General features: G+C 48.6%; 195 protein-coding genes, 1 other RNA gene, 3 pseudogenes and 1 riboswitch (2 of these 200 cut by a window edge). Of the genes and pseudogenes, 103 read left to right on the forward strand and 96 right to left on the reverse strand.

Annotated features, from left to right (window positions below; translation table 11 throughout):
- Positions 1 to 847 carry the 5' portion of an AEC family transporter gene (locus D0Y50_RS02630; protein ID WP_108565525.1) on the reverse strand. The gene continues 86 nt to the left of window position 1, outside the view, so only the first 847 of its 933 coding nucleotides appear in the window; its start codon is at positions 845 to 847; its stop codon lies off the left edge, out of view.
- Between the two features lie 223 nt (positions 848 to 1,070).
- Between D0Y50_RS02630 and D0Y50_RS02635 the strand changes: the two genes are divergently transcribed.
- Positions 1,071 to 1,727, forward strand: coding sequence for a phosphatase PAP2 family protein (locus tag D0Y50_RS02635; protein ID WP_117315346.1), 657 nt, complete (start codon positions 1,071 to 1,073; stop codon positions 1,725 to 1,727).
- Positions 1,728 to 1,763: 36 nt separating this feature from the next.
- Here D0Y50_RS02635 and D0Y50_RS02640 read toward each other — a convergent pair whose 3' ends face one another.
- Both D0Y50_RS02640 and D0Y50_RS02645 read right to left on the reverse strand, forming a co-directional pair.
- Positions 1,764 to 2,021, reverse strand: a complete 258-nt coding sequence (locus D0Y50_RS02640) for a hypothetical protein (RefSeq protein ID WP_117315349.1) — start codon at positions 2,019 to 2,021, stop codon at positions 1,764 to 1,766.
- 58 nt (positions 2,022 to 2,079) lie between these two features.
- Positions 2,080 to 2,385: a hypothetical protein gene (locus D0Y50_RS02645; protein ID WP_117315351.1), complete on the reverse strand. Its 306-nt coding sequence runs from the start codon at positions 2,383 to 2,385 to the stop codon at positions 2,080 to 2,082.
- A gap of 293 nt (positions 2,386 to 2,678) precedes the next feature.
- Here D0Y50_RS02645 and D0Y50_RS02650 point away from each other — a divergent pair, with 293 nt between their 5' ends.
- The 5 genes from D0Y50_RS02650 (at position 2,679) to D0Y50_RS02670 (ending at position 10,395) form a co-directional block, all read left to right on the forward strand.
- A complete protein-coding gene (locus D0Y50_RS02650; RefSeq protein ID WP_108565521.1) occupies positions 2,679 to 4,244 on the forward strand; it encodes a SulP family inorganic anion transporter in 1,566 nt (521 codons plus the stop codon).
- A gap of 302 nt (positions 4,245 to 4,546) precedes the next feature.
- Entirely contained in the window at positions 4,547 to 5,536 is a 990-nt protein-coding gene (locus D0Y50_RS02655; RefSeq protein WP_108565520.1) for a glycosyl transferase family protein, read from the forward strand.
- A gap of 81 nt (positions 5,537 to 5,617) precedes the next feature.
- The gene (locus D0Y50_RS02660; RefSeq protein WP_117315354.1) at positions 5,618 to 6,499 is read left to right on the forward strand and encodes an aldo/keto reductase; all 882 of its coding nucleotides are present in this window, start codon (positions 5,618 to 5,620) and stop codon (positions 6,497 to 6,499) included.
- Positions 6,500 to 7,065: 566 nt separating this feature from the next.
- A complete protein-coding gene (locus D0Y50_RS02665) occupies positions 7,066 to 9,195 on the forward strand; it encodes a TonB-dependent siderophore receptor (RefSeq protein ID WP_117315357.1) in 2,130 nt (709 codons plus the stop codon).
- Between the two features lie 33 nt (positions 9,196 to 9,228).
- Positions 9,229 to 10,395, forward strand: coding sequence for a PepSY-associated TM helix domain-containing protein (locus D0Y50_RS02670; RefSeq protein WP_117315359.1), 1,167 nt, complete (start codon positions 9,229 to 9,231; stop codon positions 10,393 to 10,395).
- Positions 10,396 to 10,580: 185 nt separating this feature from the next.
- Here the strand turns inward: D0Y50_RS02670 and D0Y50_RS02675 are convergent, their stop codons facing one another.
- Together D0Y50_RS02675 and D0Y50_RS02680 are read right to left on the reverse strand one after the other, a co-directional pair.
- Positions 10,581 to 11,861 carry a permease gene (locus D0Y50_RS02675; RefSeq protein ID WP_108565517.1) on the reverse strand — a complete coding sequence of 427 codons (1,281 nt, stop codon included), beginning with the start codon at positions 11,859 to 11,861 and terminating at the stop codon, positions 10,581 to 10,583.
- A 233-nt stretch (positions 11,862 to 12,094) separates the two neighbouring features.
- Positions 12,095 to 12,991 carry a 5'-methylthioadenosine/S-adenosylhomocysteine nucleosidase gene (locus D0Y50_RS02680; protein ID WP_117315360.1) on the reverse strand — a complete coding sequence of 299 codons (897 nt, stop codon included), beginning with the start codon at positions 12,989 to 12,991 and terminating at the stop codon, positions 12,095 to 12,097.
- A gap of 233 nt (positions 12,992 to 13,224) precedes the next feature.
- Between D0Y50_RS02680 and D0Y50_RS19990 the strand changes: the two genes are divergently transcribed.
- Positions 13,225 to 13,740 (forward strand): TonB-dependent receptor plug domain-containing protein, encoded by a 516-nt coding sequence (locus tag D0Y50_RS19990; RefSeq protein ID WP_408640675.1) that lies wholly within the window; start codon positions 13,225 to 13,227, stop codon positions 13,738 to 13,740.
- Between the two features lie 24 nt (positions 13,741 to 13,764).
- On the opposite strand, the pseudogene D0Y50_RS02690 reads toward D0Y50_RS19990, so the two are convergent.
- The 9 genes and pseudogenes from D0Y50_RS02690 to ccoG all read right to left on the reverse strand — a co-directional run bounded on the left by D0Y50_RS02690 (position 13,765) and on the right by ccoG (position 23,807).
- Positions 13,765 to 14,352 (reverse strand): annotated as a pseudogene (locus tag D0Y50_RS02690) (HD domain-containing protein).
- A 100-nt stretch (positions 14,353 to 14,452) separates the two neighbouring features.
- A complete protein-coding gene (locus D0Y50_RS02695; protein ID WP_108565513.1) occupies positions 14,453 to 15,079 on the reverse strand; it encodes a thiol:disulfide interchange protein DsbA/DsbL in 627 nt (208 codons plus the stop codon).
- A 123-nt stretch (positions 15,080 to 15,202) separates the two neighbouring features.
- Complete coding sequence (locus tag D0Y50_RS02700; RefSeq protein WP_117315363.1) at positions 15,203 to 16,219, reverse strand: LLM class flavin-dependent oxidoreductase; 1,017 nt, start codon at positions 16,217 to 16,219, stop codon at positions 15,203 to 15,205.
- A 178-nt stretch (positions 16,220 to 16,397) separates the two neighbouring features.
- The gene (locus D0Y50_RS02705) at positions 16,398 to 16,775 is read right to left on the reverse strand and encodes a hypothetical protein (RefSeq protein ID WP_108565511.1); all 378 of its coding nucleotides are present in this window, start codon (positions 16,773 to 16,775) and stop codon (positions 16,398 to 16,400) included.
- Between the two features lie 304 nt (positions 16,776 to 17,079).
- A complete protein-coding gene (locus D0Y50_RS02710; RefSeq protein ID WP_117315365.1) occupies positions 17,080 to 18,558 on the reverse strand; it encodes a GGDEF domain-containing protein in 1,479 nt (492 codons plus the stop codon).
- A 175-nt stretch (positions 18,559 to 18,733) separates the two neighbouring features.
- A complete protein-coding gene (locus tag D0Y50_RS02715) occupies positions 18,734 to 20,650 on the reverse strand; it encodes a TonB-dependent receptor plug domain-containing protein (protein WP_117315367.1) in 1,917 nt (638 codons plus the stop codon).
- A gap of 56 nt (positions 20,651 to 20,706) precedes the next feature.
- Positions 20,707 to 20,925: riboswitch (cobalamin riboswitch) on the reverse strand.
- 36 nt (positions 20,926 to 20,961) lie between these two features.
- Positions 20,962 to 21,390 (reverse strand): YqaA family protein, encoded by a 429-nt coding sequence (locus D0Y50_RS02720; RefSeq protein WP_117315369.1) that lies wholly within the window; start codon positions 21,388 to 21,390, stop codon positions 20,962 to 20,964.
- 8 nt (positions 21,391 to 21,398) lie between these two features.
- Positions 21,399 to 22,370, reverse strand: coding sequence for a serine/threonine protein kinase (locus tag D0Y50_RS02725; protein WP_117315371.1), 972 nt, complete (start codon positions 22,368 to 22,370; stop codon positions 21,399 to 21,401).
- Positions 22,371 to 22,376: 6 nt separating this feature from the next.
- Positions 22,377 to 23,807 carry a cytochrome c oxidase accessory protein CcoG gene (gene ccoG, locus D0Y50_RS02730; RefSeq protein WP_108565506.1) on the reverse strand — a complete coding sequence of 477 codons (1,431 nt, stop codon included), beginning with the start codon at positions 23,805 to 23,807 and terminating at the stop codon, positions 22,377 to 22,379.
- A 251-nt stretch (positions 23,808 to 24,058) separates the two neighbouring features.
- On the opposite strand from ccoG, the gene D0Y50_RS02735 reads away from it, so the two are divergent.
- The 3 genes from D0Y50_RS02735 (at position 24,059) to D0Y50_RS02745 (ending at position 30,119) form a co-directional block, all read left to right on the forward strand.
- A complete protein-coding gene (locus D0Y50_RS02735) occupies positions 24,059 to 24,427 on the forward strand; it encodes a hypothetical protein (protein ID WP_108565505.1) in 369 nt (122 codons plus the stop codon).
- A 149-nt stretch (positions 24,428 to 24,576) separates the two neighbouring features.
- Positions 24,577 to 25,089: a DUF3016 domain-containing protein gene (locus D0Y50_RS02740; protein WP_117315373.1), complete on the forward strand. Its 513-nt coding sequence runs from the start codon at positions 24,577 to 24,579 to the stop codon at positions 25,087 to 25,089.
- A 602-nt stretch (positions 25,090 to 25,691) separates the two neighbouring features.
- A complete protein-coding gene (locus tag D0Y50_RS02745) occupies positions 25,692 to 30,119 on the forward strand; it encodes an ExeM/NucH family extracellular endonuclease (protein ID WP_117315376.1) in 4,428 nt (1,475 codons plus the stop codon).
- Between the two features lie 222 nt (positions 30,120 to 30,341).
- Here D0Y50_RS02745 and D0Y50_RS02750 read toward each other — a convergent pair whose 3' ends face one another.
- Positions 30,342 to 32,102, reverse strand: a complete 1,761-nt coding sequence (locus D0Y50_RS02750) for an acyl-CoA dehydrogenase family protein (protein WP_117315379.1) — start codon at positions 32,100 to 32,102, stop codon at positions 30,342 to 30,344.
- A gap of 233 nt (positions 32,103 to 32,335) precedes the next feature.
- Here D0Y50_RS02750 and D0Y50_RS02755 point away from each other — a divergent pair, with 233 nt between their 5' ends.
- The 3 genes from D0Y50_RS02755 to D0Y50_RS02765 all read left to right on the forward strand — a co-directional run bounded on the left by D0Y50_RS02755 (position 32,336) and on the right by D0Y50_RS02765 (position 34,617).
- On the forward strand, positions 32,336 to 33,085 hold the full coding sequence (locus tag D0Y50_RS02755) for an SDR family NAD(P)-dependent oxidoreductase (protein WP_117315381.1): 750 nt from the start codon (positions 32,336 to 32,338) through the stop codon (positions 33,083 to 33,085).
- Between the two features lie 40 nt (positions 33,086 to 33,125).
- Positions 33,126 to 34,013 carry an amidohydrolase family protein gene (locus D0Y50_RS02760; protein WP_117315383.1) on the forward strand — a complete coding sequence of 296 codons (888 nt, stop codon included), beginning with the start codon at positions 33,126 to 33,128 and terminating at the stop codon, positions 34,011 to 34,013.
- Between the two features lie 64 nt (positions 34,014 to 34,077).
- Complete coding sequence (locus D0Y50_RS02765; protein WP_108565500.1) at positions 34,078 to 34,617, forward strand: DUF3750 domain-containing protein; 540 nt, start codon at positions 34,078 to 34,080, stop codon at positions 34,615 to 34,617.
- A 472-nt stretch (positions 34,618 to 35,089) separates the two neighbouring features.
- On the opposite strand, the gene D0Y50_RS02770 is transcribed toward D0Y50_RS02765, so the two are convergent.
- A complete protein-coding gene (locus tag D0Y50_RS02770) occupies positions 35,090 to 36,250 on the reverse strand; it encodes an IS30 family transposase (protein WP_117315147.1) in 1,161 nt (386 codons plus the stop codon).
- Positions 36,251 to 36,433: 183 nt separating this feature from the next.
- On the opposite strand from D0Y50_RS02770, the gene D0Y50_RS02775 reads away from it, so the two are divergent.
- Both D0Y50_RS02775 and D0Y50_RS02780 read left to right on the forward strand, forming a co-directional pair.
- Positions 36,434 to 36,784 carry a hypothetical protein gene (locus D0Y50_RS02775; protein ID WP_117315386.1) on the forward strand — a complete coding sequence of 117 codons (351 nt, stop codon included), beginning with the start codon at positions 36,434 to 36,436 and terminating at the stop codon, positions 36,782 to 36,784.
- Positions 36,771 to 38,408 (forward strand): hypothetical protein, encoded by a 1,638-nt coding sequence (locus D0Y50_RS02780; protein ID WP_117315388.1) that lies wholly within the window; start codon positions 36,771 to 36,773, stop codon positions 38,406 to 38,408. The genes D0Y50_RS02775 and D0Y50_RS02780 overlap by 14 nt, the downstream gene beginning before the upstream one ends.
- A gap of 226 nt (positions 38,409 to 38,634) precedes the next feature.
- Here the strand turns inward: D0Y50_RS02780 and D0Y50_RS02785 are convergent, their stop codons facing one another.
- Positions 38,635 to 39,120 (reverse strand): GNAT family N-acetyltransferase, encoded by a 486-nt coding sequence (locus D0Y50_RS02785; protein ID WP_117315390.1) that lies wholly within the window; start codon positions 39,118 to 39,120, stop codon positions 38,635 to 38,637.
- Positions 39,121 to 39,556: 436 nt separating this feature from the next.
- On the opposite strand from D0Y50_RS02785, the gene D0Y50_RS02790 reads away from it, so the two are divergent.
- Entirely contained in the window at positions 39,557 to 39,832 is a 276-nt protein-coding gene (locus tag D0Y50_RS02790; protein ID WP_176582443.1) for a hypothetical protein, read from the forward strand.
- 1,104 nt (positions 39,833 to 40,936) lie between these two features.
- On the opposite strand, the gene D0Y50_RS02795 is transcribed toward D0Y50_RS02790, so the two are convergent.
- The 14 genes from D0Y50_RS02795 to rpsU form a co-directional block, all read right to left on the reverse strand.
- Positions 40,937 to 42,370, reverse strand: a complete 1,434-nt coding sequence (locus D0Y50_RS02795; protein ID WP_117315392.1) for an alpha-amylase family protein — start codon at positions 42,368 to 42,370, stop codon at positions 40,937 to 40,939.
- A gap of 496 nt (positions 42,371 to 42,866) precedes the next feature.
- Positions 42,867 to 44,051, reverse strand: coding sequence for a mandelate racemase/muconate lactonizing enzyme family protein (locus D0Y50_RS02800; protein ID WP_117315394.1), 1,185 nt, complete (start codon positions 44,049 to 44,051; stop codon positions 42,867 to 42,869).
- Positions 44,052 to 44,085: 34 nt separating this feature from the next.
- Positions 44,086 to 44,877: a class II aldolase/adducin family protein gene (locus D0Y50_RS02805; protein WP_176582444.1), complete on the reverse strand. Its 792-nt coding sequence runs from the start codon at positions 44,875 to 44,877 to the stop codon at positions 44,086 to 44,088.
- Between the two features lie 78 nt (positions 44,878 to 44,955).
- Positions 44,956 to 45,375 (reverse strand): NUDIX hydrolase, encoded by a 420-nt coding sequence (locus D0Y50_RS02810; RefSeq protein WP_117315396.1) that lies wholly within the window; start codon positions 45,373 to 45,375, stop codon positions 44,956 to 44,958.
- 283 nt (positions 45,376 to 45,658) lie between these two features.
- Entirely contained in the window at positions 45,659 to 46,243 is a 585-nt protein-coding gene (locus tag D0Y50_RS02815; RefSeq protein WP_218023553.1) for a YceI family protein, read from the reverse strand.
- A 280-nt stretch (positions 46,244 to 46,523) separates the two neighbouring features.
- Positions 46,524 to 47,162: a thiopurine S-methyltransferase gene (gene tmpT, locus D0Y50_RS02820; protein ID WP_117315398.1), complete on the reverse strand. Its 639-nt coding sequence runs from the start codon at positions 47,160 to 47,162 to the stop codon at positions 46,524 to 46,526.
- A 141-nt stretch (positions 47,163 to 47,303) separates the two neighbouring features.
- Positions 47,304 to 48,794, reverse strand: coding sequence for a sodium:solute symporter family transporter (locus D0Y50_RS02825; RefSeq protein ID WP_117315400.1), 1,491 nt, complete (start codon positions 48,792 to 48,794; stop codon positions 47,304 to 47,306).
- Positions 48,795 to 48,821: 27 nt separating this feature from the next.
- The gene (dgcA, locus tag D0Y50_RS02830) at positions 48,822 to 49,811 is read right to left on the reverse strand and encodes an N-acetyl-D-Glu racemase DgcA (protein WP_332308375.1); all 990 of its coding nucleotides are present in this window, start codon (positions 49,809 to 49,811) and stop codon (positions 48,822 to 48,824) included.
- Between the two features lie 2 nt (positions 49,812 to 49,813).
- A complete protein-coding gene (gene dgcN / locus D0Y50_RS02835; RefSeq protein WP_232366442.1) occupies positions 49,814 to 50,806 on the reverse strand; it encodes an N-acetyltransferase DgcN in 993 nt (330 codons plus the stop codon).
- A gap of 141 nt (positions 50,807 to 50,947) precedes the next feature.
- Positions 50,948 to 51,397, reverse strand: coding sequence for a GNAT family N-acetyltransferase (locus tag D0Y50_RS02840; RefSeq protein ID WP_108565489.1), 450 nt, complete (start codon positions 51,395 to 51,397; stop codon positions 50,948 to 50,950).
- A 125-nt stretch (positions 51,398 to 51,522) separates the two neighbouring features.
- The gene (rpoD, locus tag D0Y50_RS02845; RefSeq protein ID WP_117315405.1) at positions 51,523 to 53,358 is read right to left on the reverse strand and encodes an RNA polymerase sigma factor RpoD; all 1,836 of its coding nucleotides are present in this window, start codon (positions 53,356 to 53,358) and stop codon (positions 51,523 to 51,525) included.
- Positions 53,359 to 53,613: 255 nt separating this feature from the next.
- Entirely contained in the window at positions 53,614 to 55,395 is a 1,782-nt protein-coding gene (dnaG, locus tag D0Y50_RS02850) for a DNA primase (RefSeq protein WP_117315407.1), read from the reverse strand.
- Between the two features lie 81 nt (positions 55,396 to 55,476).
- Positions 55,477 to 55,923 carry a GatB/YqeY domain-containing protein gene (locus D0Y50_RS02855; protein WP_108565486.1) on the reverse strand — a complete coding sequence of 149 codons (447 nt, stop codon included), beginning with the start codon at positions 55,921 to 55,923 and terminating at the stop codon, positions 55,477 to 55,479.
- Positions 55,924 to 56,010: 87 nt separating this feature from the next.
- Positions 56,011 to 56,226 carry a 30S ribosomal protein S21 gene (gene rpsU / locus D0Y50_RS02860; protein ID WP_012517258.1) on the reverse strand — a complete coding sequence of 72 codons (216 nt, stop codon included), beginning with the start codon at positions 56,224 to 56,226 and terminating at the stop codon, positions 56,011 to 56,013.
- A gap of 237 nt (positions 56,227 to 56,463) precedes the next feature.
- Between rpsU and tsaD the strand changes: the two genes are divergently transcribed.
- Complete coding sequence (tsaD, locus tag D0Y50_RS02865) at positions 56,464 to 57,477, forward strand: tRNA (adenosine(37)-N6)-threonylcarbamoyltransferase complex transferase subunit TsaD (protein WP_108565485.1); 1,014 nt, start codon at positions 56,464 to 56,466, stop codon at positions 57,475 to 57,477.
- A 99-nt stretch (positions 57,478 to 57,576) separates the two neighbouring features.
- The gene (locus D0Y50_RS02870; RefSeq protein ID WP_117315409.1) at positions 57,577 to 58,815 is read left to right on the forward strand and encodes an alkaline phosphatase family protein; all 1,239 of its coding nucleotides are present in this window, start codon (positions 57,577 to 57,579) and stop codon (positions 58,813 to 58,815) included.
- A 259-nt stretch (positions 58,816 to 59,074) separates the two neighbouring features.
- Here D0Y50_RS02870 and plsY read toward each other — a convergent pair whose 3' ends face one another.
- The gene (gene plsY, locus D0Y50_RS02875) at positions 59,075 to 59,686 is read right to left on the reverse strand and encodes a glycerol-3-phosphate 1-O-acyltransferase PlsY (RefSeq protein WP_108565483.1); all 612 of its coding nucleotides are present in this window, start codon (positions 59,684 to 59,686) and stop codon (positions 59,075 to 59,077) included.
- 127 nt (positions 59,687 to 59,813) lie between these two features.
- Between plsY and folB the strand changes: the two genes are divergently transcribed.
- Genes folB through D0Y50_RS02895 form a run of 4 tightly spaced genes read left to right on the forward strand, consistent with a single transcriptional unit; the run spans position 59,814 to position 61,877 of the window.
- Positions 59,814 to 60,164: a dihydroneopterin aldolase gene (gene folB, locus D0Y50_RS02880; RefSeq protein WP_117315412.1), complete on the forward strand. Its 351-nt coding sequence runs from the start codon at positions 59,814 to 59,816 to the stop codon at positions 60,162 to 60,164.
- Entirely contained in the window at positions 60,164 to 60,664 is a 501-nt protein-coding gene (gene folK, locus D0Y50_RS02885; protein WP_108565481.1) for a 2-amino-4-hydroxy-6-hydroxymethyldihydropteridine diphosphokinase, read from the forward strand. Before folB ends, folK begins: the two co-directional genes overlap by 1 nt.
- Positions 60,665 to 60,667: 3 nt before the next feature.
- On the forward strand, positions 60,668 to 61,468 hold the full coding sequence (locus D0Y50_RS02890) for an undecaprenyl-diphosphate phosphatase (protein WP_108565480.1): 801 nt from the start codon (positions 60,668 to 60,670) through the stop codon (positions 61,466 to 61,468).
- Positions 61,469 to 61,508: 40 nt separating this feature from the next.
- A complete protein-coding gene (locus D0Y50_RS02895) occupies positions 61,509 to 61,877 on the forward strand; it encodes a histidine triad nucleotide-binding protein (RefSeq protein WP_108565479.1) in 369 nt (122 codons plus the stop codon).
- Positions 61,878 to 62,152: 275 nt separating this feature from the next.
- Here the strand turns inward: D0Y50_RS02895 and D0Y50_RS02900 are convergent, their stop codons facing one another.
- Positions 62,153 to 63,847 (reverse strand): dipeptidyl-peptidase 3 family protein, encoded by a 1,695-nt coding sequence (locus D0Y50_RS02900; RefSeq protein ID WP_108565818.1) that lies wholly within the window; start codon positions 63,845 to 63,847, stop codon positions 62,153 to 62,155.
- Positions 63,848 to 64,200: 353 nt separating this feature from the next.
- On the opposite strand from D0Y50_RS02900, the gene D0Y50_RS02905 reads away from it, so the two are divergent.
- Positions 64,201 to 65,037 (forward strand): HDOD domain-containing protein, encoded by an 837-nt coding sequence (locus D0Y50_RS02905; protein ID WP_108565478.1) that lies wholly within the window; start codon positions 64,201 to 64,203, stop codon positions 65,035 to 65,037.
- A 58-nt stretch (positions 65,038 to 65,095) separates the two neighbouring features.
- Here D0Y50_RS02905 and D0Y50_RS02910 read toward each other — a convergent pair whose 3' ends face one another.
- A complete protein-coding gene (locus D0Y50_RS02910; RefSeq protein WP_133175088.1) occupies positions 65,096 to 65,785 on the reverse strand; it encodes a PEP-CTERM sorting domain-containing protein in 690 nt (229 codons plus the stop codon).
- Between the two features lie 491 nt (positions 65,786 to 66,276).
- Positions 66,277 to 66,972, reverse strand: coding sequence for a PEP-CTERM sorting domain-containing protein (locus D0Y50_RS02915; RefSeq protein ID WP_117315414.1), 696 nt, complete (start codon positions 66,970 to 66,972; stop codon positions 66,277 to 66,279).
- Positions 66,973 to 68,272: 1,300 nt separating this feature from the next.
- On the opposite strand from D0Y50_RS02915, the gene D0Y50_RS02920 reads away from it, so the two are divergent.
- Together D0Y50_RS02920 and D0Y50_RS02925 are read left to right on the forward strand one after the other, a co-directional pair.
- Entirely contained in the window at positions 68,273 to 70,072 is a 1,800-nt protein-coding gene (locus tag D0Y50_RS02920) for a hypothetical protein (protein WP_147318220.1), read from the forward strand.
- Entirely contained in the window at positions 70,069 to 71,496 is a 1,428-nt protein-coding gene (locus tag D0Y50_RS02925; RefSeq protein ID WP_117315418.1) for a toxin-antitoxin system YwqK family antitoxin, read from the forward strand. Before D0Y50_RS02920 ends, D0Y50_RS02925 begins: the two co-directional genes overlap by 4 nt.
- A gap of 272 nt (positions 71,497 to 71,768) precedes the next feature.
- Here D0Y50_RS02925 and D0Y50_RS02930 read toward each other — a convergent pair whose 3' ends face one another.
- Positions 71,769 to 72,053, reverse strand: a complete 285-nt coding sequence (locus tag D0Y50_RS02930) for a hypothetical protein (protein WP_108565472.1) — start codon at positions 72,051 to 72,053, stop codon at positions 71,769 to 71,771.
- A gap of 459 nt (positions 72,054 to 72,512) precedes the next feature.
- A complete protein-coding gene (locus D0Y50_RS02935; RefSeq protein WP_117315420.1) occupies positions 72,513 to 73,688 on the reverse strand; it encodes a benzoate/H(+) symporter BenE family transporter in 1,176 nt (391 codons plus the stop codon).
- Between the two features lie 128 nt (positions 73,689 to 73,816).
- Between D0Y50_RS02935 and D0Y50_RS02940 the strand changes: the two genes are divergently transcribed.
- Together D0Y50_RS02940 and D0Y50_RS02945 are read left to right on the forward strand one after the other, a co-directional pair.
- Positions 73,817 to 74,374: a helix-turn-helix domain-containing protein gene (locus D0Y50_RS02940; protein WP_108565470.1), complete on the forward strand. Its 558-nt coding sequence runs from the start codon at positions 73,817 to 73,819 to the stop codon at positions 74,372 to 74,374.
- Between the two features lie 275 nt (positions 74,375 to 74,649).
- Positions 74,650 to 76,710: a TonB-dependent siderophore receptor gene (locus tag D0Y50_RS02945; protein WP_408640688.1), complete on the forward strand. Its 2,061-nt coding sequence runs from the start codon at positions 74,650 to 74,652 to the stop codon at positions 76,708 to 76,710.
- Between the two features lie 44 nt (positions 76,711 to 76,754).
- Here D0Y50_RS02945 and rdgC read toward each other — a convergent pair whose 3' ends face one another.
- Positions 76,755 to 77,663 carry a recombination-associated protein RdgC gene (rdgC, locus tag D0Y50_RS02950; RefSeq protein WP_108565468.1) on the reverse strand — a complete coding sequence of 303 codons (909 nt, stop codon included), beginning with the start codon at positions 77,661 to 77,663 and terminating at the stop codon, positions 76,755 to 76,757.
- Between the two features lie 111 nt (positions 77,664 to 77,774).
- Positions 77,775 to 79,502: a sensor histidine kinase gene (locus D0Y50_RS02955; RefSeq protein WP_117315423.1), complete on the reverse strand. Its 1,728-nt coding sequence runs from the start codon at positions 79,500 to 79,502 to the stop codon at positions 77,775 to 77,777.
- A 204-nt stretch (positions 79,503 to 79,706) separates the two neighbouring features.
- Between D0Y50_RS02955 and phoB the strand changes: the two genes are divergently transcribed.
- The 12 genes from phoB to D0Y50_RS03015 all read left to right on the forward strand — a co-directional run bounded on the left by phoB (position 79,707) and on the right by D0Y50_RS03015 (position 94,589).
- Positions 79,707 to 80,396 carry a phosphate regulon transcriptional regulator PhoB gene (gene phoB, locus D0Y50_RS02960; protein ID WP_108565466.1) on the forward strand — a complete coding sequence of 230 codons (690 nt, stop codon included), beginning with the start codon at positions 79,707 to 79,709 and terminating at the stop codon, positions 80,394 to 80,396.
- 83 nt (positions 80,397 to 80,479) lie between these two features.
- Entirely contained in the window at positions 80,480 to 81,778 is a 1,299-nt protein-coding gene (phoR, locus tag D0Y50_RS02965) for a phosphate regulon sensor histidine kinase PhoR (RefSeq protein ID WP_117315425.1), read from the forward strand.
- Positions 81,778 to 82,740, forward strand: coding sequence for a PstS family phosphate ABC transporter substrate-binding protein (locus D0Y50_RS02970; RefSeq protein ID WP_117315427.1), 963 nt, complete (start codon positions 81,778 to 81,780; stop codon positions 82,738 to 82,740). The genes phoR and D0Y50_RS02970 overlap by 1 nt, the downstream gene beginning before the upstream one ends.
- Positions 82,740 to 83,540 carry a prolyl hydroxylase family protein gene (locus tag D0Y50_RS02975; RefSeq protein WP_218023554.1) on the forward strand — a complete coding sequence of 267 codons (801 nt, stop codon included), beginning with the start codon at positions 82,740 to 82,742 and terminating at the stop codon, positions 83,538 to 83,540. The genes D0Y50_RS02970 and D0Y50_RS02975 overlap by 1 nt, the downstream gene beginning before the upstream one ends.
- Positions 83,541 to 83,732: 192 nt before the next feature.
- A complete protein-coding gene (locus D0Y50_RS02980; protein ID WP_117315429.1) occupies positions 83,733 to 86,525 on the forward strand; it encodes a hypothetical protein in 2,793 nt (930 codons plus the stop codon).
- A 98-nt stretch (positions 86,526 to 86,623) separates the two neighbouring features.
- Positions 86,624 to 89,383: a TonB-dependent receptor domain-containing protein gene (locus tag D0Y50_RS02985; RefSeq protein WP_117315431.1), complete on the forward strand. Its 2,760-nt coding sequence runs from the start codon at positions 86,624 to 86,626 to the stop codon at positions 89,381 to 89,383.
- A gap of 173 nt (positions 89,384 to 89,556) precedes the next feature.
- Positions 89,557 to 90,315 (forward strand): DUF3450 domain-containing protein, encoded by a 759-nt coding sequence (locus D0Y50_RS02990; protein WP_108565461.1) that lies wholly within the window; start codon positions 89,557 to 89,559, stop codon positions 90,313 to 90,315.
- Between the two features lie 13 nt (positions 90,316 to 90,328).
- Positions 90,329 to 91,693, forward strand: coding sequence for a MotA/TolQ/ExbB proton channel family protein (locus D0Y50_RS02995; protein ID WP_108565460.1), 1,365 nt, complete (start codon positions 90,329 to 90,331; stop codon positions 91,691 to 91,693).
- Positions 91,694 to 91,695: 2 nt separating this feature from the next.
- On the forward strand, positions 91,696 to 92,223 hold the full coding sequence (locus tag D0Y50_RS03000; RefSeq protein ID WP_108565459.1) for a MotA/TolQ/ExbB proton channel family protein: 528 nt from the start codon (positions 91,696 to 91,698) through the stop codon (positions 92,221 to 92,223).
- Positions 92,224 to 92,246: 23 nt separating this feature from the next.
- The gene (locus tag D0Y50_RS03005; RefSeq protein ID WP_108565458.1) at positions 92,247 to 92,654 is read left to right on the forward strand and encodes an ExbD/TolR family protein; all 408 of its coding nucleotides are present in this window, start codon (positions 92,247 to 92,249) and stop codon (positions 92,652 to 92,654) included.
- Between the two features lie 3 nt (positions 92,655 to 92,657).
- A complete protein-coding gene (locus tag D0Y50_RS03010; protein ID WP_108565457.1) occupies positions 92,658 to 93,266 on the forward strand; it encodes an energy transducer TonB in 609 nt (202 codons plus the stop codon).
- A 6-nt stretch (positions 93,267 to 93,272) separates the two neighbouring features.
- On the forward strand, positions 93,273 to 94,589 hold the full coding sequence (locus tag D0Y50_RS03015; protein ID WP_117315434.1) for a tetratricopeptide repeat protein: 1,317 nt from the start codon (positions 93,273 to 93,275) through the stop codon (positions 94,587 to 94,589).
- Positions 94,590 to 94,672: 83 nt separating this feature from the next.
- Here D0Y50_RS03015 and D0Y50_RS03020 read toward each other — a convergent pair whose 3' ends face one another.
- The 6 genes and pseudogenes from D0Y50_RS03020 to D0Y50_RS03040 all read right to left on the reverse strand — a co-directional run bounded on the left by D0Y50_RS03020 (position 94,673) and on the right by D0Y50_RS03040 (position 100,838).
- Positions 94,673 to 95,758 (reverse strand): response regulator, encoded by a 1,086-nt coding sequence (locus D0Y50_RS03020; RefSeq protein WP_108565455.1) that lies wholly within the window; start codon positions 95,756 to 95,758, stop codon positions 94,673 to 94,675.
- 6 nt (positions 95,759 to 95,764) lie between these two features.
- The gene (locus D0Y50_RS03025) at positions 95,765 to 98,335 is read right to left on the reverse strand and encodes a PAS domain-containing hybrid sensor histidine kinase/response regulator (RefSeq protein WP_117315436.1); all 2,571 of its coding nucleotides are present in this window, start codon (positions 98,333 to 98,335) and stop codon (positions 95,765 to 95,767) included.
- On the reverse strand, positions 98,286 to 99,068 hold the full coding sequence (locus D0Y50_RS03030) for a PAS domain-containing protein (RefSeq protein ID WP_117315438.1): 783 nt from the start codon (positions 99,066 to 99,068) through the stop codon (positions 98,286 to 98,288). The genes D0Y50_RS03025 and D0Y50_RS03030 overlap by 50 nt, the downstream gene beginning before the upstream one ends.
- Complete coding sequence (locus D0Y50_RS19685) at positions 99,068 to 99,505, reverse strand: FIST C-terminal domain-containing protein (RefSeq protein WP_232366498.1); 438 nt, start codon at positions 99,503 to 99,505, stop codon at positions 99,068 to 99,070. The genes D0Y50_RS03030 and D0Y50_RS19685 overlap by 1 nt, the downstream gene beginning before the upstream one ends.
- A 123-nt stretch (positions 99,506 to 99,628) precedes the next feature.
- Positions 99,629 to 100,213: pseudogene (locus D0Y50_RS19690) on the reverse strand (FIST N-terminal domain-containing protein); the annotation flags it as partial.
- Positions 100,214 to 100,385: 172 nt separating this feature from the next.
- Complete coding sequence (locus tag D0Y50_RS03040) at positions 100,386 to 100,838, reverse strand: hypothetical protein (RefSeq protein WP_117315440.1); 453 nt, start codon at positions 100,836 to 100,838, stop codon at positions 100,386 to 100,388.
- Between the two features lie 143 nt (positions 100,839 to 100,981).
- Here D0Y50_RS03040 and D0Y50_RS03045 point away from each other — a divergent pair, with 143 nt between their 5' ends.
- The 4 genes from D0Y50_RS03045 (at position 100,982) to lysC (ending at position 106,881) form a co-directional block, all read left to right on the forward strand.
- Positions 100,982 to 102,076 carry a PQQ-dependent sugar dehydrogenase gene (locus D0Y50_RS03045; RefSeq protein WP_170145439.1) on the forward strand — a complete coding sequence of 365 codons (1,095 nt, stop codon included), beginning with the start codon at positions 100,982 to 100,984 and terminating at the stop codon, positions 102,074 to 102,076.
- Positions 102,077 to 102,262: 186 nt separating this feature from the next.
- The gene (gene acnB, locus D0Y50_RS03050) at positions 102,263 to 104,875 is read left to right on the forward strand and encodes a bifunctional aconitate hydratase 2/2-methylisocitrate dehydratase (RefSeq protein ID WP_108565450.1); all 2,613 of its coding nucleotides are present in this window, start codon (positions 102,263 to 102,265) and stop codon (positions 104,873 to 104,875) included.
- Between the two features lie 173 nt (positions 104,876 to 105,048).
- Positions 105,049 to 105,498 (forward strand): DUF192 domain-containing protein, encoded by a 450-nt coding sequence (locus D0Y50_RS03055; protein ID WP_117315444.1) that lies wholly within the window; start codon positions 105,049 to 105,051, stop codon positions 105,496 to 105,498.
- Between the two features lie 93 nt (positions 105,499 to 105,591).
- Positions 105,592 to 106,881: a lysine-sensitive aspartokinase 3 gene (gene lysC, locus D0Y50_RS03060; RefSeq protein ID WP_408640689.1), complete on the forward strand. Its 1,290-nt coding sequence runs from the start codon at positions 105,592 to 105,594 to the stop codon at positions 106,879 to 106,881.
- Between the two features lie 76 nt (positions 106,882 to 106,957).
- Here the strand turns inward: lysC and D0Y50_RS03065 are convergent, their stop codons facing one another.
- From D0Y50_RS03065 to D0Y50_RS03100, 8 genes are all read right to left on the reverse strand, one after another.
- Positions 106,958 to 107,179, reverse strand: a complete 222-nt coding sequence (locus D0Y50_RS03065; RefSeq protein WP_108565447.1) for a hypervirulence associated TUDOR domain-containing protein — start codon at positions 107,177 to 107,179, stop codon at positions 106,958 to 106,960.
- A gap of 352 nt (positions 107,180 to 107,531) precedes the next feature.
- Positions 107,532 to 109,556, reverse strand: a complete 2,025-nt coding sequence (locus tag D0Y50_RS03070) for a HAMP domain-containing methyl-accepting chemotaxis protein (protein ID WP_108565445.1) — start codon at positions 109,554 to 109,556, stop codon at positions 107,532 to 107,534.
- Positions 109,557 to 110,330: 774 nt separating this feature from the next.
- Positions 110,331 to 111,143, reverse strand: coding sequence for a symmetrical bis(5'-nucleosyl)-tetraphosphatase (locus D0Y50_RS03075; protein ID WP_117315446.1), 813 nt, complete (start codon positions 111,141 to 111,143; stop codon positions 110,331 to 110,333).
- A gap of 21 nt (positions 111,144 to 111,164) precedes the next feature.
- Positions 111,165 to 111,557 carry a Co2+/Mg2+ efflux protein ApaG gene (apaG, locus tag D0Y50_RS03080; RefSeq protein ID WP_117315448.1) on the reverse strand — a complete coding sequence of 131 codons (393 nt, stop codon included), beginning with the start codon at positions 111,555 to 111,557 and terminating at the stop codon, positions 111,165 to 111,167.
- Positions 111,532 to 112,362 (reverse strand): 16S rRNA (adenine(1518)-N(6)/adenine(1519)-N(6))-dimethyltransferase RsmA, encoded by an 831-nt coding sequence (gene rsmA / locus D0Y50_RS03085; protein ID WP_108565442.1) that lies wholly within the window; start codon positions 112,360 to 112,362, stop codon positions 111,532 to 111,534. Before rsmA ends, apaG begins: the two co-directional genes overlap by 26 nt.
- Positions 112,359 to 113,342 (reverse strand): 4-hydroxythreonine-4-phosphate dehydrogenase PdxA, encoded by a 984-nt coding sequence (gene pdxA / locus D0Y50_RS03090; RefSeq protein ID WP_108565441.1) that lies wholly within the window; start codon positions 113,340 to 113,342, stop codon positions 112,359 to 112,361. The genes rsmA and pdxA overlap by 4 nt, the downstream gene beginning before the upstream one ends.
- A gap of 21 nt (positions 113,343 to 113,363) precedes the next feature.
- Positions 113,364 to 114,641: a peptidylprolyl isomerase SurA gene (surA, locus tag D0Y50_RS03095; RefSeq protein ID WP_117315450.1), complete on the reverse strand. Its 1,278-nt coding sequence runs from the start codon at positions 114,639 to 114,641 to the stop codon at positions 113,364 to 113,366.
- Positions 114,642 to 114,701: 60 nt separating this feature from the next.
- Positions 114,702 to 116,951, reverse strand: coding sequence for an LPS-assembly protein LptD (locus tag D0Y50_RS03100; RefSeq protein ID WP_117315452.1), 2,250 nt, complete (start codon positions 116,949 to 116,951; stop codon positions 114,702 to 114,704).
- 378 nt (positions 116,952 to 117,329) lie between these two features.
- Between D0Y50_RS03100 and djlA the strand changes: the two genes are divergently transcribed.
- From djlA to mazG, 11 genes are all read left to right on the forward strand, one after another.
- Positions 117,330 to 118,160, forward strand: a complete 831-nt coding sequence (gene djlA / locus D0Y50_RS03105) for a co-chaperone DjlA (protein ID WP_117315454.1) — start codon at positions 117,330 to 117,332, stop codon at positions 118,158 to 118,160.
- Between the two features lie 60 nt (positions 118,161 to 118,220).
- Positions 118,221 to 119,075, forward strand: a complete 855-nt coding sequence (gene xerD / locus D0Y50_RS03110) for a site-specific tyrosine recombinase XerD (protein ID WP_117318624.1) — start codon at positions 118,221 to 118,223, stop codon at positions 119,073 to 119,075.
- 112 nt (positions 119,076 to 119,187) lie between these two features.
- Complete coding sequence (gene dsbC, locus D0Y50_RS03115; RefSeq protein ID WP_108565437.1) at positions 119,188 to 119,913, forward strand: bifunctional protein-disulfide isomerase/oxidoreductase DsbC; 726 nt, start codon at positions 119,188 to 119,190, stop codon at positions 119,911 to 119,913.
- A 104-nt stretch (positions 119,914 to 120,017) separates the two neighbouring features.
- Positions 120,018 to 121,745 (forward strand): single-stranded-DNA-specific exonuclease RecJ, encoded by a 1,728-nt coding sequence (gene recJ / locus D0Y50_RS03120; RefSeq protein WP_176582445.1) that lies wholly within the window; start codon positions 120,018 to 120,020, stop codon positions 121,743 to 121,745.
- A complete protein-coding gene (locus D0Y50_RS03125) occupies positions 121,735 to 122,010 on the forward strand; it encodes a hypothetical protein (protein ID WP_108565436.1) in 276 nt (91 codons plus the stop codon). The genes recJ and D0Y50_RS03125 overlap by 11 nt, the downstream gene beginning before the upstream one ends.
- A gap of 35 nt (positions 122,011 to 122,045) precedes the next feature.
- The gene (recO, locus tag D0Y50_RS03130) at positions 122,046 to 122,735 is read left to right on the forward strand and encodes a DNA repair protein RecO (RefSeq protein ID WP_117315456.1); all 690 of its coding nucleotides are present in this window, start codon (positions 122,046 to 122,048) and stop codon (positions 122,733 to 122,735) included.
- 65 nt (positions 122,736 to 122,800) lie between these two features.
- A complete protein-coding gene (gene pdxJ, locus D0Y50_RS03135) occupies positions 122,801 to 123,550 on the forward strand; it encodes a pyridoxine 5'-phosphate synthase (protein ID WP_108565434.1) in 750 nt (249 codons plus the stop codon).
- 2 nt (positions 123,551 to 123,552) lie between these two features.
- The gene (gene acpS, locus D0Y50_RS03140) at positions 123,553 to 123,930 is read left to right on the forward strand and encodes a holo-ACP synthase (protein WP_108565433.1); all 378 of its coding nucleotides are present in this window, start codon (positions 123,553 to 123,555) and stop codon (positions 123,928 to 123,930) included.
- Between the two features lie 18 nt (positions 123,931 to 123,948).
- A complete protein-coding gene (locus D0Y50_RS03145; protein ID WP_117315458.1) occupies positions 123,949 to 125,304 on the forward strand; it encodes a TRAM domain-containing protein in 1,356 nt (451 codons plus the stop codon).
- Between the two features lie 6 nt (positions 125,305 to 125,310).
- Entirely contained in the window at positions 125,311 to 127,485 is a 2,175-nt protein-coding gene (gene relA, locus D0Y50_RS03150; RefSeq protein WP_108565431.1) for a GTP diphosphokinase, read from the forward strand.
- Positions 127,463 to 128,284: a nucleoside triphosphate pyrophosphohydrolase gene (gene mazG / locus D0Y50_RS03155; protein ID WP_218023557.1), complete on the forward strand. Its 822-nt coding sequence runs from the start codon at positions 127,463 to 127,465 to the stop codon at positions 128,282 to 128,284. Before relA ends, mazG begins: the two co-directional genes overlap by 23 nt.
- Here the strand turns inward: mazG and D0Y50_RS03160 are convergent.
- A complete protein-coding gene (locus tag D0Y50_RS03160) occupies positions 128,253 to 129,152 on the reverse strand; it encodes a hypothetical protein (protein WP_147318221.1) in 900 nt (299 codons plus the stop codon). The two genes, mazG and D0Y50_RS03160, sit on opposite strands and share 32 nt — an antisense overlap.
- A 273-nt stretch (positions 129,153 to 129,425) precedes the next feature.
- Between D0Y50_RS03160 and rplM the strand changes: the two genes are divergently transcribed.
- The 8 genes from rplM (at position 129,426) to D0Y50_RS03200 (ending at position 135,731) form a co-directional block, all read left to right on the forward strand.
- Positions 129,426 to 129,854 (forward strand): 50S ribosomal protein L13, encoded by a 429-nt coding sequence (gene rplM / locus D0Y50_RS03165; RefSeq protein ID WP_108565428.1) that lies wholly within the window; start codon positions 129,426 to 129,428, stop codon positions 129,852 to 129,854.
- 12 nt (positions 129,855 to 129,866) lie between these two features.
- The gene (rpsI, locus tag D0Y50_RS03170) at positions 129,867 to 130,259 is read left to right on the forward strand and encodes a 30S ribosomal protein S9 (protein WP_117315464.1); all 393 of its coding nucleotides are present in this window, start codon (positions 129,867 to 129,869) and stop codon (positions 130,257 to 130,259) included.
- Between the two features lie 822 nt (positions 130,260 to 131,081).
- Positions 131,082 to 131,714, forward strand: coding sequence for a ubiquinol-cytochrome c reductase iron-sulfur subunit (gene petA / locus D0Y50_RS03175; RefSeq protein ID WP_108565426.1), 633 nt, complete (start codon positions 131,082 to 131,084; stop codon positions 131,712 to 131,714).
- A complete protein-coding gene (locus tag D0Y50_RS03180; protein ID WP_108565425.1) occupies positions 131,714 to 132,979 on the forward strand; it encodes a cytochrome b in 1,266 nt (421 codons plus the stop codon). Before petA ends, D0Y50_RS03180 begins: the two co-directional genes overlap by 1 nt.
- Entirely contained in the window at positions 132,976 to 133,710 is a 735-nt protein-coding gene (locus tag D0Y50_RS03185) for a cytochrome c1 (protein WP_117315466.1), read from the forward strand. The genes D0Y50_RS03180 and D0Y50_RS03185 overlap by 4 nt, the downstream gene beginning before the upstream one ends.
- A 110-nt stretch (positions 133,711 to 133,820) precedes the next feature.
- Positions 133,821 to 134,453, forward strand: a complete 633-nt coding sequence (sspA, locus tag D0Y50_RS03190) for a stringent starvation protein SspA (RefSeq protein ID WP_108565423.1) — start codon at positions 133,821 to 133,823, stop codon at positions 134,451 to 134,453.
- A gap of 5 nt (positions 134,454 to 134,458) precedes the next feature.
- Positions 134,459 to 134,914: a ClpXP protease specificity-enhancing factor gene (locus tag D0Y50_RS03195; RefSeq protein WP_108565814.1), complete on the forward strand. Its 456-nt coding sequence runs from the start codon at positions 134,459 to 134,461 to the stop codon at positions 134,912 to 134,914.
- 547 nt (positions 134,915 to 135,461) lie between these two features.
- On the forward strand, positions 135,462 to 135,731 hold the full coding sequence (locus D0Y50_RS03200) for a spondin domain-containing protein (protein WP_117315468.1): 270 nt from the start codon (positions 135,462 to 135,464) through the stop codon (positions 135,729 to 135,731).
- Between the two features lie 419 nt (positions 135,732 to 136,150).
- Here the strand turns inward: D0Y50_RS03200 and mgtE are convergent, their stop codons facing one another.
- The 12 genes from mgtE to D0Y50_RS03265 all read right to left on the reverse strand — a co-directional run bounded on the left by mgtE (position 136,151) and on the right by D0Y50_RS03265 (position 145,773).
- On the reverse strand, positions 136,151 to 137,509 hold the full coding sequence (gene mgtE / locus D0Y50_RS03210; RefSeq protein WP_108565420.1) for a magnesium transporter: 1,359 nt from the start codon (positions 137,507 to 137,509) through the stop codon (positions 136,151 to 136,153).
- A gap of 438 nt (positions 137,510 to 137,947) precedes the next feature.
- On the reverse strand, positions 137,948 to 138,220 hold the full coding sequence (locus tag D0Y50_RS03215; protein WP_108565419.1) for an HPr family phosphocarrier protein: 273 nt from the start codon (positions 138,218 to 138,220) through the stop codon (positions 137,948 to 137,950).
- Positions 138,220 to 139,065: an RNase adapter RapZ gene (gene rapZ, locus D0Y50_RS03220; protein WP_108565418.1), complete on the reverse strand. Its 846-nt coding sequence runs from the start codon at positions 139,063 to 139,065 to the stop codon at positions 138,220 to 138,222. Before rapZ ends, D0Y50_RS03215 begins: the two co-directional genes overlap by 1 nt.
- Before the next feature lie 46 nt (positions 139,066 to 139,111).
- On the reverse strand, positions 139,112 to 139,558 hold the full coding sequence (ptsN, locus tag D0Y50_RS03225; protein WP_117315470.1) for a PTS IIA-like nitrogen regulatory protein PtsN: 447 nt from the start codon (positions 139,556 to 139,558) through the stop codon (positions 139,112 to 139,114).
- A gap of 9 nt (positions 139,559 to 139,567) precedes the next feature.
- On the reverse strand, positions 139,568 to 139,855 hold the full coding sequence (gene hpf, locus D0Y50_RS03230; protein WP_108565416.1) for a ribosome hibernation promoting factor: 288 nt from the start codon (positions 139,853 to 139,855) through the stop codon (positions 139,568 to 139,570).
- Positions 139,856 to 139,886: 31 nt separating this feature from the next.
- Positions 139,887 to 141,365, reverse strand: a complete 1,479-nt coding sequence (locus D0Y50_RS03235) for an RNA polymerase factor sigma-54 (protein WP_108565415.1) — start codon at positions 141,363 to 141,365, stop codon at positions 139,887 to 139,889.
- A 77-nt stretch (positions 141,366 to 141,442) separates the two neighbouring features.
- Complete coding sequence (gene lptB / locus D0Y50_RS03240) at positions 141,443 to 142,168, reverse strand: LPS export ABC transporter ATP-binding protein (RefSeq protein ID WP_108565414.1); 726 nt, start codon at positions 142,166 to 142,168, stop codon at positions 141,443 to 141,445.
- Between the two features lie 2 nt (positions 142,169 to 142,170).
- On the reverse strand, positions 142,171 to 142,755 hold the full coding sequence (gene lptA, locus D0Y50_RS03245; RefSeq protein WP_108565413.1) for a lipopolysaccharide transport periplasmic protein LptA: 585 nt from the start codon (positions 142,753 to 142,755) through the stop codon (positions 142,171 to 142,173).
- On the reverse strand, positions 142,724 to 143,287 hold the full coding sequence (lptC, locus tag D0Y50_RS03250) for an LPS export ABC transporter periplasmic protein LptC (RefSeq protein ID WP_117315472.1): 564 nt from the start codon (positions 143,285 to 143,287) through the stop codon (positions 142,724 to 142,726). The genes lptA and lptC overlap by 32 nt, the downstream gene beginning before the upstream one ends.
- A complete protein-coding gene (kdsC, locus tag D0Y50_RS03255; RefSeq protein WP_108565411.1) occupies positions 143,284 to 143,838 on the reverse strand; it encodes a 3-deoxy-manno-octulosonate-8-phosphatase KdsC in 555 nt (184 codons plus the stop codon). Before kdsC ends, lptC begins: the two co-directional genes overlap by 4 nt.
- Positions 143,838 to 144,806 carry a KpsF/GutQ family sugar-phosphate isomerase gene (locus D0Y50_RS03260; RefSeq protein ID WP_117315474.1) on the reverse strand — a complete coding sequence of 323 codons (969 nt, stop codon included), beginning with the start codon at positions 144,804 to 144,806 and terminating at the stop codon, positions 143,838 to 143,840. Before D0Y50_RS03260 ends, kdsC begins: the two co-directional genes overlap by 1 nt.
- Before the next feature lie 10 nt (positions 144,807 to 144,816).
- Positions 144,817 to 145,773 (reverse strand): calcium/sodium antiporter, encoded by a 957-nt coding sequence (locus tag D0Y50_RS03265; protein WP_117315476.1) that lies wholly within the window; start codon positions 145,771 to 145,773, stop codon positions 144,817 to 144,819.
- A 968-nt stretch (positions 145,774 to 146,741) separates the two neighbouring features.
- On the opposite strand from D0Y50_RS03265, the gene D0Y50_RS03275 reads away from it, so the two are divergent.
- From D0Y50_RS03275 to murA, 7 genes are all read left to right on the forward strand, one after another.
- Complete coding sequence (locus D0Y50_RS03275; RefSeq protein WP_108565408.1) at positions 146,742 to 147,542, forward strand: ATP-binding cassette domain-containing protein; 801 nt, start codon at positions 146,742 to 146,744, stop codon at positions 147,540 to 147,542.
- Positions 147,539 to 148,315, forward strand: a complete 777-nt coding sequence (gene mlaE / locus D0Y50_RS03280; protein ID WP_108565407.1) for a lipid asymmetry maintenance ABC transporter permease subunit MlaE — start codon at positions 147,539 to 147,541, stop codon at positions 148,313 to 148,315. Before D0Y50_RS03275 ends, mlaE begins: the two co-directional genes overlap by 4 nt.
- A gap of 9 nt (positions 148,316 to 148,324) precedes the next feature.
- Positions 148,325 to 148,798 carry an outer membrane lipid asymmetry maintenance protein MlaD gene (gene mlaD / locus D0Y50_RS03285; protein WP_108565406.1) on the forward strand — a complete coding sequence of 158 codons (474 nt, stop codon included), beginning with the start codon at positions 148,325 to 148,327 and terminating at the stop codon, positions 148,796 to 148,798.
- 79 nt (positions 148,799 to 148,877) lie between these two features.
- Positions 148,878 to 149,504, forward strand: a complete 627-nt coding sequence (locus tag D0Y50_RS03290) for an MlaC/ttg2D family ABC transporter substrate-binding protein (RefSeq protein ID WP_108565813.1) — start codon at positions 148,878 to 148,880, stop codon at positions 149,502 to 149,504.
- Positions 149,501 to 149,809 (forward strand): STAS domain-containing protein, encoded by a 309-nt coding sequence (locus D0Y50_RS03295; RefSeq protein ID WP_117315481.1) that lies wholly within the window; start codon positions 149,501 to 149,503, stop codon positions 149,807 to 149,809. The genes D0Y50_RS03290 and D0Y50_RS03295 overlap by 4 nt, the downstream gene beginning before the upstream one ends.
- 33 nt (positions 149,810 to 149,842) lie before the next feature.
- The gene (locus tag D0Y50_RS03300) at positions 149,843 to 150,100 is read left to right on the forward strand and encodes a BolA family protein (RefSeq protein WP_108565404.1); all 258 of its coding nucleotides are present in this window, start codon (positions 149,843 to 149,845) and stop codon (positions 150,098 to 150,100) included.
- A gap of 14 nt (positions 150,101 to 150,114) precedes the next feature.
- A complete protein-coding gene (gene murA, locus D0Y50_RS03305) occupies positions 150,115 to 151,374 on the forward strand; it encodes a UDP-N-acetylglucosamine 1-carboxyvinyltransferase (protein ID WP_108565403.1) in 1,260 nt (419 codons plus the stop codon).
- Between the two features lie 34 nt (positions 151,375 to 151,408).
- Here murA and D0Y50_RS03310 read toward each other — a convergent pair.
- The 4 genes and pseudogenes from D0Y50_RS03310 to D0Y50_RS03325 form a co-directional block, all read right to left on the reverse strand.
- A pseudogene (locus tag D0Y50_RS03310) lies at positions 151,409 to 152,652 on the reverse strand (ATP-binding protein).
- A complete protein-coding gene (locus D0Y50_RS03315) occupies positions 152,652 to 153,356 on the reverse strand; it encodes a response regulator (RefSeq protein ID WP_232366443.1) in 705 nt (234 codons plus the stop codon). The pseudogene D0Y50_RS03310 and the gene D0Y50_RS03315 overlap by 1 nt, the downstream one beginning before the upstream one ends.
- Positions 153,353 to 153,703 (reverse strand): DUF3019 domain-containing protein, encoded by a 351-nt coding sequence (locus D0Y50_RS03320; RefSeq protein ID WP_117315486.1) that lies wholly within the window; start codon positions 153,701 to 153,703, stop codon positions 153,353 to 153,355. Before D0Y50_RS03320 ends, D0Y50_RS03315 begins: the two co-directional genes overlap by 4 nt.
- Positions 153,704 to 153,739: 36 nt before the next feature.
- Entirely contained in the window at positions 153,740 to 154,585 is an 846-nt protein-coding gene (locus D0Y50_RS03325; RefSeq protein WP_170145440.1) for a MipA/OmpV family protein, read from the reverse strand.
- A 447-nt stretch (positions 154,586 to 155,032) separates the two neighbouring features.
- Here D0Y50_RS03325 and D0Y50_RS03330 point away from each other — a divergent pair, with 447 nt between their 5' ends.
- Positions 155,033 to 155,266, forward strand: coding sequence for a hypothetical protein (locus D0Y50_RS03330; RefSeq protein ID WP_108565398.1), 234 nt, complete (start codon positions 155,033 to 155,035; stop codon positions 155,264 to 155,266).
- Positions 155,267 to 155,770: 504 nt separating this feature from the next.
- Here the strand turns inward: D0Y50_RS03330 and D0Y50_RS03335 are convergent.
- The 3 genes from D0Y50_RS03335 to D0Y50_RS03345 all read right to left on the reverse strand — a co-directional run bounded on the left by D0Y50_RS03335 (position 155,771) and on the right by D0Y50_RS03345 (position 158,976).
- Complete coding sequence (locus D0Y50_RS03335; protein WP_408640676.1) at positions 155,771 to 156,841, reverse strand: trypsin-like peptidase domain-containing protein; 1,071 nt, start codon at positions 156,839 to 156,841, stop codon at positions 155,771 to 155,773.
- 254 nt (positions 156,842 to 157,095) lie between these two features.
- A complete protein-coding gene (locus D0Y50_RS03340) occupies positions 157,096 to 158,460 on the reverse strand; it encodes a DegQ family serine endoprotease (RefSeq protein WP_108565397.1) in 1,365 nt (454 codons plus the stop codon).
- Positions 158,461 to 158,535: 75 nt separating this feature from the next.
- Entirely contained in the window at positions 158,536 to 158,976 is a 441-nt protein-coding gene (locus tag D0Y50_RS03345; RefSeq protein ID WP_108565396.1) for a ZapG family protein, read from the reverse strand.
- Between the two features lie 380 nt (positions 158,977 to 159,356).
- On the opposite strand from D0Y50_RS03345, the gene zapE reads away from it, so the two are divergent.
- The 5 genes from zapE (at position 159,357) to rnpB (ending at position 163,660) form a co-directional block, all read left to right on the forward strand.
- Positions 159,357 to 160,460, forward strand: coding sequence for a cell division protein ZapE (zapE, locus tag D0Y50_RS03350; RefSeq protein WP_117315491.1), 1,104 nt, complete (start codon positions 159,357 to 159,359; stop codon positions 160,458 to 160,460).
- 101 nt (positions 160,461 to 160,561) lie between these two features.
- Positions 160,562 to 161,284: a YebC/PmpR family DNA-binding transcriptional regulator gene (locus tag D0Y50_RS03355; protein WP_108565394.1), complete on the forward strand. Its 723-nt coding sequence runs from the start codon at positions 160,562 to 160,564 to the stop codon at positions 161,282 to 161,284.
- A 222-nt stretch (positions 161,285 to 161,506) separates the two neighbouring features.
- Complete coding sequence (locus D0Y50_RS03360) at positions 161,507 to 162,247, forward strand: DUF998 domain-containing protein (RefSeq protein WP_117315493.1); 741 nt, start codon at positions 161,507 to 161,509, stop codon at positions 162,245 to 162,247.
- 389 nt (positions 162,248 to 162,636) lie between these two features.
- The gene (locus tag D0Y50_RS03365) at positions 162,637 to 162,942 is read left to right on the forward strand and encodes a hypothetical protein (RefSeq protein WP_108565392.1); all 306 of its coding nucleotides are present in this window, start codon (positions 162,637 to 162,639) and stop codon (positions 162,940 to 162,942) included.
- A gap of 363 nt (positions 162,943 to 163,305) precedes the next feature.
- Positions 163,306 to 163,660, forward strand: an RNA gene (gene rnpB, locus D0Y50_RS03370) — RNase P RNA component class A.
- An 825-nt stretch (positions 163,661 to 164,485) separates the two neighbouring features.
- Here the strand turns inward: rnpB and D0Y50_RS03375 are convergent.
- From D0Y50_RS03375 to D0Y50_RS03385, 3 genes are all read right to left on the reverse strand, one after another.
- The gene (locus tag D0Y50_RS03375; RefSeq protein WP_117315495.1) at positions 164,486 to 166,375 is read right to left on the reverse strand and encodes a putative bifunctional diguanylate cyclase/phosphodiesterase; all 1,890 of its coding nucleotides are present in this window, start codon (positions 166,373 to 166,375) and stop codon (positions 164,486 to 164,488) included.
- A gap of 1,005 nt (positions 166,376 to 167,380) precedes the next feature.
- Complete coding sequence (locus D0Y50_RS03380; RefSeq protein ID WP_108568108.1) at positions 167,381 to 168,430, reverse strand: FecR family protein; 1,050 nt, start codon at positions 168,428 to 168,430, stop codon at positions 167,381 to 167,383.
- Complete coding sequence (locus D0Y50_RS03385) at positions 168,423 to 168,974, reverse strand: RNA polymerase sigma factor (protein WP_117315498.1); 552 nt, start codon at positions 168,972 to 168,974, stop codon at positions 168,423 to 168,425. Before D0Y50_RS03385 ends, D0Y50_RS03380 begins: the two co-directional genes overlap by 8 nt.
- 240 nt (positions 168,975 to 169,214) lie before the next feature.
- On the opposite strand from D0Y50_RS03385, the gene D0Y50_RS03390 reads away from it, so the two are divergent.
- The gene (locus D0Y50_RS03390) at positions 169,215 to 172,313 is read left to right on the forward strand and encodes a TonB-dependent receptor (RefSeq protein WP_232366444.1); all 3,099 of its coding nucleotides are present in this window, start codon (positions 169,215 to 169,217) and stop codon (positions 172,311 to 172,313) included.
- A 2-nt stretch (positions 172,314 to 172,315) separates the two neighbouring features.
- Here the strand turns inward: D0Y50_RS03390 and D0Y50_RS03395 are convergent, their stop codons facing one another.
- From D0Y50_RS03395 to D0Y50_RS03410, 4 genes are all read right to left on the reverse strand, one after another.
- Positions 172,316 to 173,056 carry a DUF6445 family protein gene (locus tag D0Y50_RS03395; protein ID WP_117315503.1) on the reverse strand — a complete coding sequence of 247 codons (741 nt, stop codon included), beginning with the start codon at positions 173,054 to 173,056 and terminating at the stop codon, positions 172,316 to 172,318.
- Positions 173,049 to 173,783: a SapC family protein gene (locus D0Y50_RS03400; RefSeq protein WP_108568112.1), complete on the reverse strand. Its 735-nt coding sequence runs from the start codon at positions 173,781 to 173,783 to the stop codon at positions 173,049 to 173,051. Before D0Y50_RS03400 ends, D0Y50_RS03395 begins: the two co-directional genes overlap by 8 nt.
- 444 nt (positions 173,784 to 174,227) lie before the next feature.
- Positions 174,228 to 175,604 carry an O-antigen ligase family protein gene (locus tag D0Y50_RS03405; protein WP_117315505.1) on the reverse strand — a complete coding sequence of 459 codons (1,377 nt, stop codon included), beginning with the start codon at positions 175,602 to 175,604 and terminating at the stop codon, positions 174,228 to 174,230.
- Positions 175,588 to 176,286 carry a hypothetical protein gene (locus D0Y50_RS03410; protein ID WP_133175139.1) on the reverse strand — a complete coding sequence of 233 codons (699 nt, stop codon included), beginning with the start codon at positions 176,284 to 176,286 and terminating at the stop codon, positions 175,588 to 175,590. The genes D0Y50_RS03405 and D0Y50_RS03410 overlap by 17 nt, the downstream gene beginning before the upstream one ends.
- Before the next feature lie 425 nt (positions 176,287 to 176,711).
- On the opposite strand from D0Y50_RS03410, the gene gmd reads away from it, so the two are divergent.
- Both gmd and fcl read left to right on the forward strand, forming a co-directional pair.
- A complete protein-coding gene (gene gmd, locus D0Y50_RS03415; RefSeq protein WP_108568115.1) occupies positions 176,712 to 177,824 on the forward strand; it encodes a GDP-mannose 4,6-dehydratase in 1,113 nt (370 codons plus the stop codon).
- Positions 177,825 to 177,827: 3 nt separating this feature from the next.
- The gene (gene fcl / locus D0Y50_RS03420; protein ID WP_117315509.1) at positions 177,828 to 178,787 is read left to right on the forward strand and encodes a GDP-L-fucose synthase; all 960 of its coding nucleotides are present in this window, start codon (positions 177,828 to 177,830) and stop codon (positions 178,785 to 178,787) included.
- Here fcl and D0Y50_RS03425 read toward each other — a convergent pair.
- The 4 genes from D0Y50_RS03425 to D0Y50_RS03440 all read right to left on the reverse strand — a co-directional run bounded on the left by D0Y50_RS03425 (position 178,784) and on the right by D0Y50_RS03440 (position 185,086).
- A complete protein-coding gene (locus tag D0Y50_RS03425) occupies positions 178,784 to 179,371 on the reverse strand; it encodes a peptidoglycan-binding domain-containing protein (RefSeq protein WP_117315511.1) in 588 nt (195 codons plus the stop codon). The two genes, fcl and D0Y50_RS03425, sit on opposite strands and share 4 nt — an antisense overlap.
- A 55-nt stretch (positions 179,372 to 179,426) precedes the next feature.
- Positions 179,427 to 180,857 carry a PEP-CTERM sorting domain-containing protein gene (locus D0Y50_RS03430; protein WP_117315514.1) on the reverse strand — a complete coding sequence of 477 codons (1,431 nt, stop codon included), beginning with the start codon at positions 180,855 to 180,857 and terminating at the stop codon, positions 179,427 to 179,429.
- Positions 180,858 to 181,034: 177 nt separating this feature from the next.
- Positions 181,035 to 183,896: a hybrid sensor histidine kinase/response regulator gene (locus tag D0Y50_RS03435; protein ID WP_117315517.1), complete on the reverse strand. Its 2,862-nt coding sequence runs from the start codon at positions 183,894 to 183,896 to the stop codon at positions 181,035 to 181,037.
- 2 nt (positions 183,897 to 183,898) lie between these two features.
- The gene (locus tag D0Y50_RS03440; protein ID WP_117315519.1) at positions 183,899 to 185,086 is read right to left on the reverse strand and encodes an ABC transporter substrate-binding protein; all 1,188 of its coding nucleotides are present in this window, start codon (positions 185,084 to 185,086) and stop codon (positions 183,899 to 183,901) included.
- A gap of 320 nt (positions 185,087 to 185,406) precedes the next feature.
- Between D0Y50_RS03440 and D0Y50_RS03445 the strand changes: the two genes are divergently transcribed.
- Positions 185,407 to 185,922 carry a 3'-5' exonuclease gene (locus tag D0Y50_RS03445; RefSeq protein WP_108568121.1) on the forward strand — a complete coding sequence of 172 codons (516 nt, stop codon included), beginning with the start codon at positions 185,407 to 185,409 and terminating at the stop codon, positions 185,920 to 185,922.
- Between the two features lie 4 nt (positions 185,923 to 185,926).
- Positions 185,927 to 186,634 (forward strand): aspartate/glutamate racemase family protein, encoded by a 708-nt coding sequence (locus D0Y50_RS03450; protein ID WP_117315521.1) that lies wholly within the window; start codon positions 185,927 to 185,929, stop codon positions 186,632 to 186,634.
- Here D0Y50_RS03450 and D0Y50_RS03455 read toward each other — a convergent pair.
- Positions 186,625 to 187,125, reverse strand: a complete 501-nt coding sequence (locus D0Y50_RS03455) for a hypothetical protein (RefSeq protein ID WP_147318222.1) — start codon at positions 187,123 to 187,125, stop codon at positions 186,625 to 186,627. The genes D0Y50_RS03450 and D0Y50_RS03455 overlap by 10 nt on opposite strands.
- Before the next feature lie 225 nt (positions 187,126 to 187,350).
- Here D0Y50_RS03455 and D0Y50_RS03460 point away from each other — a divergent pair, with 225 nt between their 5' ends.
- The gene (locus D0Y50_RS03460; protein WP_117315525.1) at positions 187,351 to 187,860 is read left to right on the forward strand and encodes a CYTH domain-containing protein; all 510 of its coding nucleotides are present in this window, start codon (positions 187,351 to 187,353) and stop codon (positions 187,858 to 187,860) included.
- A 3-nt stretch (positions 187,861 to 187,863) separates the two neighbouring features.
- On the opposite strand, the gene metK is transcribed toward D0Y50_RS03460, so the two are convergent.
- A complete protein-coding gene (gene metK, locus D0Y50_RS03465) occupies positions 187,864 to 189,009 on the reverse strand; it encodes a methionine adenosyltransferase (RefSeq protein ID WP_108568125.1) in 1,146 nt (381 codons plus the stop codon).
- A 328-nt stretch (positions 189,010 to 189,337) separates the two neighbouring features.
- Here metK and tkt point away from each other — a divergent pair, with 328 nt between their 5' ends.
- The 5 genes from tkt to D0Y50_RS03490 all read left to right on the forward strand — a co-directional run bounded on the left by tkt (position 189,338) and on the right by D0Y50_RS03490 (position 196,262).
- Positions 189,338 to 191,332 carry a transketolase gene (gene tkt, locus D0Y50_RS03470; RefSeq protein WP_117315527.1) on the forward strand — a complete coding sequence of 665 codons (1,995 nt, stop codon included), beginning with the start codon at positions 189,338 to 189,340 and terminating at the stop codon, positions 191,330 to 191,332.
- A 22-nt stretch (positions 191,333 to 191,354) separates the two neighbouring features.
- Positions 191,355 to 192,374 (forward strand): erythrose-4-phosphate dehydrogenase, encoded by a 1,020-nt coding sequence (gene epd / locus D0Y50_RS03475; protein WP_108568127.1) that lies wholly within the window; start codon positions 191,355 to 191,357, stop codon positions 192,372 to 192,374.
- 58 nt (positions 192,375 to 192,432) lie between these two features.
- The gene (locus D0Y50_RS03480; protein WP_108568128.1) at positions 192,433 to 193,608 is read left to right on the forward strand and encodes a phosphoglycerate kinase; all 1,176 of its coding nucleotides are present in this window, start codon (positions 192,433 to 192,435) and stop codon (positions 193,606 to 193,608) included.
- A 125-nt stretch (positions 193,609 to 193,733) separates the two neighbouring features.
- A complete protein-coding gene (locus D0Y50_RS03485) occupies positions 193,734 to 194,633 on the forward strand; it encodes a fructose bisphosphate aldolase (RefSeq protein ID WP_117315530.1) in 900 nt (299 codons plus the stop codon).
- A gap of 360 nt (positions 194,634 to 194,993) precedes the next feature.
- On the forward strand, positions 194,994 to 196,262 hold the full coding sequence (locus D0Y50_RS03490) for a GGDEF domain-containing protein (protein WP_117315532.1): 1,269 nt from the start codon (positions 194,994 to 194,996) through the stop codon (positions 196,260 to 196,262).
- On the opposite strand, the gene ppx is transcribed toward D0Y50_RS03490, so the two are convergent.
- The 3 genes from ppx to D0Y50_RS03505 all read right to left on the reverse strand — a co-directional run bounded on the left by ppx (position 196,156) and on the right by D0Y50_RS03505 (position 200,355).
- Entirely contained in the window at positions 196,156 to 197,685 is a 1,530-nt protein-coding gene (gene ppx, locus D0Y50_RS03495) for an exopolyphosphatase (RefSeq protein WP_108568131.1), read from the reverse strand. The two genes, D0Y50_RS03490 and ppx, sit on opposite strands and share 107 nt — an antisense overlap.
- Complete coding sequence (gene ppk1, locus D0Y50_RS03500) at positions 197,682 to 199,763, reverse strand: polyphosphate kinase 1 (RefSeq protein ID WP_117315534.1); 2,082 nt, start codon at positions 199,761 to 199,763, stop codon at positions 197,682 to 197,684. Before ppk1 ends, ppx begins: the two co-directional genes overlap by 4 nt.
- A gap of 85 nt (positions 199,764 to 199,848) precedes the next feature.
- Positions 199,849 to 200,355 (reverse strand): glycine cleavage system protein R, encoded by a 507-nt coding sequence (locus tag D0Y50_RS03505; protein ID WP_108568133.1) that lies wholly within the window; start codon positions 200,353 to 200,355, stop codon positions 199,849 to 199,851.
- Positions 200,356 to 200,512: 157 nt separating this feature from the next.
- Between D0Y50_RS03505 and D0Y50_RS03510 the strand changes: the two genes are divergently transcribed.
- The 5 genes from D0Y50_RS03510 (at position 200,513) to D0Y50_RS03530 (ending at position 207,367) form a co-directional block, all read left to right on the forward strand.
- The gene (locus D0Y50_RS03510; protein WP_232366445.1) at positions 200,513 to 202,663 is read left to right on the forward strand and encodes an ABC transporter permease subunit; all 2,151 of its coding nucleotides are present in this window, start codon (positions 200,513 to 200,515) and stop codon (positions 202,661 to 202,663) included.
- Positions 202,656 to 204,233 (forward strand): phosphate ABC transporter permease PstA, encoded by a 1,578-nt coding sequence (gene pstA, locus D0Y50_RS03515; protein WP_117315538.1) that lies wholly within the window; start codon positions 202,656 to 202,658, stop codon positions 204,231 to 204,233. The genes D0Y50_RS03510 and pstA overlap by 8 nt, the downstream gene beginning before the upstream one ends.
- Positions 204,234 to 204,235: 2 nt before the next feature.
- Positions 204,236 to 205,042 carry a phosphate ABC transporter ATP-binding protein PstB gene (pstB, locus tag D0Y50_RS03520; RefSeq protein ID WP_108568136.1) on the forward strand — a complete coding sequence of 269 codons (807 nt, stop codon included), beginning with the start codon at positions 204,236 to 204,238 and terminating at the stop codon, positions 205,040 to 205,042.
- Positions 205,043 to 205,092: 50 nt separating this feature from the next.
- Positions 205,093 to 205,809, forward strand: coding sequence for a phosphate signaling complex protein PhoU (gene phoU / locus D0Y50_RS03525; protein ID WP_108568137.1), 717 nt, complete (start codon positions 205,093 to 205,095; stop codon positions 205,807 to 205,809).
- A gap of 286 nt (positions 205,810 to 206,095) precedes the next feature.
- Positions 206,096 to 207,367 carry an inorganic phosphate transporter gene (locus D0Y50_RS03530; RefSeq protein WP_108568138.1) on the forward strand — a complete coding sequence of 424 codons (1,272 nt, stop codon included), beginning with the start codon at positions 206,096 to 206,098 and terminating at the stop codon, positions 207,365 to 207,367.
- A 280-nt stretch (positions 207,368 to 207,647) separates the two neighbouring features.
- Here D0Y50_RS03530 and D0Y50_RS03535 read toward each other — a convergent pair whose 3' ends face one another.
- On the reverse strand, positions 207,648 to 208,631 hold the full coding sequence (locus D0Y50_RS03535; protein WP_108568139.1) for a universal stress protein: 984 nt from the start codon (positions 208,629 to 208,631) through the stop codon (positions 207,648 to 207,650).
- A 334-nt stretch (positions 208,632 to 208,965) separates the two neighbouring features.
- Here D0Y50_RS03535 and D0Y50_RS03540 point away from each other — a divergent pair, with 334 nt between their 5' ends.
- On the forward strand, positions 208,966 to 209,874 hold the full coding sequence (locus D0Y50_RS03540; RefSeq protein WP_108568140.1) for a hydrogen peroxide-inducible genes activator: 909 nt from the start codon (positions 208,966 to 208,968) through the stop codon (positions 209,872 to 209,874).
- Between the two features lie 222 nt (positions 209,875 to 210,096).
- Here the strand turns inward: D0Y50_RS03540 and D0Y50_RS03545 are convergent, their stop codons facing one another.
- Positions 210,097 to 211,554, reverse strand: coding sequence for an undecaprenyl-phosphate glucose phosphotransferase (locus D0Y50_RS03545; protein WP_108568141.1), 1,458 nt, complete (start codon positions 211,552 to 211,554; stop codon positions 210,097 to 210,099).
- A gap of 534 nt (positions 211,555 to 212,088) precedes the next feature.
- On the opposite strand from D0Y50_RS03545, the gene D0Y50_RS03550 reads away from it, so the two are divergent.
- From D0Y50_RS03550 to D0Y50_RS03565, 4 genes are read left to right on the forward strand one after another with little or no spacing between them, the layout of a single operon-like run.
- A complete protein-coding gene (locus tag D0Y50_RS03550) occupies positions 212,089 to 213,312 on the forward strand; it encodes an outer membrane beta-barrel protein (RefSeq protein ID WP_170145441.1) in 1,224 nt (407 codons plus the stop codon).
- Positions 213,312 to 213,857 carry a polysaccharide biosynthesis/export family protein gene (locus D0Y50_RS03555; protein WP_218023558.1) on the forward strand — a complete coding sequence of 182 codons (546 nt, stop codon included), beginning with the start codon at positions 213,312 to 213,314 and terminating at the stop codon, positions 213,855 to 213,857. Before D0Y50_RS03550 ends, D0Y50_RS03555 begins: the two co-directional genes overlap by 1 nt.
- Positions 213,858 to 213,902: 45 nt before the next feature.
- A complete protein-coding gene (locus D0Y50_RS03560) occupies positions 213,903 to 216,122 on the forward strand; it encodes a GumC family protein (RefSeq protein WP_108568143.1) in 2,220 nt (739 codons plus the stop codon).
- Positions 216,123 to 216,140: 18 nt separating this feature from the next.
- On the forward strand, positions 216,141 to 216,866 hold the full coding sequence (locus tag D0Y50_RS03565) for a tyrosine-protein phosphatase (protein WP_108568144.1): 726 nt from the start codon (positions 216,141 to 216,143) through the stop codon (positions 216,864 to 216,866).
- A gap of 64 nt (positions 216,867 to 216,930) precedes the next feature.
- On the opposite strand, the gene D0Y50_RS03570 is transcribed toward D0Y50_RS03565, so the two are convergent.
- Together D0Y50_RS03570 and D0Y50_RS03575 are read right to left on the reverse strand one after the other, a co-directional pair.
- Positions 216,931 to 217,341, reverse strand: a complete 411-nt coding sequence (locus tag D0Y50_RS03570; protein WP_108568145.1) for a 3-phosphoshikimate 1-carboxyvinyltransferase — start codon at positions 217,339 to 217,341, stop codon at positions 216,931 to 216,933.
- Position 217,342: 1 nt separating this feature from the next.
- On the reverse strand, positions 217,343 to 218,737 hold the full coding sequence (locus D0Y50_RS03575; RefSeq protein WP_108568146.1) for a hypothetical protein: 1,395 nt from the start codon (positions 218,735 to 218,737) through the stop codon (positions 217,343 to 217,345).
- 565 nt (positions 218,738 to 219,302) lie between these two features.
- Here D0Y50_RS03575 and D0Y50_RS03590 point away from each other — a divergent pair.
- From D0Y50_RS03590 to D0Y50_RS03605, 4 genes are read left to right on the forward strand one after another with little or no spacing between them, the layout of a single operon-like run.
- The gene (locus D0Y50_RS03590) at positions 219,303 to 220,472 is read left to right on the forward strand and encodes a glycosyltransferase (RefSeq protein ID WP_117315542.1); all 1,170 of its coding nucleotides are present in this window, start codon (positions 219,303 to 219,305) and stop codon (positions 220,470 to 220,472) included.
- Complete coding sequence (locus D0Y50_RS03595) at positions 220,456 to 221,778, forward strand: O-antigen ligase family protein (RefSeq protein WP_117315544.1); 1,323 nt, start codon at positions 220,456 to 220,458, stop codon at positions 221,776 to 221,778. Before D0Y50_RS03590 ends, D0Y50_RS03595 begins: the two co-directional genes overlap by 17 nt.
- Before the next feature lie 41 nt (positions 221,779 to 221,819).
- Complete coding sequence (locus D0Y50_RS03600; RefSeq protein ID WP_108568151.1) at positions 221,820 to 222,947, forward strand: glycosyltransferase family 4 protein; 1,128 nt, start codon at positions 221,820 to 221,822, stop codon at positions 222,945 to 222,947.
- On the forward strand, positions 222,947 to 223,936 hold the full coding sequence (locus D0Y50_RS03605) for a glycosyltransferase family protein (RefSeq protein ID WP_117315546.1): 990 nt from the start codon (positions 222,947 to 222,949) through the stop codon (positions 223,934 to 223,936). The genes D0Y50_RS03600 and D0Y50_RS03605 overlap by 1 nt, the downstream gene beginning before the upstream one ends.
- 92 nt (positions 223,937 to 224,028) lie before the next feature.
- On the opposite strand, the gene D0Y50_RS03610 is transcribed toward D0Y50_RS03605, so the two are convergent.
- A complete protein-coding gene (locus tag D0Y50_RS03610; RefSeq protein WP_108568153.1) occupies positions 224,029 to 224,814 on the reverse strand; it encodes a sulfotransferase family 2 domain-containing protein in 786 nt (261 codons plus the stop codon).
- Between the two features lie 88 nt (positions 224,815 to 224,902).
- On the opposite strand from D0Y50_RS03610, the gene D0Y50_RS03615 reads away from it, so the two are divergent.
- The 3 genes from D0Y50_RS03615 to D0Y50_RS03625 all read left to right on the forward strand — a co-directional run bounded on the left by D0Y50_RS03615 (position 224,903) and on the right by D0Y50_RS03625 (position 227,456).
- Complete coding sequence (locus D0Y50_RS03615; RefSeq protein WP_108568154.1) at positions 224,903 to 225,763, forward strand: glycosyltransferase family 2 protein; 861 nt, start codon at positions 224,903 to 224,905, stop codon at positions 225,761 to 225,763.
- A gap of 24 nt (positions 225,764 to 225,787) precedes the next feature.
- Positions 225,788 to 226,579: a Stf0 family sulfotransferase gene (locus tag D0Y50_RS03620; protein ID WP_117315548.1), complete on the forward strand. Its 792-nt coding sequence runs from the start codon at positions 225,788 to 225,790 to the stop codon at positions 226,577 to 226,579.
- A gap of 70 nt (positions 226,580 to 226,649) precedes the next feature.
- Complete coding sequence (locus D0Y50_RS03625) at positions 226,650 to 227,456, forward strand: polysaccharide pyruvyl transferase family protein (protein ID WP_108568156.1); 807 nt, start codon at positions 226,650 to 226,652, stop codon at positions 227,454 to 227,456.
- Positions 227,457 to 227,753: 297 nt separating this feature from the next.
- Here D0Y50_RS03625 and D0Y50_RS03630 read toward each other — a convergent pair whose 3' ends face one another.
- Together D0Y50_RS03630 and D0Y50_RS03635 are read right to left on the reverse strand one after the other, a co-directional pair.
- Positions 227,754 to 229,229: a lipopolysaccharide biosynthesis protein gene (locus D0Y50_RS03630; protein WP_108568157.1), complete on the reverse strand. Its 1,476-nt coding sequence runs from the start codon at positions 229,227 to 229,229 to the stop codon at positions 227,754 to 227,756.
- Between the two features lie 59 nt (positions 229,230 to 229,288).
- Positions 229,289 to 230,686, reverse strand: partial view of a right-handed parallel beta-helix repeat-containing protein gene (locus D0Y50_RS03635; protein WP_170145442.1) — the 3' portion only. 657 nt of this gene lie beyond the right edge of the window; only the last 1,398 of its 2,055 coding nucleotides appear in the window; its start codon lies off the right edge, out of view — the gene reads right to left on this strand; it ends in the stop codon at positions 229,289 to 229,291.

Here is a 230,686-nt window from a genome sequence, read left to right on the forward strand (position 1 = left end):
CGGCCAGACGGGGATCACCGCCTAAGTTACGCGCCATCACATAGCTGGCTGCGGCGGTGGGCGCAATACTCAGTAGCAGCACAATGCCCAGCGCCATACCGGTAAAACCCGCCCAGTATGCCAGCCCTACCAGCACCAGTGGATAAAGCAGGCACTTACTCACTGTGGCAATGCCAATATTCACTTTATCGACGCCAAACGAGCGAAACTGGAGCGATGCGCCGGTACATATAAGCGCCAGCGGCAGGGTGAGTTGAGCGAAGTATCCCCCGGTAGCCTGTAAAAAGTCAGGCAGGGCGATATGAAAATACGAAAATGGCAGGGCGGCCAGAATAGCCAGAATCAGGGGGTTGGTGGTTATGCCCAGAATATGCTGGGTGAGGGAGCGCTGCACATCCTGATAAAAATTAAGCACAAATACTGACAGCACATTATATAAAATCGTCACACAGCCAAGATATACCGAGGCGGCGGCCAATCCTTCGTTACCATAAGTATTGGCGCAATAGGCCAGTCCAATAATGCCCATATTGGCGCGAAAACCGCCTTGCACTACCACTCCCCTGGCATTCTTAGGCGTTACGGTAGCATGGCAAAATGCCATTAACAGGGCAAAATAAAGCAAGGTTCCGCCCAATCCTACCAGTATCAGCTTGCCATTTGCCGCCTGCGCAAAGTCGGCTTCGGCGATGGATAAAAACAATAAAGCGGGCAGGGCCAGGTTGAAGACTAATTTTGAACCTGCCTCGATAAACTGCTCATTTAACAAGCCCCGCCTAAACAGGTAATAGCCCATTAAAAGCAGGATAAGCACTGGGCCAAGTGTATTTGTTATAAATCCGTACATAAAATGCGATATGCCTGCAAAAGGAAAGAAAACGGCTTTGTTGGTTAATCCGCAATGGTATCAGAAACCCACCCTGGCAGCAGCGATAAACTGGCTCAGCGCACGCTCTGAGTGACTGTATATTAACAGCATTTTGCTGAAAATAGGTCATCAGGTAAACTTCCTGTGAGCAACAGGAGTACTGATAACTATTCATTCAGTTTTGTTTCATGCAGCAGGTATTATGCGCCATACATTACAACCCGTAACCTTATCTATCGTCGCTGCTGTGGCATTAGCTGTATTCGCAGGGCTGGCCTGGTGGGTTATCTACACGCCCGTTCCCGGCTTGGACGAAGCGATTATCAAAGGCTTACGCCACGCCAATGATTTAGCCGATCCTATCGGCCCGGGCTGGCTGGAAGAAGGTATGCGCGATATTACCGCGTTGGGAAGTAACTGGGCGCTATTATATTTAAGCGCCATTAGCGCGGCGTGGCTGGCCATTACCGGGCGCGGCAAAATGGCGATACAACTGGGCGTAGGCATTTTGGCAGCATTGGCCGTTACTTTTGCATTAAAACATGGGTTCACCCGGCCCCGGCCAGATCTGGTCGGTCACGGCACACGGGTCTTTACCAGTAGCTTTCCGTCGGCCCATGCCATGATGTCGTTCATTACGTACTTTACTTTGGCGGTGATTATTATCAGGTTAAGTAATAAACCGGATATTCGTGGCCTGGTATTTGGGTTGGCAGCGCTTACTACCCTGCTTATTGGTTTTAGCCGGATATACCTAGGTGTCCACTGGCCGACCGATATATTATCCGGGTGGGCCGCCGGATTGGTATGGGTGGCCGTATGGACACAACTGACCCGGCCGGCAAAGCAGATGCAATAAGCTGAATGACTACGCAGGTGAAGCGGGTGCTGTGGCTTATTCTTTAATACAATGTTCAGCCAGCCATTCTGGCCAGCGGGTTAAATGCACCGCATACCCGCTTAGCCCTAAATACAGCAGACTCAAAAGCAGGCCAGGCAGCACACCCACCGCCAGAATATTAAGCAGGCCAGTTAAAGTAATAAAGCAAAACGCTGCCATTACCGCCTCAGTAGCATTACTTAATGCATGGCGGCGAACCACACATAATGCGGCAAGCAAAGCGCTAACCAAACTATAAAGAAGCCAGAGCATAGCACCCCCAACCAAAGTAAGGGATTACTGTAACCTATCTATTGAATGAAAACAATTCTCATTTGTGTTTGGTTTGGGGGTGGCGTACCGTGCGTAAAAACCAACCTACAAAAATTGAAATTAGAAAACCAAAGAAAGAGACCAGTGCGGTAACTACCAGTAATGAGCCCATAATATCTGCTTCTTCACCGGTTTCTTCGCTAACTAAAAACCCCGATGCCTGAAAAATGAATAAGGCTGCCACAGAAAGCAATAAGATAGTGGCGGTGGAGGTCAGCGTGGCGCGCCAAAATGCATGTGGTGCACTCCAATGTATAACCCCCGCTACTAAAACAGATAGGCCGGTGAGTAAATAAGGTACCAAGTGAAACCCCCTTTTGGTGGCGTAAATTATAGTGATAGTAAATAAACGGTGGGGCCAGACCTATTAAAGACATTGCCCTTTTAGCATATTTGCGAAAACGCTAGTTTGCCCGTGCCGAACAGCCGTTGCAATAACCTCGCCACTGTCGATATAAAATTGTGCTGAAGTCATTCAGCAGGGGGTTAAAATTATGCCTGAACCGTCGCGCTTTTAACATTCTATTAAAGGACTTTAGTTACGCATGGTGATAGAATCGCCGCCCGTTTTTTAACCAACACACCAATTGGAAACACATGTTTGACCTGATCACCAATAAAGACAGCAACGTGAAAAACGACGTACTGTCAGGGATTACTGTTGCATTAGCTTTGGTCCCCGAAGCGGTAGCCTTCGCTTTTGTCGCCGGTGTAGAGCCGATGATAGGCCTCTACGCAGCCTTTATGATGGGCTTGATAACCTCGGCAATTGGCGGCCGCCCCGGCATGATCTCAGGGGCAACCGGGGCAATGGCCGTGGTGATGGTAGCGTTGGTGGCTCAACACGGTGTGCAATACCTGTTTGCGGCAGTGGTTCTGGCCGGTCTATTGCAAATACTGTGTGGTGTGTTCAGGCTGGGTAAATTTATCCGGCTGGTGCCATACCCGGTAATGCTGGGCTTTGTAAATGGGTTGGCTATCGTTATATTTTTAGCCCAGCTAGGGCAGTTTAAAGTGCTTAACAGTGTTGGCGAATGGCAGTGGATGCAGGGCTCTATGCTTTACGTCATGCTAGGGCTGGTAGCGTTAACCATGGCTATCATTTATTTGTTACCTAAATTAACCAAAGCTGTGCCGGCATCATTGGTGGCCATTATTGTGGTTACCGCACTGGTGCATATGCTGAACCTGGAAGCGCGTACTGTAATTGATTTTGTACGGGATTTATTACCCGCCGAGCAACAGGCTACCGCGACATTGGCCGGCGAGTTGCCAAGCTTTGCTGTGCCTATGGTGCCCTTTAATATGGACACCTTAATGATCATTCTACCTACTTCAATAATTCTGTGTCTGGTTGGCCTGATTGAGTCGTTACTGACCCTATCGCTTATTGATGAAATGACCGATACCCGGGGCCGCGGTAACAAAGAGTGCGTAGGACAGGGTGTCGCAAATACGGTCAATGGCTTCTTTGGCGGTATGGGCGGGTGCGCAATGATTGGGCAAAGTATGATTAACATTAATTCCGGCGGACGTGGGCGCTTATCGGGCATCACCGCTGCGCTGGTGCTACTGGCTTTCATCTTATTTGCTGCGCCTTTGATTGAAATGATACCGCTGGCGGCCCTGGTGGGCGTTATGTTCGTGGTAGTTATTGCTACCTTTGAATGGGCTTCATTCAGAATTGTACGTGGGGTAAACAAGGAAGATGCGTTTGTATTGTTCCTGGTAACCGGCGTTACGGTTATAGCTGATCTCGCGATTGCGGTAGTAGTTGGGGTTATTGTGTCAGCGCTGGTCTTTGCCTGGAAACATGCGCGTCATATTGAGATTAAAACGCATATCGATAACGACGGCTGGAAAGTCTATGAATTGGATGGTCCATTGTTCTTCGGATCTATCACCCATTTTAAAGACCAATTCGACATCGCCAACGATCCGCAGGATGTAGTGATTGATTTTAATAACAGCCGAATCTGGGACTCCTCAGGCATTGATGCGCTGGATGGGTTGGCAGATAAATACGAACAGCAGGGTAAAAAACTGCATATTCGGCATATTAGCAGTGATTGCCGGGCGTTACTGAAAAAAGCCAACAAGTTTGTTGAAATCAATGTAGTGGAAGACCCTCGCTATAAAGTAGCTTCAGACCAGTTAGGCTAACTGCTTGCCCGTATCGGCACAAAGCCCGGCCCGCCGGTGTTGCTGAGGGCCGGTAGATTATCTGAAAAAGCCCCTGCGCCTTCGTGCCAGCGGGCTTTTTTGCGTTATAGGCTAGTCGTCCGGCCCCCTGAAGCTTGCCGGCAATCGGTTGATTAAGCCACTGTCCGGGCCTGACTTATCGGCACCAGGGGTCGTTTAAACCGGTACCGCATCACCTCAACCCGCGCCAGTGCGGTTGCACCTTTGCTAGGGGCAAGGGCAGTGGTAAAGTAACGTTATCCACCCCAAGCAAATAAGAAACTATGTCAGCGGCATTTAGCGAATACATCAAAATAATCGGCAAAGGCCAGAAGGGCAGTCGGAGTCTGACCAGGGATGAAGCCTTTACTGCCATGCAGATGGTGCTGGACGGCGACGTCACGGGCGAGCAGCGCGGCGCATTTTTAATGTTGCTGCGCACGCGCGAAGAAACGCCAGACGAAATTATTGGCTTTCTGGATGCCTGCCGCGCCCGGGTGAATACCGTAGTACGCGCCTTGCCGGTAGTGGTGGATATTGGCTGTTATGCTGGAAAGCGGCGCCAGTTACCCTGGTATTTGCTGGCAGCGGCCTGCCTGGCAGGACAAGGCACTAAGGTTTTTATGCATGGCGCCCATGAGCCTGGTTCGGGCCGTTTGTATGCCAGCCTGGCGTTGCCAGCGCTTGGTTTGGCCCCGGTTACCAATGTGCAGGATGCCAGCCGCCAGTTACAGCAACAACATGCTACTTATCTGGATTTGTCGCATGTGTTGCCGCCGCTAAACGAGATTATCAAATTACGTGAGGTATTTGGCTTACGTTCGTGCGCTAACACCTTGGGGCGGTTACTTAACCCCAGTGCTGCGCCGTGCAGTATTCAGGGCGTCTTTCATACCCACCTTGATGATAAACACGGAAAGGTTAATCAAGCATATACTCAATATGCAGCATTGTGTTTTCGTGGAGATGGTGGCGACCCAGAAATTAACAGTGAACGTGAAACTACCTTATTTATTACCCGGGATGGGCTGACCAGCACGGCGGTAGTGCCTGCCAGCGACAGCGGTTGGGCATTAAAAGATAAGCAGATGGATGTAGCCGATATGCTGGCATACTGGCGCGGTGATAGCACGCACAAATACGCTGCACAAGCAGTTATAGCAACGCTGGCGAGCTATATAATGCTAATCGAAAACTGTGACTATACCCATGCCTGCGCGCGCGCTACAGACATGTGGCAGAACAGAAAAAAACATACATTGCCTTTTGCTTAAGTCTATCTGAAGCTGATCTCTTCCTTCGGTTTTGCGCTATTTACATGGTAGCAGTCTGGTTTATGTTATCAGGAGAACACCATGCAAAATATTCAGTTATCAGACGGTCGGGCGATACCCCAGATTGGCTTTGGTACCGCCGCTATCGGAGAAATGCACCAGGATGATGGCTTTGTCAAAGAAACCATTTTAAAAGCCATTGATGCCGGTTACCGACATATAGATACGGCGGCATTTTACGGTAATGAACGCAGCGTAGGTAAAGCCATCGCAGAGTCGGGTATGGCGCGGGATCAGTTCTTTATCACCACCAAAGTGTGGGATACGCAACAAGGTTATCAACCTACTTTACGGGCGATGGAACAAAGCCTGGAACGTTTGCAAATGGACTATGCCGACCTGTATCTGGTGCATTGGCCGTATCCAGAAAAAACCCGGCCTACCTGGCAGGCAATGGAAAAGCTTCACGCTGAAGGGCTAGCCAAATCGTTAGGCCTATCGAATTTTCGCAAACAGGATATTCAGCAATTAATGGACTTTGCCGAGATCAAACCGGTATACAACCAGCTTGAATTACATCCTTATCTAACCCAAAAACAGTTGGTGGAATACTGCGAAAGCAAAGGGATAGTTGTGTCGTGCTGGTCTCCTCTGGGCACAGGTTCATGGAGTGGTGTAGAGAAGTCAGAAAAACCCATCGCTGATAGTGTCATTACTGCGTTGGCCGAAAAATACCAGGTATCGGCAGGCCAGATAATTCTAAAATGGGATGTTGAGCAAGGCCGTATTGCCATTCCAAAATCCGAAAGCGATGAAAATATTGCGGCGAATTTAGCGCTGGATGGTTTTTCTTTAACGGATGAGGAGTTAACCCAGATTGACCAGCTAAATCAGGACAAACGCTACGGCGGCGATCCAGATAATGCGTGGCAGGATAACCTCAATAGTCCCGTCCCGGAATAGTCTTTATCCACGCTTCACCCCGTGAATGGGTGCTATGTGAAACCCTTGGTATCGCGTAGCTGAATGCTAGCCTGGCACGGTCGGGCTAGCACCATTGGCCCATATGCCACTTTCCTCGTGTGGGTTAAAGTAGCTTACCAAAACAGCAAATAAAGCCCCAAAAGGTCATGTTATCAGGGCAAAAGGGGCAAGCTTGCTGCCCGTTACAGCCGTATATCGGGCCTGCAATAACCAGGCTATCTAGCACCGGCAGTGATATTAGCCGATTCAGGGAGAACGGTTTTGCTGGATTAGCCCCTGCCACTGGCCGAACCTGCCGGGGGTAGCAGCTTACTAGCCCAGGCGAATACCCTCTGCGGCATTGCTGTGCAGCATTGAGGCAGAATGAGCATTATGGGTTGGTTCGCCCGCCCTTCTGACGGAATACTTCGCGTCTCTTTACCCACATAAATAAAAAACTATATATCAGCAGATTTTTCGCGTTCCTACTACTTTAGTTATAAAGAACCTTGCAATTACATCCGTAAATGATAATAATTCGCGTTTTCATTTATACGGATTTTTTTATGTACTCCCGACCTTATATTGCTTACGCGACATTACCGCTCTCGTTGTGTGCTGGGTTTTCCGTTTATGCGCAACAGCCAGAACCTGCTATTGAAAATATCCAGGTATTGGGTCGGGCGCAACAGTACTATCTTGATACCAGCACGCGGGTAGGAACAAAAACCGACGCCGACGTTATGCAGATACCGTTATCAGTACAGGTCTTATCCCGTCAGCTGATTAATGATCAGGCGGCGCGGGATATTACCGACATGTACCGTTCTATTGCGGGGGTCAGTGAATTTAGCTATTCAGGCATTACCTTTAGGGGGTTCCGTGATGACGGCAATGTTTTTTACGATGGTGTGCGTGGCGATCCGTTTTCCGGCTTTGGCGTGCCCCAGTTATTCAATGTTGAACGGGTAGAGGTGTTAAAAGGCCCCGCCGCATCATTGTATGGCGGTGGGGAGCCTGGCGGAATGATTAACTATGTCTCTCGCAAACCGGCTTTTACCGACCAGCAGGAAGTTAAGCTAACGGTGGGTAATTATAGCCTGGGCGGTGCCTCGTTTGACTCAACTGGGTCGCTAAGCGATACCCTGGCATATCGCTTCGGCGCGTTTTATGAAGCACAGGATTCCTTTCGCTATAACGCCGATGCCGAGAACATTGAGTTGGCCGGGGGCCTAACCTACCTGATTAGCGATAACACCACGCTAACCACCACCTATGATTTCATCAAGCAAAATTTAGGCGGCAACCGTTTGCGCGGCGTGCCGGTGGATGACGAGGGCAACTTTTTGGTAAGCCGTCGCTACAATGCCAATGAAGCAGGAGATTTCCAGAATCTTGAAGCGCTGGTATTGCAGGCGAACGTAGTGCATCACTTTACGGATAGCCTGAAAGTTAACACCACACTTCGCTACTTAAATAATGAGCGAGAGCAGGCCTATCATGAGTCGCGGGAATGGGTAGATGTTAACCTTGACGGGGTGGCGGATATCAATGACCAAACCATCAAGCGGGAATACCGGGCGCAATACCGGGCCAATGACGAAGTCAGTCTGACCGTTGATTTCACGTATGATTTTGTTTTGGCGGGTCTCCAGCACAATCTGCTATTTGGCGGAGATATGCATGATGTCGATACTGACTATGATTACTACCGGGCGCGCTATGAAGCAGACGGGGTGGCTAACTTAAATATTTTTTCGTTGAATTATGGGCTGACTGACCCGGCAACCTATAACCTGACTAATCAAAACCGTGATGGCCTGACGCGAACCCGTTCCAGTTTGTATGTGCAAGATACGCTGGCGCTGGCCCCGCAATGGTCATTAATGATAGGAGCGCGGTGGGATTACTTTGACGAACAGAGTAAAGAAAATAGCGGAGCGTACACTGACAGTAACGTTTCCCCGCGGGTGGGTTTAAGTTATTTTGCCAGCGCTGACAGTACGGTGTATATCAACCACTCGCAAAGTTTTAATCCGGTGGACACCCAGGATCAGGAAGTGGCCGGAATTGTCTCGTTAGCGCCGGAAACAGGGGATCAGATTGAACTGGGCATCAAACAATCTTGGCTAGATGGCGCCCTTATGACAACCCTGGCTTATTATCAGATAGACAAAGAAAACCTGGTAATGGCGAATCCGGCGTTTATAGATGGCGAAAACAATGCTAGTGAACCAGCCCTGATTAACTTTGGCAAAGTTGAGAGTGAAGGGGCAGAATTTACGTTGGTTGGGGACCTTACTGCGGCCCTGAGTGTTACCGCAAACTATGCCTACAACGAGACGGTAGTGGCAGAAGGCGATGCAGGAAATACTTTTGGCGTGGGGGAACGATTTGCCAACGCACCTAAACATCAGGCTGGTATCTGGACACGCTATGCTTTTTCAAGCCTTCACTCAGCCGTGGCGCTTGGCGCCGATTACGTTACTGAACAGCGCAGTCTGGACAACCAGAAAGTAAAAAGCTACGTGGTATGGGATGCCAGCTGGACCACCCAATGGCAGCAGTGGACACTGCAATTGAACATCAAAAATTTGTTTGATAAGCATTATGCGGTTAGCGGATTTAGCCGTCGTAACGGCCATTTCCCCGGCGAACCACGCGAAGTCGTGGCCGAAGCCTCGTACCGGTTTTAGTCGTTCAGGATGACTCGAAAGCAATGATCCAGCGTGCATCGTATCGCCGGGTTTTACCTGGCGATACTGCTTTGCTTTGTATTGGTTACCGGCACGCTGGCAGTGGTTTCTCATGAGCTCGATTATCTGACCAACCCAGCGATGCGTGCACAATCCACTAACAACCCGGTTAATTGGTCCCAAACGTATAGGGTCGTGAACCGATATATTCCGGCTGGTCATCGTATCCTTCAGCTTCATCAGCCTGAACATAATGGTTTTGCCATTGAAGCGTTGGTAATCAATACACAGGGCCAGCGCTACCGGGTGTATGTTGATCCGGTTAGCTATGATGCTACCGGGACGGGGCGGTGGATGAACTGGCAAAACAGTTTGCGTCGTTTGCATCGCCACCTGATGTTACCGCTGGGGCTGGGGGTTACACTGGTAAGTAGCCTGGCGGTATTGCTTCTGGCAAGTTTGCTCAGTGGCTGGGTACTGGTACCCAATTGGAAAAAGGTATTATGGCAATGGCCCCGCCGCAAGAATAGTCGGCTGTTCTGGGCCGACATACACAAGCTCAGCGGCGCCTGGTCTAGCTGGCTTATTGTCGTTATTGGCCTTACCGGATTATGGTATTTGGTTGAGCAGAACGGTTTAAAAGCCAGCTACGCTCCGGCGCCGGTTGCGCGCTGGTCAGCTGCTGACTGGGCGCAGAGTAAAGAGGCGCTGGTTGCACAGATTACCCAGGCTGAAGCCGCTATTGCGCTGCAGCGCCCCGGCTTTACTCCTACCGCATGGTATTTACCTAATGAAGCTGGCGATGCCCTACGCATAGATGGCAGACAGGAAGGTATTCTGGTCAGAGACAGAGCGAACAGTATTACTATTGACCCGCTGACCGGGCAATGGCTTACGCAGCGTTTTGCATACCAGCTTAATCTGCATCACCGTATCAGCGAGGCGGCAGATCCTCTCCATTTTGGTACCTGGGGCGGCTACCCTACTAAGCTGCTTTATGTTGGCTTCGGGTTACTGCTTAGCAGCTTATGCCTCACTGGAACGTACCTATATGCACTGCGTTTTGTCCGGGTGCGCGATAAGCCCGCGCAATGGCATCTACTCAAAACCGGAGTTAAAAAAATGGGGGTATGGGGCGCCGTAAGTAGCGCCGGTATCGTAATGGCCGCGCTCTTATATTTGCAATTTATCGCTACATAGTCTGCGACCGTAAGCCAGGCGTAGGGCTACACACCATGGCATACGCTGCGTTAATGTGAATTGCTGGAAATAAATACAATGCTGGCCAGTATTGCCTGGTTAACCACCAGGGGCATACTGCAATGGGCCACCGCTTACACTAGCTTAGTCAGTGTCAGGCGGCCGCCTGTCTTGGCCGGGCTGGCTTAATAAAACAGGCTCAGCCCCAGCCCGGCCAGCAGCCAGCCAATACAAATAACTGTGATTAGCTGCTCGATACGCGCCTTCAAAGAGGGCGTGCTATCTTTTTGCTGGTGGCTGCTGTGTTGAGAGTCAGTGCCAGACTGATGCTCAGCGTGCCCGTGGCTATGCGCATGACCGCCCGTGTTCATGTGCTTCATTTGATACCAAAAATACACCAGAACCGCACTTATTCCGATAAACACCAGGTTTAGAAAAAAGCCTGAATCGAGCGCGAACATATCACGCTCGGTGATACTTTTGCCGGTGCTGGCTTGGGGCAGTAAGTCAAACATTGCTAACCCGTAATGCAATAATAATGCGGTAGCGACGAGGCTTATCAGCAGCAATGCTAAAATATACAAGGCCAGCTTCCAACCATAGTATCGGGCATTAATGCGTAATACCGGGAACACCACCAGATCAGAAAATATAAACGCCATTACCCCGGCAAAGCTCACACCATTATCAAACAGCACGGCCGCCAACGGTATATTCCCCATCGATCCGATAAAAGTAAAAAATGCTGCTACCGGCCCAATAACGCTTTGTAGCAGTACCTCATAAAAGGCGGGGTTGTCGTTGCCAGAACCCACAAACAGCGTTTCAAAAAACTGTGACGGCACAAACGCGGCTATCAAACCCGCTACGGTAAAACCAATCAATACATCGCGCCAGATCATTTGCCATTCCATGACATATTTCATACCCAGCTTTTGCCAGCCCTTTTGTGAGCTTAATAGCTGCTTGATAGACGGCGGGTTATCTTCATCGTTATTGTTGTTTTCATTCAGTTTTTCGCGAACCTGCTTAATTAATTGGGTGGGTCGGTAGACCGTCACCAGTAACCACACCAGTAAAATTAGTAATACGCCACCAATGTATTCCGCTACTACAAATTGCCAACCCAGAAAAATGGCGATGACAAAGCCCAATTCAATGACCAGGTTGGTTGAAGAAAGTAAAAACGCCATAGCCGGTACAAAGCCGGCCCCTTTGGCAAACAGGGTGCGGGTAGTGGCCAGGGCGGCAAAACTACAGGAGCTGGAAATAAACCCAAAGAAGGTGCCTAGGGAAATACTTTTTACTGAATCACCCTGCATCACCTGTTGCATCTGTTCTCGGGTGACCACTATCTGAATCAGGCTTGATACCAAATAGCCTAAGGCAAAAGCCCACAGGGCCATCCAAAAGAATCCGACACTGGTTAAGGCTGCGTTGGCCCATTGAGAAAGAAAGGGGGTCATGAGGCTTTTCCGAAGATGGTCACATTAAATACTTATAGCTACCATGCTAACCCCTCAGCGGTTCAAAAATACCTCAAATGAACACATCAAAGGGCGGCTATCAAGGGGAAATACCAAAGCCGTGGGCAAAAAAATACGGTGGACTGCCCCGGTGGCGATACACCATGGGGCTACTTTGCAAGGCGGCAACTACCTCGATGTTATGCAATGACCCTGCAAGGGTCTATGGGACGCTATCCGGCGTGGGTCTCATTGTCCTTAAGACGGCGGATATAAGCTTCCACCACCACTTTAACAAACTGCTGGCAGGCTTTGGCTGTGGTCGGGTCGTACTTACCGTGATTAGTAATATTGTTTGATAGAATACGTATAGCTAAAAAGGGAACACCATAGGCGTGGGCAATTTGCGCAGCCGAAGCACTTTCCATTTCCTCTACGCTGGTACCCAGGTGCTGGTGTAGCCAGGCAATTCGATCCAATTCATTGTTCCAAAAATTACCGCTACCAATAGTGCCTTTTACCACTTTGCCGGAGGAATGTTTTTGTTGTAACGACATCGCCAGGCTAATCAGTTCTTTATCGCCTTCATAGTATCTTAACTTCTGTGCTTCAGCGGCACTATCACCTTCGCCAGCGCTGCCCTGGGAGGCCATCAGGTCCATCGGAATCCAGTCCAGGGGCTTTGAACCCGCGCCCGCTTCCCGGTGTGGTGTCTTGAAGTTACTGGCATTCACGCTGCGGCTTCCCAACACAATATCGCCCACCGCGAGAGCCGGATCATGGCCACCGGAGGTTCCCTGGTTAATAATTATTCTGGGGTGGTAAAGACTAATGCCAATGGCGGTCGCCGCTGCGGTATTTTCCAAACCTTTGCCGGTTTTCACTACCACCACCGGATAACCGTTCAGGTACCCTGAGTAAAACACCGCATTGCCGGCACTGTACTGTTCAACATTGTCCAAAAGTGCAGCGAAATACTCGGCTTCTATGGGCATAGGCCCTTGAATCATTATCGGGGACTGGGGCGGCTTAGCTCCTGCCACAGTAACCTGCTTCATGGCTGTGTTGGCCAGTACAGTGGTACATGTACACAACAGTAAGAAGGTGAACAGGCGGATAGTTATGTTCATGGGGGATCTCGGTTTGGCGGGCAGACAAACTAGGCCCGATGCGAAGGTAAGTTATATTTATCAGGTAGGCCGCCACATTACAAATTTTTACACCGCATTCGCCAAAGCGCTACTAACCTACTGAACTATTAATAAAAAATAACTCCTTTTAAGGTTAATGAAATGTAATTTAATATCATCAAGTTGATGGTTTCGTATGCGATACATCAATAACGACAGGTAGGTAATGCCTTTTGACAGACGAACGCTCAACGTTAATATTAATCAGTGGGGGTGGCTGCCTGACGGGTTTATCCGCCATGACGCGGGATAAAACCCTGCACAAGGTCCTCTACAACGCGGCGGCGTCTGTGGCAAATCACGATGAAGCTGCCCGCCGAGATTCGGCTACAGAGCGTACTCAGGTTACCTGCGAGGACCACCAGCACAATGGGTCGTTTGTCTTCTCATCCCTAAGTTGGATGGGCGGTGACGACCTTGTCGGAAGACCAATGCTGCGTACCGGTGAAATGCTTGAATTTATCCCTGGTATGATGCTCAACCAGCATAGTGATTCAGGTAAAGCCAACCAGTATTTTCTGCGCGGGTTGACTCTGGACCCTGGTACCGATTTTGCGGTTGAAGTGGATGGAATGCCCGTAAACACGCGTAATCATCGGCAAGGGCAAGGGCAGGGTTACGATCAGCTTGAAGTATTAGGGTTAGCCTTTATGATTGGGGGCGCCCGGTCGGCGCCCCCAATAGCGTAGCGTAGGCTGGCAGTACACTGTAGATTATTCGGTTAGCCAGCCGTTGTCTACCGCCACATCCAACTGTTCATTAACGTACTGCCATAGCGCCGGCGCGCAGGTTTTCAGGTATTCATTGCGGCTTACAATCTGGGCTTTAGTCACCCCGTGACGGGCCCAGCTGCCCCCTTCATTTTGCATATTCTGAAATACCGGTAATACTCTGTCCATCGCTTTGGCAAAGCGCGCATCAGCGGTTTCGGCCGCCTAAAACACTAACCATAAAGTCAGGTAATGCTGGCCACTGTCTTCAGGCAGCAAGCCAAAAATTCGTTTAGCTGCGGCCAGCTCTTTTAATTCCTGCTCGGCATGGTCAACCTGTTCGGCAAAGGCAAATAAATCACCGGCGTCAATTTCAACCAGATCATGGATTAAAATCATGACCACGACGCGAGAAATATCTACGGGCTGTTCCGCATACTCTGCCAGCATTAGGGCCATTAACGCTACATGCCAGCTATGTTCTGCACTATTTTCCTGGCGATTTTCATCATGGGGTAACCGCAGTTGGCGTTTTACGGCTTTTAGCTTGTCTATTTCGTGAATAAACGCGGCCTGAGGAATTGAGCTCATAATAATCCTGCTTGAATAGGTAAGGAATGAGATGCCTGCGGCATCAAATAAAAAAACGCGCCATAAAGGCGCGTTTTACTAAACCATAATAACGGGCTGTTTAGTCTTTATTACTCAACCAGACAATCAGATCAACAATATCGTCTTTTGACATGTCAGAAGTGAATTGCGCCTGATAACGGCCATTTACAATAAAGTTAGGCACACCACGCACATACTGGCGGAACTGGTCTAATTCTTTATTATTCTTCTTCAGCATGTTGTTCACGCCAAAGCTGGTAGCCATTTTGTCGAACTCAGCTTTATCAACGCCGTTTACCACAAAAATATTGCGTAAATCTTCCAGGCCGGTCACGCTGGCACGTTGCTTATGAATGTAGTCAAAGATAGCGCCGTTCAGGGCATCTTCTTGTTTGATTGCACGGGCGATCATCATCGCTCGCGTGGCATCGTCCTGAATTTCAGTAGAAGTGAAGCCCATAAAGTTCACGTGTATTTTGTTGAACTGTGTGTCTTTACTCATTTTGCTTTTGATGTCTTTTACCAAAGACTCGAACTGATAACAGTGCGGGCACCAAAAAGAAAAGAATTCAGTAATGACAGGTTTATCCGTTGCCGGTTCATCCAACACCGTATAGTGCGTACCTTCTTCCCATTTTGCATCAGCCGCGCAGGCCTGCAGCGGTACCAGTAAAGCCATAACCAATAACAGCGCAAATTTTTTCATGCATTACTTTCCTCTAAACGTAATTGAGCAAAAGGTTACCACAGCAAATTACGTTCGCCTAGCTAACAGGTTAATCTGCCATTAACCGCCGTTTAATAACGCAAGGTTAATGGCAGCCATTCCTTACAACCAGTCCGGGTCGGCTTTAACATTGACCATTTGGCCCACCTGAGAAATCGCTTTTAAGCACTTTTGCTCATCGCTAATGGGAAAGGATAAAATTATCTCATCCACGCCACTGGCTTCAGCAAAATCACTTAGTTGTTGCTCTACAGCCTCGGGGGTACCCACCGCTGCGTAGCGTAAAGTACTATTAATTGCGCTAACCTCGTGTTCACTCAGCACACTGTATATATCGTTCACCGGTGCCGGCATAGGCGCATTTACACCGCGGCGTAAATTAGCAAACTGTTGTTGTACAGAGGTAAACAAATATTGGGCTTCTTCAGGGGTTTGCCCCACTACGACCATTACCCCTGCGCTAACGTAAGGCTGGCTGCGCTGCTGTGATGCTTTAAAGTTTATTTGGTATAGCCGTATCGCATCGTGTAGCGCGTCGGGGGCAAAATGTGAGGCAAACGAATAGGGTAAACCCATCTTACCCGCCAACTGAGCTGAATACAGGCTTGAGCCAAGTAACCACAAGGGTACTTTGCTGCCTTCACCTGGCACCGCGATAACCGGCATATCCTCGGTGGCATCACCCAGGTAAGTTTGCAATTGGGCAACGTCTGCCGGGTAATCTTCTACCGCACCTTGCAGATTACGGCGTAGCGCTCGTGCGGTAGCCATATCAGTGCCTGGCGCGCGGCCTAACCCCAGATCTATCCGATTGGGGTACATAGCTGCCAGAGTGCCGAACTGTTCTGCAATAACCAGCGGAGCATGGTTGGGTAACATAATACCACCCGAGCCAATTCGGATGTTTCGGGTTACCGAGCCTATACCCGCTAGCATTACAGCTGTCGCCGCACTGGCTACGCCACGCATGCCGTGATGCTCTGCCAGCCACACTCGCTGGTAACCCGTTTCTTCCGCGAGACGGGCAATAGTCTGGCTTTTTAATATAGCATCGCGAACAGTATTGTCCTGCCCGACATGGGCAAGGTCGAGAATAGAAAATGGGATACGTCGGGACATGTTAAGCTCCGCTAATAACGAGTGTAGACGGCCTTAGATAAGGATAGAGCAGGTATTCACAAGCTGTGTGTGGGGGTAATTACGCTAAATGCGACAAATCGCGCGACCAGTCGCACTTAGTTGATACAACGTAAATAGCGTTCAGATAAACGGCGTAGCGCAACAGGGCTAGTAGCCGTTAACTACAAGCCTGTAACGAAGCAGGTTGTATTCTGGCTTCAAGCTGCGCGGTGTAGGGGGTTTGCGTACTGGCAATGTCGTAACGGGTTAATCCTACATACTGCCATAGGCCATGCTCTTTGCGAAACGTATGTACAGACAAGTGCACCGTCTGTTCAAGTTCGATAAGCACATCACCATCAGTATCAATGTAGCAGTACGCAGGGGTGCCATCGCGTAAGGTGACTTTCATGTAGCCTTCATCGCTGACGGTACTGATTTCCTGTACCTGCAATGAAAAGCGTTCACAAAATTGCGAAATTACGGTGGTCACTTCATTATTCAGAAGCACCGGGCCAGCGGATAATTTTTCTATACGAGCAAGTAACCGTTTCAAAGGCAAAACCTCCAGGCAAGGTCGGGTGTGAACGTTAATTCAGGCTTCCACCAGAGGCGACAAAACAATGGGTGAATACTGCTACACCTGCGCCAAGGCAGGATGGGAATAACGCTCTGAAGTTGTGTACACCTTACCACAGCGGGGACATTTTATATATGGCGCTATCTATGACTGAGGCCCCGTTTAGGCTCGTGCTTCGCGCTTCAGGCCAGAGCTGCAAAGCCCTGTGCCTGAGTTTAACGGTCGATAGTTTTTATAGATTATTTCAATCTATAAATAGGCATATACTTGCATAAGCAAGTTATACCGTACAACAGGCTTCGGTTGAGGCATAACTGGCCTGGTTACGCCCCGACGACTTGGCGTGGTACAAGGCATCGTCGGCCCGTTTTATCAATGCTCTTATTGAATCCTGGGCGGGTAAATGGGCGCTGGCACAACCCAGACTTACAGTAACGGTCGGGGCAATCGAAGAGGTATCAAAGGGGATCGCCAGCAGATCAATCGTGCGCAGCAACTGCTTAGCCAGTCCCCGGCAGGCTTGTTCGCTGTGCCCGGCTAAAATAACCGCAAATTCTTCTCCGCCGTAACGCGCCGCCAACCCTTCATGTAACCGCGCTTCAGTATCTATGGCCCGGGCAATCTTGCGTAATGCGGTATCGCCGCTTAAATGGCCGTAGCTGTCATTGTACAATTTGAAAAAATCGACATCGATAATGATCAAGCTAACCAGCCGGTTTTGCTGCTCGGCGTTGGTCCATTCCCTTGTCAGGGTTTCATCAAACCGCCGGCGATTCGCAATCCCCGTAAGGCCATCTAAATTAACCTGTTTTTCCAGCGCCTGGTTGGCCTGAATTAACTCTTTTTGCAGCAGAAGCAGGGACCGGCGGTTGTTCACGTTTAACAGAGTTTCACTGACCATTTCACCGATTAATTTTAAATAGCGAATTTCGTAATGTTGCCAGCGGTGAGGGCCGGTTAATATATCGCAACCAATAAAGCCAAATAAATCGTCGTTCAGGTACACCGCTACACACAGCATGGCGCGAATGCCTTCGCGGGTGAACTCCCGTTGTTCTAAATGCGCCTGCGAAGGCATATGTTGCACATCGTTGACCTGAAATACCCGGTTAGCCTTAATGACAGCATCAAAGTATGGCAATGCGCTCATAGGCATCTGCTGCAGCTCATCTTTGTATGGCCTAACGTTGGCCGCCACCCATTCATGGGTATTGTCCATACTGCTTTTGTCGGCTGAAAAGCGAAACAGGTAACACCGATCGGCGTTAAAAAACTGACCAAAGGAACCCAGACTTTTTTCAATCAGGGAATCGACTTTGTCGTGGCGGGCATTTATCAGCTGGGTAGAGATAGACGATAACAGCATACTGAAGGCCAAATGGCTGGCTAAAGACCGGTTAACCGGGCGCTGCCCGATATCATGGATATCTTCAATACTGATGTGAATCACCAGATAAGCCTGTCCGCTATCGTCTTGCAGGTGGCGGCTATGTAACAAACACCGGTAGCGCTTTTGCCGGGTATGGATACTTACCCGCTGGCACAGTTCGCCCGCCTCTTCAGCCACTAATAGTGGTGAGCGGGCAAAAGGCGCTCCGGTAACCACATCAAAATAGGCGTAGTCGTCAATGCTATCGTGTTCAGACAGCGCAAATTGCCGGATAAACTCCTGGGACACGCTAAACCGAGCAGCGCCGCTGAGTTTATACATTAAGCATACGGGAAGCTGCTGTAAAATCGCCGCATAGTGCTGTTTCATAATAAGTGTGCAAATCCCTCTTGCTGGCAACCAATACGCCAGTGAATGACGCACTAGAAATAAAAACCCGGGGCCGGCGTTTTTATTGAATTACACACTAAATATAGACACAAAGAATAAAAGCGCCACACCCCACGCACAAAACCGCGTGGGGGAGGCATTTATCGGGCGGGAATCAGAAGGTATAGGTAGTGGACAAGCGAGCGCGGCGTTCGCTCTGTGAATAGCCTACAATATCCTGATACGACTCATCCAGGGCATTATCCAGGCGCAATGCTACCTTTAAATTGGCATTCACGGCATACGCCAGATTAGCACTTATCAAAGTATAAGGTTGTAGGCCAACGCGCTGTGACACGGCTGGGTAGGGAGGATAGAAAATATCGTCGCGACTACCGGTGTAAGCCAGTTTGGTATAAGCACTCAAGCCCTCTATTGGCAGGTCGGCGCTAACCGTGACAGAAGCCTGATGGTACGCCCGGCGTAATTCCCGAATATCTTCTTCAGACGCATCGGTATAGCTATAGGTAGCGCGCACGCTCACACCATCGCCATGATAATTAAGCTGTGTTTCCAGCCCTTCACGGCGGCTTGTCCCCGTTTTATTGCTGGCTGTACTTAAGTAGGTTACCGGATCGAAAACAAAACCGTTTATTTCGTCTTCCAGCCGCGCATTGAAATAGTTCACTTCGGCTGACCAGGTTTTATTCCAGGAAGCACGGCCGCCCACTTCCCATTCCAGGCTTTGCTCAGGCTCCAGCGCCGGGTTACCGATGAAAGTCTCGGGATAATAGCCAAAACGCTCGGTAAAGGTGGGGGTTTTGATGGCTTTACCCAGGCTAGTGTACACACTATACGTGTTGTCTAATTGCCAGGTCAGACCGCCACGATAACTAAAGGCATCGTCGAACTCACTGTTGTCATCGAACCGAGCCGATATCGTCGCAAACACATCTGATACCACTTCTTTGCCCGCTTCACCAAAGAGGCTGACCGTTTCGTCCTGTTGCTGCTGGTTTGGATCGCCATACAGGTTTAACCCGCGTTGTTCAAACTGACGTTCCAGGTATTCCAAGCCGCCAGCCAGTTGCCAGCCCGCCAGCGCATACCGGTTAATCCAGGTCACCTGGTAACGTTCACCGGTCGTCCCCCCATCAAAGACACCATTGGCGCTGCTGTTGTTCTCGTCCTGACGATATTGCAACTGCAACTGGCTGGTATAATCACTATTTTGCGGGGCAAACTGCCAGCCTAGTTGTCCGCTTAATTGTTTGCCGTCAGTAACATTCGCTGCGTCTACCGGTAGCCCGGTGGTGATATTGTCGATGGCGTCATAGTCGGTGGTGTAGTCTACCAGACGGGCAGAGGCAGAAAAGGCATGCTGGTCGCTCATTGCCCAATTCAGAGAGCCGCCGGTGGTAATATTCCTATAACCATCATCTTCATCACCGGTTAAGGCAATATTGTCACCCGCGGTTTCCTGCCAGTCGGCATACGCGGCAAACTGCACATTATCTTGGCTGCCAGCAGCATTTAGGGCGACCTGGGTCGTATTGTCAGTACCTATACCTAAGGTGACACTGGTATTATCCTGGCCACCGGCCCCGGCTTTGGTCGTAATACTTAACACACCACCTATAGCACCGCTGCCCCAAAGTGCGCTTTGGGCCCCACGTAACAATTCGATTCGGGCAATGCTGTCGGCGGTTAAGTGGGCCAGGTCGATGGCGCTACCCTGACCAATATCGTTAGCCACAACCCCATCAATTAACACCAGCAGATGGTTAGTTTCGCTACCCCGTACGCGAATTTCAGTTAATGCACCAGGACTACCAGACTGTGAGATAGTGATACCCGGAAGCGCGCGCAGCAAATCGGTAATTTGTAGTGCGCCCGAGCGGCGTATTTCTTCTTGGTCGATGACCGTAGATGCGGCGGCTAACTGGTCTAAATCAAAGGGTAAACGGGTGCCGGTGACGGTCAGGGTTTCGATATCGGCGGGCGCCGGCGCGGCCAGGGCAACGCCACAGGTTAATGACGCCAGTACTGCGGTGGCAGCAGGAAGTAACAAAAAGGAAGATTGGTTTTTCATGTGGTTTCTCGTTTATACACTCCACCCGAGTGCATGAAAGCGAACAATCAGCAACATTGCTGATGACGTATCAGGCCGGTATCCGGGCTTACTCACCTGACCAGCGTCAGGCCATATGACCTTCCCGTGCTATGCACAGTGGCGCAACCGTTATACGAGGGTTGCTGAATATGAGCCCTGAAGGGCGGAGTTTACCGTTGCGGGGGCAGCGTCAGCCTTGCACTGACTTCCCGTTTACCCTGCATATTGCAGGCACCTGAATGGCGCAGGAGTATACTGAACAATAACCGATGGAGCAAAAAAGCGTAAAGTCAGGTAGGTAAAAGGCTTAACAAGGCCCAGTAGCGTAACCCCTTACCCAACGTTACCAGCACTAAAAATATCGCTAATGGCACGTTAATGACCCCTGCCAGCATGGTAAGCGGATCGCCAATAACCGGTACCCAGGCAAAACATAAAGATACCGTACCGTAACGGCGATAGTGCTGTTCGGCGCGGGCAAAGGCGGTGTCAGAAACCTTTAACAATGCCTTAAGCCCCGGACGTCCAGCTGTTCGACCTATAACATAGTTCACCAGCGAGCCCGCAACATTGGCTACGGTGGCCACCAGCCACAGGGCGGCTGGCGAATAACCGCTATGGTATAGGGCAATCATTACCGCTTCAGAGCCCAGCGGTAAAATGGTGGCGGCTAAAAAGGCACTGACAAACATGCCCAGCAGGCCCAGGCTTTCAAGCATACAGGCGCCTAAATTCCCAGGCTAAGTGCCGGTTCCTGAAGTGACGACATTTGCTCTTTAAGGGCTAGGATCTGGTTTTCCCAGTATTTGTCCTCAGCAAACCATGGAAACGCCCGGGGAAACGCAGCATCTTGCCAGTGTTTGGACAACCACGCCATGTAGTGCAGCATACGCATGGCTCGTAAAGGCTCAATCAGGGCAAGCTCACGGCGGTCGAGTTCATGAAATTCTTCATATGCTTCTACCATGGTGTCCAGTTGCAATAGCTGTTGGCTGCGATCGCCACTTAGCATCATCCACAAATCCTGAATAGCAGGCCCCATGCGGCAATCATCCAAATCGACAAACATTGGGCCGTCGCGCCATAATATGTTGCCCGGATGGCAATCGCCGTGTAGGCGGATCAAGCCAAAGGGATGATACCGTTTAGTAGTGAGTTCAATCACGGGTTCGGCAATAGCGAAAAAGGCGGTTTTAAGGTGATCCGGAAGCAGGGTACTTTGTTGCAGCTCGGCGTACGGCTGGGCTAAAAAATGATCCGCGTCCAACGGCAGGCGGTGCGAAAAGCGGGCAGTCTGGGCTACCCGATGCATACGCCCGATAAACCGACCCATCCATTCCAATTGGTCAAGATTGTCTATTTCAAACTGCCGGCCGCCCACTGACGGAAAAACGGCGAAGCGAAACCCGCCAAAGGTATGTAGCGTGTTGCCATTTATAATAAGGGGCGCCACCAACGGGATGTCGGCATCGGCCAACTCCAGCGCAAAGTGGTGCTCTTCAAGGATTTGCTCGTTGGTCCAGCGGGCAGGCCGATAAAACTTGGCGACCATCCGCTGGCCATCGTCAGCCTGGAATTGATATACCCGGTTTTCATAACTGTTGAGCGCCAGTAAGCCAGTTTGCGGAAAAATACCGCATGACTCAAGAGCATCCAATAGCACATCGGGCGTAAGCCCGGTAAACGTAAAATCTGACATAAATACCTATCGGTAAAGAAATTTACTGGGTTCGGTCAGGCTGACAGGAGAGGCCTGTTCAGGCTGGGTACTTACCCTAAACTGTATTTCTGTGACAGGATCTTCCAGATTATAGGCATCGGTGGCAACCGAAATCGGTACGGTGGCTACTTCACCGCCCTGTACTATGATGTTTTGGTTACCAATAAACCGGTAATCTGGTAAACCAAGCACTTCTATTTTGTAGCTGGCTTCACGCTGGGATTTGTTCATGATTTTCAACGTATAAACGTTTTCAATCAGCCCATCATTCGTTTCACGGTACAGGGAATTACGATCACGGATAATATCCACATCAAGGGGTAAACGCAGCATGAAATTAGCTACCAGCACTCCCGTCATTAACATCAGCACCACAAAATAGCCAATTAATTTTGGCCGTAACACGCGGGTGGTGCCGCCCGCCAGTTCTTCTTCGGAAGTAAAGCGAATCAAGCCCTTGGGATAATTCATTTTTTCCATTACGCCGTTACAGGCGTCTACACACGCCCCACAGTTGATGCATTCGTATTGCAAGCCGTTCCGAATATCAATGCCGGTCGGACACACCTGCACACATAAATTACAGTCAATACAGTCGCCTAAACCTTGTTCCTGCACTGTGCTGCGGGCTAATTTTCGTGGCCGTGGGCCGCGTGACTCGCCGCGGCCGGCATCATAGGCCACAGTATAGGTGTCGCGGTCAAACATTGCCGACTGAAAACGGGCATAAGGGCAGATGTGAGTGCACATTATTTCGCGCATATAACCTGCATTGCCGTATGTACATACCGCAAAAAACACCACCCAGAAAGTGGGCCAGAATCCGGCATCAAAGGTGAAAAAATTAATAAACAGAGCCTGAACCGGCGTAAAATAACCGACAAACAGCAAACCGGTTAATATGGCTACCGCCCACCAGCAAAACTGCTTGGCAGTTTTCCTGAAAAACTTATCAGCATCCATTGGGCGTTCATCAAGTTTTATGCGCTTATTGCGGGTCCCCTCTATCTTTTCTTCAAACCAGGTAAATAAATAGACCCAAGTGGTTTGGGGGCACATAAAGCCGCACCACACCCGCCCGGCAAACGTGGTCACAAAGAACAAGGCAAACGCAGAGACAATAAATAAATAGGCCAGAAAGGTAAGATCCTGGGGCCATAATGTGAGAGCAAAAAGGGTAAAGCGCTGTTCGGCCAAGTCTAGCAGTACCGCCTGATGGCCGTCATACTGTAACCAGGGAATAAGCGCAAATAAGGCCAGAAAAAACAGCCCGAAAAAGCGCCGAAATGTTTCCAGTGGTCCTTTCACGGCGCGTACATAGATTCGGCTACGCGAGCGGTGATGCTTCGTGGCAGTGGAGGCTGGTTGATGCACATTAACCGGGGTCACTGTTTTTACCGGTATCTTCTCACTCATACGGTTACCCTATTACTTAGCGCTGGGACATTCTACCTGTGTGGCGGTGCAAAAGCTTAATATAGATCATGTTTATAGCACATTTACGCTATGGGTTTTATTGCGGCATAAGGTACTGGTCTATATTGCCTAGATAAAATTTGCTATTTATAAATACTAATATGAAGGTATAAAAATAGCCTATTTAATAAACGATATAGGTGCTATATGCTGGTATTTGTTGATAACTGCAGGGAAAGGACAGACAACAGATGGGACGCTGGTTAATTATACTTGTCGAGATAGGGGCATTGATTCTACTTTTACGTATGCCGGTAATACAGGGCTGGTTAGGGGATACGCAAGATACACTAAGCCACTGGTTACATATTATTGAAGTATGGCCAGACCAACGGAAACTAGCCCGCTTTAATGATGAAATAGCGCCCTGGTATCAAACTTTACGGCCTTACCAACAAACTTATTTAACCGATGTGCTAAAAAACAGGGACAATGTAAACCTGTTTTATCAGCGCTTTTGCGCGCACCCAGCGCAAAATCCCTACATTAACGGGGCTACGCTGACTTATTTTTGTCAGCAACTGGGAGAGGCGGGTTTGTTATTTAAACCAAAGCGATGACACCGCTATTCAGCTTCAATTCAGCTACCCTTGGATAGGTTAAGAGGACAGGTGCGCGGGTATTAGATAAAACAATCTGAACTCGGCCCCTGTTTCTTACTCTAATCAGTTAGATTTTTTCCTCTGGCAATTCCTACTCGGGGGCGATTATGGATAAGTCTTTTTGTACATTTATGGTAGCAGCAAGCTTATTTAGCGGTGCTGCCGCGGCGGCCCAGGTGGAGGTAACCTGGCAGGACCCAGATTCATATCAGGATATTCGACCTTCTAACCAGTCGCGGGTGTCGTTTCGAAAAATGGTATTTGCGGATTTGGAAGAGTATCTGGCAAAGTTAGCTGAAGCATTACCAGAAAATCAAACGCTGTCACTTACAGTAACCGATCTGGACCTGGCCGGCCGGGTATGGCCATCAAGTTTTCTGGGGGGCAGCGGCGGCACCGACATACGCCTGGTTAAGTCAGTTTATATTCCGCGCATGACGTTCAGTTATGCACTGAATGATGATGGTGGCAATACCTTGCAAAGTGCGCAGGTAAAGTTAAAAGATATGAGTTTTATGGACCGTGGCAGAGTGAATCGTAACTTTGAAAACCTTAGTTATGAAAAAGCGATGCTTAAAGACTGGTTTGATAAAACAATGCAACAAACGGCGGCAAATTAGCCTCACCGTTATGCCGAAGCGCCTGTTCCTGCAGGCGCTTCTTGTGTAATGTAAATGCATCTCAGGGTGTTTTAAAGCCTGGCCACAACCTACCGCACCACTGCTGTGTATATGCGTTTTATCCAATACAAATACCCGCAAAGTGCTTATTGAGGGCAAGGGTGGTTAACGCACCTACGTTTACGGAGCCCGCTGGCCTTTGCCTTCATGATAGCCTTTCACCAAAGCCTGTAAGCATAGCCCGTAGAACAGTCACCGCGCTGACGTTTTAGCACGCTGCACCCCATTGGCTTGTGGTCCATTCCCGCGCACTTTGTCCCTGGAGCCAGACGCGCTTCGCGCCTATTTGCTTTTCTCCCCAATCAAAACCGACTTGCCATTTATTGGCCCATCCAATGAATCAGTTAGTAAAATAAAGCCTTGGCGATCTATCTATTACATCAGGTAGGGCATGGGCAATCCTGCGTCAGTACTGGGCTGGTAGACCAGCTGGTCAAAAAGTTGTCAATAATTGTCGAAAATTTGTCACGTTTCTGTAGCATAGCAAAGATACTCTCCCTGAACTTACGGATAGTTTTTAATAACAAGCAGGAAACGCCATAATGAAAAAAATAGCTCTGCTACCTTTCGCGTTCTGCCTATCTTCAGCGGCCAGTGCCGACTTGTTGATATCGCAGTACATAGAAGGAAGTAGCAATAATAAAGCGATAGAACTGTATAACACATCGGATAGTGCGGTCGATTTAGGTGAGTATACATTGTCATTTTACTTTAATGGCAGTACCTCAGCAGGGACCGTCATTGAACTAAGTGGAAGTTTGGCCGCTGGACAAACTTACATTATTGCTGATGACAGTGCTGACGGCTCGATAACCGCGTTAGCGAACCTTAATTCCAGCCATAGTTTTTTTAATGGTGATGATGCCATTATCCTTAAAGCCGGAAGCCAGATTATAGATAGTCTGGGACAGTTAGGGGTGGATCCAGGGTCACAGTGGGGCAGCGGCCTTACCAGTACCCAGGACAACACACTTATCCGGCTCGAAAGTGTTGCCAGCGGTGATACCGACCCCAGCGATAGTTTTGACCCGGCCACCGAATTCCGCGGGCTGGAAAAAGACGATTTCAGCGGCCTTGGCGAGCATACCTATACACCTACCGATGGTGGTGGTGATGGGGATACCGGCGGTGAGGATGGTGACTTGGCGGGTGTCTGCACCAATTGCCCGGCACTAGACAAAGTAGCTGATGCCAGCACGTTTGATCCTGCTATCTACTACAGTGCGGTGCAAAGCGAAATCGATGCCGGCAGCGACGTCAGTATTTTACGGCAGCGGATCAGCGAAACGCTGGCTTCAGGGCATCGCCAGCTAACCTATAGCCAGGTATGGACCGCCCTGACCGAAACGGATGAAGATCCCGCCAACAGTGACAATGTCATTCTGTTTTATTCCAATCGTTCCTTAGCGAAAGCGTCGAATGGGTCGGGTTCAGCCTCCTCAAATCCAGATAACTGGAACCGGGAGCACAGCTGGCCAAAAAGCCATGGCTTTAGCGGTACCAGCAATGAAGCATATACCGATATTCAGCATTTGCGAGCCACCGATATCTCGGTTAATGGCAGCCGCGCAAGCCTCGATTTCGATTACAGTGATGCACCTTTGGCCGAAGCGCCGGAAAACCGTGTTGATGGCGACTCCTTTGAGCCACGCGATGCTATCAAGGGCGATGTTGCGCGTATGATGATGTACATGGACGTTCGCTATGAAGGTAGCAGCGCCGACATTACCCCGGACTTGATGCTGGTCAACCGACTGACCAGTGGTGATGAAGCTGCACTGGGCAAATTATGTGTGCTACTGGAGTGGCATAACAATGACCCGGTGGATAACGCCGAACTTACCCGCCAAAATACTATCTACGAGTATCAGGGCAACCGAAACCCGTTTGTGGATCACCCAGACTGGGCGGCGCTGTTATATCCTGCCAGTAGTTGTGAGGATAGTGAGCCTACTGAGCCACCGACCGATCCTGATCCTAGTGAACCTGCGGCTGCCGCCAGTTTAATGCTGACGGCTATATTTGATGGGCCGTTATCCGGTGGGGTACCTAAAGGTATTGAATTACTGGTAACTCAGGATACTGATGATTTAAGCGTATGCGGAGTTGGCTCAGCCAATAACGGTGGGGGCTCTTCGGGTGAAGAGTTTGTGTTCCCTGCCGTCTCAGCTCGCGCGGGTGATTACATTTACATTGCCAGTGAAGCTGATGGCTTCACCAGTTTCTTCGGCTTTGCGCCCGATTACACCAGTAATGCGATGTCCATTAATGGGGATGACGCAGTGGAAGTATTTTGCCACGGTGAGCTTATCGATATCTACGGCGACGCTAATACCGATGGTACGGGTGAAGCGTGGGAATATACCGATAGTTTTGCGTATCGCAATAGCGGCTCAGCCAGCGTGATATTCGAGGTAAATAACTGGCAGGTGCCGGGCACCGATACCCTGGATGGACAAACCTCTAACAGTTCTGCCACTACACCTATCCCGGTAGGCACCTACGCGCTCACGCCGGCTACGTTGTTCTTTTCCGAATACGTTGAAGGCAGCAGCTTTAATAAAGCATTGGAACTGGTTAACGTGGGCGGGACAGAGATAGACCTGAGCGAGTATGCAGTACAGGTTTTTGCCAACGGTAATACTACCGGTAACAGCATCATTGCACTTAGCGGAAGCCTGGCGGCCGGGGGCGTGTATGTGCTGGCTAATGATGGTGCCGACTCGGCGATAACCGCTGTAGCAAACGCATTAACCGGTGAGGTGAATTTCAATGGTGATGACGCTGTGGTATTGCTGCAAAACGGCGAGATAGTTGATGCTATTGGCCAGATTGGCGTAAGAACCGAATGGGGTTCTGGCGATACCAGTACCAAAGACAATACACTGCGCCGTAAAGCTGGCATTACCAGTGGTGATAGTAATGCGTTCGATACCTTTGATCCAGCGTTTGAATGGGATGGGTTTGCTAATAACAGCTTTGATAATTTAGGTCGTTATGGTGATGCTACCGGCGGTGGTAGTGATGACTCATTGGGTGTGTGTGCTGATGAAGCAACCTATATTCATACGGTTCAGGGCGCCGAAAGTGCGTCTGCGCTGGCTGGCAAGACAGTGGTTGTAGAAGGCGTGGTAACCCATATAACGCCGGCCTTATCCGGTTATTTTGTGCAGGAAGAAGCCGCCGATACCGATAACGATGACAATACATCCGAAGGGATCTTTGTGAAGGCTGACGGTAGCGACCTTAAACCCGGCGATGTAGTTCGGGTGCTAGGAAGTGTGGAAGAACAATACGGCCGTACCCAACTGGTGGCCCAGCAAGATCCCTTGCTATGTGGCAGCGGTACCGTCGTGCCAGTGGTCATCAACCTACCTAAAACCGCACAAGATAGCTTTGAAGCGGTTGAAGGGATGCTGGTTACCAATGCAACTGATTGGATCATCAATAACGTCTATAACTATGGCAGCTATGGTGAAGTGGCGGTTTCGTCGCAACGCTTGTATGTGCCTACCCAGTTATATGGCTCTGATAGCGAAGAAGCTGCGGCGCTATCTGCCGCGAATGCACTTGATCAGGTACTGATTGACGATAACTCAGATGGTTCTGATACCACCGAGCATCTGTTGATGCCAGGTGAGTTTGGCCCGTATAACAGTGTGCGTAGTGGCGATACTGTTACCAGTGTGGTTGGCGTCATGGACTATGGCTTTTCTGCTTACCGGATACGTCCGGTAGAGGTGGCCGATGTGATAAACAGTAATGCGCGTACCGAGCAGCCTGAGATTGAGCCTGGCAGCTTACGTATAGCCAGCTTTAATGTGCTGAATCTGTTTAACGGTGACGGTGAAGGCGCAGGGTTCCCTACCTCGCGTGGCGCAGACAGTTTTGCTGAATACCAGCGTCAGCTGGATAAAATTGTAGCTGCAATGAGTGAGTTGGACGCTGATGTTATTGGTTTGCTGGAGCTGGAGAATGACGGCTTTGGCCAAACCAGTACCCTGGCCCAGTTAACCGCAGCGATGAACGACGCGGCAGGTGATGAGCGCTATGCCTATGTGGATGCAAACGTGACCACCATCGGCAGCGATGAAATTACATCGGGGATTATTTATCGCCAGGATAAAGTCACCACCAAAGGCGGCGCCGCGATATTGTCTGAAGCGAACAGCATAGCAGATGAAAATGGGCCGCTGTTTGCCTGGAACAATCGTCCATCGCTGGCCCAGAAGTTCAGCCTGAACAGTACAGGAAATGAATTTGTGGTCGATGTGAATCACTTTAAGTCAAAAGGCTCATCGTGTGGCACCGGGGATGATGACCCGTTAGGCGGAAATTGTAACCTGACCCGCACCCGTGCCGCTATTGCCCTGACAGCGTGGTTAGCAGAGACTTACGGGGATACCCCCACCGTCGTGGTGGGCGACCTGAACGCGTATGCGCAGGAAGATCCTATTCGTTACCTGACCGGTGCTGGTTTTACCGACACGCTGGCTCAAACCGATGGCTTGAAAACTTATAGCTATACCTTCCAGGGAGCCGCAGGTACTCTGGATTACCAGCTGGCAAATGCACCAATGGCGCAGTATCTGGTAGATGCCACGGTATGGCATGTCAATGCCGACGAAAGCCCGGCGCTGGACTACAACAGTGAATACAAACCAGACAGCTGGTTAAACACACTGGTATATCGCGCCTCTGACCACGATCCGGTGCTGGCCACTTATCAGTTTGCTTTAATAGGCGACTGGGATGGTGACAACGATGTCGACTATCTGGACAGTCGGGCGTTGCTTAACGCTATTCTTCGCCGACAGCCTATTGATGACAGCTTTGATATAAATGGTGACGGTAAAATCAATACCCGTGATGTGGCTGCATTGGGTAAATTATGTACCCGTAGAGCCTGTGCAACAGGGGAAACCTCAAACCGTGGCAACAGCCCGTTTGCTGGGTTATTTAGCCGCTAGTCACACAGTGATGGGATAAGCTAAGGGCGCCTGGCAGGCTAATATACGTAGCCATGCCAGTGGCCCCTGAAGCGTGCTATAAACCATTCAAATTGCACATAAAAAGCCCCTCAAAAGAGGGGCTTTTTTATATCCATCCGAGACGGCTAAACGAAGGTGCTACGATGACTTATTGCCAGTCGCAATACGCGCCTTAGCTAATTCACGGTGCTGAAAGCCGGCTTAGATATAATCAAATTCGCTACCGCTTACCTGCAATACAGACGCCGCGCCTGCCTGCATAGCTACTTTGTGGGCATCCCGCCGGGGCAAGATGCGCGCCTGATAAAAATCGCAGGTTTTACGTTTAGCACTGGCCAGGGTTCTATTTTCGCTACGGCTGGCGGCATCAGCCATGCTGTACCACAACACCCCGAGTATTGAATAGGCGGTATAAGCCAGATAATCGCTGGCAGCGCTGGCCACATCGCTGGCTTCAAGGCCCAGGCAGTCGGCCGAGGTTGCCCGCCAGTCATCTAATAATGCACGCGCCTGCGATTGCGCAGTCTTATCGGTAATGGCCTTCACCCGTGCTGATAATTCAGTAAAGGTAGCTTCCATCATCTGGCCTTTATCGCGGGTAAGCTTTCGGCCAATGAGATCGAGCGCCTGAATTCCATTGGTGCCCTCATAAAGCTGCGCAATGCGCACATCACGCATGAGTTGCTCCATACCCCACTCGCGAATATAACCGTGGCCGCCAAATACCTGGATGCCCAGGCTAGTTGATTCCAGCCCCATATCGGTCATGAAGCCTTTGCATACTGGCGTTAAAAAGCCTAGTACCTGGCCCGCTATTGCTTTACGGTCTGCATCGCCATAGCGCTCGACATCCATGTAGCCGGCATAAAATACAGCCAATGCGCGACAGCCTTCGGTTAACGCCTTCTGGGTTAGTAGCATACGGGCTACATCTGGCTGGAAAATAATAGGATCGGCTTTACCATCTGGGTTTTGTACGCCTTGCGGAGCCCGTGACTGGACCCGCTCACGAGCATAGGCTAATGCGCCTTGAAATGAAGCTTCGCTGGCGCCAAGACCTTCCAGGCCAACCTGAAAGCGCGCGTCGTTCATCATGGTAAACATGCAGGCCAGGCCTTGGTTGGGCTCACCAACCAGCCAGCCGGTCGCGCCGTCGTAGTTCATTACACAGGTGGGGCTGCCTTTAATGCCCATCTTATGCTCAATACTGCCTACCGACACCGCATTAGCTGCAGCGGGTTCGCCCTGCGAATCGGGTATAAATTTTGGCACTAAAAACAAGCTAATGCCTTTTACGCCGGCAGGGGCATCGGGTAACCGGGCCAGTACCATATGTACAATATTACTGGTCCACTCATGGTCGCCGCCAGTAATGAATATTTTGTTGCCGGTTACCCGGTAGCTGCCATCAGGTTGCGGCTCTGCTTTGGTCGAAAGCAAAGCCAGATCGGTGCCCGCATGGGGTTCGGTCAGGTTCATCGTGCCCGTCCATTCGCCACTAATCAGCTTAGCCAGATAGGTGTCTTTAAGCGCTTGACTGGCATGCTTGGTAACCGCCAGCACGGCGCTTTCGGTAAGCATGCTGGTAAGCCGCCAGCTGAGGTTGGCCGAGTGCAGCATTTCATGAACCGGCACAGCCATGGTGTGGGGAAGTTCCTGGCCGTCGTAGTCTGCCGAGCCCAGCATACTATTCCAGCCATTGGCGATATAATCGTGATAAGCCTGGGCGAAACCATCCGGGGTAGTTACCTTGCCGTCTTTTAGTGTACAACCTTGCTCATCACCCGGGCGGTTGAGTGGGGCTATCACATCTTCTGCAAACCGGGCCCCTTGGGCAATAACTTCATTGGCCAAGGCAAAGTCAAAGTCTGTCACCTTCAGTGACTGATAATGTGAATCCAGTGAGAACCAGTCATTTAATAAAAACTGATAATCTGCCAGCGGCGCCTGGTACTGAGGCATAGCCCACTCCTAATAATTTAAACAGGTGTTTGAATTTTAATTATACGCAGAATTAACCGTGGGCCAAGTATCTTGTAAGTAATTTGTAAAAGCGTTAATAATTCGCTGGGTACCAGACATGTCTCTGGTAGGTAAATCAAGCATCCCCGTAAAGCGGGGCGGGGCGTGTGTTGCAATTTTTCGGGTAGTTCGTCATGCTAGCGCTTTAATTGAGTCACTCAGGATATAACGCGATGACCGCTAGCCCGGCTGTAGCCATTGTAACCGGTGGTAGTAAAGGAATTGGCTTAGCCATTTGCCAGCTGTTTGCTACGCACCATTATCAGGTATTTAACCTGGATGTTGAGGACTTCGCCCGTCCGGTCCCTCGGGGTACGTGGCTTTCATGCGATGTGTCGGATAGCGCGCAGGTAGGGCAGGCGATACAGCAGGTTAGCAGCCAAACCGACCGGATAGATGCATTGGTTTCCAATGCGGGTGTGCATTTTTCTGGAACGCTGGAGCAAACCAGTGAAGCTGATTTAGATCGGCTTTTTGCCATTAATGTTAAAGGGGCTTATGCTGCGATAAAACACGTGCTACCCGTTATGAAAGCGCAGCGTAGTGGCGCAATTATAGTGATGGGTTCAGACCAGTCGCTGGTGGGCAAAACCTCGTCTTTTGCTTATAACCTGACGAAAGCGGCGTTGGCTTCAATAGCCAAAACCACCGCCTTGGATTATGCGTCCTTTAATATCCGGGCCAACGCCGTATGCCCGGGCACCATTGAAACTCCGCTTTACCATAATGCGATTAATCGCTACGTAAACCAGGCAGGTGTAAATGCAGCAAAGGTGCACGCCGAAGAAGCCGCTCAGCAGCCGTTGGGACGGCTTGGCCAGCCCGAAGAAGTTGCCGAGCTGGTGTGTTTTCTGGCCAGCGATAAAGCCCGCTTTATTACCGGCAGCTTACAGGTTATTGATGGCGGCTATACTGCACGCTAAATCACCGGCGCAGCAGTATTAAAACAGTGGGAGGTTACCTTTGGACATCATTGATAGCCACGTTCATTTCATTGATTTAGCGCGCGGTAACTATGCCTGGCTACAGCCTCAAAATGCCCCCCTCTGGCCCGACAAAGCCCTTATTCAGCGCAGTGTAACGCAAGCCGACTTACAGCTTACCGGGCCATTATCAATACGCGGGCTGGTCCATATTGAAGCTGGGTTTGATAATCAACAGCCGTGGCGCGAAATTGACTATCTTGAACAAACCGTCAGCCTTCCGATGCGAAGTGTCGGCGGCATCACGCTGACCGAGCAAAAGGCGGATTATGTGCTGGATCAGCTCCAACAATACCGTAGCGTAGTAGGGGTAAGACATATTCTGGATGAGCAGGCGACGCGGGTTCTGGCCAATACGCTCGCTCAACGCCACATGGCGTCGCTGGCGGCGCGTGGCTTGCATTTTGAAGCCCAGTTGCCGGCTACCGATACACCCGGCGTTGACTTACTCTGTGAACAACTATCCCGTCATAGTTTGCGCTGTATCGTTAACCATGCAGGGTTTCCCCCTTTACCCGCCCAAAGTCGCGCCTTTGCGGCTGACGACACGCTTTACCAACTGTGGTTAGCCAATATGGCAAAGCTGGCTGCGCATGAGCTGTGTGCGGTAAAAGTGTCGGGTTTTGAAATGCTAAGTGATAAACGGACCCTTGATACTCAGTATATTAGCCGGGTTATTAACGATTTAGTTAATATGTTTTCACCGGCGCGCGTCATGCTGGCCGGGAATTTTCCGCTATGCCTGCTGGCGACTACCTATAGGCATACCTGGCAGACGTATCTGCAAAGCTGCCCCGCGCAATACCAGCAGGCGCTGTGTCACGATAATGCCGCACAGTGGTATGGGTTTACCCCAAGGCTTGCATAAAATTAATAAACTGCCAGTGCCTGAGCACGTACCTAATGTAACTTTATTCATATAGTGTGTGGCAATGAAAGTATTTGTAATCGTCATTAGCTTAGTTAGCAGCCTGCTAGGTTTAGCCGGTTGCTCCAGTCAAGACTGGCGTACAGCGAGCCGTGAGCCTGCCGGTATCGCACCTGATCCGGCGGATCATCCGCAGGCAATTATTGAAGTGTACGCGGCCGATGCCTTTAGCTGGCGAGGCTGGTTTGCTGTGCATACCTGGATTGCCACTAAAGCAGTGGGAGAACAAAAATACACTGTTTATGAAGTAGTGGGCTGGCGTATTAAGCAAGGTTTACCCGCCTTAAAGCAATACCAGGTAGTAAACCCTGACCGGTATTGGTATGGCGCGCGTCCGGAAAAGATTTTGTCGATAAGCGGCGATAAAGCAGCGCGTCTGATACCCGATATCGAGCACGCAGTGGCACAATATCCCTGGGCCAATGAATATCAGGTATTTCCTGGGCCAAACAGTAATACTTTTCCCGCCTGGGTTGGCTTGCAAGTACCCGAACTTGAACTGGACCTGCCATTTAGTGCAATTGGCAGTGGTTATGCAGATTAGACTACTCCCGCAAATTAAGCAGATAAGACCATATAAGGGGAGGGGACTCCTGCACATTTAAAGTTCCCGAGGAAAGACTATTAGCGGACAGAGCAAAAATCACCTGTGAAGGCCCGATATTTCGCCAGCGGGCAGTTATATTAGATTAGCTAAGGGAAGGTGGCTAATGAGAGTGAAGGGCAAACGGCTAAAGACTAGTGGCAAAGGGCTAGCGGCAAAGAGCTAAGGGTAAAGAACCAGGAATGGGCCGGTGAGCCGTCAGGGAGTAAAAAAGCGTTAACCAGATCTATCGGGTTTTACCGTTCTGCGCAAAAAAACCTAAGGGTCTGCTTCGCAGGCGATAAGCTGGGTTGAACCCCACTTTACCACACACTACCCATGGCAGAGCTTAATCAGTTCTGACATTTTGCGCAGAGACAATTGTGCCGTCGCTGGTATGTCATCTTTCGTGTGTCCGCTCCGTACCTTGAGTTCAATCGATGGGCGCAACACATCGGTTAAATTTCTGTGCTGGTGTTTCATAGTCTAACGTTTTTCTTGGTCTTTCGTTAAGTTGTCTCGCTACGCTGCTAAGTTTTTGTTGGCTGTGTACTGATAAGTCGGTACTTTTTGGAAAATACTGCCGTAGTAATCGATTGGTGTTTTCATTGGAACCACGTTGCCACGGTGAGTAAGGATCACAAAGATAGACTTTTATATCAGTGGCTAGAGTGAACTGTTTGTGGTCTTTAATTTCTCTCCCCCTGTCCCAAGTTAGAGATTTATATAGTTCCTTAGGTAGCTTTTGAGCGTGCTTAATAAGTGCAGCAATCACGGTCGACGTTTTACTATCATCCACTTTTGCCAGCATTACGAATCGAGAGTGCCTCTCTACTAGTGTCGCTATGTAACTGTTGTTAGAACCACATATAAGGTCGCCTTCCCAGTGACCAGGTATCGCTCTATCTTCAACTGATGCAGGTCGCTCACTAATAGAAACGGCGTCAGGAATTTTTCCTAGACCTAACCTTTTCAGTGAAGATTGACGCGACTTGCGAACCACTCTTTTTGACCGCAAACACTTTTGCAGTTCTTTCTTTAGAGCGCTTCGCGTCTGAATGAAGAGTGTTTTATAGATGGTTTCGTGAGACACGTACATTTCCTGATTATTGGGGTATTGTCGCTTTAACCAACCTGCAATTTGTTGTGGTGACCATGCCCTTTTAAGCTTAACGGCTATCAGCTTACATAAATCTGGAGAGTCAATTAACTTACATGGCTTAGGTCTCAATGCTTCGTCCCATGCTCGTTGTTCAGCTCTTACGGCACGGTAGTGCTTCAGCCCACCATTTCTTTTTACTTCACGGCTAATTGTAGATGGCGCTCTAGACAAACGTCTGGCAATTTCTCGAATGGATTGTTTACCGACTAAGCATCGTGATATTTCTTCTCTTTCATCAAGCGAAAGAGACTGTAGATGTCTTTTTCGTTCTGGTGGCCGATACCCACCAGTTTGATAAATGGTTGGCATAATAGAAGAGTGAAAGCGGTCAAACATTCTAGCGATATCATGCAGCGAATCACCTCGCTTATACCTGTCCCAAATAAGTGCTTTCTGTTCTGGTGAGTAATAGATACGTTTTCTTTGTTTCATGGCAACATTCCTCCTTTAATAAGGATAGCGTTGCACTCACCAATTGAACTCAAGACGTGAAGCGGACATTTAACCTTTTTCATGAAAACACAAAATATGGTTTTTCATTGGAAACTATTGTTACTATGAACTGTCAGTCCAAAAGTTCCAATCATTTAACTTTTAGAAATAGGGAGTAACGAAATGCACAATGAAACAATAAATGTAGTCGAATTAGAAAAGCTCAACGATAATCAACAAGTCAAAGTAACCATTTATTGTGTTGATATGGAAATGAAAGCATATTTAAAAAAATTTATTAACGAAAATAAAAACCTTGTTAGCGAAGTTGAGGTTTACCCTATGGCCTCTGTAGGTAACAAGTCTGAGACCGAAATTTTGAATTTTATTTTGTCCTTCGGCATGGATACGCTAGACACCGCTAAAGATGAATTAATTACTATGTATGTAGGCTATCTTGTGTCTGAGCTTAAAAATAGAAATCAAAAGTGCGAAGTCAAAGAAAAAGACAACGATACTGATGTCCGGAAATAAAGGTAGCTACTTATTTATTGGGAGTTTGATTGGCATAAGGACTACGCTAGCGACCTCCATTAAAGTAAATGAAACCTTGTCCGGATCATTGAGAGCTAATCGCGATAAATGGAAACGACTTTCAGATGATGAGAAAAGTGCATATCTAGCTGAGCAACATGAATTCGCGCACCACCAGCTAATGACAAGCAGCTTAGCCGGCGTCCTATATTGGAGACTAAATGAAGCTTGGGTACGTGACATTACTTGGTTATCAAAGGAGCTAGCCAGTTTTAACCTTATCCCAGGTCGAGGGATGAATTTGTGGGACTGGTGGCAAAAAACTGGGGAATGTAAAGTGAAAGCCTCAGCTGCTATCTGTTCTGGTAGGTTATCTTATATGAATCACGTATTTAAGCATCTCAATTTGGTTGCAGAGGTTCGTGACTACTTGTATAGCAACGAAATACCGAGTGCTCAGATAACCCGTAGAGAATTTTCAAAAATGCTCTCGGAAGCCTTTGGATGGTGTGCAGAACGCGCTGGCCTATCTTTAAATGGGGAGCACCATGAATTTTTGGATAAATCAAAAAATTACGCAAAAATAGCGGCAAGAGAACCAAATCAATCTACGTTCTTGGCGAAAGATACCTATAATTTCCAAGCCCTATTTGAGGCCTACTCAATTTGCGAAGAATTGTTTGTATTACAAGTGGTTGGTGATAATGAAAGGGCTGGAGATCTGCTAAAAAAGACGCTAGAAGGTCCCTTTGGTGGAGCCATGCGAGTTCTTATTCCGCTGTCAAAAAGCAGTGAGTGGTACCTCGGTTTTTCGCCGCATATTGCCAAATCATTTGCAATGCTGATGTGCAATGCACCTGTGGATATAGCTGCTTACAAGGAAGAGCGCCGACTTGAAGAAATACTCCCTTGGCTGGACTTGCATAAGGATTTTAGCCATAAAGGCATCTCATTGCATAATTTAGCTAGCATCACAGAAAATATTTATAGCACCTTACATCAGCCGTTATTTACCGAAAAGGCTGAATGGCTACACTATCTCAATATCCCAGATATCAAAAGCTTAAAGAAATACTTCTCACGCCCAAAGTCGAGCGATATTGAGAAGTTTAATCTTGCAGTCACTTCTAATGCAATTAATCAAGCAGCGTTCACATTCAAAATAAATCTGTCTTCTACTTACAAATTGCTCATGGCTTGGCCGGAAAGTCCTGCAGAGTATAGTAAACACTTTCAGTCATGGTTTGTTGACACAAAAAAAAGCATATGCATTTTGGAGTATACGGATGGACTGCATATATCGCTAGCCCCTACAATCCAAGCGAACGAAATTCCGCATTTGAAAAATTTGATAACGACACAACCGCTATGGGTAATTACAGGTCTTTTACTCAGGACCCACCAATACTATCTTGTTAAAAGCTACTGGGACGGTACATGTCGCCCCGCATTAAAAATTGTAGTTGATAAGTTGAAAGAGTTGCTTGATAAGGAAATAGGTAAGCACAGCGATATCTATTACCGCTATTTAACCGAGATTACCAACCAGCTAGAGAAGCAGGCTCAAAGTCTATTCCCGAACACACTAGTTGTCGATGATTTTGATTTGTATTGTGACCAGTAGTGCTGGCTGCTGGAGATTTTCCTAATCTCCCTGAGTATTAACATGGTGTCGAACAGCGTATTATGTGCCAAGATACGGGCATTATTAGTTGAAAAGCCAATTACCCACCGACTACTCGTGGCGCATATCGGAATCAAGAAATGTGCGTTCTTAACGTCTGCTCCTTGTCTTAGCCGGCCATCTTAAAACGGCTAAAAACTTCTGTTATTCGTGCAACAAAGCCATGTTAATCTTGAACTATTTCGCTTAATTTTCGTACATAGGCAAAGCAAGCCTCACCAGAATACTGATCCTTCCCCTCTCTTGGTTCGTCCATAAACACACGTTTCGCTAACTTTTGCGACGCGATGTTTTCCTTTTCAACAATTGCCTCTATCATAATATCTGACACACTATTTCTACTCATACCGTGCTGGAATTCTTTGAGCGCCGCTTCAATAGTTTTGATAGCTAGGCCTCTCTTACGACGCAATTTGTGCGTCGCATAACCTATTGCCATGCAGAGCACACCTTCGATAGGTTGAGCCGGTATTAATATCACAATCGATACTACTTTCTTTCCTTCCATTCTTGCATACGTAAATCTTGGCTGGCCCTGTGGCTTGTCTGCGTGCATCTTTATGAAATCGGTTGTTTTGCAATTATCTAACACAATTTGTTTTTGATTTAATGCAGTCTGTAAGCCAGTTAGGCTGTTGTAGGGATCGGTCATTGACGACACGGTATTTCCTTGTATTACTATTGAGTTGAGGATTAGCCAACATTATACCCTACTCCATATTACAGATGCCTCTCAGAATGGTTTGATATTTCCTGAAGTTGGTTTCTGCTTGCAAGAGTTTCGAAGTGCTAATATTTGGTTAACGGCCTTAAGGGCTGGTCGCTAAAAAAACCGGAGAGGCAGCTATCCGTAGATAGTGCTCACTTAAGTTGTTGCAATCTAATGAAGATGAATGTCCGTTGTTTGTCTACAGAAGACTATCAGGCGATCTCTCAATCTGCACATGGAAGTGTAAGATCAGATATGAGCCACTACAGATAAGCATTGTTAACACCAAGCAACTTTGTCGTATTTTAATTACCAAGCGATTCTGTCGTAATTGCTAATTACCAAGGGAAACTGTCGGTCACTTTTTTACATTCGTCACTTGAAGTTGGTCAAACAGGGCGGCCCTGATGCTTTAAAGCGTCTAGAAACTCCCAATCTACGGCATAAGAACCGCTCAGATGTTGAACTTGAACAAAATGTCATCGAGTTCTCTCTAGAAAATGCACATCTAGGTCAACAGCAAGTATCGCTGCAACTCAAAGCCAAACAAACCATTGATGTGAGTCCTGCTGGTGTTCGCTACATCTGGCTGAGAGAAAACATGAATACGATGGCACTGCGTGTTCAACGAGCAAGAAAAGCAGAAATAGATTAAGAGAAAATAGCCAGCTTAACAACTGGCTGATATGCTCATTACGACAAAGTCGCTCGGTAATTATGCCGACACAATCCCTTGGTAATCACACCACTACAGATAAGCATTCCTCTTTCGCGTTCTATTGCGTTGTTGAAATAAGGCACCTTTTCCTGCGCTTACTTATTTTGCTACCAACACCATCGTCACGTACACGGCACGGCGGCACGCGAGCGCGGTTTAATGCCGCGTGGTGTAACGTCCACAGCAACCTGATAATTACTGAACAGTGGTACTTGGATTAGCAAAAAGACGATTATACGACCCATCGACACCTACACGTTGTTGGGTATCCCTATTCACAGCAATATACACAGTAATATGCCTAGCTACATGCCTGGCAATAAGCCTTGGAATAAGCACCTCAACCCCCTGCTCCAAGGGTGATGAAAGCCCGGAAGTATAACGGTTATGAAGCAGGGTATTGTCTGTGGCCTTAATTATATGGGCTTGATACTCACCCCAGGCTTTTCTGCCTGGCTTTAGCGCCGGTTTTTTATAGCCACATCGCTGGCTTTTTTATGGGATTCTGGTAGCTATTCACGAGCGCCAGCGTTTAGGTTTTGCTGGGTCAATAGCGGTTGCTGCGGGCGCCTAACCCTAAGTTAATGCCAGTTAGTTGTACCACAGCCGGCTGGTGGTATGCTTAGTAAGCCACCAAATGTGGCAGTTTTGTCATTACACTTCACGTCCGGCTTTTGCCTGGAACGCCCAGTTGTCTGGCCTGTTAGGTATAGTGGTCTGGCTTGCTAGGTATAAACTACCAGCCAAAGCATACGTCAGTGCAGTGGATATTCCGGATATTTATTTTCAGGTTAGTGCCCTAGCTTCAGGTTAGTGCCCTATCTTCAGGTTGATGGAGATGTCTACGGGCATACTGGTAGTTTTTGTCATTTTACGATCGTACGTTGTACCACTACAGCAGGGCAGGCTAAAAACAACGGTATAGCGCTGCGCCTGATGTAGCGGTGAACTGTTGTGACAGGCTTACTGCTGTATCCCGGTGCGCCGAAACGCTAGCAGTCTGTGTTTGCCATAGCAGCGACAAGTACCTGTTGGTAATGGCTATTGCATTAGCCACATCCTGGCCTGGCGAGCAGGCAAATAGAACTTGTGCCACTGGCTGGTAATGGTTTGTACATCATTGCTTAGCGTATCCTCGTAGCGGCGGTTCCACCATAGCCCGGCGGCGGAAGTATCTACCCATACATCCTGGCCGTCGCCGCACTTATTGATGCCCACCACACCGACATGTTCACGCTGAAATAATAAAACACAATCATTATTGTTAAGCACCTGCATGCCACGTCCCTGCACCCCATTATGGAATGCCACCATAGCTCGTACATCGCTACGATTGTACAAGCCGTTCCAACGGTTATCGCCACTTTCATTATGGTCCGAATACAATAACGGCACACCGCCGTCCCGGCCCAGAATAAAGGCGTTAGCTAAATATTCATCGGTGGGGTCGAGTAACTGATAGCGAAAACCATCGTTAAGTGGAATATCATGCGTCACGCTAAACGTGATGGCTTTACCACCAGGTAGCGCCTGACCGTAGGCACCAGGGTCAACCAGCGCGTTCATTGAACCTGACAGGCTAAATGCACTTCGGATTTGAGAAAATAGGGGGAAGTCATACGCAGCATGACCTGTCTGGCTTAAATAGGGGGCCAGAAAATTATCATACTCGGCAGAGCCAGCGCCGCCGGTGGTAATAATTTCGCCGAAAATGTGAGTATTGTTTTTTATCTCAGCATCAAACACCTGATTAATATGGTAATTTGTCATATGCTTGGCTGCATCTACCCGAAACCCGGTAACGCCGAGCTGTTTTAATGCGCTGAGGTAACTTTTTTGCTGTTCGGTAACCCAGTTACTGGCGTCTAAATCAGGCAGCCCTGGATCGGGTGGCGCACCGCATAAACGATTATATTGCACATCGCCAACATCTGAATAATTGCTGATGCATTGCGGCCCATTGGGGTCGTTTGTACCATGAAAATCGCCACCCCCGAATAGCCCGTTACTAACATCGCCAAACAAAGTGATACCTGAATAGTAGGCCATATTAGCGGCATACTGATTTAATATATCAGTGCCTGGATAATTCAGGTCGCTGCGTTTGTAAGCTTCATTCGCCATATGATTAAACACAATATCAGCGTAGGTTTCTACACCTTGTGCATTCAACGCCTGAACCATTTGGGCGAAATCCTGAGTGTCTCCCAGCGGATTATCAATCACCCGATAATCCTGGGGCTGGTAACGTGCCCACCACTGGTCACCGGTAGACTTATAGGCCGGCGATACCAGCACTTTTTTATATCCCAATGCGGCTATTTCCGAAGCCTTGTTGGCAACCTCGTCATATTGCCAGTTGAATGCATGTAAGATGACATCGGCTTGCGCCGGGGCACCAGCCAGGCCGGTAGAAACCGCCAGTCCCAACGCCAATTTGCGTAGTGTGTGATTTGCTTTAAATGTAATTTTCATGTCCCCATCCTGATGTTAATTAACGCTCGTGATGAAACATTATGTTTACATTTAATTATCATTAATGACATAAACTGCATACGTATTCATAGAATTTGTTAGCGTAGCGGCGCCCAGCCTGCTGGGCCCGGCTTCTGCCGAACCGTTATACAATAAAATGAATAAAGCGAATGTATAGCGGTGAACATGAGGGCCACTTTGGGAGCGAGAAGCGTGTAATGCAATACAAGTTTACTACGCAAGTTACCAGACCATTTACTGTAGCCAATTCCAAACGCATGGGTTCAGGTTAGCAAATATGGTGTAACGAAAAAGCGTGTAATTGAAGCAACTTGGTTTGACGCAGGCAAGTAGCGGCAAAGACAACTGTACCTGGCGCCGTTAGACAGGGCTATACCATAGGGATGGGCTGACAGGGCAGTCAGGGGTAACAAAGCATACAAAAACAGGCGCTAAAGCGCGCCTGTTTTACACCGTATTCACTTATCTGACGCTGTTATTTCAACGCTGTAACGGTCATATGAGGTGAGCGATATACAATGTCGTCATTCAGTTCAATGCCAATACCGGGTTCTTCTGACACACTGATATAGCCATCCTTAGGTTGCGGGTCCTGAATACACAGTTCGCGGTTCCACGATTTGGTGGCATACGTGTGATGTTCATGAATTAAAAAGTTAGAAATAGCGGTTTCCAGATGCAAGCTGGCGGCGGTGGCTACCGGGCCTCCACATACATGAGCCTGAATCCGTACATCGTAGATATCAGCATAGTCACACACCTTTTTGGTTTCCGTAAAGCCACCACACAACCCTACATCCGGCTGTAATACGTCAACCGACTGGTCTTCTAAATAAGGCCGAACATCCCACCGATTATACAAGCGCTCGCCGCCGGCAATGGGCACATTTACCCGTTTGGCGACTTTATCGTGTAGTTTGGCGTTAAGGTAATTCACCGGCTCTTCGTAATACATGCAGCCGATCTCTTCCACCATTTCGCCCAGTTGAATTGCCGTTGAAGCTCCTAACAGGCTGTGGCATTCAAATATAATGTCACCCTCGTCACCCATAGCGTCGCGAATAGCTTGCAAACGCGCTTTGAACAATTTCATTTCAGCTCGGGAAAATAATTTAGTACGGTCAAAGTGGGTTACCCCATCTTTGTCATACACGATGGGATCGACTTTTACCGCGGTATAGCCATCGGCCATCGCTTTTTCTGCCGCACGGCCATATTCCTCGGGCTGAATAAGCTTGGTAATTTCGCTGTCCCAGTCAAACTGCAACTGGCTGGCGTAACAACGTAGCTTATCGTTGGTTTTGCCCCCCAATAGCTGATATACCGGCACCCCTAGCGCTTTGCCGCGAATATCCCATAGTGCCGTGTCGATGGCACTCATGGCGGCATAGACCACAGGGCCGCCGCCCAATCCCCAGAAGCTTTCGCGTAGCATGCGGCTCCACAGGTGTTCGGTGTTAAACGGGTTCCAGCCAATGACCATGGCTTCGGCTATTTCTTTTACCATGTGGGCGGCAGCGCTATGTCCCAGGTCGTAGGCTAACCCGGCTTCACCTACACCGGTAATTCCTTCATCAGTATAAATACGCACAAAAACCGGATTCCATGGCGGGCGCTCGGGACATTCAATATCAAAAATTTCAACTTTGGTTACTTTCATTGGTGGGTCCTTAATTCGTTAGCATGGAAGCCATTTATTGGCAAAAACCAGGGTCCAGGCGCCAGGCTTTTCGCAACATCGCTGGCCAGGCTTTCTGGCCACCGGTGGCGCCAGCATGTACTACATTTGCCTGATGATAAATGTTGGCCACAATAGGTTCGGGTATGGCAATGACCTCACGGTTGCTGCTCATCAGCTCCAGCTGAATTTCGCAAGCGCGTTGTAAATCATAAAAGCGCATAAAGGCATCGCCCACCGTCGGGCCCAGCGTAAGCCCGCCATGGTTCGGCAGTAACATATGATTTGTGGTTCCCAGATTGTGTTGTAAACGCGCTCGTTCGTCATCGTTTACCGCCAACCCTTCGTAGTCGTGATAGCTCAATGAAGGCAGCGAAAATAAGGAATACTGGCTCCAGGGCTGTAACCCGTCTTTTAGCGAGGCCACGGTGATCATTGCTTTAGTGTGCAGGTGTAACACACACTTGGCGTCGCTACGAGCTTCATGAATAGCGCTGTGAATGGTAAATCCGGCCGGGTTAATAGTAGCAGTAATCGCACGTTCGCCAATGGGTTGCACATTGCCCTGCAAATCCACTTTCACCAGGTTGGAAGCCGTGACCTCCTCAAAGGCCAGCCCAAAGGCATTGACCAGATAATGTTCACTATCGGGTACTTTTGCTGATATATGGGTGTAAATAAGATCTCCCCAGCCCATCTCGGCCACTAAGCGATAGCAGGCCGCCAGGTCTATCCGGGTTTGCCATTCAGCTTCGCTTACCTGGCCTTTGATACTTTCATTATTTAGCTCAAACACAGTTACACTCATAGGGTTAACAGAACATCAGCGGATAGTCACAAAAAATATCAAACCCCGCGAACCGGCACAACTCGGGTTTGCGCTATGTTATTCCATTCCCGATAGGGGCTGGCTTAGGGCCTGGGTCGCCTGGTTAAAATAGCCGCGCAACGGCACTAGCAAATCCGGTTCGTTCAGCTGATTATGTTGCAGTAAAAACGGTGATATTTTTATTAACTGGTTGTGGTTGATGGTAACAGCGTTTGGCCAGCGGGCGAGGCTTGCATATTCCTGGCACGCAAAGACCGCGGTATCACCGCGCCAGTGTCCTAAATAGGAACGCACTTCAACGTTGATGCCGGTAGTTTGCCATACTGCACGGTGGGCCGCACATTGACTACTTTCTGACGGCCCTCGCGCGCCAGAAGGCAGGGCTAATGTTCTCTCACGCTGCAACATCAAGATGGCATCACCCACCGGCACAATACAAGCGGCATAAACGGCTTCTTCGGCTAGCGCTTCCGCCACACTACGGCAGCTTGCAGGTGGGGAGGGTTGTCCATGGCAGGCAGTAAGCAGACTCAGGAACAATAACCCCGGATAACGAAAAAAAAGAAATAACGCTACGCGGGAACGCGCGCGTGGTATCACAGCACAATCCATGTTCTGGCTCAGTTAACGCTCAATCTACGAAGATAGTACTATGGTGGGACAAACAGAACAGTAAAAAACTCGAGATAGATGCCAAAAAGGCAAGACACAGCTGCGCTGCGGCTTGCCTACACATTAGCTATGCTAAGCCAGGTAAGCCCTACTTAGCCTGGGCCTCAGTAGTAATTCGCAGCATAACTTCGTCCGATACATTCGGTACGTATTTATCTACGCCAAAGTCCGAACGCATAATCGTAGTATGGGCGTCAAACCCGATGGCTTGTTTTTTCGTCATAGGATGCTCGCCCTGCTTATTCAGGGTAGCTTCGAACATGACCTGCTTGGTTGTACCTTTGATGGTTAAATCGCCATGAACCTCAAAGCTATTATCGCCGGTAGCTACTACTTTGGTGCTCTTAAACGTTGCATCCGGGTAAGCGTCCGTATTGAAATAGTCTTTACCCAAAAACTCTTCTGTCAGCTTTTCCACGTAGCTATCCACCGTCGCGACAGGAAGTGTCACCGAGATGCTGGATGCTTGTGGGTTTTCATCGTCAAAGGTGATTACGCCCGAGGCGTCGTCGAACGTTGCAGTCGGATGGGAAAATCCAAAATGCTCCCACGAAGCAACTACACTGGTGTGGTCGGCATCTATATTGTATTGCATAGGTTCGGCAATAGCGCTAAGGGCAGTTAACCCGCTTAGCATGGCCAGGCCGATCGTCGCTTTTTTATATTGCATCATAAGTAATCCTTGTGAGATGAGAACGTAACGCTCAATGGTGTGCCTATTAGTAGCACCAATGTACCGCATCGGTTCAGTTAGAATTGTTTGAAAATATAAGATGGCTTGATGCAAAAAAACGAATGAAGCGGGCCGCGTAGCGTGGCTGTCCAACCTGATGCCGGTAGCGGCCCATCACGAGTGGATTAGAGTGTAGGGGGCTAGAGCGAATTATAGGGCGATGGATTAGCCCATCTCATACGCCTACCAGCGGGATGGGCAATGGGGCTGGCCCGCCAGTCTATTGCGGCTGTAGCAACCAAACTTGGGTCATGGCCTCGCAACGACCTTTCAGCCCGCCTTTAACCGGGCTATTTTGCACCTGTTGAAGCCGATAAACCGCACTATAATGGTGTTTAACCTCTTCGGGTGGAACACTAAACGGTGGGCCATCCATTTGGCTTTGATCATACTCAAAGCAAATGAGCAACTGCGGCGCATTGCCGGTAAGCGTGCAAAGATGCTGGGTATAGCGCTGCCGTACCTCACCCGGTAAGGCTACCAAGGCCGCGCGATCGTATATTGCCTCGACCTTACCAATATCATTGGCTGTAAGGGCAAACAGGTCGCCTACAAATATCTGAATGCCCTGCGCCGTATAGGACTTTCCCTCAAGTCTGTCTTCAACCATTGGAGTAATCCCCAGGCTTTCAAACAATTGCTTTACCGCCAATTCGCTAAGTTCCGCGCCCACTACTTTAAGGCCCTGTTCCATTAAATAGCGTATATCCCGGGTTTTACCGCAGAGCGGCACAAATACCCGGTTACCTGTGTTCAGGCCCAGTTTATCGAGATGCCGGGTGAGGCCGGGGTTATAGTCGGCTTCATGAAAACCAATATCATTGGTTTCCCATTTTTTTTGCCAGAAACTGGCGTCCATGGGGGTCTCCTGACCATTAAGGTTATTGCTTGAATCACAAAGTACATATCACCCGCGCGAAAGGACACTATCCGCGCGGTAAAATATCCGGTAAATAAATGCAAAAGATGGTTAACACGACGCTCCATATCACTAAGCAACCTAAGGTAATAGCGCCTGCCCGCGCACCGAAGGTAACTTACTCGCGCTGTCCACCGGCAACCAATAGCGTAATACCAGACCGGTAATAGTCGTGATGGTAAAGCTGGTTAAATTCCACCAAAACCAGAATAACGGAGCATCGGTTAACCATAACAGTATATTGCTCAACACCCCACATACTAATGCAATGTTTACGGCCAAGGCAGACACACGCCGCGAGTGTATACCCAGTAAAAATGTGGCCAGGACCGGCCCATAAAATACTGAGCCAATCTTATTGATAGCTTCTATGACGGTAGGTGCTATATCACCCGCGTACAGGGATAAAATCAGGGTAATAAGGCCCCACATAATACCCGCTATTCGTGCATGTTTCAGATAGGCCTGGTTGTCCAGCTCACGCCCTCTTAAACGCGATATGTCTTCTACACTCACCGCCGCCAGACTATTTATTGCTGAGCTTAACGAGGACATGGCTGCGGCCATAATGGCCACGACCAAAAAGCCCACCATGCCGCTGGGCAGGTATTGCACAATAAATACCGGCATCATCCAGTCCGCTTTATCGTCAGGAATCTGGGCCATCAGCGCCGGATCGTTCAAAAATAAGGTGCCAATTACCAAGCCGGTGGCGCAATACAATGCAGTGATAGGAAAGCGCAGTAGGGCAACGCTTAACAACATTTTGCGCATATCTTTGATGTTACGGCTGGACAGCGAACGCTGCGCTTCAGACTGGTCACAGCCATAATACGAGGCATATAACACAATGCCGCCAAACAACATAGGCAACAAACCGAAGTCTGCGCCCTGCGTGCCAAAACTATCAATATTAACGGCTTGCAATCTGGCTGGGTCTACCATGGCTAGAATATTATCCATCCCCCCGGCTTCCTCCAGACCTATCCATAAACATACCGCGGCGCCAGCAATAATCAGTAGCATCTGGGCGGCATCTCCATATACCACGGCTTTCATGCCCCCCATAGAAGAATAAACCAGGGTAATAACGCCTATCAGTACAATAGCATGCCACTGTTGCATACCAATGGTGCCCTGCAATATCAGCGAGATAGCGTAAATCATAATAGCCGTAGCAAAGGAGCGGCTTAACTGGAAGACAAAACTGATTAGAATGCGGGTTGAGCGGGAAAACCGCTGTTCCAGGTAGTCATAAACGCTAACCACTCCGGCGCGGTGTAACGAGGGCAATAAACGCCATAACAGAATCGCTACCGCCGCTGGCAGCGCCAGCTCATAAGAAAGCCATACCAATCCGCCGCCTTCGCGTAAACCTACGAAGGCCGGGGCCGAAATAAAGCTAACCGCCGAAAGCTGGGTGGCCATGACCGATAACGACAGAGCGGGCCACGATAAACTGCGTCCGCCTAAAAAGTAATCCTGTTTTGAGGTTTGCTGGCGAAACACTCCGCCTAATAGCAGCAAGCCCGCCAGGTAGGTGCCAATAATCAGGTAATCCAGTGTTGCCATGTGAGCGTCCTTGTTTACAGTATTACATTAGTCCGAACCCATACCCCATAATAGCTGAGCAGGGTTACGCATGATGCCGTTTTCAATGATAAAACCGTTTGGTCGATCCTGTTTTATGAGAATTGGCCCATCCAGATCAACAAAATCTGCCCCCTGGCAGAGTAAAAACGCCGGAGCCATGGCCAACGATGAGGCCACCATACAACCTACCATTACGGAAAAGTTTTGGGCCTTGGCAGCCTGATATAGCGCAACCGCTTCAGTTAAACCACCGGTTTTATCCAGCTTTATATTTACGGCCTGGTATTTGTTTTTAAGGCTGGGTAATGTAGCGGCCGTATGGCAAGACTCATCCGCACACAGTGGGACGGGGCCACGATAATGCGCCAGTAGTTCATCATCATGGGCCGGTAGCGGCTGTTCAATAAGGGCCACGTTCATGCTGCTAAGTTGGGGCGCAACTTGCTCTAACAATTTTAGGGTCCACCCCTCATTCGCATCCACAATAAACTGACTGGTAGGGCATACCTGATGTATGGCGCGAATTTTGTCTACCACGGATTCGGGGTCGAGTTTGACCTTGATCAGTTGCGCCTGGCCCAAACTAAGCGCTTCTTCGCGCATCTGCTCAAGCGGGCCAACACTGACGGTTTGCGCGGTCAGGCAGTGGCGAGGAGGGGTAAAGCCAATCAGCTCACTTACGGGGGTATGGCGCAGTTTGGCGGTTAAATCCCACAATGCACAGTCTAGGGCGTTACGGGCTGCCCCGGCTTCCAACAGCTGCGGCAGGTCGCTATGCATGCTGATATCGGTCAGCCGGGGAGCCACCCGTTGAAGTTGCGCTAAAGCCTGGTCAATGGATTCCCCATAGCGGGCGTAAGGTACTGCTTCACCTCGCCCGGTTGCACCATGCTGGGAAACCTCGACTACAATTACATCTGCATGGGTTTTCGCGCCACGGGATATACGAAATTCACGGGCCAATGGCAGGCTTTCATGGTACGCGCGCCACTGCATACTCATAACCGGGCAACCAGCTCAGCGACACCATGGCGCACCGGATCGGCGCAGGGCAAGCCCAGCTGTTCGCTGGTTTTGCGACACCAGGCCAAGGCTTCATCATCGCTCACCGACGATGTATTAACTGCAATTCCTGCTACAAAGACATTCGGATTGGTTAGCCTGGCTGCGGTCAGGTTCAGCTCGATAGTATGTTCAAGCGTAGGTTGGGGAACATGTGGCAGCGCACGCATGTGGCTACGGTTTAGGGCATGACAGATGATGAGCGCATCAGGCTGAGAGCCGTGCAGTAAGCCCAGGCTAACACCTGCAAAAGCCGGATGAGATAGCGACCCCTGGCCCTCTATAATATCCCAGTGTTGCGGGTCGTTATCCGGGCTCAATGACTCGGCTGCACCAGAGATAAAATCAGCTACTACGCAATCAATAGCCACACCTTCACCTGCCACCAGAATGCCACTTTGGCCCGTAGCTCTGAATGTGGCGTGCATGCCTTGTTGGTGCATATAGCGGGTGATACTGAGCGAAGTATACATTTTTCCTACCGAACAATCGGTGCCTACGGTTAACAGGCGTTTGCCGGTGCGCTTATGACCACGGCCGGTGGAAAAACGCGTAGTAGGATGGCGAATGTCGATAAGCTGGGCATTCATTTCCCGAGCTTTGTTAACCAGTTCAGGATAGTTGGTTAGTTTGTCATGCAGGCCACTGATAATGTCCATACCTGCATCCAGCGCGGCCATCACATGGCTCAGATAGCGCTCATCCAAATGCCCTCCGCTGTTAGCAAAACCGAGTACAAAACTCTGTGCGCCTAATTCAACAGCTTGCGCAATAGACATCGCCGGGCAACCGGTGGTTACCTCGCAACCCGCTAAACGGTATTCACCAATACATTTCTCCGGACGCCAATCAGCGGCGCTGCGGGCCATTTTTATACTTAAGGGGTCGGTTGCATCACCGATAAATAATAAATAGGGAGGCTTTAGCACGCGAATTTCCTTGGTTAAAAAATGTGTTGTATCAATACGCCTATCAGCATAACCATGACGCCAGCAATTTGCACGTTACGCCTGGCTTACTGACAGGGGGCTTGAGCGCATCAGCATGCTGGTAAACCGGCTGTCATGGCATTAAACCGGCGCCAGCCGCATCTCAATATGCGCTATTCCATCCTCATCATAGGGTTCGCCTTCGGTTACAAAGCCAAAATGTTGATAAAAATGAATTAAATATTGCTGAGCTGAGATACGCAAGCCAGTCCCAGGGTAGTGATGCTCGGCCCGCGCAATACCTTGAGCGACTAAGGCTTTACCTAATCCGGTACCGCGGTACGGGGCCAGCGTAGCCACCCGGCCCATGGCGGGCTCCGAGTATTTTGTACCAGCGGGTAATACCCGAGCATACGCCGCCAAAGTAGTACCCTGCCAGCCTAACAAATGATGGGCAGTCAGGTCAGCGGCATCGATATCCGGGTATAAGCAGGTTTGCTCTAATACAAAGACTTGTTGACGCAGGGCATACATTGCATGTACCGCGTGGGGGCTAAGCGTATCTAGCGTGGCCCATTGCCATTCAATCATCTAGCTGTTTCCTTAATTTAACCAATCACTAAGTGCGATACCCGCTACGCATACTAGCAAACCCACATAAAAATGGCAGGCACAAAAAAGCCCGCATTATGCGGGCTTTTATTATCACTTTAGGGCTATTCGTCCAGGAAGCTGCGAAGCTGCTCTGAACGGCTGGGATGGCGCAACTTGCGCAGCGCTTTGGCTTCAATTTGACGAATCCGTTCGCGGGTTACATCAAACTGTTTACCTACTTCTTCCAGCGTGTGGTCGGTGTTCATATCGATACCAAACCGCATTCTAAGTACCTTAGCTTCACGAGCGGTCAGCCCTGCCAGTACTTCCTGAGTGGCATTCTTCAAACTGCCGCCGGTAGCCGAATCCAGAGGCTGGATGATCGTGCTATCTTCGATGAAGTCGCCTAAATGAGAGTCTTCATCATCACCAATCGGAGTTTCCATCGAAATTGGCTCTTTGGCAATTTTCAGCACCTTACGAATTTTATCTTCCGGCATTACCATGCGTTCAGATAATTCTTCAGGGCTTGGCTCGCGACCCATCTCTTGCAACATCTGGCGTGATATACGATTAAGCTTGTTAATAGTTTCAATCATATGCACCGGAATACGAATGGTGCGGGCCTGGTCAGCAATAGACCGGGTGATCGCCTGACGAATCCACCATGTAGCATACGTTGAAAATTTATAACCACGGCGATATTCAAACTTATCTACCGCTTTCATCAAGCCGATATTACCTTCCTGAATCAAATCCAGGAACTGCAAACCTCGGTTGGTGTACTTTTTCGCAATCGAGATAACCAGCCGAAGGTTGGCTTCTACCATTTCCTTCTTCGCCCGGCGGGCTTTTGCTTCACCGATAGACATGCGACGGTTGATATCTTTAATATCAGCAATCACCAAACCAGTTTCTTGTTCAACCTGGTTCATCTTCGAGATGCAACGCTCGATATCTTCTTTAAAGTTACCTAACGCTTCGCTATATCCTTTGCCGTTAGCAATCGCCACGTGTAACCAGTCTGATGAGGTTTCATTGCCGGCAAACACTTTAATAAACTCTTTCTTCGGCATTTTTGCGTTAACTACGCAAAACTTCATTACCAAGCGTTCCTGAATACGTACCTTGTCCATCATATCGCGCATGTTTTTTACCATGCGATCGAATTGTTTAGGTACTAAGCGGAACTCTTTGAAAATGTCGCTAAGGGCAGTAATTTCTTTACGCGAATCTGCATGCGCGCGGCCCTGCGTTTCGATAACGTCACGGGTACGGATATACTGGTCCCGCAGCTCGCCAAACTTGGCACGGGCCTGTTCCGGATCTACGCCGCTATCTTCTTCATCTTCATCATCGTCGTCGTCATCTTCTTCATCTTCGTCCTTCAACTCTGCTTCAGATAACTCCGATCCGATATGCGTTGCAGTAGGGGCCAGATCGCGATCATCATCCGGGTCAACAAACCCCGAAATAATATCGCCCAGACGAATTTCTTCTGCTTCAAACAGATCCCACTGTTCCAGCAGGTAAGTGATCGCTTCAGGGTATTCAGCAACAGAACACTGAACCTGATTTATGCCATCTTCAATGCGTTTGGCGATTTCAATTTCGCCTTCGCGGGTTAATAGTTCAACCGTGCCCATTTCACGCATATACATGCGAACCGGGTCAGTGGTGCGGCCAATTTCACTCTCTACCGTCGCCAAGGCTTGGGCAGCAGCTTCAGCAGCATCTTCGTCCGCAGTGTTATCCTGCATGAGCAGTTCATCTGAATCCGGAGCGGACTCAGACACCTGAATGCCCATATCATTAATCATGCGAATGATATCTTCGATCTGATCAGAGTCGACGATGTCTTGCGGCAGGTGGTCGTTTACTTCTGCAAAAGTTAAGTAACCTTGCTCTTTACCTTTTGCAATCAGGAGTTTAATCTGAGATTGCTTGCTTTGCGCCATAGAACCTACACTTCTCACATTGTATTAATTAAGCAAAAAAGCACGCCCGAACCACCGCCTGAAGCGGCGTAGCTATGCTTGCTGTCGTCTTGTTACCGCACCTGTCAGAACCGTTAAAACGGTCTGTTTTCGGTTGAAAAATGCTCTGCTACTTATCTACGTAAGCTCGCAGCGAATTGACCAGTATAACATTAAAACCACTATGTTTACTAGGCTCACGGCATGTTTTTTAAGCAGAAAAAAGGGCTGAAACCCTCATGTTGCCTGCCGTTCCTTCATGAGCATGGTAAGCTCTTCTTTTTCAGCACGGCTAAGTGGCTGAACCCGGGAACGTGAGATCAACGTCTCAATTCTACTATCAAAATGCCAATCCAACAGCCGGGCAAAACTATCTACATAAACCCGGCTGGCTTCCTGTTCGCTGACCAGGTGTTCCTGCATCAGTAACTTTGCGATGACAGATGAATGGGGATGGTCGCGGAAGTTTTCAATGACCTGGGCGGTTTTTGCGCCCGGTTGCTGTTGACAATACTGGTGTATATCCAACAGCAAGCCCATCCCACTAATACCACTGTTGGCCAGCATCTGGGGCACCACATCTTCGCATTGTGCGGCCAGCGAGGGCGTATCTAGCAGCAATCGCACCATCATACGTACCGGCGATTGACGCGTTTTATTGACCGTTTCAAATTTACGGTTGGCCGTGCGCCCGCCAGGTTGATTCGCCTGGGCAATGTCATGCTGTAATCGAAAGCGGTCGAACTCGCCGGTATGTTTAGCCAGCTCTTCACGTAACAGCAGCTTCTGATTTTCGCCCAGCACGGTATCAATCAGAGGGGTGGCGGCTGCTTTCAACGCCATCTTACCTTCCGGCGTGCCTGCTTCATGCGCTTTCAACAGACTTTCAAAAAAGAATCGCGAGAGCGGCAAAGCCTGATTGGTTAAGGCCATAAACGCTTCGGCCCCAACCTTACGCACCATCGTGTCGGGATCTTCACCGTCAGGTAAAAATAAGAAGGTTAGCTTAACCCCATCTTTAAGCGCGGGAAGGGCGTTTTCAAGTGCCCGCCATGCGGCCTGTCGACCAGCGTTATCACCGTCATAACAACATACAATATGATTGGTTGAACGGGTTAACAGCTGTAAATGTTCCGGCGTGGTCGCCGTGCCCAGTGCTGCGGTGGCGTTATTGATGTCAAACTGACTTAGCGCCACCACATCCATATAACCTTCGACAATAATGACCTGGTCCAGGCTACGGTTTTTTTGCCGAGCCTGGTGAAACCCGAACAGTTCATGGCCTTTATGAAAAATACGGGTCTCGGGCGAGTTAAGGTATTTAGGCCCACTGTTACCTTCCATGATTCGCCCACCAAACCCCACCACGCGGCCCCGGCGATCGCGGATCGGAAACATAATACGATCGCGAAAAAAATCGTACTGTTTACCATTATCGTTCTGGTTTACCAGTTTTAAGTCAATTAACTGGCGAATACGACCTGGGGTGGTACCAAATGCTTTTAATACACCGTCCCATTCGCTGGGGGCATAGCCGATTTCCCACTGCTTAACAATATCGCCCGATAGCCTCCGTGCTTTTAAATAATCAATGGCGTGATGGCTATTGGGGTGGCTTCGCAACTGATGCTGGAAAAAGCGGGTGACTTTTTCCATCAACGCATAGTCGTCTTCCTGCTGCTGTTTTTTCGCTTCGCTGACCGGTGGTGGACCGCCTTTTTCCCGAGGCACTTCAAGGCCATGATGGCGCGCCAGCTCTTCGATGGCTTCCACAAATTCCAGCCGATCGAATTCCATCAAAAAGGATATGGCATTGCCATGGGCACCACAGCCAAAGCAGTGATAAAACTGTTTATCCTGACTTACCGTAAACGAAGGGGATTTTTCATTATGAAAGGGACAACAAGCTTGATAGTTCTTGCCTGCTTTTTTAAGTTTGACCCGGGCATCAACAATATCGACCACATCTGTACGCGATAACAGATCGTCAATAAAATCCCGCGGTATTTTTCCGGCCATGAAGAAAGTTCGAAAAGAAGAATGAGGTTACTTTAACAAGCTGAAAACAGGACGCAACCGTTGCCGGTTGCATCCATAACATTAGGCGTTCAAGCGTGCCTTGATTTTTGCGCTCAGCGTGCCCATATCGGTGCGCCCCTGAACGTTGGGCTTTAATAAACCCATTACTTTGCCCATATCCTGCATGCCGGTGGCACCAGTTTGAGACATCGCATCATCAATAAGCGTATTGAGCTCTTCATCGCTTAATGGTTGTGGCAAAAAGGATTCGATCACGGCAATTTCTGCCCGTTCGGTTTCTGCCAGCTCGGGACGATTTGCAGCGTCATACTGAGAGGCGGCGTCTAAACGCTGTTTAACCATTTTGGTTAATATAGCGAGGACAGCGGCATCATCTAGTGTGATCTGCTCATCGATTTCGCGCTGACGGATTGCTGCGACGGCCATACGAATAGTGCCCAACCGCACTTTATCTCTGGCGCGCATTGCATCTTTTTGCGCGTCTTTTAAATCATCAATTAGCGCCATGCGTGTACACCTGACAATAAAAGTAAAAAACGCAGACTGTAAAAACGACAAAGGTGCCTTAGGGCACCTTTGAAAGCCAATACTATCTTAGTAGAGTTTAACGCGACGAGCGTTTTCGCGAGCCAGCTTTTTCAAGTGACGTTTTTTCGCGGCAGCTTTCTTGCGCTTGCGTTCCCAAGTCGGCTTTTCGAAGAATTCACGACGACGTACTTCGGACAGAACACCGGCTTTTTCACAAGAACGCTTGAAACGACGAAGCGCGACGTCAAACGGCTCGTTCTCTCTAACTTTAACGATGGGCATTAAGTTCTCACCTCAAAATTTTTGCTGTTGGACCGGGGCGAAATGTTGTACACAAAAGGGCACCCGGGTTAAAAATGGTGCGAAATTCTAATCATTCGCACGGCAAATGTAAAGCCGCAATTGTCAAAAAATAGACAGTTTATGGCAAAAAATCACCTTCACCATTCCCAGTGCTGTGCAATAACGGTAAACTCTGCGGCATATTCCAATCCACTGAATCAACCGGATCTTAACATTATGCGCATACTGGGTATAGAGACTTCCTGCGATGAAACCGGCGTAGCGGTATACGACGATGACCAGGGGCTGCTCTCCCACGAACTCTATTCACAGGTTAAGCTGCATGCCGACTATGGCGGTGTGGTACCTGAACTTGCTTCCAGAGATCACGTTCGCAAAATCGTTCCGCTAATCAATAAAGCGTTAGCTGATGCGCATACCGTGCCTGGCGATCTGGATGGGATCGCCTTTACCCAGGGGCCGGGTTTAATGGGAGCATTATTGGTAGGATCGTCAGTTGGACGATCGCTGGCGTACGCCTGGAATATCCCTGCGGTAGGGGTACACCATATGGAAGGGCACTTACTTGCTCCGATGCTTGAAGCAAATGCCCCCGCTTTTCCCTTTATCGCCTTGCTGGTATCCGGGGGACATTCAATGTTGGTGAATGTGCAGGGCATCGGTCGCTATGAGGTACTTGGAGAGTCGATTGATGATGCCGCTGGTGAAGCGTTTGATAAAACGGCGAAGCTGTTGGGCCTGGATTACCCGGGCGGCCCCCTGTTAGCCAAACTGGCAGAGCAGGGCGAGCCCGGCCACTATAAATTTCCCCGGCCGATGACCGATCGGCCTGGCCTGGATTTTAGCTTTAGTGGTTTAAAAACCTTTGCCGCAAATACAATCCGGGATGCAGATAACGCCCCGCAAACCCAGGCAAATATAGCTTACGCCTTTGAAGAAGCGGTGGTCGATACGCTGTTAATCAAATGCCGCCGAGCGCTAAAGCAAACCGGCATGAAACGTCTGGTGATTGCCGGTGGGGTAAGTGCAAATACCCGGCTACGAGATAAAATGGCGGCGCTAATGAAGCAATTAAATGGCGAGGTGTTTTATCCCAGTCTGGCGTTTTGTACTGATAATGGCGCCATGATTGCCTATGCCGGAATGCAGCGCCTTAAAGCTGGCCAACATACACCATTGTCGGCTTCAGCGAAGCCTCGGTGGGCATTAGATACGCTGCCGCCCGTTTAATCGGCCCCACCCCTGGCGCTATCACATGGTCATCAGCTTGTCATCGCAGAGTGATAGCGTTCATCAAAGAGGCTTAATTAGGTAGAGGATGCCGTTAGTATGTTGCGGGTATGGAATATAGTCAGTCTGTTAATTGGTTTGGTACTCGCGGGTAGTGTCTATGCTAGCGAGCGGGCTGCAGAGAATGTTCAGCATGTAGTACTTATCTCTATTGATGGCTTTCGGCATGATTATATTGAGTTACATCAGGCCGCCCGGATCGCTGCCATTGCCGATCAAGGGGTGCGGGCTAAAAGCCTGACACCGGTTTACCCGGCTAATACGTTCCCTAATCACCTTTCCATTGTCACCGGCTTATTGCCGAAGCATCATGGCATAGTGAATAACGCATTTTTGGATAAACAGCGGCCGGGTGAACAGGGCTATGCGAATTATCACATGGGCAAAGGTTTTACCGATAGCAGTTGGTTATCCGGTATCCCTTTATGGAACCTGGTAGAGCTACATGGCAATAAAGCTGCTACCTATTTCTGGCCAGAGTCCGATGCACGCATTAATGGTTTAGCGCCGACCTATCATTATCATTATTCAAAATATGCTGACTATCAGCAGCGCATTGACCAGATAGTTAATTGGTTAAGCCTGCCTGCAGCGTCCCGCCCGCAATTTGTGGCTGGTTATTTTTCGTTGGTGGATACATATGGCCACGAGTATGGCCCCCAAAGTTCGCAAACTGCGCAGGCCGTACAGCGTATGGATGCATTGATCGGACAATTATATGAGCGGCTACAGGCTTTGCCTGTGGCGGTCAATTTGGTACTGGTATCGGACCACGGTATGTTAGAGGTTAAGCCGAAAGCCGCGGTAGTAGTGAGCCAGTTGGCTATCGATAAAACGCAGTTCGCGTGGGTCAATAATGGATCGCAGTTGCATATTTATGCGCGATCCGCCACGCCAGCCAGCGAAATCAGGGCGCTGGCTACCCGCCTTAACCAACAGTCTGCCCTGGGATTTACTGTGTTAAGTGCAGCCATGCGTCAACAGTACCATATGGACAACCGCACACTGGCCGGCGATATCCTATTGCAGGTAGAGGCCGGACGTCGCTTTGCCGACACTGCTGATACCCCCTTAGACCCTGGCGGACATGGCTATTTACCTGAGCATCCGGATATGGGCGCAGTATTTGTAGCCGCCGGGCCGGCCTTTAAACAAGGCAAGGTGCTGGATAAATTCAATAATCTGGAGATCTATCCGGCACTGGCGCAAATAATGGGGTTACCTTTACTTAATAAGATAGACGGTAAACTGGATAAGCTGGCAGCAGGATTGCATTAAGCTATTAATGAGATGGCAGCAAGCAGGCTGCGAGATTACAGTAATTTACCCACATTATTACGGTAAAAAGCGCGCCGGAGAATAGCATGAGGCTATTGCGGTTAGCTATTACGGGTAGCTATTGCGCTTGGTCACAATGGCACAAGTAACAGTGATTGCTTTAACGGATGGATATCTTTGCCCGCGATCCTATTTAGTGCCGACAACTGGCCCGGCGACACCACTACGCACCCTTGTGGCGTCGGTATGATGGCTCCGCTTACCTATCGTTCTTTAATTTACCGCGTTTATCCCATACCCGGGGTTCAGTTCCACTAAGCAGCCGTTGAATATTGGCTTTGTGCCGAACAATAATCAGTAATGCCAGCATGGCGACCGGCAGGGTGTAATCTGGTTTTATAAACCAGGTAAATAAGGGCGCCAGCGCCACTGCAAGAATGGCGGCCAGGGAAGAATAACCCCATATAAATAAGCCAATAAACCAGCTTACAATCAATAGTCCGGCTAACTCAAGGCCTACCGGAAGCATAGCACCAAATGCTGTCGCTACGGCTTTACCCCCTTTAAAACCAAAGTACAGGGGGAAAATATGGCCCAAACACGCGCCGATAGCCACCAGGCCCAGGTATACCGGCGCAATATCCAGCCAGTAACTGCAATACACCGGAATGGTGCCTTTTAATATATCCATCACCAGAACCAATGCTGCGGGCACTCTGCCGCCCAGCCGGTACACATTGGTCGCCCCCGGATTCTGCGATCCAGTGGTACGCGGGTCGGGCAGCCCATAAAGTCGGCAAATAATCACTGCGCTGGACAATGAACCGCACAAATAGGCTACGCATACCATCAAAATTGTCATGGGGAGCATGTCATACTGCCGACGTTCAGGTTACACTTGGGCCACACTACTAAAAAGCATACCAATGCGCCAGTAATTCGGTGTAAGCAGCACGGCTGCGATACCCCCTTTTAACCCGTATACAGCTAAAGAAGATATGGAAGAAATAAAAATCACCGGCCTGCAGGTCAATAGCCTGATAGGTGTGTATGACTGGGAACGCACGCGACCTACCACGCTATTGTTCGATATTACCATCACAGCTGATTTGTCCCAGGCCCGGCTATCCGATGCGGTAGATGACACTATTGACTATGCCAAACTTGCCGAATTTGTGCAGCAGCAAGGCGCCCAAGCCAGTTTTGAATTGCTTGAAGCCCTGGGGCATGCTATTTGCCATGCCGTATTACAGCGGTTTGCAATAAACAGTATTACGCTGGCAATCACCAAACCCGATATTTTGCCTGATGCTAAGGCTGTCACTGTCGTTATCTCTGCTTCTCGATAATGACATTAAACAAAGTTCTCATCAGTGTTGGCTCGAACATTGAAAGGGAAAAATATACCCGCGCGGGGTTGGCGTCATTAGACCGTCAATTTAGCGATATATCCTGTTCGGGTGTGTATGAAAGTGAAGCTGTGGGGTTTAATGGCTCGGCGTTTTACAACCTGATAGTGAAGGCCTATACGCCACTGGAGGTGACGCAAGTTAACGACATCTTAAAGCGTATTGAGCGAGATAATGGGCGAACCCACAGCGAGAAAAAGTTTTGTTCCCGTACGTTGGATTTGGATCTATTGACCTTTAATCAGGTAATAATACGCCAACCTATTGTCCTGCCCAGAGAAGAAATTCTGTACAATGCATTTGTACTGCAGCCTTTAGCTGAATTGGTCCCGGCTGATATTCATCCGGTTACCGGAAAAACCTACCGACAGTTGTGGCAGGAATACGATAAAACTGCTCAACGTCTGTGGCCTGTCGACTTTACATGGAGTGACGTATAAGCGATGACGCTTTTTGAAATTATCATACTTGCAATTATCCAGGGAGTTACTGAGTTTCTCCCTATAAGTAGTTCTGCACACCTTATTCTACCCGCTGAATTACTGGGCTGGGTTAGTCAGGGATTAGCATTTGATGTAGCAGTACATGTGGGCAGCTTGCTGGCGGTAATGATTTACTTTCGCAACGACATAGGCCGAATGATTGCGGCCTGGCTACAACATGGCTTTACCCGCAATCAGACCCAAGACAGTAAACTGGCGTGGTTTGTGGCAATTGCTACTATACCGGCAGTTATTGCAGGCTTTGTATTCAAAGACTGGATAGAGCTGAATGGACGTTCGGCCCTTATTATTGCCTGTACCACGATTGTATTTGGATTGTTACTTTGGTACGCCGATAAAGCAGCCCGGCATACCAAAGTATTATCCGCCCTGACGCTAAAAGATACCGTAATTATCGGCATTGCTCAGGCTATGGCGTTGATTCCGGGCACCTCCCGCTCTGGTATTACCATGACTGCCGCCCTCATGTTGGGCTTTGACCGAGAAAGCGCTGCCCGGTTTTCTTTTTTACTCTCAATTCCAGTGATTTTAGGGGCGGGTACTTTATCGGTACTTGAGTTGGTAGAGTCTGCTCAGGTCGTGGATTGGAGTGCACTCTTGTATGGCGCAGCATTTTCTTTTGTCAGTGCTTATGCATGTATCTTTTTGTTCTTAAGCTGGATTTCCCGTATTGGTATGTTGCCGTTTGTCATTTACCGGCTAGTGCTGGGTGCGGTACTGTTGTGGTTCGTATTCGCCTGATACCGATTAAGGTACCTTCTGTAACAACAAGGATAAAAGTATGTCTGAGACTATTTTTACAAAGATTATTAACCGGGAAATACCGGCTGATATCGTGTATGAAGATGATGTTTGTTTGGCGTTTAATGATATCAATCCACAAGCGCCAGTTCATTTTTTGGTTATTCCCAAAAAAGCGATAGCCACTATCAACGATATTACCGAAGATGATCGGCAGGTGGTGGGGCACTTAACCTTGGTCGCCGCTAAGGTCGCCCGTGAGATGGGCATTGACCAGGAGGGCTTTCGTACCGTAATGAACTGTAATGAGTTTGGCGGACAAAGCGTGTATCACATACATCTGCACGTCTTGGGGGGCAAACTATTAGGCTGGCCGCCCTATACCGATAAACCTAAAAATCTTGAATAAAAAAAGAGGCTGATGCCTCTTTTTTTATCTTTAACACGCCAGCTGGACAATGCGATCAGTTAAACGTGTATAAGGTAGTGCAAGGCTACCGGATGACTAAAAAAACCGGCAAGCAGGGGGTACATCGGCTATAGCCATCGAACCACCAGCCTGGCTTGTTCTCCCTCTTTCATACCCTAATGAGGCTACCCTGCACACTGCCTAACCGTGTTATACAAACCTGTTTCAGCGGGTGTCGGTTAACCCGGTAGTTCACCATAACCGGCGCACGGCGGCTATAAGCCCAGTACTTCTTTACCTTGAGTAAAGTGAATATCTACCGGAATATCGGCTGCTTCCAGTTTGGCTAAATCGCTGGCCAGATCCGGCTTAATGATACCCATCTCTTTCACCAGAGTAGATACGCCTGCGTAATCACCGTCTCCTTGATAGGTAAGAATTAACTGAGATAACGCTTTTACCGCGCCACGCATTTTGTCCATATTGACCCGGTAGGTGCCCTGCGGCGTTTTTTCAAATGCCCCTTTTTCAGCAAAAAAGTTAAAGCGAATCATATTTGCTTTGCCGTGAGCGCTAGAGGCGCCAAACCGCACTGAACGAAAAATGCCTGCCATAAAGGTTACATAATAGTCTTCCAGTACCCCTTCGGTAATTTCACCTTTTTCCAGCAAACTTTGCACCATGTATAAGCCCAGGATATCGGCTTTGCCTTCTTCCAGTGCAGAGGCATGCTCTTTGAGCGCACCACGCACCGTATCCTTGCCATCCAGGGTATTTTTAATCCCCAGTCCATGCGCGACTTCATGGAACATAGTGTTAGCGAAAAACGCATCAAAGGTAATATGTTTGCGCTGCGTCACTACAATCAGCTCGTTGGCTATAGGCATCAGAATATGATCAAACTTGGCCTGCATTGCGTTTTTTAGCTGTAACCGGCGGGTGCCTTTCTCCAGTTGTACGCGTTCATCATTGGGTAAATTAATCGCGATAGTTTTACTGCCGGCATTGGAATGCCCAGCATAGTACACCACATCATAGGCGTTCAAATCCGCATCAGAGCCTGGCGTTTCTGCTTTATATTGGGCCGGTACAGGTAAGCCTTTTTGCAACTCAGGTAAAAATTTAGCGTAACGAGAAAGCTTATCGCTCCATTTTTTATCTTTCAGCAGGACGTAGGCTTCAAATGCTGCGCGGTAGCCAAATAGCTGGTCTTCATACGTTTCAATAGGGCCGATGACTAACTCTACCTGATTGGTCTTCATATCCATCCAGGCCATATCAGATGCCAGATAGTCGTTACTTAATAAAGCATCAGCACGCAACGTGAGATAATTAGCAAAACTTTCATCTTCGGCCAGTTGGGCGGCTTCCCGAAGTATACCTGCCGCTTCGGTTAGTTCTTTTTTATACGCTGTGGAGTAGGGCAGGGTATAGAGTTTGCCACCTTCGTCCCGGCGTACTAACGAGTACAGGCCCTTTTTATTGTCCATACTGGCCTGTTCAAATTCTGCTTTGGTCATATCTTGCGGATAAAAACCGGCACCGGCAGGTTTACTATCATAGCCTGATAAAAACGCTGCATCGCCATTTAAGCGATCCCAGGGGCCGTAGTTAATTTGCGCAAAATGCTGGACGGAGGAGGAAGATAAATTATCGATAAACTGGGTTTTATCACCCGGGAAAGCTTGTTGCCAGAATAGCGAGTCCATTATTTTAGCGGCATCAATCAGCTTGCTAATCATTTGTTTTTGCTTAGCACTGAATTGGCTTAGATCACTGGTCAGCTCTACTGGCTGGTAAATCGATAGGCGTTTTTCGTCCACCAGCAAGGTTTGCTGGCTATTGTCCTGCTGGGCAGGGGAAGAGGTATTGTTAATATCAGCCGCTGGAGGGGCTTTTGAGCAGCCAGATAAAGCCAGCAACGCGCCGGCCACAGCCATTGAACATCTTTTTGTAGTAAATACAGGCATAATTATCTTCTTAATTTTGTCGTTTTGCGCCACACAATATGCGCTGCCCCACCGCAAATAAAGCGCTGTTTTGATTGTTATCATAATATACAGTAGCGTGTGGGCAGCGCCTGAATGATCAGCATATCGAACCCGCTAAGTTTACGCCAGTGTGTAGCTAATTTGGCTTAATGAGGGAAAATATCGCAAGTGAGGGTGCGCATACCCGATTTCACTGATATATTTTAAAGAGATCCTGATCATTGGCCAATCGGATACTTTAAAGGACTGATCGGACAATAATTTTTGATGTACAAGCCATCAATGACAGTTGTCAGCCATTGGCGTTTTTTCATAATGAGATAGGTAGGTCTATGTCTACACAAAATGCACTGCTCACTATTCTGGTAGAGAAAATCAATAATGACACCCTGGTGTTGCCCACCCTGCCAGCGATTGCGTTAAAAGTACGTAAAGCGGCAGATGATCCTGATATTAACTTAAATGCGATGGGTGATGTGATTGGGCAAGACCCGTCACTCACCGCCCGGATTATAAAAATTTCGAACAGCGCCTATTTGGGCCGGGCAGTCAAAGTAACGTCAATCAATCAGGCGGTAACCCGCATTGGCTTGCGGCAGATTAAAAACATTGCTACCGCTCTGGCGATGGAACAGCTATTTGTGTCTAAAAACGATTTAGTCGGCCAGTACATGAAGCGTGAATGGGGCAATACAATTAATGTCGTTGCCAATGCGTTGGCCACCCTGCAAATGTACACCAAATCGACCAAAAACCGAGAGCTTAGCCTGGATACAATGACCTTGGCAGCGTTGGTTCATAACATTGGCGTGCTACCTATTTTGACCGAAGCAGAACGCCATGAAGAAGTGTTTGCCAACCCCACCTTTTTAGATGATGCCATTGATAAAGTGTCTGGACGTATCGGGGCCAGTATTATGAATGTGTGGGGGTTTGATAAAGGCTTTATTGATGTGACCGAATACTGGAAAGATCTGGCATTTATACCCGATAAAGTCAGTTATATTGACTTCGTGCGGGTAGGCGCTGCCCTGTCTGGGCGTATGGACAGCCAAAAAGATGCAGTAATGAATCTGGCGGTTCAGCGGGGCGTGGTCCAAAACGTATCAGACCTGGATTCAGCCGACTTTATTGAAGCCAGAGAAAGTGGCAAACAAATTTTTGCCTGATGGCGAACTGAACCAAAAAAGCCCCGCGACGAACGCGGGGCTTTTTGTTGCAGCCAGCCTATATTCTGCGCCGCAGTAATAACCCGCTACCCAGTAGTAATAATGTCAGTATACCCGGTTCACTTACCTGTATTGCCACATCCCCCATGGGGGCTACACCCTGGGTGATAAAAATGCTGCCATCTGCGTTTAGGATCACGCCATATAACAGGGAGGCAGGAATGCCATCTGTAAAAACAAAACCATCCCAGCTTACGCCGCCTGGAAGACCGAGTAACCCGGCGTCTGGGTCAATAGCATGTTTCCAGGTGGTGGCGCCGTACCAGTTAAGCGTATTTTCCGTATCCTCATCCAGAATACTATCGATATCGCCCAATAAATCTTGTGCTGAGGTGCCTCTAACGGCCCGATAAAAAAGTTGTTCCTCGGCCCAGTTATGCGCGCGAATGGTTTTGGCCTCGTAATTCCACGACACCCCATCCAGTTCGCCAGAACCCAATTGGGTCAGTATGCCTGGGCGGCGGGTATCTTCGATATGCGCATAGGTAAAGTGGTTAGTAACGCCAAAGCCTAATAGCTGGCTACCAGCAACATTGTTGGTTACGGTGTAACGGCCAATCCCATCTGAATAAGACTCGGAAAAATAGATTTCCGGTAACGAGGAATCTATCAAAAGCGGGGAGATGTACGCGGCTTGCGTGCTAAAAGTGCCTAATAAACTGGCTAAACCTATTATTATTGTTTTCATTGTATGCTGCATTACTGCTATTTTCCGGTGAGTAAAATTCAACAGCGAACAGCAAAAATAGCGCCATCTTCACTAAAGTGTTACATATCAAATATATAGCACTTTATTACTAGACTTGGTGTAAAAAAGTTCGACAGTATGTAGCTGATAGCATTAGCATTTTTAATCGCAGTTGCAATGTGCTGCGTTATGGCTTAACTACCTTACAGAGAAAGACGGTATGGGTAATATAACGGTTAATACGCCGATGAGGCCGTTCACCATGCATACTGCTAAAAAGTAGCGGGAAAAGTAATTGGTTTAATAAAGCGTCTGTCATGAGGACGGCCCGAGGAGGGGTAAAAGCACTTCGAAAGTAACGCTTATTAAACAGCGTTGTGGTTTGTCATCGTGCCAGGCCGCTAGAAATCCAAAGCGTATAGGTAAGGATACTTGCATGCCAGGTTAACCTTGCAGGTAGTGTTGGTTACCCGGCACGCAATCGAAGGTAGTTACCGCTTACGGCGATAACCCGCCAGGCCCAGCAAAATAGCCATCATTCCTATCATGGCCGGCTCGTCGACATTGCTCACCGTGGCATTAAGAGGCGCAATAGCATCCGTCATGAATACTGAATCAGAGGTTTCGTCATAAACTAAGGCATAAAGGGAAGATGCCGGAAGGTTACCCAGAAAAACAAAACCATCCCAGGTCAGGCCGCCATACAGCGCCCCATCATTAGAGGAGTACCAGTTCAGGGTATTTTCGCCTTCTGTGAAAAATGTCTCGGCATCACCGAATAATTGCGCGGCGGTCCCCTCAATTTGCCAGCCCAAATCAGCCGTGTCCCAATTATCTGCGGTCAGGGTGAATGCGTTATAGTACCAGCTGGTAATGTCATTATTGCCACCACCGAAATCTTCGTAAATGCCTTTTTGGTTATCTGATTCGATAGCCGCAGTGGTGTTAAAATTGGTGACACCAAAGCCAATAATAGCGCTGTTTTCTACATTGTTCGTTACTGTATAACGGCCTACACCATTGGTGTAGCTTTCGGTAAAGTAGACAACATCCTGGTTGACATCTATCAGGCGTAAGGTGTCATCAACCTCATCATAAATAGCGCTGGCATTAACCGCGCCCTGCAAACCGATCGTTAACAGTGTGGCACTCATTATTTTTTTAGTGATAGTGCGTGATAGCAACATAGTACAGCTTCCCTTTGCTTATAGTAAAAAAGTATTAGCAGAGCAATAACTAGACCATTAGTTATAAACTATTTAAATCAATCACTTAAAATATTCGATCTAACTAATATGTATAATTATCTGACAGTTAGCGAATGTTTACCGCAGATTCTGCCACATCGGCGAGCCTGCTATCAAAAATGTGGGGCCTATCTGAAGCGAGAAGCAGCAAAAGGCACGATGCTTTCGCTTGGCGAGTAGGCGTTTTCAAGCCTTACGGTGGAACAATAGATGAGTCACACTGCTATTAGTCTTTATTAAGGATAGTCTTGTACTAATATAGACCTATTAAAAACGGGATTCGCAGGAAATATAATGAGCTTACTGATAGATATATTACTTACCGCGGGCTTTATTATTTTTATCATATTTATTGCCGGTATTATCGCTGCCAGAAAAAATCGGTCTTCGAAAAAATAATAGGTTAATTAGGGTAAACCAGATGGCGGTATTCAGCTCTACTGCATTGTTGATTTATACAGCCTAAGAGCAGTGTGATAGGACAGGGGTAATGTAAAATAGCACATTGGCTGCCTGAGTACCTGGCCACTTAAGTTAACCGCGGGTGGTTATACACAACACTTGTCTCTTTATTTGCTTTTATACCTCTTTAATTAACCTGAATGGTATAAAGCGGCAAGGGTACTGCTCCACATTTTTCTGCTTTCGTTATTTATAGTACTTTGTATTTTAAGTATTTCTTATGTATAAGCCAGGTGGCTTACAGGCGTTGCAATAACTATCCCAGGTCGTTACCCTTTACCGCATTATCACTCCCCCGCCGACGGCTACCATTAAGCCAGTCTGACTATATTTTGCTTTCAGATATTTTCGGAAAGCATGTTTATTATAAAAATGAGAATTTATGCGCGGTATTTTCGCTTTATTTACGCTTATCGTTTTATCGGGCTGTTCTTTGGAGAGGGCTTCGGACAAGGCAGTCACTTTTATCGCTGAAAAAGGTTAAAAAAGACAATACAGTACTTTACAGTCAGTCGAAATTTCCTCTCCTGATGATGGTAGCGAATTTATATCTTCGGGTGCTTACACAACGGCGGAAATTACCCACCGAACCGCTGATGAAATTATTATTCAGTTAGACGCCGGACGTTTAGAAGCGTCGATAGGCTCATTTGATTTTCGCAGTTCAGTCCCGGACGATTTGCCACCCGGTTTTACCGATAAACAGACCTCCAGTGCCAAGATGATATTAAATGCCAAAACAGGCGAGCTGCAGGATGTAAGCTCTTCGGGTGAGAGCATGCGCGATATGTTATCAAGTGTTTTGGGCAGCAATATTAACAGCCTGTTACAGCAGGTGGGGCAGCCAAATCTGGCCGTCTCGGTTATCGCTGAAAAAGGATGGCAAACGCGTACCTGTTTGCGCGACATTACCGGTGTTGAACTTACCGTAACCAAAGTGACGGATAACCGGGTATGGGTTAGTTATCACGGCGGAGAACCGGGTAACCGGCTGGCAGGTGTAGCGATACTTGAGCGCGCTTCAGGCTGGATTATAAAACAGGTTCTGACCACCGAACTTGAGCATACGTTTGCCGGTAAAACCATAGGTATTCGTTCTACCCAAATAATGGCTCAGGTAGCGGATGCACAAGAAACCCACGTGCCCCGGTTGCGCTCTGACTGGGCGAACCGTTGGACCCCGCTATCCGGTGGCGAGCTGCCTGATAAAATAGTCAGTGTATCTGATGCCGATAAAATGTTCGGGCAGCCCCATGCAACCCTTGAGCAAGATGAAGATACGCTGAAGCTCTCCTTACGCCACCAGGTGTCTCACCCTGCTCGGACTGGCGTCGTTAAAATCTCCGACCCTGTGCTGTTTGATGCGCGAGGGGAAAAATTGACACCACCTATGCAGCTTGGCCGCGCCTATACCTATGGCGGGGATGAAGAGGATGCACTTACCGAAGCAACCTTACACTTTACAGCATTGGGCGACTTAACCCAGATAGCACGCCAGACTGCCAGCCTGCAGGCAACCGTCGCCTGGTACCCAGATGAGTCATTTATTATCAGACTTACACCGGATAAGCATCAGCAAGCACATTATCAAAAAAAGGGAGTCAACATACATTTTGGCCCAAGTGAGGACGCCGATGTGTACGAACTGACATTTGAAGGTAAGGCTACTGATCGAGTCAGCCCAAGACTGGCAGATGGCCAACCCTTTGACATTCAGTTCCGCGCCTATCCGGCAGCGCCTCAGTGGTTAACGGCGGAAGAGAGCCTGGTTCGGTACCGGGCCAGTCCCCGGCCTGAAGCACACCGGATGCTGATTCGTACCGATCGCGCGCCAGCGTATATTGATTTGGTCGTATCACGTTCGGCAGACGTAGCGGCCAGTTCCCGGCAACTAACATTTCGCACTGCCGATGCGCGCCGTATGGATCCTGCTGTAAAGCCCGAGGTGCAATACCTGTACGAAGGCACGCGCCAGCCAGCGCCGCTGCATGCACTTAAGCCTACCGGACTCGATCGCGGGCAGGTGCTGCTATCGATGCTACAAGCACAAATCGAAGCCTGTACTGCCAGCTTAACTTCATCAGCAGAAGAAGCAGGCACACCGTTGATATTTGCAGCCATCACGGACAACGATAGCTTTGCGCAACCAGCCATGTTGCAATTACAAACCGAAGACGGCGTCCGGCAGTTCTTTTATGACCTGGGCGAGCGTACCGTCGACCTATCCTGCACTTCGTCTGCCATGTGGCAGCCTGCCGAACTTATACTGGACGAGCAATCTCCATGGGTAGTAGCCACAGAAGACTTGCTAAATAAACACCACTTCAGCACCGTGGGTGAGCTATTGGCACACTACCGTATGCTTGATGCAAAAGGCCGCGTACTGAGCCTGCAAACGGTATCAGAAGGGGTAGCCTTAACCCCAAGCACTGCTTTAGATGCGGTAATCTTTCCCGATAATACTTTGCGGGTAGCCGGTGTGCCGACCACCATTGAGGTTATCGGCCATGATGATAAGCCAATTGAGCGGCAATTTAAGGTGACGCTCCCCCGCTTAGCCGAGGTCGGCGCGCAATGAGAGCCCTGGTACTTTTTCTTGCTTTGTTTGTAAGCGGGTATGCGCCGCTGTCCTACGCTGGTAAAGCATACCTGGATGTTAATTTGCGGCCTACTACGGTCGAGGTCAATCGAACTTACTATTACTCCACCGATATTAAGCCTGACGCCAATGGGGTATACACCATAGCGGTATATGATCAGCGCGATAAGCTGATTGTTACACTGCAAAGCACCACACTGACCATTGGCCGTGGCACCCTCACTGGCACTCAGCTGGCTGCTTATCGGCAACTGGGGCTACTATCGCGTATTGTCTATGCTTTTGGTGAAGGGTATACCGGCCAAATGGTCATGCGTAGCCCTCAAGGTTATTTACTGGAACGGGTACCCTATGTTGACGGTAAACAGCAAGGGGCACATGTGGAGTTTTATGAAAATGGCGCATTGCAGGCTTTCACCCCTTATGCCGCGAATAAAAAAGTCAGCACAGCACGGCGCTGGAGCCGGGCGGGCCAATTGGTACAAGAAACCAAGCGTACCGCACAGGGCGAATTTATAAGCCAGTCTGAGTGGACTGTTGAAGGCCGGCTGCGTCAGCAAACGGTACCGGTAGCGATTCCAGGCTATGCACCGGGCTTGAAGGAAACTACCTGGCAAAATGACCGCACCGTGACATTTATCGCCGCGGCCATAAGTGACCCTGATAATGGCTTTGTCCCCAATGCACGCCATCCATACAAACTGGTTAAAAAAGTCCGAGACGGCCATGTATTTGAGTTGGTAGAGGAAAATGGTTATGGCAACAATGGTGAACAGCGACTCATGTATGAGGACTGGTCTATTGTTAAGCATATGAAAGATGGTAAGCAGGATGGCCTTTATCGTGAACAAAGCGGTGGCAAGGTTACCAACCAGGGGCACTATAGAAACGGCGTGAAAGTCGGCGACTGGCAAGAAACAAACGGCGATGACCGGGTGATTTACGCAACCTATACCCAGCGTGGCCAACTTAATGGGCCTCGTAAGGTTTACGATGCCAGTAGCAATACCCTGTTAATTGAAGAGGTTTACCTGAATGGGAAGCTGCATGGGAAGTACGAGGAACATGCCGCCACGGGAGAACTTATCGCCCGTGGCCATTATCAGCAGGCCAGAAAAGAGGGCGCCTGGATAGAGCCGGAGCGCGATAATCGCTGGCAAGGCCATTATGATATGGGCAAAAAAACCGGCGCCTGGACGCGGGTTAATGGGCGCGGCTACACCACGGCCAACCTTCACTATGCGGCAGGGAAACTTCAGGGCAAACAGTATTTATTTGCCGACAATGGGGCGCTGACCCTCTTTGAACATTATCAACATGGTAAGCGCCATGGGCAGCGCGTGACGTATGAAAACGGGGTAGTGCAAACGGTTCAGCAATTTAAACAAGGCCAGCTTCAATAGCTTTGTCGAACCCACCCTTGGCCTCCGGCATAAGCGAAAGGCCGCTACCCAAGGTTAGCCACCTTAATACCGTGCTACACGAAACGTGCGGGGCAGCGTAGCTGGCGGTGACGAGAGCGGCCTGGGGCAACTGGGTAAGGCGGTGACATTCGCTCTTCGCCGGTTACATCGCCTGCCGTGTGCCCAATGATGCAGCCGCTACCGATGCAACAGATACCAATGCAACAGATAACGATGCAGCAGATACATAAGTAGGCTGCTTACTTAGCGATTCAGGTGGGCTCGTCTTTTGCGCCACAGACTATGCGTTCTTCGCCAAAATGGTAAACATTGTTAATTGCCACGTAGGTGCCAGACAATACGCCGGAGATAGGAAGCAGCATAAGACCACTGATAGAATAGAAGGTATTTGTGTCTTTGAAGCCATTGATGACCTTCAGGGTTTTACGGTCAGATGAAATCTCACAGCGAGTGATTTTCGCGGTGTCGGTTTCAGGGACCACTACACAGCCATGTAACAAACTTATAAAGAGAAAAAGTAAACCTGCTTGTTTCATCCTAAAAATCCTTTTGTTAGGTTAAGTGGTTTGATGGCGCTGCTTAGCGCTTAGCGCTTAGCGTGGCAATCTATGCAGCTTGCTCTGCCGATAGTATAGCGCACTCCAGTTAATATACCCGTGACAGTACGACACGTTGGTATGCCCGGCGCTTTAATCGCGTACAAAAGAACCCCCATGCACCCATCAGGCGACACGTTAGCGGCTGCAGAACTGATCGTTTACTGGCACTTTTCTGGCCAGCCAACTCATTGGTATTGTCCGGTTATCTGCCTGATATACAGGTAAATCGGCTATTTCATTGAGCTGCTTTATTGTTATCTGAAGCCTCGCAGGGAGAAACAATAAAACGGCGAGCATAGACTCAGGCCCCAAAGCCTGGCCAAATCAGGTATACCCGGTGAAACCGCTAACTATAGGTAACACCAATGGCGGTTTTTGCTTTGAACCGGGGCAGTATTATTTATGGCGGTGGCTATGCTGCTGCAACGTTGCTACACCTAACAACGCCAGGCCCAGAGCCAGCCCCCAGACTGGTGCGCCCAACTGAAACAAGCTCATACCCGATGCAGTGCACACCAGGGTGAGTAATGCGGGGTGACGCACAGCGTGATTATCCATGCTGCGCACCAATGCACTTTGCAACGTCGCTACCAACGCCAAGCCCGCCAGCAAATGTACGATAACCTCGGGCATGGCCACAAATATTTGTACCACCAGCGCGGCGGCGAAACCCATCAGCACATACACCACACCCGCCACAATGGCCGCGCGAAAGCGCTGCGACCGCTCGCTACCGGCACTCTCGCCCATACAGATGGCGGCGGTGATTGCCGCATAGTTATAGGAAAATCCGCCGAAGGGCGCGGTGACTATTTGCAGTACCGCTAACCCGCTAAGTACCACCTGATGACGGGGTTGATAGTTATGGGCTTTTAATATCGCCATGCCAGGTAGGTTCTGCGATAACTGAGTAATTAAAAACAACGGCAATGCCAGACTTACCGCCGCCGAGACCGAAAACGATGGTGTTACCCACACCGGCATTGCTACCGCCCACACCCAGGAGTGTGTATCCACACTGTCAAAACTAAGCCCGGTGACTATCGCCAGCGCCAGTAGGCACAGCATCATGTAGCGGGGGAAAAAATGATATCCCACGATATACGTTAGTAAAAACATCGCACTGATTAGCGGGTACTGGCTGACATCGGCAAAAATGTTCAAACATACTGGTAAGATTATACCGGCCAGCATAGCGGATGATATAGCATCAGGTATGGCGGAGATTTTTTGTTGCAGCCAGCGGCTTTGCGCTACCAACAGCGAGCATATCCCGGCAAGCAAAAACGCGCCAATAACTTCATTGAGGGGGTATCCGCCCACCGCGCCGATCAAAAACGCGGCGCCGGGGGTGGACCATGCAGTAACCACCGGTACTTTATACCACCATGAAAAAACGATACAACTTAGCCCCATCCCTATCCCCAGGGCGAGTAACCAACTGGTGATCATTGCTGGCGTCGCACCGGCAGTTTGCGCGGCTTGAATAACCAGTACCACTGCACTGCTGTAGCCTACTACGACGGCAGTCACCCCGGCAGTTACATGACTAAGCGATAACTGTTTTAACATAGCAGGAATTTCCGTTTGAACGTTGGCACGGGGCCGGGTTATCGGTAAGCTAAGATAAAGGCGTGCGTTATAGCGCACAAGCTTAGCCAAACATAGCACTGTGCGTTATAACGCACAAGGGAGGGCAGATGGAAAATTCGGCGTTACTGATGCAATGTATTGCCCAGCAACTTAACGCGCGACGCCGGGAACTAGGCTGGTCGTTGGATAAAACCGCCCAGGCTACCGGTGTATCAAAAGCCATGCTGGGCCAGATTGAACGTCAGGAGTCCAGCCCGACCATCGCTACCTTATGGAAGATCGCCACTGGCCTGCAGTGTTCGTTTTCTTCCTTTATTGGGGACGCCGAACATCCGCAACACAAAGGGGGGCAGGCGATGAATGCCGGATTTTGCCACGATGCCGACATGCTTGTTAACACCCTGTTTCGCTATAATCCCCAGACGGGCATGGAGGCATTTGAAATTACCTTAACGAATCGTCACGAGCAGCGGTCTACGGCGCATAGTCCGGGGGTAACCGAGCACCTGCATGTATTACAGGGGCTCCTGGCAGTACAACAAGGTGGCAGCTGGTATCAGGTTAAACCCACGGAACAATTTGTGCTACAGGCTGACCAACCCCATGCGTACCGCGATGAGCATGGCCTGACCCGGTTTATTGATATTATTACTTATCCGCGGTAGTTGATATCTGCGATAGTAAAAGGAGTATCAAACAGGCCGGCGCTTTTGTCAGGCTTCACAGTGTTCACTCATTAGGCCGTCAGTCCCAAACAGTAGTCCTTTACGACATAGTAAAAACATGTAAAACTAAATGATAATAATTACCATTTAGAGTTGTGGCGAAACTATCGCCCTTGTTTACCTATCAAAAGGACCTTTGCATGAAGAAGTATTCCCGTGCCTGGGCGCATCCTGCGCTGGCGTTGTTTTCTCTTAGTACCCTGTCTGGCGCCGTTATGGCACAGGTCAGCGATGAGGAAGAACTGGAGCATATTGAGATTAATCCGTTACAGGCTTATCGCAGTACTGCAACGAAGTCCTCATTACGTCCAATCGACTCACCGGTCAGTATCAGTGTTATCGATCAGGAGTTACTTCAATTACGCCAGGCCGACTCTGTAAACAAGGCACTTCGCTATACTTCTGGTGTTACCACGGAAAGCCGGCCCACCATTACTATTTTTGACCAGTTCACTATTCGGGGTTTTACTACCTATCAAACGTTTTACGATGGCTTGCCTTTACTGACTAACAATAGCTGGAACCTGTATCCCCAGGTTGATGCTTTTGCTACCGATGCGCTGGAAATACTAAAAGGGCCGGCGTCGTCATTGTATGGTCTGGTTCCCCCGGGCGGTATGGTAAACCAGGTGGCTAAATACCCCACAGATAGCAATGAAACACTGGTTCGTGCCACTGTTGGATCTGACAGTCTACTGGAGTTGGGTGTCGATACTACTGGGGCCCTGACAGATAATGCCCGTTACCGGGTGGTGGCGCTGGGGCGTACCCGTGATGGCTATCAGGATACTACTGAAACCGAACGGTATACCTTCGCACCCTCGGTAACGGTTGATTTAGGGGAGGCAACCGAGCTCACCTTATCGGCCTATTATCAGGACGATCCAGAAATGGTACCGTCAACACCCTTGCCAGGGGTAGGAACATTGTACGACGCGCCCTATGGTAAAATTGATGTGGCCACTTATGCTGGCGATCAAAACTGGAACAGCTTCTCGCGCGATGTCCTGATGTTGGGCTACAAATTAAACCATCAACTGGACGACAACTGGTCAGTATTGCAAAAATTCCGCTATACCGATGCTAACGCATTACAGCGAAATACCTATCATAATAGCCTGGGCGAAGACGGCATTACCCTGGCGCGTGCTGCTTATCAGACCGACGAGGAAATTGATGGCATTACTGTAGATACACAGCTGGCAGGTAAGTTGTTAAGTGGTAATTTTGAACACAATGTACTGTTTGGGGTGGACTATCAGGAGTCAGATTCCACCGTAGCCTACCGCGACACGCTGGGCACCGATACCCCGACACTAGACTTGAGCAACGTGAATAATGACCTGTTCGATGTGGCGGCGTTACCGTTGGCGTTTTATCAACAAGACCATGTTATTGATATCCGTCAATTAGGGTTTTATGCGCAAGATGAAATTCAGACAGGTAACTTTACCTTCTTGTTAAATGGGCGCCTTGACCAATACGACAGCACCGATGTGCAGAGCAATGTTTATGCTGGCACCGCCTATGGCAGCACAGCAGAGATTGACCAAAACGAGTTTTCTGGCCGTGCCGCAGCTATGTATTCCTTTGATTCAGGCTGGCGGGTTTATGCCAACTACTCTGAATCGTTTGAGCCTGTGGTAGGAATTGATTCAGTAACCGAAAAGACGTTTGAACCTACCACCGCAGAGCAGATAGAGGTAGGAACTAAATTCCAAAGCCAGGACGGCGCCACCACCTTTACCAGTGCCTATTTTGTTCTGACCAAAGAAAACGTAGTGGTTAACTCCCCCGATTTTATTTCAAAAACCCAAAACGGAGAAGTTGAATCCAAAGGGCTTGAGCTGGAACTTAATACTAAGATAAGCGATGCCTGGGTACTGCAAGCAAATGCTACCCTGCTGGACATGGAAGTAACGAAAAATCCCCAAGATTTGGACGTTGTAGGTAAAACACCGGTGTGGGCCGCCGAGGAAAGCGCTTCGTTATGGGCTAACTATTTCTTTGATAAGGCACTAAACGGCCTGATGGTGGGGGCGGGTGTACGGTATACCGGCGAGCAACAAGCTGATAAATACAACAGTGATGTCGTGCCATCCTACACCTTGGTAGATGTAGTACTGGCCTATGATATCCCCGACTATGACATGCGCCTGACCGGCAGTGTAAGTAATCTGACGGATAAAGAGTATGTGGGCGCCTGTTACGATACCAATAATTGTTGGTATGGGGCACAGCGGCGAATTGAAGTTGGCGTGCAAAAACGCTTCTAAGAACCGGCACGAGCCATGCCGGGCGAGCCCGGCATGGCGAGATGTTATTGATCGTCGTTTAACTTCAAAGTGGTACGGATATAATCCAGAAACTGACACAGTTCACCTGACATCAGGGCAAACTCGGCGTCGAGCCGGGCCATTACCTGGTCTTTGGGAATATCGTCGGTTTCTTCTTTTACCCGGTCAGTAAACTTAACCCGCTTAAATGACCCGTCTTCCGCAATTACCGCGGTTAATGATTCCTGCCACGCAAAACCCAGCTTTTGAACCTGTTTACCGGAGTCCAGGTGCAGTTTGATTTCTTCACTATCCAATGGTTGGTTTTTACAGCGAATAACACTTTCCAAATCATCGGTAGACTTCAGCTCAGCTTCTTCCAATAGCTCTATATTATCCGGCGCACCATCGGTAAGCCAATGTGTCAGCTCGCCTTGCAGGCTACGACGGGACAACGGCACTACCGGTAACGACGATATTGCTTTTCTAATCATCGCCATAAAGGCTTCAGCTTTACCATCAGAAGAGCTATCTATCACTACCATCTTGTCAGGCAGTGAAATAAACCCGTGGGTATAGCTATTTTTGGTAAATGCCTGGGGCAGCAACCGGGTCACGATTTCCTGCTTTAAATCAGACTGGGCTTTTTTGTTAACCGTAGAGCCGGTTTCCGCCTCAATTTGTGCAACTTTTTCTTCTAATTCGGCGTTTATCACGGCGGCAGGCAGGATTTTTTCCTGCTTTTTCAAAGTGATCCAATAGCGCTGCTGGACTTGGTGAAACATCATTGTGCTTTCACCGGCGGCCGATAGTGGCGGCACGAATCCCATAGTGTTTAAATCCTGACTTCCACAAGGGCGAAAGGTAAATTCGCTCAATGCGTTTTGCAGGTCATCATCGTCCAACGAAAGAGGTTGGGTAAGTTGGTAGGCTTTTATATTTTTAAACCACATTGCCAGATACTAAGTTATTCAGGATGGGCCGCAAGCGTACCAATCGGGACACGTCGGTGCAACGAACTTTAGTCTGGTTTTCTACCTTTGAGGATAAAATGCACCGGCAGTTTATTGATGGTGCGGAAAAGTTATATGGTAGCGCAACCCCTCGCCTGGGGCGCTGTCAGCCTTTATGGTACCGTCTAGCGTCTGGGTTACCAGGTTATACATAATATGGGTTCCCAGACCGCTGCCGCCCTTGTCCTGACGCGTGGTAAAAAAGGCATCAAATAATTTGTCTAACTGTGCTTCGGTCAGCCCTTTACCGTTGTCTTTATAGACTAAGGTGACATTAGTGTCGTCCACACTAACCTCCACCTCAATGCGCCCTTTGCGCATGGTTTCAAACCCATGAATTAACGAGTTGATAATCATGTTGGTCATGAGCTGGGCAATAACCCCGGGGGCGCAACGTACCACCAGGTCGAGGGGGCATTGAATGCTAATGGTATGCGCATTCTTTTTAAAATGGGGCGCCAAAGCCTGCACCACTTCGTCAAGGTACACCTTCAGATTAAACGTACGTTCGGCCTCGCTGGTCTGGTCTACCGAAATTTGTTTAAAACTGGCGATCAATTCGCCAGCCCGGTGTAAGTTAGACATAAGCAACGCAGAGGTCTGCTGGGCATCCTCAATAAACGCGTTCATCTGGCTGTTGGTCAGGCTTTTTTGCTCATAGCCTTTTTGTAAGGTGGCGATACGGTCTTGCAAAAAGCTGGCGGCGGTCACACTTACGCCCAGTGGGGTATTCACATCGTGGGTGATGCCTGCGACCAATCCCCCCAGCGACGCCATACGCTCAGACTCCACCAACTGATCTTTGGTTTGATCCAGTACTTCCATCGATCGGGCTAGCTCGGTATTCCGTTCGCGTAATTCATCTTCCACGCGTTTACGGTGCTCGTTTTCCTGGCGTAACTCGCGCTGGTTAGCAATCAGTTCATCTTTTTGCTGTTCTAAATCCAGCATAATTTGTGAAAGCGAGGCGGTTTTGCGGGCGACTTCCTGTTCCAGCAACAGATTTTGTTCATCTAACTGGCGATAAGCACGTTGTAACGCTTCCTGCGTGCCATGCAGTTTGTTTTGCGAAATAATAAGGTCATCAATGACCTGGTTGTAGGAATACTGTAACTGCCGCAGCTCATTATCGTCTTCAACAAAAACAGCAATTTTTGACTCGTGAGGGTGTTCTGCATCAAAGGCGCCCATCTGTTCTGTTATCTCAGCCAATGGCTCGGACAACATACGCCGAAACGCAGTCATAAATAAAAACACTAAAAACGTGGTTTTAATAATCGCGTTGCCCACCAAGAAGAACACGCCTACTTCAATCCGCCCGAAGATAATATCGAAACTGGAGTAGAGGGTGACGTCTCCAACATGGGAGGCACGCCCGGAAAATTCGAAAATCAGAGGAAAACTATAGCCGAATATCCCGCCTGTATGGTCTTGCATCACACCGCTTTGCACAGGCGTGCTTACCTGTTCGCTGGTGTTCCCCAAATTAGCAATATATTCGCCCATTTCATCACGAATCTGGACGCCTTCGATAATCGGTAGCTCTAGCAGGCCTTCGGCGATAGAGGTGGCCTGGGGCGTATTGAGCTCCCAGATGGCCCGGGTGAGGCTGGTGGAAAAGGTGTTTTTAAGGGTTTTGAGTTCGCTTTCAATATGATTTTTGGTACTCAGATACTCAGTAAATATCTGGCCAATAGTAACAATGACGGTAAGGATGAAGTACACCGACAGTACACGGGTTAATAGTTTTCTTGATAATCCCGTTTTTACTGTGGTCATTGGCTGGGCAAATCCATTTTACTCAAAAACGCATTTATTAAATCAAGAATATGCGTAAAAGCGTGTTTTCACAAGCCTCTTTGCGTTAAGCTTCATTTGCAACGGTTTGGTCAAAAACCTGACACATTAGTGTAATGCATTTAATAAAACTGTCACAGATTCAATCAATAATAGCGGCGTTTTGATATGAGCAGGAAACAATCTATGTCTCGAACAGTCTTGTTAGTGGAAGACGAAGCGCCAATTCGCGAAATGCTGAAGTTTGTGCTTGAACAGTCTGGTTTTACCACGGTGGAAGCCGAAGATTATGACGTCGCCCAGGAAAAAATTTGTGAGCCTTATCCAGATTTGATCCTGCTTGACTGGATGTTGCCCGGTGGCAGTGGTGTGCAATTGGCAAAAAGCCTTAAGCAGCACGAGTTTACCCGTGATATCCCGGTTATCATGTTAACCGCTCGTGGTGAAGAAGAAGACAAAATTCGCGGGTTGGATGCCGGTGCTGATGATTATGTCACCAAGCCCTTTTCTCCGAAGGAACTGATTGCCCGGATTAAAGCAGTAATGCGTCGGGTAACACCTACCTCCAGTGAAGAGCCTATTGAGTTTAACGGCCTTAAGCTGGAACCGATTTCGCATCGGGTTACGGCGAATGAAGAACCGCTTGATATGGGGCCTACGGAATTTAAGCTGCTACACTTCTTTATGACCCATCCTGAACGGGTCTACAGCCGAGAATTGTTGCTGGATAATGTCTGGGGGACCAACGTGTATGTTGAAGATCGCACTGTTGATGTGCATATACGGCGATTACGCAAAGCAATCTCAAAGCATAACCACGATGCCATGATTCAAACGGTTCGCGGCGCAGGTTACCGGTTCTCTACCAAGCATTAATAGCCGAAGCTTGCTGGGTAGCGCACCCACAGGCTTTGCCTTAACGTTTCTAATTGCCGCTCACAGGAGCTTGCAACGCGACTATGTACTATCCCTTTTCATGGTTGAGAAGTCTGACCAACCTGACGCTTTACCTATTGGTATTTGCAGTTATCGGGTGGTATCTGGATGATATGCTGCTGGCGATAACGCTGGGCACAGTAGGGTTGCTGGCGGTTAATTACTGGCAACTGTTTAAGTTGAATCGTTGGTTATGGCATAGCCGGAAAATGTCGCCTCCCACCGTCACCGGTGTTTGGGAGCACATTTATGAAGGTATTTATTACCTGCAACGCCGCAACCGGAATAAGCGCAAAGAGCTGGGTGAGTTGGTTAAGCGCTTTCGTGAAGGCTCAGAAGCACTTCCTGATGCCGCTGTGGTGGTTGATGCCAAAGCATGTATCATTTGGTGTAATCGCCTGGCCCGCTTAGATCTGGGCCTGAAGTGGCCAACCGATGCCGGCCGCCGGCTGGATAACCTGATACGCCACCCGCAATTTATCGAATACTTTCATGCGGGAAACTTCGACCATCCCATTGATGTCCCCTCACCAACTAATCCTAATAAAACCTTTGAATACCGGATCATGCCCTATGGCGAGGAGCATTTGCTATTGATTGCCCGAGACATTACCCGTGTCTCCCAGCTTGAAGCGATGCGTAAGGACTTTGTGGCAAATGTTTCCCATGAATTACGGACACCGCTAACGGTGATCAATGGTTATCTGGAGATACTACCGGTAGATGAAGCGCAAAACCCGTTTATGGGGAAAGCCTTTCGGGAAATGAGTGCGCAAACCCAGCGGATGCAGAACCTGATTGAAGATTTGCTGGTGCTATCGCGTATTGAGGCCAGCTCCGAACGCATTTATGAACACGTGGTTGATATTCCGGCAATGCTGGCGCAACTTGGCCGTGAAGCACAGGCCCTGAACAAAGAGAAACAGCACACCATCCGGTTCCATATTAACAAGCAGCTGAAGGTATATGGCGTAGAAACAGAATTACGCAGTGCCTGCTCAAACCTGGTATTTAATGCCGTACATTACACCCCTGCAGGGGGGGCTATTGATGTGTACTGGGATACTCAGGATGAGGGCGCGCGGTTTGCCGTAGTGGACAACGGCGAGGGAATTTCGCAGAATCATTTGTCTCGGCTTACTGAACGCTTTTATCGGGTAGACAAAGCCCGCTCGCGTAAAACCGGCGGTTCAGGATTGGGTTTATCAATTGTAAAGCATGTGCTTAGTCACCATAACTCCCAATTGGATATCGCCAGTACATTAGGCGAAGGTAGCGAGTTCTCATTTGTACTGGACCCGGAATTAATAGCGGATATCTGATGTTTAAATGTGTCGTACTGTGCTTGTTAGGATGCGTGTCACTGCCACTGATAGCAGCCACCCCCCCGGTGCCGGATTACGAGCGCCAGCCAGGAGTAGCGGGTAAGATTACGTCAGTCGGCTCGGATACGCTGGCTAATCTGATGACCTTCTGGTCTCAGGAATTCAAAGCATTATACCCGCAGGTTAAGTTTCAGATTCAGGCATCGGGGTCTTCTACTGCGCCTCCTGCGCTGACAGAAGGTACCGCCACGCTTGGCCCGATGAGCCGCGAACTTAAACCCAGCGAGGTGCGCGAATTTGTGCGCGAATACGGTTATCCGCCTACGGTATTGCGGGTGGCCATGGATGCCATTGCAATATTTGTAGAGCGGCGCAATCCCTTAACCGGGCTTACGTTAAGCGATGTGGACGCATTATTTTCGCAAACCCGGTTTTGTGGCTCGAACGCATCAATAACCCAGTGGAGTCAGCTGGGTGTCAGCGCGCCCCTTGCTCATGCGCCGGTGCGCTTGTTTGGCCGGAACTCGGTTTCAGGCACCTACGGCTTGTTTAAGGTAATGGCGCTGTGCGATGGGGATTTCAAACCAACGGTAAATGAGCAGCCCGGTTCGGCTTCTGTGGTGTTATCGGTAGCTTCAAGCCGCAATGGCATGGGCTATGCCGCCTATGGTTACAAAACGGCCGGCGTAAAAGCGTTGGCTATTGGCGCCGACCGCAGCGCGCTGATACCTTTGACCATGAAAACTGTACGCGATGAAACCTATCCATATGCCCGCTACCTATACCTGGTAATAAATAAAGCGCCGAATCAGCCGTTACCTACCTTAGAGCGCGAATTTCTTCGCTACATATTGTCGCGCCAAGGCCAGCAACAGGTTCAGCGCGATGGCTATTTCCCGGTACGCGAAGATGTGCTGTTACGCCAGCGTCGCTTACTGGATGGCGGGAATACGTTGTAATGCTTGGCCGGTCCTGGAAGCAGTGGATTTTAGACAACCTGCTAAAAGGGGTAAGTGCTGCGGCTATCCACCGTACGTTGATGGAGCAGGGGTTTACCCATGCGGCGGTGCAACCTTACTTAGGTAAGAATTTACCCGCTGATTTTAGCTATCCGCAGGATGCGGCGTTTTTCCAGCGGCTAACTAAGCCTGCTTTTGTAGAGTCAGGCTCGCCGAAGGTGCATGATCACAGCAGCGCCACGGCGAGCTTGTTTACACTGGATAACGTGCTTGACGCGCAGCAGTGTCAGCAGTTGTGCACGCTTATTCGCCAACATTTGCGGCCTTCCGATATTTCAACCGCTGCGCCAGGCAGTGGCCAATCCTTCAGAACCTCCAGCACTTGCGATTTGACGAAAGTGGATAGCGCGGTCGCTCAGCAAATTGACAATACGATAGCAGCGTTGTTTGGCCCCCGGTTTGGTGCCGGCGAACCGATTCAGGCCCAGCACTATGCCGTCGGGCAGCAATTCAAATCCCACACCGATTATTTCGAGCCAGGCACGCAGGAATATCAGCGCTTCGCCCGAGTCCTGGGCCAGCGTACCTGGACGTGTATGATTTACCTAAATACGGTGGAAGCAGGCGGCGCGACAGAGTTTGAACGACTGCATCAGTCTTTTGTACCGCAACGCGGGAGGGCGGTTATGTGGAATAATTTGCAACCGGATGGGCAGGTGAATCCCGCTACCCTGCATCGGGCCCATCGTGTCACAAAAGGGCAAAAGTACGTTATTACAAAATGGTTTCGAACGTCTTAATAAAACTGGTCAAACCTCAATATGGTTCCGCTAAGTACATAAAAAATAAATAAAATAATTTCCCTTAGCACAAAGTTCATTTTTAAATATAAAACTTTTGTGACACCTAAACTATGTAACAAAAGTGTCATCATCCTTCGGTAGTCTTCCTCTGTCTTTTTTACAATTACAAAATTCTGTACGGAGAAACGAATGGCTATCAAGCACGTATTTAAAGCGTCAGCGATTGCAACGGCTCTGATTCTTGCCGGTTGTGGTGGTGATATTAATATTAATGAAGGTGACGTTACTAACGAAGGTGACTCGGTATCCAATCCTACGCCCACCCCAACACCGACCCCTACGCCAACGCCAACGCCTTCAGGCCCTTCCAGTGCCTTTGATCAAGGCCTGGCTACGGATGTTTCAGCAGACTTCCCGGCAATCACCGATAAGCCCGTTTACCGTTTAGCAGACGATGTTGAGTTCAACGAAGATGTCACCTTGTCAGCCAGTGCGCACTGGGTGCTTAGCGGCCGTACTGCCGTGGGCGGTGACAATGAAAACTCAGCCGTACTTTATATTGAAGCAGGCACAACCCTGTTTGGTCAGGCCGGTGAAGATTTCCTGGTAGTTCGTCGGGGTTCACAAATCGAAGCAGTAGGTACTGCCGAAGCGCCTATCACCATGACATCGGTGCAAGATGTAACAGGTGAAGAAACGGACATCGGTCAGTGGGGCGGTTTAGTGCTTCTGGGCCGCGCACCGGCTAACTCGTGCGGCGACCAGGTAGGGGAAACCACCGAAGATGAACTGAATAGCTGCGGTGTATCGGCAGAAGGTGATGCCGGACAGTTTGGTGGTAATACGCCGGAAGATAGTTCAGGTACCTTACAGTATGTGGTAGTTAAACACGCTGGCCGTACTTTAGGTAACGGTGATGAGCTAAACGGAATCAGCTTTGCAGGCGTGGGCTCTGGCACCACGGTAGACCATATTCAGGTTCACCAAAACCTGGACGACGGTATAGAGTTTTTCGGTGGTACGGTTGATGTAAGCCATGTGGTGCTAACTGAAATCGGTGATGATTCACTGGACTGGTCTTTTGGCTGGACTGGCTCTGCTCAGTACGTCTACATTGAACAAAACAGTGCGAATGGCGATAACGCTATTGAAGCGGATAACAGTGAATTTGACGCCCTGGCGACCCCATTAACGCAACCTAAAATCTCCAACGTAACAATTGTGGGTGCTGAAGGAGTCAACGGTGCCCGCCTGCGTGCCGGTACTGCGGGTAACATCATGAACATGGTCATCACTGGCCCCCAAAGCTATGCCAACTGTTTACGGGTAAACGGTGATGAGTCTGCGGCAAATGCTGTCGACGGTACGTTAACTATCACTAACTCGATTGTTGCGTGTACTGATTCTGCGGCTAACTTCAATGACCAGGTAATCGGCGATGGCACTACGCAAACCTGGTTTGAAGGACAAACCGGCAACCAGACCTTGACCCCTGCTGATTTAGGCTTGAGTGAAGATGGCTATACACCCGCTTCTGGTTCAGTTTTGCTAAGCAGTGGCGGCGATGCTTCTGCCTTGTATGACGGTTTTGAAGCAGCTCAGTACGTAGGTGCGTTTGACGGTTCAACCAACTGGATGGATGGCTGGACTGTAGGAGTAGGTGATGGTTTTCCTACTGATATCGAAAACGCGCAGGAGCAAGGTTTTGCTACTGATGTTTCAGCCGATTTCCCGGAGCTTACCGATAAGCCGGTTTATTTGCTTGAGGCCGACGTTGAATTTAATGCTGACGTTACCCTGACCAATGATGCGCACTGGGTATTGAGTGGCCGCACCGCGGTAGGTGGGGACAACGAAAATTCTGCAACATTATATATTCAAAAAGGCACCACGATTATCGGCCAGGCCGGTGAAGACTTCCTGGTAGTACGTCGTGGCTCTCAGATACACGCGCTGGGCAGCCGTTCGTTACCTATCACCATGACTTCTATTCAAGATGTTACCGGACAGGAAACCGGCATTGGACAATGGGGCGGCCTGGTATTACTTGGTCGTGCGCCAGCTAACTCGTGTGGCGATCAGGTGGGTGAAACCACCGAATCTGAGTTAGCCAGCTGTGGCGTCTCTGCCGAAGGGGATGCTGGTCAGTTCGGTGGCAACATGCCAGAAGATAATTCCGGGATTCTTAACTACGTTATTGTTAAACAGGCTGGACGTACGCTGGGTAACGGTGATGAATTGAATGGCATCAGCTTTGCGGGTGTGGGCTCAGGTACTAAAGTGGATTACATCCAGGTTCATCAGAACCTTGACGATGGTATCGAGTTCTTTGGCGGCACGGTGAGCGTGAAACACGTGGTATTAACGGCGAATGGTGATGACTCGTTTGACTGGTCATTTGGTTGGACGGGTAACGCGCAATACGTTTTGATCAAACAAGATGCTGCCGACGCTGACAACGCTTTTGAAGCTGATAACAGTGAGTTTGATGCTGCCGCCACACCGCTAACCAACCCTACCGTGGCGAATGTTACGGTAATTGGCGCAGACCAGGCCAATGGTGTCCGCCTGCGTGCTGGCACAGCCGGTACTATGGCTAACTTTGTTATTACCGGACCAGACACTTATGCCAACTGTTTGCGTGTTAATAGCAGCGAGTCTCAGGCATTGGCAGATGCGGGCGACCTGATCATGACCAACTCTGTCGTAGCCTGCGCCGAGGCAAATAACTTTGCTGATGATGAAGCCACCCCTGACTTTACGCAGACATGGTTTACCGCCCAGGATTCTAACGCGGTATTAGCCGCTGATGCATTAGGACTGGCTGATAATGGCTATCAGCCTGCGGAAGGTTCGCCGTTACTAGAAGGTGGTGCAGACCTGTCGGGTGACAACGACTTCTTCGAAGCGGTGAGCTTTAAAGGTGCTATGGACGACTCGAATAACTGGACTGAAGGCTGGGTTACGGTTGGGCTTGAATAAGCTCAACTGATAACACGGGATAATACTTAGGCGCCTTCTGGCGCCTAAGCTGTTAGAAGAAGAATGACCAGTTAGCGTCTTTACGGAGTTTTACAATAATGAATTTCACAAACCGTTCGACACCATCCAAATCGAAGCTTTGTACCGCAGTGTCTGCGGCACTTCTGGCGGGGACATTTGTCGGCCAGGTGGCGGTCGCGCAGGAGCAGGAACAGGCTCAAGCGGATGATCAGGAAGTGATCGAAGAGGTTGTAGCAACCGGCACCCGTTTAAAAGGGACGGCTGCAGCCGTTATGCAGGAACGCCAAAATCAAGCGTTTGTTGCTGATATCATGGGGGCAGAACAAATCTCCCGTACCGGTGATGGTGATGCCGCTTCTGCATTACGTCGGGTAACTGGCCTGACATTGGTTGATGGTAAGTTTATTTATGTCCGTGGCCTGGGCGAACGTTATTCAAGTACCCAGCTAAATGGCATGGGCGTACCCAGCCCGGATCCTACCCGCTCAGTGGTACCGTTGGATTTGTTTCCTGCCGATATCATTGAAAGCCTGAATGTCCAAAAGTCATTTTCGCCAGATATGCCCGCTCACTTTGGGGGCGGTAATGTCGATATTCGGACTAAATCCATTCCTTCAGAATTTATCTTTAAGGTATCAGGCGGACTGGGATGGAATTCGAATAATTCGGATCAAGGTTACTTTTACAGCGGCGGCTCAGATGATTGGTCAGGACGCGATGATGGCACCCGTGCTCTATCTTCGCTGATTCAGAACAACCTTGATCAAGCTCAGGTTGATGATGGTATTGAAGGTTCAGGTGCATACCCGCTTACCCTGGAACAGCGGCAGGATATGCTAGGTTCGATGTTCTGGGATATCGGCCCCGATCCGAAAGATGTAGACCCGGACTTTAATATTGGGGCTACGTTAGGCAATCGCTTTATTACTGATTATGGTGAAATCGGTTTTCTATCAACGGTTTCATACGAAAATGAGTGGTCGGTAGGCCGGGAAAGCACCGGAACCAATCTGGGAACGGTAGGCTGTTCTGATTTACCGGACAACAAAAAGGCCAATGGTAAATGTTTTGGTCAGTCATACGATGGTGTTGAAACAGAGCAGGGCGTGAGCTGGAGCGGCATGTTTAACGTCGGTTATGAATACAATAGTAACCATAAACTTGAGCTCACAAATGTCATTTTGCATGACATGAATGACCGTGTTCGGGTGCGTGACTTCGTAGACGTGAATGAAACCATATTCGGTACGCGTGAGTTATCGCGGGTGGATATGTTATTTGAAGAACGTCGCATGACGTCGAACCAAATTAAAGGCACACATAACTTTCCGGAACTCAACTTTTTGTATTTTGATTGGTACGCCGGCACCAGCCGGGCCAATCGTTCCGCGCCGGGAAGTTTGTCGGCCACCTACCAGATGAATTACAGCGATGGTGAATTGGTCTCTCAGCAGTTACAAGATGTCTCGGCGACCAATGTTATCCGCCAGTATCAAAATCTGCGAGATGCCTCTGACACATGGGGCTGGAACCTAGGCTATCCGGTTATGCTTGAGGGCATTGATCTGGAAATCAAAGCTGGCGCAGACTTTTTTGAAAAGGCCCGTAAAGCCGAGAATATTTCAATTCAGGTTCCGCACCGGGCTATCGCAGATGACTTCCTGTTTGGCGACCAGATTGATGACATCTTTGCCGCGGATAACCTGCAAAATGATGCCTTCTATAATAGCTCGACAGGCGCCGGTATTTTGCAGTCTGGTATGGCGGATGGCGATGAATATGCGGCCGGTACCAAGGTTGATGCTTACTACCTGATGGCGGATGCGTTTTTTGATAATACCTGGCGTTTCTCCGGCGGTGTTCGTTACGAAGACTTCCGCCAGATCTCAGTGCCTTTCGAAGCCCACGCAAATAGTTTTTCTGTAGATTTGGAAGAGATTGCCCAACTCGCTTTCCAAGAAGATGACTTCTTCCCCTCACTGGCTGTTACTTACATCATGGACGAAGAAATGCAGTTTCGTTTCAACGTCAGTGAGTCTGCCATACGGCCGGATATGCGCGATATCAGCACGACTTTCTTTATTGACCCGCTTACCGAGTTCCTGGTACGGGGGTCGCCTTTGCTGAAAAGCTCTAAACTACGCAACGTCGATTTTCGCTGGGAATGGTACCGCGAGGCAGGGAATAACCTGTCAGCTGCGCTGTTCTATAAAGATATCGACAATCCCATTGAGTTGGTTGAACTGGGAACCGTAGGGGGCGCCGCGCCTAACCTGCTGACAGCTAATGGTGAGTCGGGTGAGCTGTATGGGGTGGAAATTGAGTTCTTGCAGGACTTGGGGATTGTGGATGAACGTCTGTCGGACTTTTTCCTGACCGGCAATATGACCATGTCTGACTCTGAAGTTGTTATCGGGGCTGCTGATGATGATGTTACGACATTATTTGAAGAACAATTACTAGATGCCCTTAACGCTACCAGCGCCTCCAACATTGTTACCAACAATACACGGCGCCTGGTTGGCCACTCTGAGTGGGTACTTAACCTGCAGTTAGGTTATGACTCACCCAACGGTGAACACTCAGCCACCATGGTATATAACGCCTTTGGTCCACGTATTATCGTGCCGGGTACGCGTGGTAACGAAGACGCCGAAGAGGAAACCTTTCACTCTATCGACTTCAATTACTCCTATTACCCTGACTTTAATTCGCAAATTAAATTTAGCGTACAAAACCTGCTAAATCAGGAAAAACAAATTACCCAGGAAGGGCTTGATTTGCTACGTGAAGAACGTGGCGTGGAGTTCGGACTGAGTTACAGCTACACATTTTAGAACATCCCTGAGAGCCGCATTCTGCGGCTCTTTTTGTATGTGTAGACGATAGACGTAATCTCATCAGTATATGACAGTTATGTAATAAAACTGTCACAGAAAACTCCTATCCTACGCCCAGATTTTAATGGTCGGTGAGAACCGATTTCTTTTAAACAAAAAGGTTTGAATGTATGAAGCTTTTCAACTCCTTGCTACTGGCAAGTGCCATGATGGCCTCGTCTGCCATGGCGCAAGACGATGAAGTCTTAAAACCCGTAGTTGATGAAGCGGCCAAAATTAACGAGTCGGCGGCTAAATCTCAGGAAAAAATCAACAACATTACTGATCAAATCGATAGCAAACTTCAGCAGTTCAAAACACTGAATAAAGAAATCGAGGGTCTGGAAGTTTACAACGCCCAGCTGCGTAAACAGATAGACAACCAAAAACAGGAAATGGACAACCTGAATAGCTCAATTGATGAAGTGTCAGTGATTGAGCGTCAGATTACCCCGTTGATGATTCGCATGATTGACGGCCTGGAACAGTTTGTGGCGTTGGATGTGCCTTTTTTGGCTGAAGAGCGCGCGAACCGAATTACCGATTTAAAAGACATGATGGATCGCGCGGACGTTGCGGCATCGGAAAAATTCCGCCGGGTGATGGAAGCCTATCAGGTCGAAATGGAATATGGCCGTACCTTAGAAGCGTACAACGGCATTCATGAAATTGAAGGGCAGGAGCGCGATGTCGAGTTTTTACGCCTGGGCCGTACAGCATTAATTTACCAAACCCGCGATGCCAGCCGTCAGGGTGTATGGAATAAGCAAACTCGTCAGTGGGAAGAGCTGGACAGCAGCTACCGTACGCAAATTACCAAAGGCTTAAGAATGGCCAAGAAACAACTTGCGCCTGACTTGTTAATGATGCCAGTGGCTATCACGGACTAAGAGGTTAATGACCATGTTTAAACAAATGAAAAAAATTGCGATTGGTCTGGCCGCCGTCAGTATCAGTTTTGGCGCTATGGCGCAAAACGACCGTGCTCTGGACCTGGATGCTCTGCTAAAGCAGCTTGAAGAAGGCCAGTTTGCGCAGTCAGAACAAAATAAACAGCGCGAGCAGGACTTCATGCAGCAGCGGGCTCAGCAAGATCAAGTGCTGGAGCAAACCCGTCAGCGCCGTGACAACATGTTGGCGCAGTCAGAAAAACTGGAAACCCAATTTGAAGAAAACGAATTCAAGTTGGCAGATCTTAATGGTGCGCTGGATAACCGGATGGGCTCTCTCAAAGAGCTGTTTGGGGTATTACAGCAAGTGGCTGGCGACACCAAAAGTAAATTTCAGAACTCGGTTATCTCTGCCCAAATCCCTGGGCGGGCAAAGTTTTTAGATAACATGGCGCAGGAAATGGGCAAAAGCTCCAAACTCGCGTCTATTGATGAAATTGAGCGCGTATGGTTTGAAATTCAGCGTGAAATGACCGAGTCAGGCAAAGTCACCAAATTTGAAACCTCGGTAGTTGAAGCCGGTGGAGAAAAAGCCAGTAAAGAAGTGGTCAGAGTAGGCCCATTTGCGCTGGTGGCTGATGGCAAGTATCTGGACTATAACGGCGTTACCGGCACGGTAGCCGAACTTATTCGCCAGCCAGCAGACCGTTACGGCGACTCTGCTGCCTCTTTGCAGGCATCAAGCGGTGAACTGGTTGAGTTTGGTATCGATCCTACCGGTGGCTCTATTTTAGGTCTGCTGGTTCAGGCGCCGACGCTTAAAGAGCGTGTAGAGCAAGGCGGTGAAGTGGGCTATATCATCCTGATTGTCGGTGCAATTGGCTTGCTACTGGCACTGGAACGCTTAATTTCACTGACTATCATCCACTCTAAAGTGAAGAAACAGCTGAAATCGAAAGAAATCAAAACAAACAACCCATTGGGCCGGGTACTTAAAGTACGTGAAAACTACCCACATGCTGATACCGAAGCATTGGAGTTACATCTTACTGAAGCCATTTTGGGTGAAGTGCCTAAGCTGGGCCGCAACCTGACGATTATTAAAATTATCTCGGTAGTCGCGCCGCTAATGGGTCTGCTTGGTACTGTTACCGGCATGATCAATACCTTCCAGGCGATTACCCTGTTTGGTACGGGCGATCCGAAATTGATGGCAGGTGGTATTTCTACCGCGCTGGTCACTACTGTACTGGGCTTGGTTGTTGCCATCCCAATGACCCTGCTTTATGCAATGCTAAATACCCGTAGCAAAAACATTGTGTATATATTGCAGGAACAGGCTTCTGGTGTAATCGCCGAGCGCGCTGAGCGGAGCTAATCATGTTTGAGTTTCTCGAAGCAATTCGCGATTTCACAGAAACAGGTGGCCAGGTTCTCCTGGTCATCGGCCTGCTGATATTCGTTATGTGGCTTTTGATCCTCGAACGTGCGATGTACATCCTGGTTTGGCACAAGGACAAAAAGAAACAGGCAGTGAACGAATGGCAAGCGCGCGCTGACCGTTCATCCTGGCACGCCGAGCAGGTAAGACAAAAAATGATTTCATCGCTTTCAATCCAGCTTAACGGCAGCATTCCGATTATCCAGGCCCTGGTTGCCTTGTGTCCGCTGCTGGGATTGCTAGGAACGGTAACCGGTATGATCGAGGTTTTCGACGTTATGGCTATCTCAGGCTCAGGAAACGCCCGCTCAATGGCATCGGGTGTCTCTAAAGCTACTATTCCTACTATGGCAGGTATGGTTGGCGCTTTGTCTGGGGTTTTTGCCTCGACCTGGCTTAACCGTAAAGCGAAATCTGAACGCACGCATCTCGAGGATGCAATACTCATTGAGCGTAATGCCAGTTAGGGCGTTAAGTTAAGGTACAAATTATGAAGCAGCATTTTCAAAACCTGGTAGACGAAGAAGAAGCCCAAATCGATATGACGCCCATGCTGGACGTTGTTTTCATCATGCTTATTTTCTTCATCGTAACGGCGTCGTTTGTAAAAGAAGCCGGGATTGATGTAAACCGGCCAGAAGCCGCCACGGCGGTCAAAAAGGATCGGGCAAATGTGCTGATCGCGATTTCTGATACAGGTGAGATCTGGATAAACAAACGTCGGGTGGATGAACGCGCAGTACAGGCCAATATTGAACGCCTGCATGCGGAGAATCCACAAGGGACTGTGGTTATTCAGGCCGATAAAAAAGCCACCACAGAAACATTAATCAAGGTGATGGATGCATCCCGCGCGGCGGGTGTGTACGACGTGTCGATCGCAGCACAAGAGCAATAAGTCATGCCACGATTTATTATCGCATTTTTCGTTTCCTTGGCGATTACGCTGGGCCTGTTCTTCTTGATGCAGTCATTGATCAAGATGGGCGGCAGTGCCCTGACGGAGCCGCCGCAAGGAAGTGTACTCGACTTTGTTCGGGTCAAGCAGGAAGAGACGGTAGAACAAAAAGATCGCAAGCCGCGCAAGCCGCCTAAGCCGCAGGAGCAACCGCCGCAAATGCAGCCGCAGCAAATGGATTCACCGTCGCCTGATGCGGAAGGTACTTCCATGGACTTTAGTGCGGATGTGGGAGGTGATGTGGCCTTAGATGGCGGCCTGGCGCTTGAATCAGGTGATGGCGAATACCTGCCCATTGTGAAGGTTTCTCCGGTGTATCCGCGTCGCGCCTTGCAACGGGGTATTGAAGGTTTTGTCATTGTAGAGTTTACCGTTACCAAGCAAGGTACAGTACGCGATCCGATTGTGGTTGAAGCCAATCCTGAGGGCATATTTGAGCAAGCCGCGATAGATGCCGCAATGAAGTTCAAATACAAGCCGCGCGTTGTGAACGGTGAAGCCACCTCGGTATCCGGTGTGCAAAACCGTATTAGTTTCCAGATTGACGGGTAATTCGATATGCCAATAAAATTATCTAAACACCTGTTAGCCGCACTAACTGTGATGGCAGTATCCACGGTGGTAGCAGTACCCACTGGGCTGATTGCTCACGATGCCGTGGCGCAAACTAAGGCCAGTGATAAGCCAACCCGCAAAGTGCCCACGCTGCGTTCAAAAGTCTATGAGCAACTGTCCCGCGCGCAAACAGCCGCTGATGAAGGCAAGATTGCCGAAGCGGTGAGTATTCTGGCTGAAGTTGAAGACAAAAAAGATTCGATGAACAGCTATGAACGCGCCATGATGTACAACTTTTATGGTTTTATTTATTACAACGATGAACAGTATGAAGAAGCGCTTGACGCGTTTGGTCAGGTAGTAGAGCAGCAACCTATACCGCGTAAATTTGAGATGTCGACGCTGTTTTCGCTGGCCCAGCTGCACCTGATGCAAGGTAATTATGAGCAAACCATTACCTATCTGGAACGTTGGGAAGCCTTAAACGAAGGTGATATTCCACCAAAGAATCTGGTGATCAAGGCGCAAGCTTATTATCAGGATAAACAGTATCAAAAAGCGGCTGAATTTATTGATAATGCGGTAGCGGCCCATGAAGCCCAGGGCATGATACCGGATGAAGGCTGGTTAATATTACAGCGCGCGGTGTATTACGAGCTGAAAAACCCACAGAAAGTAAAAAACGTCCTGGTTAAGCTGGTTAAACTGTTTAATGAGCCTAAGTACTGGATACAGTTAGCGGGTATGTATGGAGAGCTGGGCGAAGAGCGCAAGCAGTTGGCGATTATGGAGTCTGCGTATCAGCAGGGCTATATCGACAATGCCGCGGATATTTTTAACCTGGCGCAGCTGTATTACTATCACCGGGCGCCTTATAAAGGTGCCCTGTTGATGGAACAGGCGTTAAACGACGGGACATTGGAAAAAAACTTACGTAACTGGCGTTTTCTGGGCCAAAGCTGGCAATTAGCCAAAGAAAACGAAAAAGCCATTCCGGCACTAACCGAGGCGGCGGCTTTGTCTGAAGACGGCGAGCTGGATGCTCAATTAGCGCAGATTTACCTCAATGCAAATAAATGGGACCAGGCAATTGCTGCCGCGGATAAGGCAATGGCAAAAGGCCAGTTACGAAATCCTGGTTTAGCACATTTGATTAAAGGCATGGCACTGTATAACCAAAAACAGTACGCCAAAGCGCTAAATCAGCTGGCGGAAGCTGAAAAGCATCCTAAGAGCCGGGGCATGGCGCAGCAATGGTCGAAATTTGTCGAATCGGAAAAGATCAGTCAGGAACGACTCGATGCTGAAATGTCTTCATAGCGGTAGTTGGCTGTAAGCACAATGGCCTGATCTGGGTGTAGACAATGGCCCCCAAAAACGCCGCTTTTTTGCGGCGTTTTTTATTATTCAAGCAAAATAGTATCAAACCAGTTATGCCGCAATGACGTGCTGGCATCTTGTTCCTGTTGATACCAACGCTGTTTTATTTCCAGCATATGTGCTTCGTGTTCACAAAACAAAGATACCAGGGTCGGGTCAAAATGCCGACCGGCCTGTTCACGCAAAAACGCTATGGCTTTGTCTACCGGCCAGGCATCTTTATACGGCCGCGCCATAGTGAGTGCGTCAAAGACATCGGCCAGCGCCACAATACGTGCCGATTCCGGTATATCCTGGCCACTGAGCTGGCGCGGGTAGCCTGTTCCATCCCATTTTTCATGGTGGCACCAGGCGACTTCTGCGGCGAGCTGGAACAACGGTGAATCAGATTGCACCAGAATGTCACGGCCAATACGAGCATGGGTACGCATAATCGCCATTTCAGCATCGGTTAAACGCCGAGGCGCTTTTAAAATAGCATCAGGAATACCGATTTTTCCGGTATCGTGCATAGTGGCAGCCTGGCCTAATAGATCGGCCTGCGCAACCGTCCAACCAGCCGCCATGGCAAGCGCTCTGGCATAGGCCGCCATCCGCCATATATGGACGCCGGTATCGGTATCATTGTAGTGGCCGGCAGTCGCCAGCATACTGATAGCGCTTAGCTGACTTTCACGTAGTTCACGGGTGCGCTGTTGAACCTGTTGTTCTATGGTCTTGCGCTGGTGGGCCAACGCCAGGTGTGTTTTCACCCGGGCCAGTACCAGGGCCGGTACAATGGGTTTGGCGATATAATCTACTGCGCCGGCTGCAAACCCGCGAGCTTCATCTTCGCCCATGCCCAGGGCGGTGACAAAAATAACCGGGATATCAGTCCAGGCCACCTGCGATTTAAGCTTGGCGCACACCTCTAACCCATCCATATGCGGCATCATGACATCCAGCAGCACTAAATCCGGCGCGTTGCGCTCTATTATTTTAAGCGCCAGCGGGCCGCTGGGGGCCACCTTTACCTTATAATAGGGAAGCAAAATATCTTTCAAGATATCGATATTTGCCGGCTCGTCGTCTACCACCAGAATAGTGAAAGTAACAGCAGTATCGGTCATAGTACTTTACGGGCTCTCTTTAAATAACAATGGCTGAAGCAACTTAACGGCTGCCTCATAATCATAGTTTGATACTTTGCTTTTTGCCTGGCGAATAACCCAGCGTTGGGCCATCGTAGTATGGGCTTGGTAGAAACTATTGAGCTCATCGGCGCCACGGGCATCAAAGTCAGCCAATAAGCTGACTATATGCGCCAATGATTGCTGTACACTGGCGCTTTGCTGAGCAGGAATATGCGCCGTATCAGCTTTCATGGCATGCAAGGTGGCGGTTACTTTTTTCATAGTACGATCAAACGCGTTGGCCACGGCTACTGTTTGTTGATGCAAAGGGGCGGCCCGCCGGGCATCAGCGAGTAGTGTAGCCAGAGCCGTGGTGAGGGTGTTGGCGCCAATTTGCTGCGCATCGCGCTGCATGGTGAGGAAAAAAGCGTCGTCACTGCCTGACCATGGTATATCGACGTTCTCCAGCGCCGCATAAACCTGGTGCAGCCGCGCCCGGTAACGGCTTAAAAAAGTATACAGGCGATGCTCCAGGCTCGGCGCCGGGTAATCGGCGAAGACCCCGAATGACTGGCACTCATTTACCGGGTAAACCAGGTGCATGTCGATACTGCGTAACAGGTCTTCCTTGGAAGCAGGTTTAGCCAGATGGAAACACATGCCCGCTTCAATGGCCCGGTCGACGCTGGTATTGACGCTATCAGCACTGAGCCCCACAATCGGGGTGGTAAACTGTTGTTCGTATACCAGCCGTTCTGCGGTTTGCCAACCGGTCATGTCGGGTAACTGGCTATCCATAATCACACAATCATATGGCTGTTTAGAACACAGCCGCAAACATTGCGCGGCGGTTTGCGCTATATCCACCTCTATCTGGGCTTCGGCAAGCTGATGGCTGACAATCTCCTGGCTGATGGGGTCGTCTTCTACCAGTAAGACCCGGCGGCAACGTAACCGCCGGCATACGGTATCAAAGTCTTCCAATCCGCCCACCGTATCGGTGTCAGTGGGTCCCGCCGCTGCGGGGCGTTTAAACAGTTGCGCGATGTCGTCGGCAAAAAATGGTGGTGCGAGGGTAATGACCTGGTATACATGATGTTGATGCAATTTCTGGGTCACATCATCGCTGTCGTGCAGGCTAACCAGGACCATCGGTAACTGGCTTAGCTCCGGGTCGTTTTGCCACTCGCGTAATAAACCCATGATGCTATCGCAACAATCATGGGCTACCAGGAACAGCGGACCATGGGTGGCATCTACCTGACTGGCATCGCAGGTTTTTACAACATCCCAGCCAGCATATTGCATACTGGTAATCAACACCTCAGTGGTGCGCGGGAGGGTTTGATTGCAATACACGGTAGCCGGTTGGCGGTGGGGCGTTATCTGCAAATCAAACGGGAAAGCCGGTGCATCCAATAGCAAGGATACCGTAAAAGTGGTGCCCTCGTCGGGCTCGCTGCGCAAGCTAATGGTACCTTCCATAAGATCAATCAAACCGCGGGTAATGGTCATGCCTAAACCTGTTCCGCCAAACCGTCGCGAAATAGACGCATCGGCTTGATTAAAGGCATCAAAAATACGCTGTTGTTGCTGGCTATTCATGCCAATACCGGAATCGGTTATTGTAAAATTGAAGCGCTGCTTATCGCCCTCTGCCTGTTGGCTTACGGCCAACTTAACGTAGCCTTGGGCAGTGAATTTAATGGCATTACCCACCAGGTTTATCAGTACCTGGGATAACCTGGTTTCATCCCCTATAACATACTGGCTGGTGGCCAGCGGTGCATCAATCAGGAATTCCAGGCCTTTTTCCAGTGCTTTAAGCTGAAATAGCTGCGCCACTTTATGCAGCACATTTTTGAGCGAAAATGGTTGTAATTCCAGCTCAATTTTACCGGCTTCAACCTTTGAAAAGTCCAGAATGTCATTGATGATACGCAGCAATGCATTGGCGCTCGAGTTGGCCTTTTCAATATAATTTTGCTGTTGGGTGGTTAAGCTGGTATTCAGTGCCAGGTGGGTCAGGCCTAAAATAGCATTCATGGGGGTGCGAATTTCATGACTCATGTTGGCCAGAAACTCGCTTTTCGCGGTATTGGCCATGGCGGCTTTGTGATAAGCCTGTTGCAACTGCTGTTCGGTTTTTTTGCGATGAGCGATATTACTAAATACGCCCACATGGCCGGTAATCTGGCCTTCAGCATTGCGTAATGGTACGGCGGTAATTGCCACCGGAAAACGCTGCTGGTTAGCATCTACAAAGCAGTGTTCATCCGAGCGATAGGGCTCGCCCGCATTAATGCATGCGATTAACTCGCTAAAGTCTCCACAGGCGTGCTGACCTTCTTTGGTCAGGGCGTAAAAATTGCTGTGCGAAGCCGTGGCCAGATTTATCCCCAGGGTTCGTTCAGCTTCCGGGTTTAAAAAGTTTAGCCGGTTGTTGCTATCTACAGCGTACACCCCTTCGCCAATGGCGTCGGTAATACTGTGATAAAAACGGCTGCTACGGGCCAATGACTGTTCAAGCTGTTTTTGCCGGGTTATATCGGTGTGAATAGCGATACAGCGCACTACCTGGTTGTTTATCTACAATAGGTACTAACGTGCCGTACAAGGCATGCTTCTCGCCGTTTTTACTGTAATGGTTAATTTCACCATGCCAGGGTTTTCTGGCCTTTACGGCGCTGCGCATCTGCCGATAGATATCGGTACGATGAAAATTGGCATGGACCAGCTCATGCGTATGGCCTAACAGTTCTTGTTGGCTATAGCCATTCAGGGTACAAAAATTATCGTTGGCATAAAGGATACGGCCATGGGTATCGGTGATACTGACAATGGCGTGTAGATCCAGGGCGGCTTTTTGCTGTTCCAATTCCAGTTGGGCCTGATTACGGGCGCGGGCGAGGTTGATCATTAACTCGGTAAGCTCGCTGATACTTGCATAGCCATCGCTTAGCTGCGGCTGGCCGAGCTCACTTAGCAACGTATTAGCGGCTGATTTAAGTTCTTCCACTACCTGTTGCTGCTTAACCATTTCATGGCGGATATCGTCATTAACCTGGGTAAGTTCTTGCGAACTCAGCACTAAGCTACGATCGCGCAGGGTCAGATCGCGCTCATGGTATTCATAACTTTGGCTTACGCGTGTGATTAGCGCGGCTAAACACGCTCCCCATTCCGGGTAGTCATTATTTAACTGGGTGGTATCGCCACTTTCCAGTCGCGCAACAAAAGCCCGGGTGGCGGCTTCATCGACTAGCCCGAAGGTTTTTTTCAACTGACGTTGCAACAGCCGGTGCATCAGGACTGCTCTGCAATAAGGGTGACGGTCATGGTTTGGTTATGCAGCCGCGCCCCGCGACAATCCTGATGGGGGCTGATTTCTCCATAGGAATAAAAGCCGCAAACCGGCGCAGTATGGCCGATAACCGCATTGACAGCTTCCACTTCTTCGTCGCTGCTATCGCCCATAATAAGTTTGCGCCCAACGCAGCTTACCAGTATCAGCAGAGCCGAAGCCGGCATGGGTAGAACCGTATTATTGCGCACCAGATAAGCGGCCTGTTCGGCACCCTCTACCAGGTCATCGGTGGAAGCATGCATCAGACGCAGGTATCCTTCACTCAGAATATCGCCGGCCATAGTCAGGCTGCCGTTCTTCTCATCAACTTCTAATATAGTGCGAACTAAACCCGATGAGGTTCGACTGGCATCCACCATTTCCATTGGAAACAACAAGCCTGACGCCGGCAGCTGGTCGGCGTACTCTCCTAAATACCGTTTATAAACATCCAGTGCAGGTTGGTTATCTAATTCATATAGTATGTTGTCGGCGGCCCGCGTGACCTTACGAAATGGGCCAAACGATTTCCAGCCGCCATAGGCGCCGGTGGTTACCGATAGGCCGGCACCATACAGGCCAAGCGCAGCCACACCGGTATGGCTCACTCCGTTATCCGATAACACCCAGGTATATTTAAAATCGCTATAGTCGGCTGCCAACCCGCCACTGATACCGACGTGCTCAGGTAACCCTGCTTTTCAACCACTGATTAACGCGGAACCGTTTATGTTAAGCCCTGGGCCAAGTACAAATACCGCCTGTAGGCCAGCAGGTGTAAGCTCGCTACCCAATTGCTGGCCGGCGCGAAACGAGTCAGCCATGCCGGCCACCTCGGTTGTGGCCAGTTGCACATGCGCTTGGGCAAAGCGAATCGCAGTCACCACCGCATGATAATTATGCACTTCATGCCTGGCGATTTCGCCTGCTGTGGTGCAGCCAAGCAATGTGCCGCCTGCCTGTTGTAAGGTAGCGACAAAGTCGGCATCGGCCATAAAAGGGGTGTCGGCAAACACCAACAGCAAATCAGGGGTGTAGCCGGATAGCATTGTACGAAGAGCGGATATATCGTCCAAAGAAGTCAAAACACACTGTTTAACGTCCATGCGATTCCTTACACGGTACGCAGGCAGTTACCTGCGTAATACCAAAGTGACACTGTTTTAATAGTGTATCAGGATCGTGTTTCTCGCCAGTTTTCAGGCCAACAAAGGTAGTGATTTATACTTTGGTAGAGACGCGGCCCCGCGGTCTCTTCGGGCGGGACAATACCGCCGGTTATGTGCCAGATTTACGTCCGTACAGATAGGTAAATAGTGCACCACCCGCGCACCCGGCAGCACACTGCAATACGACTCCGATAGTTTCCCGGGCCCCGGCAATTAAGGTTACGCCCATTATGGGTTGCATGGCCGTGAGCATAACCAGCATAGCCACGCCAGCGCCTAGCATGGCCAACAAATACGAGCGGCCAGTCCAGCGAAACAACACCGCAACCACCAGTAAACTTATAATTAATGCGCCGGCTATGGCGGAGCCGTAGGCCGGTAATAAACCCCAAATATCATAGGCGCTGATATGCAGCCGATCAGTGAAGGGCACAGTAACCCCGACCTCTACCAAGCCATGCACCACCCGTTGGGTATGAAACAGGCATGCCAGCACATAGGTAAGCAACCAGGCCGGAATAAGGGCAATAACAAATGTCTTTGTTTGATGAAATAGTGACATTAAGCGGTCCACAACAAATTTAGGCGGCTTCAGTCTAGCGTGACCTAAGTGTTTTATCTACGGCTGAATCCTTTGCTGCTACGTTTATGTTATTTCGTGATAGGCTAACAATAACAACGGTATATCGCATAACAGGAACCGGTATGACGCGTGCTATTTTTTCGTGGATGGCAGGACTTAGTTGCATGTTAAGTGCTGCAACGTGGGCCGATACTTCTGACTATCAGCTAACCAACATAAACCCGCAACCTCTGCATGGGCCCTGGACCTTGGTTCAGCTACCTGACCAAAGCTGGGTGGTAACCGAGCGCAGGGGTAACCTGGTGCTGATTAAACCGGATGGCAGCATGACCCGGACCAAGGTGCCGCTACCTGGCTTGTATTTTAAGGGGCAGGGCGGGCTGTTGGATTTTGCTTTGGCACAAGACTTTGCGTTGTCTGGTAAAGTCTTGCTTACCTACGCACAAGGCACCGATGAAGCGAATCGGCTGGTGGTAGTCAGCGCCACATATGAAGACGATGCATTAACCGATATAACGCCTATTCTGACGTTACAACCGGATCGTGCCACCCCGGTACATTTTGCCGGGCGGCTGGCTGTAATGAGTGATGGTACCTGGCTGGTCAGCAGTGGCGACGGCTTCGATTATCGGGAACAGGCGCAGGTAATCAGCAGCCATTTGGGTAAAATATTGCGCTTTCGAGAAGACGGTAGCCCGGCCCAGGATCACCCATTTGCTGAGGCACCTTATGTTTACTCTCTGGGCCATCGTAATCCGCAGGGGTTATTGATCAACCCGGCGACCCAGCAAATCATCGAACATGAGCACGGCCCGGCTGGCGGCGATGAGATTAATGTGATTGCGGCCGGTGAAAACTACGGCTGGCCGGTGATCACCAACGGCAAAGATTATTCGGGGGCCCGGATTACGCCGTTTGAACAGTACGCCGGCATGCAACAACCCGCTTATGACTGGACGCCCTCGGTGGCACCGTCGGGTATGGCTTTGTATCAGCACACGTTGTTCAGCGAGCTCACCGGTCACCTGTTGGTAACTACCCTGAAGGCCCAATCACTGCTAAGCGTAAATATATCGGGGACGCCCGTACGCAGCGAGCGAATATTTGCTACTATAGACCAACGCTTGCGAGATGTCGCAGTAGGTCAGGATGGCGCAATTTATGTACTGACCGACGGCAGTAAAGCCGGCATTATAAAAGTGACGCCCGCTGAATAATGCATAGCCTATATTAATCATAATGGGGTCGGTATAGGCTGGCTGAATACTGGTTATAAGTAACCGAAAGCGTATTATCATTCAAATTAATGCTACATGCCGATATAATTCCGGCGTTTTATTAGTCACGTCCTGTCGCCAAGACCGTTAATTTTATCCGACAGGATCAACCATGAGGAAGACATCGTGTTAGAAGAGTATCGCAAACACGTAGAAGAACGTGCTGCACAAGGTATCCCTCCTAAACCACTAAATGCCGAACAGGTAGCAAGCCTGATCGAATTGTTGAAAAACGCCCCGGCAGGTGAAGAAGATAATCTGCTCGAACTGATTTCAGAGCGCGTTCCTCCTGGTGTTGATGAAGCGGCTTATGTAAAAGCTGGCTTTCTTAGCGCCGTAGCAAAAGGCGAAGACAGCAGTGAGCTGATCAGCCGCGAAAAAGCGGTTGAGCTATTGGGTAATATGCATGGCGGTTACAACATCGTCACCCTGATTGAGCTATTAGATGATGACGCCCTGGCACCACTGGCGGCAAAAGAGCTTAAGCACACACTGTTAATGTTCGATGCATTCCATGATGTGGAAGAAAAGCATAAAGCAGGCAACAAATACGCCACTGAAGTGATTGAGTCGTGGGCCGAAGCTGAGTGGTTCACTGCTCGTGACAAAATGGCCGACAAAATCACTTATTCGGTATTTAAAGTAACCGGTGAAACCAACACCGATGATTTGTCGCCGGCACCGGATGCCTGGTCTCGTCCAGATATCCCCTTGCATGCCCTGGCCGCTTACAAAATGACCCGTGACGGTCTGGAGCCAGAAGAGCATGGTGTAACCGGTCCGATGAAACAAATTGAAGACGTTAAGAACCAAGGTTATCCGGTGGCTTTTGTAGGCGATGTGGTAGGGACCGGTTCTTCACGTAAATCAGCAACCAACTCGGTACTGTGGTTCTTCGGTGAAGATATGCCTGGCGTGCCAAACAAACGTGGTGGTGGGGTATGTATCGGTAACAAAGTGGCGCCTATTTTCTTCAACACTATGGAAGATGCCGGCGCGTTGGTTTTTGAAGCCGATGTAGAAAAAATGAATATGGGCGATGTGATCGACATCTATCCCTATGAAGGCAAAATTACCAATCACGAGACGGGCGAAGTGCTGTCTGAATACAGCTATAAGTCAAAAGTGATCTTGGATGAAGTACGTGCCGGTGGCCGTATTAACCTAATCATTGGCCGTGGTCTGACCGACAAAGCACGTGAAGCCCTGGGCCTGGGTCCTACGGATATGTTCCGTACTCCAGAGCAGCCTGAAGATACCGGCAAAGGGTATACCCTGGCGCAGAAAATGGTAGGTAAAGCCTGTGGCGTAGACGGCATCCGTCCTGGCACATACTGTGAACCTAAAATGACCACTGTCGGCTCGCAGGATACTACCGGCCCGATGACCCGTGATGAGCTTAAAGATTTGGCGTGTCTGGGCTTTACTGCTGATTTGACCATGCAGTCATTCTGCCATACCGCAGCTTATCCAAAGCCAGTTGATATTGAAACGCAGCACACGCTGCCCGACTTTATTATGAACCGTGGCGGTGTTTCACTGCGCCCTGGTGACGGTATTATCCACAGCTGGCTGAACCGTATGTTGCTGCCTGATACGGTAGGTACCGGCGGTGACTCGCATACGCGTTTCCCTTTGGGTATTTCATTCCCGGCGGGCTCGGGCCTGGTTGCATTCGCGGCCGCGACCGGGGTTATGCCGCTGGATATGCCAGAATCTATCCTGGTTCGTTTCAAAGGTAAGCGTCAGCCTGGTATCACCTTGCGGGATCTAGTACATGCTATTCCCTTATACGGCATCAAGCAGGGCCTGCTGACCGTTGAGAAAAAAGGCAAAATCAATCAGTTCTCAGGTCGCATCCTGGAAATTGAAGGCTTGGAAGACTTAACCGTTGAACAAGCATTTGAGTTGTCAGATGCCTCTGCAGAGCGTTCTGCGGCGGGTTGTACAATCAACCTGTCTGAAGAGTCTATCTCTGAATACCTGCGCTCTAACATCACTATGCTACGCTGGATGATCAACGAAGGTTATGGCGATCCTCGTACGCTGGAGCGTCGCGCCCAGAAGATGGAAGAATGGCTGGCTAACCCAGAACTGATGCGTGCTGACAAAGATGCTGAGTACTCTTCAGTTATTGAGATTGACCTGGAAGACATCAAAGAGCCTATCGTATGTTGCCCGAATGACCCTGACGATGCGAAAACATTATCAGATGTTGCTGGCGATCATGTTGATGAGGTATTTATTGGCTCGTGTATGACCAACATTGGTCACTTCCGTGCGGCCGGTAAACTACTGGATAACTACGGTAAAACACTTCCTACCCGTTTGTGGATTTCTCCGCCAACGAAGATGGATAAAGCGCAGCTAATGGAAGAAGGCTATTACAATATTTACGGCCGGGTTGGCGTACGTACTGAAATGCCAGGCTGTTCATTATGTATGGGTAACCAGGCGCGGGTAGATGCCGGTGCGACCGTATTGTCTACATCAACCCGTAACTTCCCTAACCGTTTAGGTGATGGAGCCAATGTATACCTGACGTCTGCAGAACTCGCTGCCGTCGGTGCTATTGTTGGCCGTATTCCTACTGCTAAGGAATATATGGAGTATGCCGGTAAGATTGATTCGATGGCAGCGGATGTTTATCGCTACCTGAACTTCGATAAAATGGAAAGCTTTAAACAAGCTGAAGCTGATGCAAAAGCGAAGATTATTCCGACGCTGAATATTGCCTGAAGTTAACGCAGTATAATGTGAAGCCGGGCACCGAAAGGGCCCGGCTTTTTTTATGCTCTACCGTCACTGGATAAAAGCGACCGGCATAGGTAGACTGCGTGTTTTAGGATACATTACTGCCATTTTTTATGGTTGTTGACTAAGTACCTTTTGCGGCCCTATAAGGAATATTTATGCCATCTTCCGGTTCGTCTATTTTATCTGTGTTAATGCTGGTTTTGTGGTTTGCGCTTAGTGCCTGCGTGGCTGCTCAGGACAAAGTACATTTTGATACTACACACTTGTCGATTAACGGCATAGCGCTGGAAGTAGAGTACGCGCAGACACAGCAACAGCGAGCCCGAGGCCTGATGTTCCGTGATGAACTGTGCCAGGATTGTGGTATGTTATTCCGCTTTGTGCCTGCTAAGCAGGCTAGTATGTGGATGAAGAATACTAATATTGCACTGGATGTAGCATTTTTCGACAGAAACGGCGTAATTACGGATATAAAACCACTGCAACCACACGATCTAACCTCGGTGGGCGCATCGAAAGTGGTGACCTACGCGCTGGAAATGAACCAGGGCTGGTTTGCCAAACACAATGTTAAGGCAGGCGACCAGATCATCGTCAATCCATAAGCTGTGTAATACCAGCATGTTACGGAGAGAATAGTGTCTAAATCTTTAACTATCGCCAAGTTTGGCGGTACCAGTGTAGCTAACTATGCGGCTATGCAAAATTGCGCTCGAATTGTCGTCAATAACACTGCTACCCGAATTGTGGTGGTCAGTGCAGCCGCTGGCGTGACAAATCACTTAGTCAGTCTGGCCCATACGCCAATGACCCAGGAACAGATTGGTGAAGTGTGCAATGCCATTGTCGCTATTGAAATGGCGATCGTGGATAGCCTGGCAGAGCCGGCCGCGGTGCTGCCTAAATTAAACGATTTGCTTGATGAAATGCGTGAGTTGGCGTATCACGAGGAAATATTGCACCGGGACGATCTGAAAGATCAGTTGCTATCGATGGGCGAACGTATGTCGTCTTTACTGTTTAGCGCCGTTATTGCTGAGCAAGGCCAGCCAGCCATCAATTTTGATGTGCGAAAAGTATTGCGAACAGATAGTGAGTTTGGCGAAGCTGTACCGCAGTTAGAAGAGATAAGTGCGTTGTCTCAGCGTCTGTTACAACCGGAAATAGAACACGCTATTGTGGTTACGCAGGGGTTTGTAGGTGCCGATGAGCAAGGTAAAACCACCACACTTGGACGTGGGGGCTCGGACTTTACCGCAGCTTTGTTGGCCGAAGCACTACATGCTGAAGTTTGCGAAATCTGGACCGACGTGGCCGGCGTCTATACCACGGATCCGCGCATTGCTGAGAAGGCGCATCCATTACCCGAGCTAAGCTTTGAAGAAGCGGCGGAAATGGCCACATTCGGTGCTAAGGTGCTGCATCCGGCCACTATGGAGCCTGCCCTACGCAAGAATGTAAAAGTCTTTGTCGGTTCAAGTAAAGCGCCGGAACAAGGCGGCACCTGGATAATGCGCGACTGTGAACATGAGCCGCCTTATCGCGCCATTACCCGCCGTAAAGACCAGGTTATGGTTACTGTTAAAACCCCTAAAATGATGTACGCACAGGGCTTTTTGCAGCAGGTTTTTGGTATCATTGCGAAGCATCGTTTAAGTGTTGATTTGGTGACCACCTCAGAAATTTCGGTCTCTTTTACGCTGGACAATCCGGCTAATTCGGTAGCACAGCGCCTGAATAAAGAAACCATTGCCGAACTGGAAACTATCTGTGATGTTAACGTGGAACACGGCTTCGATTTGGTTACCGTAGTAGGCAATCATATGCAAACGGCTAAAGGTGTCTCAAGCAAAATTTTCGCGGCAGTATCACAGTACAACCTGCGAATGATTTGTTTCGGCGCGAACCCACATAACTTGTCGTTTCTGGTTAATGAAAGCGATAGTGCGGATATTGTTCAGCATCTGCATAAAGCATTGTTTGAATAAAGTTTCTGCATAGATACAAGATAAGTTATATAAATTAAAGGGCCGGCGTATACCGGCCCTTTTTAGTTACTGCTTGCTAGTTTACGGAAGATAATTCACTGTGCAGTTTAAGCACTTTAGCGCCATCATTTTGTTCTACCAAATAGGCCGGGTTATCTTTACAACCCTTTCGGGTTACCTCATGGCCCTGTAAGGTGCGGGTGACCCGCTCGCGAAATATTTCACGTACATATCCAGAGCCTGTGCCGTTACCCCATTCCCATTCAACTTCCGTATTTGTATGAAACGCGTTACTCATCATGCTTGCCTATGATTACCTAACCTATACTAACTACGCATGTCCTACGGGTTTAGATTGGCCATTGCCTGGCCTGCTGCGCCGTCGTTGGAACCATTATGGCGCAGGCGAAGGCTAAGCCCTGTGGCACCCAAACGCCTGTACACGCGCAAGCTGCTGGCTACCATTGGCCGCAGCCCGCAAAATAGATGAAACCCTATTGCAAATTAAAGCCCAGGGAAAAAGCTACAGGTAACGGGAAAACAAACAAGGGCAGGGGAAACACAAGCACTAAGGCGCTTTTAAGGGAGTCAGGCTCACGCGCTAGCAACAGGGTACTGATGACCGTGCTAGCGCGTGGTACAGCGCCTATTTATACTTTAAACTGAGCGATAGAGTGCTGCAGTTCTTCAGCCAGTCGAGCCACTTCATGGCTGGACTCAGAGGTTTGCTGGGCCCCAATCGTGGTTTCTTCAGCAATGCCTACAATGGTTTCCAGTTTCTCACTAATCTCCTGTGAAACCGTATTTTGTTCACGGGCCGATTGTTCTATCTGTGAGCTAACATCGTGGGCTTTATGGACCGCTTCAGAAATGATATCCAGGGCCTGGGTAGCCAAGTCGGTTTGCTCTACACACACCGCCGTCTGCTCTTTGCCTTGGTTCATTACAGACACCGCCCGCTCAGCCCCAGCCTGCAGTACTTCAATCATCGCATTAATTTCCTGGGTAGACTTTTGCGTGCGGCTGGCTAGTGTCCGGACTTCATCAGCAACTACCGCAAAGCCTCGGCCCTGCTCACCGGCACGGGCTGCTTCAATAGCAGCATTGAGAGCCAACAGGTTGGTTTGGTCGGCAACGCCGCGGATAACATCCAGTATTCCGCCAATGCTGGCACTGTCCTGATGCAGTTTATTAATAACCTGTGCCGCTTCTTCCACATCGCGGGCCAGCACTTCGATGGTTTGTTTATTTTCCTGTGAAATCTGGCGTACTTTTTTCGCTTCGCTATCGGCGTGGCGTATTTGGCTTAGGGTGTCTTCGGCATTATGCATAACCAGTTCAGAAGTAGAGTGCATCTCAGTGGTCGCGGTGGCCACTTGAGCAATTTGTGACTTCTGGTCCTGAATCGAATGGGTGGTTTGCGCAGTCACCGTAGAGGTTTGTTCAGACGCAGCAGCCAATTGTTCAGCGCGATCATTAATCGCAACTATCAGGGTTTTAAGGTTAGCAATAAGCTGATTACAGTTACGGGCCAACAAACCAAATTCGTCTTGTGCGCTGTCATCCAGGCGATGGGTCAGGTCGCCCGAAGAGGCTACCTTCAATAACTCGTTAACCCGATTCAGCGGACGGGTAATTGCCAGCACGGTGAAATAACCAATTGCGGCTGCAATCAACAGTGAAATAACAACCACGATAATAACCACCATATTACCGCTGGCGACCTTATCCGATACTTGTTCATCAATTTGTTTAGCGCGTAAATTGGTAAGGTCTAGCAGGCGTTCCAGTTCAACCACGGCCTCTGAAATGTTGGCATCTGACTTATTCAGCGCCTGCTCAGCAGCATTACGAAACTCCAGCCGATCAACATGCAATTGCAGAACGCCGTCTTTCGCGGTGATTGCATTAAGTGCCCCACTAACCAGATCATTAATTTCGTCCAGGGTACCCGAGACATCCTGGCCATCAGCGGCACTGACCATGGCAGACAACTGTTCCGCTACGTTGTTGACGACCAACGTCACCTCATTCCCTAAGGTTTGGGCCCGTACCAGCGTTTCAGTTTTAACATATTCGGTCGACACGGTAAGTAATGACAATAACGTGGTCTCTAGCTCGCTGCCTTCTTTAGCCGCCTGCTGTAAGGCGGGTGTAGATTTCACCGCACTTAAGTCAGAGAAGTCGAGTAAATAGGTGGAGGCATCGTCCGCGTTGTCTTCGGCGTCACCTAACCGGTCTTCAATAGTGTTTCGCATATTCATGTACTGCTGATGATTACGGTACATATTTTCGACGTTCGCCACGTATGTATCGTAGCTGGCCTTAACCTTGGATAACGACTGTTCCAGTTCAGCGTCGTTAGTCACAATTTGGCTCAAACGGGTATAAGTTTGCTCGAAGGTTTGCTTGTTCTGCTCAAAGGCAGCTTGTTTTTCGTTCAAACCGTTAAGATCTTCTTCGATATAGGCTTCAAAGGTAAGCCTGCCCATATTTAAAAAGGTGGCCTTTAAACGGTTGCTCCCCGCCAGAGTTGGGATAGCTACCTGATTAACTTCTTCGGTAGCAGAGCCGACGGAGTTAAGGTTATAAAGGGAGGAAATACTGATTACTACCAATAATAAGCTAATGGTGAGAAAGCCACCGATTATGCGCTTAGCAACCGTAATTTTCATCGAAACTCCTGATGCGGTAATTTTTATTAGAGTCGGTGTCAGCGAACACTCAATTCTGACAAAATTTTTTAATTATTTTCATTTTAATCAATCGGGTATTCCCAGACTGACCAACCGACCTTCACTGGCCTGTGTTTTGTATCGACGCTTTGAGCATATACTTTACCGTAATTTATACCCAACATCAGGCGTATCATTTTATTCTTAAGTATAATATTAGTAGGGTGCGTAAGCTTGGGAATACTTATTGTACAGGGCGGGACAAGGTGGAACAGAGCACAGCCCTATCCTGTGCGGCGCATTATCTACGCCTTCACTCGCTCCCCTTGTGGTTGATAAGCCAGGTAGCGTAGCGGGCAGGCAACCCAACTAAGCCAAAGTTAATCATCCACGTATGGGTTCAGTTACCCGCAACAGGTAAAGCTTAGTACTTCAAAAAAAATGAGCAACCGGGGGATACCAACAAACGGGCAGACGGCAGAGGTGGCAAAAAACTCTCTACTAATTCGCATCGCCATAATGTGCCCCCGGGGTTGTCTACGGGGTGGCTGTTTACTGAGTTAATGAAGCATGCGAAGGCCGCCGTAATCGGGCGCTCACTGTGGCAACGCGCCAAGTGATATGGCAGAACGCTAATGCGCAAAGCCAGGACTTCGCCGCGGGCCGATAAAGCGCTGACTTTTTACTTACAAGCGGTGAACCATCGCCGCGCACGGTGTTGCGATAGCGGGGGATAGGCAGTGATCATCCTGCTAGTATAGAAAGCGCACCAGTTTAAGCTGATACGCAGATCAATTCCTGAGTCTCAAGCCGATAGGCTGTCATGGTGTTACCCCATACATAACCGGTATCTAGCCCAATAAACTGATCCCCGGTGATATGGCCGTTTAACGCAGCCCAGTGGCCAAACACTATCTTTTGCTCAGCAGGTAATTGTTGCGCGGGATGTTCAAACCAGGGTAGCAATTGCGCATCAGATGCTGGGGGTGTTCCTTTTTCATCCAGATCCAACGCCAATGTTTTGCTCACAAAGCGCATTCGGGTACATGCGTTAACAATAAAGCGCAGACGTTCAATGCCAGCTAAATCATAATGCCAAATTTGCGGGGCGTCGCCATACATTTTAGTGAGCAAAGTGGTGGGGTCTTGTTGCAAGGTGCGACTAACTTCATCGCTATAAGCTAGCAATTGTTCACAGCTCCAGCCGGGATACAAACCCGCGTGGACCATTACATGCTGATCATCTATAGCCAGGGCTAAAGGAAACTGCCGTAACCATGCGCAGAATTCCGCTAACCTGTCGCTCTGTAGCAGGTTTTGAATGCGATCTTTTTTGTTCGGTTTCTTTATTTTCTCACTGACAGCAAGCAAATGCAGGTCATGGTTACCCAGTACCGCATGGAAGCTGTCACCCAAACCTTTTAAAAAGGTTACTGTGGCGAGTGAATCTTCACCGCGAGCAACTAAATCGCCCACCGTGTAAAGTGTATCTCGCTTATCGTCAAAATCGCATTTTTCCAGCAGACGCATTAATCCGCTGTAGCAACCCTGAATATCACCGATTACCAATGTTTGTGATTGAGTCATGGGACCGCTTGCATCGTGTTATTAATTAATACTATTGGGTACTGCTAAGCGAAACACTTCGATCGGAATGCGCAACATTTCACCGTCTTCGCATTCCATTTCATAGTATCCTTCCATGGTTCCTACGGGCGTATCGATAATAGCGCCGCTGGTATACTGAAAATCATCGCCCGGGGCCAGAGTAGGCTGTTTACCTACCACGCCGGCACCTTCTACCTCGGAGCGTTTACCGCCGCCATCGGTAATCAGCCAGTAACGGTTAATCAGCTGCACTTTTACATCGCTATGATTGGTAATTGTGATTTGATAGGCAAAGGCGAACTGTCCTTTTTTTGCGGCAGGATGTTCCGCCAGGTGGCGGGTTTTCACCTCTACTTTAACTATGGCATCATGTCCCACAGCGCGGGTCTCCATGTTGCACAACGTAGTTGGCAATACTGGCAAAATCCTGTAATGACAAAGTTTCAGCCCGGGCGCCAGGGTTTAGCCCCAAGGTTTCAAATGCACTTACTTCGATGCAGTCTTTCAGGCTATTGCGAATAGTCTTACGGCGTTGATTGAACGCTTGGGCACAGACCCGTTCTAGCGTATGTACCGAATCCACTTCCACGGGCGGTGTGGCATGGGGAATTAACCTAACCACTGCTGAGTCGACCTTCGGTGGCGGCTTAAATGCCCCCGGGGGCACGCTTAAGACCGGCATCACGGTACAATAATATTGTGCCATCACTGATAAACGCCCATAGTTTTTTGTACCTGGGCCGGCTGCTAACCGTGTAACCACTTCTTTTTGCAACATAAAGTGCATGTCACTAATGCTGTGGGCATAGTCAAACAAATGAAACATTAACGGTGTGGAAATGTTATACGGCAAGTTACCAAATACCCGCAGTGGTTTGTCAGGATCGGGCAGATTGTCTTTCACCGTAGTGAAGTCCAAGGTCAGCGCGTCTTGTTCAATAATATTCAGCTTATCGCCATGAAAGGGGTGCTGGCGTAACCGCTTGGCCAAATCGCGATCTAGCTCTACTACGGTTAGCGCTTCAACCCGTTCACAGACCGGATCGGTTAGGGCGCCCAGGCCGGGGCCAATTTCCACCAGGTTTTCACCGGTTTGTGGATTAATTGCATTAACAATTTGTTCAATCACATAATCATCATGCAGGAAGTTCTGACCAAACCGCTTTCGCGCGGTATGACCTAAATGGGTTTTACTCATAACTGACTGTTCGCAAGTTCTATGGCTTTGCTAAGCGCTTTATGAAAGCTACCTGCGTCAGCCTGGCCACTACCGGCCAGATCTGCTGCAGTGCCATGATCTACCGAGGTGCGTATAAACGGTAAACCCAGGGTAATATTCACAGCAGCGCCAAAGCCTTTATATTTAAGTACAGGAAGGCCCTGGTCGTGATACATCGCCAGTACCACGTCGGCATCTTCCAGGTATTTCGGCTGAAATATGGTATCTGCCGGTAACGGACCGGTGAGTTTAATACCTTCAGCACGTAGCCCTTCCAGGGCAGGAATAATAGTGTCTATCTCTTCTTTACCGATATGGCCATTCTCGCCTGCATGCGGATTTAAACCACAGACATAAATATGGGGTGTTGCCAGTCCAAATTTGTGTTTAAGATCGGTATCGATAATCCGAATCACCCGGTTAAGGCGCTCTTCGGTTATCGCTTTTGCTACATATTCCAGGGGGATGTGGGTGGTAGCCAGAGCAACATTAAGCCCTTCGGTAGCCAGCAGCATAACCACATCAAGTGTATTAGACTGATGCGCGAAATATTCGGTATGGCCGGAAAACGACACTCCGGCATCATTAATAATGCCTTTGTGCACCGGGCCGGTAACCACCGCGTGAAATCCTTCCTGCATATTTGCCTGACAGGCCTGGCGCAGCGTTTCCACCACGTAATGACCATTAGCACTGTTTAATGTGCCAGGGACCACTGGTTCATCAGTATCTACCTGGCAAATAAACAGCTCACCCGGCTGTTGTAGCCGGGTGTTCTGTGGGTCAAACGGGGTCAATGTTAAAGGTAACGCTAACTGCCGTGCCCTGTCATACAGCACCTGCTTATCAGCAAATACCACTAATTGGGCCGCCCAGCGCTGTTGCGCCAGTTCAATAATTAAATCCGGCCCGATCCCGGCGGGCTCGCCGGGCGTTATCGCAATTTTTAATATCGTCATAGGCTCTTAATGGTGGCGAACTTACAAAACTTCAATATAAGCCGCATCGCGCATTTCCCGTAACCAGGTTTCGGTTTCTTCCTGGAACTTACGGTTAAAGATAAGTTGGTAGGCTTTATCTTCTTTACGTTTTTCAGTGGCATCGTCGAAGCGGCGGTCTTCCAACTGAATTAAATGCCAGCCGTGAGTTGAGCGAATAGGCTTACTAAACTCACCAGGCTCAAGGTTAGCCAGGGCTTCTTTGAAAGCCGGAACATACATGTTCGGGTCGGCCCAGCCCAGCTCCCCTCCTTTTAAGGCAGAGCCCGGATCGTCCGAATGTTCTTTAGCCAGTGCAGCAAAATCCGCCTCTTCGTCGATAATCTGCTGGCGAAATTTAACCAGCATTTCTTTTGCTTTATCTTCACTTAAGATAATTGAAGGTTTTATCAAAATGTGGCGCGACTTAACTTCTTCGACGGTAACTTTTTCGATACCGCGGGTGTCTTTTATTTTCAGGATATGGAAACCCGCACCACTACGAATGGGGCCAATTAACTCTCCTTTGCTTTTACCCTGTACCGCTTCGGCGAACAACGTCGGCATGGCGTTGATGTTAAGCCAGCCCATATCCCCGCCTTCCAGAGCTTCCGAGCCTGACGATGAGGTTATCGCAATACGTGAGAAATCTGAGCCATCATTGAGTAATTCCAGTACTTTCTCTGCACGTTCACGCGCTTTATCGATATCTTCTTCCGAGGGTTCTGAGGGCAGACCAAGCAGAATATGACCTAGTTGGTATTCCGCCTGGTCAGCACCTTGCTCATCCATCAGTTTCACCAACGATTCTACTTCCTGCGGCGTAATATAAATACGACGGCGCACATTACCCCGGCGTACCTCACCCACAATCAACTCTTCACGTACATCTTCGCGATAGTCGTCATAGCTGATATTTTCTTTGCTCAATTCACTGCGTAATTGCGCCACGCTGACGCCCTGGCTTTGGGCAATATTCCCAATGGTCTGTTCCAACTGAGGATCACTAACCTGGATGCCCATGCGTTCAGCCATTTGCATTTGCAGGCTTTTTAAAATTAACCGTTCGATAGACTGGGTGCGTAGCACCCGGTCAGAAGGTAATTTTTGTTCTTCGTTTTGGGCATTGCGTTTGACTTCGGCAACCAGCGATTCTATTTCGCTTTCTAAAATAACGCCTTGGTCTACGATAACCGCTACGCGGTCCAGTGAAGCTTGTTGTGCCCAGCTAGGAAAAGATAGCAGGGCAGTTAAACACATAGCCCGGATAATGAACTTCATAATCACTCTTTATTGTCGTTAATTTTACACCAACCCGCGCACGGGTGTGTGCACGGTAAATTAATTCAGGTTGTAAGGCTGTCGATAGCCGAACATGCCGTCTTCGAGCATTCGTCGGCTGGATTTGGAAGAACCCAGTCCTTTGAAGATAAACTGTAATCCTATACCAGAATCATATTCATCTGTCGATTGCTGACCATCAGCACTAAAGCGGTTGCTTAACTGACGCTGGGCCACAATTTGTACCGCCCAGCAGCAGGACTCGTACTGTAAACCAAAGTAAGATTCAATACTGCGGTTTCGGTCAAGATCCCGGTAGGTGCGGCCTACCCAGTGCCAGTTTGTGTTGATTGGCCAGCTGGCCGAAATACCTACCTGGTCAATCGTTTCACCGCTTAATTCACGCACATAACGGTGGCTTAATTGCACCAGGCTATCATTATCTCGGCGGTATTCCAGCGTGTGGCTACTGCGCTCTACCTTATCGGTTTGCGTGGTAATTTGCACATCAGAATGAAAATACCAGCGAGCCGACATGCGCCAGTCGAGTTCTGCCGCCAACGCAGAACGGTCTTTATTCTGACTGGGCGACACTACTTGATTGTCGTCCAGGTAGAATATCTGACCCAGACTGATCGCAAATTGTTCCCGGTTTAAATCATCCAATATACGCGAGGTCATACCTACGGTAATTTGATTATTATCATTAATCCGGTCCAGGCCGGTAAATTCACGGCCTCTGAATAGCCCTTCCACATCGGTTAGCAATACCGCGGTATCGTACAAACCTATGTTGGTCTGGTCTTCAAATGAGGTATATAAATACTGTAGCTTGGGTTCGAGGGTGGTAGTCCCTTCCTCGCTAAACCAGCCGCCGTCACGTTCGAAATATAAGGTACCGAATAACCGGCCCTGGCCTAGCGTACGGTTGACTTCTTCATCCAACGTGGTGTCATCCACATTATCCTGGCGATAATAGGTGTTGAGTACGGTAGCTTCTGCGGTTAACTCCCCCCAGTGACGCTGGTAAGGCAAAGACAAAGTGGGTGCCACATGAAAACGCATCGCGGTGGGCATCGTGGGGTTAACATTGTCAAAATACGCTAGCTCTGAGTCCAGTTTGAACTCCAGTAAACTGCCAATAGGTTTCACTACATTAAGCCGCGCTTCAGGAATGGCTCTGTAAGCATCGCTCTGGGTACCAATGGTTTCGAAATCGCGAATATGGATATCCAGGGTCATATCTGAATCGTAGTAGTTCAGGCCCACCGTACGATACAAGTGCGTGTCAGCTCGATTGTAATAATCAGAGCCCAAGTCAACAATGTAGTTATCATCACTAATACCATTGACATCCACCCCCACGGTCCAGTTTTCACCCAAATAGCCATCGTGCGTGATCCGATAAAAATAACGATCAGCGTTGTCTGTGGTGTCTTGGTCTGAAGGTAAATACTCTACATCGACTACGCTATAGCCCTGTTCGCTTAAATAGCGAAACTCTGTTTTTAGCTGCAAGCCACGGTCTGTCATGAGGCGGGGCGACAGCGTCATGTCATAATTAGGCGCCATATTCCAGTAAAACGGCTGTTCAATATCCACCCCGGTACTGGACGAACTGGTAATCTCCGGAAACAACAGGCCCGTTTGGCGCTGATTACTGACCGGGAAAGCAAAATAAGGCAAGTAAAATACGGGAACATTACCTACATAAAAACGAGTGTTTTTCGCCTTGCCCCATAACGAACCGCGCTCAATACTGATTTCTGATGCTTTGATCATCCAGTCTTCACCCTGTGCAGGACACGTGGTAAAGCTGACATCGGAGAGGGTTAGCCCTTGCGCTGCCGTTAAATCAATAACCTCGGCGGTGCCCCGGCCATTTGAGCCGTTTAACAAATAAACGGTATTATTCATGTTGAGCGTTTCTGCAACGGAATCAAGCACTACCGCGTCGCTAGATACTTGCAACTGCGCGTCCTGGTAAACCACGTCGCCGGTAGCCTCTAACTGACGGCCGTTATTTTTTACCTGAGCCTGATCCGCATGAATAGTGGCAGCATCTGAGGTGATATCTACATTGCCGGTAAAGTTAGCCACGCGTTCAGAAAGAAACTCCGTGCGGGCGGCTTCTACTTTAACCTGGCCCGGTGGCATAAGATTGTCTGAAGAAAACTGGACGGGGGACGTTGGGCAGAGCAAATCTGTATTTTGCCCAGCCGTTTCAGTGGTGACAGATTGCTCGGTTTGCCCGTGGGCTTGCTGCCAGCCCAGGGTAAATAACAAAAGCGATGCGCAGGTCTTTTTCATGCGAAGGTGAATGGCCTGTTAGTGGTACTGTTCGTTTGTACTTACTCACTCACAAAAGGTAAGTAAGCAGCGTGATTGCTGTCCATTACGGTGTCTTCGCGCCAGCTTCCCGGCTGACGTAGGTATAAACAGCCGCTAATTCTAAGCACTTCTGAATCAATAACCAACCATCGGCAGTAAAAAAAGGAGATTAAACTGCATGAAAACGGCATATTTAATCGTAAATTTACAACACTTCATTCGATTCCGCTCTTTAGAAGCGTTAAATTATCAGCATAATGAGCATTGGTAACGTAGTAATATACTCAGCAGTGCTTTATAGAACGCCAGTATACACTGAATAACACTGGCCAGATTATCATCAAGGGGAACGCGATAATGCCATTTTGGGGCAAATTACTGGGACTGGTTTTTGGGTTTATGTTCTTAAAGATTCCCGGCGCGATATTGGGCGTAATTGTCGGCCATCTGTTTGACCGTGCTTACAGCCAGGACTTTAACAAAATGGGTGGATTTGGCCGTTTTTTTACCGACCAGTCTGGCATCAAGCAACAGGCTATTTTCTTTCATAGTCTGTTTGCTGCGCTTGGGCATCTGGCCAAATCAGATGGCCAGGTTACACCGCGCGAAATCCAGGTAGCCACCACCTTAATGGATGAGATGCAACTACAGGACGACGCCCGCCGTGAAGCACAAGAAGCGTTTCGCGAAGGTAAAGCCGCTGATTACCCTATCGTTGATACACTGACCAGCCTTTATGAGAACTGTCACGGACGGCGGGATATTTTGCAGGTGTTCCTGGAAATTCTGATTCAGGCGGCGTTTGCTGATGGCAATGTTTCTAAAGCCGAGTACAAAGTGCTGGAAAAGGTGGCACGGGCGCTTAGTTTTAAACGGCAGGATTTGGATTACCTGTTAGCCGCGTATGATGCTGAATTGCGTTTTCGCCAGCGCGGTGGACAGAGCCGTACCGCCAACGAAGGGTATACCCAGACTCAGTCTTTGGAAGATGCTTACAAAATTATCGGGGTAAGTGAGCAGGATGACGAAAAAACCATAAAACGGGCGTATCGTAAGCGTATGTCAGAGCATCATCCGGACAAACTGGCGTCAAAAGGGTTACCCAAACAGGCATTAGAAATGGCTAAAAATAAAACCCAGGATATTCAAGCAGCTTATGAGCTGATAAAAGAGCGTCGGGGTTTCTGATTGTCAGCTAATCATGTGGTCAGTGAACAAAGCGCGCGGCATATTAACCGCTTTATTGACATGTTGTGGCTGGAAAAAGGCCTGAGCGAGCATACTCAGCAAAGCTATCGTACCGATTTGACCAAGCTGGCATTATTTTGTACCAGCGTAGGGCAGGATGACATCGGCCAGCTGACCACAGAAATCATTCAGGATTATCTGTGGCAGCGCCATGACGCGGGGTTATCCGCGCGCAGTACGCAGCGCGCCATGAGTGCCATGCGCTCGTTTTACCAGTTTATGATTGTTAGCCAGTTACGTACCGACAACCCGGTGTCGGCCCTAAGCAATCCCAAAATTCAGCAACGTCTGCCGGCCTCGCTCAGCGAGCAGCAGGTGGATGACTTGCTTCAGGCCCCGGATACTGAAGATCCTATAGAATGTCGCGATCGCTGTATGCTGGAAGTGTTGTACGCCACGGGGCTGCGGGTCAGCGAGTTGGTAGGGTTACGGCTTGACCAGGTCGATGTGCAGCAGGGCGTGGTCAGAGTGACCGGCAAGGGTGAAAAAGAGCGGTTAGTGCCTTTAGGCGAAGACGCGATTGACTGGATTGCCACTTATTTGCGCCAGGCCCGGCCCCAGTTGCTAAAAGCGCCTAGCGACGTACTCTTTTTAAGCCTTCGGTCGCAACAAATGACCCGCCAGACATTTTGGCACCGGATTAAGGAATATGCGATTCGGGCCGGGATAACCCAGCCTTTATCACCGCATACGTTACGGCATGCTTTTGCTACGCATCTGCTTAACCACGGCGCAGACTTGCGGGTGGTACAAATGTTGTTGGGCCACAGCGATCTGTCAACCACACAAATTTATACTCATGTGGCAACTGAGCGGTTGCAGAATTTAATTGCTAATCATCACCCCAGAGGGTGATTGAACGCGTGTTCACTTTTCAGCAACAGAGTCTGTGGTAGTATCAATTTAATGAAAGATGTTGGTAGCAGGCCCGGTCTGCACAAGTATTGCCACAATTTAAGGAGTAAGTGTGTTTCAACGTATAATAAAGATGGCTTCGGTTGCTACATTACTAATTACAAGTTTGTTGAGCCAGGCTCAAACCCTGGAAAACACCAAGGCGGTTGAGCAAAAGCTGGAAAACCAGCTGGGACTGAAGGTACGGGCTATCAGCGAGGCTCAAATACCGGGATTGCTACAGGTTACCTCTGATAAAGGCTTGTTTTATATCTCAGATGATGGCCGCTATTTTATGCAGGCGCGAATTTTCGATATGGACAATGATATGGCCAATGTGACAGAAAATGCGCTGGCGGAGATGCGCCTTGATGGTGTGAAAAAGTTCAGTGACTCGGCTATTCAGTTTAATGCCAAAGATGAGAAACATGTTATTACCGTGTTTACCGATATCACTTGTGGCTATTGCCGTAAAATGCACAAAGAAATTGAACAGTTAAATGCGTTGGGTATTTCTGTGCATTACCTGGCATTTCCACGTTCCGGGTTAGCCACGCCGGTCTATGACGACATGGTCTCGGTATGGTGTGCCAAAGATCCTAAACAGGCCTTAACCGCCGCCAAGCAGGATAAAAAAGTTGCGCAAGCCAGTTGTGATAACAACATTGCTGAGCAATTTGAATTTGGTCAGTCGATAGGGGTGAATGGTACGCCCAACATTATTTTAGAAGACGGCACATTAATTCCAGGTTATCAGCCCGCCGGGGTGCTCGCCCAGGCACTCGACAATGCCGGTTAACTAACCATAATGTAGCCTGACGTTCCGATCAGGCTACATATCATTCGGTATAAGCGTTATCATAGAACCTGGTTTAACCGTCAATGCTAAGGTGATATCGCCCTATGGGACTGCCAATCGTCCGGCGCACAATCAGCGCTGCGCCTCTATGTAATACTCTTCACCCTGTGCTGGACCGGGTTTACCGCGGCCGCGCTATTACCAGCCTTGAAGAATTGGAAACCACAGCTCAAGGCTTACACCATTACCAGCAACTGACCGGTATTGAACAAGCGGCTCAGCTAATGTGCGAGGCTATCGAAAAGCAACAAAAGGTAGTCATTGTTGGCGACTTTGATGCCGACGGGGCCACCAGTACCGCAATTTGTATGTTAGCGCTACGCCAGATGGGCTTACAAGAGATCTCTTATCTGGTCCCCAACCGGTTTGATTTTGGCTATGGTCTCAGTGAACAAATTGTAGATATTGCCTGTGATGAAGGGGCGCAGGTTATTGTAACGGTAGACAACGGCATTGCTTGTCTGCCCGGTGTGGCGCGTGCTAAAGCCCGTGGTGCCACCGTAATTGTTACCGATCATCACTTACCTGGCGCACAGCTACCAAATGCTGATGCGATAGTAAATCCTAACCAACCTGGCTGTGAATTTTTATCAAAACATCTTGCAGGGGTAGGCGTGGCATTTTACCTGATGCTGGCTATAAGAGCCCGGTTACAGGCTAAAAACTGGTTTGATACGGTTGAACGACGCGCCCCCAACCTGGCTGATTTGCTCGATATTGTTGCCGTGGGCACGGTAGCGGATGTCGTCGTACTGGATAAAAATAACCGTATTTTAGTGCATCAGGGTTTGCAGCGTATCCGGGCCGGGAAATGTCGTCCCGGTATTAAAGCGCTGTTTGAAGTGGCAGGTAAAGAGTTAGCCCATATCACCGCCACTGATTTGGGCTTCGTAGCTGGCCCCAGGTTAAATGCGGCAGGCCGGTTGGACGACATGGCACTGGGTATAGAATGTTTGTTGTGTGAAGACCCAATGCAGGCACGCTTCATGGCCAGCGAGCTGGACCAGCTAAACCAGCAGCGTAAGTCTATTGAAAGTGAAATGAAGCAAGAAGCCGAACAGGCTATTGCTGCAATCACCCTTGAACAAGCCAGTATGCCGCCAGCCCTGGTGCTTTATAATAAAGACTTTCACCAAGGGGTCATTGGCATTGTGGCAGGCCGGATGAAAGAAAAATACAAACGGCCGGCTATTGCTTTTGCTCATCAGGACGAACACGTCATCAAAGGCTCTGCCCGTTCCGTGCCAGGGGTACACATTCGCGATGTACTGGAAGAAATTAATGCCCAGCAGCCGGGGCTTATTCCTAAGTTTGGCGGCCATGCTATGGCTGCCGGGTTATCCTTGCCGGTGACTGCCCTAGAAACCTTTGAGGCACTTTTTTATCAGGTTGTCAGCCGCCATTTAGCGACCGCCGGGGTTCAGGACACCATCATGACCGATGGCGAACTAAGCGATGATGAAGTTACGCTCCCGCTGGCCCGTTTACTGCGCCAGGCGGTACCGTTTGGACAGGGATTTGAAGCTCCTTTATTTGATGGGGTTTTTGAGGTGGTGCACCAGCGGTTGTTGAAAGGTCAACATCTGAAACTGGCGCTGCGGGTAAACGGCGGGCAGGAAGTCGATGCTATTGCCTTCAACGTTGATACAAACGTATGGCCAGATGAATCGATAACGCGCGTAGAGCTGGCTTACCAGTTGGATGTAAATGTATTTAGAGGGCGTGAAACCGTGCAATTACTGATACAGGAGCTTGCCCCACATGGACACTGATCCGAAAAAACTTACCGGTCGTCATCGTAAATTAAACCACTTTGAATGCGGGAAAGTGGTGTCGCATGTGCAGCGTGATGATGGTGACTGGATTCGCCATACCCTCATGTTACAAGGCTATGACGTGCCCTTTGTCTATCGTCGCAAGCAGCGCTATCAATCCCTTAAAGGGGCCAGTGTGAACCTGACCTACTACGCGCATAGTGAAGAAATTGCCGGGGTGAGCTTTGAACAGATGAAAGTGGTGCGGATTAAACGCGCTTAAGCCGATAACGCGGGTATGTCAGAGCAGGTAGAACAATGAAAGCCAATTGGTTACAAGCCTTTGTGTTACACCGCAGGGCGTATCGTGAAACCAGCTACCTGGTTGACTTTTTTACCCTGGAAGCCGGTGTAGTGAGGGCGGTAGCCAAAGGCGTCAAAAACAGTAAAGGCGACCGAAAGAGTCTGCTGCAACCGTTTGGCCCTGTCTCGGTAGTACTTTCTGGTAAGTCTGAATTGAAAAATCTGGCGCAAATAGAAAGTGCTGGGCGGTCGGTATTATTACAGGGTAAAGCACTGTTCTGCGCAATGTATGTCAATGAACTGGTAAGCCGCGTTATGCCCGCTGGCTTAGCCAGTGAAAGTTTATTCAGCTATTACCAGCAAACTTTAGAGGCGCTGGTGAGCACCGCAACCCCGGATGTACCGCTGCGCGAGTTTGAGTTTGCGCTGCTTGATGAAATGGGCCAGCTACCCGACTGGTTTAGCGATGCCACTACCGGAGCTGCTATTGAGCCGGAGCAATGGTATAAATTTGCCCAGGAATTAGGCATTGTGTTGGCTCGCCAGCCAGGCGAAAAGCATAGCTTTCCTGGCCATGCGGTACTGGCCATGGCCCAGGGGGAATGGAGTAATGCTGCGCGCCAGGCGGGCAAACTGATTTCGCGGCAGGCTCTGCTGCCGCTGCTGGGTGGTAAACCGCTTAAAAGCCGTGAATTATTTCGCTAAAATCTGCTACCCGGTTAGATTTTTGGTACACTGAAAAGCAGTCTTTTCAATAACCCAAAGTGACCATGAACGAGATTTTTCTAGGCGTTAATATTGACCACATCGCTACTTTGCGTAATGCACGTGGCACGTCTTATCCTGATCCGGTTCACGCCGCCGATATTGCCGAGCGTGCCGGTGCCGATGGTATCACCGTACATTTGCGAGAAGATCGGCGGCATATCAAAGATCGTGATGTGCATCTTCTTGCGCAAACCATAAATACCCGACTAAACCTGGAAATGGCCGTCACCGACGAAATGCTTGCCATTGCTGAGCAGGTCAAACCAACTTTCTGTTGTTTGGTACCCGAAAAGCGCCAAGAGCTAACTACCGAAGGTGGCCTAGATGTAGCGGGTAATTTGCCTCAGATTAAAGCCGCATGCGGGCAGTTAGCTGAGGCGGGTATTCTGGTTTCTTTGTTTATTGATGCCGACAAAAATCAAATTGATGCTGCGTTTCAGTGCCAAGCCCCATTCATTGAAATTCATACCGGACAATACGCAGATGCGGTCAGCGAAGCGCAGGCGATGGCAGAACTGGCCCGTTTAAAAGACGGTATAGCCTATGCTCACCAAGCCGGAATAAAGGTGAATGCCGGACATGGTTTGCACTATCATAATGTTAAGCCAGTGGCGGCTATCGGCGAAATAATTGAGCTGAACATTGGCCATGCCATTATTGCCCGGGCAGCATTTGATGGCTTGCATACGGCCGTGGCTGATATGCGCAAATTAATGCAGGAAGCACGTTTAAGCAGCCTGATAGAACGTTAACGATGGCCATTATTGGAATGGGCACAGACATCGTAGAGATAGCCCGGATTGCTGCGCAGCTTGAGCGTAGTGGCAAATTAGCGCAGCGTATCTTAACCCGTGAAGAGTTAGCCTTTTATAACGTGCATAAAGAGCCTGCGCGATATCTGGCAAAACGGTTTGCAGCTAAGGAGGCGGCGGTCAAGGCCCTGGGTACGGGTATTGGTAACGGAGTGGGCTGGCAGCACATCCAAGTGCTGAACCATCCTGGCGGCGCGCCTTATTTAATCTTTAGCGATGGCTTTGCCAGCCAGTGTACGGCGCGTGGCATTATACATAGCCATGTTTCGATTTCTGACGAGCAGCACTACGCGGTGGCCACAGTCATCCTGGAAAACTAACAACTTGCGAATATAACTATGGTCAGTTTCTACAAGCCGGCGAGAAAAACCGCCGCCGCGTCTACCAAAGCCATTACACCGGTTACAGTGGATGCCTTAGATATGAACGGGGTGGGGGTATGCCGTGGGCATAAGCCGATATTGTTTGTTGAAGGGGCGTTACCCGGCGAACAAGTAAAGGCAAAGATAACCTCTAGCCAAAAGCAAATGGCCCGCGCGTCGGTCAAGCAAGTGACGCAGGGAAGTCCCTACCGTCGCCAACCTTTTTGTCCGGTCTATCAGCAGTGTGGTGGATGTCAGTTACAGCATGCAGACCCAGACTATGCCTTGCAGGAACGCCAGCAAGCCATGGCCGACTACTGGCGACACCAGCTTAAGTTAACCGATTTACCGTGGCAGCCACCTTTGACTGGCCCGCGGCCCGCCTATCGGCGTAAAGCCCGGCTGGCGATTGACGGGCGCCAACCCGGCCAAGTGCGTCTGGGATACCGGCAACAAGGTAGTAAAAATATTGTGGACATCCCCCAGTGTCCGGTATTAGTCAGCGAATTACAGCAGCTTATTAAACCGCTAAAAACGTTGCTTAACGCGTTTGCCAATAGCCGGCATCTTGGTCACTTGCATCTTTTAGCCGGCGATAACGTAGTTGAGGTAAGTATTAATACCAGCCGGGATCTCAGCGATGCCATGTTAAACGCCTGGCAAGATTTTGGTGTTGAACATGGGTGTAATGTGGTGCTTGAAGATAGCCACGGCCAACAGCGCTTATTGCACCACCATGCAACGCTACGCTGCTATACTGAAGATGATTTATACTTAACCCCGGCACCGCAAGATTTTGTGCAGGTTAATCGTCAGGTTAACCAGGCGATGATAGCTCAGGCAATGCACTGGCTGGATCCGCAACCCCACGATGTGATAGCCGACTGGTTTGCCGGCCTGGGAAATTTCAGTTTGTCACTGGCTCGTCGTTGCGCGCAGGTGCAAGCCGTGGAGGGGGTGGCCGCTATGGTGCATAAAGGGCAGGCGAATGCACAGGAACAGGGCATCGCGTCTATAGACTGGTGTCAACTGGATTTAAATGATGCTGCTGCAGTGCAGGGTGCACTGGCAGTTAATTTTGACAAAATGGTTTTGGATCCCTCCCGCGAGGGCGCTTCAACAGTATGTCAGGCCCTTGCGGGCGCGCCGGTTGAGCAGGTTTTGTATGTTTCTTGCAATCCGAGCAGTTTTACCCGCGATGCCGGCTATTTGTTGGAGGCCGGGTATACCGTCGAAAAAATAGGATTGATAGAAATGTTCCCCTACACCCGACATCTGGAAGTCATGGCGTTATTCACGTTCCAGGCACGACCCACCAAAAAAGCGAGTTGATGTTTTATGGTATCAACACGAAAAGTACATGAACCCGACCGGCCGCCCTTTGAAAAATGGCTCGATAGCCTGTCGCTAAGCAATAGCACCAAACAAAAGTTGCGGGATATTTCGCACCAACCTGAACGGTTGCTGGTGGGCCAGGAAATGGTCGAGATTTTACATCAGCTGAATATGGATGATGTTACCCTGCAAGCGGCGCTGGTTTATCCCTATTGCGAACAGCACAAACTTACCGAAACGGATATGCAAAGTGAGTTCGGCGAGGAAATCGCCCAGCTCATTATTGGCGTTCGCCGGATGGATGCGATCAAAGCCTTACACGCCCGGCGCTCTGGAAGTCAGCAAGCCAGTGATGAACAGCACATAGATAACATCAGACGGATGCTGTTGGCGATGGTGGAAGATGTGCGCGCGGTGGTCATTAAGATGGCCGAGCGGATATGCGCCCTGCAGCAAGTCAAAAAAGCCGATGAAGAAACCCGGGTAATGGTGGCCCGGGAATGCGCCAGTATTTACGCCCCTCTGGCTAACCGCTTAGGCATAGGCCAGCTTAAATGGGAGCTGGAAGATTTAGCCTTTCGTTATTTACATCCGCTTACCTACAAGCAAATTGCTCAGCAACTGGATGGCAAACGTAAAGAGCGTGCCCGCTATATTCAGGATGTAGTCGACCATTTGCAATCTTTGGTAGATAACGAACAAATTAAGGCTGAAGTGCACGGCCGCCCTAAGCATATTTACAGCATCTGGAAAAAGATGCAGAAAAAGCGCCTGACGTTCGAGCAGCTGTTCGATATCCGGGCGGTGCGTATTATCGCTGAACGGCTGCAGGACTGTTACGCAGCTTTGGGGGCTGTGCATGCCAGTTACCGCCATTTACCCAAAGAGTTTGATGATTACATCGCTACTCCCAAAGCAAATGGCTACCAGTCTATTCATACCGTGATAGAGGGGCCTGAAGGCAAGCCGGTCGAAATTCAGATACGTACTCACAAAATGCATCAGGACGCTGAGCTTGGTGTGGCCGCGCACTGGAAATATAAAGAAGGTTCAGCCGGTAAAACCTCAGGCTACGATGAGCGTATCAACTGGCTACGCCGCATCTTGCAATGGCAGGAAGAAGTAGCTGAGTCGGGCGATTTGGTTGAAGAATTACGTAGTCAGGTATTTGATGACAGGGTGTATGTTTTTACGCCTAAAGGAGATGTCATTGATTTGCCGCAAGGTTCTACCCCGTTAGATTTTGCTTATTATGTACATAGCAATGTGGGCCACCGCTGTATTGGTGCCAAAGTAAACGGCCGCATCGTGCCATTTACCTACCAGTTGCATAGTGGCGATCAGGTCGAGATTCATACAGGTAAAGCGTTGAACCCAAGCCGCGACTGGATGCACCCAGGGCTGGGTTATGTGCACTCCTCGCGAGCCCGTGCCACGATCCATTCATTTTTTAAAAAGCAGGACAAAGAAAAAAACCAGCAAGCTGGCAAGGAGTTACTGGAGCGCGAGTTACATCGGGCTCATATAGCGGTTAAAGAAGCGGTTAATGCCTGTGCCAAGTTCAATGTACAGCATCTGGAAGACTTGCATGCGGCGATTGGTGCCGGTGATTTGCGCGTAATGTCAGTGGTTCATTATCTGCAGCATCTCTATGACCCGGTAGAACCGGAGCCGGAAATCAGCCCGAAAGTTAAAACCCGTAAAACTGCCGGCGCCACGGGCAAGAACGACACGGTGGTGGTAGAGGGCGTGGGCCACTTAATGAGCCAGCTAGCTAACTGCTGTAAACCGGTACCCGGTGAGCCCATTATGGGATATATCACCCAGGGCCGGGGGGTGAGTGTGCATAAGGCCAGTTGTGAGCAGTTGCAACATTTAAGCGAAGCGCATCCAGAGCGTTTGATAGATGTTAATTGGTCATCATCTTTAAATGTTGGGTTTGAAACCAGTATCGATGTGTTTTGTACTGATCGAGATGGCCTGATACGTGACATTACCACCGTGTTGGCCAACGACAAAGTCGCCTTGCTGGGGGTAAACAGTTTAAGCGACAAGCCCCGGCAAACTGCGCTTATTAGTATTTCAGTGGAGGTACCTGATTTGCATACCCTAACCAAAGTGATAGACCGCTTAGCCCAATTAAAAGGAGTGGTAGATGTCAAACGTAAGGCCAACTGAAATGGATAATCTGGCGCGCTTGTTAGCAATTATGGAACAATTACGCGATCCGGTTAGCGGATGTCCGTGGGACCAGCAACAAACGATGCAATCACTAACCCGCTATACGCTGGAAGAAGCCTACGAAGTCGTCGATGCTATTGAGCATAGTACGCCGCAAGACATTCGCGACGAATTAGGAGACTTGCTATTTCAGGTCGTATTTTATGCTCAACTGGGTAAAGAGCAGGGCGAGTTTGATTTCAATGACATTGCCGGCGCCATCAGTGACAAAATGGTACGTCGCCACCCCCACGTATTTGGCGATAATAATGTGTCCGCCGAGCAGGTTGAACAACAGTGGGAAGCCATCAAAGCTGCTGAAAAACAGGCGAAAGGGCAAGCAGCGGGCATATTGGATGATGTGCCGGTGGGAATGCCAGCGCTGATGTATGCGCAGAAGCTGCAAAAGCGTTGTGCCAGAGTGGGGTTTGATTGGGATAGCCCGCAACCGGTATTGGCCAAAGTGAAAGAAGAAGTTGAAGAAGTCGCTCAAGAGCTCAATGCTGCCACCGTAGATGCACAAAAAGTGGAAGAAGAAATTGGCGATGCATTGTTTGCTATGGTTAACCTGGCCCGCCACTGCAACGTGGATGCCGATACCGCGTTAAGAAAAGCCAGTCACAAATTTGCCCGGCGTTTTAATCAGGTTGAATCGCTTGCCCAGGCAAATCAGCAATCATTAGCAGCGATGTCATTGCCCGAACTGGAAGCTCTGTGGCAGGAAGTTAAAGCCCAGCGTGCTGCTGCAAGCGCCTGAATTCATCTAAAGACTGTTGTGGCGTGGCTTCCCAGTTGGGATATTTAAGCGAATAGCTAAGTACATTATTGTGCAGGCGATGAATTACTCTGGGACTGTCATCCAGAAGTTTCAACGCTTTACGGTGTTCGCTGTTTTGTCTGAACAGCTCAGAAAGTTTGCCATTTTCTAACAGTCTTACCATGCCTTCTTCCAACCGTTTTTGTAGTTCCGGACGAGCGGGCGACACAAAGAAGAACTCATAGCTGGGGTAAACCAGCATGTGGTTTTGTTCAATCACCAGATGGGGGTTTTTATGGTATTCCATGTCTCGGTGTACTTCGACAATATTGCGGGGAAAATAATCCACCATGCCGCGCTCCAGGCTTTTGTACATGGTGGTGTACCAATTAGTCCATCCTGAGCCCGCTACCTTAAATTGGTTATCTTTTAAAATGGCGAAATCCGGCCAGTCTTCGCCCTGTACAGAAACCAGGTTACGAATATGCGCCAGGCTTTGTGTAGGCTGAAAAAATGGCTGCATGTTTTTATGTATAACAAATACCCGGTAGCCTCCGAATCCCTGTAGCAAAGGAAACCGTACAGGCAAAAGTCGCTGCTCAAGAGCATCGCTAGTCACACTCCACATGACATCTCCCTGACCTTTAAGCAGCGTGACCACTTGCCTGCTTTGGGTCATCGGCAGCACGTGTCGGCGCACCTGCATTTCCCCATGGGTATCCTGCGTTTCGGCGATAGCCGCCCGCAATACGGCAATGTGGTATTTACCATACTCAGACCCGGCGAAGGAGGTCGTATAGGTTAACGTCTCGCTGTAGAGTGGGGCCGATAGCAACATCAGCACGCCGATAATAAATGTTCGGTTCATGTGCACATAAGTGATCATTCTTCTTATCAACTTATAAAGTTAGACTAATGTATAAACTTTGCCAGTTTTTTGTACAGTACAATTCCTTTGAATTTTCTTGACTTCAGGGGTTCGCTTTTTGTTCAAAACCTGTATAATTCGCGCCCTGCCCAGTTACACCCACCTTTGGGAAGGTGGAAGAATCAATAGACTCGAAGGGGTCAATAGATTGGTTTTACAGGTGATTTCATATTAAGAAATCAGTAACGACGATTTTTTTTCGGGTGAATTTAAATGAAAACTTTTGTTGCTAAGCCAGAAACGGTACAACGTGACTGGTACGTGGTTGACGCCACAGACAAAACATTAGGCCGCTTGGCTTCTGAAATTGCGCGCCGTCTGCGCGGTAAGCATAAGCCAGAGTACACGCCACACGTAGACACTGGCGATTACATCATCGTAATCAATGCTGAAAAAATTACTGTAACCGGTAATAAAGCACTGGGTAAGATGTATTACTCGCACACTGGATATCCTGGTGGTCTGAAAGAGACAAACTTTGAAAAACTGATTGCTCACAAGCCAGAAATGGTACTTGAGAAAGCAGTTAAAGGAATGCTGCCAAAAGGTCCTCTGGGCCGTGCAATGTTCCGTAAAATGAAAGTTTACGCTGGTGGCGAACACGCTCACGCAGCACAGCAACCACAAGTTTTGGACATCTAAGGAGCAACTGACATGGCAGATACTCAATACTACGGCACTGGCCGCCGCAAAAGTTCTACTGCTCGTGTGTTCCTGCGTCCAGGTACAGGTAACATCACAGTAAACAAACGTGCTCTTGACGAGTACTTTGGTCGTGAAACCGAGTGCATGGTGGTTCGTCAACCACTAGAACTTGTAGAACTAACTGAAAAGTTTGACGTTTACATCACTGTTGCAGGTGGTGGTTCAAACGGTCAAGCAGGTGCAATTCGTCAAGGTCTGACTCGTGCTCTTATGGAGTATGACGAGACCCTGCGCCCATCTCTGCGTAAAGCAGGCTTCGTTACTCGTGATGACCGTCGCGTTGAACGTAAGAAAGTGGGTCTGCACAAAGCGCGTAAGCGTCCACAATTCTCAAAGCGTTAATTTTTACGCTTTATGCAAAAACCCGGCGTATGCCGGGTTTTTTTATGCCTGCCATATTGTTGTGTCTACGGCACACCCAACAACCTTACATTAAGTCTGCGCAAAATCCCTTCGCCTATTTGCATTACGCTTTTTATGGCCTATCTTTTTAAAAAGAATTCAGCTATTTAGCGGCCGGTTAAGTATGATGGTTGCCTGCGCGTAAATATGCTGTGGCTGTTTGCATATCCTATTTAGCCGGCCAGGGGTAATACCTTGCAACAATGGCGACGCTGACCGGTACATATACGGTGGGAGAGAAAACCTGCCAATGCGGGTACGTATATTGAGCCGATAGGAAACCAGCAATGTTTTGTTCGCACTAGCTTCATCGGATAGGGGGGCGGCCTATTACATAAACGCGCTGCACCGGACCGGATATGGCAATTCCCGGGCGGTGGTTATTCGTCAGGAATAACCGCTCACGGCGGTCGCTGTGACATAGTGCTGTGACATAGTACTGTGACATAGTACTGTGACCTTGTATGGCGGTGACGGCTGGAGTAAAAATGGACTTGCAGGTGCCGAGCGGTCTGGCGCCACGATACCCATGCGATAGGCGTATGAATAAAGCTTCATGCAAATTTGTACATTAGACATACTAAAACCTTGTAAAGAGAAAGGCTTTTCCCGTATGATTTTGTATGAAAAATAACATATTATAAAAATAATTATACAAGCCGCTAACGTACAGGTGAACGTTGACGGCTGGCTGGCATAGCGAATTAATCCGGGGCCTTCTGAATTAACTTGCTATGCAGCATCCAACCTGGAGAAATGTGGATGAGCGATGTATCTGTAGATGCAAATACCTCTGCACCTGGCCCCAAAGGGCCACAAAACAACACGAGGCGCCGCTTTTTGACGGTAGCGACCTCTGTAGTTGGTGGTGTAGGGATTGCTGGTGCCGCGGTACCATTTATCGCGTCATGGAACCCGAGCGCGAAAGCGAAAGCGGCTGGGGCTGATGTCGAGGTAGATATTAGCGCCATAGAGCCTGGGCAGCTGATACGGGTTATGTGGCGCAGTAAACCAGTGTGGATAGTCAGACGAACGCCGCAAATACTTGAGTCGCTCAGCCAGCACGAAGATAAGTTGAAAGATCCAGGCTCTGAAGCCCAGCAACAGCCAGGGTTTGCGCAAAACCAGTACCGTTCTTTAAAAGAGGAATATCTGATTCTGGTCGGTATTTGTACCCATTTGGGGTGTTCCCCACAGTACCTCAAAGGCGGCGCGTTTGAAGAGGTAGTGCAAGGCGTACCCGATGGTTTCTTTTGCCCGTGCCATGGCTCGAAATTCGATATGGCAGGCAGAGTATTTCAAAGTGTTCCTGCCCCTTTGAACCTGGTCGTTCCCCCTTATCAGTTTGTTGATGATGTTACTGTAATCATCGGCTCTGAAGCGCAGGAGGCATGATGAACGCATTTTTATCATGGATTGAAGCCCGTATCCCCATGATGCGGGTAGCGAATATGCACGCTATTCAGTATCCAGCACCCCGCAATATGAACTTCTGGTATGTGTTTGGGTTCTTGGCCACCATAGTGTTAGTTAATCAGATAATCACCGGTATCTGGCTAACGATGAACTTTGTTCCTACCTCAGAAGGTGCGTTTGCTTCTGTTGAATACATCATGCGTGAAATCGATTTTGGCTGGATTATTCGTTACATGCACAGTACGGGCGCGTCGGCGTTTTTTATTGTGGTGTATATGCATATGTTCCGCGGCATGATTTACGGCTCTTACCAAAAGCCCCGAGAGTTGTTGTGGGTGTTCGGTATGTTTATCTATTTAGCCCTTATGGCTGAAGCATTTATGGGCTATGTGCTGCCTTGGGGGCAAATGAGTTATTGGGGCGCCCAGGTAATTGTGTCGTTATTCAGCGCCATCCCCGTGATTGGCCCTGATTTGGTCATCTGGATTCAAGGTGATTACGTTATCTCCGGCGCCACGCTCAATCGGTTCTTTGCTTTACACGTTATCGCCCTACCGCTGGTGATTGTGATACTGGTATTTCTACATATTATCGCTTTACACGAAGTTGGCTCTAATAATCCAGACGGCGTGGCTATCAAACATCAAAAAGGCAGTTTGCCAGAGAGTGAAAAAACACCCTATAAAATCCACGAATATTACACCGATAAATACGATATTGCCGATGATGTAGTGCCGTTTTTCCCGCATATCGTGCTAAAAGATCTAGTGGCGTTCTGTGTTTTCTTATTCGCTTTTTGCTACATCTTGTTTTTTGCGCCTGAAATGGGTGGGAAATTTTTGGAGCATCCAAATTTTGAAATCGCTAACCAGTTAAAAACACCAGAGCATATTTTTCCGGTGTGGTACTTCACCCCGTTCTACGCAATTTTGAAAGCGGTACCCGACAAACTATTTGGTGTGTTGGCTATGTTTGGCGCAATTGCCGCACTGTTTGCTATGCCGTGGATAGATCGCGGTACCGTGAAATCGTGGCGTTACCGCTGCGGGTTGCACAAAGTGAATTTGCTGTTGTTTGCTGTGGTATTTATCTTTTTAGGTTATTTAGGCGGTACCCCTCAAGAAGCCTGGAAAATCATTGCCTCGCAGGTGTGTACCGTGTTGTATTTTGGCTTTTTCGCCGCACTGTTTTTATACAGCAGAAACGAAAATACCAAACCTGTACCTGAGAGGATCCCACGATGAGAGCATTGGTATTATTACTTAGCCTGTGGATGCCCGCTATTGCGACTGCTGCTTCAGGCAGTTTTACCCTGGACCACGCTCCAATAGACTTAACCGATAAAGCCTCATTGCAACGGGGTGCTCAAGTGTTCATGAATTACTGCTCAGGGTGCCACTCGATGCAGTACCAGCGCTATAGCCGGACATTTGAAGATTTAGGCATACCTGAAGAGCTCGGTAGCGAAAACCTGCAGTTTAACGGCGATAAGCCTACCGATTATATGAAACGAGCAATGCCGGAGACCAGTGCAGCGACCTGGTTTGGCGCCGCCCCGCCGGACTTAACCCTGGTTGCCCGGGTACGTGGAGCAGACTGGCTGTATACTTATTTACGGACGTTTTATGTGGATGAAAGCCGACCATTCGGGGTTAATAATAAAGTGTTTCCTGATGTGGGTATGCCACACGCCTTACAACCTTTGCAAGGTACGCCGCGAGAAAGCTATGAAGAAGTTATGGTTGATGGCGAAACCGTGAAGCGGTATGTCGGTATTCAGTCAGATGGCGATGGGGCACTGTCACCTGACGAATATGATCAGGCGGTTGCTGACCTGGTGAATTTCTTGGAATATACTGGCGAGCCTTTCCGTCTTGAGTCGGAAAAAATAGGAAAGTGGGTGCTAGTTTTTATTATTGTACTGTTTGTTTTTGTATTTTTGCTGAAAAAAGATTACTGGCGAGAAGTACACTAATAGCATCAGTTTCATGTATAATACATCCAGGGGGCCCTTGCCCCCTTTTTTAGCTTGTACGGCACTGCTAATATAGAGCAGTGTGAGTGTCTCTCGACGGAGGAAAATTAATGGCCGTAGCCGCGAATAAACGCTCTATCATGACGTTGTTCTCAGATAGTATTGATATTTACAGTCACCAGGTACGCATTGTTCTGGCCGAAAAAGGTGTCGGTGTAGAAATCAGTTATACAGATCCCAGCAACCTGCCGGAGGATCTTATAGATCTGAACCCATACGGTACGGTTCCCACTTTGGTAGACCGCGAGCTGGTCCTGTACAAGTCGCATATCATCATGGAATACCTTGATGAGCGCTTTCCACATCCACCATTAATGCCGGTTTACCCTGTTTCACGTGGTCAAAGCCGACTAATGATGCACCGGATTGAAAGCGACTGGTATTCACTTGCAGCGCGAATTTTCCGTGGTGAAGGTGATGTAGAAGTGGCCCGTAATGAATTGCGTGAAGCATTGTTATCGCTGGCACCGGTATTCTCTGAAATGCCTTATTTCATGAGTGAAGAGTTCAGCTTGGTTGATTGTTACCTGGCACCATTATTGTGGCGTCTGCCTGCGTTAGGTATTGAACTTAACGGCGCAGGTGCAAAAGATATTAATGCTTACATGAGCCGGATTTTCTCGCGTGGGTCTTTCAAAGCGTCACTGACTGATCAGGAACGCGAAATTCATAATCCGTTATGAGTAATATGACCCCCAATCAACCCTATTTGCTAAGAGCGTTTTTTGACTGGATTGTCGATAATCAAATGACGCCCTATATTGTGGTTGATGCAACAAACGAATTAGCTGAAGTACCGCAGGAGTTTGTGAAAGAAGGGCAGATAGTATTGAATGTCTCTCCTTCTGCCTGTGTCAACTTTGCCCTGGATTTAGAGTTTTTATCTTTCCAGGCACGGTTCGGTGGGCAGCCAAGAAATATCAGTATGCCCTGTCAGGCTGTAATGGCAATCTACGCCCGTGAAAATGGTGCAGGTACTGTCTTTGCAGTTGAAGAAGAACTGACATCCCCAGAGTTGGAGCAGGAGGTTGATGAAGCATCATCAATCCCTACCAGGCCAAGTTCAGACACCAGCGAGGCTGATTCTGATAATGCCCCGGTGCCCCCTAAAAAGGGCAAACCCACGTTAAAAATTATAAAATAAAAAATCCGGCCCAGGCCGGATTTTTTGTGTCTGTTATCGCCTTGCTAAAAAAGCGGTAAAACATTATCAGACTGCGATAATTCTCAGAGCAATCTGCCATCTATGTCGTTCAAGTTTTAGGAAGTGTTCAACGGTTGAATACCATTCATGAACAGACTGAGAATGTAGCATGAGCAAAACAAACCCGTATCAGGCCGCCTATTAGACTGGCACTGCCGCCGCTGGTTCTGCACGCTGGTTCTGCACTATCGAATGCATTGGCGCCGCGCCGTGGTGTGGCCCCGCCACAATTGCTCACCAGTCTGCTACCCCCCGACTGTGGCCCCTGCAGCTGAACCAAGAATGTCTATCAAAACCACCTCCGCAGTATCCCCTTTACGCCATTGATTATTGCCACGCGCCCTACTGAGCGCGCTATTTTGTCACCGATAAAGCCGCTATTAGCGAGCTTCAGGCCATGGCGCAGGGTGGTGATCTCACTGGGCCGGAAATGCTGGCGCAAAGCCTGTCTGTAGAGGCTGTCAGTAATCATGCAGCGAGGATATGAGTGACTTCGGCGGCGGTGAGTACTACCTTACAAACTGCCACCACTTATAGCCGGTTAAGTGTTGTGGCAATGACGCTGCCTACCAATGATGGTTTTGTAGTGCTTAATAACAGAGTTATACCAACCCAGGCAGGCCAGTATATGGTGTACCTTAACGCCTATACTGTGGACACCGAGGCTAATGGTGATATACGCGGGCGCCGTGGTTGCTGGCGAAGCTGGTATGCCGTTTTCCCGTCTTTAGAAGGCAGCGCTGGGGTGATGAGTTAGTCGCACAGGTGTAACAAACACGCTGACCTGGTGGGCGGCAATAGTGATATCAACAATACAGCACAGCGCTGGCTTAAACCGCTGGCAAGCATAACTATTATTGTTCCCTATGGTTTATATCCACGGCGCTAACTGCCACGTAGCGCACATTATGGACGCGCTTTGCCGCGCATCTATTCGGGTATTTTCTGGTAATCTGCTGCAAAGAGCAGGACGGGGCGATGATAACGCCGGACATGAACATACGCTGGTCTCTCATATCAATCGCCTGCGCGTAAAACTAAAGGGAGCGCGCCAGCCAACCAGATAATAAAGGCTATGCAGGCGCAGGATAGTGTTTTGCCCCCACGGGCGCCAACCACGACGCTGGCTTTTTCATTCTTTATTAAGCGGGCCTCTTGCGCGGCCCGGGAATAGGACTAAACCAGAAACAGCGTTGCAGTACCCAGAAAGGCGAATATCCCTACCACGTCTGTAATGGTAGTTAGAATAACGCTCCCAGCCAGCGCAGGGTCAATTTTAAACTTCTTCATGACAATGGGTAAGGTCGCGCCAGCCAACGCTGCTGCTACCATGTTGATCATCATAGCAAAGGCTATAATTGCGCCTAGCGTGGCATTTTGTTTCCACAGTCCTATTACGGTGGCGATAAGAATGGCCCAGATCATTCCGTTCAAGAAGCCGATAGACAGTTCTTTACTAATTAACCAGCGTGAACTGCTTGGATTAACATGGCCCAGTGCCATCCCCCGGATTACCAACGTCAACGTCTGATTCCCGGCTACCCCGCCCATGCTGGGTACAATGGTATTGAGGATGGCCAGTACAGCCAGTTCACTTAGTGTTGCCTCGAATAAGTCACTGACCATGGCCGCCAGCAGGGCGGTAACCAGGTTAACGCCAAGCCAGACAGACCGTCTTTGCGTACTTTGCCAGACGGGAGCAAAGGTATCTTCTTCGTCATCTAAACCCGCCATACTCATCATGGAGTGTTCAGCATCTTCCCGAATAATATCCACCACATCATCAATGGTGATACGGCCAACCAACCGGTATTTGTCATCTACCACGGGGGCGGATAGCCAGTTGTATCGTTCAAACAGGCTAGCGACTTCATCATCTGGCATGTTGACCGGAATGGCTTCAGCTTCTTCATCCATGACCTCAACAACTTTATCTTCCGGGTCAGCGGTAAGTAAGCGTGCGACCGGAACCGACCCCACCAGATTATCGGTGCGATTGACTACGTAGAATGTGTCGGTATTTTCCGGTAAATCGCCTTTCAGGCGAATATAACGCAACACCACATCTACGGTAACATCCGGGCGCAAAGTGATGGTGTCGGTGTTCATTATGAAACCGGCGGTTTCCTCGCCGTAAGACAGCGCTTGCTCAGCGCGGACTCTGTCCTGGGCGTCCATTGACTGTAAGATACCCTGCAGTACTTCATCCGGCAGGCTGCTCAGGGTTTCTGCCAGGTCGTCGGTGTCCATTTCCTCCAAGGCATCTACCACATTGTGCGGCATCATTTTTGTAATAATGCCGTTACGCACGTCTTCTGACAGTTCCTCTAGCACATCCCCGTGAAAGTCGCCGTCAATTAATTCCCATAGTTCATCTCGGGTTTTTGTCGGGCTTGATTCCAGAATAAGCGCTACATCAGAGGGGGGTAACTCCAGCAACATCTTACGCACCGACACAAAGCGCCCGTCGGCCAGCGCGGCGTTCATCGTGCGTAATTGACTTTGTGCAAATTTAGATTCGAGCGCTTCTGCCACAGGTGGACCTTCAAAAATGTGAGGTTGTCAGGACGTATCTCAATAGAGTAGATATACAGGGTAACTCAGCAACTAATTACTGTCATTCATAAGCTGCGGTATTAGCGGGGGTTTTGCCCCTTTCCAGGTTCGGTATTTTACCGCTTTATTGATGTCCCAGATACCCATGGATAGGGGGAACGCGCGTAAATTGTGAGACAGCCCAGGCCCAAGCTGTCACGGCCGGCGAGCGGGGGCTGATAGCCTTGGCAGGCTGGTTGCGGCGCACTGGCTGCTTTTTAGTGGCATTGTGAGCGTGTTTAAGGGTTGTTTCACAGCGCTATCCGGCCTCGCACAGAGTGATTCCCCGGCACATAGTAGCCTCAGCATAGAAGCCCCAGCGTAGTCGCAGGGTATAATTCAATGGCACGAGGCGCCCTATACCAAGCGCGCGGAGGATTACTCCGCTTCGTTGAATTTACCCATAATTAGCGCTTCAATAGCTTCCATGGCGGCCTGCGCGTCGGGGCCATCACTTATTACGCATACCTGCTCGCCCTGGTGACTTTCCAACATCATTAGCCCAAGTACACTATCCGCCTGGGCTTTTTTATCTGCTTTAACCAAGGTTATTTGTGCATCAAACTGGTTGGCCAGCTGAACCAGTTGAGTCGCCGCGCGGGCATGTAAGCCCAGCTTATTTACAATTGTCAGTTGCTTTTCAATTTTCATTATTTATTAAGTTCCCGATGGCGAATCTGTACATCTGGGTGAACATCGGTGAAGGTTTTGGCCAGCGTTTCAGCCACAAATACAGAGCGATGCTGGCCCCCAGTACACCCAATTGCGACGGTCACGTAACTGCGATTATTGCGTTCCAAATGAGGTAACCAGGTGGTAATCAGGTTTTGAATCTGCCAAATAAATTTCGTCACAATAGGCTGTGAACCTAAAAATACTTCTACCGGGCCGTCCAGCCCGGTTAAATGCTTTAAATCGGGTTCCCAGTGTGGATTAGGCAAGAACCGCGAATCAAACACATAATCTGCATCTTTAGGTATGCCATGTTTAAAACCGAAGGACTCAAATACTAAAACCAGCCGAGAACTCTTTTTACCCAAAATACGCTCACGGATAAGTTCGGCTAACTGGTGAATAGAAAGGGAGTCAGTGTCGATGTATAAATCGGCGCGCTCGGCAATCGGCGCTAACAGTTCGCGTTCGGTATGTATAGCCTCAGCCAGTGACTTATTCAGCCGGGCCAAAGGGTGTAAACGCCGGGTTTCGCTGAATCGCTTTACCAGAATATCGTCACTGGCATCGATATATACAATGGTCATGGCCCATGATTCGGGCAAATAATCGAGAATCTCCCCTAATTCCGTGGGGTCTTTAGGCAGGTTACGTACATCGATACTAACGGCTACCTGGTCGTACTCTTGCGACACGGAGTGGGTAAGGGCAGGGAGTAAGTTGACCGGGATATTATCTACACAATAATATCCCAGGTCTTCCAAGGCTCGTAGCGCAACTGATTTACCCGAGCCGGACCGGCCACTTATAATAATGAGCTTCAAAGCGCTGCTTCCTTATACCTACACAGGGGCTCTGTGTAGGTGGCAATTATGATTGTAGTGCTGCAATAATATCATCCCCGGTTTGTGCTCGGCGAATGGCTTTCAGGGTATCTTTGTCACTTAACTTACCGGCCACCATCGCCAGTGTTTGAAGATGACCTTCGGTTTGCTCTTCAGGCACTAACAGGGTAAAGAAAATATCCACAGGCTTGCGATCAATTGCATCAAAATCGATAGCCGGATCACTGGTCACCACGATGGCAATTACGCGGTCCAGCCCGGGCAAACGCCCATGGGGCAACGCAATACCATTACCAATTCCAGTACTGCCCATACGTTCTCTAGCCATCAGCGCATTCAATACTGTCGTCTCTTCCACTTCCGGGTTATTTTGGGCGGCGATATTACTGATGATCTCGAGAATTCGCTTTTTACTATTGCACTGAACCGCACATTTAGTGCGGTCCAGGCTTACAATGGCTTGTATATCCATATTAACTGACTAATGCTTTTTCAGCTTTTCCTTGTGCTTGATAACTTGCCTGTCCAGTTTATCTACCATGCTATCAATGGCCGCATACATATCAGTATTCTCTGCCGAAGCAAAAACCTCCGCCCCACTAAGGTGAACCGTAGCTTCAGCTTTCTGTGCCAGTTTCTCGACATTTAAAATGACATGAACATTAGAAATATGGTCAAAATGACGCTCTAATTTGCTGAATTTTGTATCGACATAAGTACGCAAAGAGTCAGTGATCTCAATATGATGACCAGTAAGATTGATTTGCATAGTTCGTCTTCCTTATTGTGAGCAAGCCCTACTAAATCAGGCTTTTGCGTTGGTTCGACGGTGGGATCGATAACGATTCCCGATATTTTGCTATTGTTCGCCGGGCAACTTTTATACCTTGCTCGGCCAACAACTGAGCAATTTTGCTATCGCTAAGTGGTTTGCTAGGTTTCTCGGCAGCCACCAGCTTCTTAATTAGTGCACGTATGGCGGTAGAGGAGCACTCACCACCAGATTCTGTCGCCACGTGGCTTGAAAAGAAATATTTCAATTCAAAAATACCGCGCGGTGTATGCATATATTTCTGGGTAGTTACCCGGGAAATTGTCGACTCATGCATATCTACCATTTCTGCGACATCGTTTAAAACCATTGGTTTCATCATTTCCGGGCCATGTTCAAAAAAGCCCATTTGTTGCTGCACTATGCAGTTGGCTACCTTAAGCAGCGTATCATTTCGTGACTCAAGGCTTTTAATAAACCATTTTGCTTCTTGCATGTGCGAGCGAATAAATTGTGAGTCGCTACTGTTTCTGGCGCGGCGGCTCATCGCAGCATATTGCTGGTTTACGCTAAGCTTTGGCAAACTGTCAGGGTTGAGCTCAACTGCCCATCGTCCATTGCGCTTAGTAACTGATACGTCCGGAATCACGTATTCGGGTTCTTTTGTAATTAATGCACTACCTGGACGAGGGTTTAGCGTCTGCAACAACCGCATTGCTTCACGCAGTTCATCTTCTTTCAGCTTCGTTTTGCGCATTAAGGTACGATAATCTTTGCTGCCCAATAAGTCTGAATAATCCTGTAACAGCATTTTGGCTTCTTCCAGCCAAGGCGTGTCGATAGCGAACTGGCGTAGCTGAACCAGCAAACACTCTTGCGGGCTGCGCGATCCCGAACCAAGTGGGTCGAATAATTGAATACGTTTCAACACACATTCAACTTCATCTTCTTCGATAACTTCTTCGGCGTCTTCGCTATTCACACTTTGCAGAATATCTTCTACCGATACGGTTAAATAGCCTGACTCGTCGATCGAGTCAATAATCGCCATCGCGATGGCGCGGTCGGTATCCGAAAAGTGCGTTAAACGCATTTGCCAGAGCAGATGGTCCTGAATATTCTCGGTGGTTTCGCCCTGAAAAATTTGATCTTCGTCACTGCCCGGGCCGGGGGCAGGGGCTGAGGACGCTGAATAATACTCATCCCAGGTACTGTCGATAGGCAACTCGTCGGGTAAATCATTTTTCTCCATCGCTTCGCCCGAGTCCATGTTGTCGCTGGTGCTGGCAGTGGCTTCTACATTGTCGTTGTCATTATCGATATTATTTTTTTCGGTAATATCGTTATCACTGCTTTCATCTACCTCTAACAAGGGGTTTGAATCCAGGGCTTCCTGAATTTCCTGCTGAAGATCAAGAGTCGACAGCTGCAATAGCTTAATAGCCTGCTGCAACTGCGGGGTCATGGTTAACTGTTGACTAAATTTTAGTTGTAAAGATGGTTTCATCTACGTCTTATTTTAAACTCGGGTACGCGTGTACTTAAGCGGTGAACCACAGGTATGACAATGTCACTCATACCTTACTATAGCTTGAATTGCTCACCTAGGTATACATCACGTACTTTCTGGTTGCTTAATACTTGCTCCGCACTACCTTGGGCGATGAGCTCTCCGTGACTTACGATGTAGGCTTCTTCACATACATCCAGGGTTTCCCGTACGTTATGGTCTGTAATGAGGATCCCTATGCCTCTGTCGCGCAGATGCTGGATGATTTTCTTTATATCATTTACCGATATTGGGTCAACACCGGCAAATGGCTCATCCAACAAAATAAACTGCGGATTAGCCGCTAATGCCCGGGCAATCTCTACCCGGCGGCGTTCTCCGCCTGACAAACTCATACCGGTACTATTACGTATATGATTGATATTGAATTCATCAAGTAGCGCGTCAGCTTCTTCTTCTCTTTTGGTAGCGGAAAGCCCGCTGCGGGTCTGCAAAATAGCCATGATATTTTCGTGTACTGTTAATTTACGAAATATCGATGCTTCCTGCGGCAGATAGCCGATTCCCTGGCGCGCCCGTTCGTGCATTGGCTGGTGGGTAAGCTCGTTATCATCAATTAAGATTTTACCCTTATCCAGCGCAACTAACCCCACTATCATGTAAAAGGTAGTGGTTTTACCAGCCCCATTGGGCCCTAATAAACCCACAATCTGGCCAGTAGAGACTGACAGGCTGACATCACGTACTACCTGTCTGGACTTATACGATTTCGCAAGATTTGCGGCAGACAATGTTGCCATACTTAGTTGTCACCTTCGCCGTTCTTTTGCTCATCAGCACTATCCTTGGCCGTTGCGTCGTCCTTGTTGTCATTCAATTTTTTAATAGACTGAGGCCGAAAAACAGTGGTGACCCGGCTATCGTCATTATTATCACTACTGGTTGCCAGTAACTGTTCTTTTACCATGTCGTAAGTAATACTGTCACCACGTACCATACTACTATTCTGGCTAATTCTGGCATCGCCCCGCATAGAGATAGTGCGCTTGTTCACTTCATAACGCAATTCGCTGGCCTGGGCGGTAACTTTACTGCCATCATCCATGGTTTGTGAATACTTCGCTGGGTTACCCCTGGCAATCATGACTTCGCGCCCTTCGCCATCTTTAGCGCTCACCTCAACTTCATCGGCTTCTATCGTCAACGTGCCTTGCGTTATCGTCACATTATCCTTGAACCGGGTAACTTTATTTTTACCATCCATCGACTGGGTGCGAGCGTCTACCGTAATCGGTTTTTGAAAATCACCACTGCCAGCTGTTACCGGAGCAACAAAACATAACAGGGCTAACAGGCTAGAGGCCAGGGGAAAAAGTGGTTTGTACATGATCAATCAACTCATACTCTTGCGAGCTAAGGTCGCCTTTTATGCCATTACTGTTTACGACAAACGTTGCTCCGCGGATAACCACTGGCTGATCTGAAAAGAGTGTTTTGTCGTCCAGATTAATTTTAATAAAGTCAGTTTCGATGGTTTTTACAAACGCATCTTCGGTAAAGCTACGTACCCTGACCTGCGATTCTAATTCAATTAAATTGTTGTTATACAGCGTACCCTCATTCGAGGTGACCTGCCAGGGGCTCTGGTCGGCATCCACATATACGGTATATTTAGGTTCTTCAAATTGCACAAAACCCAGCTGATCATAATGTTCCATGGTTTTGGCAAAGACCTGATGGTTCAGGGCCCCTTCTTCATTGTACAAAGTGGTCGTCAGGTTTTTAGCCGTGTAAGCCGGTTTTAGTGCATCATTGCTGTTGCCTGACTGAGTGGCCGTTGGCTCGGTTAACCATACTGGCATATATACCAGCAATACCAGTACAAACAGCGCGGCTATACTGATACCCAGCCGGTTCATATGCTGGCTCCGTGAATACCGTCCAGCTTATCATGGGCCTGGAGAATAATATCGCACAGCTCACGCACCGCGCCAAAGCCGCCAGGCTTGGTCAACACCCAGTTTGCGGCAGCCGTAACCTGAGGGTGAGCGTCTTTCACTGCCACTTTGGTGTCAGCAAACTGATACATACCTAAATCTGGAACATCATCGCCAATTGCGGCCACCTCGGCCGGCGTAATGCCCAGACTTTCACTTAACGTACGCAAAGCTGTGGCTTTGTCTTCTTCACCCTGAATAATATGTTGAACACCCAGCGCCTGCATTCGATTTTCTACAATAGCAGAACGACGGCCGGTAATGACAGCAACTTGAATGCCACTTTTGACCACCGCTTTCAGGCCATAGCCATCGCGGGTGTGGAAGGCTTTTAGTTCTTCGCCGTCGTTACCAAGATAAATCCGCCCATCGGAAAACACCCCGTCCACATCGCACACCAGCAGTTTAAGCTGTTTCAAGCGATTAAAACTTTTCTCTTCCAGCATCCCGTAAAAGGTCACTACATGAGGCATTATAAAACTCCTGCTTTAAGTAACATGTGCATATTAAATGCGCCAATGGGATACCTTTGGTCATCCACGACCATCAGCGCGGTGATACTGCGAGCTTCCATCGTATTCAGCGCCTCTACAGCCAACTCCTGCGGTTTTGCCGTAATTCCACCACGGGTCATGACCTGGTCAATGCCGGTAGTATGAATATCGGTGCGGCTATCCAGTACCCGCCGTAAGTCACCGTCGGTAAATATCCCTGCCAATTTCTTCTGGCTGTCCAGGATGCCGGTCATCCCCAAACCTTTGCGAGAGATTTCCAGTAAGGCTTCGCTGATAGTGGCTTGCTGCGATACCAGGGGCAGGTCCTGCCCGGTAAGCATAATGTCGTGCACTTTTAATAATAGCTTACGGCCCAGGCTGCCGCCGGGGTGGGATAGGGCGAAGTCGTCCGACGTAAAACCGCGGGCATCCAGCAGGGCAATGGCCAACGCGTCACCCATTACCAGCGTAGCGGTAGTACTGGAAGTCGGGGCTAAACCCAGCGAGCAGGCTTCCTGCGATACACTGATATCAAGTATCACGTCGGCGTATTGCCCCAGCGTACTGGAGCGGCTGTTAGTCATGGCGATAACCGGTACATTCAGCCGCTTTACCACTGGCAGTAAATTAATTAACTCACTGGTCTCGCCAGAATTAGAGATAGCCAGGAGCACATCTTCTTTACCCAACATGCCCAGATCGCCATGGTTAGCCTCGGCTGGATGCATGAAAAAGGCAGGCGTACCGGTACTGGCAAGGGTGGCGGCTATCTTATTGCCAATATGGCCAGATTTTCCCATACCACTTACCACAACTTTACCATTGCAGTGAAACAGGATCTCACAGGCGCTGACAAATTCATCGCTTAAACGCGCCGATAGCGCTGCGATAGCCCGGTTTTCAATGTCGATAACCCGTTTTGCCGAAGCTAAAAAGATGTCATGCATAGAGAAGGCCTCACCAGAACAATAATACTTGATAGCCTAAAAAGCACACCAGCAGCAAACTACCTTCAGCGCGGCCTATCTGTTTTTTACCAATAATGCTGAAGCTAAAGAAAAACAGCAGCGCGGTAAGACCAAACATCACATACATATCACGGTGGTAAACATCCGGGTCAAGCGGCCCCGGCGCAATCAGCCCCGGCATACTCAGTACTGCCAGCAAATTAAAGATATTGGAACCGATAATATTCCCCAGCGCTAAGTCGTCCTCACCTTTCATTACCCCGGCTATACTGGCGGCTAATTCGGGTAAACTGGTGCCCAGCGCAATCACCGTCAAGCCAATTACCAAGTCACTAATCCCAAAGAAGCGAGCTATATATACTGCGGAGTCGACAATGTAGTGGGCACTTAAGGGTAATAACAGCAGGCCTACGCCAATCCATAACACGGCCTTACCGGTATGCTCGTTAGACGGGATTTCATCTGTGGTTTCGGCCATCAGAGGGTCAGTTTTTTCTACATGCAACGATAACCACGCCATGCCGGCTAATACAAAAATAAACATGCCGAACAGGAAAAGACCTTCAATATGCGCCAGCTGGCCGTTAAACATGAAAGCCATCGCAATAATAGTAATGACCAACAGCGCTGGCATTTCGCGTTTGAGGGTGGTGGAGGAGACGGTAAGTGGTTTCACCAGGGCAGTGATAGCTAATACCAAACCGATATTGGTAATATTCGAGCCCAGCGCGTTCCCCACCGCGGTATCCGGCGAGCCATTTACTGATGCCATTGCGGAAACCACAATCTCGGGCGCTGACGACCCCATGGCCACAATTGTCAAACCAATCATCATTGGTGAAATACCAATATTCTTAGCCAGTGCGGAAGCGCCATAGACAAAACGGTCCGCTCCCCAGCTCAGGACAATAAGTCCGACCACAAATATGAAAACCTGTAACAGCACGGCAAATCTTAATCGTTTGGAATTTCCCGCGATTGTCTCAGAATATGCCTCTTTTGCCTATGCTTATTGTACTTTAGTCTGGGCTGGCGGGCAGTTAGCCGAGCCGGTTTTAATGAAACTTCTACCAGTATTTCCTGGCCTCCTGCCGTTTTTGCTCGATGCAGAAGTTAACCTGGGGTCATGCGGGGGAGTAGCTATAGCCAGATATATTGTAGATGGTTGGCCATGCCGGCGATTCAGCGCAGTTGCCAGACGTCAACCTGTCCCGCTGTTAAGTGGCGCCCGCGCAGTGGCAGGCAGTTGATATAATTGAATTATATGAATATTCACGGCGGCTTTGTAGTGAACAAGCCGGGGAACTTTGTGGCATAATCGGCGCACGCTAAAAATGACAAATAGTCCATCTTTTGCAATAAACCTCAAGCTGGCGCGGTCATTGCTCATAGAACGTATAATTATGAACGTATAAATATGAACGTATGAATTTACCCCCATCATTCACAACAGATGGTTCAAGGCGATGGCGTGTGTGCCCCAGCCTACCGGCAATAGGTTATTGTGCATAAGCGGCAAGACATAAGCGGCAAGACATAAGCGTCTAAACATGAGCGACTGGGCAAATGACGGGATATAAGTGACTTAGCCCCCGTGACGGAACATAGTTTAAAGGGGATGGGTCATAGAGCGTAGGTTTAGTATAAACAACTGCGCTGGGCAGTGTGACATCATAGCGAGTGATCAGGGTAAGAATACGGCGGTGAGTACTGGCTGCTTCACCATCATAGTGACCAAACATGATTCGGCTTTTTCGAACATAACTTGTAACTATTTCTTTTTGGATGGGGTGGGAAAAAAGCGTACAATGCACAAACTACACTGGTCAGTAAACTTTTTAATTGCAGCATCTTCACCAGGCTCAACGGCCGGCCGAGATAGCGGGCAACCGGTAAGGACCCACAAATTCTGGTATGGATAATTTAGTCGATATAGACAAAATGACCTTCAGGCGCGGTGGGCGAGTTATCTACAACGATATTTCGCTTAACGTTCCAAAAGGCAAAATCACCGCAGTAATGGGCCCCAGTGGTATTGGTAAAACCACATTGCTGCGCTTAATTGGCGGGCAATTGACCCCAGATCAGGGGGATATTCGGTTTGATGGCAAATCGATAGTGGCCATGAATCGCAGCAAATTATACGAAACCCGGCGGCGTATGAGCATGCTGTTTCAAAGCGGGGCGTTGTTCACCGATATGAATGTTCACGATAACGTGGCGTTTCCGCTAAAAGAGCATACCCGCCTGGCGCCTGACGTGATTGACACTATTGTGGCGTTGAAACTGCAAGCTGTCGGCTTACGCGGAGCAGCCAAACTTATGCCCAGTGAATTATCTGGCGGGATGGCGCGCCGGGCTGCATTGGCCAGGGCTATTGCTTTGGATCCGGACCTGATTATGTACGACGAGCCCTTCGCCGGACAGGATCCGATTTCCATGGGGGTATTGGTTAAGCTGATTCGCCAGCTCAATGATGCGCTTGATGTAACCAGTATTGTGGTCACCCATGATGTTACTGAAGTGCTGACCATTGCCGATTATATTTATATTTTGGCTGACCAAAAGGTTATAGGGCAGGGCACCGCTGATGAAATACGTAACAGTGAGTCGCCGTTGGTTCAGCAGTTTTTAAAAGGTGAGGCAGATGGGCCGGTACCATTTCATTACCCGTCTGACAAACTCGAAGACGCCTTATTTGGAGACGTGAAATGAATCCGATTCAGGCATTAGGCGCTAATAGTATCGCGAAAGTCGCGGCAATAGGCCGGGCCGGACTAATGCTGATTGGCGCCATCTTTGCGTTGCCAAAGCTTAAAAATGTCCCTCTGACTATTCAGCAAATTTATGTGGTCGGGGTACAGTCTTTACTGATTATTGTAGTGTCAGGCCTGTTTATCGGCATGGTAATGGCACTGCAAGGATATACTATCCTGGTCGACTATGGCGCGGAAGGCAGCCTGGGGCCGATGGTTGCGCTGTCGCTGTTACGGGAACTGGGGCCGGTGGTGACCGCCCTGTTGTTTGCGGGCCGGGCAGGTTCTGCACTAACTGCGGAAATAGGCTTGATGAAAGCCACAGAGCAATTATCTAGCTTAGAAATGATGGCAGTAGATCCGTTACGCCGGGTAGTCGCACCGCGCTTTTGGGCCGGGCTTATCTCTATGCCATTGCTGGCTGCAATATTTAGTGCGGTAGGTATTTTGGGCGGCCACGTGGTTGGCGTCGACTGGTTGGGTGTTGATGCGGGCAGCTACTGGTCGCTGATGCAGTCGTCGGTAGAATGGGGTAATGACGTCGGTAACGGCATTATAAAAAGCCTGGTATTTGCCTTAGTTGTAACCTGGATTGCCATATTTAAGGGGTATGATTCCACACCCACCTCAGAGGGAATCAGCAAAGCGACCACTCAAACCGTGGTCTTTTCATCATTAGCGGTACTGGGGTTGGATTTCATTTTAACCGCCCTGATGTTCGGAATTGAGTAGGGGAACAAAATGAACAAATATAAAGCGGAACTCATGGTTGGGGTTTTCGTCTTATTGTCGATAGGTGCTTTGCTGATGCTGGCCCTGAATGTGGCAAATCAGACAATGTCTACGAAAGGTGATACCTACACGCTGTACGCAAAATTTGACAATATCGGCGGGCTAAAAGAGCGCTCGGCGGTGAAAGTAGGCGGGGTCACTGTAGGTCGGGTTACTTCCATTACGCTGGATAAAAAAGATTATACCCCGGTGGTAGAGCTTAGCATTATCAGCAAGTACAGCGAATTTCCGGAAACCAGTTCAGTGTCTATTTTGACCTCTGGTTTGCTGGGCGAACAGTATGTTGGCTTTCAGCCCGGCTTCTCGTTTGATGGTATCGCTAATTTGCAGGATGGTGATTATCTGCAGGACACCAAATCAGCATTGGTACTAGAAGACCTGATTGGACAGTTTTTATTTAGTCGTGGCAAAGACGAAGACTAACCGTACTGCCGTGACGTTACCGAATTTGACATCTTAGGAGATATCCGTGAAAAAATTATCTGCACTATTTGGCGTGGCGATGCTGCTGACTGCCAGCGTTACCCAGGCCCAGGAAGTTAACGAAGAAAATCCGTATGCCATGATTAAACAAGTGGCGAACCAAACGTTTAGCCGGATTAAAAGCGACCAGTCTTCTATAAAAAATGACCCTGAAGAACTGCGTAAAATTATGAAAGAAGAGCTGCTTCCCCACACTGACTATCAGTTTGCCGCCTTTAAGGTATTGGGCAAACATGCTACGTCAGTGCCACGGGAAAAGTTATCTGAGTTTGTTAAGGTGTTCCGTGAATACCTGATTACCACTTACGCTGTCGCAATGAGCTATTATGACAATCAGGAAGTGATTTTTGAGCCGGCGACGGATGTCGATGACAAAACTTATGTCGTGGTACGCGCCATTATTAAAGATCCGACCCGTCCTGAGATTAAAGTTGCGTTTAAAGTACGTAAAAATAACAAAACCAACGAGTGGAAAGCCTTCGATATGGTCGCTGAAGGCATCAGCATGTTGGATAGCAAGCGTAGCGAATTTGAGTCGATCATCCGCCAGCAAGGTATTGATAAAGTGATTGCGCTGATGGAAGAAAAAATTGAAAACCCGCTTGAGCTGAAAAAAGAAATGGAACAGAAAAAGGACAACGCGTGAGTCTGTTTCAGGTCAGTAGCGACTCGGTAATAAGTGTGCACGGTCATCTTGACCGTGAAACGCTTAGCGATAACTGGTGGTCAATACTGTCATCCAAGCAACAACAACAATTGCAGGATAGCGGCCAATGTACGTTTGATTTAGCCGACGTTGAGCGGGTGGACAGCGCCGGACTGGCATGGTTAATCAATGCTATACGGGATGCCCGCCAACACCAGATAAAGGTGCGCCTGACCGAAGTGCCGCATAAACTACTCAAACTGGCTAAAATCAGCGACGTCGATGGCCTTTTGCCTGTAGAATAGCCACAACGTTAACAAATAAGAGCAACGAAATTTATGGATGTAGCTGAGATTGAAGCGATCTTAAAAGATGCCCTTAACCTGACAGAAGTACACGTGAAGGGTGACGGTTCACATTATTCGATTATCGCAGTGAGCGATGAAATTGCCCAATTGAGCCGGGTTAAGCGTCAGCAGGCTATTTATGGCCCGTTATCTGACAAAATTGCCGATGGCAGTATGCATGCTATTTCAATTAAAACCTTCAGTGAAGCAGACTGGCAGCGCGAGCGTCAGTTCCATATTCCGCAATAAATCAGGCCCTTTAAGTGGATAAATTAGTCATTAAAAAATCTCCCCCGTTGCGCGGTGATGTGCGTATCTCCGGGGCTAAAAATGCGGCTTTACCTTTGCTGATGACGGCGCTGCTTACTGATAAGCCATGCCGGTACACCAATGTCCCTGCGTTACGAGATATCAATACCACCACGGCCTTGTTAGCGGAACTTGGGGTGAAAGTTTCCCGCGAGCAAAACGAAGTACGTCTGACTGCCGATGCCTTAAGTAGCGTCACCGCCTCATATGAGTTAGTGAAAACCATGCGTGCGTCGATCTTGGTATTAGGGCCTTTATTGGCCCGCCATGGTAAAGCAAACGTATCGTTACCTGGCGGCTGTGCAATCGGCGCCCGCCCTGTCAATTTGCATTTGGCTGGCCTGGAGCAGATGGGTGCCAAAATAGAAGTTGATGAAGGCTATATACGCGCTCACGTCGAGGGTCGCCTGCAAGGGGCTCGTATATTCATGGATATGGTAAGTGTCGGGGCCACGGAAAATTTGATGATGGCGGCGGCATTGGCTGAGGGCGAGACCATCCTGGAAAATGCTGCCCGCGAGCCGGAAATTGTCGATTTAGCCAACTGTTTGAACCAAATGGGGGCCACAGTAACCGGCGCGGGTACCGACAATATTCATATTCAGGGTGTACCTGAACTTACGGGTTGTGATTACCGGGTATTACCTGATCGCATTGAAACCGGCACATTTTTAGTTGCTGCTGCTGTCTCTGGGGGCAAAATTCGCTGCCTGGATGCTGCCCCCGATACATTGGATGCGGTATTGAATAAGCTTCAGCAGGCGGGGGCCAAAATCACCTGTGGGGATGACTGGATAGAGTTGGATATGGAAGGCCGTAAGCCAAACGCTGTGCAGGTAAAAACGGCCCCCCACCCCGCGTTCCCTACAGATATGCAGGCTCAGTTTGTCACCATGAACTGTATTGCCCAGGGGACGGGCGTGATCACCGAAACTATTTTCGAAAATCGTTTTATGCATGTGCCTGAATTGCAACGAATGGGGGCTGAAATTGCATTGGAAGCTAATTCCGCCGTCTCCAAAGGCAGTTCGCGATTGAAAGGCGCCCCGGTTATGGCTACAGACCTGCGAGCATCGGCCAGCTTGGTTATTGCCGGGCTGATTGCAGAAGGTGAAACCCATGTAACGCGCATCTATCATTTGGATCGCGGGTATGAGTCTATCGAAGCTAAGCTGAGCGGGCTGGGTGCGATTATCTCACGGGAAAAAGAATAGCCGCTAACTTACGTTATGGGGCCTTGGCGGATATTTAGCTTCCGTTAATTGCACTATTATGCGGGTAGCGCAGCACAAACTGCGCCCCGCTTAATCGCTCGCTGTCGGTAACAAAACAGCTTCCCTGGTGCCATTGTTGAATGCGTTTCACAATGGCCAGTCCTAATCCTGCCCCCCTCTGACCCGCGACCGATGCGTATCTGGTCGATAAAACGCCGCAAAGACTTTATCCCGGTTGGCCACATCTACCCCTTCGCCGTCATCATGCACCCGTAAACTGACGTAAGCGCCACCTATTTCTATGTCAATTAGGACCCGCGAACGAGCATGCCGATAAGCATTGATCAACAGGTTTTCAATTGCGCGTTCAATATAATAAGCATCGCCCAGAATAGCAGCTTCACTGGCAACCACTGAGACGGTTAATTGACGTTCATTTCGTACCGCCAATTTTTGCACCAGCTGCCGGCTGATGGCGGCCAGTGGTAATACCGAAATATTCAGCTCTGGCGGGCTACCCTCGGTACGCAGATAATCCAGCATTTCCTGAACCATCCGGTCCAGCTCTTCTACATCATCTGACATTGCCTGCCACTGCGTAGAAGGGCCGCCAGCAGACGCCGCTAAGGCAAATTTGAGGCGGGCTAAAGGTGTGCGAAGTTCGTGAGCTACCGCTCCGGTCATCTCTTTATGTTGCAGCAGCAACTCGTTTACCTGGGTACTTAACCGGGTCAAGGCTTGCGCAATACCACTGAGGCGGGAGCGGGCCGGTAAAACTACCGGGGCTATCGTACCATTGTGCTCGGCCTGTTCCACCGCCTGCTGTACCAGATGCAAATCGCGCCAAAGGGGCCTTAACCAAAGGGCAATCCATACACCCAACAAGGCAAAGAAAGAGCCACTGTAAAGCCACCAGGACCCGCTTGAGGTGAGGCGATGCGCCAGCGCTAGCTCAATCAGGGTACCGGATTCAGTCTGTCGGTATAATAACGTATGGGTATCGTCGTACAAGGTCACCACCTGGCCTTGCGCCAGTGCGGTTCTGGACTGGGCCGGCCAGGCAATTAAATCAGTTGGAATAAATCGGGCGGGTATTCCGGAATGGCGTAAATCATTTAACAAGGCAGCATCGGGCTTAGCATGCTGTAGCGCTATGCGGGTAGCGTCGATACCCGGCCCCGGCGGCTGGGCATTAAAAAACAGTGCATCCAGTAACGCGGTACTGGCAATCAGCGCAACGGCTATCCATAGATATAAGCTGGCAAAGAGCCTTGCCATCAGTCCCAGGCCTCGGCCACAAAAAAGAAGCCCTTTCCCCAGATAGTTTTTATGCGAAAGGGATTGCCAGGATCATCTTCTAGTTTTTTACGTAACCGTGAAATCCGCACATCGGCAGAACGGTCTAACCCATCATACTCGCGGCCGATAATGCGTTCATAAATAGTATTGCGGTCAACCACGTCGCCAGCATGACAGGCCAATAACCACAGCATATCAAATTCATGGCTGGTCAGTTTAATCGGGCTATTCGCCAGTTTCACTGAGCGGGCGGGCTTATCGATGACCAGGCTACCAAACTGTAACCGAGCGGGGCTATCGTGAGCTAGAGTAGGCGGGCTGCCAACCCGCCTAAGCAGCGCTTGTACCCGGGCCAATAGCACGCGCGGCTCAACCGGTTTGGTAATATAATCATCGGCACCTATCTCCAGCCCCATAACGTGGTCCAAATCGTCTCCGCGCGCCGTCATAAACAGTAGCGGGCCCCGGTAAAATTGTCGAAGCTGACGACATAGCCCGAAGCCATCAAGCCCCGGTAGCATGATATCCAGAATGATCAGCTCGGGCGGGTGCTGGCTGACCAGGGGTACCAGGTCACTACCTTCTTCCAGGCTCGTCACATCATAATGAGCCTCCTGCAAAAAGTCAGTTACCAGTGTACGCAAGCGATCATCGTCTTCTACCAATACAATACGTGGCTTCAAAATAATCTCCATGGACTGCGAACCCGGGGGCGGTGTGTGTCACGCCGCGCTTTTATTTGCAGCACCTTTCTGATAAGTTCCCGGCCATCCGGGGTGCTTACAGTGAGACGACCAGCCGCTTCGAGCGCTACATCCAAGGTAACGCGAGCGGGCAATCGGGCCCAGCATTGGCGCTGTTTGCCGTTAATCAGCACACATGCCGGTATAGCGGCCGGCGGGTTACTATGATACTCAATGGTGATAGTCATGTTACAGGTGCTGTGAGTCGTATCGGCAACACATATCTGCGGTGCCACGGACCAGTGCAGCGCCGCCGCTGCACTGGTATACGGCAACCAACCCAGCATTACTATTACCCCAAGTCGCTGCAATCTGTTGCTCCGCTAAAAGTGATAGCTAAGGCCCGCGTAGGCGCTGAATATGCCATTTTTATCCACTACAGGGCTGTCAGTCACCGTATCCGAAAGTGCCGTATAGCGAGCAAAAACCACCACGCCCCAGGCGGGCGATAAAGCATGCGTAGCGGTAATGTCCAGCGCAGGACGAAAGCCGCCTGCGGGCCGGTAATGATATTGCGGCGAAACGTTATCTCGGTTATCGATACCGTAATAATATTGATTGAAATGCTGACTATACCAGCTCACCATGGCTGTGGCGCTGACCTGCCAGTAAGGTACCGGTAATTGCATTTGATATCCCGCTGTAGCCAGGTAGCCATCATGCGTGCCACTAATATCCCGCTCAATACTGAAACTGACGCGTGAGGCTGCATATTCGTAAACCAGACGGGCCCCCGCGTGCACTGCATAATGGCGCGAGGCCAACTGCTGCGCTTGCACATCGGGCGTTGACGCAGGCCGGGCGGCACTATTAAACGGTAAAAAGGGTACCGTTATGTCACTAATGGCGTGGTTATCAAATAGCTGAGCTTCACGGTTATACGTTACATAGGCTTGTGCCGAGCCACGCTTATCAGCACTATCCCAAATAAACCCGCCTGCTTCGGTGTTATCGAGATAAAATGTGCTGCCGTACCATGCGACATCGGCAATCAGCCACAACGAACGGTTAGCAGCCCCCCTCACAGGTGAACTTACCTGCCCATGTCCGGCGGCTATACCCAATTGCCAGGCCGTGGCGGGTGTCGGCTGAGAATAACTTGCGCTATCTTCAGCGGCGCCCACATAGCACGCCGCTACAGCCAAAAACAACCAAGTGAATCGGTACAAGTGTCTACATCTTATAGGTTTTTGTGAATCATACTCTGCAGTTTACCAAATAAACCGGCTTAGCAATCTCACAAGTAACAAATCGTCACATTTTTATGCCATCGTTTCGCGGGCAAATTCGATAGACTTGATTATTAACAAGTTCAGCGACAGAAATTGGTCAGCACTGTGAGCTAATTATGCTGAACCAGAACAAATGTTACGAGAATGTTTATGGGTGGTGAGGATAGAGTGTAGATCGGCGGTAAATTAAGCAAAGTATCTACATTTTTGATTCAAAGGGTGCATCTGCAAAAAAATAAAGTATACTTTCGATAATCTTCAACCAGAGTGTCGGCAAGACTGTCGGTCACATGCATGTTGACTCCGACCCTGGCAGGAAGCCGGTGGATAAATATCGGCAATGGTTGTTGAGCAGATAAGAATGATAGAGGTTGAAACAAACGTATGCAGGGAAAAGTTGGTTTGAATTACGTTAGTCGTCAGTTACGTCCATATTTGGCATTACGCCATTCTATTCCTACCGTTTTGTTTGCAATGATGGTATCTACCATGTTGTTTATTGGCGAGCCGCCGTATGCTATGGCCGACAACAATAATGACGAAGGTATGAAAACAGCCCAGCGCGATAAAATGGAACCAGCCCCTAAACGTATCCGTCGCAACGCCAACAACACCTGATTGTTATTCTTCTTTATACTCCTTTTTAACCACATGTGATCTGTTTTATCATCACAGAGGCAAACTATGTGTGGTGCTAACAATAACCCTCAATATAGACTTTAATTCCCCTGCGCGGTGCTTCGGCTTTACTCCTATCAAAGCTATCGCTACTCGTGTATCTCGCGGTTTTATTGTCCCAGCGTTTTTGCCCACGTATTGAAGTGTTGTATGGGGCCCCGGCTTTATCTATGCTGGCTCCGCACCGGTTAAAAAATGGGCGATAAATAACGGCCGCCTAATTTTTTTACGCTTAGTTGGCGAATGCATGCAGGCCTGACGAGTTTGTTGATTACGGCACGAGCGACAAGAGCTGAAGGTATGCCAGACGCAGGGATAGATGGCCTTCGGGCAAAAAAACTAAAGCAATTGGGTAGTGGACGATAGGGGGCGGGGGGTACCAGCGTGAAGCATCTATTTACATAACCTGTAGTTTAGGTTTTAGGGAAACATCAGATTTGTAGCCTATGAGGAACCACCCAGCTCGGCGACGGTAACGGAGATATCGAGCCTTTCACCGTTACGGCTAATTTCCAGGTCGAGGGTCGTGCCAGGCTTGGTTTCTGCAATCATATCCAATGTTTTAGAGGCACTTTCCAGCGCCACCCCATTGATTGCCATTATAATGTCGTTAGGCCGTAAACCTGCTTCTTCAGCCGGGCTTTGTTTAGCCACGGCGGTAACAATAACGCCTGGGCGGCCACGTATTTCACCCCCAATAAAGCCTAACTGACCACGGACCACTTTACCGCTGGTGATAATTTCATCCATTACCCGGCGAGCAAGTTCGTAGGGCACGGCAAAATTGATACCGTCTACGTTACGTACCCCGTTGCGCGAGTCGCGCACCTGAAAATTAGCGTTGGTGATACCCACCAGGTTGCCATTTGAATCGACTAGCGCGCCACCGGAATTTCCCTGGTTTAATACCGCATCTGTTTGGATGAAGTCAACAAAATTGGATAAGCCATTGCGCCCTGCGCGGCTCACCATACCGTGTGTTACGGTTTGCCCCAGATCGAATGGGTTACCAATGGCCATTACCATGTCGCCTACTTCTACATCGTGGCGTTCGGGCTGGGGTATCTGATGCAGGTTTTCACCTTTTACCTTCAACACGGCTAAATCAGTGTATTGATCAGTACCCACAATTTGGGCTTCTAAAATTTGACCATCTTGTACTGCTACTACAATACTATCGGCATTTTGTACCACATGATTACAGGTCAGAATATAGCCGGACTCGGTCATAATAACGCCGGAGCCCAGACTGGTACGCTCCCGCGGGCGGCTGCGATAAACTCCCACATCGTTCTCAATGCTGACGCTGTAGATATTGACCACGGCAGGGGCTGACCGACTAATCGCATCCCGGTAGGTTTTGCGCATAGCAGTACCGGACTGCTCGCCCAGCCAGGGGAGAGTAAACCCTTCACCATTACGCAGATTGGGCACCAAAAACAGCATTAAGCCGGCTACAAAGATACCCAGCACTACCGATTTAACTACAAACGAAAAAAATTGCCTGCCTGCCACAGTGAGTTCTTATTTTTAGCGCCTCCAAAAAGGGGAGGGAGGCAGAATTTAATGTTATCGCAAAGAATAACATTGATGAAAAAGATTACCAAAACAATCTCCCCGCCGATGTCTGTCATAGGGTAAATCTTTGTATTTATTGACGATGGTATAGAGAGGTTCACGCTACTCAAGGCCAATATAAAAGAAAAGCCACTGCATGGAGTGGCTTTAAATAGAGATTAAATACGTATAGCGAAAAAGCGCTTAAAAGCCTAGCGTATCACCAGGTATAGGGTTGAGCTGCCGCGTTTAACATTCAGGGCTATCACCCCCTGGGCTTCTTCCAACGCGCCTCTGAATTCCGAGATAGTGGTAGTACGGGTCCGGTTAACCCCCACAATAACGTCCTCAGGCTGTAAACCAATACGCGCTGCTGCGCTTCCGCGCTCCAGTTCGGCGACCTCAACCCCGGCATTGCCTGCCGCGTCTTCACCGTTAGTCAGCTCTGCACCCTCCAGGGCTGGGTGGATTTGTGACGCCGTAATTTTAGAGGCGGTGGCATCGTCTAACACCACGCTGAGTTTTTCAGTATCGCCTTTACGCAGAATAGTCAGTTCGACTTCAGCGCCGGCCCCCATACTGGAGATACGGGCGGCCAGTTCGCGGAAACTGGTAATTTTGCGGCCATTAACAGCGGTGATGATATCACCCGCTTGTAAGCCGGCCTTTTCTGCTGCTGTCTCAGGCTGCACTTCACTGACAAATGCACCTTTATTTACTTGCGACTCCATGGCTTCGGCCAGCCCAGCGTCCACATCGCTACCCAAAATCCCCAGCAGACCACGGCGTACTTCACCGAACTCGGCAATTTGATCTACCAGGCTTTTCATCATATTACTGGGAATAGCGAAACCAATACCTACGTTGCCCCCGTTAGGCCCGAAAATAGCGGTGTTAATACCAATAAGTTCGCCGCGTAGGTTGACCAACGCGCCACCGGAGTTACCTCTGTTGATGGCGGCATCAGTTTGGATAAAATCTTCATACCCGCCAATATTGAGCCCTGAACGCCCCAGCGCACTAACAATGCCGGAGGTAACAGTTTGAGATAAGCCAAAAGGGTTGCCGATAGCGATAGCGTAATCACCCACACGAATTTCATCAGAGTCAGCAATCGCCAGCGCGGTTAAGTTATCCGGATCTATTTTGAGAAGCGCAATATCGCTTTGATCGTCAGCGCCGAGCTTTTTGGCTTTCAACTCTCGTCCGTCTTTAAGTTTAACGGTAATTTCATCAGCATTTTCAACCACGTGATTATTGGTAACCACATAGCCTTTTTTGGCATCAATAATAACGCCCGAACCCAGCCCTTTAAATGGCCTTTCCTGCACTTGTTCCTGAGGGCCACCAAAAAAGTATCTAAACATTTCAGGGACTTCACGGCGTGCCGTTTGAGTACCTTCAACGGCTATACTCACCACCGCCGGCGTAGCTTCTTCAAGCATGGGCGCCAGCGAGGGCATTTCCTGTTTACTATCACTAAAAAACGGTAACCCAGCCTGAACCGGGGCAGTCATACCCCACACGCTGGCAATGACGACAGAGGCTACAGCAGCCTGACGAAAAGACTTTTTCATGTTCGCTAACACTCCTCAGGTTTATTGCGAAATGTTTAATTCCCCAACACAGACACAAAAAAAGTGCAAAAAGTTCTACTTTTCATCCTTTTGTGCGACAGATTGACCAGGCGAGCCGACAAACAAACCAGAACTGGCACTGGCAAAGTCTTTTGGCTGGGTACCCGAAACGGTCTGAATTGAGGCTTTTTCCCGACCTTTAATATTATTGCGCAAATAGGTTGATGCCTGTTCACCATAAAATGGCACAGAATCATCCTCCGTTCCCTGCTTCAATAATGCTTCATATTCTTCAACCTGCTTACGCAATGTCTGACACTGGCTTTCAATAGCCTCCACGGTTTGGCGAGTCTGATGAAAATGATGCTCAGCCTGTTGGGCCATAATCTCTTTCACATTCTGTTCGGCCTGTTTGGTCGCTTTACTGCCACCTTCTTTCGTGTACACATAACGGGCACTGAAAAAGCCGATGATCAAGCCCACTACTAATAAGGCAAGAGGAATTAACACATCCATTTAAATCTCCGAAAATACAATCAACCATCTGATACCGAATGTATCGTGAGGTATTACTTAATACTACTGCCGACTATACCAAGTTCATCGATGCTTTGTGTACTCATTTGCACCCGGTAAAACGAGCCTGACGTAACTGGATTACTAAAGCGCGTAGCCAGAGCATAAAAAATACCCGTGTTGTGAACTTTTTAAGCGGTTATCGAATAAGGTATGATAGGTGCTGGAAGTATGCCCACATATAGACACTCGTTGCCGCTACTACCTACCCTTTCATTTCGAAAATTATGTCCATCTGCGGGCTTTTTCAAGCCGCCCGTGGAAGTAGTGGCCTAAAAAGTGTAACAACGACCCTACAAGTTCAGGAGTATCAGGTAAAGATGACACCATGGGAAAAGTATCAGGACGACCTGAAAGCGCCTGATTTTCTTCATGATTCCGCTCAGGAAAACGCCGTTAAGGCACTCCAGCGGTTATATGATGAGTTGCTCGAAGACAAACCGGCAGGCAAACAAGGGCTGGGCGCCAAAATCAGTAGCTGGTTTAAAGATGACGATACGGTCACACCGGTTACCGGTTTGTATTTTTATGGCGGGGTGGGACGCGGTAAAACGTATTTAGTTGATACGTTTTACGACTGTCTGCCAATCGACAAAAAAATGCGGGTGCATTTTCATCGTTTTATGCACCGTATACATGATGAGCTCAAACAGCTGAAACAGGAATCGGATCCGCTAAAAAAAATTGCTGATAAGTTAGCCAAAGAAACCCGGATTATTTGTTTTGATGAGTTCTATGTATCGGATATCACCGATGCGATGATCCTGGGGACGCTGATGCAGGAATTGTTTGGGCATGGGATTACCCTTGTCGCCACCTCTAACATCGAGCCGGACAATCTGTACAAAAACGGTTTACAACGCGCCAGGTTTGTACCGGCCATTGAACTGATTAAACGTTATACCGAGGTAATGAGTGTCGATAGCGGAGTAGATTACCGGTTGCGCACCCTTGAACAGGCCGAACTGTACCATCACCCGTTAGATGAAGAAGCTTACGAGAACCTGCACACTTATTTCGCCCAATTGGCGCCTGAAAAGGGCACTGAAGGTGAAATGATTGAAGTGAATAACCGTAAATTAAAAACCTGTTACAACGCCGATGGCGTGGTGATGATCGAGTTTAAGGAAATTTGCGAAGGGCCGCGTAGCCATAGCGATTATATCGAGTTGAGTCGATGCTATCATTCTGTACTGGTAGCCAACGTTAAACCCATGGGGCAAAACAACGACGACACCGCGCGACGGTTTATCGCCATGGTTGACGAATTTTACGAGCGACATGTTAAGCTGATTATGTCAGCGGCCGTGCCAATGGATGAATTGTACAGTGAAGGCCGGCTGTCATTTGAGTTTAAGCGTTGCCTGAGTCGGCTAAAAGAAATGCAGTCGCATGATTATTTAGCAACCGAGCACTTACCCTAAAGCCCTGTTCAGCAGGGCGCTTTGTGGGTAAACTTCACTAAAAAGAAGCGAACGTTGCCGTAAGCGTAACGCGCAGTCTTGGTAATATAAGAGAAAAACCAATGGGTAGAGCATTCGAAGTAAGAAAAGCAGCCATGGCCAAAACGGCAGGCGCAAAAACAAAAGTATTTTCAAAATACGGTAAAGAGATTTACGTTACAGCGAAAAATGGTGGGGTGGATCCTGAAACTAACCTGTCACTACGCCGGTTAATTGATAAAGCGAAAAAAGATCAAGTTCCAAGCCATGTTATTGATAAGGCCATAGATAAAGCCGCTGGCGGCACCGGCGAAAACTATGAACCGGCCCGTTATGAAGGTTTTGGCCCGGGTAACTGTATGGTTATTGTGGATTGCCTTACCGACAATGCAAACCGAACCATCACCGATGTGCGTAATTGCTTCACCAAAACCGGCGCCAAAATTGGTGGTCCCGGCGCTGTATCGCATATGTTTGACCATCAGGCAGTTTTTCAGTTTGCTGGTGACGATGAAGACGCCGTGCTGGAAATATTAATGGAAGCAGACGTGGATGTTACAGAGGTGGAATGTGAAGAAGGGAAAATTACCGTCTACGCCCCACATACCGAATTTAACAATGTCAAAACAGCGTTAAGTGCAGCATATAGCGACCTGACGCTGGATACCGAAGAAATTACCTTTATTCCGCAAACCGAAACGGATATCAGCGAAGAAGACCAGCCCATGTTTGAAAAATTCATGGACATGTTAAATGACTGCGATGATGTGCAGGATATTTACCACAACGCGGTAGTGCCTGAATAAACCGTCGCCTTTCCTGTTTCCAGTTGAGCCCTCTTTTCAGAGGGCTTTTTTGTGCCGGCCGCGCGATAAGGAGTTAAGTCTGGCGTATTGAGCCGGTGGCTGCAACCGGTGGCGCTGCAGAAGGTGCAGTGGCTGGCAGAAAATAACCCTGCTGAAAAAAATAAAAACAGAGAATGTAGCGCATTGCTAGCTATAAAAAGTAAAACTTGTTATAGCTAGCTAGTGGTAACGAAGACAGAAAAACAGGTAGAAAGAAAGATAAACGGTACCAGCCTCAGCGGTACGGTGGAGGCTGCAAAAAACAACGCAAAGGTAACCAGAATGGCACTATTGAGGGTAAAATGGCTACTGGTATTGTTGCCAACGATAAGTTTGCTCTGGTTTAGCAGCACCCTTGTGTTGGCAGGCTATTTTTATCCTGGTTATAGTCATGTACAACAATTTATCAGTGTATTAGGCGCCACTGGCGCACCCTATGCTGGCTATGTTAATTATCTCGGCTTCCTTCCCACGCAAATACTATTACTTGCTTACTTTGCTATTTGCTATGTGCACATACCGCATACCAGGTTAAACCGTCTTGCCCTGCTTTTTTATTCGGTCTATGCCATTACTCTCGCGGTGGCGGCGTTTTTCCCCTGCGATGCAATGTGCCAACCTGAGATCCCCTCACGGGCCCACACAATACACATAACATCCGCTTCCATAGGCTATATTTGCGGCATTATTGCCACACTTTGTCTCACCCTCGGCTGCGTTTCGTGGACCAGGCTGAAGGCGTTCAAGCGAGTAGGTTTTGGCGTAACAGTACTCATTGGGATAGCATTAGTCACTATCAACCCAGATACCGGCTACGCAGGGGTGAGTCAGCGTATAGTCGAATTCACCCTCTTTCTATGGTTTATTTTCTGGGGAAATTGCTTACGTCGGAATACGACTGAAAAAATTTCAGCTGCATCGTAGGTTACCAAGTTATTGAGCACAAAGGATACGCAAGACCCATGTGGCGCATCGCCCTAGACGTTCCTATCTGTTTATTCCGGCACCGTTGCGTGTAGCGGCTCACCACCTCGCCCACGCAATAGCAAGCCAAGCCTAATTGAATGAAGATCAGCTCTTTAGAATGAGCTTTTTAGAACAAGTGCTTTAAAAGACTTAACCTTCAGGCTAACCTTTACTGGCCTTACAAAGGAAATATAGAGCGTACTGGGTATTACATAGTATGGTTGTGGATACCGGCGATAACGATGGTCACCAATTTGCGCTATTTACGTTAAAGTTGCGCTAATTATCTTCGCCCATGATAATTAGCATTACTATTAATAAACAATTTGCCTTAAAGAGCCCTTTTTATGGGAATTATTCTGGTTATAGCGCTGATGTTAGTACTTTTAATAGCCCAGGTGTGGATGTTTAAGCGGCTGGGTAAGTATCTTGCTAAGACGTACCCGGATGAATGGCATTCCCTGGCTGAGAATTCCCTTGGCACCCCCGTCTCGTCAGTTTCCAACGCCAACTTGAGCAAATCCCTGGAGACCGGCTATTTTTCTACCCTGCAAGATAAGCAAATCGTGCAGTTCAAGCGCTTCAAAAAAGTGAATGTAGCCTTAGGCCTGGCTATTACCGCGGTAGCGGTAATGCTTGCAATGAAGTATTAATCTTTATAAATCAACGCCTAGTTTAAACACATGGATACCGCCATTATAAAGCGATCCGGCAATGTTAGCCCAGCCTGCAACTGACCTCCACGGCGCTACGCCTATCACTATCGGCCGCCGCAGCTGAAGTGCCCTAATTCGGGCGCGCCACGCCCATATCTTGTTTAATTGGCGCATGCCAAGTCATGGGGCTTTGTTTCAATGACCTTCGAAAGTTAATGAACTTTAATCAGTATAAAAACTGATTAATACAAGGTGTTTAATACGAACGATTTATGTCGCGATAACAAAGCGGGCGTTAACCCGCATTTTATTGTCTGGCAGCTATCGTAAATCGTGCTGGCCTAGGGTAGAATGCGCCCCGGAGTTGGCCAGGCAATCGCCGCTTTCTATTTATTAGAAAGGGGAGGAAAGTCCGGGCTCCATAGGGCAGGGTGCCAGATAACGTCTGGGCGGCGCGAGCCGACGACAAGTGCAGCAGAGAGTATACCGCCTAAGCACGCAAGTGCCGGTAAGGGTGAAAGGGTGCGGTAAGAGCGCACCGCGCGGCTGGCAACAGTTCGTGGCACGGTAAACTCCACCCGGAGCAAGACCAAATAGGATCCCATTACGTGTGGCCCACATGGGGATCGGGTAGGTTGCTTGAGCCAGTGAGCGATTGCTGGCCTAGAGGAATGATTGCCTCAGACAGAACCCGGCTTATCGGCCGACTCTTTTTTTCTGTTAACCGCTTGAATCTCAAGCGGTTAACTTAAGAAAAACCGCATAGATTATTGCATATAAACCGTAAGAATAATCGCTCACATAATTTCTGTAAAAAGCAGTCCTCACCATTGTTGTAGTTAAACGGTCTGAAAGGTTTTATGAGCTACTCAGCGCTGCCTTTACTATTCTAGGATTGACCCTTCGACCAATTACCGCGCCTTATCGCGGCGATAACCGTATCCCATTTCAACCCGGAAACTCAGCGTATTTTCAGATATTAAATCAATAATTATACGCAACACTCTATTCTCTGAATGAGCGATTAAAATAGATATTTCAATCCTGAGTATCCTTATATAGCTGTTGATGTTGATTTAGTACAACTGTAAAGGTTCTTCTGGTATCTTGAGCATAATATTGCTGGAAATTTAAGACACTAAAAAGGATTATTGCTAACAAGCGCAATACCTTTAGGATAACTTGGCGAGTAAACGTCTCGTGTATCAGGGGCCAGAAGACGTAATCTAATTGTATCTAAAGACAGCAAGTTACTTGCGCCAGAAATGGAAGGGAAAGCTGCTGATGAGGTTAATCTTTGTTGAAAGCAATAGCGTGATACAGACCATAGGGTTGTTGATAATATTGTGATGGCGCCTCTAAACCCGTCCCAACATAGTATAGCAATAAGAGTCTTTAACGCAGCAAAGTAAGCGAGTTATTATGGTGAATAACTCATCGAAATACTTACCCCGGGTGAGGTAAAGCGGCTCTCGTATATAGCATTCAGGGCGTTTAAAGTAATCGTTTTACGCGGAAGCCGTCGCTGGTCAACGTTTATCTAACTGTTCAATAACACGAGTAAATCTTCCCAAGAAAGAGGGCGCGATAAATAGTAACCTTGTGCCCAATCACAACCGTTTTCTTTCAAATAGGCCAGTTGGGCTTCGTTTTCTACACCTTCAGCGATGACGCGGAGCCCGTAGAGTTTAGCTAAATTTTGAATGACCATAACCATCTTGTTACGTGCCTCACGCTCTGAAAAAAGGTCGTTGACAAATGAGCGGTCAATTTTTAGGCAGTCAGCAGGGTAATGTATTAATTGGCTAAACGCAGTAAAGCCAGTACCGAAATCATCTAGTGCTAAAGAGATACCAAGCTTATTTAACGCTTTCAAGGTTTCCACACAGGTTACATCACCGGCTACAAATGCGGTTTCAGTAACCTCTAGTTCTACGCTTTCGGGGGCGATGTTATAATAACTTAGTAAGTGCTTTACTTTGGCAGGAAACGCTTCATTGTGAAGCTCAACGCCCGAAATGTTGATGCAAAACTTACCCTTAAATTTATGTTCAGTTTGTAAGATTAATAAAGCTTGTAAAGCGTTATTGATAACCCACAGATCTATATCCTTAATTAGACCGCTTGCTTCTGCTACAGGGATAAATTGGTCAGGCCCAATTCCTTGTAATTCGGGGCTTTCACAGCGAAGCAGCACTTCCACAGCCGCGATAGTATTATCTTTACAGTCAAATATAGGCATGTAAACCAGAAAAAAGTGATGTTCACTCAATGCTAGCCTCAGACCTTTTTCAATCAGTTGACGCTGGCGCAGCGTTTCGGCAATATTCTGAGTAAAAAACCTAAAACCATTACGTCCGTTATGCTTGGCGTCATACATTGCTACATCAGCTTGGTGAAGTAAGTCGGAAGGTTCGGTGGCATCATCGGGGTACACCGCAATCCCGATACTTGCGTAGACCATATGTGTTACATCATCAACTTTAAACCCCCCATCGAAAATCTCTAAAATACGGGTGGCCACGATACTGGCATCAAGCGGCTCTTTAATGTTGGGTAACAACACAACAAATTCATCACCGGCCAGCCTAGCTAAACTCTCAGGCTGTGGTTTTAATAACTGATCGGTAGGCCGAATTGCTTCCCACAGCCGCTCACTAAACTTAAGTAGCAGTCGGTCGCCAACTTCATGGCCATGTTGGTCGTTAACCTGTTTAAAATTATCCAAATCGATATACAACAAACCGATACGTTGTTTATCTTTTTTAGCTCGCGTTAGTATTCGCTTCAAATTAGTTTTGAAACTCCATCGATTGGGTAAGCCGGTCAGCGTATCGTAATAAGCTAATTTACGGATATCATCATCATGAAGTTGCATAATCGTTTGGTAGGCCTGTTCCTCCGAGCGAAGAGCGGCTAGACATATAGCGTTTAAGGCCAGCATAGTTAGCATAAAACGAATTGCTTCAATAAATGAGTAGCTAGTCATCAACAAGCTTGCCAAAGGGGTAAATAACAGCGCTATACTGGCCACGCTGAAAATACCGAACATGAACACGGCAGGCCAAAATCGATTAATAAAAAGGTTGATAGCCACGATGGGGTAAATCCAGAGCATTCCGGTATTACTCTTGCCACCTGTTATTAATAAGCTCATAGACAAGATAAAAAGAATACCACTGAGGATCCTAGCGGCATACTCGACGTTACCCGTGCGCTTTAGAATATAAAGATTCACCAAGCCGACCAAGGCGTTAAGCATTAATATGCTGCCAAGAAAATAGGCTCCATTAACTAAGCTTAACCCACCAAAAGCTCCTAGGAACACAACGCCTAGTATGGTTAAAACTTGACAGAGTCTATAACGCCGACGATGTCGTACGGCAAGCATTTCTTGTTGGCCAGCTGTGGTTTCTCGGGTGTAAGTCATACGAACTAGAATTCTTTTAATGAAGATATTAAGCTAAAACTACTGTACGGATTTATTATTGTTAATTGAATGTTTCTTTCACACTATGTGTGCTCAGAATAGACACCATATATAATCTATACAACAAACAGTTTTTTATCCAGTCTCGTAATTATTAAATTTAATCTTCTAAGAAGCATATGCGTTTTTAGTAAGGTTACATCTCCCTAAGTTCTCCTTTAAAAATTATACATAGGAGTAAGGATGTATACGCTTTCTGGATTTTTATATTATTATGTGCCCAACACTTTCATATTCTTTAAAATGGAATATGTCTGTAGGATATCGATTCTCTTTGCGCCGAATCTGTTGAGCTATGATTAAGATAGTAATAGGGCGGGATGAGTTTAAGTTGAAGTGAGCTTAAATGACATTCTACTTATAAATGATTCTGGATATCATATTCTGTAGTTAATTTTCAATGTGTAGATAATATCGAATTAGCGTTGTATTAATGTGAATCACTGGGAAAATTGATTTCTGGTGGATTTACATGAAAATTAGATTCAAGCTAACTCACTTTCCTTAACTTTATCCTGTTAAATTTTAAATTAGCATATTCTTATTTTTTGTATGATCCTGGAGTGAAATTACAAATCACACTGGGTAAAAAGCTTACATTCTATATGGATTAAGGGCTAAACGTTTAGCGTCTCAACTATAGTGGTTGATGAATATATAGGGTATTGATGGTAGCGGGTTATAGATTTGTCAGAAGCAGAGTAACGGTAAGCTAGTCTGACAGTTGCTATACCATAGGATATTTTAACATGCTAAGAAGTACTTTTTGAATATCAGTAATTGAAATCGTCGGGCAACAGCATCTGCGCGTTTAATTGAATAAACATAAAGAAAATTGGCAGGTGCTAAGTTTTCATGAAACGTGCGAGTACTGAAATTTATGCAGTCTTTGGGTTATTAACGCTAGCCTGTCGGAACATTGCATCGGCCTAACACAGTCAGCCGCTAGCTGCGGCTGACTACTACCGTATTGCCTTCCTGATAATCAAATTTCAGCGCGAAGTTAGTGGCCAGTGCATCGAGCATGGTCGGTACATCCTGCGTGTAAAATAAACCGGCTACCCGCTGACGGGCGAGATCTTCATTTGGTATCTGAAATTGCCAGGTGGTATAGCGGCTTACCTGCGCTAATACATCCTTTAACAGTTCGCCCCTGAAAATTAGTTTGCCGGTACGCCAGGCTAGCCGCGCTTCCAATTCGGCGGGGGTTATCCGTATAGGCTGTTCAAGGCCGGCGGCGGTCAGGCGAGTGTTGTCGCCCATACTCACTGCAGCCGCGGTGGCAGGTAATTGTACATCACTGCGGTGTAACAGCTGCTCGGTATTTACCTGGCTGTTAGCCACTCTTACCCGGCCTTCGGTGACCAGCAAATTCACCTCAGATGCAGAAAGCTGAACGCTAAAAGCGGTACCTACTGCTTGTATCTGCTGGCCATTAGCTAATACGCTAAGCGGACGGCTGGCATCTTTGGCCACCTCAATATGCAGCTCGCCGCGGTGTAACTGCAATACGCGCTGATTCGCTGTATAGGTAACATCTACGGCAGAGTCTGTATTAAGCCATAACCGGCTACCGTCGGGTAAGGTGACTTCGCGAAACTGGCCTACCGGCGTGGTGAAAACACCAAGCTTGTTCACCTGCAATACCGCGGGGCGGTCGGGCGTTAGCCACTCAAAGCCGCCAAAGCCAGCTAGCAGCACTACTATCACCGCCGCCGCGGCCGCCCAGGGTGCTAGTTGGCGCGTACGTTGTGGTTTACCGGGGCTGGCAGGAAACAATTCAGCCAGTTGGCTAAGTGCATCCATCTTATCCCACAGGGCTGCCATCTCCAGCAACACTGCACGGTGCCTGGGTTGTTCAAGCCATTGCTTCAACTGTATTTTCTGAGTGCTATCAAGACCTTCATCCATACGTACCAGCCAAACACTGGCAGTATCTAACAGGTGCTCATATTCATTTAGCTGAATAACCTTTTGGCGCGATTTATCATCCATGGTGCCCCCGGTTTTCAGCGCTATCGGTGGTGGCGCCTACTTTGCGCATGTACAAGGTGCAGCGCTTGATGCCCTGTGCAATATGTTTTTCCACGGTTTTTTCACTTATTGCTAGCTCTGTGGCAATTTCCTTAATGGAATAGCCATAGACTTTTTTCAATACAAAGGCGCGTCGACATTGCATTGGAAGGGCTTTAACGGCATCGCAAAAATGGCCGAATTCTTCCTGGCTGGCCGACTGCTGCCTGGGTTCGTCGCTGTCGTATTGTAACTGGCTTATCTGATATGCTTCGGTGTCTGCATCACTATCCACCAATCTGACTTCGGCCCGTTTCAAGTGGTCATAAGCCAGATTACGGGCCGTCCGATACATAAAAGATCGGGGCTCGCGAATATGGTCGGTAGACTTTGCCTGACACAAACGTACGTAAGTATCCTGCAAAATATCATCCACCTCTTTAGGCGGCACAAGCCTGGACAACATCCGCGCAATCCCTGAGCGGGTGGCCATAAAGGCATCGTGTATTGTTTTATTCACCGGCATAATATTATTCTTGTTGTTCCTTTACCTAGACGAGCGAGCAGCGAAAAACCCGTATTCGGGTATTTGCTGAGTGTAGCATTGTTTGTTAATTAAATGTGTTTGATACTTTACTCCAGTTTTAGGCACATTATAGTAAGCACTACAGTCAGTTACTGTTTATAGTGGAGCGGTTATCTCTCTTTATTCTGGAGGATTAGCACTAGCCAGTATGTATTATCAACCTCAGGCAGCCTTTTTTCGATGCGTCGCAATGTCCATGTTCCTCTACTGCACACTGTACTATCGCCCCTCGCGGTAGGCGTGTTGGGTATGGTCACTATCAGTAGTGTCTTGGCCGAGGAACACGCCGCCACTATCGCTTTCTCAATCAAGCAAAAAACCGCTGATGAAGCGCTCATTGAGTTCGCCGAGCAGGCCGGCCTTACGGTTATTTTTCCCTACAATAAAGTGCGGCATACCATTGCCAACCCGTTACAGGCGAGGTTGACGGTCACGCAGGCCCTTAGCCAGTTATTGGCGGGTACTAATCTTACTGCCCGGCTGGATGAAAAAAATCATGTTCGCATCAGCGTGTTGCCCGCTGAAGAACCCAGCAACTGGTTGAGCCAGTGGTTTCATGAATTAACCGCCGCGCAGGATGACTTATTGATGGTGCCGATGTCCGATGATGCGGAAATGGTGGAATATATTGAAGTAAAAGGCTTACGGGCGCGTACTTCACAAAGTGTCAGTATTAAGCGCGATGCTGACTATGTACTGGATACGATTCAATCATTGGAAATGGGGAAGTTTCCTGATCAGAATTTGGCAGAAGCACTGCAACGGGTGCCGGGCGTCGCCATTGATCGGGCGGAAGGTGAAGGGCAATTTGTAACCGTGCGAGGCTTCGGGCCGCAGTTTAATCAGGTGCTGCTTAATGGCAGACAATTGGCGACCGACACGCTGGGCCGGCAATTCAGTTTCGATACGGTGGCGCCCGAATTAGTGAGTGCGGTGACAGTGCATAAACAAGGCCGGGCCGACTTGCCTACCGGCGGTATTGGCTCCACTATCATTGTACAGACCTCCCGGCCGCTGGCGCTGCGCGGGTTGCGGGTGGCTGGCAGCGTAAAAATGCAATACGATGCGAATAGCGGTAAAACTTCCCCCCAGGCATCGGTGCTGTTTTCTGATACTTTTTTTAACGACAAAATGGGCCTACTGCTGTCTTATTCAGATTACGCTCGCCACGCGCGGATTGATGAGGCGCAGATAGACGGCTGGGTAGTCAATACCAATGTTCCGGATGCTCAGTTAGACCGGCCGGTCGATACCTTATATGTACCCCGTAAATACGATCAGCGGGTAAGGTTTGAGCAGCGCCATCGGCAGGGCGCAACGCTGGTGTGGCAATACCGGCCGAATGATAAAACCGAATTTACCCTGGATTATCTTGGCACCCGCTATAATATCGATTCTTCCGCCACCTCGATGGGGCACTGGTTCACCTCAAGCAATCTTGAAAATGTCATCACTGACAGCAACGGTACGGCAGTCAGGTTTAGTCAGCGGGTAGGTCATGCTACCGATTTTCATGCGCGTTCATTCAACCGCGATACTGCGTTGCACAGTGCGGGTATAGCACTCAACTGGCAAGCCTCGGATAATCTGGTGCTGGATATCGATTTATCGGGTTCCAGAGCCAGTGTGGATGATCCCCAGGGAGAGGGCGATGCGTTGTCTCTGATTGGTTATCTTAACCAGTCCACGTTTGATCATACACAGGGAAATATCTTACCCGCGATCAGTCATTTTGATGCTGCCAACCCAGCACAGATAAATGCTGAGGGAGTAGTCTCGGGGGTACAAAACTACCTTGACCCCGCCAATGGCCGCGCCCATGTAATGCTCAAACGGGGCTGGCAAATTGAAGATACGATATCCCAGGCCAGTGTAGACGCCCGCTGGCATCCCCCAGGCCAGGCTATAAGCCGGCTTGATGGCGGTATACGTATCGCTCGCCAAAGTAAAGACAATGAGCGCAGAGACAATGAAATTAATGGTTTACACTGTTATTTTTGCGGTTACTTTGATGCGCCCGACTTGCCTGATGATTTTCAGCAGGTATTTGATGCCGGTGATGATTTCCTGGCCTCGGTGTCTGGCCACCAGACAATCCCGCATGCCTGGTTACGCCATGATGGTCCACAGCTATTTGCCTATCTGGAAGACGCAGCCCAGGTAGATCTGAGCCCTGTGCGGCGGGGAAATTCTTATCAGGTTACCGAAACCGTCCAGGCGGCCTACCTGAATATATCTTTGGACTATGCGCCGGGGCCATTACTGGTTACCGTCAATGGCGGTTTGCGTTTTGAAAACACCCAGGTCTCGGTAGGTGGTTTGTACGAACCCCTGGTGGGGCTGGAAATTCTGGATCAAACAGAGTTAGGCCAGGTGATTGGCAGTATCCAACAGGTGCATCAGACTCACCATTACAGTAACTGGCTACCAGCACTGAGTGCCCGCATTGCCTGGCAGGACAACTGGGTGTTACGCACTGGCTATGCCCGAAGCCTTACCCGGCCCACGCTTGAGCAAATGTCGCCGGGGATCCGCTACACCACGACCCGTCAAGGTGGTGATTTGCGTGCCTCGGTGGGTAACCCGGCGCTAAAACCCTTTGTGGCTGATAATTTTGATATGGCGCTGGAGTATTATTATCAGCAAAGCAATTATTTATCGCTGGGTGTGTTCCGAAAATACGTGGATAACTTTATTACTATCGATAGTCAGGAGCAAATCTTTAGTGGTGTCACTGACCCTTCTACCGGGAACGATCCGCTTAAAGCTGATGCCTTGGATGAGATAGCCAGGTTTGCAGTAGCACAACCCTTCAACAGCGAGACGGCCACGGTTGATGGGGTGGAGCTGAGTGCCCAACACCTGTTTGGTAAAAGCGGCTGGGGGGTACAGGCGAATCTGAGTGCCGTAAGCAGTAATGCCGAGTTGGACAAAACCGATATTAATCGGAAATTTGCCCTTACCGGCCTATCGGGGGCTAAAAATGTGGTGGTGTTTTATGAAAAAAATGCTCTGCAGTGGCGGCTTGCCTGGAATTACCGCGATGGCTTCTTACAGTCATTAGAGCAACCGCTTAGCACTGAGCCCACCTATGTCAGCCCCTACAAGCAATGGGACATAAGTGCGTCGTATGCGTTGAATAGCCAGGTATCTGTATTTATTGAAGGGATTAATTTAACCAACGAAACGGTGCATAAGCATGGCCGCTTCTCCAATCAACTATTACTAGTGCAGGATACCGGCAGCCGGTTTGCCCTGGGGATACGGGCGACCTATTAAGGTCAGCCAATCTGAATACAGGCATTGCCGGTAAGCCTGCCGGTAGCCGGATCCTCAGACAAGATGCTAGCACTTATCACCCCAGAATGAAATAAATTTGAAGGATAAAAAATAGCCCGGTTAAAGGCCCACTCTATTTGGGCTATATGCTTAAACAAGCGGGTATCCTGACGAATATAGTCATTGGCGGGAAAGCCTACCGTGGTGGCCTGTTCTTTCAGGCGCTGCAAATAGCGGCCAGCTGCGGCACTGGTTACTTTCTCAAAGGCCGTGTCGCGATGCCGGTAGAATGCCGTTCCCCCCGTGTTGTTAAGCGACAAATAATGGACCATAGCCCACTCATTGTCGCTTACTGCATCAAAGTGCGGCACACACTGAATAGGCTTTAGGGTGCCGGGTTTTTGGGTAGCCAGCGAAAACCTGCATGCCGACAACTTGAGGGTATGGTAGCGCCGCCGGGCCACCCCCATTATGGTGGGGAGTTGCTCATTCACAAACTCTTGATAATGGCTATGGGCGGGGGCCAATACACCCGGGTAATAGTCCTCGCTGGCCGCAGTAAAGCTGAGCCCGCAAGCCTGGGCCCGCAACTTATCCGGCGCGGGGTGAAAATTATCAGCAATCACCACGGGGGTGCGGCCTGAGCCAACCAGTACGGTGGTGTAGGTAGCGTTTTGCTTATCGGTTGCTGGCAAAACACTACGCAAAGAAGCTACTTGCCCCTCGGTATCACTACTAGCCAAACCACTGTTCACCTTTAGCCAAGCGGGCATTTTTACGCTCAATAAGCGAGTACACGTGGGCATGCGAGGCCAGTAAAATATAGGCAGGTGCTAAAAAACCGTTTTCGTGCAGCATCGCTACGGTTTCGCCACATAAGCCGCTGAGTTTATCTTCATCAATAGTGTATAACCCAGATACCTTACGTGAGGTATTATCTGCCAGTGTAATATCCAGAGCAATCGGGGTCAGCAAATCCAGGCTGCTAAGCGCTTTGATAAAAGCCTGTGTACGTACTTCCCCCTCTAACAGTAACGCCAGTAATTCCTGTTTATCAGCCATGAGCGGGGTAGGGTGGCCTGACTCGTCGAACAGTGGCACACCATTATCATGGCTCACTGCATCACTTTGCGTATCAATGCATACCAGATGTTTATCATCTTCAGCATCGTCATTGTGGCCGATATAAAATGGGTGACGTTCTATTTGTGCAGGTATGTACAGGCCGCGCCAGCTGTCTTCTTCCCAGAAGAGGTTTTCGCCTTCTTCAAACCCGAGCATGGCAGAACATACAAACTGGCCGGTATCCGCGTTTTTAGTAAACACAATCGGATATTGCACAATAAGCTGATTAAACTCGCTTAGTACCACCGGGATAAGGTGTTCGTTGGCCCCCGTGGCGGCGACTTTATCCGTGTGGACACGCAGAGTTTTATGTTGCTGAGGGTTAAGCGCCACAAAATGAGACATGCATGATTCCTTATTACCGGTAAATGTAGGTATGACGAAGCTTATATAAAATAAGTATGCTTTGTACGCATCATGCGGCAAAAAATGTTCATTTCTTTAACCCTAAACTGAACCTGACCGCTGTTTTCCTACCCGCCATAGCCTATGCATTACACTACGCAGACAATAATTCACAAAGCTGCCCGGATGCAATAAGCAGGGGAAATTAAAAGGAATGAGGATGACAGGTAGAAGTAATGAGGGACGAGGCTATGCCGTCAGAACCACAGCTGATGTCAGGCGGGGGACGGTGCCTGATAACAGCTATAACCACGTTCTAACGACACAACCTCAGTTTACGTGCCTTGGCAAACCACACGATGAGGCATTTCAGTACCTCGATAGCTAAGACGACTCAAATCCAAAACTCCCCCAGCGGCTAGCTAAAAAATTATCGGTAAATCATCACAACGCAGGCTTATCGCGGGTAAAACGAGTGGTTAGCACCCAGCCTATACTCAGCACTATCAGCAAGTGAACAGGTAGCAAATACACCCCAATATTGACATCAAACAAAGCCTGTACCAAATAAGCGACCGTGGCTACCTGACACCCTATCAACAGGCCGGTGGTATTGCCATGTAATGAATACCGGAATAACCGAATTAGCAACAGGCCGAGCGGAATCATCAGCAATGCAAAACCAAGTGCCCCCTGGGTTGCGAGGGTTTCCAAATAATCGTTATGAGCGCGTTTCGACATTTGGGTGTTACCCAACTCGAGGGGTTTGTAGTTATGCTGCACAAAAGGGTAGGTACCCGGGCCAGTACCAAATACCGGATAATCTTCAATCACCTGAATGACGGTATTGCGTAACAGCGTTCTGCCATTGTCTTGCATTTTTTCGTCAGTAAAGCGCTCGTAAATAGATGATTGCATAAACAAGGTGATCAGCAATACAGCGGCGGCTGCCATACTCCCAAGCACCTTAGGCTGCATCATGTACCCTGCTAAATAACGGTTCCGGCTAATAAAAAATGCAGCGGCTACGGCGCAGCCGACCAGCAGCGAAACCAGTGCCCCGCGAGAGCTGGTATTCATCAGCGTAGCCAGCAGAATAAGCAACAATAGACTTAAGCCACAGGTGACAGGGGTGACCAAGGCTGTTCGCTGGCGCCGCTTTATGAGCTCATCGGTAAGCAAGCCGGCGCATAATGCAATACAGATAACCATGTACATAGCATATTGGTTCTTATAACTGAATGTCCCGCGGATCCCTTCATGCCATGACAAGTTCCATGGCGGTATTGCACTCACCAATTCAAATGCTCCACCACTGGTAAAGTTAAGCAGGGAGTAAACCGCTGTTAGGGCGCCACTCGCTACAACCACCGCACTAAACCAGCGTAGTTGGCGTCGCGTAGTAAACAAGCGCCCCACCAGCAAAAATATAGCAACCAACCCCGAAAACTTAAATAATTCAATAACACTGGCTTGCCGATACAGGCTTAGATAGCCGTAATCGGCCACCTCCACGCTGGATAACCACTGATAGGTATTGGGGCTTATCCAGGCGATAAGCGAAGAGGGTAACGGCACCAGGTACAAAACGGTATGCAATAACCATATCCCAAATAACCCGGTAATCAGTAGTGAACCCGTGGGTAAGCGGGCAAGCGCGTGTTTATCCCACAACATGACGACCAGCGCGGTAAACAGGCCCGCCGCCACGAATAATTGTTCCCAGAACAGTTCTGCACCGTGCAGCCAGGGCAACACCACTAGCGTGCACAACATGATAGCCCGCGCCAGGGGCAGTGCGATGTTATTGGACAACGGCATTGGGGGTCGTGGCTTCAAGAACACGTAGCTGAGCAGAGGTCTCACGGTTAGGCGAGCAACACATAAATGGTGTCACAGTATGGTATTGTTGCATGTAGTGAAACAAAATTTCCTTGGTAGAGCGCTCGCGTAACGCGCTTTTTATCAGCGGCTCTGCCAACTGATGAATATCAGGGGGTAATTCGCCCCATCGTTTAATCAGCACCGGGCCAACCAGTTGTTGCACCGCTTTTTCAAACGGGCCCACATTAAGTACCTGTACCAAATCAGTATGCGACGCCTGGGTGAAGGTATCTTCAAAGTCATCTAAAAAAATCTGTAAGGCCAGCGCCTCGTAATGTGAAGGTTGAATCAACCCCACATCCGATAAGACTTTACGCGCGGCTTCATAATAAATTTTAGAGGTGTCAGTTTGGCCGCGCACAATATATAGCCGGGCAAGGGCTAATTTTACCTGTGCATCGTCAATTAATACTGAATTAATCGTTTCCAGTTGCTGCTGAATACTGGCAATTTCGCCCGGCGCGGGCAGGCTGTCGCCATCAAACCACGCCTGCGTTTTGTCTGACGCCACGTCTGCAGCTACATAGGCTGTGCCGGTTTGCGCACACATAATCGCAAATATTACTCCTAAAGCCATGATGCTATAGCGCAATACCCGAAAACCGGCATGGCTGCTCAAGCCCGTCTCCGGGGATGTTTTGTGTGCTTTTGTGTTAAACAATGGGCCGGCCATAACAACCTGATAAAGACTCTAAAGATAACCTGCAATGCGAATTACGTTCCAACTCTGCTTATTTTAATACACCATCGGATAAACCGCGGTTCAGGGGATTGCTTACGGAACGCTACCAGGTATTGTGTCGAGCTACCTGATGGCAGGCCTGGCCCCTGCTTGACCACCTCAGCGTATCGGGTGGCTATCCTACCATACCCAGTTTAGCGTTTGTTATATACAATGCTACCATTAGCAGAACGTTACTATCATTATTGTATCGTCACATTAATGCCAGTAGCCTATCAAATTCAATGTTTTACGTGTTTCTTATGGAATCCTTTATGAGGGATACGTAAAGCCGGAATCGTTAACGTGTTACGGATAATTAGATGAAAAAAGCGCTCATCTCAGGAGTTACCGGTCAGGATGGCTCTTATCTGGCAGAATTTTTGTTGGAAAAAGGCTATGAAGTTCACGGCATAAAGCGGCGAGCCTCATCTTTTAATACGCAACGCATTGACCATATTTATGAAGATCCGCACGATAACCCGCGGTTTATATTACATTATGGCGACCTGACTGATACCTCGAACCTAACCCGAATTATTGCCCAGGTAAAGCCCGACGAGATTTATAATCTGGCTGCCCAGTCACATGTCGCTGTTTCGTTTGAAGCACCAGAATATACGGCCGATGTGGATGCCCTGGGCACCTTGCGAATGCTTGAAGCCATACGTTTTTTGGGGCTGGAAAAAACCACCCGTTTTTACCAGGCATCCAGTTCAGAGCTATACGGCAAAGTGCAGGAAACCCCCCAAACCGAAACCACCCCATTCCATCCTCGTTCGCCCTATGGCGTAGCAAAATTGTATGCCTACTGGATAACGGTAAATTACCGCGAATCCTACGGCATGTATGCATGTAATGGCATTTTGTTTAACCATGAGTCGCCGCGACGGGGCGAGACCTTTGTGACCCGTAAAATAACCCGTGGTATGTCGAATATCGCGCAGGGGCTGGAGCAATGCCTGTATTTAGGTAACCTGGATGCATTACGTGACTGGGGCCACGCGAAAGATTACGTGCGCATGCAATGGATGATGCTTCAACAAGATCAGCCAGACGATTTTGTGATAGCCACAGGAAAGCAGATATCCGTGCGCGACTTTGTGCGAATGGCAGCCGCGCACGCTGGTATAACCTTGACCTTTAGCGGCAGTGGGGCTGATGAAATTGGTACGGTCGCCAAGGTATGTGCAAAAGATGCCCCTGGGGTGCAGCCCGGCGATGTAGTCGTAAAAGTCGATGCGCGTTATTTTCGTCCCGCGGAAGTCGATACCTTATTGGGCGACGCCTCAAAAGCCCGTGATAAGCTGGGCTGGGAGCCGGAAATATCGGTAGAGCAAATGTGTGCCGAAATGGTGGCTGAAGATCTTGATAAGGCCAAACGCCATGCGTTGCTTAAACAACATGGCTATACCGTCTCAGTAACCAGGGAGTAGCAAGTGAAAACCGTATTTGTGGTAGGCCATAATGGAATGGTGGGTTCCGCCATTGTTCGCCAGCTCTGCGGGCGCAGCGATATCAGGTTGCTCACCTGTGCCCGGGACCAGCTTGATTTACTGAACCAGGCCCAGGTTGACCGTTTCTTTGCCGCACACTCTATTGATGAGGTGTATCTGGCGGCAGCTAAAGTGGGGGGGATCCATGCAAATAATACGTACCCGGCCGAGTTCATTTATCAAAACCTGATGATACAGACCAATGTTATTCATAGCGCACATAGCCACAATGTAGCTAAGCTGCTGTTTTTAGGTTCCTCTTGTATCTACCCTCAGCATGCAGAGCAGCCTATGCAGGAAACTGCTTTGCTAACCGGCACCCTTGAGGCTACCAACGAACCGTATGCGGTGGCCAAGATAGCTGGTATTAAAATGTGTGAAAGCTACAATCGACAATATGGACGAGATTATCGTAGTGCGATGCCGACAAACCTGTATGGGCCGCGCGATAATTTTCACCCAGAAAACTCCCATGTTATTCCCGGCCTGTTACGCCGTTTTCACGAAGCAAAAATGCGCGGCGATGCGGCGGTCACAGCGTGGGGAACTGGACGTCCCAAGCGTGAGTTTATGCATGTCGATGATATGGCAAGCGCCAGTGTTTACATCATGGAAAGCCCCCAGCACGATTATCTAGGCCTGGTAAGCCCGCGGGTAAGTCACATCAATATTGGTACAGGCAGGGATTGTTCTGTAAAAGCGCTGGTTGAAACCATCGCCCGTATTACCGGGTTTACAGGCGCTATACAGTGGGATACCCATCGCCCAGATGGGGTGGCGCGTAAATTGATGGACGCTACCCGGTTGACGACCCTGGGATGGCAGGCCAGTATCTCCCTTGAGGAAGGGTTAGCCCAAACATACCAATGGTTTTTAGATAATCAGCAGGAGTTTCGAGCTTAGTCCGTTGAGGCGTGAAACAGCGCGTTAAGTGTTTTTTGGCCAAATAACATTTTTTCGCTGATATCATGGTCATCTTGAAAAGCTTCAATCGCGTTTTTCAAATCCTCAGTCACTTCGCTGCTGGGCGGACCTTCGAAATAGCCCTTTTGAATCAGTACTTGCTGTACTGCTTCGACTACCTGAGAATAAAGTTTATAGTGTTGGCCGTTATCGCTCACTTTTATGGCGCCATTAAATTCGCTAATCCGCCCGTTGTGTAGCTGGTTAATTAACTGGGTACTGGCCTGAAAAAAGCTAAGCTGCGGGTGTTGTTTGCAGTACGCGTAAAGATAATTTCCCAGTGTTTGTATATCGCGCCATGAGGTTACATCAAAGGTGTCACTTAAGTGTTGGTTTTGCCCGGTAAGATAGCCGTTGAGCCAGCCAGCATAAAGATATTTTTGGGGGTTATCTTCTTGCAGCATTTTGACATAAGTAGGGCATGGAGTATTACCCACTCCTTTAATGGCAAACTTTTCATTTTTATCCATAGCGAAGGCCGCCGGCGTGAGTGCTATAAGTATCAGGCTAAGCAAAGGTTTCATTCATTGTCCTTAATTATGCGCGCCCCTTTAGCGCAGGGGCGCGTGGGTATGACGACTAATGTAATGTCGACTTTCTTCTTACCAGTGTACAGCCTAATCCCAGTAACACCAGCAACCCAACAGCGGGTTCTGGCACCGCCACCCCGGTATCGTCCAGGGTCAGGGCATTCATGAGTAACCGTTCAGCCGTTCCGGTCCAATCTAAAAAAGTCGGGAAGGCTGCAGCAAAGTCGGTGGCTTCTATATCGAGCAACCGGTCAAGCCCCACTAGCATAAACGACGAAATGCCCATGCCCAGAGTAGAAAAATCGAACATGCCCCCAGGTGCCAGCGTGGCAACGACTACACCATCGACCATCACATCAATATCCCCAAAGCCAAAGGATGCGTCTGGTGTCATGACTTCTGAAAACAGCGCGCCGCCTTCAAGTGTATATTCAAAACCATACGCATAAGGAGGATCGAACCAATTACCGCCTTCAGGTATTTCGAATACAAACTCACCTGGTGCTGGCACAAATGGCAGAATAGGGTTACTTGCATTTTCGCCAGGTTCGACGCCACCTACGCCGCCAAAGGCAAACATAAAGGTAGCCGGCGTACCGGTGGCCGGTGCGTCGCTTTGTTGGCCAAGTGAATACACGTTTACCCCCAGGTTGGTAAGCGCTGAAATGGCTTCAATTTCGCTGCCTGCGCTACCATAAAATATATTGAAGGTGCGGCTTTCACCTGCGGCTAAATCGCCGAACGCAAAATCAAACACGGAGCCATGATCAGCGGGACCATTATCGGTAAAATCGGTATTTACTGTGTCGCTGTTTACCCAGCCTGCGGCGGAGCGTGGGTCACTGCTGGCAAAACCGTTATCGCTGGCATAGCGCACATTGCCCCCATTGCTTTCAAGATTAGCGGTAACGCCAGAGTGGGTAACATACTCGCTGAACTCCGTAGGCGGAATATCCCAGTCCATAGCACGGCGATACACGACATCGCCAATGGTCGTATCTGCATTATTGGCAATGGTGACTGAAGCCTGAAACACGCCATTGGCTAATGAACGTCCATAAGCATGGGTAACACTGATGGGCGCATCCTGAAAATTAACCATCGAGGTTACGGACGCGTCGGTAGCGCCAAAGATGCCATCGCTCAAGCCCATAGCTCCACCGGTTTCTTCATTTGCCCAACCCGCTACCCGGGCGCTCTCGTAACTTGCCGCCACGCCCCAACCTTCACACAAACACCCCGGAGACGTCGCATCACCTAAGCCAGCGCGCCATAAACCCACAACGTCAGAACCAAATTCGCTATAAAATTCTTCCGGCAGGCCTGCAATGTCCGAGGCCCTGACATTAAGATGCCCTTCATCATTAACCCCTAGATAGGTATCGCCGTATTGTAGAATGGTCGCAGCGTTAACTGGGGTAAAGGCTGCGGTGGTAAGAGCGGCTGCGCATAGCAGCGAGGTATGAAATAACTTTTGCATGGAATTATCCTTATCAAAAAGCAAATCAACAACAAAGTTTGTTGAAAATGCGCCCTACCAGCTAGGGCAATTCCACGAAGCAATATATAAACCAATCTGTATGTTTATGTTTATAAAGGAAAAGTTTTATTAAGGGGGGTCGGTTGGTAAGTTGTTGTAAATAAATCTGACATTTTTTTACGTTTTATTAGCATTAGCCCAGCGGCTAATAACGGTTTGCAGATCTGTGGCTGTAAACGGCTTGGAGATGTAGTCATTCATGCCTGCTGCTTCACAGGCTTCACGGTCGCCCTTCATGGCGTTGGCGGTGAGGGCCACAATGGGTACATTAAGATAGCGCTCCCCAGCTTCGCCCTGACGGATCCGCCGGGTGGCCTCAAAGCCGTCCATCTCGGGCATGTGGCAATCCATTAGAATAACATCAAAGGTAATTTTCATCTGCATCAAGGCGCTTATTGCTTCCTTCCCATTAATTGCCGTGAGTACCTTGTGTCCGTTCAGATTTTCCCGGGCGATTAGCTGGTTAATTTCGTTGTCTTCAACCAGTAGAATACGCGCTGCCGTATAGTTTTTGACCTTTGAAATCGCTGTCGGGGAGTGTGCCGCTAGCGTAGGATGGGGTAAGTCTTTAGGGGCTTTGCCCAATTGAATGGTAAAGCTAAAGCTGCTGCCTTCGCCTTTGCGGCTAGTAACCTGAATGTCACCACCGCACAGTTGACAAAGCTGCCGGGTAATAGCCAAACCCAACCCAGTGCCGCCGAAACGCCGGGTCGTAGTATCATCTTCTTGAGTGAATACTTCAAAAATACGGCTCACTTTCTCCGGCGCAATCCCGATACCGGTATCTTTTACGCATCCCTCTAGTCGCCATTTTTGGTTATGATGACGTAGTGCGATACTCACCTCAACACAGCCCGATTGAGTAAATTTCACTGCATTACTTAGCAAGTTACCTAATATTTGGCGTAGCCTAACCGCATCGCCTATGACTATGCTTGTTTCACCCAGGTTAAGCGAGATGGTTAGCTCAATGCCTTTCTGATCGCAGTTGGTCTGGTATTGCTCAAAAATAGTTTCCAATAGCAGGCGAAGATTAAACGGTGCCCGTTCAATATTCAGCTGGCCTGCTTCAATCTTTGAAAAATCCAGAATATCATCAACAATATGCTGCAGATTGTGCATACTTTGCAAAGACAGGTTCAGATACCTGCGCTGTTTATCATCCAGGGCAGTTTCATCTAACAGTTGCAAGGTGCCAGATATACCATGTAACGGCGTTCTTACCTCATGACTCATACTGGCCAGAAAACTGGACTTTAAACGGGCGGATTCTTCCGCCCGATGGCGAGCATCTTCTAGATATTCGCGGGTTTTCTCTTGCTCGGTAACATCCTGGAAAAACACCACGTAGTGCGTCACTTTAGTATCAGAACGCACCGGCGTCATAACTAACCTGGCATAAAACACATGGCCGGTTTTTTTATACAGTAATAAGGTTTCATCCAAAGACTCACCGGCTTTAACCTTGTCATAAATCGTGCGAAGGGTAGCGCTATCTGTGTTCTCGCCAATCAGCAGATTAGCCGGTTGGCCAAGGGCTTCTTTTGACGAAAACCCACTGAGTTGGGAAAAGTAGTTGTTAATATAAACTATTGGCATAGTAGAGCGGGTGGTATCAGCAATAGCGATGGCTACCGTAGCGCTCTCCATGGCATGGGTCATCAGCCGGTTCCGGCTTTCTAAATCGCGCTGCTGACTAACGTCATTGCCTACTAAAACTGACCCTATCACCTCTTTGTTATCACTGATAAAGGGTAATAAAGTCCATTTAACCGTTATTTGCCGTGGGGCTGCGGCATCGGTATATGTGGCATCCAGCGTCGTACCCGTATCATTCAGAAAGCTGGCAATACGTTGGAGTTCCTGGGCGTCCAGGCCGTAATGCGCGGCAGCCCGTTCGTAACGATGGTTTGAAATTACCACATGGCCTTCATTGTTTAATACCACCAACAGCTCTTCAAGCGAGTCGATAACATTGGCAAATTGGCGGTTCGATAATGTAATGGTCAGCAGATTAACGGTAAGGTTGTCGAATGCTTCGCGAATATCCGCTAACTCTGCCGGTTCATCAGTTGGCGCGAGCGAGCGGGCGGCAGACTTTTGCTGCATACTGGCTAAAATAGATTCGTATAATGTTTGCAAAGTAGTGGCAGTTAGCCCGGCGGCTCGATTTACCGCATGCAAACTAACTAGAATAGTCGCAATAATACTAATTAAGAGTACCGGAATTAACCACAGTACAGCTTCATACGCCTGCGTGAACGGCGACAAGCTATATAAGGTTAAGCCTTGCCACTGACGGGCGTAACGGGTCCAGTGAGAATATTCGGCCAAAGTGAAAGAGGTGTGGGGAGCAAAGGTCTGGGGGGCGGTGCTATACAAAATTTCATTGGTGCCACTAACTATCAGCTGAGTGGCACTATTTTCGCGCGGATTAATCAGTTGCCCGATGTCGCGCACATAGAGAACCAGCGCACCCTCAACCGAACTACCAATATACACCGGCACTGCTACTATAATGCCATTTTCATGGATTCGCCAAAACCGTTTCCCCTCTTCCAACGTGGCCGGTTGCCATAAAGCAGCTAAACCATCCGGCAACTGACCATGCCAGTTTTTGCTAATGACTTCTTCCCCCGCGAAATCAAATAACGCCAAACTGGCATCAGTGGCCCGGGATAAACGAAGGGTGCGAAAAAATAATGGCAGGTAATTATCGCGTTGCTCTATGTCGATAAAACTGTTCACTACCAGGTCGTTACCGGCAATGCTTTCAAGCAGCAACAACGTATCGCGGATACTAAAGTCGATATCCGCACGTAAATTTTCGACATGATGCTGTTGATTAGATGATACCTGCTGCTGGGCAAAATATACCACTGCAAAACAAATAAGCAGGCTGATAATAAAGAGCGCCGCCAGTAGCTTGGGTAACAGAGTCCTTTGTAACGTGCTAGCCAGCGAGGGTCTTGCAGACATCTTTACCTCGTTATCGGAATAAGATTTCCATTATTATCAAATTGCGCCATAAAGTAATCATCGGCCCATAACGCATCGTGGCGACTTTGGGTAAATGCCGGCATATATCGTTTTACCGCGCCATTTATCGGCGGTAAATTTTCCAGTGCATGGCGAACCTTATTTAACTCAATACTTTCCGCCTGCCTGACCGCAATGGCTAACATGCTGACCAGATCATAGGCGTGGGCCGTGCCCACCACAGCAGAAACGCTATCTTTACTGGTTTCACCATACGCCTGTTGATAGTCTTTAAAGAGTTTAGCAGCAACCGGATTGTTCTGGTAAAGAAAACTAAAAGTTTGAATAACAGAAATATCCAGTTTTGCCAGCATGTCCATGCCAATCAACTTAACAAAGTTACCGCTGCCGATCCCCCAGTGAGCAATGACCGGAAGGGGCTTTTCTGAGGTCTGGTATAAAGCATTGATTGCTACCGCACCTTCAGGGGCATTGGTAACTAATATAACTGCATCCACCTTTGCCTGCTGAATGCTTTGCGCATCAGCAGAAAAATTAGTTTGATGCCAGTTTATCCAGGTCACTTTTTGAATGTTTACCCCTTGCTGCGCAGCGGCCACCTTTAATGAGGTCAGATTTGATCGGCCCCAGCCGGTGCGTTCAAGCACCAGCGCCACCGTTTTATATCCCTGCGCTTTAGCGTGTTTGATCAGCACACTGCCCGCTTCACTGTCGCGGATAGATACCCGAAATACATTATTGGGGCTGAAGTCATTTTCGACGAGGGGCGTACCTGCTGCCCAGGGGCCCAGATACAGAATGTTGTGGCGGTGAATATAAGGCAGCTCAGCAATAGCCACGGGCGTATGAATACCGCCTACCACGGCAATCAAATTGTCCAGTTCAGCCAGCTTTTTAATGTTTGCGACACCACGGGCAGGGTTACCCCGATGATCTTTGTGCACTATTTGCACCTGCCGCCCCATTAAGCCGCCTGCTTTATTAATATCTGCCACGGCTAACTCGACCCCACGGGCAATCGCATTGCCGCCTTCAACGGCCACCGTGCTGAAATCGGCATCGATAGCGATAAGTAACGGGGTGTCATCGGGCTTAGCGTGCACTTGCCCACTAAAAGGGGCCATGCCAACAATAATTAACCACAAAATAAAAATAGTCTGTACGCGCATGGGCAACTTATTACATAAACGTTATATATCAATCGTAGTGATTTTTAGCGGTTTCGCAATTAGACAAAGGGCGGTAAACCCTTGGTCTAACTCCCCTAACCCATGCCACGAAAAAGAATGAGGTATTTAATACCTCACTATACCGAACGAAATTGCCGGCGCACAGGTATAAAGTTTACTCGGCTACTGATTAATTCAGGTGGCATAGCTGTTTTTGGCAGTTTGTGTATGCCCTTTGCCACGTGTACGGTATTTGCTACCTGTAGGGTATTGGCAAGCTATATAACACGGGCAAAAAGTAACAGGAGTAACCTTGCTGTATGACTAAACAACCACCGTCCGTTATTGATGTCGAAGCGTCTGGTTTCGGTTCATCCAGCTATCCTATTGAAGTGGGCGTAAAACGTTATGACGGTGCCCGATTTTGTCGGCTGATTCAGCCACTTGATAGTTGGACCCACTGGGACGACCATGCGGCCAAACTGCATGGTTTGAGTCGCCAGGATCTCAACCAATATGGCCAGCCGGTGGAGGAGGTCTGTACTGAACTGAATGCATTTTTGCGCGGTCAAACGGTGTATTCGGATGGTTGGGTGGTGGATTATCCGTGGCTTATTAAGTTATTTGGCGCGGCGCGCCAATCTATGGCATTCAGGGTGTCCGCGTTAGATTATTTGCTCAGCGAGCAACAAATGGATATCTGGCACAATACCAAGCTGGAACTACAACACCGGTTTGATTCCCAGCGGCATCGCGCCAGCGTCGATGCTGACCTTATTCAGTTGACATTTATTCATACCCAGGCGCACAGTACAAAATCGCGGCCTACTGGATAGAATAATGCACGGACAACAACGGGTGGGAATTATTGGTGGAATGAGCTGGGAATCTACCGCCCTGTATTATCGGGAAATAAATCAGCAAGTAGGTAAAGCGCTAGGCAATTTGCACAGCGCTGATGTAGTAATACATAGTTTGGATTTTAATCTGGTCAGCGAGCTACAGCACCAGCATAACTGGGAAGCATTAGCCGAATTACTGATTATCAGCGCCCAGGCATTAGAAAGAGCGGGAGCGACCGCTATTGCCATAGCCACCAATACCATGCATAAATTAGCGTCTCAGGTGCAGCAAGCCATTTCAGTACCACTGCTCAATATCATCGACGCGACGGCCCAAGCCTGTATTCAGCAGAAGTTAACGAAGGTAGCCTTATTGGGTACCCGGTTTACCATGCAGGAAAGCTTCTATCGAGAGGGTCTGGCGCTACACCAGCTAGAGGTATTGGTACCCGAAATTGACGCCCAGGATGATATTCATAGCATAATCTATCAGCAGTTATGCAAAGGCGTTATCCGCGATAGCTCGCGACAGCAATTTTTGGCTATTATGCGCGATTTAGACGGCCACGGTGCGCAAGGGTTTGTTTTAGGCTGTACGGAAATTAGCCTGCTTATTTCACCGCAATTTACCCGCCATCAATTGTTAGACACCACGGTTATTCATACCCGGCAAATTGTGCAACATTTATTAGGTTGTCAAAAATAGTACTGCACCCCCAATACCAGGCTGTTGACATCAAGCTCGCCGATTTCCCGGTGTTCGTATTCTACGGCCATATTAAATTGTTCTGTATTACCTAACGTCCATCCCAGGCTTGCCGCAATACCGGCATTTTGTGGCAGATACACTTCACGCGCCGATACGTAATTTTGCTGATTGCTGGTTTGAATTGCTGCAAATACGCGCATCGAGGAAACATAGGGTAATGCCCGGCTGGCACTGATCCGTACAGAGTCCACTTGGCGGTAGCTGTCAATTGCGTCAATCCACAATGGATGGTAAGGCAGCTCTTTGTCGTACCTTAAACCAAATGACCATAAGGGGATACGGGGAGAGCGGTAGGAAAAGGAGCTTTGATAAGGGCTTGAAATATAGCGAGTATGGCCTTCGTCTGAAAGCGCAGATACCGGTTGTTCCGCCGCCAAAGCAATACCGGGAATAAATGCCAAAACAGTTAAAAAAAGCAAACCTTTCATAAGGTTATCAATTCCATTAGTTAAGTGGGCAAGCGTCATTACCGGGCTTTTAGCAACCCTTTGTTATAAGTGTAGCTATAGATTAAAAAGATTCTATCACCAGATGGTGAATTTTGATCCTATCGTCTAATTTTATATTACGCATTAAGTAGCACAAGTGATCTATTGGGCCCTATTTTAGGATACGTGAAAATAGGGGAAAGTGCAGGAATCAGGAGTCCGACCATGCATGGCAAATGGCATTTTGAACGTCGTTTTATTGTGTCTTATATTCCTGGCAGCCTGCTACAGGCGGCGTCAGTGGATAAAATTACGCGCGGGTATTTAAGCTGTGCTGAGGAGAAGCAGATTTATGTGCAAGACACCAATGGTCAACCCACCTTATCAGTGGTGCAGGGGAGTGGGTTAAAACGTCAGACCGAGGTTATTGCGCTGTCGGCGGAGCAATTTTCGACCCTGTGGGAGCAAACCCAAGGGCTGCGATTTGCTGGCGAAAAAAGCCAGATTAAACATGCGGGTCAACCTGTGGAGTTGATGGCTTATACAGGTAACCTGGCGCCATTAAAACTGGTTGTCGTAACCTTTGCTAATGAACAGCAATGCAGAGAATTTATTCAGCCTGATTATGTACACACCGAAGTTACCCATCATAAGGATTACACAGATATGGCACTGGCCAGAATTGGCCTGCCCGATATCAATGCGATGCTCGGGCAGGAGAAAGCCTATGGTTAAAGCTTAAATCGAGGCTTTCAGGGCCTCAGCTTTATCGGTGTTTTCCCACGGGAAAAGATCCCGGCCGAAATGTCCATACGCAGCGGTAGCACGGTAAATAGGCCGTTCCAAATCGAGCATTTTGATCAGACCGTAAGGGCGCAGGTCAAAATGTTCGCGAACTAATGCCACCAAAGTTTTTTCATCTACCGTGGCGGTACCAAAGGTCTCAATACTGATAGAAGTAGGCTCGGCCACGCCAATCGCGTATGAGATTTGGATTTCGCAACGTTTAGCTAAACCAGCCGCGACAATATTTTTTGCTACGTAACGCCCAGCGTAAGCTGCGGAGCGGTCAACTTTCGACGGATCTTTACCCGAGAAGGCGCCGCCACCATGCCTCGCCATACCGCCGTAGGTATCAACAATTATTTTGCGCCCGGTAAGACCGCAATCACCTACTGGGCCGCCAATAACAAACCGGCCAGTAGGGTTAATATGAAAACGGGTGCTTTCGGTCAGCCAATGCGCCGGCAATACCGGTTTGATAATCTCTTCCATTACCGCTTCGCGAACCTGTGCGGTGGATACGCTATCGCAATGTTGAGTAGACAGTACGACCGCATCTACGCCTACAGGCTTATCGTTTTCATAAATAAAGGTCACCTGGCTTTTCGCATCCGGGCGTAAAAAGCTAAGTTTGCCCGATTTACGTACTTCGGCCTGCTTTTGCACCAGGCGATGGGCATAGGTAATCGGTGCTGGCATTAGCACATCAGTTTCATCACTGGCATAACCGAACATTAAGCCCTGGTCACCGGCTCCCTGTTCTTCAGGACTGGTACGATCTACGCCTTGATTAATATCCGGAGATTGCTTACCTATGGCATTTAACACCGCACATGAATCAGCATCAAAGCCCATATCAGAATGGGTATAGCCAATGTCTTTGACTGTCTGGCGGGTAAGTTCTTCAATATCGACCCACGCAGAGGTAGTAATTTCTCCGCCAACCAGTACCATACCGGTCTTAACGTAAGTTTCGCACGCAACCCGAGCTTTAGGATCCTGTTCCAGAATTGCATCTAAAACTGCATCAGATATCTGATCTGCAATTTTATCCGGATGGCCTTCTGATACTGACTCGGATGTGAATAACTGCGTAGCCATAAATTCTCCGTTAGATTTTGCCCTCATTAAAGGCATAATTGTACTTGATACGCTTCAAAATACCAGTCTTTACATCTGGACGTCTATAAGTCTATTTGTTACGTTTGGTTGACAATTATAGATTTGCCACCACATAAAAAAACGTAAGCAAGATATCGGCATTATTTACCCGAACCGTGGGTTTGCAATGGTAAAACACATTGCAGTAGGAACACGGTTAGGTAAGAATAGTTGCTATTTTCATGTACAACGGACAAATCAGCTAATTGAGCCAAATTTGTATGGCAGCGTATGACTTTGTCCGTAGGAACTAAAACCAGGAGACAACATGCCCACTCGTCGTGAACTCGCCAATGCCATCCGTGCCTTAAGCATGGACGCAGTGCAACAAGCAAAATCAGGCCACCCGGGTGCGCCCATGGGAATGGCGGATATTGCACAAGTATTATGGTGCGACTTCTTATCGCACAACCCGACAAACCCAGACTGGGCAAACCGTGACCGCTTCGTTTTGTCAAACGGTCATGGGTCTATGTTGCTGTACTCATTGCTGCACCTTTCCGGTTACGATCTACCTATTGAAGAATTGAAGAACTTCCGTCAACTGCATTCAAAAACCCCTGGCCATCCTGAATATGGCTATGCGCCGGGTGTGGAAACAACTACCGGGCCGCTAGGTCAGGGCGTAAGTAATGCCGTTGGTATGGCGCTGGCTGAAAAAGTACTGGCCGCGCAATTTAATAAAGAAGGTCATGATATTGTTGACCACTACACCTATACCTTCTTAGGTGATGGCTGTCTGATGGAAGGTATCTCTCACGAGGTTAGCTCGTTAGCCGGCACCCTTGGACTGGGTAAGCTAATTGCCTTTTATGACGACAATGGTATTTCCATTGATGGTGAAGTTGAAGGTTGGTTTACCGATGATACTGCTGCGCGTTTTAAAGCGTATGGCTGGCAGGTGATCGAAAATGTAGATGGCCATGATGCTGATCAGGTTCGCAAAGCAGTAGAAGCAGGCCGTAGCAATACCACGCAGCCAACGCTGATTATCTGTAAAACCATTATTGGTTTTGGTTCGCCTAACAAACAAGGCTCGGAAGCCAGCCACGGCGCAGCGCTGGGCGAAGATGAAATTGTTGCTACCCGCAAAGAGCTGGGCTGGACAGCTGAAGCGTTTGCGGTTCCATCAGATGTTTATGCTGAATGGGATGCCAAAGAGAAAGGCCAAAAAGCGCAGCAACAGTGGGAAGAAAAATTTGCTGCCTACGAGAAAGCCTACCCTACAGAAGCCGCTGAATTTAAGCGTCGGGTGAAGGGCGATCTACCAGCCGATTTTGTGGAAAAAGCAGATGAGTATATTGCTAAGCTACAAGCTAACCCGGAAACAGTAGCCACCCGTAAGGCGTCACAGAATACGCTTAATGCGTATGGCCCACTGCTGCCTGAAATGGTGGGTGGTTCAGCTGACCTTGCTGGTTCTAACCTGACTATCTGGGAAGGTAGTAAAGGGGTTATTAATGAAGATGCCAGCGGTAATTACATTTACTACGGTGTACGTGAATTTGGTATGTCGGCCATTATGAATGGTCTGGTGTTACATGGCGGCTTAAAAGCGTACGGTGCGACATTCCTGATGTTTATGGAATATGCCCGTAATGCTGTGCGTATGGCGTCGTTAATGAAAGCGCCGGTTATCTTTGTGTATACCCATGACTCTATCGGCCTGGGTGAAGATGGACCAACCCACCAACCGGTTGAACAGTTAGTTGCCTTGCGTTCTACGCCAAACCTGGATAACTGGCGCCCCTGCGATCAGGTTGAATCGGCGGTGGCATGGAAACAGGCCATTGTACGTAACGACGGACCCACTTCACTGATTTTCACCCGTCAGGGTGTAAAACAGCAGGAACGTAGCGATGAGCAGGTTAAAGCCATTGAAAAGGGCGGTTACATTCTAAAAGATTGTGACGGTACCCCTGATGTCATTCTTATAGGTACTGGCTCTGAAGTTCAGTTGGCAGTAGAAGCTGCAGAAACATTGAGTGCCCAAGGTACGAAGGCGCGGGTGGTGTCTATGCCATGTACTGATGTGTTCGACCGTCAGGATGCTGAATATCGCGAGAGCGTACTGCCGGTAGCTGTGTCACGGCGGGTTGCAGTAGAAGCCTTGTCAAAAGACAGCTGGTACAAATATGTAGGCTATAATGGCGCCATCGTAGGAATGGATACCTTTGGGGAATCCGGCCCGGCGAATGAGCTGTTTGAGCACTTTAACATCACTACTGATGCTGTCGTAGCGGCCGCTAAATCTTTGCTGTAATGGGCATTAACAGGCGGTAAGCATGGTCAGAGTTGCCATCAACGGCTTTGGTCGGATTGGCCGCAATGTGCTTCGCGCCCTGTATGAAACAGGGCGCAATCAGCATATTCGCGTAGTAGCCATAAACGAGATAGCCAAGCCACAGGGCATTGCCCATTTATTGAAATACGATACCGCCCACGGGCGGTTTCCTTTTGATGTTGCATTGAAAAACGATAGCCTTCAGGTAGCTTCAGACAACATTCGTTTAACCTCGATAACCGACCTGCATGCCTTACCCTGGGATGAACTGGCGGTGGATATAGTGCTCGAATGCACTGGCGTGCATCAAGACCGCACGGCAGGGCAGGCGCACCTAGACGCAGGGGCCGGCAAAGTGTTGTTTTCCCAGCCCGGTAGTCATGACCTCGACAACACTATTATTTTTGGTAGTAACGAAGATACGCTATTGCCAGCGCACCGGCTGGTGTCTAATGGATCCTGTACAACTAATTGTATAGTGCCCATCATTCAGGTATTGGACGCTGCTTTTGGCGTGCAAAGCGGGACGATTACCACTATCCATTCCTCCATGCATGACCAAATGGTTATCGATGCCTATCATGACGATTTACGCCGTACCCGGGCAGCTAGTCAGTCTATTATTCCGGTAGATACCCGGCTGGCCCGCGGTATTGAACGTATTTTGCCAAAGTTTGCCGGTAAATTTGAGGCCATCGCCGTTCGGGTACCCACTATCAATGTCACCGCCATGGACTTAAGTGTGACCCTGGCAGAGAAGGTGTGTATTGAACAGGTAAACACCGTACTTAAAAACGCCCGCGAAGGCAGACTTTCAGGTATATTAAGTTACACCGAAGAGCCGCTGGTCTCCGTCGATTTCAATCATGATCCCCATTCATGCATTGTAGATGGCACGCAAACCCGGGTAAGCCATGGTCAATTGGTGAAAACGCTTATCTGGTGCGATAACGAATGGGGGTTTGCCAACCGCATGATAGACACAGCGCAAGCGATGTATCATGTCGGTAATGCAACGTAATACTATACAGACTGCGCAGTAATTTACTGCGCGTAACTCACGCGAATAGGGAGACATTATGGCAATTCCAAGTATGCAGGATTTCTCACTTGATGGTCAGCGTGTGCTGATCAGACAAGATCTGAATGTGCCGGTAAAAAACGGTAAAGTGACTTCAGATGCACGTATCAAAGCATCTATCCCCACGCTAAAAGCTGCCCTTGAGTCTGGTGCTGCGGTAATGGTGATGTCGCATCTGGGCCGCCCTACCGAGGGTGAGCCAGCTGAAGAATACTCACTACAGCCGGTGGTTAATTATCTTAACGACGTGCTGGATGTCGAAGTACGCTTGGTTAAAGACTATCTTGAGGGTGTGGATGTGCAGCCCGGGCAGTTGGTTATTCTGGAAAATGTTCGCTTTAACAAAGGCGAGAAAGGTGATGACGAGACATTGTCGAAGCAGTATGCCGCCTTGTGTGATGTGTTTGTAATGGATGCGTTTGGTACTGCTCACCGGGCACAAGCGTCTACCCATGGGGTGGCCAAGTTTGCCCCCAAAGCTTGTGCGGGCCCGCTGCTGGCTGCTGAACTTGATGCCTTAGGCAAGGCCCTGGACAACCCAGCCCGGCCGATGGTGGCCATTGTTGGCGGCTCTAAAGTCTCAACCAAACTGACGGTACTTAAGTCATTGTCTGAAAAAGTAGACCAGCTCATTGTGGGCGGCGGTATAGCCAATACTTTTATTGCCGCACAAGGCCATAATGTAGGAAAATCTCTGGTAGAACTTGACCTGGTCGATGATGCTAAAGCGTTAATCAGCCAGGCCCAGGCCAATGGCGGTGATATACCGGTACCAACAGATGTTGTCGTCGGCAAAGAATTTTCAGACACCACCCCAGCTACCCTAAAGCCTGTCTCACAAATTGATGATGACGACATGGTATTTGATATTGGACCGGATTCAACAGAAGCGCTAAAGGCCATTTTGAAGAACGCCGGTACTATTGTATGGAATGGTCCGGTAGGGGTATTTGAGTTTGATCAGTTCGCCGAGGGCACCAAAGGTATCGCCGAAGCTATTGCCCAAAGTGATGCATTTTCTATTGCCGGCGGGGGTGATACATTAGCAGCAGTAGATAAATATGAAATCGCTGATAAGATATCCTATATCTCGACCGGTGGTGGCGCATTTCTTGAATTCCTTGAAGGCAAGACATTACCTGCTGTAGCAGTGCTAGAAGAAAAAAATAAATAAAGCACGCTAACAGTGAATAGGTGGTAAACAATTTACCCTCTATCCGGCGCACAGTGACGTGCGCCGGAAATAATTATAAACCCTACAACTGCCCAGCGAGGCAGCTACAATAAGGAGTGTTGCTCATGGCATCACAAACTCAGCACGCTATGCTGGATAAAATCAAAACAGCTGATGGTTTTATTGCAGCATTGGATCAAAGCGGTGGCAGTACCCCCAAGGCACTGCGTTTGTATGGCATTGAAGAGTCGCAGTTTAGCAACGACGATGAAATGTTTGGCTTGGTTCACGACATGCGTACCCGCATTATTACCAGTCCTCCCTTTAATGGCGACCGTGTGCTTGGCGCGATTTTGTTCGAAGACACCCTGGATAGAAATATCGAAGGTAAGCCCAGCGCCCGTTATCTGTGGGATGAAAAACGTGTCGTCCCTTTTTTGAAAGTAGACAAAGGATTAAACGATGAGGCCGATGGTGTACAAACCATGAAGCCTATTACCTCGTTAAACCTTCTACTTGAGAAAGCGAATGCGCAGGATGTATTTGGGACAAAAATGCGCTCAGTGGTCAAGCTGGCCAATGAAGCGGGCATTGAGGCTGTGGTTAAGCAGCAATTTGACGTTGCAAAACAAATTATCGCTGCGGGTCTGGTGCCTATCATTGAACCTGAAGTGGATATCAAAAGCCCTGAAAAAGCAGAAGCTGAAGGTTTATTGAAAGCGGCCATTTTGAAGCAGTTAGCCGCACTTAATAGCGACCAGATGGTTATGCTAAAACTTACGCTGCCTGAAGAAGACAACTTTTATAGTGAGTTGGTAGAGCATGAAAATGTCATTAAAGTGGTTGCCTTGTCGGGCGGCTACAGCCGTGACGAAGCAAACCAAAAATTAACCCGGAATAAAGGTGTTATCGCCAGTTTCTCGCGTGCCTTAACCGAAGGCATCAAGGCTGCGCAAAGTAGCCGGGACTTCGATACTGTGCTGGATGAAGCCATCGAATCTATCTACCAGGCATCTAAAGCTTAAGATATTAAGATAGCAACCCTTGGGGTTGCTATCTGTTTGTTGCCCCACGTGTCGTACCCCTCTTATCAGGGCGGGGCGAACTGGCGGCCTGCACAGCTGAGCTTTTGTAGCGGTAAATAAGCACATTGTTACCGCCTGCGTACGGCAAGTGCGATAGGCTTGTTTTCTGACGCCTCTTTCTATCATTGCCTGTCAAGCTATAGGCTTTAAGGTTTATCCCCTTATACCTTTATCAACATTTTTATGCCCCCCGTTTATTATCAGGGTATACTATTAACAGAATGTTAATGTAAGGCAGTCCACCATGTCTTACTTTGTGACAACATATCGCGGGCCATGATGCCCGGTTGATGGTGATAAGTGCAGACCTCTGAATTACTCTTTTTGCAGATCGCCGTACTGGGCGTTATTACCGCAGTAGGTATGTTATTTACCTACGCGCTACCTGCGCCTTCGCATAAGCACAAAGCTAGTTCGGGCTTATACGCCCGCCTATTTCTGCTGTTTCTTTGGCTGAGTTACGGCTTTTCTAATCTGCAATACATTGATATGGCCCTGCTTCACAGTTTGGGGCAGAACCTGTGTGCAACATTGGCTGCTTATATGGTCTATTTAACCGTACTCAAACGGTTTGGCCAGGCCCTACCGAAGACCCAACGACTACTTATTTTATTGCACATAGCCTGCATTGAAGCACTGACCTGGGTAATGCACTATTACACCGAAAATATGGTGTTTTGCCGTTTGTTATTGCTTTTAAGTACCCTAATGCCAATTGTTGCCGCTGCGCTTAAAATGCTCATGCTGATGAATTCTCGCAGTATTGGCGACAAAGTATTGTTTTATATTCTGGTGGGGGCGGTAGTGGCCCTGGTGTTAGGCGGCCCTGTATATATGTTTGCGTTACAGGTTGCCGCAGATCATCAAAGCTTTATTACCTTTGGAATCATCGTTATTGCTATGATTGTTTTCATGCTGGGGTTCGTTGTGTCGGTAATGCACTCACTGGTTATTCGGTTAAAAAAGCAAATTTACCGCGACCCCCTGACGGCCTGTAAAAACCGAAATTATTTTTATGATGTCGCGCCAACTATCGTGAGAAAGGCAGAGCTGCACTGTCAAAGTGTGTGTATGTTAGTGTGCGATATCGATCACTTCAAAAGTATTAATGACAAATACGGTCACCTGACCGGTGATAAAGCGTTACGACATTTTAGCCAGCTATTGCGCAGCCAGCTGTATCCGGGGGATATTTTGATTCGAATGGGCGGCGAAGAATTTTTAATGCTGCTACTGGATTGTGATTTAAACCGTGCCAGTGAGCGCGCAGAAATGCTGCGTCAACACATCGCCAGCCAGCCGTTAGCGGTGAACGACGATGCGATCAGTCTAACCGCATCGTTCGGGTTATTAGCATTGCCGGCTGGCGCCGATGTATTTGAAATTATCGGGGAGGCAGATCAAGCTTTGTACCAGGCAAAAAACAATGGCAGAAACCAGATTATTGCTTATGGGCAGCCGTTTATTCAAACCCCAGACTCAACGACATTGCCTGCCAGTAGCTCTGCTCCCGCACCAGGTCGGCATACAGAATTGGGCGCTGTTCCAGCCACTGCTCAGGAAAAGTAAGCACTAATCCATTTTTACTGGCTGCAGCGGTAAATTCGGGCAGAAAAGCTTCCTGGCGTTTGATGTTTAGCAATACACTCAAACGCAAAATGCCGATTAGCCGGCGTACGCTGGTAGTGTCATACACATAAAACTCCGGTATTTCCGACGTTTTTATTTTCTTACGGTGAAAACGTACCAATGTAGCCAACAGATTTTGCTGCTCCAGGGTAAACCCAGGCATATCCACATTAGCCAGAATGTAAGCCGAATGACGTTGGACGCCCCGGGAATTTATTTGCAGGCCCACTTCATGCAAGCTGGCAGCCCATCCCAACATGTTGCGAAAATCCCGGCTTTTCAGTTTCCAGGGTTTAGCACATTGGTCAAACAGATAGCGAGAGGTATTCAGAACCAGGTTCGCTTGAGCGGTATCAATGTCATAGCGGGTAGCTAAACTGGTGGCGGTGCGGCCACGAATATCAGCGCTGTGAAGCTCATCTTCCATCTGATACAGCACCCCTTCGCGTAGGGCTGCTGGCGAGTATTCCAGGCCATCAATATTCAGCGCCCTAAATACCCCAATTAATATTGCTAAACCGCCGGCTACAACTACCCGGCGATCGTCACTGATTTCCGGCATATCAAGTTTGTCAGTATGGCCCAGTTCAATAAAGCGTTTCATCAACTCTTTAAGGCTTTTGAGGGTAACCGGAATGGCATGCCCATTCGGGCGGTCACGTTGGGCTAAATTAAACAGGGTTTTAATGGTACCTGAGGTGCCGATACATTGGATCCAGCCTAGCTTGAGGTATTTTTCCTGAATAATTTCCAGTTCTTGTTCAACCGCTGTAATGGCTTTATCAAAAGCTTTGGCTTTCAACTCTCCTTGGGCAAAGAAGCGTTCCGTAAAGCTCACGCAGCCCATTTGTAGGCTGCTGCACACCATCGGGGTGAAGCCTTCGCCAATAATAAATTCGGTAGATCCCCCGCCAATATCCACCACCAACCGGCGTCCTTCAGTATGGCTGGTATGAGCCACCCCGGAATAAATCAGTCTGGCTTCTTCCTGGCCGGGAATAATCTCTACCGGGTAGGGCATCACCGCCCGGGCAGCTTCAATAAACTGGCGGGCGTTTTTCGCCTTGCGTAAGGTATGAGTAGCCACAATGCGCACCGAATCCGGGGCAAAGCCTTCAAGGCTCTGGGCGACGATACGCAGAGAGTCAAGACCACGCTCCATCGCTTCTGCTGACAGCACATTGTCATCATCCAGGCCTGCCGCCAAGCGAACTTTTTGCTTCACCCGGTGCAGTATCTGCACCGAGCCTGCATTAATTCTGGCAACCACCAGGTGGAAACTGTTAGAACCAATATCCAGTGCAGCAACTTTAGTTACTTCCCGGCTTTCTGCACTCACCAGTGCAGATTCATGTTGTGTCATTTAGGTGGGGTACTCGTTTCTAGCTGCTTAAGGTAGTCGTAAATCTCTACCTGGGAACGTAATTTTTTACGATTACCTCTGCGAACGTACCGATTGGTCTGGTCCTTGTCAATTATACGGGCTTTCAAGGTGTCCTGAAACTGCATTTCTGTCATATCAACAATACGTTGTTGCAGACGCTTATCATATATTGGACATCCCACTTCAATGCGGTTATCCATGTTACGCATCATCCAGTCCGCTGATGAGATGAATACTTTGCGATCGCCACCGCCTTCAAAAATCATTACCCTGGGGTGCTCAAGGAAACGGTCCACCACGGAAATAATATCGATATTGTCACTGATGCCGGGTAAACCGGGGACCAGTGAACACATGCCCCGAACAATACCGCGAATTTCCATACCAGCCTGGCTGGCACGGTATAAATCGTCAATCAGTTCCTTGTCTACCAGGTTGTTTATTTTAAAGGTTATACGCGCCGGGCGGCCTTCCTTTAAATGTTGGATTTCCTGGCGGATAAGTGACTGTATTTTAGTGCGTGCGTTAAGTGGAGAAATTTGTAAATGATGAAACTTGTACCGCCGATAGGGGTATTGAATCAAATCAAATACTGCAACGGCTTCCTCAGCCAGTTCCTGATTACGGGTAAATAAGCTGTAGTCGGTATAAATTTTGGCGGTTTTTTCGTTAAAATTACCGGTACCAAAGTGAGCATAATGCACTAGTGAGCCGCGTTCTTCGCGGGTGACCAGACATAACTTACTGTGGATTTTCAAGGTAGGGACACCTAACACTACTCGAATACCGGCATCCGTCATCCGTTTAGACCATTCGATATTGGCTTCTTCGTCAAATCGGGCTCGAATCTCCACTACCACGGTAACTTTTTTACCGTTGTCTACAGCATCAATCAGCGAATTAACAATACGCGAATTACTGGCCACCCGATATATATTGATTCGGATGGTTTTTACGCTCGGGTCAAAGGCTGCCTGGCGCACAAACTCGGTAAAATGTAAAAACCGATGATAAGGGTAATACAGCAGAATATCGTGAGCGGTAATGGCATCGAATACGGTGTTGTACTGCGAAAACTCCTTTGTATCTATTGAGGGTAATGGCGCATGTTCAAGATATTCACGGCCAATGTTGGGAAACCCGATAAAGTCTTTAAAGTTTCTGAAGTGGCCAGCTGCATGCATCGTATCCAGCGAAGTGATTTTTAATCGTTTACGCAGGTCATGTACCATGTCGGTGGGCATACTGGTGTCGTATATCACCCGCACAGGCTCGGCGATTAAGCGTTGTTTCATGCTTTCCGACATTTTTTCGACGTAGCTTTCGTCAATCTCATCGTTAATTGAATATTCTGCGTCGCGGGTCATTTTAAATGAAAATGCTTCCAGCGAATCGTATTTAACAAAGCCACGGAAAATTTCTTCCAGACACAGCTGGATAATGTCATCAAGCAAGATGATATGTTTTTTCTTACGGCTTTTTTCCGGTGGAATTTGTACAAACCGAGACATTTCCTGGGAGGGAACCTGCAAAGCCGCATAGCGGGTATTGCGGTCTTTACGCCGGATGGCCACATACAGATAAACGGCGGTACCGTTCAGACGGCTCAACAGGTCGGTTTTTTTATCAATTAATATAGGCGCTATATGGCGCAGAATTTTATTTACAAAGAAGTTGCGGACCCAGGTAACCTGATAGTCGTTAAGCTCGTTCTTGCGCAGAATAAAGATATTGTAGCGCGCTAACGCTTTAACCGCATCACGGTGAATTTCATCAAACTTATTGGACAGCGCCACCACTTTTTTCTGAATTTGATCCATCAGCTCCAGTTTGTTTCGGGCTTCTTCGCTGTTGCCGTCATTTTGTGCGATGGTAATTAACCGCTTCACGTCCGCTGCGCGGACCCGGTAGAATTCGTCGAGGTTATTTGAATAAATTCCAAGAAAGCGGATACGCTCCACTACGGGCGTATTTTTGTCTGCTGCTTCTTGCAGCACCCGTTCGTTAAAGGCCAGCCAGCTAAGCTCTTTCGGGTAGTAAAGCTCTTTGGGTTCCATATTATTCTTTATTTACCATATTACCAAAAGGGGGAAGCGTGCCAGCGATCCGTGACACGCGTATGACATGTAATTGTGACAGGCGTTATATCTGCGTGGAAATATCCACTACCAGATCATTGGCCAGATTTTCCAGCGCACTTTGTAATGCATCATGATTAAACTGTTCTGGTACCGCAAGTCGGGCTCGGGCTTTAAACATTAGTGAACCCCAATTTGGCGCGCTTTGCACGCCCGAATCAAACGACACAATATTCAAATTGAATTGATTCAGGGTGGCCGTCAGTTCCTGGACGATACCAGGTTTGTCGTTACCCATTACTTCTACTGTCAGAGTTTCACTTAATCGTGCATCTGCGCCCACCAGGGATACGGCTGTCACGCTTAAATCAGGAATCGCATCCAGCGCTGCGACAAGGGCTTCGTGCCTGTCTTCAGGCACCAGCACTTCAACAAAGCCGGTGAACATCCCGGCCATGTGGGCAAAGCTGCTACTTTGCCAGTTGCCACCATGTTGATAAACGCTTTTTGCTAACGCATCAACGATGCCGGTTTTATCTTTCCCCATTATCGTAATGACCACTGGTTGCATAAGGACTCCGGATTTTTGTGCTGGACGTAAGGTTTGTTGGCTAAGTAAACTCTGACGGTTGCTTATCGGTCAGGTTTCACTTGATAATAGCGATTAAAATACCACATCATACGCGGCTAACCACCGCATTTTGCACGTAATGAGTTGTTAGGGAAGCATGAATTCTACAATAAGAACGAAAACCCGACGACGTATGCAAAGGGATGTTCGCCTTAAAGTGACCGTGACTGCCTTTGGCGTGCTGGTGTTGCTCACCCTTATTGTGTTGATTACCCATCTTATTAGTCAGTCGCTGCCCTTAGCATTGGTGCCCGAATTTGAAAAGCGCGCCAGTTTTACTGCCCCCGAAGGCAGTCGGTTTGCCGGTAGTGCCGATGTCCTTGAACGCCAACCGGCAATGCTACTGACTAACCAATGCCAGGTGCAGCTGAAAAGCTTACAACAGCAGGCGTTGAGCACCGATAGAGTCATTATTCGACCATGCGATCAGCAGGCGCAAATAATGAATGTATTAGGTGAACATTATTTGGTGACTGTTTCGGCTAAAGGCATCGTGCGTATTGCGGGGGTGCGTGATTTGCATTCTTTGCCTACCAGTATCCCCGCCCAGGCTGCCTCGGGACACGAAGACTTTGTAGGAAGCTCCTTCGCCTTGCCGATGAGTCTGTGGCGAGATGCCCTGGACTGGGAGGTGGGGTTAAGTGAAAAGTGGGCGGTGGCCAGAGTGACGACGGCAAATCAGACCCTGGTACGCTGGGTTGATCGGCTGCATCCCACCCGTATTTATGACCAGCGCTTTGAAGGGGCCAGCCAGGTTATGCCGTTGCCCAACACCAGTCAAACGGTCGTTTATGCGAATAATGAACTACGCTTTGTGGCCCCTGGGGGCAAAACTATTCATACGGTGGCGATGAAAGGCAAGTTAGGCTGGTGGCAAGCTTTGCCAAAAGGCCGAAGCTTATTTATTGCCAGTTCCACCGGGGAAGTCACGCGCTGGATATTACAGAACCAGCAGGGCAAATTACTTTATGTTCCTACCTACACCCTGGACTTAGCTCAAGGAGAATTACCTACCGCGGTGATGTCCCATCCCGCTTCCAACGCAATGGTTATTGCCACCACCAGTAAACGCTTATTGCTGTTAAATCGCCTGACCGGTGAAATTGTCTCCACCACCTTCAGCGACGAGCTGGTCAGTGCCATCAGTTGGTATGCTAACCGTTTGTATTTGCACAACGACAAGGTATTGCAAGTTTATCTGACCCGCCATTTATCTGGCGTTACTACGTGGGCTTCCTTGTTCGAAAAGCAACAATACGAAGGCTATCCTGAGGCTGCTCATACCTGGCAAAGCTCCAGTGCAACAGATTACCAGGAGCAAAAATACAGCTTGGTGCCGTTGCTGATGGGCAGTTTAAAAGCCTCCTTACTGGCCCTGATAATTGCTATTCCTATCTCGGTGTGTGCAGCCGTATATACCGGCTTTTTTGCGCGCTCGCGCTTGCGTTACTGGATCCGTCCGGCGATTGAAATGCTCGAAGCCATACCCTCTGTACTGATTGGTTTTATCGCGGCTATTTGGCTGGCGCCGTTAGCCAGTAATATTTTGTTTTCGTTTGCTTTTTTTATGGTAGTGATACCTTTTTTATTGGTTCTTATCGCGCTTTTCCAGCGTCCGCTCACACAGCGTTTGGGGCGGTGGCGGGCAGGGTTTGAACTGATTGTGGCGGTGGCGGGCATTTTACTGCTGGGTTATGTCAGTACCGCTATCGTGCCTGACTGGCTTTTAGGTATCTTCGGCCTGGATAGCATAGACGAATTAACGGCCGTGGCGCAAACCAGCGTAGGGAAAACCACTATTGTGGTAGCTATTGCCCTGGGTATAGCTATTTCCCCCAGTATTTATTCGCTGGCTGAAGATGCAATCTCCAGTGTGCCGGATGAACTTAAACAAGCCTCTTTTGCGCTGGGGGCCACGCGTTTGCAGACTCTCCACAACGTTGTTTTATACGTGGCTACTCCCGGTATTCTAGCTGCTGTTATGTTGGGCTTTGGGCGCGCATTTGGTGAAACTATGATTGTGTTAATGGTGACCGGAAACACCCCCATTGCCTCGTGGAGCTTACTGGAAGGTTTGCGGGCACTTACTGCTAACTTAGCCATTGAATTACCTGAGGCCGATGTCAACAGTACCCATTATCAGATATTGTTTTTGACTGCCGGGATCCTGTTTGCCTTTACCTTTGTGGTTAACACTATCGCTGAATTATTAAGACAGCGGTTACGCAGGCAGACGGCCCATGAGTAAGCTGCCCAGCCTATCGAGCGTATTAAATGCCGGTCAGCGGCAAAGCCTGTTTATTGGTATTTGCACGTTTTTTACTGCCATATTGCTATTGGCAATGGTAAGTATTGTATTGCTGATATTCGCCCGGGGGGGCGGCTATTTCTGGCCGGAGGATATTCAGCAACTGCAATTTGTGCGGGCCAGTGACGATCAGCCGATTACCGCCTATGGCCAATATCAAAACCAGTTTGAACAGGGCGGTGAACCTGTGCGCTGGGTGGTGTATTCTCATGCCCGTAATCCCTACGGTAATCAAACCTTATTAGATGATACCAACTTGCTTCAAGCCCGGCTGGCCCCTGAGGCAGCGCGCATCAGTTTGCGCGATGGGCGGGCGATATTAGGGGAGCCGCTAAAGGTTACAGCCCCCAGCGACCCTGATGTCTCGTTGAACCGTTTAGCCCAGCGCTTGACGCAGGTGCGACAAATTGAACAGTCGATAGCCGGCATACGAGATGAGCAGCTGGCTGATATACATCAGAAACTGACTGAGCTTGACCAGCGCAAGGTGGGCAAAAAAGCTCCGGCCCGGCTCACGTTAAATCAGGGCTTTGACCGCTGGCATAAGCGAATTTTAACCCTTGAAAAGCAGCGCGACGCGTATCAACTGTTCGTACGGCTGGCCGACCAGAGCATAGTATCTGTCGCCCTTATTGAAGTAGAGCATCTGGTTTACCCGGGGCAGCTTAGTGGATGGCAGAAACTCGGGGAAGCCTTGTATGAAGTAGGGGGCTTTCTTAGCGAATCGCCTAAGCAGGCGAACACCGCCGGTGGTGTTTTTCCAGCCTTATTTGGAACGGTCCTCATGGTCTTTTTGATGACCATTATTGTTACGCCCTTTGGCGTACTGGCAGCTATTTATCTTAACGAATACGCCAGCAATAATGGGCTGATTGCCGTAATCCGCATAGCGGTTAGCAATATGGCGGGGGTGCCGTCTATTGTTTATGGAGTTTTTGGGCTGGGGTTCTTTATTTATGGGGTCGGCGGTAATATTGACGCCCTGTTTTTTGAGGCGAACCTGCCAGCTCCGACATTGGGGACACCGGGGGTGTTTTGGGCCTCGCTAACGATGGCTATTCTTACCTTGCCAGTGGTGATAGTGGCTACTGAAGAGGGCTTGCGAAATGTTCCTCAGGGATTAAAAGCGGGCAGCTATGCCTTAGGAGCGACCAAAGCCGAAACCGTGTTGTATACCATTTTACCTATGGCTTCACCCGGGATTATGACCGGTGTTATTCTGGCCATTGCGCGGGCGGCAGGGGAAGTGGCGCCGCTGATGCTGGTGGGGGCGGTTAAGTTCGCCCCCAATTTACCAATTGATGCAGAATTTCCCTATTTGCATCTGGAGCGTCAATTCATGCATCTTGGTGTGCTGATTTACGATGGCGCGTTTCATAGCCAAACTGATGCCAAAGGCGCCTCGATGATGTTCGCTGCCTGTTTGTTGTTATTGGTAGTGGTGTTTGTTTTAAATATACTGGCTGTTTTACTGCGTACTAAGTTGCGCAAGCGGTATCACAAAGGGTAACCATGCTAACGTTATTTGAGCGTGAACATCTTGATGTAAATAATCTGGCCGAAGCGGATACCGCCATTCGGGTAGAGCAACTGTCGCTACGTTTCGGTTCTAAGCCGGTGCTGGAAAATATTTCAATGTCTATCCCTAAGCACCAAATCACAGCACTTATCGGACAAAGTGGTTGCGGTAAGTCGACCCTGATTAGCAGCTTTAACCGGCTAAACGATTTACACCAACACTGCCATTACAGTGGGAAAGTGATTATCAACGGGCGGGATATTAACAGCCGAAAAGAGAATGTTGCCCAGCTACGCACCCAGGTGGGGATGGTATTTCAGCGACCTAATCCTTTTCCCATGAGTATTTTTGACAATGTTTCCTATGGCTTGAGATTGCAAGGCATCAATACCCGACGTCAGTTAGACGAGGCGGTAGAACAGGCATTGCATGATGCCGCCCTGTGGAATGAGGTTAAAGACCGCTTGTTCGAGCCCGCGAATGTGTTATCCGGTGGTCAGCAGCAGCGGTTAGTTATTGCCCGGGCGTTGGCCCTGCAACCTGAAATATTATTGCTTGATGAACCCACTTCGGCGCTGGATCCTCTTACCACACTGTTTATTGAAGAGTTAATGGCGGGGCTTAAAAAGCGCTGCTCTATTGTTATTGTGACCCATAACATGCAACAGGCGGCACGGGTGTCTGACTACACCGCTTTCTTGCACCAGGGCCGGCTGATTGAATATAGCGACAGTGATACATTATTTACCACGCCGCGCAAAAAGCAGACGGAAGATTATATTACCGGCCGTTACGGTTGATACATAAACCCCCGGCCGCGGATACCGGTTAGGTTAAAAGGTGAAACATTGTGCAACAAGTCGCATTTAATACGCATATTTCAGGGCGCTTTAATACTGAATTGGAAAACTTAAGAAATTCAGTATTAACCATGGGCGGGGAAGTTGAGCAACAACTGGTAGATACACTAAAAGCAATTCAGCTTAACCATCCCGGGTTAGCCGAAAAAGTGATTGTGAACGATCTGAAAATCAACTCGATGGAAATGCAAATTGACAAAGAGTGCCTGCGTATCATCGCTAAACGCCACCCCACCGCCTCCGATTTGCGCCTGGTAATGACGATATCCAAGGTGATCACCGATATCGAAAGAATGGGGGATGAGATAGAGCGTATTGCCCGCCTGGTAACCAAACAAAAACTCCCCTCCTCAGCCAGTGTAAAAAGCAGCATGCTGCTGATTGGCGAGCGGGTGGCGGATATGATGCGCGGCACCTTTGATGCCTTTGCCAGACAAGATGAAAAAGCTGCGCTGGAGGTGTACGAGCAGGATACACGCATAGACAGCGAATATAAAAAACTGCTGACGTTTATTGCTTCAGAGATGGAGAAAAACACAGAATCTATGCAGGATTGGCTAGAAATTTTGTGGGCATTACGCTCGTTAGAGCGGGTGGGCGACCGTTGTAAAAACATTTGCGAATACGTTATCAGCCTTGCCAGCGGCGAAGATGCCCGACACACTTCGCTAGAAAACCTGATGCAAAAGCTGGATAACTTATCCTAATACGAAAGTAAAACGTCATAAAATTGAAACAATAGGCGCTAATTTCGGCAACTTTGCGCTGATTTATTTAATTTACGCTAAATACGCTATTTGGGACTATGGCATCAGCAATGATTACGTTATCATGCGCCCAGCCTTGAAGAGATCAGTTTAATTATTGACCTATGGATAATACAGAAAACACTTCGTCACCGAGCACTTACGCCTATGTAAATGGGCGCACTATACACTCAATGCGCCTGACGCTGTCTGGCCTTTCCAGTAAGTAACTCAGGAGCGAATACCTGTGGAATTTTTACAAGAATACGGCACATCACTCATTATTTTAGCAGCAGTGGTGGGTTTCATTATGGCCTGGGGTATCGGTGCTAATGACGTGGCGAATGCCATGGGAACCTCAGTAGGTTCCAAAGCACTGACTATCAAGCAAGCCATTTTCATTGCCATGATATTTGAGTTCGCCGGCGCTTATCTGGCGGGCGGAGAAGTAACCTCTACTATCCGTAAAGGGATAATAGACTCTAGTTTCTTTATTGATAAGCCTGATTATCTCGTCTTGGGGATGATCGCTTCATTATTTGCCGCCGGCATCTGGCTGGCGCTGGCCTCCTGGCTTGGCTGGCCGGTATCTACCACGCATTCGATCATTGGTGCGATTATTGGTTTTACCGCCACCGGCGTTAGCATGGACGCGGTCTCGTGGGATAAAGTAGGGGGTATTGTGGGGAGCTGGGTTATTACACCCGCGATCTCCGGCATTATCGCCTATCTCATCTTTATGAGTGCTCAAAAGCTTATTTTCAGTACTCCGACCCCGTTGGCAAATGCTAAACGCTATGTCCCCTTTTATATGGGGCTGGCCGGTTTTGTTATGTCACTGGTCACCATTAAGAAAGGCCTGAAGCATGTGGGGATGGAGCTCTCCGCGCTCAATGGTTATCTGCTGGCGGTGGCGATTGCTATTGTGTTGGGTATTATTGGCAAAATAATGATCAACCGCTTGCAATATAGTGCTTCCCAGGATGCCGACTTACAAGCTGCTAACGTAGAAAAAGTGTTTGCAGTATTGATGGTTGTGACCGCCTGTTGTATGGCATTTGCGCATGGCTCTAATGATGTTGCTAACGCGATTGGCCCTCTGGCAGCGGTGGTAAGCGTAGTACATTCTGGTGGTGAAATTGACGCCAGCTCGAAATTGGCCCCATGGATTTTGCCATTAGGCGGCTTGGGTATAGTGGCCGGTCTGGCATTGTTTGGCCATCGGGTTATCAAAACGATAGGGCAGGGCATTACTCATTTGACTCCCAGCCGTGGTTTTGCCGCGGAGCTGGCTGCTGCTTGTACGGTAGTTATCGCCTCGGGCACCGGGCTACCAATTTCAACCACGCAAACGCTGGTTGGAGCAGTATTAGGGGTCGGTATGGCGCGGGGCGTATCAGCGCTTAATTTAGGCATTGTACGTAATATTGTGGTGTCGTGGGTTATCACCCTACCTGCAGGTGCCTTGTTGTCGATTATCTTCTTCTACCTGTTAAAAGGGTTCTACGACCTGCCTTAATTATTGCTGCACGCGCCGGGGTTATTGCCGCGGCTTGATACGGCACATAAAAAAGCCCCCACTAAAATTTAGTGGGGGCTTTTTCGTAAGCGGTATATTAAAGCGATTATCCTGTATCTTACGCATCAGGTAGTTGTGCTGATAACCGGTTCGCTCACGTCGGCCAGGCGTAACCCGCTACAGGTCGTAATGTGGCCGCGTTACCTGAGGCCATCTACCCAAGCGCAAAGTCGGCGATCTCTTTATGCATTATAGCGGGTAAGTTCAGCGCCCCTGCCGTTTATTCTTCGTCAATGGTAATAGGTGAAATAAAGCCTTCGGGCTTAATACCCACTACGGCGCAGTGCAACTGGTGTAGGGTTTCTTCTGCTGTACCGCCCATAATAAAGCCTGGTACACCTAATCGGGCTACTGTACCCATCACTACCGCTCTAGCCCCTACTGCTTTTGCCGTAGCAGCAATTTCGCGGCGGGGATAGCCGTGGACCAAATGCTTTTCCGGTTTAAGATAATCCAGTGAGCCTTCATCCAGCTCTTTGTCCAGCTCATTAAGCAGACGGTTAAGTTCGTCTTCACGTTCAGCGTAAATACCTTCAAGGTCGTTTTGCAACGCATCTTCATCGACGGATATAAAACCCCCACGCAAAATACTTTCGGGTACCACATCATACACATGCACAATATGCAGTTGGGCAAATTCCATTAGTGCGATACGGGCAGCATAGCGCAATATATCCAGATTCAACTTCTTTCGAACTGAAATTTCATGGGTGGGGTAGTGGTAGTTAAGGTCCAGTGCCGCCACGATGCTGTCATATTGTTTACTTTCACCCCGATGCACTACCCATACCGGGCAGGGGCATTTGCGCAGCAATTGCATATCATTACTGCCAAAAAAGCGTTCCACTATATCGGCATCAGACAGCTTAATAACCAGGTCAACATCGTTGCGAATAATGTATTTAATGACATCAATAAAGTTTTCACCAATGGTAACTTCACCGGTTACCGGGTATTCCTTAGCCCAATTTTGGATGTGTTCATTCAGCCAGGCTTTCGCATTGCTCTCAATGGAGCTATGTGTTTCCAGATAGGCGAATGACTGCATCACCATATTGGCATTGGGCGGCAGGGCTTCTAATTTCAACTGAATGGTTAGTTTTGCCTGATGACGCCTGGCTATATGGATAGCCTGCGCGACAACCTCATCCTGTTTATGCGTATCGCTCAGGATGCAAAGAATATTTTTAAAGTGCCCTTTCATTGTCGCCTCGTTCTAAAGTCTTAATAGCACGGTTGCGTTTGTGCAGCGCTGTACTGGCTGAGTTATTTAAACCTGTTCGTAAAGCCCGGATAACCCGTACGATAGTTTAGTATAATGTGACACCGGCCCCAAACGTTACCCTGAGCCATGAAACTTTTATGACAAATAAAGCTATGGTGGGTTTCATTCAAATACCTGGTAACCGCTTTTACAATACATTACGCCAAACCGGGTAGTATTTGTACCATAAGCACTTTTTTACTGAACATGCGTTTTGCCGAAACGATTCTTATGCTAGATTAAAATTATCAGTTTTAATCAATAAGATTATAGTATGAAATGGCCTAATCTAAAACATCTTCACTACTTGGTTACCCTCTATCAAGAGCAGCATTTTCACCGGGCGGCGCATCGCTGTAATGTAAGTCAGTCAACCTTAAGCACAGCGATACAAAACCTCGAAGAACATTTTGGTAGCCAACTTCTTGAACGTGAGCACAAAACCTTTGTGTTTACATCATTAGGGCTGGATGTAGTGGAACGCAGTAAGCTTATTCTGCAAGAAGCTGGTGAGCTGGTGGAATACGCGCAGAATGCGGGTAACTGGCAACGCGGAAAACTTAAATTAGGGGTTATTCCTACCATCGCCCCATTTGTATTTGAAGGTTTGATAGGCGCATTCAAAACATTCTTACCAGAAATTAGCCTCGAATTGCAGGAAGATACGACGGATAATTTGTTGCAGCAATTAACCGATGGCCAACTGGATTTGCTGATACTGGCTTTGCCAATGGATACGCCAGGCTGCAAGCAGATGATTCTCGGGCACGACCCGTTTCACCTGGTGGCGCATCATGATCTTACAGACGCCTTGCCTGAGCCATTTGATATTGGCACCTTGCCCAAAAAGAGCATTTTCTTATTACAACAGGAACACTGTATGACGGGGCATGCTGTCAGTGCATGTGGATTACAGCACCGCGATCAGGTAAGTAGTTTGGCGGCCAGTAGCCTGTATACGCTGGTACAATTGGCAAACAGTAAACTAGGGTACACTTTTTTACCCGAGTTGGCGCTTAATCAAAAAATATTGAACCATACAGAGCTAAAAGCCATGCCGGCAGAAAATGAGGCGTATCGGGAAATCGGTTTGGTGTGGCGGTCGGGCACCACCCGGATGCGACTATTTCGCCGTATTGCAGAAATTTTATCGCCGTTGCTACCAATTCCTACACTGAAATAAGTCAAATCGCTATTGAAGTCGTCACACTTTATTAGCAAAAAATTGATATTTGGTTAGCAAGTTCTGGCATTTGACCGGAGTTTGCGTGGTGCAATTCAGTATTAACAGAGCGACAGCGCGCAATTATTACACGCCATGTTGAAATGATACTACAAAATACCACCCATTCGGGTGAGGTTAATCATGAAAAAAGCCCGCCAAACAGGCGGGCTTTTTATTTAATTAATACACATTGTTGCCAGAAAAACCGCCGGTCACTGTCTTTAGAATGATTTTCAAATCGAACCAGACTGACCACCGATGCATGTAATCCAGGTCATATTCTACACGCTTGGCCATTTTATTGACCGTTTCTGTCTCTCCGCGCAGACCATTTACCTGAGCCCAGCCGGTAATACCCGGACGTATCTTATGGCGTAACATATAGCCAGTGATCAGTTTACGGTATTGTTCATTGTGCGCCACCGCATGCGGGCGAGGCCCTACAATCGACATGCGACCCTGCAGCACGTTAATAAACTGCGGCAGCTCGTCAAGCGAGGTGCGGCGTAGGAACGCACCTAATGGCGTAACCCGCGGATCATTTTTAGTAGCTTGCTTTACTTCTTTACCATTATCCTGCGTAGACATTGAACGAAATTTATACACGGTGATTTCTTTACCATCCAAGCCATAGCGCTTCTGGCGGAAAATAGCCGGGCCCGGCGAGGTCAGGCGTACCGCGGCAGCAATACAAAGCATGGGTACCGCTAAGAAGGCCAGAATAATACTGCTTACTACAACGTCTTCAATGCGTTTAAGCACATCATTAGCGCCTTGGAACGGCGTATCGTAAATGCTTAGCGCCTGCACATTGCCCACTGACTGCCAGCGAGAATTCAGTAGCGAGTACATGAAAAAGTTCGGAATAAGATACACATTAGCTGTGGTATCGCTGCACTTTTCCAAAATCGCTTTAATACGGTTTTCTGCTGCGGTAGGTAACGCAATATAGATATAGTCGACCTGATGCAGGCGAGCTAATTCAATCGCCTCATCAATACTGCCTTTAATATCATGGTCCTGGTCAGCACTTAACCGGTCCGCAGGACGGTCGTCATACATGCCTTTAAAGCGGATACCCAGATGTTCATTTTCGACCATTTGTGCAGCCATGTTGTAACCCGTATCGGTTGCCCCGATAATAATCGCGGAACGCGAGTTTCCGCCATTACGGCGCACCTTAAACAGGAACTGACGCATTACGCCGCGCCAGGTGATCAGCGTAATAAAAGAAGCACCAAACCAGAATAGCACCATGAATGGCGACAGCGTCACGCTGTGCGAAAACATAAAACCTAAGGTCATGGTAACGAAAAAGCTTAATAGCCATGTCATGGCAGTATTTTTAAGCATGCTGCTAGTAGGGCTGCTGCGCCATGACCGATATAAATCCAACGCTTCCGCCGCCAACTGGAAGGACACCACATTGATAAATAATAAGATCATTCCCGTCGTGGTGATCGTTAAATCATAGTAAAATATGGCGGCATAAAAGCAGACGGTGATTAGCGACAGGTCAATTAAACGGTATAACGTAGAGAAACTGCTTTGATAGTGTCCGGTAATACCACTTCTTCTCTCATCGCGAGAAGAACTGTTGCTATTTAGCGCCTGACTTTGCAGTAAATTAAATTTCATAACTCATTCACTCCAACTAAGTGGTAAACCAGGTAAATCAAAGGCTCTACTGAATTCACACATTTAGAAAAACAAAAAATATAGTGTACTGGTGAAAAATAAAGCACAAACTGTTCCACTATTCTTTGGATCGCCTATATGAGGCAAAATATCTGGTCTAACCTGCTGGTTGCTACTGTGGCTAATTCGTGTAGTTTTATTACAGATAAAAGTTCTTTAGCGAAAAAACTAATCCAAGCGGGTTAGTAAAAATGTATTAGTAGTATGTCATGGCGATTCATCGCGGGTTCATCTTAAGCGAATACAGTAGAGACACCGAAAGCAAAAGTATCCGTATAGTTTTTGCATCTGGCATACATTTGGCATACGCCAGTCGGTGTAATTCAAATCACGCAGACATCTGCTATCCGATAGCTTAATTCGTTGCGCTAACCGTTACCTGCAAGATCAGGGTAAGTCATGTGTAGCGAGCAGACCTTAAGCAGCCGGGCTGGGCAAATCTGTTGTTCTAACCAATTAAATCGCGGAGAGATCATGATTAAAAGGACTTCCAGTGTCGTAGCATTATCCCTGGTGGCGTCTGGCGTATCTCAGGCCCAGGAAGCTGGCAAATATCATATGGGGAGTGTGGACCTGATCCCTGTGCTGAACACGGAACTTCTTCACATCAATAATGTTACCTACGCCAACGACAGTGCGTCTGAGGTGAACAGCTGGGTGAGTATTATTTCCCCTGAGTTGAAGGCGGTAACAGAAATTGCCGGTAACGAAATTGAATTAGGTTATCGACTTCAGCGGGGCGACTTCTACTCCAGTCAGCGCGATAACTATACTGATCACTTTCTGCATGCCGATGGTGACTTTATTATTTCCGACCGTAATCGATTCTCAGCGCGGGCTAATTTTGAAGATGGGCACGATGATCGGGGCCGGGTTTATTCTAATGGCTTTGGTAATGAGCTAAGCGAACCTGATACATATAAAAAAGGCAGTATCGATGGTTTATATAGCTATGGTGCCAGCAGCGCCAGTGGCCGGGTTGAGCTTACGGCAGGCTACGAACTGATAAAATATGATGACCGCGAAGAGGTGTTGGGTTTTCGCGACAGTGAATTTTTAGATTATCGGGATCGTGACTATTTACGTTATGGTGCGGCCTTTTACTACAAAGTAGCGCCCAGTACTGATTTAGTGCTGGATGCTACCCGGCAGGAAATCACTTATGATGAAGCCGCCGATCCCGCCAACCCGTTAGACTCGGTTGAAAACAAGGTACTGGCCGGTTTAAGCTGGAATACGAATAGCTACACCCGCAGTTACGCAAAAATAGGTTACAAGCAAAAGAAATTTGATGCCGCTAACCGTGAAGATTTCTCGGGCGTGGCGTGGGAAGTCGGCATGGCGTATAAGCCGGTATCGTATTCTCAGTTCAGATTATCGACCACCGCCGATACCCGCGAAACCAATGGATTGGCTGACTACATTCGCAGCCGAACTTATACACTCAATTGGGAACATTCGTGGGTCGACCGTTTAAGTACTAATGCTGAAATTGCATTCATTGCGGATGACTACGAAGGTCAGGCAGCGAATTTGCGTGAAGACGATACGACACGCTTCAGTGTCGGCATGGACTATATGTTCCGCCGTTGGATAACACTGGGTGTGTATTATCAGCTAAACGAGCGAGACAGTAACCGTGACACCATTGATTTCGACCGTGATGTCATCGGTTTAACAGCGAAGGTAACATTGTAATGAAAAGAAGTGTGAGGACCCTGTTCGGCATGATACTGGCGTTGCTGGTAATGAATGCTGTGGCCCAGGAAGGCAACCCGAGTATGAGCCAGTATCGTCTGGGGGTAGGGGATAAAATCCTGATCAATGTCTTCGGCCAAAGCGATTTGTCGATGGAGACGCGTCTTCCGGATGTGGGGAAAATTAATTACCCGTTTCTGGGCGAGTTGAAACTGGTCGGGCTCACACTGTCTGAAGTAGAAAATGTCATTTACGAAGGGCTGCAAGGAGACTTTTTGGTCAATCCTTCTGTGGCCGTTTCAATTATAGAATATCGCCCATTCTTTATTGATGGTGAGGTGAAAAACCCCGGCGGCTACCCTTATCAGCCGGGTTTAACTGTGAACAAAGCAGCTGCTCTGGCTGGCGGTTACACAGAACGTGCGTCACGGTCGGATATTCAGATTATCCGGGAAAAAGAAGGCCGCCAGACCGCCCTCGAGGTGGATGTAGGCCAGATGATTCAACCCGGTGACATTATTACCGTTCCCCAGCGCTTCTTCTGATAAAGCCAAGCGCGTTAGTTAAAGCCAGATTTCGAAGGAAAAGCTATGTCTATTAAAATGAGGGACCAGCTGCAGGCCAATATCCTCGATGATGAAACCATCGATTTTTCACATTATTGGCAGGTGTTTAAGCGGTACGCTGGTCGCATCATTCTTCTTGCAGTGTTGTTCACCATTCTGGTGGCACTGATTGTAATGAAGATGACGCCAATCTATTCATCTACTGCCAGCTTGCTGATTGAATCGCAGCCGGCCAATGTGATGTCCATTGAAGAAGTGTATAAGTCTGATACATCGCGTAAAGACTACATGCAAACTCAATATGAAATTATTCAGTCGCGACAAGTTGCCTCCCGTGCGGTAGACGAGCTCGACTTATCTAACGACCCGGTATTCATGCCCCAGTCTTCTGGCGGCCTGACCATTATTAAAGACGTTAAAAATTGGATTAAGTCAAAAATTCCGTTTTTACCTGAACAGAAAAAAGTCGAGCTGACCGAAACTCAGAAAGCAGAGAAACGTCGTCAGGCAGCAATTAATAAACTGACCAACTCTATATCGGTTAATTTAGTTAACAATACGCAGGTTATTGAAATAACGGCGGTTAGTGACTCAGCTGAGCTGGCTGCAAGAATTGCCAATACCATGGGCGATGTGTATGTAGAAAACTACCTTCAGGCTAAGGTAGATATGACCACCAAGGCCACGTCATTCTTGAATGAAAGCATGGAAGGGTTAAAGGATAAACTGGAAAAAGCGGAACGTCAGCTTACCGACTTTTACGAAGAGAACCAGTTGGTCAATTTGAGCAATGGTATAGTCGGATTGGCCGCAGAAGAGCTGGAACAGTACAGCGATCAGCTACTTAAAGCACAAACGACGCTTAAGCAAAACCGTACTATTTACGACCAGACCCAGCGCAACGGCGCAGATTACGGTGCTTTAGCCCGGTTACCTGAGGTGCTTAACCATTCCAGTATCCAAAGTGTTCGTCGCCAGGAAGCAGAAGCGCAAAGCCGGGTATCCGAACTCAGTAAAGTGTTTGGACCGAAACATCCTAAAATGGTGGCGGCCAATGCCGAGCTGACTTCTGTACGCCAGACTCTGCAAACTCAAATTCGTGATTTAATTTCCAGTATTACCACGCAATACCGCGCATCGCAGGAGCGTGTAGCTAATTTGCAAGAAGAAGTCTCGCGGGCAAAATCGGAATACCGGAAGCTATCGGGATTGGAAAACAAGCGCCGCGCATTGCAACGTGAAGTGGATATCAACCAACAGCTCTATAGCAGTATGTTTACCCGCTTAAAAGAAACCAGCGAAATTGGTGGTTTTGAGTCGGCCAATGCGCGAATTCTGGATCCTGCTGTGCCGCCTAACAACCCTTCAGCGCCAAACCGTACACTGCTGATTGGTGCCGCCTTTGTAGTGAGCTTTGGCTTTGGCGTATTTTTAGCCTTTGTTCTTGAAGCCCTAAACAGCGGTGTGCGCTCGGTTGAAGATGTGGAGAAAAAACTGGGTCAGCGCATGCTGGGTTTGATTCCGCTTATTCCACAAAAGCGCAAAGAAGTTATGCCGCTTCGGGCCTTTTTTGATAACAAATATCACCAGTTTTCAGAAGCCGTGCGTACGTTGCGAACCAGTTTGTCGCTGATGAACCTGGAGAAGCAAAATCAGGCTATTTTGGTGACTTCCAGTGTTCCTAAAGAGGGTAAATCCACCGTTTCTACCAATTTAGCGTTTGCCCTGGGTCAGTTGGACAAAACCATTTTGATTGATGCTGACTTACGGCGCCCCTCTATTGGTAAACGGTTTAATGTACCGAATTATCAACCTGGGTTGTCTAACCTGACCATGAAAACGCATTCGTTGGATGAGTGTCTGGTGCATGATGAACAGTCTGGTATTGATCTAATCTGTGCCGGAAGTATTCCGTCTAATCCGCAGGAACTATTAGCCGGGGAAGGTTTCAACGCGTTGATAACTTACCTGAAAAAGCACTACAAATACGTGGTGGTGGATACTGCACCTACCCAAGCGGTGAGTGATGCGATGGTGGTATCTAAGGCCTGTGACTCGGTCATTTATGTGGTGCGTGCAGATAGTACCAGCGAGAAAATGATTCAAAACGGTCTTAGCCGATTTTTACAGGTTGGTCACCGGGTCGATGGTGTGGTGTTAAATCAGGTTGATTTACGCCGGTCAGATGTATCAGAGCGCTACGGTGGCTTCTATGACCAGTACGGTTACAATGCTAACTCGTAGCGTTATAAAGGATAGCCAGTGATAGATGTTCATAGTCACATAATACCGGGCATTGATGATGGTGCCCGGACCATGGAAATGGCCTTGGAAATGGCCCGCCAAACGGCCTCAGTGGGCGTAACTCATCTGGTGTGTACGCCCCATATGCATTGGGGTACATTCGATAACACGGTTGAAATGATTCAGGAGGGGTTTAACGCCCTCCAAACGGCGGTGGCTGAAGAAGGTATTGCGCTAAACTTGTCATGGGCCGGGGAAATCCGTATCAATGAAATGGTGCCCGCCTGGTTCAAGGAAGATAAACTACCTTATCTGGGTCAGAAAAACGGTAAAAAAGTACTGTTACTGGAGATGCCTCATAGCAATATGCCGGCCGGTCTTGAGCAACTATTCAGGTGGTTGATAAGTGCTGGAGTACAGCCATTGATACCGCATCCTGAACGTAACCGGGATGTTTGGAAGCGGCCGGAGAAGATTCAATGGCTACGCAACCAAGGGTGTTTGTTACAGGTAACAGCTGGCGCTTTTACCGGGCGGTTTGGTGAACAGGTTCAGGCCATCGCGATGGCAATGCTTAAAGACAACCAGATTGATGTGGTCGCTTCTGATACGCACGATATCAAACGGCGACCTAATGATATGGGCGAGGCTTTTGAGGTAGTCAGTAAAGCCGCCTCTAAAGAAAAAGCAGAAGCGTTATTTATATACAATCCGGCGGAGATCGTGGGTGTGCCTGTAGCATAGGGCTCGGGTAACCCGCCGATTTATACAAAAGCCTCTTTTGAAGAGGCTTTTTTGTGGGTGAAGGCTAAAAGATATTTTCTTTAAACCAACTCCAGATGCCCAGCGAAAACCCTTCAAAAAGGTTTATTCCCAACGCTGATTTTACCAGGTATATGATCAGCAGCCCTAGTACCAGTGAAAACAGTAAAAACAGGGTAGATAGCAGGGCTAGCGTAAACCGGCTGATTTGTTGCTCAAGTCGCGAAAGATCCCGCACGTTCCGCCCGGCCAAAAACACAAAATAATAGCTGGTACGCCATACATTTATGGTTCCGCGTACGTCTAATTTGTGCTTTCCCCAGCTACGCCCGCCCATCGCCTTATTCAACTCAATAAGCTGTTCTTCGGTAAAACTACTGGCCATATGAGGCGGCATTTTTTCCAATAAACGGCGGATAGTATAGGAGTCATGAACGGAATGTTTGATTTTATGCACGCTACGCCCTTTGGTACTTGCGACACTGTAAACAGACTAAGGATAAACCAAGCATAACAGAAACATAGGCCGCATTGGCAGGTGACTGCAACGGTGAGTCGTACAAAGCCAATAAGGCAGTACCACTTAAAGCCGCGGTACACGATAGCGCCGCGCCCCGAAAGATCAAATGACGCCGGCGGGCCATCGCCATTACCGCACACCCGGTACACCATAAGAACATACCAGCGTAAAGTAAGGATACTGGCACCCCAAATTCGGCCACAAACTGACTTACATCGTCTTGAGCAATAGGCAGAACGCCTGAAACCGGCAGATTTACCTGATCGGTTTCGCCGTCTTTCGCCGTGCCGGGCCCCGAGCCTAAAAACCAGTGTTCAAGCACATCAGGTGTGGCGTGGGGCCATTGCGCGTCTTCCTGGGTAATGATGGGCGGTGGTGGCGGGGTAGCGCGATCGGCCAGGTAGGTGGCGACAATAATCGTAATAATATTAGCGGCCAGCAGGCTCAACATAAAGGTACTGAATAATTTCGGCCGAGGTGAAAACAGCAGGTATCCAGCCAATGCAGAAAGTAAGGTGGCAATGGCGCCAAGCCAAATTAGCGTATATTGCCCGGCCATGACCATACCGCCAAATAATAACAGTGCAGCAATACGTAACGCGGCTTTCTTACTGAAAAAGTATTTTACGATGCGTCGAATGCGTTGGCGCATTGTACGTACGGCTGACGGTTTGATGCGAATTACCAATAAGCCCAGCACTGCACATAATGCCATAAACACTATATGCCCATATCCAATCTGGCGCAGAAAAGTACCAGTCGCGCCCCCTTCAATCGGTAAATCCAGGACCAGGCTGCGGTCCAGTTCTAGAAATACCGGCAGAGCCGCGTAGAGCATCTCAAATAAGCCTACCGCAGCTACGCAGCGCAATAATAGCTTAACGCGGGCGGCAGAACGAAACAGCAGCAATGTCAGGGTAAACAAACCCCAGTAGCTTAATGTTCTGAGTAAAGAGGTAAATGTATCAGAGGTACTATACGTTAATGCTAACCAATCGTTGGCTTCGGCAAATGCCAGTTGGGCGCGAAGTGGTCGAAGCCACTCCAGCATGCCTTCGATCAGCGGAAACAGCAGAATCAGGTGCCAGCCTGCCAATAGCGACCATACGCCGATAACCCAGCGGTTTTCCAACAAAATTTCCAATGCGTAAGCGGTATGCTGACGAATGTACAGGCCTATCAAACCTGCCAGTACCACGGTAGTCGTCAGCCAGCCCCAGGCCGTGGCTGAACCCACCGGTATAGGTAACCAAAGCAATATCGCCAGAAACCCCACCAAATAATAGCGGCCCGGAAAATAAAAAAGGGGTTGGGGTGTTAAAGATGTATTCACCGGGTATGCAGTGCCTCCTGGCATGTAAGCCGCCACCAGGCGATTACATGGCTATTATCGTTATTGTTATCCACCGTGGGATTAAGCAAAGTTCTGACCAGTTTAAAAAAACGCGGGAAGTTTACAGATTTAACGCATTCACGGCGAGGCAAATATCGCGTTTTAGTGGAAGCCCGCCAATATTCACCCGCCTTCACCACAAATGTGTACCGCCATATTTACCCACTCAGTGAAAATGTTGCCGGTTGGCTACAGATACAACTATTTTTGTACCACATATTGTTCTTTCAACGGGTTTAGGTTTGCCAGTATATGCCGTGCCCTGTAATAAAAACGGCGAAGCGCAAAAAACCGATGCTGTTACCACAATGTTCTATGCTTAATAGCAAGGACAGCCCCTGACTATTACCCTGATTGCTATCAAAAGAGCCTGGTTTCGTCAGCCCAGGCCTGATAGTGGCGTAGCTGGCATAAAAGCTGAATGGCAGAGCAATACACATTCTAAACGTCCGGTATACATGCCAAAGGACGGCTAAGGCAATTCGGTTAAATAAGGATATCGTCAATGCAGCAAACGACTAATGTAGCGTTTATGATTAACTCACTGGAAGGTGGTGGGGCGGAACGCGTCATGTGTAAGCTGCTGGCAATCATGGAAGCGTATTTTAAAGAACAGCAATTGTCGGTGTACCTGATATTGCTTGACGATTTGCCGGAGGCTCATCGTTGCCCTGATTATGTAAATAAAATTACGCTGGATACGCAGGGCTCTTTGGTCAAAGGTTATCAGCTGGCCAAACAAAAACTCGATGCGATAAATCCGCAGTTTTGTATCAGCTTTTTAACCCGAAGTAACATGTTGAACGTGGCAATAGCGCGGCAAGTGGGGTTTCAGGCTATTTTAAGTGAACGCGTCAATACCAGTAGCCATTTTTCCGGTGGTCTGAAAGATACCATCAGCAAGTGGATGGTAAAGATGTCGTATCCGCGGGCTCAGCGAGTTATTGCTGTGTCAGAAGGGGTCCGCGCCGACCTGATAGCAAATTTCAATGTTGCACCCGATCACCTGGATGTTATTTACAATCCTTATGACATTGCACAGATTGAGCGGCTGGCCGCCGAGCCGGTAACAGATTTGCCGGCAAAGCCATTTATTATCGGTACGGGACGCCTGGTCAAAAACAAGAACTTTAGCTTATTGCTTGAGGCGTTGGCGCAAAGCACCCTCACTGACGACTTATTGATTTTAGGGCAGGGCGACCAGCTCACGGCGTTAAAAGCCCAGGCCGCAGCGTTAGGTATTGCAGACCGGGTACATTTTGCTGGCTTTCGAGAAAACCCTTACCCTTATTTGAAACACGCTCGTTTTTTTGTCTCTACTTCCAATGCGGAAGGTTTTCCCAACGCCATTGTGGAGGCTATGTGCCTGGGTAAAGCGGTGATCGCGACCAATTGCGAATCCGGCCCGGCAGAAATTTTATCTGGCCAGTATCCGTTGCAGGTCAGCGGGTTTACTGAACAACCCTATGGTTGTTTATGTGAAACCAATCACGTTGAGGGGGTTGCTGCGGCGCTCAACCATTTGGATAACGCAGACCAACTCGCCCGCTACAGTGCGCAAAGTGCGCTGCGCGCCCAGGACTTCAGCAATGCTATTTTCCGCGAAAAAATTATTCAGGTAATTAATCCTGCTGCTGGGCAGTACAAAGAGAGTCACTATGTTCCTGCTGGTTAAGATTGTATTTGGCTTACTTAGCGCGTATCTGGTTTACCGAACGATCTCGCGCCGCTGCAATAAATACCTGGCGTTTGTGGTGGTAGCTATCTGGCTGCGTTTCTTTTTGTCAGCTTTCCATCAACTTACTTACACCCCCCTGTTTGCCGGGTTTTCCATTAACGCTATTGCCTCTATAGGAATTGCAGGCATGGGGCTACTGCTATTGCCGCGCAGTGTATTGTCGCTGCGAAATCTGGCCTTACTGTATGGCTTTTTCGCCTGCATTTTAATCAGCGGATTGCTAAACGGTAACGTGGTTGGGCTGATTAACGTACTGGTTAAATGGTGCTTCTTCCTGGTCATTACCGGGGCTATGTTTATGGCTATTCGAAAGGTAGGCAAAGATGAGGTACTCAGGAAATTACTGGTCGCGTTCTTTTTACCGGTAACCCTACAGATTATGTCCATCGTGCTTGGTGAAGCCAAAGCCACTGAAGCGGATGGTTCTACCAGCTACATTGGCGGGTACAACCACGAAGCCGCGTTCTCTATGATTATCGCCAGTTTTATACTGGTGGTAGGACTGCTATCTCCCGGGCGTATAAAGTTTCGCGGCAGCCTCTTCTTCCTGGGGTGTATTTTGCTGGTGATCGCCAATTATCGAACCTCTGTATTGGCTATTCTGCCCATGGCGGCGATTTTTGCCTACACCACGATGGAAGCCAAAATAGCCTTGCGTTATAAGCCAGTATTTATGATCGCGTCCTTTTTTGGTATGAGCCTGGCGTTTTTAGTGTTGTCTTATTCCATGCAGGACCGCTTCGCCGATGTGTTCGTATTTTTAACCAGCCTTGATGATCTTATGAAAGCGCCGATGTATTACTCCGAAGCGGAAAAAGACATCTTTTCAGCCCGGGTATACATTTGGAGTCAGTATATTTATACCTACACCCAGGGCCCCTGGATAAACCAGCTGGTGGGCTGGGGACCGGAATCCTGGAGTGGCAGATTTCCCAAGTACGCGCACAACACGTATGTATCGTTTCTTTTTGAATACGGTTTGCTGGGCCTGACATTATTTATGTTAACCGTAGGGGCGTTTTTACGGCATTCCTTACGCATTAAAAGCCGCCGTTATGCGCTAATGCTATTCGCCTCTATGGTGGGCTTTTTAATCATGTGCTTTGCCACTATGCCGCTGTGGAATATCGAAGGGCTTATCCTCTATGCGATATTAATTGGCAATACTATAGCCCCGGTACGATTACTGCATGGTAGTGAAAGTCACGCCCCCGCTTTTGTAGCGAAACTGGTTCGTTTGTAGATGGTCGCCGAAGAATTCAACGGCGTTTATTGGAGATAGATATGAAACTTTGTGCCGTTGGTTTACGTGGAATTCCTGATGTCATGGGTGGAATAGAGTCCCATTGCCAGCAGCTTTATCCAAGACTCGTCAAAGCCGGGATGGAAGTGACCGTTATTTGCCGTTCTCCTTATGTTGATAAAGAACGAAAAGAATTTGAAGGCGTGCAATTAAGATCTGTGTGGACCGTCAAACACAAATTTGCCGAGACATTTTTACATACTTTCCTGGCGATCTTTTACGCGCGTTTCGTTGTTAAGCCAGATGTATTACATATTCATGGTATTGGCCCAGCGTTATTTACTCCGCTAGCCAAGCTGCTAGGCTTACAGGTGATGGTGACCCACCACGGCGCTGACTATGACCGTCAAAAATGGAATCAGTTTGCTAAACGGTTACTTAAGTTTGGTGAGTCAATGGCGGTGAAGTTTGCAGACCGCGCGATTGTTGTAGGTCGCACACTGACTGGCCGCTTGAAAGAAAATAATCAAAAGCGCGCCAATAACATCACCTTTGTTCCGAACGGCGCGCTCACTGGCGTAGATGCTGACTTAAGTGCCGATAAGCTGCCTGCTGATCTTGGTCTGACGCCGGGAACCTACGTTCTTACAGTAGGTCGGCTGGTGCCAGAAAAGGGCTTCCACGATTTGGTTGAGGCCTATCGTAAAAGTGATACACCATTGAAGCTGGTGGTGGTAGGAAGCGCCGATCACGAAGATGAGTATTCGCGTAACCTGACAAAGCAGGCTTCTGATAACATTATTTTTGCGGGCCGTCGCAGTGGTGACGAGCTGAATGCGTTATATAAATTTGCCCGGGTATTTTGTTTGCCGTCTTATCATGAAGGCCTGCCCATCGTTGCACTGGAAGCAATCGCCGCCGGTACCCAGGTTATTTTGAGTGATATTGTGCCGAACATGGATATTGGCTTGCCAGCCGACTGTTATTTTCGGGTTGGTGACACCGACCATCTGGCCCACAAAATAACCCATGTTGAGTCATTGGCGTTAGCCATTAATACCGAAACATTCCTGACTACTTTTAACTGGGATAATATTTCAGTTGATACCTTTGATATTGCGCGCAGGTTAGCGGTTGGCGCACCTGTATCGGGGCAAGCCGCTAACTGATGGTGGCTTCAAAACGGTTGTTTCTTTACCCGATAGAACACAGCAATGGCTTTATCGAGCGCACAAAAGGGGTATTTACCGAGCTAGGCTATCAGTTGTCGCCACTTAAGGCATTGTTCCGGCCTGCTAACGTGGCGAGCAGAAAGCATAATTCAGTGGTTTTAAACTGGTACGAAGATCAGCCTTACCGACGCGGGCTCCATGGTATCAAACGATGGATATTTATAGTTGGTTTTATAGCCAGCTTATTGAGCATGCGCTTGTTCAGTGCCAATATCATCTGGCTCCGGCACAACTTTAAGCCCCACAACGCCGCGACAAAAACCCTACTTTTTAATATTATTGCCGGGCTGATGCGGCTGGTTGCCCATCGGGTGGTAACACTGGAAATGACGCCTGAAATTAAGTCCAGTGTGGTGAAGCACCCCTTATATAAGCCTGATGCCGAGCTGGCAGCATTTTTTAACGATACGGTAAATCGGCCGCGCACCATCGACTTCTTGTACTTTGGCTCCATCAAGCCTTACAAACGTCTGGACGGGTTACTTAAAATTTGGCCTGCCGGTGTGCATCTGCGTATTATGGGTTATTGCTCAGATAAAGCGCATACCCACGAATTGCATCAAATTATCAATCAGCGCCAACTTAATGTGGTATGGGAAAATGCCTTTATTGAGCAGGACGCATTGGAGCGAGCCGTAGCCGATACCCGTTTTGTTATTATCCCGCATGAAGATGGCGCGATGATCTCCTCCGGTACCTTCTACATGGCGCTAAGCCTGGGTGCCAATGTTCTGTGTTTTGATTCAGCGTTCGCGCGAACCAAGATGGCCGAGTTTTCGTTTGTTCAGATACTCGACCAAACTGATTTAGCTGGCCAACTGCCAGCGCTGGCCTATACCAGCGCAGGAATGGTGGTTGAGCAAGCCGTAGGCCGGTATGGCGATCGGGCCATTAAAGAGTCGTGGCGGGTTGTACTGGAAGGCTAAGCGATATACCGCTTGATATACAGCACTAAAAAAGCCGGCAGTACGCCGGCTTTTTGTGGTCTGGTTCAGCATTTTCTGGTAGTCCAGCGATATTACGCTGCCTTTGTAATCCCTTTTACCTGTTGATAAATAGCCTGATCGATTTCACACAGCTGATTTATTTTCGCCATCAGGGTTGGATTTTCCAGAATATCTGCCGAAGCTCCCTGATTTGGACTTTTGTTCTTACTGGATATTTTAATACTGGTATTAAATTTTTGATTGAAGTCTTGCTTCCACTGTTCCATGTTATCCAAGGTCCCCACTACCGCAAACTGTCTCAAATTGGCTACGGCTGACTCGATTGCGGCTTCCCGGTTAGCGAGGATATCCTGCGGGTTGGTAAAGCCCGAAAAATATTTAGCGTAGGTCATGCCGGCACTGATACCTTTGGCAGAATCGACATAGGCCTCGATGTCTTCGTCATGCTTCAACCATTCGGTTTTTTTAAATTTGTTATACACAAACTCAGAAATAAACCGGTCTACCGGATCGCGCAGTATAGTCAAAAAGTACCAGTCAGTGTAAAACTTACTAACTACGGAGGGGCGTGCAATACAGTGGCCGTTGGTATACAACATATGTTCAGCATTTAAATGGGTGATCAGCTGACTCTCACGAGCGGTCATCATATCAATCCCCAGCAGCGCCTCGCTTACCCGGCTGCTTTTTAAATCAATATAGCTGGCAAAGCGGGTTGCCTTTAAAAAGCTGGGGTAGACAGAAGCGTAGATAGCCTTGGATAAAGACACTCCTGCACACTTAGGCACGTGACAGAAAAATATCTTGGGATATCTGGCCAGATATTTTTCTGACTGCTGCTTTAAGATTTCTTGCATGATTCTTGCTCCTTTACCTTCATTAATGGAAATCTCAACAGACTTCTAAACCAGTTAATTGTTATTTATCAAAATTCGCAGGGAACTTATGAGCCATACCGTCAGCGTCGTCATTACGACCTTTAACCGCCCCAAGGACCTCGAAGAAGCATTGGATGGTGTTTTCGCTCAAATAGTTAAGCCACTGGAAGTGATTGTGGTGAACGATGCATCTTCCTTGCCATATGAGGATGTAATAGCGAAATTTGCTGATAAAGAGAATTTCGTTTACCAATACCTGAACGAGTCGTCTGGCGCTAATAAAGCACGTAACATCGGCGTAGATACCGCACAGGGCGATATTATTGCTTTTTTAGATGACGATGATGTGTGGATGCCTGATTATTTACTGGAGCATATCAATGCGTATGAAAATGGCGCCGATGCGGTAGTAAGCGGGTATCAGAATCTGGGCAAAGAAGATGAAGTATTTGTGCAACCTGGTGCAAAGGTGGAAGCGCAAGTTTTGCGTACGGGAAACCAGTATTGCGGTATGAGTGGTTTTAGCATTAAGCGCGAATTGGCGTTAAAAGAGCGCTTTGATGAAACATTACCCAACGGCCAAGACTGGGATATGTATGTCCGGTTGCTTGAGCAGGGTTATAATCTGGTAAATATTCCGCGGGCAATTTTCCTGTATCGGTTTATGAATATGGATGGTATAGGCGCCAAAGTAGCCAAAATGTCGCCTGATCAAGCTGTAGTGCGATTGCGTTCGGCGGATAAGCACCGGACCTTTTTGGGTGAAGACAATTATCGTAAGCGGGTAGCAGCCCAACTGCTGGTATACCTGCCGTTAAAACAACAAAAGCTGAAGTGGATCATGATGTCAGTGCGGATGGCCGGAATAAAATGGACCTTTTCTCATTTGGCCAATGTTACCGCAAAAAAGCTGCGTAGTCGGGCATAGGCTATCGCTGACAGGAGAGAGTAGATGGAACTGTACGAAGATCAGTTTAATGACAAACACGATTACCCGCATCAGACAGACACCCGCAAAACGCTGATTATTGCGTCTACTGTGCGTTCTGGAAGCCATATGCTGGGTCACGTTCTACATGAAACCGGGGCCTTTGGCTTTCCCTTGGAATATGCCAACAGCAAGAATTTGCAACAGTGGAAGGAAAAGCTGCAGGAGGCCGATACAAAAAAATGTATGCAGGCCATCATGCGTCGTCGTACCTCGCCAAACGGCGTCTTCGGCATCAAAGTGCACTATTCTCACTTGCCCGCGCTGGGGGGCTTTAACGCGTTACGCCAGTTGTTTCCAAACCCTCACTTTGTCTTACTTACCCGGCATGATGTGATGTCTCAGGCTGTGTCATTGGCGATGGCCAAACAAACAGGATCATGGATTGCAGACCAGAGTAAAGGACGCCAGCCTGTTTACCATGCAGAAGATATCGACAACGGGCTGCGCCGTATCCTGTTTGAAAACAGCTCTTGGAAATACACCCTGTCGGCGAGCGGGGCCCGTTATATGGATTTAAATTTTGATGATGTAAAAGCCAATACCGCCAATACGGTATTGCGTATTGCGGATTTCATGCAACAGGACATTGACTCTGCCCGTATACCCCGTGCGCCAGTCACCCGAAAGCAAAGTAACGAATTAAACCAACAGTGGACGGCGCGCTTTATAGAACAGTTTAATGGCAACGATGAACTGTTACGTTATAACCGTGAGAGCCCGCTACGCCGGCTGGCCCGTAAGTTTACCAAATAATAATGCATAAAATATGGCTGCTATCGTGGTATAGCAGCACCACGAATAGACAAGCACGAAAGGACAGGTAATGTTTTATCAATGGGCTGAAAAGCAAAAATACGCAAAAGAGAAGTCGCTGATTTTTTGGTGGCAGTCAAAAAAAGATCCACGTCCTAATATTGGCGATTATGTGGCCTATGATCTGGTTAACCGAATCCTTGCAAACAAAGGGAAACTGATTACCGACAAACTCAATCACGATAAAAAGCTGGTTAGTGTTGGCTCGGTACTGCATTTCGCCAACACCGGCGATGCCATCTGGGGCACCGGCCTTAATAAAAAGATGGATGATAAGGTCAATAAATTTAAAAGCCTTGATGTGCGCGCCGTGCGTGGCCCATTGACCCGCGATTATTTGATGAACCGAGGCATAGAGGTACCACAGATTTATGGCGATCCGGCCATCTTGCTGCCCTATTTTTATCCTAAGGCGTTGATGGAAAAAGCTGAGAAGAAAGAATATATCGTTATTAATCATATGAATGACGATATGGCTAAATATAAGGGTCACGAAGACGCTCTGGTTTCCCCAATGCAGTACCCAGGATCGTTTATTGAAAGTATTATTAACAGCAAGCTGGTCATTTCTAGCTCGTTACATGGCGTGATTATCGCAGAAGCCTATGGAGTGCCAGCTATCTTCTTTGACTCAGGCAGTGGAGAGTCGATGTTTAAGTATGAAGATTATTTTCAGGGTACCGGACGTAATGATATCCCTAAAGTAACTACAGTAGATGAAGGATTAAGTAAGAGCGTGGTAATGCCGCCTAACTTTACGCCTATTGCCAATAAACTGTATCAGGCTTTCCCCTTTGATTTGTGGGGCACCAAATAACCCATTGCTAATAAGCAGGGGCGGGCGCATAGCTGCATAAGGTAAATTAACCGTTCAGCATTACGGCCCAATAAAGAAAAAGGCTTGCCATCGGGCAAGCCTTTTTGCGTTTCGGTCCTTCGCAGGGTAGCCGCAAGCGGCTGACTACAGCCACTGCTATAGCCTACAAAGGGATTGGCTTAGTGGGGGGAGCTTAGCGGCAAATAGCCCGCCGAATTTAAGCTGGCCAACCCCTTGTTATTCACCTCGTCGCTATCGATCTTTTTTGCGAGCCATCTGATTTTGCTAAACCCTACGCTAGGGTTTTACCGGCTGTTGCACAGCGGCCTTTTTTTGGCCCCGACGGTTTTTTAGCTCGCCCATTACTTTGAACGTATGCTGGCGGAAAAACAGCATCAGAATAGCCCCGTAGATAAGCGCTCCGGTGAAGACCAGCGCGGTTAGTTCAAGATAGACATTATCCAGCGCATACACGTTCATACGATCGATATACAGTACAGCTGCATACATCACGATTGAAGCCATGGAAAACATCCACGTATTACGCCACGCATCCATTACACCTATACCCAAGTGACGTTTGACCAAGGCAAATTTCATCAGCAGAGTAATATAGTTAGCCACCACCAGGGCAATAATGACCGCATACAGCCCCCACGGCACAGCGGCCAGGGGTAAAGCCAGGTTTACTGCCAGGTTAATCATATTAAGCTTAAAGGCCTGATGGGGTAACCCGCGCGATATCAGCAGGTTTGGTAAATAGTAAGCCATTACCTGCGTGGGCGACATCAAAGCCAAAATCGATAACAGATACGCGCTGGTGGTCCATTTATCGCCAAATACCACGTCAATAAACGGATGAGCTACTGCGCCGATACCAAAATATACCGGCGACACAAACAGTGCCGTCATCCCCACGATACGCCCGAAGGTAAGGCTTAGCCGGGCATCATCAACCCGCGACAACCCTGCCAGAGCTATCCGGTTAAGCGGCTGGAACGTAAGATTGTTGATGACCGAAAACCCCTGTTTAGCTACCGAAGCATAAGCAAAGGTGGCCGCGCCCAGAAACGCAGCAATAATAATATTGGAGGTTTTTTGCGAAAAGAAATTGACGAATGACATCGCAATCAGCGGCTTGGAAAAAGCAATTATTTCCGGCAGATGATCTTTACTGGTGACCTTTTCAGGGCGAAAGTCTGAGCGGATACAGGTTAAAACGGTAGACACAACGGCCTGCACAATTTTACCGAATATAATAGCCCAGGCACCAAACCCTTGCAGGGCCGTCACTACCGATACAATCCCGCCAACCAATACACCTGCAGCTTCATACGCTGCTAGCTTTTTATTCTCAAAGTCCCGTTCCAGCTTGGTTTTATGGACTAACCTGAAACCATTGGCAATTGGCACTATCGCCAAAGCTGCAATCAGTTGAGCGGCTAGTTCAGAGTAAGTGTAGTAGGCTATCGGTACTGCAATCAGGAAGATGAGCAAAGCAATTGCGCCTGACACCCCCATTAATACCCAGAATGACAAGCTGGCAAACTGGTTGTCCCACTTATCGCGCTGTATCAGGTTTTGACTGATTCCAACGGTAACAAACAGGTTACAGAATTCCACTACCATCAGACAGATAGCCACCAGGCCAAATTCCTCAACGCCGAGGATCCTGGCCATAATGGCGTAGACTACGAAGTTAACAATCTGGGCAAAGCCATTGGCCGACAGGTTGAAAAATGCACCCGTAATCGATTTTGCTTTTAATGACATGTACTACCGCACATTCCGTGTTAGTTAATAAAGAAACCTAAGGCAAGCAGGAAGCTTGCCTATTTTACGATTCCATAAATAAAGTTTTTGCCGTCAGCGGTCACATGGCTGAAATTAGGTATTCTATACTGGCCGTCGATAGGTAAAGTAACCTGTTCACCACTATCCACAAGTTCCTGCGCTTTTTGCGTATTTACCAGCTCAGGAAAGGTGTACGGCACAGTAATACTGCCCATTATCTTAGGGGCGGCACGTTTCATATTGATAAGATAATTGTTCACAAACGTACTGCCTGCAAAGCCTTCCTGGTCAAATAGATTATAGCCTACGGTTTTATTATCTTTAAAAGTGATGACAATATTATTTTGCGCATGGGTCAGCAGGGAACTGTCTTCCTGAAAGCGCGACGCCGTAAAGCCGTTGCGGTTAACCTCTATCAGGTTGTGGAACAGATAGGATTTACCGTAGGCCCCGGCCAGTAACCCACCCATTTTTATGCCGGCCCACTGCTTGCCGGTTTCATCGCCCAGGTCGTGGATATAATTGTTAAACACAAAGCTGGGTCCTATACGCGTGGGAATAACACTAACCCCAGTGTAGGTATGCGACATATCGTTGTTATATACCATCACATTATACTGGCCGCCGTCGACTTCAATTGCATCGTCGTTACCATAAGCAAAGGTATTATTGTAGATAGCAGCATCGCGCACAAAGCCGCCTAACGGTTCAGAATTTTTCCGGCCTTCAATTACATCGTTAAAGCGATGCCCCGGTTTTCCCACAAACCGGTTATTGCGGATAACCACCTGGCCTTTATATTGTGGATCAGGATGATTTGCATGGGCAAAGAAGGCATTAGGGCCTTTGGGGTGCCCATAGCGCCAATCATTTGAAAAGGGGACGGGGTCATGTACATGACAGTTTTCTACCGTGACCACACCAGTCTGGCGAAGATAAATGGCGGAGTCATAATTAATGGGTTCGGCACCTTCTTTTTCATACGCCACCCCTTTTTTAATAATATTCGGTTCGCGACCCCATTCAGCGATATCACACTGGTTGATCCAGATATGGTGGGCCTGGTCAGCGTATATACTATGGGTGCGTCCGCCTCGAACAGTAATGTTTTCAAAGTAAACATAGCTGTTGTTACCAATACGAATGGCATGACGGTTGCCTTCTGTGGCCTCAATAACGGTGTCTTTATCGCCCACAATCTTGGCCCAGCCGTCGGCTGTACCTTCAATTTTTAATGCTTCAAGATCTAATGTGCCGCCCTTATAGAAGTCAGCCAGGTGATATACCTTATCCGGATCAATCGGCGGTTTGTCTGCGCGGGTAGTAAACTGTTGCGTGAGGTTGGCCACATCACCTTGTTTGGTCGTCACTTCTATTTTTACGTCGTAACGCGTACCCGCATCAAGATAAACCATGGGCCCGGTATGTACTCCGGT

Origin of the sequence: Salinimonas sediminis (assembly GCF_003429285.1) — a bacterium.
Taxonomy (GTDB): domain Bacteria; phylum Pseudomonadota; class Gammaproteobacteria; order Enterobacterales; family Alteromonadaceae; genus Alteromonas; species Alteromonas indica.

Excerpts from the sequence above, each read along its gene's own strand:
- D0Y50_RS03125 (WP_108565436.1), top strand. The coding sequence starts at position 121,735 with ATGGACACTGATCCGAAAAAACTTACCGGTCGTCATCGTAAATTAAAC.
- D0Y50_RS03445 (WP_108568121.1), top strand. The coding sequence starts at position 185,407 with ATGACTAAACAACCACCGTCCGTTATTGATGTCGAAGCGTCTGGTTTC.
- D0Y50_RS03405 (WP_117315505.1), bottom strand. The coding sequence starts at position 175,604 with ATGCCGTTGTCCAATAACATCGCACTGCCCCTGGCGCGGGCTATCATG.
- D0Y50_RS02840 (WP_108565489.1), bottom strand. The coding sequence starts at position 51,397 with ATGATTGAATGGCAATGGGCCACGCTAGATACGCTTAGCCCCCACGCG.
- D0Y50_RS02930 (WP_108565472.1), bottom strand. The coding sequence starts at position 72,053 with ATGAAACAAGCAGGTTTACTTTTTCTCTTTATAAGTTTGTTACATGGC.
- D0Y50_RS02750 (WP_117315379.1), bottom strand. The coding sequence starts at position 32,102 with ATGCCTCAGTACCAGGCGCCGCTGGCAGATTATCAGTTTTTATTAAAT.
- rdgC (WP_108565468.1), bottom strand. The coding sequence starts at position 77,663 with ATGTGGTTTAAAAATATAAAAGCCTACCAACTTACCCAACCTCTTTCG.
- tmpT (WP_117315398.1), bottom strand. The coding sequence starts at position 47,162 with ATGGACGCCAGTTTCTGGCAAAAAAAATGGGAAACCAATGATATTGGT.
- phoB (WP_108565466.1), top strand. The coding sequence starts at position 79,707 with ATGTCTCGAACAGTCTTGTTAGTGGAAGACGAAGCGCCAATTCGCGAA.
- D0Y50_RS02805 (WP_176582444.1), bottom strand. The coding sequence starts at position 44,877 with ATGAGTGTAACTGTGTTTGAGCTAAATAATGAAAGTATCAAAGGCCAG.
- D0Y50_RS03630 (WP_108568157.1), bottom strand. The coding sequence starts at position 229,229 with ATGTCATTAAAAGCAAAATCGATTACGGGTGCATTTTTCAACCTGTCG.
- D0Y50_RS02975 (WP_218023554.1), top strand. The coding sequence starts at position 82,740 with ATGCTTGGCCGGTCCTGGAAGCAGTGGATTTTAGACAACCTGCTAAAA.
- mlaD (WP_108565406.1), top strand. The coding sequence starts at position 148,325 with ATGAACAAATATAAAGCGGAACTCATGGTTGGGGTTTTCGTCTTATTG.
- D0Y50_RS02735 (WP_108565505.1), top strand. The coding sequence starts at position 24,059 with ATGGGACGCTGGTTAATTATACTTGTCGAGATAGGGGCATTGATTCTA.
- D0Y50_RS02815 (WP_218023553.1), bottom strand. The coding sequence starts at position 46,243 with ATGATGCAATATAAAAAAGCGACGATCGGCCTGGCCATGCTAAGCGGG.
- relA (WP_108565431.1), top strand. The coding sequence starts at position 125,311 with ATGGTATCAACACGAAAAGTACATGAACCCGACCGGCCGCCCTTTGAA.
- D0Y50_RS03045 (WP_170145439.1), top strand. The coding sequence starts at position 100,982 with ATGACGCGTGCTATTTTTTCGTGGATGGCAGGACTTAGTTGCATGTTA.
- D0Y50_RS03385 (WP_117315498.1), bottom strand. The coding sequence starts at position 168,974 with ATGCCGGTGAATAAAACAATACACGATGCCTTTATGGCCACCCGCTCA.
- dnaG (WP_117315407.1), bottom strand. The coding sequence starts at position 55,395 with ATGGCCGGAAAAATACCGCGGGATTTTATTGACGATCTGTTATCGCGT.
- D0Y50_RS03625 (WP_108568156.1), top strand. The coding sequence starts at position 226,650 with ATGTTTTATCAATGGGCTGAAAAGCAAAAATACGCAAAAGAGAAGTCG.
- D0Y50_RS02715 (WP_117315367.1), bottom strand. The coding sequence starts at position 20,650 with ATGAAAAACCAATCTTCCTTTTTGTTACTTCCTGCTGCCACCGCAGTA.
- D0Y50_RS02795 (WP_117315392.1), bottom strand. The coding sequence starts at position 42,370 with ATGAAAATTACATTTAAAGCAAATCACACACTACGCAAATTGGCGTTG.
- D0Y50_RS03195 (WP_108565814.1), top strand. The coding sequence starts at position 134,459 with ATGACCCCCAATCAACCCTATTTGCTAAGAGCGTTTTTTGACTGGATT.
- pstA (WP_117315538.1), top strand. The coding sequence starts at position 202,656 with ATGAGTAAGCTGCCCAGCCTATCGAGCGTATTAAATGCCGGTCAGCGG.
- D0Y50_RS03460 (WP_117315525.1), top strand. The coding sequence starts at position 187,351 with ATGCATGGCAAATGGCATTTTGAACGTCGTTTTATTGTGTCTTATATT.
- D0Y50_RS03535 (WP_108568139.1), bottom strand. The coding sequence starts at position 208,631 with ATGAAAGGGCACTTTAAAAATATTCTTTGCATCCTGAGCGATACGCAT.
- dgcA (WP_332308375.1), bottom strand. The coding sequence starts at position 49,811 with ATGCAGTGGCGCGCGTACCATGAAAGCCTGCCATTGGCCCGTGAATTT.
- recJ (WP_176582445.1), top strand. The coding sequence starts at position 120,018 with ATGGGACTGCCAATCGTCCGGCGCACAATCAGCGCTGCGCCTCTATGT.
- D0Y50_RS03185 (WP_117315466.1), top strand. The coding sequence starts at position 132,976 with ATGAGAGCATTGGTATTATTACTTAGCCTGTGGATGCCCGCTATTGCG.
- D0Y50_RS03055 (WP_117315444.1), top strand. The coding sequence starts at position 105,049 with ATGCCATCTTCCGGTTCGTCTATTTTATCTGTGTTAATGCTGGTTTTG.
- ptsN (WP_117315470.1), bottom strand. The coding sequence starts at position 139,558 with ATGGATATACAAGCCATTGTAAGCCTGGACCGCACTAAATGTGCGGTT.
- mazG (WP_218023557.1), top strand. The coding sequence starts at position 127,463 with ATGTCAAACGTAAGGCCAACTGAAATGGATAATCTGGCGCGCTTGTTA.
- D0Y50_RS03390 (WP_232366444.1), top strand. The coding sequence starts at position 169,215 with ATGCGTCGCAATGTCCATGTTCCTCTACTGCACACTGTACTATCGCCC.
- D0Y50_RS02770 (WP_117315147.1), bottom strand. The coding sequence starts at position 36,250 with ATGAAACAAAGAAAACGTATCTATTACTCACCAGAACAGAAAGCACTT.
- rsmA (WP_108565442.1), bottom strand. The coding sequence starts at position 112,362 with ATGAGTAAAACCCATTTAGGTCATACCGCGCGAAAGCGGTTTGGTCAG.
- D0Y50_RS03065 (WP_108565447.1), bottom strand. The coding sequence starts at position 107,179 with ATGAGTAACGCGTTTCATACAAATACGGAAGTTGAATGGGAATGGGGT.
- petA (WP_108565426.1), top strand. The coding sequence starts at position 131,082 with ATGAGCGATGTATCTGTAGATGCAAATACCTCTGCACCTGGCCCCAAA.
- gmd (WP_108568115.1), top strand. The coding sequence starts at position 176,712 with ATGAAAAAAGCGCTCATCTCAGGAGTTACCGGTCAGGATGGCTCTTAT.
- D0Y50_RS03590 (WP_117315542.1), top strand. The coding sequence starts at position 219,303 with ATGCAGCAAACGACTAATGTAGCGTTTATGATTAACTCACTGGAAGGT.
- D0Y50_RS03485 (WP_117315530.1), top strand. The coding sequence starts at position 193,734 with ATGGCATCACAAACTCAGCACGCTATGCTGGATAAAATCAAAACAGCT.
- D0Y50_RS03180 (WP_108565425.1), top strand. The coding sequence starts at position 131,714 with ATGAACGCATTTTTATCATGGATTGAAGCCCGTATCCCCATGATGCGG.
- D0Y50_RS02785 (WP_117315390.1), bottom strand. The coding sequence starts at position 39,120 with ATGACCGATCCCTACAACAGCCTAACTGGCTTACAGACTGCATTAAAT.
- D0Y50_RS02640 (WP_117315349.1), bottom strand. The coding sequence starts at position 2,021 with ATGCTCTGGCTTCTTTATAGTTTGGTTAGCGCTTTGCTTGCCGCATTA.
- rpsU (WP_012517258.1), bottom strand. The coding sequence starts at position 56,226 with ATGCCCATCGTTAAAGTTAGAGAGAACGAGCCGTTTGACGTCGCGCTT.
- D0Y50_RS02675 (WP_108565517.1), bottom strand. The coding sequence starts at position 11,861 with ATGACCCCCTTTCTTTCTCAATGGGCCAACGCAGCCTTAACCAGTGTC.
- D0Y50_RS03275 (WP_108565408.1), top strand. The coding sequence starts at position 146,742 with ATGGATAATTTAGTCGATATAGACAAAATGACCTTCAGGCGCGGTGGG.
- D0Y50_RS03600 (WP_108568151.1), top strand. The coding sequence starts at position 221,820 with ATGAAACTTTGTGCCGTTGGTTTACGTGGAATTCCTGATGTCATGGGT.
- D0Y50_RS02955 (WP_117315423.1), bottom strand. The coding sequence starts at position 79,502 with ATGACCACAGTAAAAACGGGATTATCAAGAAAACTATTAACCCGTGTA.
- D0Y50_RS02710 (WP_117315365.1), bottom strand. The coding sequence starts at position 18,558 with ATGAAACAGCACTATGCGGCGATTTTACAGCAGCTTCCCGTATGCTTA.
- D0Y50_RS03330 (WP_108565398.1), top strand. The coding sequence starts at position 155,033 with ATGCAGGGAAAAGTTGGTTTGAATTACGTTAGTCGTCAGTTACGTCCA.
- D0Y50_RS02665 (WP_117315357.1), top strand. The coding sequence starts at position 7,066 with ATGTACTCCCGACCTTATATTGCTTACGCGACATTACCGCTCTCGTTG.
- plsY (WP_108565483.1), bottom strand. The coding sequence starts at position 59,686 with ATGCTCCCCATGACAATTTTGATGGTATGCGTAGCCTATTTGTGCGGT.
- D0Y50_RS02800 (WP_117315394.1), bottom strand. The coding sequence starts at position 44,051 with ATGAAAGTAACCAAAGTTGAAATTTTTGATATTGAATGTCCCGAGCGC.
- D0Y50_RS03365 (WP_108565392.1), top strand. The coding sequence starts at position 162,637 with ATGGGAATTATTCTGGTTATAGCGCTGATGTTAGTACTTTTAATAGCC.
- mlaE (WP_108565407.1), top strand. The coding sequence starts at position 147,539 with ATGAATCCGATTCAGGCATTAGGCGCTAATAGTATCGCGAAAGTCGCG.
- D0Y50_RS03340 (WP_108565397.1), bottom strand. The coding sequence starts at position 158,460 with ATGAAAAAGTCTTTTCGTCAGGCTGCTGTAGCCTCTGTCGTCATTGCC.
- D0Y50_RS02635 (WP_117315346.1), top strand. The coding sequence starts at position 1,071 with ATGCGCCATACATTACAACCCGTAACCTTATCTATCGTCGCTGCTGTG.
- ccoG (WP_108565506.1), bottom strand. The coding sequence starts at position 23,807 with ATGAGTGAGAAGATACCGGTAAAAACAGTGACCCCGGTTAATGTGCAT.
- D0Y50_RS02895 (WP_108565479.1), top strand. The coding sequence starts at position 61,509 with ATGTCTGAGACTATTTTTACAAAGATTATTAACCGGGAAATACCGGCT.
- D0Y50_RS03020 (WP_108565455.1), bottom strand. The coding sequence starts at position 95,758 with ATGACCGATACTGCTGTTACTTTCACTATTCTGGTGGTAGACGACGAG.
- hpf (WP_108565416.1), bottom strand. The coding sequence starts at position 139,855 with ATGCAAATCAATCTTACTGGTCATCATATTGAGATCACTGACTCTTTG.
- D0Y50_RS03345 (WP_108565396.1), bottom strand. The coding sequence starts at position 158,976 with ATGGATGTGTTAATTCCTCTTGCCTTATTAGTAGTGGGCTTGATCATC.
- D0Y50_RS03375 (WP_117315495.1), bottom strand. The coding sequence starts at position 166,375 with ATGACTTACACCCGAGAAACCACAGCTGGCCAACAAGAAATGCTTGCC.
- tkt (WP_117315527.1), top strand. The coding sequence starts at position 189,338 with ATGCCCACTCGTCGTGAACTCGCCAATGCCATCCGTGCCTTAAGCATG.
- D0Y50_RS03005 (WP_108565458.1), top strand. The coding sequence starts at position 92,247 with ATGAAGCAGCATTTTCAAAACCTGGTAGACGAAGAAGAAGCCCAAATC.
- D0Y50_RS02985 (WP_117315431.1), top strand. The coding sequence starts at position 86,624 with ATGAATTTCACAAACCGTTCGACACCATCCAAATCGAAGCTTTGTACC.
- D0Y50_RS03320 (WP_117315486.1), bottom strand. The coding sequence starts at position 153,703 with ATGCTGGGTTGGTTGCCGTATACCAGTGCAGCGGCGGCGCTGCACTGG.
- D0Y50_RS02910 (WP_133175088.1), bottom strand. The coding sequence starts at position 65,785 with ATGAAAACAATAATAATAGGTTTAGCCAGTTTATTAGGCACTTTTAGC.
- lptB (WP_108565414.1), bottom strand. The coding sequence starts at position 142,168 with ATGGCAACATTGTCTGCCGCAAATCTTGCGAAATCGTATAAGTCCAGA.
- D0Y50_RS02995 (WP_108565460.1), top strand. The coding sequence starts at position 90,329 with ATGTTTAAACAAATGAAAAAAATTGCGATTGGTCTGGCCGCCGTCAGT.
- D0Y50_RS03540 (WP_108568140.1), top strand. The coding sequence starts at position 208,966 with ATGAAATGGCCTAATCTAAAACATCTTCACTACTTGGTTACCCTCTAT.
- lptC (WP_117315472.1), bottom strand. The coding sequence starts at position 143,287 with ATGAACCGGCTGGGTATCAGTATAGCCGCGCTGTTTGTACTGGTATTG.
- D0Y50_RS03400 (WP_108568112.1), bottom strand. The coding sequence starts at position 173,783 with ATGTCTCATTTTGTGGCGCTTAACCCTCAGCAACATAAAACTCTGCGT.
- recO (WP_117315456.1), top strand. The coding sequence starts at position 122,046 with ATGAAAGCCAATTGGTTACAAGCCTTTGTGTTACACCGCAGGGCGTAT.
- D0Y50_RS02980 (WP_117315429.1), top strand. The coding sequence starts at position 83,733 with ATGGCTATCAAGCACGTATTTAAAGCGTCAGCGATTGCAACGGCTCTG.
- D0Y50_RS03145 (WP_117315458.1), top strand. The coding sequence starts at position 123,949 with ATGGTCAGTTTCTACAAGCCGGCGAGAAAAACCGCCGCCGCGTCTACC.
- D0Y50_RS03595 (WP_117315544.1), top strand. The coding sequence starts at position 220,456 with ATGTTCCTGCTGGTTAAGATTGTATTTGGCTTACTTAGCGCGTATCTG.
- kdsC (WP_108565411.1), bottom strand. The coding sequence starts at position 143,838 with ATGCCTCATGTAGTGACCTTTTACGGGATGCTGGAAGAGAAAAGTTTT.
- D0Y50_RS03235 (WP_108565415.1), bottom strand. The coding sequence starts at position 141,365 with ATGAAACCATCTTTACAACTAAAATTTAGTCAACAGTTAACCATGACC.
- D0Y50_RS03040 (WP_117315440.1), bottom strand. The coding sequence starts at position 100,838 with ATGTCACTATTTCATCAAACAAAGACATTTGTTATTGCCCTTATTCCG.
- D0Y50_RS02920 (WP_147318220.1), top strand. The coding sequence starts at position 68,273 with ATGCGCGATATGTTATCAAGTGTTTTGGGCAGCAATATTAACAGCCTG.
- D0Y50_RS02780 (WP_117315388.1), top strand. The coding sequence starts at position 36,771 with ATGTCCGGAAATAAAGGTAGCTACTTATTTATTGGGAGTTTGATTGGC.
- D0Y50_RS02650 (WP_108565521.1), top strand. The coding sequence starts at position 2,679 with ATGTTTGACCTGATCACCAATAAAGACAGCAACGTGAAAAACGACGTA.
- D0Y50_RS03215 (WP_108565419.1), bottom strand. The coding sequence starts at position 138,220 with ATGAAAATTGAAAAGCAACTGACAATTGTAAATAAGCTGGGCTTACAT.
- D0Y50_RS02925 (WP_117315418.1), top strand. The coding sequence starts at position 70,069 with ATGAGAGCCCTGGTACTTTTTCTTGCTTTGTTTGTAAGCGGGTATGCG.
- D0Y50_RS02990 (WP_108565461.1), top strand. The coding sequence starts at position 89,557 with ATGAAGCTTTTCAACTCCTTGCTACTGGCAAGTGCCATGATGGCCTCG.
- D0Y50_RS03030 (WP_117315438.1), bottom strand. The coding sequence starts at position 99,068 with ATGCACCGGCTGTTGCAACGTCAGTTGAAAAAAACCTTCGGGCTAGTC.
- D0Y50_RS03000 (WP_108565459.1), top strand. The coding sequence starts at position 91,696 with ATGTTTGAGTTTCTCGAAGCAATTCGCGATTTCACAGAAACAGGTGGC.
- D0Y50_RS03505 (WP_108568133.1), bottom strand. The coding sequence starts at position 200,355 with ATGCAACCAGTGGTCATTACGATAATGGGGAAAGATAAAACCGGCATC.
- D0Y50_RS03615 (WP_108568154.1), top strand. The coding sequence starts at position 224,903 with ATGAGCCATACCGTCAGCGTCGTCATTACGACCTTTAACCGCCCCAAG.
- rpoD (WP_117315405.1), bottom strand. The coding sequence starts at position 53,358 with ATGGCGCAAAGCAAGCAATCTCAGATTAAACTCCTGATTGCAAAAGGT.
- D0Y50_RS03610 (WP_108568153.1), bottom strand. The coding sequence starts at position 224,814 with ATGCAAGAAATCTTAAAGCAGCAGTCAGAAAAATATCTGGCCAGATAT.
- D0Y50_RS03010 (WP_108565457.1), top strand. The coding sequence starts at position 92,658 with ATGCCACGATTTATTATCGCATTTTTCGTTTCCTTGGCGATTACGCTG.
- D0Y50_RS02870 (WP_117315409.1), top strand. The coding sequence starts at position 57,577 with ATGTTGCGGGTATGGAATATAGTCAGTCTGTTAATTGGTTTGGTACTC.
- djlA (WP_117315454.1), top strand. The coding sequence starts at position 117,330 with ATGCCATTTTGGGGCAAATTACTGGGACTGGTTTTTGGGTTTATGTTC.
- D0Y50_RS02935 (WP_117315420.1), bottom strand. The coding sequence starts at position 73,688 with ATGTTAAAACAGTTATCGCTTAGTCATGTAACTGCCGGGGTGACTGCC.
- D0Y50_RS03425 (WP_117315511.1), bottom strand. The coding sequence starts at position 179,371 with ATGAAACCTTTGCTTAGCCTGATACTTATAGCACTCACGCCGGCGGCC.
- apaG (WP_117315448.1), bottom strand. The coding sequence starts at position 111,557 with ATGGAGACCCGCGCTGTGGGACATGATGCCATAGTTAAAGTAGAGGTG.
- pdxA (WP_108565441.1), bottom strand. The coding sequence starts at position 113,342 with ATGACGATATTAAAAATTGCGATAACGCCCGGCGAGCCCGCCGGGATC.
- D0Y50_RS02775 (WP_117315386.1), top strand. The coding sequence starts at position 36,434 with ATGCACAATGAAACAATAAATGTAGTCGAATTAGAAAAGCTCAACGAT.
- D0Y50_RS03380 (WP_108568108.1), bottom strand. The coding sequence starts at position 168,430 with ATGGATGATAAATCGCGCCAAAAGGTTATTCAGCTAAATGAATATGAG.
- D0Y50_RS03100 (WP_117315452.1), bottom strand. The coding sequence starts at position 116,951 with ATGAAAAAGACCTGCGCATCGCTTTTGTTATTTACCCTGGGCTGGCAG.
- D0Y50_RS03355 (WP_108565394.1), top strand. The coding sequence starts at position 160,562 with ATGGGTAGAGCATTCGAAGTAAGAAAAGCAGCCATGGCCAAAACGGCA.
- D0Y50_RS02720 (WP_117315369.1), bottom strand. The coding sequence starts at position 21,390 with ATGCTTGAAAGCCTGGGCCTGCTGGGCATGTTTGTCAGTGCCTTTTTA.
- D0Y50_RS02745 (WP_117315376.1), top strand. The coding sequence starts at position 25,692 with ATGAAAAAAATAGCTCTGCTACCTTTCGCGTTCTGCCTATCTTCAGCG.
- tsaD (WP_108565485.1), top strand. The coding sequence starts at position 56,464 with ATGCGCATACTGGGTATAGAGACTTCCTGCGATGAAACCGGCGTAGCG.
- folB (WP_117315412.1), top strand. The coding sequence starts at position 59,814 with ATGGAAGAAATAAAAATCACCGGCCTGCAGGTCAATAGCCTGATAGGT.
- D0Y50_RS02970 (WP_117315427.1), top strand. The coding sequence starts at position 81,778 with ATGTTTAAATGTGTCGTACTGTGCTTGTTAGGATGCGTGTCACTGCCA.
- D0Y50_RS03555 (WP_218023558.1), top strand. The coding sequence starts at position 213,312 with ATGAAAAGAAGTGTGAGGACCCTGTTCGGCATGATACTGGCGTTGCTG.
- lysC (WP_408640689.1), top strand. The coding sequence starts at position 105,592 with ATGCAAAATTGCGCTCGAATTGTCGTCAATAACACTGCTACCCGAATT.
- D0Y50_RS03015 (WP_117315434.1), top strand. The coding sequence starts at position 93,273 with ATGCCAATAAAATTATCTAAACACCTGTTAGCCGCACTAACTGTGATG.
- D0Y50_RS03560 (WP_108568143.1), top strand. The coding sequence starts at position 213,903 with ATGTCTATTAAAATGAGGGACCAGCTGCAGGCCAATATCCTCGATGAT.
- D0Y50_RS03435 (WP_117315517.1), bottom strand. The coding sequence starts at position 183,896 with ATGTCTGCAAGACCCTCGCTGGCTAGCACGTTACAAAGGACTCTGTTA.
- xerD (WP_117318624.1), top strand. The coding sequence starts at position 118,221 with ATGTTGTGGCTGGAAAAAGGCCTGAGCGAGCATACTCAGCAAAGCTAT.
- D0Y50_RS03260 (WP_117315474.1), bottom strand. The coding sequence starts at position 144,806 with ATGCATGACATCTTTTTAGCTTCGGCAAAACGGGTTATCGACATTGAA.
- acpS (WP_108565433.1), top strand. The coding sequence starts at position 123,553 with ATGGCCATTATTGGAATGGGCACAGACATCGTAGAGATAGCCCGGATT.
- D0Y50_RS02765 (WP_108565500.1), top strand. The coding sequence starts at position 34,078 with ATGAAAGTATTTGTAATCGTCATTAGCTTAGTTAGCAGCCTGCTAGGT.
- D0Y50_RS03605 (WP_117315546.1), top strand. The coding sequence starts at position 222,947 with ATGGTGGCTTCAAAACGGTTGTTTCTTTACCCGATAGAACACAGCAAT.
- D0Y50_RS03510 (WP_232366445.1), top strand. The coding sequence starts at position 200,513 with ATGAATTCTACAATAAGAACGAAAACCCGACGACGTATGCAAAGGGAT.
- D0Y50_RS02890 (WP_108565480.1), top strand. The coding sequence starts at position 60,668 with ATGACGCTTTTTGAAATTATCATACTTGCAATTATCCAGGGAGTTACT.
- pdxJ (WP_108565434.1), top strand. The coding sequence starts at position 122,801 with ATGAACGAGATTTTTCTAGGCGTTAATATTGACCACATCGCTACTTTG.
- D0Y50_RS03430 (WP_117315514.1), bottom strand. The coding sequence starts at position 180,857 with ATGCAAAAGTTATTTCATACCTCGCTGCTATGCGCAGCCGCTCTTACC.
- D0Y50_RS02855 (WP_108565486.1), bottom strand. The coding sequence starts at position 55,923 with ATGGCGCTAATTGATGATTTAAAAGACGCGCAAAAAGATGCAATGCGC.
- D0Y50_RS03300 (WP_108565404.1), top strand. The coding sequence starts at position 149,843 with ATGGATGTAGCTGAGATTGAAGCGATCTTAAAAGATGCCCTTAACCTG.
- D0Y50_RS02905 (WP_108565478.1), top strand. The coding sequence starts at position 64,201 with ATGTCTACACAAAATGCACTGCTCACTATTCTGGTAGAGAAAATCAAT.
- D0Y50_RS03075 (WP_117315446.1), bottom strand. The coding sequence starts at position 111,143 with ATGACTCAATCACAAACATTGGTAATCGGTGATATTCAGGGTTGCTAC.
- D0Y50_RS03620 (WP_117315548.1), top strand. The coding sequence starts at position 225,788 with ATGGAACTGTACGAAGATCAGTTTAATGACAAACACGATTACCCGCAT.
- epd (WP_108568127.1), top strand. The coding sequence starts at position 191,355 with ATGGTCAGAGTTGCCATCAACGGCTTTGGTCGGATTGGCCGCAATGTG.
- phoR (WP_117315425.1), top strand. The coding sequence starts at position 80,480 with ATGTACTATCCCTTTTCATGGTTGAGAAGTCTGACCAACCTGACGCTT.
- lptA (WP_108565413.1), bottom strand. The coding sequence starts at position 142,755 with ATGTACAAACCACTTTTTCCCCTGGCCTCTAGCCTGTTAGCCCTGTTA.
- D0Y50_RS02915 (WP_117315414.1), bottom strand. The coding sequence starts at position 66,972 with ATGTTGCTATCACGCACTATCACTAAAAAAATAATGAGTGCCACACTG.
- pstB (WP_108568136.1), top strand. The coding sequence starts at position 204,236 with ATGCTAACGTTATTTGAGCGTGAACATCTTGATGTAAATAATCTGGCC.
- D0Y50_RS03455 (WP_147318222.1), bottom strand. The coding sequence starts at position 187,125 with ATGAAAGGTTTGCTTTTTTTAACTGTTTTGGCATTTATTCCCGGTATT.
- rplM (WP_108565428.1), top strand. The coding sequence starts at position 129,426 with ATGAAAACTTTTGTTGCTAAGCCAGAAACGGTACAACGTGACTGGTAC.
- sspA (WP_108565423.1), top strand. The coding sequence starts at position 133,821 with ATGGCCGTAGCCGCGAATAAACGCTCTATCATGACGTTGTTCTCAGAT.
- ppx (WP_108568131.1), bottom strand. The coding sequence starts at position 197,685 with ATGACACAACATGAATCTGCACTGGTGAGTGCAGAAAGCCGGGAAGTA.
- D0Y50_RS03450 (WP_117315521.1), top strand. The coding sequence starts at position 185,927 with ATGCACGGACAACAACGGGTGGGAATTATTGGTGGAATGAGCTGGGAA.
- folK (WP_108565481.1), top strand. The coding sequence starts at position 60,164 with ATGACATTAAACAAAGTTCTCATCAGTGTTGGCTCGAACATTGAAAGG.
- D0Y50_RS02695 (WP_108565513.1), bottom strand. The coding sequence starts at position 15,079 with ATGAAAAAATTTGCGCTGTTATTGGTTATGGCTTTACTGGTACCGCTG.
- D0Y50_RS03545 (WP_108568141.1), bottom strand. The coding sequence starts at position 211,554 with ATGAAATTTAATTTACTGCAAAGTCAGGCGCTAAATAGCAACAGTTCT.
- D0Y50_RS02755 (WP_117315381.1), top strand. The coding sequence starts at position 32,336 with ATGACCGCTAGCCCGGCTGTAGCCATTGTAACCGGTGGTAGTAAAGGA.
- zapE (WP_117315491.1), top strand. The coding sequence starts at position 159,357 with ATGACACCATGGGAAAAGTATCAGGACGACCTGAAAGCGCCTGATTTT.
- D0Y50_RS02655 (WP_108565520.1), top strand. The coding sequence starts at position 4,547 with ATGTCAGCGGCATTTAGCGAATACATCAAAATAATCGGCAAAGGCCAG.
- ppk1 (WP_117315534.1), bottom strand. The coding sequence starts at position 199,763 with ATGGAACCCAAAGAGCTTTACTACCCGAAAGAGCTTAGCTGGCTGGCC.
- surA (WP_117315450.1), bottom strand. The coding sequence starts at position 114,641 with ATGAAGTTCATTATCCGGGCTATGTGTTTAACTGCCCTGCTATCTTTT.
- D0Y50_RS03070 (WP_108565445.1), bottom strand. The coding sequence starts at position 109,556 with ATGAAAATTACGGTTGCTAAGCGCATAATCGGTGGCTTTCTCACCATT.
- D0Y50_RS02825 (WP_117315400.1), bottom strand. The coding sequence starts at position 48,794 with ATGGCAACACTGGATTACCTGATTATTGGCACCTACCTGGCGGGCTTG.
- D0Y50_RS03480 (WP_108568128.1), top strand. The coding sequence starts at position 192,433 with ATGGCAATTCCAAGTATGCAGGATTTCTCACTTGATGGTCAGCGTGTG.
- D0Y50_RS03440 (WP_117315519.1), bottom strand. The coding sequence starts at position 185,086 with ATGCGCGTACAGACTATTTTTATTTTGTGGTTAATTATTGTTGGCATG.
- D0Y50_RS02680 (WP_117315360.1), bottom strand. The coding sequence starts at position 12,991 with ATGAACATAACTATCCGCCTGTTCACCTTCTTACTGTTGTGTACATGT.
- D0Y50_RS02940 (WP_108565470.1), top strand. The coding sequence starts at position 73,817 with ATGGAAAATTCGGCGTTACTGATGCAATGTATTGCCCAGCAACTTAAC.
- D0Y50_RS02660 (WP_117315354.1), top strand. The coding sequence starts at position 5,618 with ATGCAAAATATTCAGTTATCAGACGGTCGGGCGATACCCCAGATTGGC.
- D0Y50_RS02700 (WP_117315363.1), bottom strand. The coding sequence starts at position 16,219 with ATGTCCCGACGTATCCCATTTTCTATTCTCGACCTTGCCCATGTCGGG.
- D0Y50_RS02740 (WP_117315373.1), top strand. The coding sequence starts at position 24,577 with ATGGATAAGTCTTTTTGTACATTTATGGTAGCAGCAAGCTTATTTAGC.
- metK (WP_108568125.1), bottom strand. The coding sequence starts at position 189,009 with ATGGCTACGCAGTTATTCACATCCGAGTCAGTATCAGAAGGCCATCCG.
- D0Y50_RS02900 (WP_108565818.1), bottom strand. The coding sequence starts at position 63,847 with ATGCCTGTATTTACTACAAAAAGATGTTCAATGGCTGTGGCCGGCGCG.
- D0Y50_RS03290 (WP_108565813.1), top strand. The coding sequence starts at position 148,878 with ATGCTGCTGACTGCCAGCGTTACCCAGGCCCAGGAAGTTAACGAAGAA.
- D0Y50_RS02945 (WP_408640688.1), top strand. The coding sequence starts at position 74,650 with ATGGCACAGGTCAGCGATGAGGAAGAACTGGAGCATATTGAGATTAAT.
- rpsI (WP_117315464.1), top strand. The coding sequence starts at position 129,867 with ATGGCAGATACTCAATACTACGGCACTGGCCGCCGCAAAAGTTCTACT.
- D0Y50_RS03160 (WP_147318221.1), bottom strand. The coding sequence starts at position 129,152 with ATGAACCGAACATTTATTATCGGCGTGCTGATGTTGCTATCGGCCCCA.
- D0Y50_RS02725 (WP_117315371.1), bottom strand. The coding sequence starts at position 22,370 with ATGTCAGATTTTACGTTTACCGGGCTTACGCCCGATGTGCTATTGGAT.
- D0Y50_RS03550 (WP_170145441.1), top strand. The coding sequence starts at position 212,089 with ATGATTAAAAGGACTTCCAGTGTCGTAGCATTATCCCTGGTGGCGTCT.